General features: G+C 34.8%; 153 protein-coding genes and 1 pseudogene (1 of these 154 only partly in view). 98 read left to right on the top strand and 56 right to left on the bottom strand.

Annotated features, from left to right (window positions below):
* Window positions 1-2,271, top strand: partial view of a TonB-dependent receptor gene (locus ACQY44_RS23295; protein ID WP_428232669.1) — the 3' portion only. 465 nt of this gene lie to the left of the window's left edge; only the last 2,271 of its 2,736 coding nucleotides appear in the window; its start codon lies off the left edge, out of view; its stop codon occupies window positions 2,269-2,271.
* 242 nt (window positions 2,272-2,513) lie between these two features.
* Window positions 2,514-5,165 (top strand): TonB-dependent receptor, encoded by a 2,652-nt coding sequence (locus ACQY44_RS23300; protein WP_428232670.1) that lies wholly within the window; start codon window positions 2,514-2,516, stop codon window positions 5,163-5,165.
* 118 nt (window positions 5,166-5,283) lie between these two features.
* On the opposite strand, the gene ACQY44_RS23305 is transcribed toward ACQY44_RS23300, so the two are convergent.
* From ACQY44_RS23305 to ACQY44_RS23320, 4 genes are all read right to left on the bottom strand, one after another.
* Window positions 5,284-8,394 (bottom strand): ligand-binding sensor domain-containing protein, encoded by a 3,111-nt coding sequence (locus ACQY44_RS23305; protein ID WP_428232671.1) that lies wholly within the window; start codon window positions 8,392-8,394, stop codon window positions 5,284-5,286.
* Window positions 8,395-8,837: 443 nt separating this feature from the next.
* Entirely contained in the window at window positions 8,838-9,611 is a 774-nt protein-coding gene (locus tag ACQY44_RS23310; protein WP_428232672.1) for a carbonic anhydrase family protein, read from the bottom strand.
* A 425-nt stretch (window positions 9,612-10,036) separates the two neighbouring features.
* Window positions 10,037-10,672: a response regulator gene (locus tag ACQY44_RS23315; RefSeq protein ID WP_428232673.1), complete on the bottom strand. Its 636-nt coding sequence runs from the start codon at window positions 10,670-10,672 to the stop codon at window positions 10,037-10,039.
* A gap of 178 nt (window positions 10,673-10,850) precedes the next feature.
* Complete coding sequence (locus ACQY44_RS23320) at window positions 10,851-11,516, bottom strand: YceI family protein (protein ID WP_428232674.1); 666 nt, start codon at window positions 11,514-11,516, stop codon at window positions 10,851-10,853.
* 797 nt (window positions 11,517-12,313) lie between these two features.
* On the opposite strand from ACQY44_RS23320, the gene ACQY44_RS23325 reads away from it, so the two are divergent.
* Window positions 12,314-12,532 carry a hypothetical protein gene (locus ACQY44_RS23325; protein ID WP_428232675.1) on the top strand — a complete coding sequence of 73 codons (219 nt, stop codon included), beginning with the start codon at window positions 12,314-12,316 and terminating at the stop codon, window positions 12,530-12,532.
* Between the two features lie 126 nt (window positions 12,533-12,658).
* Here ACQY44_RS23325 and ACQY44_RS23330 read toward each other — a convergent pair whose 3' ends face one another.
* The gene (locus ACQY44_RS23330) at window positions 12,659-13,393 is read right to left on the bottom strand and encodes a hypothetical protein (protein ID WP_428232676.1); all 735 of its coding nucleotides are present in this window, start codon (window positions 13,391-13,393) and stop codon (window positions 12,659-12,661) included.
* Window positions 13,394-14,316: 923 nt separating this feature from the next.
* Between ACQY44_RS23330 and ACQY44_RS23335 the strand changes: the two genes are divergently transcribed.
* From ACQY44_RS23335 to ACQY44_RS23385, 11 genes are all read left to right on the top strand, one after another.
* Window positions 14,317-14,877, top strand: a complete 561-nt coding sequence (locus ACQY44_RS23335) for a Crp/Fnr family transcriptional regulator (protein ID WP_428232677.1) — start codon at window positions 14,317-14,319, stop codon at window positions 14,875-14,877.
* A 70-nt stretch (window positions 14,878-14,947) separates the two neighbouring features.
* A complete protein-coding gene (locus ACQY44_RS23340; RefSeq protein WP_428232678.1) occupies window positions 14,948-15,562 on the top strand; it encodes a DUF6506 family protein in 615 nt (204 codons plus the stop codon).
* 892 nt (window positions 15,563-16,454) lie between these two features.
* A complete protein-coding gene (locus ACQY44_RS23345; RefSeq protein ID WP_428232679.1) occupies window positions 16,455-19,004 on the top strand; it encodes a hypothetical protein in 2,550 nt (849 codons plus the stop codon).
* Between the two features lie 86 nt (window positions 19,005-19,090).
* A complete protein-coding gene (locus ACQY44_RS23350; protein ID WP_428232680.1) occupies window positions 19,091-20,389 on the top strand; it encodes a gliding motility-associated C-terminal domain-containing protein in 1,299 nt (432 codons plus the stop codon).
* An 84-nt stretch (window positions 20,390-20,473) separates the two neighbouring features.
* Entirely contained in the window at window positions 20,474-21,427 is a 954-nt protein-coding gene (locus ACQY44_RS23355) for a PorP/SprF family type IX secretion system membrane protein (RefSeq protein WP_428232681.1), read from the top strand.
* A 34-nt stretch (window positions 21,428-21,461) separates the two neighbouring features.
* Window positions 21,462-23,429 carry an OmpA family protein gene (locus tag ACQY44_RS23360; RefSeq protein ID WP_428232682.1) on the top strand — a complete coding sequence of 656 codons (1,968 nt, stop codon included), beginning with the start codon at window positions 21,462-21,464 and terminating at the stop codon, window positions 23,427-23,429.
* Window positions 23,430-23,600: 171 nt separating this feature from the next.
* Complete coding sequence (locus ACQY44_RS23365; RefSeq protein WP_428232683.1) at window positions 23,601-24,566, top strand: glycoside hydrolase family 5 protein; 966 nt, start codon at window positions 23,601-23,603, stop codon at window positions 24,564-24,566.
* 386 nt (window positions 24,567-24,952) lie between these two features.
* Complete coding sequence (locus ACQY44_RS23370; protein ID WP_428232684.1) at window positions 24,953-25,816, top strand: SMP-30/gluconolactonase/LRE family protein; 864 nt, start codon at window positions 24,953-24,955, stop codon at window positions 25,814-25,816.
* Window positions 25,813-26,580, top strand: coding sequence for a glucose 1-dehydrogenase (locus ACQY44_RS23375; protein ID WP_428232685.1), 768 nt, complete (start codon window positions 25,813-25,815; stop codon window positions 26,578-26,580). The genes ACQY44_RS23370 and ACQY44_RS23375 overlap by 4 nt, the downstream gene beginning before the upstream one ends.
* A gap of 136 nt (window positions 26,581-26,716) precedes the next feature.
* Window positions 26,717-27,865, top strand: coding sequence for an alpha-hydroxy acid oxidase (locus tag ACQY44_RS23380; RefSeq protein WP_428232686.1), 1,149 nt, complete (start codon window positions 26,717-26,719; stop codon window positions 27,863-27,865).
* Between the two features lie 336 nt (window positions 27,866-28,201).
* Window positions 28,202-29,140, top strand: a complete 939-nt coding sequence (locus ACQY44_RS23385) for a mevalonate kinase (protein WP_428232687.1) — start codon at window positions 28,202-28,204, stop codon at window positions 29,138-29,140.
* A 611-nt stretch (window positions 29,141-29,751) separates the two neighbouring features.
* On the opposite strand, the gene ACQY44_RS23390 is transcribed toward ACQY44_RS23385, so the two are convergent.
* Window positions 29,752-30,111 carry a hypothetical protein gene (locus ACQY44_RS23390; protein ID WP_428232688.1) on the bottom strand — a complete coding sequence of 120 codons (360 nt, stop codon included), beginning with the start codon at window positions 30,109-30,111 and terminating at the stop codon, window positions 29,752-29,754.
* A gap of 957 nt (window positions 30,112-31,068) precedes the next feature.
* Here ACQY44_RS23390 and ACQY44_RS23395 point away from each other — a divergent pair.
* Window positions 31,069-38,607, top strand: a complete 7,539-nt coding sequence (locus tag ACQY44_RS23395) for a T9SS sorting signal type C domain-containing protein (RefSeq protein WP_428232689.1) — start codon at window positions 31,069-31,071, stop codon at window positions 38,605-38,607.
* Window positions 38,608-38,682: 75 nt separating this feature from the next.
* Window positions 38,683-38,946: a hypothetical protein gene (locus ACQY44_RS23400; RefSeq protein ID WP_428232690.1), complete on the top strand. Its 264-nt coding sequence runs from the start codon at window positions 38,683-38,685 to the stop codon at window positions 38,944-38,946.
* 118 nt (window positions 38,947-39,064) lie between these two features.
* Here ACQY44_RS23400 and ACQY44_RS23405 read toward each other — a convergent pair whose 3' ends face one another.
* On the bottom strand, window positions 39,065-39,865 hold the full coding sequence (locus ACQY44_RS23405) for a sensor histidine kinase (protein ID WP_428232691.1): 801 nt from the start codon (window positions 39,863-39,865) through the stop codon (window positions 39,065-39,067).
* Between the two features lie 619 nt (window positions 39,866-40,484).
* On the opposite strand from ACQY44_RS23405, the gene ACQY44_RS23410 reads away from it, so the two are divergent.
* Window positions 40,485-40,676: a hypothetical protein gene (locus tag ACQY44_RS23410; RefSeq protein WP_428232692.1), complete on the top strand. Its 192-nt coding sequence runs from the start codon at window positions 40,485-40,487 to the stop codon at window positions 40,674-40,676.
* Between the two features lie 905 nt (window positions 40,677-41,581).
* On the opposite strand, the gene ACQY44_RS23415 is transcribed toward ACQY44_RS23410, so the two are convergent.
* On the bottom strand, window positions 41,582-41,791 hold the full coding sequence (locus tag ACQY44_RS23415; RefSeq protein WP_428232693.1) for a hypothetical protein: 210 nt from the start codon (window positions 41,789-41,791) through the stop codon (window positions 41,582-41,584).
* Between the two features lie 218 nt (window positions 41,792-42,009).
* Here ACQY44_RS23415 and ACQY44_RS23420 point away from each other — a divergent pair, with 218 nt between their 5' ends.
* From ACQY44_RS23420 to ACQY44_RS23435, 4 genes are read left to right on the top strand one after another with little or no spacing between them, the layout of a single operon-like run.
* Window positions 42,010-43,674: a T9SS type A sorting domain-containing protein gene (locus ACQY44_RS23420; RefSeq protein ID WP_428232694.1), complete on the top strand. Its 1,665-nt coding sequence runs from the start codon at window positions 42,010-42,012 to the stop codon at window positions 43,672-43,674.
* An 8-nt stretch (window positions 43,675-43,682) separates the two neighbouring features.
* On the top strand, window positions 43,683-49,436 hold the full coding sequence (locus ACQY44_RS23425) for a DUF5977 domain-containing protein (protein ID WP_428232695.1): 5,754 nt from the start codon (window positions 43,683-43,685) through the stop codon (window positions 49,434-49,436).
* 30 nt (window positions 49,437-49,466) lie between these two features.
* Window positions 49,467-53,066 (top strand): DUF6443 domain-containing protein, encoded by a 3,600-nt coding sequence (locus tag ACQY44_RS23430; RefSeq protein ID WP_428232696.1) that lies wholly within the window; start codon window positions 49,467-49,469, stop codon window positions 53,064-53,066.
* A gap of 5 nt (window positions 53,067-53,071) precedes the next feature.
* Window positions 53,072-53,494, top strand: coding sequence for a hypothetical protein (locus ACQY44_RS23435; protein WP_428232697.1), 423 nt, complete (start codon window positions 53,072-53,074; stop codon window positions 53,492-53,494).
* A 307-nt stretch (window positions 53,495-53,801) separates the two neighbouring features.
* On the opposite strand, the gene ACQY44_RS23440 is transcribed toward ACQY44_RS23435, so the two are convergent.
* Window positions 53,802-55,436, bottom strand: coding sequence for a hypothetical protein (locus tag ACQY44_RS23440; protein ID WP_428232698.1), 1,635 nt, complete (start codon window positions 55,434-55,436; stop codon window positions 53,802-53,804).
* A 1,155-nt stretch (window positions 55,437-56,591) separates the two neighbouring features.
* Here ACQY44_RS23440 and ACQY44_RS23445 point away from each other — a divergent pair.
* The 6 genes from ACQY44_RS23445 (at window position 56,592) to ACQY44_RS23470 (ending at window position 62,256) form a co-directional block, all read left to right on the top strand.
* Entirely contained in the window at window positions 56,592-57,167 is a 576-nt protein-coding gene (locus ACQY44_RS23445) for a tyrosine-type recombinase/integrase (RefSeq protein ID WP_419137779.1), read from the top strand.
* 96 nt (window positions 57,168-57,263) lie between these two features.
* Window positions 57,264-58,007: a hypothetical protein gene (locus ACQY44_RS23450; protein ID WP_428232699.1), complete on the top strand. Its 744-nt coding sequence runs from the start codon at window positions 57,264-57,266 to the stop codon at window positions 58,005-58,007.
* Window positions 58,008-58,102: 95 nt separating this feature from the next.
* On the top strand, window positions 58,103-58,666 hold the full coding sequence (locus ACQY44_RS23455; RefSeq protein WP_428232700.1) for a hypothetical protein: 564 nt from the start codon (window positions 58,103-58,105) through the stop codon (window positions 58,664-58,666).
* Window positions 58,667-58,670: 4 nt separating this feature from the next.
* Window positions 58,671-60,350 (top strand): hypothetical protein, encoded by a 1,680-nt coding sequence (locus ACQY44_RS23460; RefSeq protein ID WP_428232701.1) that lies wholly within the window; start codon window positions 58,671-58,673, stop codon window positions 60,348-60,350.
* 110 nt (window positions 60,351-60,460) lie between these two features.
* Window positions 60,461-61,378: a tyrosine-type recombinase/integrase gene (locus ACQY44_RS23465; RefSeq protein ID WP_428232702.1), complete on the top strand. Its 918-nt coding sequence runs from the start codon at window positions 60,461-60,463 to the stop codon at window positions 61,376-61,378.
* Between the two features lie 11 nt (window positions 61,379-61,389).
* Window positions 61,390-62,256, top strand: a complete 867-nt coding sequence (locus tag ACQY44_RS23470) for a tyrosine-type recombinase/integrase (protein ID WP_428232703.1) — start codon at window positions 61,390-61,392, stop codon at window positions 62,254-62,256.
* 42 nt (window positions 62,257-62,298) lie between these two features.
* On the opposite strand, the gene ACQY44_RS23475 is transcribed toward ACQY44_RS23470, so the two are convergent.
* Window positions 62,299-62,670 carry a hypothetical protein gene (locus tag ACQY44_RS23475; protein WP_428232704.1) on the bottom strand — a complete coding sequence of 124 codons (372 nt, stop codon included), beginning with the start codon at window positions 62,668-62,670 and terminating at the stop codon, window positions 62,299-62,301.
* A gap of 112 nt (window positions 62,671-62,782) precedes the next feature.
* On the opposite strand from ACQY44_RS23475, the gene ACQY44_RS23480 reads away from it, so the two are divergent.
* From ACQY44_RS23480 to ACQY44_RS23495, 4 genes are all read left to right on the top strand, one after another.
* Complete coding sequence (locus ACQY44_RS23480; protein WP_428232705.1) at window positions 62,783-63,046, top strand: helix-turn-helix domain-containing protein; 264 nt, start codon at window positions 62,783-62,785, stop codon at window positions 63,044-63,046.
* Between the two features lie 459 nt (window positions 63,047-63,505).
* A complete protein-coding gene (locus tag ACQY44_RS23485; protein WP_428232814.1) occupies window positions 63,506-64,468 on the top strand; it encodes an AHH domain-containing protein in 963 nt (320 codons plus the stop codon).
* Window positions 64,468-65,067, top strand: coding sequence for an imm11 family protein (locus tag ACQY44_RS23490; protein ID WP_428232706.1), 600 nt, complete (start codon window positions 64,468-64,470; stop codon window positions 65,065-65,067). The genes ACQY44_RS23485 and ACQY44_RS23490 overlap by 1 nt, the downstream gene beginning before the upstream one ends.
* 17 nt (window positions 65,068-65,084) lie before the next feature.
* Window positions 65,085-65,570, top strand: a complete 486-nt coding sequence (locus ACQY44_RS23495) for a hypothetical protein (protein WP_428232707.1) — start codon at window positions 65,085-65,087, stop codon at window positions 65,568-65,570.
* A 636-nt stretch (window positions 65,571-66,206) separates the two neighbouring features.
* On the opposite strand, the gene istB is transcribed toward ACQY44_RS23495, so the two are convergent.
* The 7 genes from istB to ACQY44_RS23530 all read right to left on the bottom strand — a co-directional run bounded on the left by istB (window position 66,207) and on the right by ACQY44_RS23530 (window position 72,232).
* Window positions 66,207-66,947: an IS21-like element helper ATPase IstB gene (gene istB, locus ACQY44_RS23500; RefSeq protein ID WP_428232708.1), complete on the bottom strand. Its 741-nt coding sequence runs from the start codon at window positions 66,945-66,947 to the stop codon at window positions 66,207-66,209.
* Window positions 66,948-66,969: 22 nt separating this feature from the next.
* Window positions 66,970-68,517: an IS21 family transposase gene (gene istA, locus ACQY44_RS23505; protein ID WP_428232709.1), complete on the bottom strand. Its 1,548-nt coding sequence runs from the start codon at window positions 68,515-68,517 to the stop codon at window positions 66,970-66,972.
* Between the two features lie 299 nt (window positions 68,518-68,816).
* Window positions 68,817-69,368 (bottom strand): hypothetical protein, encoded by a 552-nt coding sequence (locus ACQY44_RS23510; protein WP_428232710.1) that lies wholly within the window; start codon window positions 69,366-69,368, stop codon window positions 68,817-68,819.
* 19 nt (window positions 69,369-69,387) lie between these two features.
* Window positions 69,388-69,888 (bottom strand): hypothetical protein, encoded by a 501-nt coding sequence (locus ACQY44_RS23515; RefSeq protein ID WP_428232711.1) that lies wholly within the window; start codon window positions 69,886-69,888, stop codon window positions 69,388-69,390.
* A gap of 147 nt (window positions 69,889-70,035) precedes the next feature.
* Window positions 70,036-70,545: a hypothetical protein gene (locus tag ACQY44_RS23520; RefSeq protein WP_428232712.1), complete on the bottom strand. Its 510-nt coding sequence runs from the start codon at window positions 70,543-70,545 to the stop codon at window positions 70,036-70,038.
* 134 nt (window positions 70,546-70,679) lie between these two features.
* The gene (locus ACQY44_RS23525; RefSeq protein WP_428232713.1) at window positions 70,680-71,189 is read right to left on the bottom strand and encodes a hypothetical protein; all 510 of its coding nucleotides are present in this window, start codon (window positions 71,187-71,189) and stop codon (window positions 70,680-70,682) included.
* 140 nt (window positions 71,190-71,329) lie between these two features.
* On the bottom strand, window positions 71,330-72,232 hold the full coding sequence (locus ACQY44_RS23530; RefSeq protein ID WP_428232714.1) for a YwqG family protein: 903 nt from the start codon (window positions 72,230-72,232) through the stop codon (window positions 71,330-71,332).
* Between the two features lie 365 nt (window positions 72,233-72,597).
* Here ACQY44_RS23530 and ACQY44_RS23535 point away from each other — a divergent pair, with 365 nt between their 5' ends.
* The 19 genes and pseudogenes from ACQY44_RS23535 (at window position 72,598) to ACQY44_RS23625 (ending at window position 84,747) form a co-directional block, all read left to right on the top strand.
* Window positions 72,598-72,969, top strand: a complete 372-nt coding sequence (locus ACQY44_RS23535) for a hypothetical protein (protein ID WP_428232715.1) — start codon at window positions 72,598-72,600, stop codon at window positions 72,967-72,969.
* A gap of 203 nt (window positions 72,970-73,172) precedes the next feature.
* The gene (locus tag ACQY44_RS23540; RefSeq protein WP_428232815.1) at window positions 73,173-73,697 is read left to right on the top strand and encodes a hypothetical protein; all 525 of its coding nucleotides are present in this window, start codon (window positions 73,173-73,175) and stop codon (window positions 73,695-73,697) included.
* Between the two features lie 22 nt (window positions 73,698-73,719).
* Window positions 73,720-74,049 (top strand): hypothetical protein, encoded by a 330-nt coding sequence (locus ACQY44_RS23545; RefSeq protein ID WP_428232716.1) that lies wholly within the window; start codon window positions 73,720-73,722, stop codon window positions 74,047-74,049.
* Between the two features lie 11 nt (window positions 74,050-74,060).
* Window positions 74,061-74,477, top strand: coding sequence for a hypothetical protein (locus tag ACQY44_RS23550; protein WP_428232717.1), 417 nt, complete (start codon window positions 74,061-74,063; stop codon window positions 74,475-74,477).
* A gap of 375 nt (window positions 74,478-74,852) precedes the next feature.
* Window positions 74,853-75,512: pseudogene (locus ACQY44_RS23555) on the top strand (IS1 family transposase).
* 316 nt (window positions 75,513-75,828) lie between these two features.
* Window positions 75,829-76,962, top strand: coding sequence for an RHS repeat domain-containing protein (locus ACQY44_RS23560; protein ID WP_428232718.1), 1,134 nt, complete (start codon window positions 75,829-75,831; stop codon window positions 76,960-76,962).
* Between the two features lie 18 nt (window positions 76,963-76,980).
* Entirely contained in the window at window positions 76,981-77,385 is a 405-nt protein-coding gene (locus tag ACQY44_RS23565) for a hypothetical protein (protein WP_428232719.1), read from the top strand.
* A gap of 165 nt (window positions 77,386-77,550) precedes the next feature.
* Window positions 77,551-78,528 carry an RHS repeat domain-containing protein gene (locus ACQY44_RS23570; RefSeq protein WP_428232816.1) on the top strand — a complete coding sequence of 326 codons (978 nt, stop codon included), beginning with the start codon at window positions 77,551-77,553 and terminating at the stop codon, window positions 78,526-78,528.
* Between the two features lie 5 nt (window positions 78,529-78,533).
* The gene (locus ACQY44_RS23575; RefSeq protein WP_428232720.1) at window positions 78,534-79,226 is read left to right on the top strand and encodes a hypothetical protein; all 693 of its coding nucleotides are present in this window, start codon (window positions 78,534-78,536) and stop codon (window positions 79,224-79,226) included.
* 150 nt (window positions 79,227-79,376) lie between these two features.
* Window positions 79,377-79,697, top strand: coding sequence for a DUF6572 domain-containing protein (locus ACQY44_RS23580; protein WP_428232721.1), 321 nt, complete (start codon window positions 79,377-79,379; stop codon window positions 79,695-79,697).
* A 120-nt stretch (window positions 79,698-79,817) separates the two neighbouring features.
* Window positions 79,818-80,351, top strand: coding sequence for a hypothetical protein (locus ACQY44_RS23585; protein WP_428232722.1), 534 nt, complete (start codon window positions 79,818-79,820; stop codon window positions 80,349-80,351).
* Window positions 80,352-80,405: 54 nt separating this feature from the next.
* Window positions 80,406-81,338, top strand: coding sequence for a hypothetical protein (locus ACQY44_RS23590; protein WP_428232723.1), 933 nt, complete (start codon window positions 80,406-80,408; stop codon window positions 81,336-81,338).
* A gap of 80 nt (window positions 81,339-81,418) precedes the next feature.
* The gene (locus ACQY44_RS23595; RefSeq protein ID WP_428232724.1) at window positions 81,419-81,856 is read left to right on the top strand and encodes a DUF6882 domain-containing protein; all 438 of its coding nucleotides are present in this window, start codon (window positions 81,419-81,421) and stop codon (window positions 81,854-81,856) included.
* Between the two features lie 139 nt (window positions 81,857-81,995).
* Window positions 81,996-82,175, top strand: coding sequence for a hypothetical protein (locus tag ACQY44_RS23600; RefSeq protein ID WP_428232725.1), 180 nt, complete (start codon window positions 81,996-81,998; stop codon window positions 82,173-82,175).
* Window position 82,176: 1 nt separating this feature from the next.
* Window positions 82,177-82,923, top strand: a complete 747-nt coding sequence (locus tag ACQY44_RS23605; protein ID WP_428232726.1) for a tetratricopeptide repeat protein — start codon at window positions 82,177-82,179, stop codon at window positions 82,921-82,923.
* A gap of 6 nt (window positions 82,924-82,929) precedes the next feature.
* Window positions 82,930-83,142 (top strand): hypothetical protein, encoded by a 213-nt coding sequence (locus ACQY44_RS23610; RefSeq protein WP_428232727.1) that lies wholly within the window; start codon window positions 82,930-82,932, stop codon window positions 83,140-83,142.
* Window positions 83,129-83,605 carry a contact-dependent growth inhibition system immunity protein gene (locus tag ACQY44_RS23615; protein WP_428232728.1) on the top strand — a complete coding sequence of 159 codons (477 nt, stop codon included), beginning with the start codon at window positions 83,129-83,131 and terminating at the stop codon, window positions 83,603-83,605. Before ACQY44_RS23610 ends, ACQY44_RS23615 begins: the two co-directional genes overlap by 14 nt.
* Window positions 83,606-83,729: 124 nt before the next feature.
* Window positions 83,730-84,386, top strand: coding sequence for a DUF4240 domain-containing protein (locus ACQY44_RS23620; RefSeq protein ID WP_428232729.1), 657 nt, complete (start codon window positions 83,730-83,732; stop codon window positions 84,384-84,386).
* 49 nt (window positions 84,387-84,435) lie between these two features.
* Window positions 84,436-84,747, top strand: a complete 312-nt coding sequence (locus ACQY44_RS23625) for a hypothetical protein (protein WP_428232730.1) — start codon at window positions 84,436-84,438, stop codon at window positions 84,745-84,747.
* Between the two features lie 92 nt (window positions 84,748-84,839).
* Here ACQY44_RS23625 and ACQY44_RS23630 read toward each other — a convergent pair whose 3' ends face one another.
* The 3 genes from ACQY44_RS23630 to ACQY44_RS23640 form a co-directional block, all read right to left on the bottom strand.
* A complete protein-coding gene (locus ACQY44_RS23630) occupies window positions 84,840-86,111 on the bottom strand; it encodes a relaxase/mobilization nuclease domain-containing protein (RefSeq protein ID WP_428232731.1) in 1,272 nt (423 codons plus the stop codon).
* Window positions 86,096-86,488 carry a plasmid mobilization protein gene (locus tag ACQY44_RS23635; RefSeq protein WP_428232732.1) on the bottom strand — a complete coding sequence of 131 codons (393 nt, stop codon included), beginning with the start codon at window positions 86,486-86,488 and terminating at the stop codon, window positions 86,096-86,098. Before ACQY44_RS23635 ends, ACQY44_RS23630 begins: the two co-directional genes overlap by 16 nt.
* Window positions 86,489-86,790: 302 nt before the next feature.
* Window positions 86,791-86,934, bottom strand: coding sequence for a hypothetical protein (locus ACQY44_RS23640; protein ID WP_428232733.1), 144 nt, complete (start codon window positions 86,932-86,934; stop codon window positions 86,791-86,793).
* A gap of 595 nt (window positions 86,935-87,529) precedes the next feature.
* On the opposite strand from ACQY44_RS23640, the gene ACQY44_RS23645 reads away from it, so the two are divergent.
* A complete protein-coding gene (locus tag ACQY44_RS23645) occupies window positions 87,530-88,939 on the top strand; it encodes a HEPN domain-containing protein (RefSeq protein WP_428232734.1) in 1,410 nt (469 codons plus the stop codon).
* Between the two features lie 89 nt (window positions 88,940-89,028).
* On the opposite strand, the gene ACQY44_RS23650 is transcribed toward ACQY44_RS23645, so the two are convergent.
* Window positions 89,029-89,421, bottom strand: coding sequence for a helix-turn-helix domain-containing protein (locus ACQY44_RS23650; RefSeq protein WP_428232735.1), 393 nt, complete (start codon window positions 89,419-89,421; stop codon window positions 89,029-89,031).
* Between the two features lie 173 nt (window positions 89,422-89,594).
* Here ACQY44_RS23650 and ACQY44_RS23655 point away from each other — a divergent pair, with 173 nt between their 5' ends.
* The 5 genes from ACQY44_RS23655 (at window position 89,595) to ACQY44_RS23675 (ending at window position 93,142) form a co-directional block, all read left to right on the top strand.
* A complete protein-coding gene (locus tag ACQY44_RS23655; protein WP_428232736.1) occupies window positions 89,595-90,452 on the top strand; it encodes a hypothetical protein in 858 nt (285 codons plus the stop codon).
* 11 nt (window positions 90,453-90,463) lie between these two features.
* Window positions 90,464-90,802: a hypothetical protein gene (locus ACQY44_RS23660; RefSeq protein WP_428232737.1), complete on the top strand. Its 339-nt coding sequence runs from the start codon at window positions 90,464-90,466 to the stop codon at window positions 90,800-90,802.
* Window positions 90,803-90,831: 29 nt separating this feature from the next.
* Window positions 90,832-91,149: a hypothetical protein gene (locus ACQY44_RS23665; protein ID WP_056245631.1), complete on the top strand. Its 318-nt coding sequence runs from the start codon at window positions 90,832-90,834 to the stop codon at window positions 91,147-91,149.
* A 219-nt stretch (window positions 91,150-91,368) separates the two neighbouring features.
* On the top strand, window positions 91,369-91,641 hold the full coding sequence (locus tag ACQY44_RS23670; protein WP_428232738.1) for a hypothetical protein: 273 nt from the start codon (window positions 91,369-91,371) through the stop codon (window positions 91,639-91,641).
* A complete protein-coding gene (locus ACQY44_RS23675) occupies window positions 91,598-93,142 on the top strand; it encodes a recombinase family protein (RefSeq protein ID WP_428232739.1) in 1,545 nt (514 codons plus the stop codon). The genes ACQY44_RS23670 and ACQY44_RS23675 overlap by 44 nt, the downstream gene beginning before the upstream one ends.
* A 677-nt stretch (window positions 93,143-93,819) precedes the next feature.
* On the opposite strand, the gene ACQY44_RS23680 is transcribed toward ACQY44_RS23675, so the two are convergent.
* From ACQY44_RS23680 to ACQY44_RS23715, 8 genes are all read right to left on the bottom strand, one after another.
* A complete protein-coding gene (locus tag ACQY44_RS23680; protein WP_428232740.1) occupies window positions 93,820-93,993 on the bottom strand; it encodes a hypothetical protein in 174 nt (57 codons plus the stop codon).
* A gap of 98 nt (window positions 93,994-94,091) precedes the next feature.
* On the bottom strand, window positions 94,092-94,679 hold the full coding sequence (locus ACQY44_RS23685; protein WP_428232741.1) for a hypothetical protein: 588 nt from the start codon (window positions 94,677-94,679) through the stop codon (window positions 94,092-94,094).
* A gap of 5 nt (window positions 94,680-94,684) precedes the next feature.
* Window positions 94,685-95,605 carry a hypothetical protein gene (locus tag ACQY44_RS23690; protein WP_428232742.1) on the bottom strand — a complete coding sequence of 307 codons (921 nt, stop codon included), beginning with the start codon at window positions 95,603-95,605 and terminating at the stop codon, window positions 94,685-94,687.
* Window positions 95,606-95,635: 30 nt separating this feature from the next.
* The gene (locus ACQY44_RS23695; RefSeq protein ID WP_428232743.1) at window positions 95,636-97,180 is read right to left on the bottom strand and encodes a T9SS type A sorting domain-containing protein; all 1,545 of its coding nucleotides are present in this window, start codon (window positions 97,178-97,180) and stop codon (window positions 95,636-95,638) included.
* 103 nt (window positions 97,181-97,283) lie between these two features.
* Window positions 97,284-98,672, bottom strand: coding sequence for a hypothetical protein (locus ACQY44_RS23700; RefSeq protein ID WP_428232744.1), 1,389 nt, complete (start codon window positions 98,670-98,672; stop codon window positions 97,284-97,286).
* Window positions 98,623-100,161: a hypothetical protein gene (locus ACQY44_RS23705; protein WP_428232745.1), complete on the bottom strand. Its 1,539-nt coding sequence runs from the start codon at window positions 100,159-100,161 to the stop codon at window positions 98,623-98,625. Before ACQY44_RS23705 ends, ACQY44_RS23700 begins: the two co-directional genes overlap by 50 nt.
* 1 nt (window position 100,162) lies before the next feature.
* A complete protein-coding gene (locus ACQY44_RS23710) occupies window positions 100,163-101,572 on the bottom strand; it encodes an O-antigen ligase family protein (RefSeq protein ID WP_428232746.1) in 1,410 nt (469 codons plus the stop codon).
* A 1,334-nt stretch (window positions 101,573-102,906) separates the two neighbouring features.
* On the bottom strand, window positions 102,907-103,512 hold the full coding sequence (locus tag ACQY44_RS23715; RefSeq protein ID WP_428232747.1) for an FMN-dependent NADH-azoreductase: 606 nt from the start codon (window positions 103,510-103,512) through the stop codon (window positions 102,907-102,909).
* A 175-nt stretch (window positions 103,513-103,687) separates the two neighbouring features.
* Here ACQY44_RS23715 and ACQY44_RS23720 point away from each other — a divergent pair, with 175 nt between their 5' ends.
* Entirely contained in the window at window positions 103,688-104,059 is a 372-nt protein-coding gene (locus tag ACQY44_RS23720; protein ID WP_428232748.1) for a winged helix-turn-helix transcriptional regulator, read from the top strand.
* Between the two features lie 419 nt (window positions 104,060-104,478).
* Here the strand turns inward: ACQY44_RS23720 and ACQY44_RS23725 are convergent, their stop codons facing one another.
* The 4 genes from ACQY44_RS23725 to ACQY44_RS23740 are packed head-to-tail and all read right to left on the bottom strand — an operon-like array spanning window position 104,479 to window position 107,649.
* On the bottom strand, window positions 104,479-104,778 hold the full coding sequence (locus ACQY44_RS23725) for a putative quinol monooxygenase (RefSeq protein WP_428232749.1): 300 nt from the start codon (window positions 104,776-104,778) through the stop codon (window positions 104,479-104,481).
* 5 nt (window positions 104,779-104,783) lie between these two features.
* Complete coding sequence (locus tag ACQY44_RS23730) at window positions 104,784-106,211, bottom strand: L-dopachrome tautomerase-related protein (RefSeq protein WP_428232750.1); 1,428 nt, start codon at window positions 106,209-106,211, stop codon at window positions 104,784-104,786.
* A gap of 26 nt (window positions 106,212-106,237) precedes the next feature.
* Window positions 106,238-106,996, bottom strand: coding sequence for an acetolactate decarboxylase (locus ACQY44_RS23735; RefSeq protein ID WP_428232751.1), 759 nt, complete (start codon window positions 106,994-106,996; stop codon window positions 106,238-106,240).
* Window positions 106,997-107,049: 53 nt separating this feature from the next.
* On the bottom strand, window positions 107,050-107,649 hold the full coding sequence (locus tag ACQY44_RS23740; protein WP_230717996.1) for a nitroreductase family protein: 600 nt from the start codon (window positions 107,647-107,649) through the stop codon (window positions 107,050-107,052).
* A gap of 98 nt (window positions 107,650-107,747) precedes the next feature.
* Here ACQY44_RS23740 and ACQY44_RS23745 point away from each other — a divergent pair, with 98 nt between their 5' ends.
* The 5 genes from ACQY44_RS23745 to ACQY44_RS23765 all read left to right on the top strand — a co-directional run bounded on the left by ACQY44_RS23745 (window position 107,748) and on the right by ACQY44_RS23765 (window position 114,139).
* The gene (locus ACQY44_RS23745; RefSeq protein ID WP_230717995.1) at window positions 107,748-108,095 is read left to right on the top strand and encodes a winged helix-turn-helix transcriptional regulator; all 348 of its coding nucleotides are present in this window, start codon (window positions 107,748-107,750) and stop codon (window positions 108,093-108,095) included.
* A 776-nt stretch (window positions 108,096-108,871) separates the two neighbouring features.
* Entirely contained in the window at window positions 108,872-109,315 is a 444-nt protein-coding gene (locus ACQY44_RS23750) for a nuclear transport factor 2 family protein (RefSeq protein ID WP_428232752.1), read from the top strand.
* A gap of 89 nt (window positions 109,316-109,404) precedes the next feature.
* Window positions 109,405-110,298 (top strand): alpha/beta hydrolase, encoded by an 894-nt coding sequence (locus ACQY44_RS23755; protein ID WP_428232817.1) that lies wholly within the window; start codon window positions 109,405-109,407, stop codon window positions 110,296-110,298.
* 14 nt (window positions 110,299-110,312) lie between these two features.
* Entirely contained in the window at window positions 110,313-111,131 is an 819-nt protein-coding gene (locus ACQY44_RS23760; RefSeq protein WP_428232753.1) for a helix-turn-helix domain-containing protein, read from the top strand.
* 86 nt (window positions 111,132-111,217) lie between these two features.
* A complete protein-coding gene (locus tag ACQY44_RS23765; RefSeq protein WP_428232754.1) occupies window positions 111,218-114,139 on the top strand; it encodes a PQQ-dependent sugar dehydrogenase in 2,922 nt (973 codons plus the stop codon).
* 159 nt (window positions 114,140-114,298) lie between these two features.
* Here ACQY44_RS23765 and ACQY44_RS23770 read toward each other — a convergent pair whose 3' ends face one another.
* Complete coding sequence (locus ACQY44_RS23770; protein ID WP_428232755.1) at window positions 114,299-114,505, bottom strand: hypothetical protein; 207 nt, start codon at window positions 114,503-114,505, stop codon at window positions 114,299-114,301.
* Window positions 114,506-114,917: 412 nt separating this feature from the next.
* Here ACQY44_RS23770 and ACQY44_RS23775 point away from each other — a divergent pair, with 412 nt between their 5' ends.
* The 7 genes from ACQY44_RS23775 to ACQY44_RS23805 all read left to right on the top strand — a co-directional run bounded on the left by ACQY44_RS23775 (window position 114,918) and on the right by ACQY44_RS23805 (window position 120,421).
* On the top strand, window positions 114,918-115,283 hold the full coding sequence (locus tag ACQY44_RS23775) for a hypothetical protein (protein WP_428232756.1): 366 nt from the start codon (window positions 114,918-114,920) through the stop codon (window positions 115,281-115,283).
* A gap of 25 nt (window positions 115,284-115,308) precedes the next feature.
* Window positions 115,309-115,638 carry a hypothetical protein gene (locus ACQY44_RS23780; protein WP_428232757.1) on the top strand — a complete coding sequence of 110 codons (330 nt, stop codon included), beginning with the start codon at window positions 115,309-115,311 and terminating at the stop codon, window positions 115,636-115,638.
* 142 nt (window positions 115,639-115,780) lie between these two features.
* A complete protein-coding gene (locus tag ACQY44_RS23785; protein ID WP_428232758.1) occupies window positions 115,781-116,779 on the top strand; it encodes an SDR family NAD(P)-dependent oxidoreductase in 999 nt (332 codons plus the stop codon).
* Window positions 116,780-116,782: 3 nt separating this feature from the next.
* Complete coding sequence (locus tag ACQY44_RS23790; protein ID WP_428232759.1) at window positions 116,783-117,511, top strand: SDR family oxidoreductase; 729 nt, start codon at window positions 116,783-116,785, stop codon at window positions 117,509-117,511.
* 83 nt (window positions 117,512-117,594) lie between these two features.
* Window positions 117,595-118,866, top strand: a complete 1,272-nt coding sequence (locus tag ACQY44_RS23795) for a metallophosphoesterase (RefSeq protein ID WP_428232760.1) — start codon at window positions 117,595-117,597, stop codon at window positions 118,864-118,866.
* A 78-nt stretch (window positions 118,867-118,944) separates the two neighbouring features.
* Window positions 118,945-119,601 carry an HAD family hydrolase gene (locus ACQY44_RS23800; protein WP_428232761.1) on the top strand — a complete coding sequence of 219 codons (657 nt, stop codon included), beginning with the start codon at window positions 118,945-118,947 and terminating at the stop codon, window positions 119,599-119,601.
* Window positions 119,602-119,617: 16 nt separating this feature from the next.
* The gene (locus tag ACQY44_RS23805; RefSeq protein ID WP_428232762.1) at window positions 119,618-120,421 is read left to right on the top strand and encodes a helix-turn-helix domain-containing protein; all 804 of its coding nucleotides are present in this window, start codon (window positions 119,618-119,620) and stop codon (window positions 120,419-120,421) included.
* A gap of 133 nt (window positions 120,422-120,554) precedes the next feature.
* On the opposite strand, the gene ACQY44_RS23810 is transcribed toward ACQY44_RS23805, so the two are convergent.
* Window positions 120,555-120,737, bottom strand: a complete 183-nt coding sequence (locus ACQY44_RS23810) for a hypothetical protein (protein WP_428232763.1) — start codon at window positions 120,735-120,737, stop codon at window positions 120,555-120,557.
* 25 nt (window positions 120,738-120,762) lie between these two features.
* On the opposite strand from ACQY44_RS23810, the gene ACQY44_RS23815 reads away from it, so the two are divergent.
* The 5 genes from ACQY44_RS23815 (at window position 120,763) to ACQY44_RS23835 (ending at window position 125,560) form a co-directional block, all read left to right on the top strand.
* Window positions 120,763-120,873 (top strand): FG-GAP repeat protein, encoded by a 111-nt coding sequence (locus ACQY44_RS23815; protein WP_428232764.1) that lies wholly within the window; start codon window positions 120,763-120,765, stop codon window positions 120,871-120,873.
* 418 nt (window positions 120,874-121,291) lie between these two features.
* Complete coding sequence (locus ACQY44_RS23820; protein ID WP_428232765.1) at window positions 121,292-122,317, top strand: alpha/beta hydrolase family protein; 1,026 nt, start codon at window positions 121,292-121,294, stop codon at window positions 122,315-122,317.
* A 152-nt stretch (window positions 122,318-122,469) separates the two neighbouring features.
* Complete coding sequence (locus ACQY44_RS23825; protein ID WP_428232766.1) at window positions 122,470-122,679, top strand: PDDEXK nuclease domain-containing protein; 210 nt, start codon at window positions 122,470-122,472, stop codon at window positions 122,677-122,679.
* A 714-nt stretch (window positions 122,680-123,393) separates the two neighbouring features.
* Entirely contained in the window at window positions 123,394-123,969 is a 576-nt protein-coding gene (locus tag ACQY44_RS23830; RefSeq protein ID WP_428232767.1) for a helix-turn-helix domain-containing protein, read from the top strand.
* An 88-nt stretch (window positions 123,970-124,057) separates the two neighbouring features.
* Window positions 124,058-125,560 carry a serine hydrolase gene (locus ACQY44_RS23835; RefSeq protein ID WP_428232768.1) on the top strand — a complete coding sequence of 501 codons (1,503 nt, stop codon included), beginning with the start codon at window positions 124,058-124,060 and terminating at the stop codon, window positions 125,558-125,560.
* Window positions 125,561-126,118: 558 nt separating this feature from the next.
* Here ACQY44_RS23835 and ACQY44_RS23840 read toward each other — a convergent pair.
* The 4 genes from ACQY44_RS23840 to ACQY44_RS23855 form a co-directional block, all read right to left on the bottom strand.
* Window positions 126,119-126,526, bottom strand: coding sequence for a 3-hydroxyacyl-ACP dehydratase FabZ family protein (locus tag ACQY44_RS23840; protein ID WP_428232769.1), 408 nt, complete (start codon window positions 126,524-126,526; stop codon window positions 126,119-126,121).
* 129 nt (window positions 126,527-126,655) lie between these two features.
* Window positions 126,656-127,492 (bottom strand): hypothetical protein, encoded by an 837-nt coding sequence (locus ACQY44_RS23845; RefSeq protein WP_428232770.1) that lies wholly within the window; start codon window positions 127,490-127,492, stop codon window positions 126,656-126,658.
* Between the two features lie 495 nt (window positions 127,493-127,987).
* On the bottom strand, window positions 127,988-128,356 hold the full coding sequence (locus ACQY44_RS23850; RefSeq protein ID WP_428232771.1) for a VOC family protein: 369 nt from the start codon (window positions 128,354-128,356) through the stop codon (window positions 127,988-127,990).
* Window positions 128,357-128,826: 470 nt separating this feature from the next.
* Window positions 128,827-129,333: a GNAT family N-acetyltransferase gene (locus ACQY44_RS23855; RefSeq protein WP_428232772.1), complete on the bottom strand. Its 507-nt coding sequence runs from the start codon at window positions 129,331-129,333 to the stop codon at window positions 128,827-128,829.
* Window positions 129,334-129,693: 360 nt separating this feature from the next.
* Between ACQY44_RS23855 and ACQY44_RS23860 the strand changes: the two genes are divergently transcribed.
* The 4 genes from ACQY44_RS23860 (at window position 129,694) to ACQY44_RS23875 (ending at window position 135,320) form a co-directional block, all read left to right on the top strand.
* Window positions 129,694-130,908 carry an acyltransferase family protein gene (locus ACQY44_RS23860; RefSeq protein WP_428232773.1) on the top strand — a complete coding sequence of 405 codons (1,215 nt, stop codon included), beginning with the start codon at window positions 129,694-129,696 and terminating at the stop codon, window positions 130,906-130,908.
* A 225-nt stretch (window positions 130,909-131,133) separates the two neighbouring features.
* Window positions 131,134-133,554 carry a TonB-dependent receptor domain-containing protein gene (locus ACQY44_RS23865; protein WP_428232774.1) on the top strand — a complete coding sequence of 807 codons (2,421 nt, stop codon included), beginning with the start codon at window positions 131,134-131,136 and terminating at the stop codon, window positions 133,552-133,554.
* A 16-nt stretch (window positions 133,555-133,570) separates the two neighbouring features.
* Window positions 133,571-134,599 carry a sensor histidine kinase gene (locus tag ACQY44_RS23870; RefSeq protein ID WP_428232775.1) on the top strand — a complete coding sequence of 343 codons (1,029 nt, stop codon included), beginning with the start codon at window positions 133,571-133,573 and terminating at the stop codon, window positions 134,597-134,599.
* A 1-nt stretch (window position 134,600) separates the two neighbouring features.
* Complete coding sequence (locus tag ACQY44_RS23875) at window positions 134,601-135,320, top strand: LytR/AlgR family response regulator transcription factor (RefSeq protein ID WP_428232776.1); 720 nt, start codon at window positions 134,601-134,603, stop codon at window positions 135,318-135,320.
* Window positions 135,321-135,476: 156 nt separating this feature from the next.
* Here the strand turns inward: ACQY44_RS23875 and ACQY44_RS23880 are convergent, their stop codons facing one another.
* Window positions 135,477-136,643, bottom strand: a complete 1,167-nt coding sequence (locus ACQY44_RS23880) for a serine hydrolase domain-containing protein (protein ID WP_428232777.1) — start codon at window positions 136,641-136,643, stop codon at window positions 135,477-135,479.
* Window positions 136,644-136,786: 143 nt separating this feature from the next.
* Window positions 136,787-137,599 (bottom strand): helix-turn-helix domain-containing protein, encoded by an 813-nt coding sequence (locus ACQY44_RS23885; RefSeq protein ID WP_428232778.1) that lies wholly within the window; start codon window positions 137,597-137,599, stop codon window positions 136,787-136,789.
* A gap of 344 nt (window positions 137,600-137,943) precedes the next feature.
* Here ACQY44_RS23885 and ACQY44_RS23890 point away from each other — a divergent pair, with 344 nt between their 5' ends.
* Window positions 137,944-138,204: a DDE-type integrase/transposase/recombinase gene (locus tag ACQY44_RS23890; protein WP_428232818.1), complete on the top strand. Its 261-nt coding sequence runs from the start codon at window positions 137,944-137,946 to the stop codon at window positions 138,202-138,204.
* A 116-nt stretch (window positions 138,205-138,320) separates the two neighbouring features.
* On the opposite strand, the gene ACQY44_RS23895 is transcribed toward ACQY44_RS23890, so the two are convergent.
* The 9 genes from ACQY44_RS23895 to ACQY44_RS23935 form a co-directional block, all read right to left on the bottom strand.
* Window positions 138,321-139,337, bottom strand: coding sequence for a chemotaxis protein CheB (locus ACQY44_RS23895; RefSeq protein WP_428232779.1), 1,017 nt, complete (start codon window positions 139,335-139,337; stop codon window positions 138,321-138,323).
* A 1,404-nt stretch (window positions 139,338-140,741) separates the two neighbouring features.
* A complete protein-coding gene (locus tag ACQY44_RS23900; RefSeq protein ID WP_428232780.1) occupies window positions 140,742-141,926 on the bottom strand; it encodes a DUF3570 domain-containing protein in 1,185 nt (394 codons plus the stop codon).
* An 18-nt stretch (window positions 141,927-141,944) separates the two neighbouring features.
* The gene (locus tag ACQY44_RS23905) at window positions 141,945-142,178 is read right to left on the bottom strand and encodes a DUF4266 domain-containing protein (RefSeq protein WP_428232781.1); all 234 of its coding nucleotides are present in this window, start codon (window positions 142,176-142,178) and stop codon (window positions 141,945-141,947) included.
* Entirely contained in the window at window positions 142,175-143,068 is an 894-nt protein-coding gene (locus ACQY44_RS23910) for an FAD:protein FMN transferase (protein ID WP_428232782.1), read from the bottom strand. Before ACQY44_RS23910 ends, ACQY44_RS23905 begins: the two co-directional genes overlap by 4 nt.
* A gap of 40 nt (window positions 143,069-143,108) precedes the next feature.
* Entirely contained in the window at window positions 143,109-143,543 is a 435-nt protein-coding gene (locus tag ACQY44_RS23915; RefSeq protein WP_428232783.1) for a thioredoxin family protein, read from the bottom strand.
* Between the two features lie 106 nt (window positions 143,544-143,649).
* A complete protein-coding gene (locus tag ACQY44_RS23920; protein ID WP_428232819.1) occupies window positions 143,650-144,339 on the bottom strand; it encodes a VIT1/CCC1 transporter family protein in 690 nt (229 codons plus the stop codon).
* Between the two features lie 4 nt (window positions 144,340-144,343).
* Entirely contained in the window at window positions 144,344-144,742 is a 399-nt protein-coding gene (locus ACQY44_RS23925) for a hypothetical protein (RefSeq protein ID WP_428232784.1), read from the bottom strand.
* Window positions 144,743-144,876: 134 nt separating this feature from the next.
* The gene (locus ACQY44_RS23930) at window positions 144,877-145,314 is read right to left on the bottom strand and encodes a hypothetical protein (protein WP_428232785.1); all 438 of its coding nucleotides are present in this window, start codon (window positions 145,312-145,314) and stop codon (window positions 144,877-144,879) included.
* Window positions 145,315-145,590: 276 nt separating this feature from the next.
* Window positions 145,591-145,887: a hypothetical protein gene (locus ACQY44_RS23935; RefSeq protein WP_428232786.1), complete on the bottom strand. Its 297-nt coding sequence runs from the start codon at window positions 145,885-145,887 to the stop codon at window positions 145,591-145,593.
* A 999-nt stretch (window positions 145,888-146,886) separates the two neighbouring features.
* Here ACQY44_RS23935 and ACQY44_RS23940 point away from each other — a divergent pair.
* From ACQY44_RS23940 to ACQY44_RS23950, 3 genes are all read left to right on the top strand, one after another.
* A complete protein-coding gene (locus tag ACQY44_RS23940) occupies window positions 146,887-147,291 on the top strand; it encodes a response regulator (protein ID WP_428232787.1) in 405 nt (134 codons plus the stop codon).
* A 414-nt stretch (window positions 147,292-147,705) separates the two neighbouring features.
* Window positions 147,706-147,825, top strand: coding sequence for a hypothetical protein (locus ACQY44_RS23945; protein ID WP_428232788.1), 120 nt, complete (start codon window positions 147,706-147,708; stop codon window positions 147,823-147,825).
* Between the two features lie 102 nt (window positions 147,826-147,927).
* Window positions 147,928-148,344, top strand: a complete 417-nt coding sequence (locus ACQY44_RS23950; RefSeq protein WP_428232789.1) for a zinc-binding dehydrogenase — start codon at window positions 147,928-147,930, stop codon at window positions 148,342-148,344.
* A 326-nt stretch (window positions 148,345-148,670) separates the two neighbouring features.
* On the opposite strand, the gene ACQY44_RS23955 is transcribed toward ACQY44_RS23950, so the two are convergent.
* Window positions 148,671-150,179, bottom strand: coding sequence for an ATP-binding protein (locus ACQY44_RS23955; RefSeq protein WP_428232790.1), 1,509 nt, complete (start codon window positions 150,177-150,179; stop codon window positions 148,671-148,673).
* Between the two features lie 287 nt (window positions 150,180-150,466).
* On the opposite strand from ACQY44_RS23955, the gene ACQY44_RS23960 reads away from it, so the two are divergent.
* Entirely contained in the window at window positions 150,467-150,658 is a 192-nt protein-coding gene (locus ACQY44_RS23960) for a cold-shock protein (RefSeq protein WP_140511093.1), read from the top strand.
* Between the two features lie 88 nt (window positions 150,659-150,746).
* On the opposite strand, the gene ACQY44_RS23965 is transcribed toward ACQY44_RS23960, so the two are convergent.
* Entirely contained in the window at window positions 150,747-151,805 is a 1,059-nt protein-coding gene (locus tag ACQY44_RS23965) for a 3-oxoacyl-ACP synthase III family protein (RefSeq protein ID WP_428232791.1), read from the bottom strand.
* 428 nt (window positions 151,806-152,233) lie between these two features.
* On the opposite strand from ACQY44_RS23965, the gene ACQY44_RS23970 reads away from it, so the two are divergent.
* Entirely contained in the window at window positions 152,234-152,746 is a 513-nt protein-coding gene (locus tag ACQY44_RS23970) for a response regulator (RefSeq protein ID WP_428232792.1), read from the top strand.
* Between the two features lie 315 nt (window positions 152,747-153,061).
* Complete coding sequence (locus tag ACQY44_RS23975; RefSeq protein ID WP_428232793.1) at window positions 153,062-153,457, top strand: response regulator; 396 nt, start codon at window positions 153,062-153,064, stop codon at window positions 153,455-153,457.
* Window positions 153,458-154,096: 639 nt separating this feature from the next.
* Here ACQY44_RS23975 and ACQY44_RS23980 read toward each other — a convergent pair.
* The 4 genes from ACQY44_RS23980 to ACQY44_RS23995 all read right to left on the bottom strand — a co-directional run bounded on the left by ACQY44_RS23980 (window position 154,097) and on the right by ACQY44_RS23995 (window position 156,511).
* Window positions 154,097-154,378 carry a hypothetical protein gene (locus tag ACQY44_RS23980; RefSeq protein WP_428232794.1) on the bottom strand — a complete coding sequence of 94 codons (282 nt, stop codon included), beginning with the start codon at window positions 154,376-154,378 and terminating at the stop codon, window positions 154,097-154,099.
* Window positions 154,379-154,660: 282 nt separating this feature from the next.
* Window positions 154,661-155,269 (bottom strand): NAD(P)-binding domain-containing protein, encoded by a 609-nt coding sequence (locus tag ACQY44_RS23985; protein ID WP_428232795.1) that lies wholly within the window; start codon window positions 155,267-155,269, stop codon window positions 154,661-154,663.
* Window positions 155,270-155,585: 316 nt separating this feature from the next.
* Window positions 155,586-155,873: a hypothetical protein gene (locus ACQY44_RS23990; RefSeq protein ID WP_428232796.1), complete on the bottom strand. Its 288-nt coding sequence runs from the start codon at window positions 155,871-155,873 to the stop codon at window positions 155,586-155,588.
* Between the two features lie 401 nt (window positions 155,874-156,274).
* Entirely contained in the window at window positions 156,275-156,511 is a 237-nt protein-coding gene (locus ACQY44_RS23995) for a DUF6965 family protein (protein ID WP_428232797.1), read from the bottom strand.
* 1,816 nt (window positions 156,512-158,327) lie between these two features.
* Here ACQY44_RS23995 and ACQY44_RS24000 point away from each other — a divergent pair.
* The 13 genes from ACQY44_RS24000 to ACQY44_RS24060 all read left to right on the top strand — a co-directional run.
* On the top strand, window positions 158,328-160,124 hold the full coding sequence (locus ACQY44_RS24000) for a GH39 family glycosyl hydrolase (protein WP_428232798.1): 1,797 nt from the start codon (window positions 158,328-158,330) through the stop codon (window positions 160,122-160,124).
* A 553-nt stretch (window positions 160,125-160,677) separates the two neighbouring features.
* A complete protein-coding gene (locus tag ACQY44_RS24005) occupies window positions 160,678-162,999 on the top strand; it encodes an alpha-L-rhamnosidase C-terminal domain-containing protein (protein WP_428232799.1) in 2,322 nt (773 codons plus the stop codon).
* A 139-nt stretch (window positions 163,000-163,138) separates the two neighbouring features.
* The gene (locus tag ACQY44_RS24010) at window positions 163,139-167,170 is read left to right on the top strand and encodes a two-component regulator propeller domain-containing protein (protein ID WP_428232800.1); all 4,032 of its coding nucleotides are present in this window, start codon (window positions 163,139-163,141) and stop codon (window positions 167,168-167,170) included.
* 1,150 nt (window positions 167,171-168,320) lie between these two features.
* A complete protein-coding gene (locus tag ACQY44_RS24015; RefSeq protein WP_428232801.1) occupies window positions 168,321-171,494 on the top strand; it encodes a SusC/RagA family TonB-linked outer membrane protein in 3,174 nt (1,057 codons plus the stop codon).
* Between the two features lie 180 nt (window positions 171,495-171,674).
* Window positions 171,675-173,255, top strand: coding sequence for a RagB/SusD family nutrient uptake outer membrane protein (locus ACQY44_RS24020; RefSeq protein WP_428232802.1), 1,581 nt, complete (start codon window positions 171,675-171,677; stop codon window positions 173,253-173,255).
* 114 nt (window positions 173,256-173,369) lie between these two features.
* Complete coding sequence (locus tag ACQY44_RS24025) at window positions 173,370-174,761, top strand: glycan-binding surface protein (protein WP_428232803.1); 1,392 nt, start codon at window positions 173,370-173,372, stop codon at window positions 174,759-174,761.
* A gap of 106 nt (window positions 174,762-174,867) precedes the next feature.
* Window positions 174,868-176,370 carry a cellulase family glycosylhydrolase gene (locus tag ACQY44_RS24030; protein WP_428232804.1) on the top strand — a complete coding sequence of 501 codons (1,503 nt, stop codon included), beginning with the start codon at window positions 174,868-174,870 and terminating at the stop codon, window positions 176,368-176,370.
* A gap of 401 nt (window positions 176,371-176,771) precedes the next feature.
* Window positions 176,772-176,939, top strand: coding sequence for an IS3 family transposase (locus tag ACQY44_RS24035; RefSeq protein ID WP_428232805.1), 168 nt, complete (start codon window positions 176,772-176,774; stop codon window positions 176,937-176,939).
* 618 nt (window positions 176,940-177,557) lie between these two features.
* Window positions 177,558-179,891 carry a glycoside hydrolase family 2 TIM barrel-domain containing protein gene (locus tag ACQY44_RS24040; RefSeq protein ID WP_428232806.1) on the top strand — a complete coding sequence of 778 codons (2,334 nt, stop codon included), beginning with the start codon at window positions 177,558-177,560 and terminating at the stop codon, window positions 179,889-179,891.
* Between the two features lie 23 nt (window positions 179,892-179,914).
* Window positions 179,915-181,900 (top strand): glycoside hydrolase family 97 protein, encoded by a 1,986-nt coding sequence (locus ACQY44_RS24045; protein ID WP_428232807.1) that lies wholly within the window; start codon window positions 179,915-179,917, stop codon window positions 181,898-181,900.
* A 471-nt stretch (window positions 181,901-182,371) separates the two neighbouring features.
* Window positions 182,372-182,575, top strand: coding sequence for a hypothetical protein (locus ACQY44_RS24050; RefSeq protein WP_428232808.1), 204 nt, complete (start codon window positions 182,372-182,374; stop codon window positions 182,573-182,575).
* Window positions 182,576-182,613: 38 nt separating this feature from the next.
* Window positions 182,614-184,815, top strand: a complete 2,202-nt coding sequence (locus tag ACQY44_RS24055) for a glycoside hydrolase family 3 C-terminal domain-containing protein (protein ID WP_428232809.1) — start codon at window positions 182,614-182,616, stop codon at window positions 184,813-184,815.
* Window positions 184,816-184,886: 71 nt separating this feature from the next.
* Window positions 184,887-186,181: glycoside hydrolase family 43 protein (locus ACQY44_RS24060; RefSeq protein WP_428232810.1), on the top strand; the 1,295-nt coding region annotated here is incomplete at its 3' end.

A 186,181-nucleotide genomic window follows, 5' to 3' on the forward strand; every position in this document is an offset into this window, starting at 1 on the left:
GGAGCAGATGGATCAGATCAAATGGACCTGGCTACGTTAAGAGGCTTAGGACCGGATCAGACATTAGTTTTGGTAAATGGTAAGCGACGTCACCAGACAGCATTTATTACTATATTCGGTACCAGAGGAAGAGGTAATTCAGGAACAGATTTAAATGCGATTCCAGAATCTTCTATAGACCGCGTAGAGATTTTACGTGATGGTGCATCGGCACAATATGGATCTGATGCGATTGCGGGAGTAATCAACTTAATATTGAAAAAAGACACTGGTATTTTGAGTGTAAACACAGGTTATGCAGGATACTATGATCCAAGAAACAATACGCATTATGCGAAAGAACCTGGACAGTATCGCAGTGGTGGAGCAATTGATGGGAACTCATTTTCTTTAGGTGCGAATTATGGTGTGGCACTTGGCAAGAATAATGGTTTTATCAATTTTTCCGGAAACTTTTTGACTAATGGTAAAACATTCAGACAGAATCTAAATACAGATATAAATTCTAAAGATGGTCTTCCAGTTAATACCGTTAGAAGATCTATGGGAGACGGGTCATCAACTGCTGGGGGCTTGATGTATAATATGGAAGTACCGATTGCAGATACGAAGACAGTTATTTATTCATTTGGGGGAGGAAATATAAAAGCTTCTGAGGCGTATGCCTATACAAGAAATTTATCAGATGGCTCAGATCGCTTCCCTGAGGGATTTGCCGGAAATCCGATTTTAAGAACCACACCAGATGGTGAGACTTATTACGATCCTCTTATACAAACCAAAATTCAGGATTTGTCTTTTGCCGCAGGGGTAAAGGGAATATGGGGCAATGATTGGAACTGGGACCTGAGCAATACATTGGGGCGTAACAATTTTCATTTTTATGGAGATAAAACTTTTAATGCTTCCCTTGGTGCTGATAAAACCCATTTTGATGACGGTGGTTTTTCATTTTTGCAAAACACAGTTAACTTTAATTTAAGTAAAGCGATCCCTACTGTTGCATCAGGATTAAATTTAGCTTTTGGCTTGGAACACAGGTATGAAAACTACAAAATTTACGCTGGAGAGGAAGATTCATATTCAAATTATAACATCAATAAAGCTACAGGTTCGCAGGGATTTCCGGGTTATCAGCCAAGGGATGTGGTTAATGCAAGAAGATCTAATGTAGCGGCTTATGTTGATGCAGAATTAGATGCTACAGATAAATGGCTTGTAGGTGTTGCTGTAAGGGCAGAAAACTTTAGTGATTTTGGTTTTACAAGCAATTACAAGCTGGCAACGCGCTACAGAATTACGGATAATTTTAACATTCGAGGATCAATAAGTACAGGCTTTCGTGCACCGTCATTGCAGCAAATTAACTATAGCAATACATTAACAAATATTCAGGGTGGCAGTCTTTTTGAAGTTAGACTTGCCCCCAATTACAGTCCGATTACCAGAGCTGCCGGAATCCCTGATTTGAAACAGGAGAAATCTGTTAATGCGAGTTTAGGATTTACCTGGAAACCTATTTCAGAAATTACCGTAACGCTGGATGGTTATCGTATTAATATTAAGGACAGGGTAGTATTATCAGGTCAGTTTGATGAAAGTATTCCGGCCTTAAAACCAATACTAAACGAACTAAATGTTACTCAGGCACAATTTTTTGCCAATGCAATTAATACTACAAACTATGGTCTGGATCTGGTAGTGGATTACGTCAAACGATTTGACAACAAAAGTATTAAGGTCTTATTTACCGGAAATTTAAATAGCTTAAATATTGACAAAATAAATGTTCCAAGTGCCTTAAATAGTTCTTATCAAAGTCAGCAGGCATTTTTTAGTGACAGAGAACAAGCATTTGTCAAGGCATCTGCGCCTCCTGTAAAACTAGGGTTAAACTTAGATTATGGCTTTGGTAATTGGATGGCGGGAACGCATTTATTGTATTATGGCAAAATTTCGCTGTTAGGTCGTGGCTACGAAAGTATGTATCCACCGCTAGTCGCGTTGGATAATGACCCGGACAAAACTGTTTTAGAAGAGTTTAATTATTCAGGCAAAATGGTTACAGACATGTTTGTATCCTACAAAATCTCTAAGAATATGACAATATTTCTAGGGGCAGATAATGTGTTTAATATTCATCCTGACTACAGTTATGTTCCTGGTGCAAAGCTTTCTGCATATGACAATGAGACAGGCGGTGCATGGGATTCAGTCCAAATGGGCTTTAACGGACGTAAACTATTTACTAAACTGGCCTTTAATTTCTAATACTATAAATGATTCGATAAGGAGCTGTTGAACAGTTTATTGCTCCTTATCAAATTATGTTAGGATTTAAAATGCAATTTAATGCTAATTGTATTTTTTAGGTTTTTCTTCCAAACAAACAAACAAACAAACAAACAAACAAACAAACAAACAAATCGGTAATAATGGTTTAGATAGCATTAGTTCTACTATACCATATTTAAATATTACTATCAAAATATTCATTCAAAACAACCTTTATTATGAAAAAGATTGTGTTACTATTAGTTCTACTTAACTCTGTATTTGTCTTTGCACAAGAAATCACAGGAGTAGTAAAAGACAACTCAGGAGCTCCATTGCCCGGAGTTAATATTGTAGAAGAAGGAACCAGCAACGGTGTATCTACCGATATTGATGGATCTTATAAAATAACCGTAAAAGAAGGTGCTTCCTTGATTTTTAGTTATATGGGCTATAGCAGCATTACAAAAGCAGCTACAACTTCTGTAATTAATGTTTCTTTATCTGAAGAAGTTAGTCAAAACCTTGCTGAAGTAATCGTTACCGGAACAAGAACTGCTCCCAGAAGTAATACGACCAGCGCATTGCCTATTGATGCCTTATCGTCTAAAGATTTAACATCTACGGGTCAGGCTACATTTGATAAAGCTTTACAGTATAGGATACCTTCCTTTAATACGATACAGTCTCCGGCAAATGACGCAACATCATTGCTCGATCCTTACGAAATCAGAAATATGGGGCCAAGCAGGACTTTGGTGCTTATTAACGGTAAACGTAAAAATTTAAGTTCTTTACTTTATGTACAATATTCTCCAGGATATGGAGAAACAGGTGTAGATATTTCTGCAATACCAACTGACGCGATTGAGAGAGTTGAAATTTTACGTGATGGGGCATCAGCTCAATATGGATCTGATGCAATTGCAGGAGTAATGAATGTTATTTTAAAGAAAAACAGCAAACGAGGATCATTAATAGTCAGAAGCGGTATCACTTCTAAAGGAGATGGTGAAATGTTAGGAGTAAGTTTAAATAACGGGACAACTGTTGGCGAAAAAGGTTTCCTGAATTACACCATAGATTTTTCAAAAGTAAATCTGGCTAACAGACCAGGAAATGTTGATGCTCTGGGCGAGTCGGTAGATTTTGGAGCCAATATTGCAGATGTCCAGACTTTTCTTGATAAACATCCGGATGGCTTAAATATTAACGGATCTCCGCAGACAGCAGCAGCTAAATTCTTGATTAATGGAGGAAATGACATAAGCGAAAACACAAAAATATATTATGATGCTGCTTATATTTATAAAAAAGCAAACTCATTTGCCAATTACAGAACACCATATTGGAGAACTTTAGCCGATAATCCCTATCTTAATAATCTATTTGGCAATGGTGATGCTGCTAATCCGTCTTATCAAGGGTATCGTCCTACTTTTGAAGGAGATTTAACAGATTATAATGGTACACTAGGCTTTAAAAATATAAAAAATGGCTGGAATACTGATGCAAGTGTTACTATAGGGGGAAACAAACAATTATATACTGTGAACAATTCTGTAAATATGTCTAATATCGTTGATTCAGACGGAAATGATGTTTACAGAGAAAACAGTCCTATTTCTTTTAAACCTGGTGGAACGTCTTTTAACCATGTTGTTGGAAATATTGATATTTCTAAAATTATATCTGACAAAATTAGTATTGGTATTGGAACGGAATTCAGATCTGAGAATTTTACGGTTATAGAAGGTGATAAAGCTTCATGGGAAGGTACTGGTGCAGACTCTTTTGCAGGAAATGCTACTGAGAATTCAGGAAAATGGAATCGCTACAATATTGGAGCATACTTTGACATTGCTTATGATGTTACAAAAGATTTTTTGGTAAACGGTACAGTTCGTCATGAGGAGTACAGTGACTTTGGTGGAGCAACGGTTTGGAAAGTAAGCTCAAGATATGAATTTCTTGACGATAAAATTACCTTAAGAGGATCTGTATCAACTGGTTTTAGAGCTCCAACATTACATCAGATTTATACTCAAAAATCACAATATTCACTTGTGGCAGGACAAGGACTTCAAATTAATGGTATTATTAATAATGTCTCGCCTGAGGCCCGCGAATTAGGGATACCGCCATTAGATCCTGAAAAATCAACCAATATAACTGTAGGTATTGGCGCAAAACCTTTTAGTGGCTTTAATATTACTTTAGATTATTATAATATCAAAGTAAATGACAGAATTGTATTAGGAGACAGACAAAATACTGAATTTGGTAATGTCGCCTGGTTTTCTAATTCTTTTGACTCCAGAACCTCGGGCTTAGATGTAGTTACAGGATATAGTAATATTGGAATTGGAGAAGGTAAATTAGGTATTAACTTATCCGGAAATATTACTTTCGAAAATAAAAGAATTTCTCCTGTTACAAACAACTCATTTGGAGATATTTTAAACACGCTGACTTTTACATCGCGACCTAAAACTAAATGGATACTGGGAGGTAATTACGAAATTGGTAAGTTGGCATTTTCTCTAAATAACACTTATTTTGGAAAAGCAACTTTTCATCAGCAAGGGCTGGACGCTAACCTGAACACAGAATTTATTCCTAAAATTGTTACCGACTTAGGTTTTCATTTTAATGCTACTGAAAAGTTAAGTCTTGATTTAAACGTAAACAATTTGTTTAATATTTTACCAGAGTGGGAGTTTAAGGCCAAAAACGCAGACGGTGCGGCCTTACTGGCAGATCCTGCCCAGGCAAAGACACAATTTAACCTGATTACTTTCAATGGGCGTTATTCACAAACAACATACTATGGATCACATTTTAGTCAGTTAGGAACTATGTTTAATTTGTCCTTAAACTATAAATTCTAGGCTTTAAACATAAACTATATTATTAAAATTACTTTTTTTTTAATATTTTTTTAGATTGGTTTTGTTAGTAGAGAATGCTTTTGGTTTGTCCAAAGGCATTCTTTCAAATCAATACTATTTAAAATTTTAATTCTACACTTGTTCCCTTGTTTGGGGAAGAAACAATTTTTAATTCTCCTTTTAATGCTTTCGCACGATGTGCCATATTAGAAAGCCCATTGCCTTCACTTTTAATTTGTGAGTCAAATCCTTTTCCATCATCGATAACCGTTAATGTAATGGCATTATTGTGAGAAGTAAAACTAATCCAAATGTTCTTTCCATCTGCATATTTAGCAACATTATTCAGTGCTTCTTTATAAATCAGATAAAAATCACGTCTTTTTTCCATAGACATTTTTCTTTTTAATAATCCTTCATCAAAATCAAAATGAAGTGTGTATGCTTTCGCCTCGAACAACTGGTGAGCATGTTCACGCATCCTGCTTAAAATACTTTCAAATGCATCATTTTTATGATAGATATTCCATACAATGTCACTCATAGACTCCATCGTCTCAGTAGCGCTATTGGTAATTTTAAGCAATAGAGGTTGATGATCAAATGAGGGACTGGCATTTTTTTGATGCACAATTTTTGAATATATAGCAATAGTACTCAAAGAAGAACCTAGCTCATCATGCAGATCTCTTGCAATTCGATTCCTTAATCTGTTTTCCCTGTTTAATTGTGCAAGTCTATATCTATGAAACCCGTAAAACAATGCAATGGTAGTGATTACACTCAAAACACAAAACCACCACGTTTTATACCATGGCGGAATAATTATTAATTTTACAGAAGCATCCTTATCTCCCCATCGGGCTGTGCCATAATTTGCTTGTACTTTAAAATGATATTCACCCGGATTTAGATTGGAGTATGTAGCCTCTCTGGCAGTACCTGCATAGATGTAATCTTTATCAAACCCCTCCATTATATATCTGTATCTTAGATTTCCGGGTTTTCGATAATCCATGGCTGCAAACTGGAAAGTAAGTACATTTTGATTATAGTTTAATCTTATTTCTTTAATTGAATTTAAACTTACTTTAAGAATAGAACTGGTATCCCCTGGGATCACTGGTTTATTGAATAATCGAAATTCTGTAAAAGCTACTGGCGGTGGACTCAGGGGTTTAATTTTTTGCGGATCGAAATAAGTAATTCCATTCATTCCTCCAAAAAACAACATGCCATCACTGGTCTGACCAAAAGCATAACGGTTAAATTCATTGCTTTGAAGTCCGTCATCAACATTAAAATTCTGGAATGAAGTCTTAATAGGATCGAATTTGGATATTCCTTTATTTGTACTTAACCAAAGTTTCCCTTCTTTGTCCGTGAGGATTCCGTAAATGACATTATTGGGCAGGCCATCTTTAGTATCAAACTTAGAAAACTTACCTGTTTGTTTATTAAGGCGATTCAATCCTCCCCCTTTTGTGCCTATCCATAAATATTTTTGCGGGTTGGCAGCATCATTATTTAACGAGAGAATGTAATTATTACTAAGTGATGTATTGCTGTTGGGTTTAGTTGAATAATTATCGTGTATCTTTTCTTTGGCTATATCAAAGCTAAAAAGGCCATCTGTGGTGCCTAACCAAAGTACATTACCATCCTGATAAATTTGTTGTATAAAATCGTAATTATAAAGTGATTCACGAGTAGGAAATTCGACTTTGCTAAACTTTATTGTGGATGGCTCAAATTTTACTAAAGATCCTTTATAACCCATCCAGATATTGTTTTTATTATCACAGTATATAGGAAAAGGGATTTCATTTATATTTTTATAGGGCAAGGGAATTTTAGTAAAAATACGTTTTTTGAGGTTGTATCTAAGAAGATTACTTTTTACTCCTAAATAAATGTAATCGCCAGTATCTTTCGCAAAAGATGTCACATGAATATTTGGATACTTCTTTTTAAGTGCTTTAAAATCTAAATAATCGGAAATTTGAGAGATCTGATTTTTTCTTAATTTAATTTGATGAAAGTTATTGGTATATACATCATTTTTTTTATCAATAATCAACTGATAAACTGTTTCGCCAGGAAAAATGTGATTAAAGAGTTCTGCTTGCGGGTCATATTTTAAAAGACCATATCCTCCTGTTGCTATCCAGACAACACCAGTATTATCACAATAAAAGTCTGTGACAGTCGAGATAGCAAGATCTTGACTGGGAATATTAGAAATCAAATTTCGTACATAACCTGTTTTTAAATTAAGCAGGACAATTTTGTTATCCTGAGAAAGCCACAGGTTTTGTTCCTTATCAATTACTGTACTAATCTGATAGGCGTGATAATTATAAATTTTTACCGGATTATTAAATTCATAGTCTGAAAACTTAATAATATCTTTATTATTAAGCAATAACCTTTTCCCAGCTTTATCTTCGATAATTTCAGGAACAAATGACTGATCAGCCGAGGTAAAGCGATAACGTTCAAGCAATTTATATTTGTTAGTTTCAGAATTAAAAAATAGCTGCCAGACTTTATCAGTTGTTGTAATGAAAATCCTGTTTTTACTGTCAATGAAAAGTCCTTGGGGAGCAGACTTTTTTTTATGAAGTTCAGTCTGCTGATCTATTTTTATAGGGATAAATTTTGCATGGTATCGAACCTTAGTGTTGCCATTAGCGCGATCAGGAAAATGCTTGGCTAATATTTCCATTCTTTCTATGCCATCTCGTGTTTTAATCCAAATTGTACCACTTTTATCTCCTGATATTTGTAGGATACTATTTGAGTGTAGGCCTGCATTAGAGGTATGCTGGAAATGCGTAAAAGTATTATTCTCCGGATCAAATAGATCGACACCGCTGTTGCGGGTACCAATCAAAATTCGTCCTTTGACATCCTGAAATACACAAGTTATATCATCATTTGCTAATGTATTATGATTGTCGTGATCATGATGATAAACGACAAATTTGTAACCGTCATATTTATTTAGTCCATCTGCCGTGGCAAACCACATAAACCCCTTTTTGTCTTGCAGAATATTGCTGACAAAACCCTGCGAGAGTCCATTATCAATTCCAAACGAATAAAAGCTTACAGATTTGAAATTCTGTTGTGCCCAAGACCTGGTTAGATTGCAAAAAATAAATAGAATACAAAAAACAAATCGTAAGTTTTTATTTATCGTGGGTTGAAATTGGAAGACTATCATGCAAAAAATGGGGATTATTTGCTTAAATATACTTTTAACAATTAACGGAACAATGCCACTACTGTTAATGATGAAATATACGTAAAATTTTTTGTACAAAAATTAAAATAGATTGATAACTAAAAGAAATATCAATTACGTATTTATTCATTTATATTGACAGTATAAATGATCAAAAAAACATTATTTGCCCTTCGATTTTGATAGTATGATTACTTTTTTACAGCAAATGAGTTTTAATATCTAAAATTATATATCTTGAAAATAAGGAACATATATAATTTTTATAAACTGGGTACAAATTTAAACAATTTGCCAATCAAATTTTGAGTTGAGGATTATTTTTTGCGAGCTAACGACAATTGGAATCCAATGACATAAAAAATGATATTTTTTTTAATCTAAGAATCATTTACCTAAAACAATAAAAAACGTTACAATTCCTAGTTTTCGTAGATTACCCTATTATTCAAGGGTTGGACAATTCTAAAGTTTTCTTCATGATATATTGAAGAATACTCTTTTAGTTGGGAATCAGAAGCCATAATTTTATCCTTGAAAAGTATCCATGTTACTGGTCCTTGATTTGGTATAAAATCTCGATTTGGTGTAGTTAGCGATCCGCTATAGGCGTAATAGTTAATACGATTTAGGGGTAATAATGAACTTAAATCAAACATATCTGTAAAAGAATTAACTCCTTTGGTTGCTGGAGAATAAGCAATAAGGGATTGTAAATAATCATTTATTTTCCCTTTCTCAACAAATACTCCTAAAACAGCATATGCACCTGTATCAGATATATTTACAAAATGTATTTCCATTTCATTGTATTGATCATCTATTTTATGCTCACTATGATGATGAAAATGAAATTGCTGTAATTTGTATTTCTTGCCTTTAATGAGAATATAATTATTCTCTCGATCCGGGCTTAATAAATTAATTTTTAAATCCTCAGATGTGTTTTCAATACTGTTTAATACAATTGAATTATAATGAATTACGGGATCTGTGGCATTTATTTTTGTAGTACTGTAAGTAGTAATATTAATAGGGGATTGTCCTCTCAAATTAATAGTATTTAAAGGGAAATTATAACTTGTTATATTTTCTGGAAAGCCATTGCCAGAAGGAATATTCTCGTCGATATTTTCCTCGTGGTCACAAGAAGCCAGCATAAAAATTATTAAAACTGTTAAACAGTATCTTTTCATTTATTTTTTATTTTGAATTATTGAAAAATAGAACTAGAAAAACATTTAGGATTTCTAAATGCACAGGATTGAAATTTAACTTTCGGTTTACCTGAAGAAATATGATTTAGGTATTTGTGGATAGGTTTAATCTTACCTCAACAATAAGATATATTGTATTGTGTTGTCAATTTTATTACCTAGCAAGTAAATATCAACCCTTTATCACGATAAGGTTGTCTGTCTCATAAAGATGAGGTCATAAAAATGGCATGATTTTTCAATACAATTAGACTTGGCTGATTATGTCTAATTGTATTACTTCAGTAAGAGGACATTTACTTTGTAAATAGTTTTGTAGTCAAAAAATAATCAACGATGCTGTATTTCATTTAAATTGAACATAGTTAAATGCTTATTGTATAAAAAAACTCCTTTAAATTCTATTAGATAATATTTTTCTTAATAGAAATTGCAACGGCTTCAGAAACATTATGTACATGCATCTTACTATAAATATTTTTGATATGGTTATTAACCGTAAAAGGTGATATAAAGAGTTCAGCAGCGATCATTTTATGGCTGAATCCCTTTACAAGATAGCTTAAAATATCTATTTCTCTTTTGGATAAATTAAAGTCGTCTTCTTTTTCCTTATTATTTTTTTTATTGAAATATTCAAGGACTCGTTTTGCAATTCCGGGAGACATTGGGGCACCGCCATTCATAACTTCATGTATGCCTTCAATTATTTTTTCATTTGTTGCTTTTTTTAGCAGATAACCATCTGCACCTGCTAATAAACTATTAAAAAGATTTTTATCATCTTCAAATATAGTCTGCATGATTATATTGGTCTCTGGAAAATTTTTTGTCAGCAATTTAACACCTTCAATGCCACCTACACCAGGCATATGAATGTCCATTAGAACTACGTCAGGTACATTTGGACGCAGATTTTCAACCAGGTTAGTACAGTCTTCAAAATCACAAATACACTCCATATCTTCTTCAAGAGATAGTAATAATTTTAGAGCTTCGCGTCTCTCCTTATGGTCGTCGAATATTGCAATTTTAATCATTGGAATTTTTGCTGAAGAAACTTTTTTAATTCAAAAAAAATCTCTGTGAATAGACGTAAAGTTATAATTCATTTTTGAGTAATGCAATAGCTAAAATAAGCTATAAAATCAAAAAAAACAAAAAGTCCCAATTTAAAAATCAAACGGAACTTTTTGCCTGAATAATAATTAACGGTTGTTATTTTGCCGTTTTGACATCTATACCAATCTCAAGATCTTTACTGATTGCCCATTCAGCCGGATCTGCTTCAGTTGTTGCAAAATTAATATTCCAGTCAGTACGGTTAACAGTAAACTTTGCCTGTAGGGCTACATTTCCGTTTACTATAGTGACTTTTGCCGGGAAAGTAACATTAAGAGTTTTTCCTTTAAGAGTAAGGTTACCACTTACAGTTTTATTCGACCCTTCTATAACAACATTATCTGCTGGATTTAAGGAAGTAACTTTAGTAATTTTAAAATCTGCAGTTGGATATTTTTCTACATCAAAAAAATCTGCGTTTTTTAAGTGAGCTTCTAATTGTAAATATTGCGCTCCTGGCTCTGTTACTGATGCAGGATCGACTTTAATAGATGGCATATCCATTGTAAAATCTCCTGCCTTAAGTTCTCCTTTCTCCACTGATACTTCTCCAGATTTAAGATTTAACGTGCCCCAGCGTGGAAAAACCCCTCCTTTGTGAGTTGCTTTCCAGTCTACTTTAGATGTTTGTAAATTTACAGCTAATAATTCTCCATTTTTTTCAGCTGGCTGTTGTTCTTCTTTTGTTGTTGTTTCATTTTCGCCACATGCTGTAAAGAATAAAGCCACGGCAGCTAACGTTAAGAAATTTAATTTTTTCATTGTCAATGTTTGTAATTTGTAATTTGTTTTAAATAATCATCGGAATTTTGTTAATAAGATTTCCTTAATCAGGGGCAAAACTATAATTCATTTTATATCAACACAATAGCTAAAATAGGCTATAAATAATTAAATGTTACTTTTCTTACGGTATAGTAATTGACAGCTTCAATGGACTTAGTAAGTGTGTATCCTGACCTGTAAGATGTGCTTTTCCGATAATTTCGGGTAAAATCCCTATTGATGTTTCTGAATTTTATGCGTAATTATAATTCATTTTACTGCCGTAGAGTTGTTTAAGGAAGTTGTTGAAAATTTAAAAAAAGCAATTTTGAATTGAAGATTGTTATATGCTTTCACAACCTGTAGAAGTCGTTACTTTAAATGACTATTAATAGTGTATTTGATATGGTATATTGATTACTGTAATAACAGTACTGATGTGTTTCCTATTATTGATTATTTCCACACCTTAAAAAAACACCTTTTGGATAGTGCCTTCAAAGATGAAAATAATTTCGAAAATGCTCTCATTTTTTAATGCCAATTGCTTAGTTATATCAAGAGTGAGAATAGGCTTTGTTGATCACATTTTTCTAAATTACAGATACTAGGCTAGAGGAATTTAATACTTAATACGTTTATTTTTAGTCGATTAAAAATAGCGTAATCTAGCTATTGCCACATTTGATTTGGTAAAATAATTTTGGCGCTTAAAGTTTTGAAAAAAATAGTAAAAAAATTGGAGAGCGAGCAGCTTTTAAAATTATGTTTAATTAGATAAGCCAGAAATAGAGATGACTAAAAAGAAGAATGTTGTAATTGAGCCTATTGTTGACAGGGAAAAATATAAAGTAAACGGGCACTTAGTATATAAAAACAGATTAAAAAATTGGTCTTGCGAGCATGATTTGTCTGCTGGTGAGTTGTTGGCATTTGGAGTATATGAAAAGTTAATAATTCAAAACCCAAAAATAAAAAAACACACCAGGGCTTTGTATGGTAAGCCTGAATGATAACAACTAGATTATTGCTTTTAAGCGTTTTTTGGTGAGGAGGACTTTTCCTGTAAAAAAAGATTTTAGACTGGTGACACTTCTAGTCACTCCTTTTATTCTCATTGACCGTAATCTCGTATATTATTATTCTTCAATAGTGTGATAATTATTATCGAGTTTTAATTTTAAACTGTCCAGTTTTGATTTCGAAGGTATCTCACAAATTATAAGTAATCTGTCGCCGTTCGATTCATCGATGTTAAGTTTCTCAAATGTATTTATATCGCTATTGAATACAAATTCTTTTTGTCTGACCTTTTCGTTTGTAGAATACTTCGTGTTGGCTGTAGCTCCTTTTAATACGTAGGGGTGATTGCTGGAAAATTCATCTAATCCACCTGCTTTTTTTATACTTTCAATTACTTCTTTATCTTTTTTATTGTAATTTCCATCCCAATCAGGTTGTATGTTATCATATATTTTTGGCAGCATTAATAATATAATAGGACTCGCTACCTTGGCATAAAGCAGGAGCTTTTGATTGTTTTTTTGCTGATAATTATATGCGTCAACAGTAAAATTATAGAGGAGTCTTGATGAAAATTTTTTTTCCTGATGATTTTGACTTGTACAAGTCAATCCCATATAAACAATATCCCTTTCTTCAGAATGTATTTTAAACTTCTGCCAGGCCACCATAAAGAAACATAATATATTGTTACAACTATCTTTTAAAAGATAAATCATATTGTTGCGCTTCAACTCACTATCTACAACACTAGTAGGCTCTACATAATAAGCTTGTGCTAATACAAATATATTTGTTATTTCAGAATCTGTAAGCTCTTTAATTTGTTTGATTTCTTCGATTACTTTCATTGTTTGATTAAATTATAGGATAAAATGTTATTTGCCTGTGTGAAATGGTATATTGAGACTTTTGCTGAAGCAATAGCTAGTCCGGATTTAAAACATGTGATTAAATATTAAAAAAAAATCATACTTTTAATACTAGAATTTGTAACGGAAGCATAAACTAAACATGGGGCCTAACTTACAGAATTGAGATGCGTAATAAGTGGTTTGAGCATATAAAAATTCCAGGCAAATGCGGAGTAATTTTTTTTTCATCTTTGTTTTATTAATTCTTGTTATTTGTGATTTTTTAAAGATTCTTAGCTAAACATTTGAGTATTCGGATGACTGGTGTCATCGCTTGAAAGACTGTTGTAGTAGCTAAAGCTGATAATGGATAAAATTCAAATGTGTTTTTATTTATAAGAATTTGTTTTTATGTTTAACTTTTAATCTGTCAGTTGATTAAAAAAATGAATTTTATTCCGCAAAAGTATTTTTCCTCACTATCTGCAACAATAGCTTAAAAAGGCTATTTTAATGTATTGATAATAAGGAAGTTTTAGGGTAATCCCTTTATTCTTAATTAAGGACATAAGATTAGAATATCTAAAGCATTATAATAATGTCGATGCTTAGTTAAATCTGCAAAACAAACAATCAGATTGCCTTATTTGACATAGGAGCTGATTTTTGCAGTACTCTTTTAAAGTATTAATAATGGGTGAATTTGTTTATTTAAGCACATTAAAATGGCATTATTTAGCCATTGTAACTTATAATAAGGCAGAGTATTTTTGCAATGTAGAGTTTGTTAAATAATAGAGGATGGCTAATTGCATATCAACACTGAACATCGTTTCTATAAGTAACATTAATTATCATTTACGATCCATCATAAAATACCAAAGAGTAATAGTAACTAGTAAACAATCATAAAACAAATAATGAATCCACTAATAGAACAGCTCAAAAAATATGGGCCGATGAGTTCAGAAGCTGAAAAGGGCATTCAACAAAAAACAAAACATTTTCAGAAAAAGAAAAACAGCCACCTACTAAAACAAGGTCAAATTTTGGCTAGTTTTTTTGTATTGAAAAAGGGGATCGTTAGATCTTATATTTACAGAAACGAAAAGGAGATTAATGTTTGGTTTGGAGCAGAAAATCAGATCTTTGGGGCAATAATGCCGATGTATGCTAACAAAGTGGCTCCCGAAAATATTCAGTTCCTTGAAGATTCAGAATTATATGCTATTTCATTTGATGATTTGGAGGATTTATACAAGATGTATCCCGAATTGAACTTAATTGGCAGAAAAGTTGCTGAAGAACTATGTGTTATTCTTGAAGAAAGAATTAATTCACTACATTTCGAAACTGCTTCAGAACGTTATAGAAACTTAATTTTGCAAATGCCATACTTGTTACAACGTATCAACCTTGGGCATATTGCATCTTTTTTGGGAATTACACAAGAAACATTAAGCCGCATTCGAAAATCATAGACGATTTTGATCTACATCAAAAAAAGCATTCTGATTACCTCCGAAATTTGCATCAATAAATAATTAAGATATGCAAAATAATAAATTAGAAAGTCAAAGTCGCCTTAACAAGGCTATTATTTACGAGGGTTATGGTGCAGAGCCCAATAAAACCAAGTTTGTTCGTGAAAGTGCTTCGGGTCGGTTGACTATTGTGGCAATAGGCGATTCTTCAGAATCTTTAGCCGCCGCCATTGCTCTTGTAGAAGATGGGGCAGAACTCATAGAATTATGTGGTTACCTTTCTCCCATTTGGAGAGCAAAGATTAGCGAAGCAATTGGCAATCGTGCAAAGGTGAGCTCAATTACTTTTGGATATGAATCGTTAGTTTTGGCTGCCGCTTACAGTGCTTCTTTTTACGAAGGCAATCCTCCTCGTGAAGCATTCATTATTCTTGAAAGTGATAGCGATCCCGCTACCGATCGCTTCGAGAAAGAATTCCATCCCCAACATACAACTTTCATTCCTGTGCCGGATGAAGCGACAGCTGCTATCGTTGCCGTAGAACTTGCAGAATCTAACTACGGACTGATTGAACTATATGGAGGATTCACCACTGCTGGTGCAGCCAAAGTCATTGAAGCTGTTAACGGTCGTGTGCCGATTGGAGTGGGAAGCTTTACCTTGGAAGCTACGAAACTTTAGACTCGTTGAATAGTAAATCAAACAACAGAGAACTTTTGATAAATGAATAATTAAAAATATGCAGAATAAAAAATTAGTTCTAAGCATTATAAAAGTTAGCGATTTAAATATATTCATTTGAACGAAATATAAAATTATATCGGTAATATGCCAGAAATGTTGGCGCATAATTTTTTCAAAAAGCATTTTTAAATAATCATAGTATCGCAGAAATAAAAAACAACCTTCGGGTTGTTTTTTTTGTTTTATAATGTATAAAACCGAAAAAATAGATTTTGAACTAGGAGTTGTTGTTGAAGATGCGAAGTGTTTTGTATTTAGGAATAGACAATCCTCTCAAAATAAGGCTACTGCAGATACAGATAATTGGCAGACAATATATTTGACCCAATTTTTTAGTCCTTGTAAATTATGGATTTCTATTTATCAAAAAAAAGAATGTGCCAGGATACTATTATAAACTCTGGCGATAATTGAGTAAGTACAGATCGTACAACATAAAAATCAAAGTGATTTTTTTACGGTATTCCATCCACTCTTTTATAGCTATCAATCTTGAGCTGTTTTCCTATTTAACAGCTGTGGAAATTGATCCTGCCGAACCTTTATGAAATTACAGCAGATATATTTAAAGAGAATAAGAACTTATTATTTTGGTGTATGTTGTTGATTTTTAGAAAAATAGCTTATTTAAGCTATTTTATCGTGAGAAAATAGCTCATAGATTTGCCCCAAATTATTGATGTATCTCTTTTAAAAATGTTAAACGATAGCTTTTAGTTATAACTCAAGACTAAAGAAGCCTGCATCAATTTTATAAAATTTAAAATGTCCAGGAAGTTCAATAAAAAAATCACAGTATAGATAATCTGTACACTCAATTTATTATGATATGAATAAACGTTTACTCTTTAGTTTAACAATTTTACTAGGTACTACACTAGTAATGGCTCAACAAAAAGTCAAAGATGGAACAGGTAGTAATGGGAATTTACCAAATAAGGATGCAATTTTTGAACTAGAAAGTTCTAATAAGGGTTTTCTGCATGCTCGTATTGCCTTAAAAGCATCAACTAATGCTTTTCCCTTAAGTGCGCACGTCGCAGGAATGATGGTTTATAATACTGCAACTGAAAGCGATGTCATGCCAGGTATTTATTATAACGATGGCACTAAATGGATTTTTATCCAAGGAACAAAAGATAATCCTGATTCAATTGGCATAGAAGCGCAGCCTGGTAAAAATGGTATGCCGGGAATACCAGGATCAGGTCAACCAGGCGCCCCAGGCGCAGGCGTAACTATTGTCACGAATGACAGTGGAACCTGGGTTTATAATCCAACCAATAGTACGTGGACAAATATCAATGGTCAAAAAGGAGAGAAAGGTGATAAGGGAGAGAAAGGTGATGCAGGAGTGCAGGGACCAATGGGTTTAACAGGAGAAACTGGGGCACAAGGTCTTATCGGATTAACTGGAACTACAGGAGTAAAAGGAGATAAAGGCGACAAAGGTGATGCAGGAGTGCAGGGACCAATGGGTTTAACTGGCCAAACTGGTGCACAAGGTCTTATCGGATTAACTGGAACTGCAGGAGATAAAGGAGATAAAGGAGATAAAGGAGATAAAGGAGATAAAGGAGATGCATGTGTGTTTGGTGTTCAGGATATGCCTGGTACTCTTGGTGCGCCGGGCAGACCTGGTTCAGAGAGCTCAGGTGCCCCTGGTGAAGGCGTAATAATAGTAACCAATGACGGCGGAACATGGGTTTATAATCCAACAACCTACATTTGGACAAATATCAATGGTCCAAAAGGAGATAAAGGTGATGCAGGTGTGGTTGGCGTTCAGGATATGCCAGGAACAATTGGTACACCGGGCACACCAGGGACAGGTATTCCAGGCGCCCCGGGAAGAGGCGTTACAATTGTCACGAATGACAGTGGAACTTGGGTTTATAATGCAAGAACGAATACCTGGACAAATATCAACGGTCCAAAAGGAGATAAGGGTGATAAAGGAGATAAGGGCGATAAAGGAGACCCAGGTGTAGTTATTGTTCAGGATATGCCCGGTGCAATTGGTAAGCCAGGCAGACCAGGTTCAGGCAGCTCAGGTGCCCCGGGCGAAGGTGTAACGATTGTCAGGAATGACGGTGGAACCTGGATTTATAATCCAACGACAAATACCTGGACAAACATCAATGGTCCACAAGGAGATAAGGGAGATAAAGGTGATGCATGTGTAATTGGTGTTCAGGATATGCCAGGTACACTTGGTGCTCCGGGCAGACCTGGTTCAGAGAGTTCAGGTGCCCCTGGTGAAGGTGTAATAATAGTGACCAATGATGGCGGAACCTGGGTTTATAATCCAACCACTTACATTTGGACAAATATCAATGGTCCAAAAGGAGATAAGGGAGATGCAGGTGTGGTTGGTGTTCAGGATATGCCAGGAATAACTGGTACACCAGGCACACCAGGCTCAGGCACTCCGGGCGCTCCAGGAAGAGGCGTTACAATTGTCACGAATGACAGCGGAACCTGGGTTTATAATCCAAGAACGAATTCCTGGAAAAGTATCAATGGTCCAATAGGATTAACAGGTGCTGCAGGGCAAGGCGGAGTAACACAAGCAGGTACTGGTATATCTGTAACAGGTATCGGTACATCGGAATCTCCTTATATTGTTGCTTCAACTACAACAGCAAATAATGGTTTAATAGCTACAAGTGGAAATATTGAATTGGGCGGTAATTTAATTGCTGCAACAACTATAACAAATAACGGTCAAAGTTTAACCATTGCAAGCGGGGGAAGTGATGTGGCCATAACAGGCTTACCGGCAACAGGAACATCAAATGATAATGTAGTAGTTTCTTCAACAGGTGGAGTATTAAAAACAATTGCAATATCAACATTAAGTATTGAGCCTTGGCAAATACAAGGTGGTACAATAAAAGCAACAGAGAATACAGATGCCATTTATCAAATGGGAAATATAGCTATAGGAGCGAGTACAATTCCTTCGAATGTAGTTACTGCTGCTAACCCAAGTTTATATGTAGTGGGTAATATTAGTGCAACAGGTAAAGTATTTACTACGAGTAATATTTATCCCGATTATGTTTTCGAAAAATACTTTAACGGCAGATCATCACTTAATGCAAACTACGAGTTTAAATCATTGGATTATATAAGAAATTTTATTAAAGAAAAAAATCATTTGCCAGGAGTTAAATCTATTAGCGATCTAAAGAAAGATGCAAATGGTTATGCTTTTGACATGACTGAACTGACTATTCAGAGCTTAGAAAAAATTGAAGAACTATACTTGCACACCTTAGAGCAGCAAGAGAAAATTGATAAACAACAAAAGGATATGGAAGATCTGAAACTTCGTTTAGAGCAATTGGAAAAGCTATTGTTGAAAGAGAAGTGATAGATAGAGCACAAGGGAACATTGTTCGCTTATATCTTTAATTACTAAAAAATAATCATAAAAAAAATATTAATCTTCCCTATACAATGAAGATGTCTATCCATTCTATTAAAATATTATTCTCAACTGTACTCTTGTTTTATTTCTCTAACTGTATGGCACAGAGTGGCGTTGGAAGCATGACTGTAGATGACGCTATGGTTGTGATTTCTGAAGGTACTGCAGAACAACGATTCAGCGAGAGCACCTATTTTGGACCACAAGCAAACTGGGAGATTAACGGCACTTTGGAAATTTACAGTAAAAATATTTGGATTGCTCCTGATGCAACCTTTACCGGTGCGGGTAAGATCATTATTTACAATCCTGGTATGAACCCTTTTTATCCTGATATGGTTTCAGGTCCTACCCATATTGACGGTAATAACGGTAATTTCCTTGGCGTGACTATCGAGCACCGCAATACCGAAAATATTTTACTAGCTGATGTTTCTGATCCTGGTTTTAACACTGCAAACCCTTCAGATGCCTTATCAGCAGAGCTGAACATTGGCAGTGCTTTAGATTTAGCGATAGACCACGCGGATATTATTCTTAACGGGCATGACCTTGCTTTCAACAGTTCTGGCAAAATTGCGAATTACAGTAAATCCAGGATGGTTGTTACGAATAATAGTAGCAACGGTCATATGATAAAAGAATATGCTGGCAGCGACAGTTTTGTATTTCCTATTGGAATTGAAGAAGGAGATTATACTCCTGCTACTTTAACCCCGGACAGCGCTGGCAGGTTGTTTGTCAATGTTCAGGATTATGCTGGAGCAAACAAAACAATCAAAAACCCTGATTTGGGTATGGACCGTGTATGGCACATTTATGGTTCGCCGTCCAGCACTACACAGATGGTTTTACAACATAATAGCAATACAGATGGTTCTTTGTTTAAAGATGCTAGTGCAAACATTGCTAGTTACTTAATAGGTGATAAATGGGATATATTAAAAGGAATTAATCCCGCGGTAGGAATCCATGTTAGTAACAATGTAGCAATTCCAGTTGATATGAACGCTAATGAGAGCTACTTTACTAAACTGACTGTTTCCGGTTCTACTTTGTTTATTCCGAATTTATATACGCCAAACGGAGATGGGACCAACGATACTTTCAAGATTCCTGGATTGGAAAGTTTTGCGGAGAATGATATTGTTATTGTTAACCGTTGGGGCAACGAGGTTTATAAAACTGTGGATTACCAAAACAATTGGGCCGGTGAGGGCTTAAATGAGGGAACTTATTTCTACATACTTAGAGTCAAAGAATTGGAAGAGTCTGATTGGAAAGTGTTTAAGGGGTATATCACTTTGATCAGGACATTCGAAAAGTAGGATTATGGGGATGGATACTGAAGTGTTAAATCTTTTTGTGATTTAACCAACTCCTATTGGAGTAAATAATAATTAAAATAAGAAATGAAAAAGATATTCATATTAATAACACTAACCTTAAATATAATGTTGGCGGAAGCACAACAGGATGCACAGTTTAGTCAGTACATGTTTAATGGGATTTATATTAATCCTGCCTATGCAGGTTACAGAGAACAGTTAAACCTTCAGGCTTTTTACCGCAATCAATGGACCGGTATTGAAGGTTCCCCAACCACAATGTCTATCGCTGTTGATGCAATTGCAAACAATGGTAACGTTGGTTTGGCCTTACAAGTTTCGAATGACCAGATTGGTGCACAGCGAAATTTTTCCGCCTATGGTAATTATGCATACCGGATTCCGCTAAATCCAGACGGATCATCGAGGTTAGCTTTAGGTCTGGGTGTGGGTGCTCTACAATTAAGTATTGATGGCTCTATGTTAAAACCTAACGATTATGAGATTAACCAGCCTCTTGGTATCCAAAGTTCAATAGTTCCTGATGCCAGGGTAGGAGTTTACTTTTCTAACGACCGCTTCTATGCGGGTTTCTCTGCAGACAATTTGATTTCACAGCATATCAAAGTTGACCGTTATGCTTTTAAGCCTCACTATTATTTAACTGCCGGAATGTTGCTTCCTATTAACGAATACATCCAGTTAAAGCCTTCATTTTTATTAAAGGATGATCGAGGAGGTCCTACGAGTTTAGATGTTAATGCATTCGTAATTATAGCAGATAAAGTATGGCTTGGCGGTTCTTATCGTACAGGTGTAAAGTTATACGACAAGAGTTACCTTCAAAATGGCCTGAGTAACCTGAATTCGGGAGTTGCGGCAGCACAGCTTTTTGTGAACAGTAATTGGCGTATAGGTTATGCCTACGATTTCTCAATTGGATCTTTGCAGGGATACAGCGGGGGGACACATGAGATTTCGATCGGTTATTTCTTTAATAACAGAAACATCCGTTTAATGACACCTAGGTATTTCTAGAAAATAATGATAAAGAAAATAAATCAACAAACTAATGAAAGTAAAAGTATTGATTATTAATATTTTAGTTCTGTTTGCTTTTCAGGCAAATGTCAAAGCGCAGTATGTGTTAAATGAAGCCGATAAAGAATTTGAACAATACAACTATGAAAAAGCAATTGATCTTTACGAGCAGGCCTATAAAAAGAAAGCGACACTTCATGCTGCAGAGCGTTTAGCTGCTTGTTATAAATATCAGAGTAATTACAAACAAACAGAAAGTTGGTATGCTACAGCTGCCGGTATGGAAAAAAGTTCAGCAGAAAATACTTTAGAATATGCAAGAGCACTACAAACAAATTCAAAATACAGTGAGGCTATAATACAGTACAATAAGTACGCAGATTTAAATAAAAATCTAAATCCTTTATTAAAAGATATGTGGTTACGTTCTTGCGATTCTGCTCTTTACTGGATGAAAGAACCAAAACCTTTTATAATCAATAATGAAAAATCATTGAATAGCCCTCAGTCAGATTGGGGCGCAGTGATGCAAAAAGGTGGGATTGTATTTTCATCAGACAGAGGAGTAAAAGATAAAGATGGTCAAAATAAAAATAAACCGTTTTTGAAATTTGACGGTGCGAAAGCGCCCAATAAAATGATATATGGTTGGACCGGTAACCACTACCTAAGGCTTTATTCTAAAAAAGGTTTAGATAGTGTAGCATTGTTCCCGATAAATGCAGGGACAGAATATCATGTTGGTCCGGCGAGTTTTACAGAAAATGGGGATGAGATGTATTTCACCCTTACAAGGATTCCGGAAAAATTAGATTACACAAAAGCTAAGACTCTAAAAGGTAAACAAGCAACAGTGAATATTGAAATTTACAGTAGTAAAAAAGACACTTTAGGAAATTGGGGTGTACCAATACCCTTTAAGTATAACAAAGTAAATGAATACTCGCTAGGTGATCCTTTTATTACTCCAGACGGGCAAAGTTTATACTTTACCTCCAATATGTCAGGCGGTAAAGGTGGAACTGATCTATATGTTAGCCAGAAAACAGATACCGGAGATTGGGAAAAACCAATTAATTTAAAAGAGATTAATACTTACGGGAATGAACGAAGTCCATCTTTTGATAGCAACAATAATTTTTATTTCAGTAGTGATGGAAGAGTAGGGATGGGCGGACTTGACATTTTTAGTGCTAAACTGATAGCCGGAAAGATTTCTGAACCGCAAAACTTAGGTTATCCAATAAATTCACCGCAAGATGATTTTGCATTTAATTTAAGTAGAGCCAATACTGGTTTTTTCTCCTCTAACCGAATTGGTGGTTTAGGCGAAGATGATATTTTTAGTTTTATACAGCAATTAACTTTGGAATTTAAGCTAACAGGTACCGTTTACAATAAAAGAACCAACCAGCCAATCAGCAATGCGATCGTTACACTAAACAAAACTGATAAATCACCATTACAAGTAGAAACTGATGAAAAAGGTAAATTTAAATTTAATCTTGAAAGTGAATCTGATTATAAATTAGTAAGTGAAAAGACGAATTATAGAAGCGATACTGCTTCACTAACAACAATAGGACTTACAGTGTCAACTGAAATAAAGAAAGATTTATACTTGGAATCAATTGAAATAAACAGAGCTATTAAACTGGATAATATATATTATGATTTTGATAAATCTGCCATAAGGCCAGATGCCGCAATTGAGTTAGATAAGCTTGTAAAAATCATGAATGATAACCCAACAATTTGGATCGAATTGAACTCGCATACTGATAGTCGTGGAATTGATGCATATAATATGGTTCTATCACAAAGAAGAGCCAATGCGGCAGTAGAATATATTATTAATAAAGGTATTAGCAAAAACAGAATTACGGCTGTTGGTTACGGAGAAACCAGATTGTTAAATAAATGTACAAATGGTTTACAATGTACAGCTGGCCAGCACCAGTTAAATAGAAGAACAGAGTTTACTATTGTTAAAGAGTAGAATCATGTAATATTAAAATATAATAGCGATTTATAGTGTACTGTCTGTTGTAGGATTTGGGGATCTGAAGTAGTATATCCAAGATCGCTTTTTTCTAATAAGTTTTTAGTTTTTATTCTGCTGAGACAGTAATAAACTAAAAAACATATTGCTAATATAAATAAGTTTATTATGAAAATTAAAAAATATCTTTTGACTCTCACTATAGTATTGATGTTTTCAATATCAAATGCCCAATTTGTGAAACATCATGGCCAGCTGAGTGTTAACGGAACCCAATTAGTAGATAAAAATAATAATGCTATTGTTTTACGCGGTATGAGTTTTGGTTGGCATAATTGGTGGCCGAGATTTTATAATGAAAAAACAGTAAGTTGGTTAAAAAAAGATTTTAATTGCAACGTAGTTCGTGCCGCAATGGGCATTGAACCTGGAGAATGGTCATACATAAAAAATCCTGAATTTTCTAAACAAAAAATTGAAGCAGTTGTAAACGGAGCAATAAAATCAGATATCTATGTAATTATTGATTGGCACAGTCATAATATTAATCTAAAGGAAGCTAAAGGATTTTTTAGTGAGGTTTCTAAAAAATATGCAAAGTATCCTAATATAATATATGAGATCTTCAATGAGCCTGATAACGAAACATGGCCGGAAATAAAAGCTTACTCTGAAGAAATAATTAAGGTAATTCGGGAAAATGATCCCCGTAATATTATTTTAGTAGGTTCTCCTAATTGGGATCAATATGTAGATCTTCCTGCTGCAGACCCAATAAAAGGATTTGATAATATTATGTATACCATGCATTTTTACGCAGCTTCACATGCTAAAGTATTACGGGAAAGAACAGATGAAGCTATAAAAAGCGGATTGCCCATTTTTATCTCAGAATCTGCCGGAGTAGATGTTTCTGGAGGTGTGCCTATAGATATCAAAGCCTGGCAGGAATATATAGATTGGATGGAAGCTCGAAAGTTGAGCTGGATCACCTGGTCTATTTCTGATAAAGATGAAACGTGTTCCATTCTAAAAGAGTCGGCTAAATCAGAAGGAAAATGGAAAGACGATGACTTAAAAGAATCTGGAATTAAAGTTCGTGAACTTTTAAGAAAATACAACACACGAGACTAATTTTAGTTATGTGTTGTAAAGAAAGCCTGTTCAGCGAAATGAAATGGCTATTACTGGCAGTAAACTAAAAGAGATTTTTCCGGAATTATCGAAAGGAATTTCTATTCCCAGCTCCAGAATGTGTTTGTTTTATCTAAGAGTTAATTCGCTCGAGGTTATCGAGCGGCCTTCAAACCAAAATTAGCAAATAGTATAACATCCTGCTTTGTATTTTAATAAGTTACGTAAGTGCCATCTGGTTTTGCCATTTTTAATTTTCCGAACAGTTTTGAAATATTAAAATAGCTAGTACTGTTTATAGGGGAAAAAGCGCCGGAAACCAAAGGAAAAACACTTGAGGAAATCGAAGCAAGTTGGAAAAAACAGTAACTATAAAAACATACACAATGAATAACCTTTTAGAAAAAACTTACTTATTTGCAGAGGGATTGGATCATCCGGAATGTATTGCAGTACACATAGACGGCACCATTTGGGCAGGAGGTGAAGGTGGCCAGATATATTGTATATCGCCTTATGGAACCAATGTACGAGAGGTATGCAATACCGAAGGCTTTATTTTGGGAATAGCTTTTAGTCCCGGCTGTGAATGGCTGGCTATTTGCGATTCTGCCAAAAAATGTGTTTGGAAACTAGACATAGTCAGTAATGAATTAACACTATTTAGCGAAGGTGCAGATGGCCACCAGTTCAATATCCCCAATTATGCCGTATTTGATTCTTCCGGAAACTTATATGTTTCTGAAAGCGGAGCTTTCAAGGCTATAAAGGGGAAAATCCTAAAGTTTTCTCCGGCCGGCGATGGTCATGTTTGGCATGAAGGTCCTTTTAACTTTGCCAATGGTATGGCTATGGGAAAAGGTGAAAACCAAATTTATGTGGTTTCTTCCTGGTTGCCGGGTGTGGAAAGGATCCAAATCAACGCCGATGGATCTGCCGGAGAAAGGTCAATATACTGCACTTTGCCCCAGACGGTGCCGGATGGGATTGCATTTGATGAGTTTGAAAACTTATATATTTCATGCTATATTCCAAATGCAATCTATAAAGTTGCAACAGATAGAACAACAACCTTGCTGATGGAAGATTGGGAAGCACACACTTTATCCAACCCTGCCAATATAGCTTTTGGCGGTGTACATTCAGATCAGCTTTTTACCGCTAACCTGGGCCGTTGGCACCTTAATAAAATCGACTTGGGCGTAAAGGGATTACTTTTAGCTTCACACAGTAAACAAATAAAAATATGAGTTTCGAGAATAAAATTGTGGTAGTAACCGGTGGGGCAAAAGGTATCGGTATTGCCTGTGTTAGAGTATTTCATGAAAATAAGGCCCATGTGGTAATTCTTGATATAGATGAGGACCAGGGCAATAGATATGCTAAAGAATTGGGTGACCGTGCCCTGTTTATAAAAACCGATGTTTCCAAAGAAGAAGACGTAATAAACGCTATAGAAAAGATCATAGCCACATTTGGAGATATTGATGTACTAGTGAATAATGCGGCAGTACAGTATTATTCGACTGTAACAGAAAGCTCGGTAGAGCAATGGGACAGAACGATGGCTGTAAATGTGAGAGGAGGATTTATTTGCGCAAAATATGCCATTCCCTCTATGCAAAGAAAAGGAAAAGGTGTAATCATCAATATGTCAAGTGTTCAGGCATTCGTATCCCAACACCAGGTAGCATCTTACGTTACGTCAAAAACAGCCCAAATTGGCTTAACACGGAGTATAGCAATAGATTATGGACCTGCAATTCGTTGCATCGCTGTTTGCCCGGGCACCGTGGACACACCACTTTTGCGTGACCTATTGAGTCAATCTGCTGACCCAGCCAAGGTTTTAAAGGAGTGCGAAGAAATGCATTTGGTGAAAAGAATAGCTTCTCCTGTTGAAATCGCAGATTTTGTGGCTTATCTGACTAGTGATAATGCCTCCTTCATTACGGGTGAGGCTTTCCGGATAGATGGCGGATTGGGAATAACAATTCCTGGATCAAAACAATAATCTTTATTGGAATATAATTAGTTTCGATTGCTACCTGGCGGAGAGAGAAAACCTGGAGTTTTGAGGCAAGAATAAAAAAATAAGAATACGTTCAAAGTTGCAAGAAATTTTAAAAATCCTAATTAAAAACATTAGAATGAGCTTCCCTTATAATCCAAAATACCCTATTGTAGAAGATCTTAGAAACAAGGCAAAAAAAAGAATACCAAAATTTGTTTTTGAATATCTTGATGGTGGCTGCAATGAGGATACTAATCTTTATAAAAACACAGCGGACATACGTAAAGTAGAGCTCTCGCCTCACTATCTGTCAACTCATAGAAAGTCAGATATGAAAACGACGCTATTTGGCCATACCTATGATGCACCATTTGGAATTGCGCCGGTCGGGTTGCAAGGCCTAATATGGCCTAATTCTGCCGAAATTTTAGCTAAGGCGGCATTTGAGAACAATATACCTTTTATATTGAGCACAACGAGTACCAGTAGTATTGAACGAATAAGTGAGATTACAGAAGGTAGAGCATGGTTTCAACTTTATCATCCAACAGAAAATAGTCTTAGAGATAAAATCATAAAACGTGCTGAAGAAGCACAGTGCCCGGTTCTCGTTATTCTTAGCGATGTCCCTGATTTTGGATATCGTCCGAGAGACATAAGGAACGGTTTTGCAGTACCTCCAAGAATGACACTAAACAACATTCTTCAGATTCTTGAAAAGCCCAATTGGGCAATTAAGACCCTGATCAATGGCCAACCTAACTTTAAGCTATTAAAGCCCTATATGCCTAAAGATATGGATATGCTAAGATTGTCAGCATTTATGAATGAGACATTTACAGGAAAATTGAATGAAGAAAAGATTGCGCCAATACGCGATATGTGGAAAGGTAAACTAGTTTTAAAAGGTGTTTCCAGTGAGTTTGATGCAGAAAAAGCCATTAAATTAGGAATAGATGGAATCATCGTTTCCAACCATGGAGGCCGGCAATTAGATGCTGCTGAATCAGCGATCCATTCACTCAATAGGATTGTAGAGAATTATAGAGGTAAAATAAAGATCATGATGGATAGTGGTTTACGTTCAGGTCCTGATATTGCGAGAACACTTGCTTCAGGTGCGGAATTTACTTTTCTGGGCAGAAGCTTTATGTATGGTACAGCAGCACTCGGTGCAGAAGGTGGTAATCATACCATAGCCATTTTAAAATCCCAGCTTCAACAAATTATGGAGCAAATTTGTTGCGAGAAGGTTCAGGATTTCCCAAATCATTTAATAAAATGACAAGTTAATATATGAACTCCCCCTATCATTCCTTTAAAGGATTATTTATTTATCAGCGTTTGTTTCCAGTAGGTTAAAAACAGCCTTTTTTAGCTATTGTGAAACCTGAATAGGAAAAATACTTTTGCGGTTTAAAATTCGATTTTTTAAACAATTGACACGATAGTAGTTAATTTACGAAACCATAATAAAAAACTACATGAGTGCAAACAGAAAATGTGTTGTAATAAAAAAGTCAAGCTTCTTGTATAGTCTTGGTTCAAATGAAATTAGAATTTATACCATTTTTGATACGGGACAAGACCCAAATAAAATAAAGAAAGACATAAAATAAACATGAAAGAACCATTATTTTACTCAAAAATATTACTCTTTGGAGAATACGGCATTATCCGTGACTCTAAAGGACTTTCTATTCCTTACAATTTTTATAATGGTACATTGAAGAAATCCGAAGTTCCTTCGCCAGAAGCAATTGCATCAAACGCAAGTTTACGACGTTACATAACATATCTTGAAGCTTTACAAAATGAGCAACCTTATTTGGGTAATTTTGATTTGCTAAGTTTAAAAAATGATGTTGAAACCGGAATGTATTTTGACTCAAGTATCCCACAAGGATACGGAGTTGGCAGTAGTGGCGCTCTTGTAGCCGCTATTTACGACAAATATGAGACAAACAGAATCACGGTTTTGGAGAATTTGACCCGTGAGAAACTGTTACAACTAAAAAATATTTTTGCTCAGATGGAGAGTTTTTTCCACGGAAAAAGTTCTGGCTTAGATCCTTTAAACAGTTATTTGAGTATTCCAATCTTGATTAATTCTAAAGACAATATTGAAGCAACTGGTATTCCGAATCAAAGTTTTGACGGAAAATGTGCTGTCTTTTTATTAGATTCTGGAATCGTAAGCGAAACTGCTCCAATGGTAAACATTTTTATTGAAAACCTGAAAGACGAAGGCTTCCGTGTTATGTTTAAAAACCAATTTGTAAAATATACTGATGCTTGCGTAGAAGACTTTTTGCATGGTGACATGAAATCGTTGTTTACCAATACTAAAAAGCTATCAAAAGTTGTTTTAAACAACTTCAAACCAATGATCCCGGAACAATTTTACGGAATCTGGCAAAATGGAATCGACACAAACGATTATTATTTAAAACTTTGTGGTTCTGGCGGAGGTGGTTATATTCTTGGATTTACTGAGGATTTAGAGCACGTTAAAGTATCTTTAAAAGATTATAAATTAGAGGTTGTTTATCAATTCTAAATTTAAATTTCTTTAAAAAATCCTGGACTATTGAAGTGCTGTCATAGAAACCATCACCCTAAAAGTTATTTAATATGAAGAGTGTTTTTACAGATGATCAAAGTAACTTTTTTAGATGGAATTCCATTTTTGGCACCTCTTGTTTTGTTATTGATTATTAGGGAAAAAGAATATCATATCATTCAGAAAATTACGCTTCCTATAATAAGTCATTTCCAGGTTTGATCTTAGTAATTTTTAAGGGTTTTGTCGCATCTAAAGCTAAGTTTTATCTTTACCTTTTTTAAATTCTTAAACTCATGAATACTAAAGGTCATTGCTATCCGAAGTCGCTGAGCAAGAATCAGATGATTGAACCAGGGATAACTATGTTTAAATTATTCTGTAAATTGGCGGGCTAACTTTTAAATCATTTAAAAACTTATATTTGATTCTCACAGGCGCAACACAACCGAAGAAAAATATTACAATAAAGAAATGCACTTCAATATATAGATTTAAGAATAAAGTCTTTAGCTATGTAGTATTTGTGATGTATGATTATAATATTCCGTTGTTTCTTTTACGCTTTAGATCAATTACGTTTATACAACCACCAATATAAATGCTGGTTAGTTTGGCTTCTCGCTACTCTCTATTCTTAGACAATGTTCGGCTCCTAAATAAAGAGGATTTCCGTGCTTTTCAGACCAGAAACCATCTAAAACATCTTTGGTGATGCATCTGTAAACAGCAACTCCTTTATAGGTTTTATTATCTTCGCCTTTATAGCTAAAATTAATGACCAGAATATTATCTTTAAAAAATCCGTAACCCCTTTGTTCCTGCAAGTTATTAATAAGCCATTTGGCTATAATTCGGAAGTTTTTATCTAATGATAAACTCAAAATACCTTTATAGCTTACTCCATTGCTCTCGTCCTGATTGCTTCCGGAAACGGAATAATTACCAATTAAATCTTGTATAGTCATTTATTTTCCGATGCAGAAATTAGCAATCCAGTATTTACTGGGTTTTCAGATTATGAGGTACACAGAAAGTACGAATCTAAACAAAATAAAACAAACAAAAAACAAGTAAACCTTTATCCAATATTTCAATTGAAAAATAACATTTTGTTAATCTGCTAGATCATTTTTTCGAGAACACATTAACCCAGTGATTATAGCAAATTTATAAAAAATACTGGTAATTAATTATATTATTTGAGGATGATTATTTTCAAGTTTTTTTTTTGCAAAATTTTCAATTGTGATTGAACCAAACTTAGTACGGATGTTTTTTTCCTGGTAACTGTTAACTATTTTTCATGTAAAATTGCTTCAGTAGGAATTATAGATGAAAAACCCGCCAGATACATTACATATAAGACGGGCGTCCATAATAAACATAATCTTCCATTTTATGTCTACTTAAAAATTTTCTAAGAATCAGACTGAATTAAAAAATAAATAAACACAGAATAGTAGTTCTTGGAATGAACACTGCAGAAATATTTATATTGGATTAATGATGCTTTGTCAAAATAATTTTCCAGAAAGCAATAGCAGGTGTTTCAATTGGTGATTGATACTTTCAAAAGTGCAATTTTAAAAACGACTACTTTTATACACGTGTAATCTGTTTTTATATAATTCACATTATAATTCTTGTATTACGAAAGTAAGACCATTATAATAGGTAATAAAGTATTTTTCAGTTACTCTACTTTACAATATTTTTTATATAAAAAAAAAAGTTAAACTGTTGATTTTAAAGGCATTAAGTATTGTTGTGTAAAATTAAGAATAAACTTATAAACATTATCATTGGACCTAAAGATAAAATGGTATATTTAACTGATTAAAAGCGTATTGTGTATTTTCCTGTAAGATATAGTATCTAAAAGACAACACTGCACCCAGGCTTAAATTCCCTTCCTGATTATCATGAAAAACCTAATGCTTCTTTTGAATAAAGGAAAAGCAATTAGTACCTTTTTGAAAGATAAGCTACCTATTTCTATCTCTGTTTTTATTTTTCTTTTTAATTTCTTACCTGCAAATGCAATGCGGGAAAGAACAAATCCTGAATGTATTAGTGCTACTTTATCATCGGTTACGGTTGGTATAGGTGGTAATTATACCACACTAAAAGCAGCTTTTGATGCCGTCAATGCGGGTCTTGTCGCGGGAGTTATAACCATTCAAATCATAAGTAGTACAACCGAGACTACTACAGCAGCGTTAAATTCTAGTGGCACAGGTCTGGCAAACTATAATTCTATCTTAATTTATGCCACTGGCAGTGGTTATTCGATTAATGGTAATATTGCCAATCCTTTGGTAAATCTTAATGGTGCTGATAATGTTACTATTGATGGCAGGGTAAATGTCACCGGAGCGACGGCTGACCTTAGTTTTATAAATACCAGCACAGCTGCGACAGCTTCTGCATTGCAAATGATCAATTCTGCAGAGAATAATACTATTCGATATACAACACTACAAGGATCGGGATTAAGCGCTTCGACTGGTATTGTGTATTTTGTCTCTTCAGCATCAGGAAATGGAAATGACAATAACATAATTGAATACTGCAACTTGACAAGTGCAGGGTTGAACCGTCCGCTGAATGCCATTTTGAGTTATGGAACAGCAGGTCGCGAGAACAGCGGGAATATTATCCGTTTTAATGCCTTATATAATTTTTTTAATGCCAGTAATAGTTCTAATGGTGTTAATATTGCCGGTAACAGTACAGATTGGATGATTACCAGCAATAGTTTTTATGATACAGCTTCTCTGATATGCATAGGAAACAATATTTATAGTGCTATCCGTATTTCTACCCCCAGCATGCATACAGTTAGTGGTAATTTTATAGGAGGAAGTGGCCCATTGTGTACCGGAGCTCCATGGACGATGAATTCAAGTTTTGCTACCTTTTTTAGCGCTATCTCCTTTACAGGAAATAATACAACTCCATGTTTGTTGCAGAACAATACGATTCAAAACCTTGTCTACAGTAGCACTAGTGTGAATCCATGGGATGGGATATATTTATCCATGGGAAATGCTACAGTGACAGGTAACACTATTGGCTCAGCAACCGGTACAAATTCTATTGTGGTTACTACTCCAAATGCTTCGGCTACAGCCACTATTTCTGGCGGCGCCTTGACAGCACTTACTCTTGTTAACGGTGGTAGTGGCTTTACGGCACCTCCGTTAATTACTTTTACACTTTCAGGAAGCACGACCACGGCAACAGCAACTGCTACTATTTCCGGAGGTATTGTAACGGGTTTTACTATTACAAATGGAGGTGCGGGCTACAGTAGTATACCAAGTGTGATTATTAACGGCGCGACCTATTCTACGTCGCATGGTATACGTCATCTCAATAGTAATACGGCCAGTATGCAGAACAACACTATTGGTTCTGTAACCACTTATGGAAATGCGGGATATTCACATTGCTTTGAATCCATTGTGATTAGCGGTGCAGCAACTTCTGTTATAACGGTAAGTAATAATCTTATCGGCAGTCTTTCTACTGCCAACAGTATCAATACCAGTTCGCCGGCTACGGCATCCCTCAACAAACAGGATTTAAGGGGTATTTATATTAACTCAGCTGTAAATATTGCTACCATTACCGGAAATACAATTGCTAATCTGACTAATGCCTATAACGGAAATTCCGTTACAAAAATGGACGGTATTTGTAGCAGTGAAGCTTCTAATAGTATCAGTAATAATACTATAAGGGATTTGACAACTTCTTCTAATTCTACGCTAAGAGGTATACAACAAAACGCAATAATGACCGGTAACAACCAATCGGTGACTAATAATACAATTTATAACCTTCATAATATTCACCCTACTGCTGCAGTTATTGTTAATGGCATTGATTATACAGGGCCTAATTCAGGTACAAATTCTGTTTCAGGCAATTTTGTTTATGGCCTTACTGCTGCTTCAACTAATATTCTTTCGGGGATAAATGGAATACTTCTGACTAATGGCGCAACCACTGTAAGTAATAATATTATCAATATAGGTACAGGAATCACCAGCGGATACGGTATTTACGGGATCAATGACAGTAGTATTGCCAGTGCCACATATATTAACAATATTTATTTTAATTCGGTGTATGTTGCCGGCGCTGTAATTTCAGGTGTTACTTCTCCGACTGCCGCGTTATGGAATCTTAATGATGGCTCTATACGTAATTACAGAAATAACATCCTCATGAACGCAAGGACAGGCGGGACAACAGGGAAGCATTATTCTATTCGGATCGCGGGAAGTAATGGGTTAACTATTGATTCTAATGATTATGTTGTTACTGCAAACGCATTTTTAGGTTCTTTTAGTGGTACGGATAAAACGAGTCTGGCTTTGTGGAAAACGGCCACTTTACAGGATCCTTCAAGTTTGAATATCAATCCTGTATTTGCTTTAGCTGGAAGTAATATTGCCCTGAATTATTATACTTCAGCAGTACTTCCTGCAGTAATAGGAACCGGGGTTACTACAGATTATACGGGACTTGCCAGAAGTGCTGCACCCAAGATGGGCGCTCTGGAAATTACAGGATATGTTTGGTCGGGAGCCACCAGTACAGACTTTTTTACCCTTACCAATTGGGAAGGTGGGGTGATTCCTCCAGACGGATCAGATATATCTTTTGCTGCGGTACCTTTTAATAATTGCCTTTTAGATCAAAATAGAACATTTAGAAATATTACCAATACCCAGGCAACCTTTAACCTGCTGTTAAATGGTCATGGACTTACATTATCGGGTAGTCTTATCTTTTCCAATAATGCTCAAATAGATGCAACCGCTTTGGGTTCTGTACTTACATTTGCGGGAACTGCGGCGCAAAATATTCCTGCCGGCGCATTGCTTTCCAATTCTATGGATGGTTTTACTGTGAATAATTTACTGGGAGTTACTCTAAATAGCAATATTACCGTTAATAACCCCTTTACTCTTAGCAATGGTAACTTAATTATAGGAGCAAATACACTGGCCCTTAACGGAACAATTTCTGTAGTGTCAGGTTCTTTGCTTGGAGGTCTTACCAGCAATATTAGTATTGGAGGTAGTGGGGTAGCCAGTCTTCCCGCCGTTATTCTAAATAATCTTACCCTTAACCGCCCAAGTGGTATCAATCTTTCCGGATCAGTTTCTGTGGTGGGTATCTTAAATTTACTATCGGGAACACTATCAGTAGGAGCCAATACGGTGACGCTTTCAGGTAGTTCACCAACACTTACAAGTGGTAGTATTGATGTTTCTGCTGCAGGCGGAACACTTCTTTTTACGAACCCTATAGCAATTATACTACCAGTTGGATTTTTTGCAAACGTAGTAAACAACTTTACTATAAATGGGGCAGGAGGGGTAACTTCGGCGGATAATTTTTCGATTAATGGTGTACTGAATTTACAAAGCAGTAATCCGTCGGCAACTAAAGGGGCGTTAGATCTGTGGAATGGTTCAAATAATTTGATATTGAATATGGGCCCCAATTCTGTTTCTACCGGAATAGGCGATACAACCGGTATTATAAAACGCTCTTCGATTACCTCTGGCGTAAGTTATAGTTTTGGCAACCAGTTTACTAATGTCTATTTTGCCAATGTAGGAACACTGCCCAGCCAGGTAAGCGTACGAGTTAGTATTGGTACCACTCTTTCATGGCATACGGGAGCTATAAACAGGGAAATGGAAGTGATTCAAACCGGAGCAGCGGGAACAAGTGCGACAGTATCTTATCATTATCTTGACAGTGAACTCAATGGTAACAATGAGGAAAATCTTGTTTTTTGGTCTAAAAACGGAAATACAGAATACGGCGCTTCAGCCTTTAATACAAATGATGATTGGGTTTCCTTATCTAATGTAGACATTTCTTTTTTTTCCGGTTCTTTTGATGGAACTAAAGATATTACTTTAGCCGGTGGAAGCACAAATAATACACTGACATGGAATGGATCAGTATCTACTTCCTGGACAACTGTACAGAACTGGACTCCAAATGAAGGACCATCTATCACGAAAAACATCATTATTCCTGATGCGGCAACAACTACTTTTGATCCAATTTTACCATCGGTGACAGAAATTAATTCGTTAGCAATCAAAAGTGGTGGTATAGTCAATGCTGTTACAGCAGCCCAAGCTACAATAGGGGGTATAGCTGCATGGAGTAATTACGGAGGAACGTTTAATGCCAGTACAAGCAATATTATTTTTAGCAATACTTCGGCTACTATTTCCGGTATCACAAATTTTTATAACCTCACAATCAACAATGGTACGCTCTTATCTATGACAGATGGATGCACTATGAGAATCGCCGGGGCAATAACCAATAACGGGAGTTGGAGTGCCATTGTTTTAGGAACAACAACAGTAGAATATAACGGAGCATCACAGACAGTGCTAAATCCTAATGGAAGCACACCGGGTTATTCAAATCTTATTCTTAGCGGAAGCGGTACCAAAACGATGCCAGCAACATTATCTCCTATTTTAGGTAATTTTAGTCTAGTCGGGAACACATCAACCACTGCTACATCCGCTTTAGCAATAGGTGGAAACCTGACCATTGGAGCAGGAACCAGTTTGAATAGTGGCAATTTTAACCATAGTCTCAGTGGTAATTTTGAGAATAATGGAACTTTTGTTGCTGCTTCAGGTTCTGGTATTATTTTTAATGGAATTTCTTCACAATCTATTTTAGGGGCGGTACCAACAACATTCGGTCAGCTTACTATTTTTAACGGTAACGGTGTTTTGCTATACAACGCTGTAAATGTTAATTTGCTTACGCTGACCTCCGGGACTTTAGCGGTAGGAGAAAGTACACTGGGAATTTTAGGAACAATAAGTAAAACTGCTGGAAATATTGATGTTAGTACGCTTTCTTCTTTAAACTTTGGAGGAAGTGGTGCAATTACCCTGCCTCCGGATTTATTTGATGCTAATCCGTCTTTAAATAATTTAACAATTAATCGTCCCGGAGGGGTTACCCTTGGACAGGCAACTACAGTAGGCGGTGTCTTGAACCTTTTATCAGGAACGCTAAATATTGCTACAGTAAACCTTACCATTAACAACCTTACGATAACAGCTCCAAATGCTCTGACCATGATCATAGCTGACGGAGGGGGACAAATCAGGAAAATTCTGACTCAGTATGTTCCCTTTACTTATCCAGTCGGAGACGGAAGCGGTACGGCCGAATATAGTCCCATAACGATAACAGTAAATGATGACAATAGTGTCAATGATTATTTTGGAATTACATTAGCCAATATCAAACATCCTGATAATGCAAGTACTTCGAATTATTTAAACCGATATTGGAGTGTAAACCAATCAGGTGCAGGCCAACATTTAGTATCTTTAAATGGAACTTACACAAACGCGGATGTTACGGGAAGTGAATCCGCAATAGCAGGAGCAACTTTAGCCGGGAATTTCAGTCAGGCCAATAACCCATGGGTAAAACACAATCTCTTATCGGCAAATACCGTGATCGCAAACAATATTGCATTGCTATCAGGTCAGATAACAGTACTGACAGGTATAACAGGTGCCAATCCTACAGTTAGTATCCAGGGGACTGGAGATACTTGTAGCGGTTCCAGTGTTTCTTTAAGTACAGCAGTCCTTGGTGATCCTGGTTTTATCTATAGCTGGACACCGATTGATTTTTTAAGTAGTGTTACTATTGCCAATCCAGTCGCCGTAAACATTACGAATCCGACTACTTATACTGTTACAGTAAAAGATGGGAACGGCATCAGTGCAAATGCTACAGGAACTGTAAATACCGGTAGTGTTACAAACTGGAACGGATCATGGAGCAATGGTATACCAACAAGTACTACTGCTGTTATTATTTCGGCTAATTATACACCGGCAGCTTCATTTACGTGTTGTTCTTTAACGGTGAATAGTAATGCAGTAGTTTTGATCCCCTCAGGAATTAATGTGACTTTAAACGGAATGCTTACAGTGGTTCCAGGCAGTAGCTTTACTTTACAGAGCAACGCCAGTCTGATACAAACCAGTAACGCTGTCAACTCAGGAAATATTACTGTTTTACGTGATTCTGCCCCAATTGTACGTTTGGATCATACACTATGGAGTAGTCCGGTAGCAAGTGTGCAGACCTTGCAGCAATTTTCGCCTAATACACTTTCCAATCGTTTTTATGTCTATAACATTTTAAATAATACTTACACTGCAACTCCGGCTACAGGGTATTTTCCACTAGCAAAAGCAATTGCTGTGCGTGCACCCAATGATTGGTCTGTCATACAAGCACCATGGACTGGAAGTTTTACAGGTATTCCAAATAACGGAAATATCGCAACACCATTGCAAATGACCGGTGCTGCCTACAATGCGATGGGTAATCCTTATCCGTCAACTATCAGCGGAACTGAACTGGTAAATGCTAACAGTTCAGTAATTACGGGTACTCTGTATTTTTATGCCCACACTTTAGCCATAAATGCAACTACAGGTCTTTTTCCTGCAGGCACTAATTATGCGGTATGGAATCCGGGTATGGGAGGAACACCGGCTACAGTTGGCGGAGGCGGAACGGGCAGCAGTCCGGTAACCCCAAACGGGATTATACAAACAGGGCAGGGATTTTTAGTACAGGCTACCTCTGCAGGTAATATGATTTTTAACAACAGTATGAGGACCCCAGACAGTGCTAATCAGTTTTTCAAGAGTATTGTAGTAAAATCAAATATGGTCGAACCTGACATAGAGAGGCACCGTATCTGGCTACAACTTGCGGGTAGTAACAGTGTTTTAAATACAATACTGGTAGGGTATGCAGCAGGAGCTACAAGCGGAATTGATTACGGATATGACGGATTAAAGTTTGGAGGTACAGGCAGTGAGTTGTATTCCGTTATCGCAGGCAATGCTTATACTATTCAGGGCAGGGCTTTGCCTTTTGAAGTTGATGATAACGTTTTATTAGGTTTTAAAGCAACAGAATCCGGCACTTTTACGATAGCCATTTACAAAACAGATGGATTATTTTCCGGAAATCAGGATATATTGATCAAAGACAACCTCACAGGAACTACAACTAGTATTAAAACGACCCCGTATCATTTCAGCAGCGAAATCGGGACTTTTGACAAACGTTTTGAAATGGCTTATTCTAATGGGACATTAGGTATCGATCCACAGACCACATTTCAGAATAATGTCATGGTTTATACCAAAAGCAGCATGCTCTTTGTTCAAAGCAGTCAAATTATAACTACTGTGCGAATTTTTGATATTCTTGGAAAGTTGCTTTCTGAAAATAAAAACATAAATAGCACCCACTTCCAGCATGATAATTCAGGTTTAACCGGTCAGGTTGTTCTTGTTCAGGTCACAGATAACGAAAATAAAAAAGTTGTCAAAAAGATAATCCTTTAAAAATATCTCCGGGTCTTCAAGACAGGGATTAAATGCCTGGTGCCAAAATGTTTTGGCACCAATAATACTTGATATATGAAAAAGATAATCCATGTAGCTTTACTGTTTTTTCTATGCTCTGTCGCATTTGGCCAAAATCCTCCACCACCTGATTTTGAAGATCCTAATGACGATAATCCTACCGATCAGCCCGGCGGAGTACCTATTGATTCCCATTTAATTACGCTATCCGCGGCTGCGTTATTCCTTGGTTTTTATATTATCTGGAGAAAAAATACAGTAAAGTTTAATTATAGGAAAGAGAAAACAAATGCTGAGGTAAAAAACAGTGAAATCTGATTTTTTTTCGCTAACGGCTTTATCAAACTAATTTTAAAGATAAAATAAGAAAACTCTAATTTTTGATGATGAAAATAGGGTCTATTGTCCTTCAAGTTAAACGGTTAGGGAAGCTTATTTATTCTTCTGTGAAAGTTTTCTGACTCATGTAAATAATAAATTTTGTTCCTTTTCCTAGTTCGCTTTCAACAATAATATTCCCACCGGCAGCATTAATAATTTTTTTTGCTAAATACAGGCCAATTCCACTGCCTTCGATATCCTGATGCAGCCTTCCATACATATCAAAGATTTTATTAAGACCCCCATCGGGAATTCCCTTGCCATTGTCTTGTACTGTTAAGACATTATAACTCCCTTCCTGAAAAGTACTGATGTTTATCATAGGCGGCTGTTCACTACGAAATTTCACTGCATTTGCGATCAGGTTATAGAGTATACTTCTCATGTTTTTTTTAGAATACAGTATCTCTGTTATTTGTAATTTGCGTGTAATTTTTGCATCGGCCATGGTAATTTTATCATTAAGACCCCATTCTATATTGTCTATAATTTCATTGAGGTTTACTTTTTCTGTCACTGTCATATCGCTTTCCACTTTTGCAATGACTGCAATATCTTTTATAAGTGAACGGAAGGTTTTAACTGAACTGTTAATAATCAATAAATAATCCGACAGATCGCTATGGTCTATCTTTAAATCATTAAGCATTTCTATACTGCTTTCAATATGTCCCAAAGGTGCCAGAAGATCATGAGATGCCGCATGGATGAAATGATCCAGGTCAGCATTAATACGTGTCAGGCTTTGATTTTTTTTATAAAGTTCAGATTGTGTAATTTTCAGTTCAGTAATTTCATTGAAAGTAATAATTGCACCATTATTGCGATTACTGGATTGTACGTAGGGCATAATCATTAGGATCATCTTATACTTCTTCAAAATAAATTTTCCAACTAAATTGGTTGTCTTTTTAAGTTTTCAGTCTCAATAAAACTCACTAAAAGAAACTTTTAAATTTTTCATATTGTCCAAACAAATTGCTGTAAAAAAACTAGTTGAATAACTCCTTACTTAAGGTAATTTCTAATAACTATTTTTTATAAGGATAGCTCCTTATAAAAATCCCTTGTTTTAGACAAAATCAACAGATTTTTAACCAAAATTAAAAATCAATTTTCACTTACAATTTTACCTTCGTTTTACCAAATCATTAAAACAAAAACAAATACCACCAGACTCCAAAATGAAAAAACTAATATTAAAATCAGATGGATTATTTGAAGTCCTTCTTCTTCTTCTTCTTCTTATTACTGGTAGTCTTCTGAATTTTGATTTTTTTTATAATTCCTCTTCCACTTCTAACTATTTATTTTACTTCTTTACCTTAATTTTTACGATTCTTTTTGCTCTTAATTTTTCGAAGAAACCACTATCTCTTTTTTTAAAGTTACCAATACTATCCTTTGGATTATGGTGCTTATCTATTTTAGTATACAACGTTAGTAAACATGGATCCAACTCATTCCTTATTTACATGAGTATAAATTTTCTTTTACTACTTAGTGCAACTTCAATTTTTAAGTCATCTAACTTCAATTTTAATAAATTCTTCCACCTTACCGCGCAGGTCGCTGGTGAATTAGGAAGTTTAATAGACAGTAGTGCCGGTTATTCTATTGGAGGATCAGTAAAGACTGAGTTTTCAAATGTTTTTAATCAACCTTAATAATAAATATGAATTTTTTAAATTATATTTTCTGGAAAACTACAAGATACAGAATAAAAAAAGATGGTTTTGACTTTACCTATCTCAAAGCAATTTTACTTTTTGAGCTTGTTTTTATAACAATACCCACTATTATAACGCAGCCTACTTTTTTAGGGCTTGCTTATATAGCTAAATTAAACACATCTTTACGTTATTTATTTTTTTTTCCGTTGGTTATTCTTAGTGCTTTGCCTTTTTGGTTTATATTCCCAAAAGAGAAAATTCGAAATTTAAATTTTTCAGATGCGGACATACTACTTTATAATAAAAAAATAAGTTATGTCATTGTTTTTATGTTATTCTTATTTGTATTGCGAATAGTTTATGTAAAATGTTTTTAACTATAGGCAAGGTTTTAGATGATCAAATTCCAATCCTGCTCTCTGATTCATAAAGTCTGGTAAAAGTTAATTATTAAAATACTAATCTTTACTAATAATTATTAAATTTTGTGAGTTACCTTATTATAGGTATGCGTGATCTTAGAAAAGCTTTTAAAAGCCTCGCTTTTCACACAATACTTTTACAAAAAATAATTCCTTATAAGGAACTCTGTTGGATATTAGAGAATTAAAAAAGAACTAGAATTCTTTATAAAAAGTCTTTCATGGGATTAAATCCTATGGAAAGGCTTTTTTATTTTACACATTACAGTCTTTACATTTATTTTGATAGTTTATTGCTTTTAAAAACATCATGTGCCACGATTTTGCCACGAAACTTAGAGTTGTAATTTTTAAACATTTTAGAATAGAATTCTGCTTCTAGTAGCCCTAACGGGACAATTTTCGAACCATTTTGTAAACGATCTTAAAATTTTAAATGCCATATATTAAAGAATTTGAAAAAAAAGTTGCCTAGATCTATTTTTCTTCTTTTTCATTACGTCTTTTTCTTATCGATAATCTTATATAATTCTTCAATTGATTAATTGTTTTCTCTCTTTTTATTAGTTGTATTTCTAAATCCCTGCCTACATTAGGATTGTAGATTAAAAACTTATCAAATTCTTCATCAGGTACGAATTCATTTTTAATTATCAATTTAAAAATATTCTTTTTTGCTCTTAACAAATCATACTCAGATTAGATTCCTCTTCTTAATCTTTTCTTTAAGCTGTCTTGGGGCATAATCATTTATATTTTCTCCAAGCTTTAGTATAGATAAAGTATTACGTACATATACTTGTTTTTCTTATGATAAAATGAAAATGTGGGAAACCGTAAAATTTTAATATAGTAATAGTTTAGTTTCGCGAGTAAATCATATTCCATATTAATCCAATTTGCTTATGAAAAAACTTTACTTACTGTTACTTTTTATTTTTCCTTTATTGGCTTATCCTCAGGATATCCTTTGGGAAAAATCATACGGAGGTACCCATGCCGATTATCTTTTTGATGCGCAGCCCACGGCTGATTATGGCTTTATTCTGGCGGGAAGTTCCCTGTCTAATAAAACTGGCAATAAAACCAGTGATAACCAAGGTGATTTAGATTACTGGATCTGGAAAATGAATGAGAAAGGCGATCTGGACTGGCAAAAAAGTATTGGCGGCAACGGTTTCGACTTACTTCAAAGCATTAAAAATACCCGGGATGGTGGTTTTATTCTGGCAGGAACTTCAGGTTCCGGAAAAGGAGGACAAAAAAACGAAAACTGCAAAGGCATTACAGATTTTTGGGTCATTAAATTAGATGCTTCAGGAGCAGAACAATGGCAAAGAACCATTGGCGGACCGGGACAGGATGAATTACTCTGCGCCTTTCAGACCAAAGACGGCGGCTATATGTTAGGCGGTTCTTCAAGTTCTAGCCCTCCGGTTCTTTCAATTGTAAAACCGGATGCAAAATCAGCAACTACTACTAAAGCTGATTTATTCAATAAATCAGAAAAAAGCCGTGGCAATATGGATTACTGGATTGTTAAACTCGACAAGCAGGGCAACATAGAATGGCAGAAAACCTATGGCGGACAGTATGCCGATATACTGCGAAGTATGGAACAAACTACAGACAATGGTTATATTTTGGCCGGATACTCCAATTCTCCCGTTTCAGGTGATAAAACAGCAAACAATAAAAGTTTTGGTGATTTTTGGATTATAAAAATAAATGACACAGGCGAAATTCAGTGGCAGAATACCTATGGAGCAGAAGGCGATGATCAGCCTTATGTGATTCACCAGACAGCAGATGGAGGTTACATAGTAGGAGGAAATTCCAACAGCAAAAATCCCTTAACCACTTTAGGCGGTATTGTAAGCAATGGTACAGATTACTGGGTATTAAAACTGGATCAGGACGGAGCTGTAATTTGGAGCAAAACTTACGATTTTGGAAAAACAGATATTCTGACTTCTCTGGTCGAAAACACAGATCATACGTATCTCATTGGAGGTTATGCACAAAGTGAGAACAAACGTCCTAGGGAAGGAATTGTGGGTAAAGCAATGGGAGTGGTCAATAAAGAAAAAGACGGCATTAATGATTATATCGCATTAAAGATAGATGATAAAGGCGAAGAATTATGGAGCAAAACCGTAGGAAGCTCCGGTGAGGATATTCTCAGAAAGTTAATCGAAACCCGCGATGGAGGTTATCTAATGGCAGGAACCTCTAATTCCAGTGCCTCAAAAGACAAAAACGGCAATATTGGAGGTAATGATTTTTGGGTAGTGAAACTCAAAGACAAGCAAAAAGTAGAAAAAGTCAAATCCAGTATCGAAGCAATCCCTAATCCGGCATCCAGTTATACCAATGTAATTGTAGGGTATGATTTTAAAGAAGGTACTGCCACTCTGGTCGATATTACAGGACGTATTTTACAGGAATTTGCTATTACCGGCAGGACTGTTCCAGTAAATCTAAGCAGGTATTCAGAAGGGATTTACATCATCAAAATTAAAACCGATGTAAAAACAGAATCTGTAAAAGTTATTAAATCAGTTAATTAACAAAGAAAATGAAAAAAACATTACTTATACTTTTTTTGTTGCAGTTCACCTTATTAATGGCTCAGAATGGAAAGGATAATTTTTTTCCACCAACACCAGAGGCTGGTTCTTTAATAAAATATGTAGATGTTCCGGTTAATTATTCAACCGGAGTTACCAATTATTCCATTCCAGTACATACTATAAAATTAAAAAATCTGACAATCCCTATAACTTTAACGTATCAGTCTTCAGGGTTTAAACCTTCAGAGGTTGCCAGTAATACAGGTTTAGGATGGGAATTAAATGCAGGAGGAAAAATTACACAGAATGTCGTGCAAAAAAATGATCTGGATACCCATAGTCCGGCTAACCCTGTTTGGAATTTACCTAATGACAGAGATTTTAAGCTCCCAATACCTTCTTCAGATTTATCCTGGACTATAAGTCCTTATTCGCGAGCTCAGTTAGACAGTATACATGGGGCCGGAACTGATTATACTACTTTTACCAATATTGCTGAGAATAATATAGATTCTCAACCGGATATTTTTTATTATTCAACACCAAATAAATCAGGTAAATTTTTCTTTGGTAATAATTTTGAAGTTAAGCAAATTCCTTTCGGAAAGGAAAAAATTATTTATAACAGCAGTAATTATACCTTTGAAATTACAGATACAGATGGGGTTAGGTATATTTATAATATAGTAACCGAAAATTTAAATTCTACTGAAAGTGTGTGTTTGAAATTCCCAAAGCTTAATGGAATGTCTAACAGTAATTCATATACTTTTTATTTAGCTCAGATTATAACGCCCAATAATGAAACTGTAGATTTTATTTATGATACAGTAAAATACAACCTGATAAATGATAAAGATTACACCAGATATTATCATTGGTTTTTTGGCGGAGGGGAGAAAATTACTTCTTATTATTCAGAAATTACTACTAAAGTTTTAACTAAAATTAAAGTGAATCAGGATTATGAGATTGAATTTTTATATAACAAATACAGGAAAGATATAAAGGGTAAAGTTCAGGCAACTGCCCCGAAAACACTGGATAATATTAAAATTAAATATAAAAATGAAATAGAAACATACCAATTTGATTATGGTTATTTTGGTATTCCTGAAAGTCAGTATAACCCAAATAGTTTTGAAGGAGCAGAAATATATCAAGATAATGGGTATACACTAAAACTAAAAAGTTTTCAAAAAACAGGCGAAAACCCTTATGTTTTTTCTTATTATAATGAAGAGGTTGTAGGAAGGTATAATCCCTGTCTGGACCACTGGGGATATTATAGTAATAGTTGTGCAAGGTATACTATGAATACACTTTTTAGTGATTTGGGTGGTACAAAAGAACCTAATTTAGAAAAAACCAAGACGAATGTATTGAAGAATATTGTTCTTCCAACCAAAGGAGAGGTAGAATTTAATTATGAGCTTAATACATGTTTTGGCTGTAGTATTCCTTACACTGAATATGAATGGAAATCGTATGAAGCACATGCAAATGAGGACGATAAATTTACAGGAGATGAGATAACAATCATAAAAGATTTTATCGTTCCGGAGAAGAGTATAACTATTCCTTATATATCATTTGATTTATACAGTCCTGGAGAAGCCACAACATCAAATTATGCAATTGCAGAAATTTATGATGAGCAATGGCATCTTATGAATTTTCAATTTATTGGCACAACCGGATATAATTATAAACCCCTTGAAGGAGATGGATTACTTAAAGGTCAGAAATACTATCTTGTTTTGAAATGTTACGATACGTTTGAAAATCAAAATAAATTTGCGAGCATTCATTTTTTATATTCAAAAAAGAATGAGGCTGAGGTTGCAAAAGTTGGAGGATTACGTATTCGAGATATAAAAACAAAAGATACAGGTAATGTTATAACTCATCGTTCTTTTGATTATCGTGATGATGGTAAGTCATCAGGTATTTTGTATGAGAAACCATTTTACTTTGATGAATATGGTTATTTCTCTGAGATAAACGATCCAGATGCTAATACAATGGGGAATGGTTTAATAACTTATGCTGTTCAATATTCCAGAATTCCTTCGGATTTATTTGGGTTTAATGGATATCATATTTTTTACACAAAAGTGACCGAAAATAATACCGATACTCAGGATGTTTCAAATATCATCAAAGTTGAAAAATATTTTACTTTTTCGGATGATATAAGGTTTGGAGAAATTTCACAGTTTTCAAAAATATCATACAATTGGAAAAGAGGGCTTCTTTCTCAAATTAATGAATTCAATAAAACTGATATGGTAAGAAAGACTGTAATGTCTTATAAATTTTTAGATACCCCTCCGGGAGATAAATCCTCAATTAGTGATCCGGGTTTTCCATTGATGAATGCTACATTTCCAAATGAATTTCATAAAAGGGGGCTGGATGTTAGCATTTACCGGAAAAATGCAAGTTTTTATAATTTGTACAACTATACCGGTTCTAAAACAATATCAGCCTGGTATTATATGGATAAAAAAACAACAGAAGAAAATCTTGACGGAAAGATTTTAAAAACTGAAGAAAGTTATAAATATGATAATCCTACACACGCACAGTTAACGTCACAAACAGTCAAAAATTCTAAAGGAGAGGTAATCGAAACCAAATATGCATATCCGGATGATTTATTAGGTGAGCCATTTATGACAGATTTAAGTGCTGCAAACAGAATTAGTATACCCATAATTACAGAGCAATATAAAGGCGGAACACTTCTTTCTAAAAATAAAACTGTTTTTGCCAAGGATGGTTCAACGGGCAATTTGTTATTACCAAAAGAAATTTATTCGGCTAAGTTTCCTAATGATTTTCCTGATATTTCGAATGTGGGCAAACTCGAAAAGAAAATCACTTATGATCTGTATGATGATAAAGGCAATGTGATCCAATATACCCCTGAATCAGGAGTGCCGGTTTCTATAATCTGGGGGTACAATAAAACATTACCTATTGCTAAAATAGAAAATGTAACATATGATCAGGTAGTGAATTATGTTAATGATCTTCAGGTACTGTCTGATGCAGATGATGATAATTGTTTGTCTGCTAATTGTAAGGAACAGCTTTTGCGCAATGCATTAAATTCCTTAAGAAATACATTTTCCAATGCATTTGTTTCTACTTATACTTATAATCCATTGGTTGGCGTAACCAGTATCACAGATCCTAAAGCAATACCTTCCTATTATGAATATGATACTGTTGGAAGATTAAAGTTTATAAAAGATCAGGATTTAAATGTGCTTCAAAAATATTGTTATAATTATAAAGGACAGCAAACAGATTGTGGCAATAATAATTCAACAAGTGTATTTATTTATAAAAGTGCAGCAAAAAGCGGCGTGTTTACCCGTAACAATTGCGCTGCCGGCGGTACTCCACAAAGCGTAACGTATACTGTTCCTGCCGGACGTTATAGTTCTGATGTTTCACAGGCAGCAGCAGATGCCCAGGCGCAAAATGATGTCAATACAAATGGCCAGGCCTATGCAAACAATGATAGCAATGCAAAATGTATTTTTAGCAGTGTGGCAAAAAGCGGTGTGTTTACAAGAAATAATTGTGCGACTGGCGGTACTCCACAAAGCGTAACGTATACAGTTCCTGCCGGACGCTATAGTTCTGATGTTTCACAGGCAGCAGCAGATGCCCAGGCACAAAATGATGTTAATGCAAATGGTCAGGCCTATGCAAACAACGATAGCAATGCAAAATGTATTTTTAGCAGTGTGGCAAAAAGCGGTGTGTTTACAAGAAATAATTGTGCGACTGGCGGTACTCCACAAAGCGTAACGTATAGTGTTCCTGCCGGACGCTATAGTTCTGATGCTTCACAGGCAGCAGCAGATGCCCAGGCGCAAAATGATGTCAATGTAAATGGTCAGGTCTATGCAAACAACGATAGTAATGCAAAATGTATTTTTAGCAGTGTGGCAAAAAGCGGTGTGTTTACCCGAAACAATTGTGCAACTGGTGGTACTCCACAAAGCGTAACGTATAGTGTTCCTGCCGGACGCTATAGTTCTGATGTTTCACAGGCAGCAGCAGATGTCCAGGCGCAAAATGATGTCAATGCAAATGGGCAGGCCTATGCAAACAACGATAGCAATGCAAAATGTATTTTTAGCAGTGTGACAAAAAGTGGTGTGTTTACCCGAAATAATTGCGCTGCCGGAGGTACTCCACAAAGTGTAACATATACTGTTCCTGCGGGTCGTTATAGTTCTGATGTTTCACAGGCAGCAGCAGATGCTCAGGCGCAAAATGATGTTAATGCAAATGGCCAGGCCTATGCAAACAACGATAGCAATGCAAAATGTATTTTTAGCAGTGTAGCAAAAAGTGGTGTGTTTACCCGAAATAATTGCGCTGCCGGAGGTACTCCACAAAGCGCAACATATACTGTTCCTGCGGGTCGTTACAGTTCTGATGTTTCACAGGCAGCAGCAGATGCTCAGGCGCAAAATGATGTTAATGCAAATGGCCAGGCCTATGCAAACAACGATAACAATGCAAAATGTATTTTTAGCAGTGCAGTAAAAAGCGGCGTGTTTACCCGAAACAATTGCGCTGCCGGAGGTACTCCACAAAGCGCAACATATACTGTTCCTGCGGGACGTTATAGTTCTGATGTTTCACAGGCAGCAGCAGATGCCCAGGCGCAAAATGATGTCAATGCAAATGGCCAGGCATTTGCAAATGACAATAATAATGCTAAATGTATTTTTTGGAATACTGTCCAAAGCAGATTGATCTCAAGAAATAATTGTGCTGCTGGCGGAACCCCTTCTAGTGTATGGTATATAGTAGCTGCCGGAACCTACAATTCAAATGTTTCTCAGGCGGCAGCTGATGCCCAGGCTCTGCAACAGATTGATAACAATGGTCAGGCTTATGCCAACGCTAATGCAATATGTACATTTTACAGTATTGCTTTAAGCTCTGAAATTACAAAAGACAATTGTGCATCAGGAGGAGTTGGCTCTGGAGTAATTTACAGTCAGGCAGCCGGAATTGAGATCTCAAATGTTTCTCAGGAGGATGCTAATTCTAAGGGATATATAAGATGGTTTACTGATGGTCAGGCTTATATAAATGCTAATGGTTTCTGTATTTTTAGTAGTGCTGCTCTAGGGGGATATTTTCCTAAAACGAATTGCGGTCAAGGAGGAGAAAGTCCTTCAATATATTATGGGCAGGCTGCCGGTACAATAACATCCAGAATATCGCAAGCAGATGCAGATGGGCTGGCTGCAACAAAATTTTATGCAGATGGTCAGGCAAACGCAAATGCGAGTCAGGGATGTATATATAAAAATACTGTCCAAAGCAGATTAATTACCCGAAACAATTGTGCTCCGGGAGCAACACCAGACAGTGTTTGGTATACCGTTGCAGCAGGAGTACATACTTCTTATATCTCTCAGGCCGATGCAAATGCTTATGCTCAGTTACAGATAGATACTTATGGACAAGCTTATGCAAATTCAAACGGATTGTGCAGGTTTTATAACAAACAAATAAATCCTATATATTATAAAACAGATTGTCCTGCAGGAACAACAAATCCGTATGTGTATTATTATGTTGAGGCTGGAAAATACGAGTCGACGATATCCCAGGCAGATGCAGATAATAAGGCTTTGATAGAAGCTAATACTTACGGACCAGCTTATGCAAATGAAGTAGGGCGTTGTTTAAATTCAGGAGAAACTGAAGAATAATTCACTCATTTTTAAAGACACTCAAAACTGATGAAAAAATATATTACAATTATAATCCTGTTAGTATTTGCAGGTTGGGGCATGAAAGCCCAGACTTTTAGCGATGATAACTTCATATATACAATTACACCCAAAAAAGCAGTGCCGTCAGGTAAACTTAATACACTAACCAAAGACGAAATGAGTCAAAATGTAACCTATTTTGACGGATTAGGCCGTCCCATACAAACCATTGCCATTGGGCAGGGCGGAAACGGAGGTGATCTTATAACCCCTGTAGAATATGATGGATTTGGCAGACAGCTCAAAGAATATTTGCCTTATGCAGCGTCTAATGCAGGCAATGACTATTCTAAAATAGATCCAGCCACAGCCCTAAATACGGCAATAAACTTTTATAATACCGGTAAATATGACAATACCGGTAACCCGTTCTCAGAGAAACAACTCGAAGCTTCGCCCCTAAACAGGGTTTTAAAACAAGCCGCTCCGGGAACTTCCTGGAAAATGGGAAACGGGCATGAAATCAAATTAAAGTATCAGACCAATAGTGATACCGATGCCGTAAAACTATACCAAGTCACTACCACCTGGCAGGCTGCTCAGGGCTTGTACGACATTAGTTTTTCAGATGCAGGAACGACCTATGATGAAAAAGAGCTCTATAAAAACGTAACCTATGATGAAAACTCGGCCGCAAGTCCCAGTGAATCCGCAGGTTCTACCGTAGAATTTAAAAATAAAGAAGGACAGGTTGTTTTAAAAAGAACCTACGAATCAGGAGTCAAGCATGATACTTATTATGTTTATGATAGTTATGGAAACCTGACTTATGTACTACCGCCAAAAGTAACAGGTACCATCGATAATGAAATTCTAAGCGGTTTGTGTTATCAATACAAATACGATAACCGCAACCGTCTGGTCGAGAAAAAGCTGCCGGGAAAACAATGGGAATTTATTGTATATGATAAACTCGACAGACCCGTAGCCACAGGACCTGTCTTTTCGCCATTTAAAAACGATACCAGCGAGGGCTGGCTCATAACCAAATACGATGCTTTTGGCCGTCCGGTTTATACAGGCTGGAGCAACCAGTCATCGTCGAATGCGGTAACCAGAAAATCATTGCAGGATGCCCAGAATACTGCAACGACTTTGTTTGAGACCAAACAAACGTCAGGAACGATAGACGATATTGCCGTTAACTATAGCAATGCTATTGAACCAACCAGCTTTAAACTTTTAACGGTAAACTATTACGATGATTATGCTTATCCCAATGCACCCTCGATACCCACAACTATCGAAGGACAGGATGTTTTGGCCAATACCAAAGGTCTGGCTACCGGCAATTGGACAAGGGCAGTAACCACAGCTGACCAAACAGCAGGAGAAACCACTACAACCTTTTATGATACAAAAGCACGGCCAATAAGCATATACCTGCAAAATCATTTAAGCGGACACACCATTACCGATAGTAAGCTTGATTTTACCGGAAAAGCAGCCTATACCATCACCAGGCACAAACGTACCTCAGGAGATAATGAACTGACCATCACAGAAGAGTTCACCTACTCCCCACAAGACCGTTTGCTGACCCATACCCACCAGATTAACGGAGGTGCTGTACAGCTTTTGGCAGATAATACCTATGACAATTTAGGGCAACTGACTCAAAAAAATGTGGGTAACACAACCGCAACCCCCTTGCAAAAAGTACATTTTACCTATAATGTAAGAGGCTGGCTTACGGGGATCAACGATATCACTGACTTACAACACGATTCAGACCCTGTAGATTTGTTTGCCTTTAAGATCAATTACAACAATCAGCCGGGTAATTCGCAAGTAGAGGCTTTGTACAATGGTAATATTGCTGAAACTTTCTGGAAAACAGGAGCAGATAATACAGAGCGTTCTTACGGTTATCAATATGATGATTTAAACCGATTATCAGCAGCGATATATGCAAAGAATGGAGCGGTTACAGATATGTATAACGAAAATTTAACCTATGATAAAAATGGAAATATTAAGCTCTTAAACCGAAACGGAGATATAGATCCTCAAATTGGTACAAATTCTATAGATGCTCTGGTATACACATATCCAGCAAATTCTAACCAGTTAAGCAAAGTGGCTGATAATAGTAATAATAGCAGTGGTTTTAATGATTTCAACAAAACCGGCGATGATTACAGCTATGATGCAAATGGCAACATGATCACAGATAAAAACAAAAATATCACAGGAATTGTATACAACCAGCTCAATCTGCCTAAGAAAATTACATTTGGTACCAATAATACTATTGAGTATATTTACAACGCAGTGGGGCAGAAACTCGATAAAATTGTTACTGAAAATGGAGTGGTAACCACTACCAATTATCTGGGAGGTTTTCAGTATAGCTATGTCGATAATGGAGGTTATGTGCCGGATGATCCGGGAGATACAGACCCGCCAATTGATGGTTATGATCCTGTTCCTAACCCGGGAGGGGGAGCGAATCGTGCTAGTGGAGTACAGCAGGCTTTGTCTGTAAATACAGTGTCATCCGTACCTACATTACAATTTTTCCCTACCGAAGAAGGGTATTTTGATAATGTAAGCCAAAAATATGTATTTCAGTACAAAGATCACTTAGGCAACATAAGAGTAAGTTATGCTAAAAACCCGCAAACACAAGTTCTTGACATTATCGAAGAAAATAATTATTATCCTTTTGGATTAAAACATAAGGGATATAATGATTATATAGCAACAAACAATAAATATAAATACAACGGACAAGAGTTGCAAGACGAACTAGGGCTTAACATGTACGCTATGGATTTCAGACAATATGACCCAGCAATTGGTCGGTGGGTGGTACAAGACCCTGTAATGCATCATAATGCCTCTCCTTATAATGCCTTTGACAATAATCCAGTTTTTTGGAAGGACCCTAGTGGAGCGGATTCAGTATATAATGATGCTACGGGTAAATATGTAATAAATGGAAAAGAAGTATCATTTGATGAAGCTTTGTCATATGCTAATTCTGGTGGAAATAGTGACGGTAAGAATAATAATGAAACTGGCGAAGACCCACCTGCAAAAAAAGGAAAAGGAGAAGCACCTGTAAATTGGTTTATAAAAGGATATGACGTAGGACAGGCTGGTTCATTATTTGAAGTTGCAAACAAGGATAAAAAAGTTTTAAAAAAAGGTATAGTAGTTCTCTATGCACATGCAACGGACACATGGATTCAAGGTCCGAATGGAGAAAAAATTACTAATGTAGATGAATTAAATGTAATTTTAAGTAAATACAGTTCTCAATGGAGAGATTTTTATAAAAGTAAAAATGGAAAATTGACATTAGTGATAAAGGGTTGTAATGCAGGGAATGAAGAAGGTGGAGATGGAATAACAAACAAATTAAATGTTGGCAAAAATTTTACCTACGATAAAAAAGGTCTTACAATAATTGCTGCTAGTGGATTTTACCTAACTTCTCCTAATTTTTTAAGTAGGGTAGGTATCGATTTTGAAGTTGGGGTTAGTAGGTCAAGTTTATTTACCGATGGCACATGGAATGTATATTATAACGGTACTTTAATAAATAAATTTAATGATTAATTAAAATGAAAATAAAAAAGTTATTTAGTTGTGTTTTACTAATTACATTATTTAGCTCATGTAATGATGGAATCTTGAAGGATTCTGAAGTCAAAGAAGCGAAAGCAATTATTATAAAATCTGGAGATAAAAATTTGTATGCAAGTTTATGTATTTACTATTATGAGAAAGGAGAATATGAATCGACACTTCCTTATTCCATGATTATGGCTTATAAATATAATGATAAGGATGCATACTATAATATTTATAAAGTTATTGTCCAAATTAATAGTAATGGAAATTCAGATTATAAAGCTGTTAAAAAATTAGATAAAAACAGTAAAGAGTTTGCATTGGAGAATTTGACTAAAAGTGCTAATTTAGGTAGTATTAGTGCAAAAAAGGATTTAGAGAAGTACAATTTAAAAGAAAATATTAAACAATAGAAATTAAATAAAAATACCTAAAAGCCACTTCATTATTACGGAGTGGCTTTTGGATTTTATGAAGTTGCTACATGTTTAGCGAAACAATCTTTGAATTATCAATATTCCCAACCTCTGTCGAGTTTGCCAGTATGAAAATCTTCACTAGCATTAATTTCCTTGAAAACTAGAGCATTTCCAAACTTTTCATTATTCTCTGGAAGAGTTCTTCAAAGGAATTGATATTCCTAACTCAAAAAGAAAGTAATAATCAATCATATAAATAAATATGCGTCGATCCTGCGGAGCAGGATTAACGCATATCTAACTATTTAAGGTTTATCAAATTTTTTAATTTGGAAATTATTGATGCTGTTATCGGCACTCCTTCATAATCAATATACTTTTGCTGAGTATTCTGTCTATTGAAATAATCCATAAGTTTAGCCATTTCTACGTTTGAGTTATTAATGCCAGAAATGATTTTCAAAATATCTTCAACGTCAAACGATAATAGTGGTAATATTTCATACAAGCTTACAATTTCATCCAGCGCATATTTTGGCAATTCCACCGCTACAAGTTCTGGTATCATTTCAACCAAATCCGCATCCGTTTCCAATGTCAATGCATCAACCTTAACATTGGTCTTTACACCATGCTCTAATATAATGCGGTTCATGGTCTCAACTACCAAAGCTTCATCCTTGTCTTCACAAAGCAAAGCATCATATACGTAAAGTACAGAAACGCCTTTAGCGTTCAAATCTCTGATTACATTGCTCATGACACTCACTTCAACGCCAAACATCTTTTGAGAGGTAATCTTATGACCGTGTTCGTTTTTATCTCTGTAAATCCTTACCAGCATATCAGTTTCGCATCTTGAATAGTATTCAAAAAGCGGAGATTTTCTCATGTCATCCCATTTCATATTGAAAAAACTTAAGTGCTCAACCTTAACTTTTTTGAGCTCAATGTTTGCTTGTTCCGCTACTAATCCGTGTGTGAGGTAAGTGAGTGAACCATTATACAGCTTGATGGCAATATTGGGATGCAGTGCGCTGTAATCGCATTCTGTAAGCTTTTTACCGTCAATGGTAATCTGCTCTCGTATCCAAGCTGGCATCAAGGTAAAGCTATCCACGACACGACCACCGCTGTGCATGTCGCCAGCACTTGGAATCATAAAGCCACGAGAAGTCAGGAACTCAAAGAGCCTGATATTGTCCTCAACAAAGCTCATGTTATCAGCATCTATCCAGTAATCATTTAGATGCTTGTTTCTCATTGTCAGGATTTTGCCCTTTTTGGTACAGCGACCCTCCTTGACCAATTGTTTGCCAATAGCCAGCAGTTCTGAGCTGGTTGGCAAATCAATCTTTGGATACATTGCAATGAGGTTCGAGCAGATTGGATTCTGAAAAGCCTCATGTAACTGCTTATAATACATCTTATTGCGAGTACGGATAATTCCTGTATCCTTGATGAAGTACTCGACCAGACCCGCTTTGAGATAAGTCTGGGTCAATCTAAACTTTTTGGACTGCACGCCAGCTTGATAGCTGTTATCAACTTCAACAAATGCGCCTTTTATTGTTCCAGCAGTAAGCACATCAATTATTTTAGTATAGATAAAGGTATTGTCAGTATTTCGGCTTTGCTCATGCAGTAAAACTGAATTAAGCGGTTTCCATTTGGAATCTGTATAGTAGGTGCTTGCCAGATTAGAAAGGAACACCAGACACTTTTCCACTGCTGTATCAATATTAGGGTCAACAGCTTTAAGCATGGCTTTAGAAACGTATTTTCGCAGGTTGTACTGGGCTTTCTTTGGTATTAGGATAGAATTTACGTTGGGGAAACGCAGTGCTGATTCTGACAGCTTGTAATCGTTTTGGAGCAATTCTAAGTCTCCAGTATCGCCAGTAAAGGCAATGTAATCTTCATTTTTGAGGTTCATTGTGATATTCTCTTATTCTCTTTCCATCACTTGGATGGATTATTGTCTCTTAGATTGGCTTGGTAAGAGAAGCTGGGGCATGACTCCCAGCAACCAAGGTTTTAATGAGTTGTACTCTCAATTATTGCTTTTCATAAATATACTTCAAATCAAAAATTAGTCAAGAGTTTTGGATACCTAATTTTATAAAATAGTTGATATTAATTTGGTGTTCCACATTTACAATAGCGCAAACTGCGCATACTACTATATAGCACAATATCCTTGTATCCCTTATTATTACTGGTATTATATAGAGATTATTCTATTATATATTTAAGTAACATATATGATAGAGGATGAAGAGATATAGAAAGAAATAGATAAATTAATAAATAAATAGATAGATATATAGATTAAGAAAGTAATTTACTAATACATTACTATAGTACTATACTTGTATACGTAGTCCTTTATGTTCCTAAAACACTGTTATAAACCTCCCAAATTGCAACACACGAGCACGTAAGCGTTAACAACGCTTTGAAAGGGAATAATCTGCCTCAACAGACCACCCCATGGTCGCGGAGCCCTTCCCACCCCTGTAAACACTAAGTTTTAGAGCCTAGTTACCGCCGAGTAAACATTCCAAAAGTGTACTTCTAGCCACCCGTAGCTCTGATATGTCCGTAAACTGCGCTGGCAAAAATTCAGAAAAAAAATTTCTGAGGGAAAAATGGGAAAAAATTTCTGAAAAAAAATCTCGGATTCAATTTTTAGACCATATTTATAGTAAAAAGAGACCATGAGAATAATAATAAGCTTATCCCAATTAAAACAAGTACTTAAGACCCAAAAAGTCAGATACCCGCTATCATTCAAAGCTGGCAATTTCACGGGAAAGGAACTTGAAGAGTTTTCACGATTGATACAATCCAAGGAACGAGGCTAAAACCTCGTTTTTTTGTGCTCCTCAAATTCAAAAGTCTGTGAGCCCAGGAAAACCAGGATTTTTCTTGTTTAATCCAAAATAGACCTGGACATTTGTTTCACTTTCTACTAAACCTGAAAGTAACTCTGTAAACCCAATAAAATCAATGGTTTACATCAACTAGAAAAACAACCCGTTTCAGATACATATATTAAGGTATAAAAGTGAAACTTAAATCAAGCAAAATGGCATTAAAAGGACAAAAGACAACGAGTGATTTTTTAGAGTGGGACAAGATGCAGACTATCGTTTTGAAACTGGAGCGTGATAATGATTTGAAATTTGCGCTACTTATTGCAACGGGTTCTTACATTGGTCTTAGAATTTCAGACCTGCTTCAACTTAGATGGAATCAGGTTTTGAATCAGGATTATTTCACGATTATCGAGAAGAAAACCAAGAAGACCCGCAAAATAACCATCAACCCAGAATTACAGATTATCCTGAACCGTTTGTTTGTTCAGCTCCAAGCCAATGAAAATGACTTGATGTTTGTGAACCGATTTGGCGATAAGCCGTTCAGTATCCAATATGTGAACAGCAAACTCAAAGACATTTTTGCTAAATACAAGGTAAGAGGTCAGTACTCCAGCCACTTTATGCGCAAAACACTTGGACGCAGAGTTTGGGAAGTGAACAAGTACAGTGACCAAGCATTATTGTTATTATCTCAACTATTTAACCATTCTAGTGTTTCTACAACAAAAATTTACTTGGGTATTAGAGAGCAGGAAATCAGTAACTTATATCTTAGCGTGTAAAATATAGTGTTGTATTTGCGTAAATAAAGTGAAAATATCTTGTGTAATTGAAAAATATTTGTTACATTTGCAGTGTAGAATTGAAAATACAACAATATGGATACTCAACTTAAGAATTGGACAAGCAAAGCTTTAGTGTTTTTTGGAATGTGGCTCTGGAGAGAAAAGGAATATGGGCATGCGATGTTGTGTTTGCACGGTCCGCAATTGGGATTAAAAATAGGAACCCAATTAAATATTACTTGGAACGATGTAATTAATACCGAAGATGGCTTACGCCAAAATGAAGTAAACTTAAGGGATAAAGAAGCACATGTTCGAGATATTAGTAATTTCTTTGGGCAATTACTTGAGATGGCATACTATGAGCTATCAATAGAGTCATTAATTAAATCTGCTGATGATTCTATTTATTTGAATTACAAGACTGGAAAGCCATTGACCTCTTCAACCCTTAATCGTGAATTACAGGCTCATGTCAAAAGATTTGAATCTGAAATCAAAAACAGGACAGGTCTTATATTGGATTATAAGCCGTTAAAAACAAATGCTTTCGAGATAGCTTGGGCAATGGACATGGTCAAAAAATATAACTATTCCAAACAGGTTTTCATTGCTGTATCAAATTTTATGGGACATAGGACTTTGAAAGATACCATACAGCTATTGGAACTAGAACCTGTCGAAAAAATTGAATTTGATTTTGATAATGTGTCTGACATACGTGAATTTGTTGATTTCAATACGTTCGACTTCAGAAAAAACTTAAAGAAATTTCTGGATTTCAAAGGCTATATTGACACAGATGGTCAATGGTACATACCACAATACTTAAAATAAATTAGTTTTTTTTAACGGATTATTTATTCGGTGCAATACCCGAAGCAGGATTCTTATGCCCAAAAATTACGTGTTTAACCCAAAAATTAAAGCTTATGCAAAACTTAGAATCGCTGTTCAAGTCTTTTGAAACTGGTATCAGGAGCGTAAAAGCGACCAAGCCGAAAGACTATCTCAATAAGATAGGTCTGGATTATGCGGAACTGAGAATAGGCTTTAATTCAGGACAGTTTCATCACAATAAAAGCCAAGGAGTCAAAGATGATTTTGAAGCTTTGGGAGTGCTTAAAAAGAGCGATGCGGGTGTAAGAAAGGAAGACCTGACAGCTTATACCGTTTTTGGAAGATACGGACTGATTTTTCCATTGTTGAGTAAGAAAAACGAGATTGTAAACTATTTCGCTTTACGGTTTGATTTGGATGCCCCTAAGGAAGAATACCTCAACAGCGAAGGCATTTATCCAGCTTATCCAAATCCTCTGACTAAAAGGCTCTATATCGTGCCGACAGTTATTGACTGTGCAAGCCTGATGCAGTCCAAAGCACTGGAGAATAGGGATGCCGTGATTGCACTGCACGACGGAGCGTTACTGCCTCAGCATCTGGAAGCTATTAAAACCCTGCACGAATTGGAAGAAATAATAATCATTAAACGTTAAGCACATGCAAAATATAAGAACACAAATACAAAATATAAGACCAGAACTGCCCGTAAGCATGATTCAGCTCCCTGAGGGTCACAGCATGAATGATATGTGGATAAACTACGGAACCGATGGAATTCTGGAGCTTTTACAGAATCCAGAAGCAGAAAAAGCAGTCCAGTCACTTGAAATTCATAACGATTACAAAATCAGCTATAAAGGAAAAACAGGAACATTTTATGCCATTGGAAGTCTGCCGATGGATTTGGGGAACCTTAGAATTTCACTACAGATTGTTGAAAAGGAGAGCCAGAAGAAACATCGAGTGAAAATCGACCTGTTTGATTTTACCAGTGTTGAGAACCAATGCAGGGAACTCAGCGAGAAACAAGGTTTTGACGGTAATTTGCTTGAAGCTGATTTGAAGCAATTCACAGACCTGTTGGAAGACTACAGAGAAATAATCTTCAACGCTGAAATGAACCCCGTAACCGACCAATTTTCAGAAAAGGAACTTACGCCCCAAGCATATGAAAAAGCGATAGAATTCCTCTCTAAGCCACGTGTTTTAGAACATGTAGATAAACTGCTGGGACAAAGCGGAATTGTTGGAGAAGAAGACAACAGGCTTTTATTGTTTGTACTGGCGTCCAGCTACAAAATGCCATATCTGATGCATGGACTCGTACAGGGAAGTTCAGGAGAAGGCAAGTCACACCTCATCAACGCTATAGCAGACTGCATGCCACAGGAAGATGTAATGAACATGACCAGAATTACCAGCAAATCGCTTTATCATTACAGAGATAAAGAGCTGATGAACAAACTTATCATTGTTCAGGATTTTGACGGATTGGATGAAGAAGCGCAATTTGCATTCAGAGAAATGCAGACAGCTAAGTTTCTGACCAGTTCCACGGTGGTTAAGGATATGCAAGGCAATACCAGAGGAAAGATGAAAACGGTACAGTCACATTTTGCCAGTCTTATCGCTACTACAAGAGCAGAGGTCTATTATGACAATATGAGCCGTTCGGTAATCTTGGGAGTAGATGAGAGTCTGGAGCAGACACTTCGCATCATCAAGGCGCAGAATCTTAAAAACACTGGTCTCAGTAGTACCGAGAGCGAACAGCAGGCAAAACAGCTACTTAGAAATTGTATGAGAGTTTTAAAGAGTTATGAAGTGGTTAATCCCTTTGCCGATAAGCTTATGTTACCGCTGGAGGCTAAAATGCTCCGAAGATTAAACAGCCAGTTTCAAAATTTTGTATCCCAGATAGCCATTTTAAATCAGTATCAACGAAAAAAAGATGATAAAGGAAGACTCATCGCTACTGAAGAAGATGTAAGAAAAGCCGTTGAGATATTCTTTAGTTCCATCATTATCAAAGTAGATGAACTCGATAAAAGTACAAGACAGTTTTTTGAAAATCTCAAAGGATTTGTCAGAAGCCAGCCAAACGGAACAACATACCGATTCACAACCCGTGAGATACGGCAAGAGCTCAATATCAGCAAAACATCGGCTTTCAAATACATGCAGACCCTGCAGGAATTGGAATATATACAAGCCGTAGAAGGTTCGCCAAACAAAGGTTTTAAGTATGTAATCAGCTACTGGGACAATATGGAAAAGCTGAAAGCCAAAATAAAGACAAACATGGCAATGCAGTTAGACCAGTTGAAAATCAGTTAAAAGAACACGTGAAGCCCTGTAATTACAATTGATATAACGCCAGTGTTCACAGTTTTGTAAAGTGCGCCTAAGGAACATTTACAGATGATGATTCTAAAACCAGAGAAAAGATGAAAAAAACAATACAGACCCCTGCATTTCAAAACCTTTTAAATGAGTTTGACAGCTATGTAAAAGTGAAGAATTATAAACAGGGAAAAGGCACAATGTACCAGAATGCCGTTTCGGAATTCCTTATCTGGCTGGAAGCATCTGGAATTACCGCTATCAAAAGCGTAACAGGTAAAGAATCAGTAAGTTATTTTGAATATCTGATAAAAAGACCCAAACACCGAGGAAACGGAACACTGGCAGGAAAGACCATAAAATTTCATCTGTTTGCTTTAGGGCTCTTTGTTTTGAATCTGCTGGAGAACAGGCATATTGAAAACGCATATTACATTCCAAGCTATTCAGGAGAAAATGGAAAAGCCCGAAATGCCCTGAGCGTTGATGAAATCAGGAATATATATAAGCATTGTGTAAGTGATTTACAGCGGGCTTTGTTATCAGTTGCTTACGGATGCGGGCTTCGAAGGTCGGAAATTACAGCTTTGAATGTAAGGGATATACAGCTGTCAAAAGGTATTTTAATTGTTAGGAACGGAAAAGGAAGCAAAAGACGTGAGGTTCCTATGAGTGATATGGTCGTTGAATATCTCAGAAAATACATAACTGAAGAACGTTACCAGAAAGTAATAAGCAAAGATTTAATACAGGATGCACTTTTTATCCACGATAACGGAAAACAGATGAATGGCGAATACCTCAACAATATGCTAAAGAAAATAATTGAACAAACCAATGATTATCAGCTTATACAGAAAGAGATAACGCTTCACTGCCTCAGACACAGCATTGCCAATCATTTAATGGAAAAGAACGCAGGAATAGATTTTATACGTGGATTTTTAGGTCATTCGGGAATCAATACAACCTATATCTATGCGGTTCGGAACAAAAAACGAAAACCAGTAACAACCTTTTAAGCAATCAGCCTATGACCAAATTAACAATTGAAAATTTCCTGCTCCAACATTACAGCATACAGACCGTAAAGAGTTATTTATTTGCTATAAACCATTTTTTAAAACGGAACCCCAAAGCTAAACGTTACAAATACAGGAACATCGTGCAGTATATGGAAGAAATCAGCCAAGAACAACCCAATGGAAAATATCGAGTTGTCATTTTATCAGCAATCAAAAAATATTATGATTATCTGGTTATGAGCGGATACAGAACAGACCATCCGTGCAGGAAGCTCAATATCAAGGTTAACAGCAATCAGGCTGTTCAGGTTCAGGATTTGTTTAGCTCAGAAGAGCTTGAGCTTCTCTTGACACGTGAGAATCGATACGAGAATTTGGATACCAGAAACAACGTTCTTTTGAATCTGCTGATTTACCAAGGTTTAACCAGTGACGAAATCATAAAATTGAATGTTCAGGACATTGATTTGGACGCAGGAACAATTTATATCAAAGCATCCAGTAATTTGAGCAGACGCAAATTATCATTGTTAGCTAAACAAATATTGCTATTTTCCAAATACATCACCGAAGTCAGACCCAAAATGCTCAGAGGAGCAACCGACAAACTGATTATCGGCAAACTGGGCAAGCCTATTACAGTTAACAGTATCCATGCAATGATTGAGCCGTTAAAGCCTTTGTTTCCAGATAAGAACCTCAACCCCAGAACTATCCGAATGAGTGTTATTTGCAACTGGCTCAATGAGAAAAAGCTGGCTTTGGAACACGTTCAGGAACTCGCAGGACATAAATGGCCTGGAACCACAGAGAAGTATATCAAAGCGGACAGCCTGCAACAGCGTGAACTGATAAATAAATACTTTCCGATTTGAATAAAAAAAGAGGGAAAAATCCCTCTTTAATAGATATTAATGTTATTTGCATTTGTCAATTTCAGCATCAACATATGAACGCAGTTCTTCTGCATAACTGTCGGGCAAATCATTATCTTCTATCACATTTCGAACTACCTGCGGTACATATATCGCTTGGGTGCTCTCAACATAATAGAGTTCTTTTTCTCGTTTTGTTTCATTGCTGAATGATTTTGCAAATGCATATTGTTCGCAATATTTCTGAACTATCGCTGTTTGCGCCCACGTTTTTAGCTCATCCATGCTTTTTGTTTTCGGATGGTCTTTGTCCCACTCTCTGTCATAGTGTTTGCTTAACATGTAGGCTCCTAGGCAAAGAAGCGTTACACCTACCAAAAATATTCTAACAAGAATTGTTAACGGTTTATTCATTTTTGTAGTTTTTAGTTGATTTAAAATTCAGGCAAATATATTAAAAATTCTATTTTATAGTGTACTAAATTATAGAGTACCACAAAAAAGACAAAATATTGAGATTTGGAGTATGAAAGATTCTACCCAAACAAACAATATAGAAGAACTTAATGCAATTGCATTGAGACTTAAAGAACTGAGAAAAGCAAAAGGATATTCCAATTATGAGCATATTGCATTTGCTTTGGAAATGAGCCGTTCAGCTTACTGGAGATTAGAAACTGGAGCTAATTTTGAATTAAAAACACTTATTAAAATTTGTAGAGTGCTGGAAATTAGCCTTGAAGAGTTTTTTAAAGGAATTGACCTGCCAAAATCAAAGATAAAAAGCTAAAAAAAATTATAAAACTGTCCTATTTGTATCCCCCGCCAATACTGGGAACTTTAAAAATTACAATAAAACTCTAAGTCATAACTGTTTGATTTAGAGTTTTTTGTTTTAGTATCTGTCAAAATTTACTGTCCTATTTTATTTTAGACCCTAAAATTACCTTCGCAAAAGAAAGTTGAATGTTTCAACCTTCATTGAAAGAATCATTTTTCAATTTGCAAACGATAATAAAATCAACGATATGAATAATTTTACATTTTTTTTAGGTTTTATTCTGATAATAACCTCAATGTTTATGGCATTTCCAGAAAGAGCAAGAAAAGCTACTAAATGTCTAATCCAATTAGTCGGAGCTTTGTTTATCAGTAAAGCATTTCAAGCAATAACAGCTTATTTCAACCGAAATAAACCGTAATGATTATTTTTTATAAATGAAAAATATTACATTTGAATCGCTAGGATATAGAGAAAAGGACGTTCTTACTACATTATAGAAACTTTGCAGAACCTTATAAGTATAAGTACAACGGGAAAGAGCTCCAAGATGAGAGTATTGGCGGGAATCAGCTGAATTGGTATGACATGGAAGCTCGAAATTATATGCCTGACATTGGTCGTTGGGGTAATATGGATAAACTGGCTGAAAGTTTCTTTGTTTTATCTCCATATAATTTTTCAAATAATAATCCAGTATATTTTTCTGACTCTAGTGGTCTTTCTCCAGATGGACCAAAAGAAGCAATTGCTTCAACTATTGTAAGAAATGGAAGAGTAATAGAACATCGAGACGATGGCGACCCAGGTATTTATTTAGCTGATTTTGGCTGGCAAGTGGGTGGATCGACTCAGGGTTTGTCATTATTAGGTTTTGAAAAACCAGGTGAAACTTATAACGTAGGCGATAGGATTATGTTTGATTTATCTGGTTATGGTACAACAAGTCAGCCTAAAAGAGCATTAGGTGTAACTTATGCTATTGGTGGTGCTTATGATATAACTGGAGCTTGGGAAGCTTTTTTTACAGAGTTGTTTTCGGAACTAGGTGATGATTCTCCAGAAACAGCACTTGCATTTGCAGTTGTGACGAAAGGAAAGGTAAAACCAAAACTTGCCGTTAGATTATTAGAAAATTTACCTACCCAGATTCATCATTTTGCAACAAATAAACATTCAAAATATTCAAAACAAATGGCAAAGATAATAGAGCAATATAATTTAAAATTGAGTGGTTCTTGGAACAAAGGTGCGTTACCACATTTGGGACGGCACCCGAATGCATATCATGATTTTGTTCTTGAAAGCATGCAAAAAGCTAGTATGGAGGCAGGAAATGACAAAGCAAAATTCTTAAAATTGTTTGACCAATATGTCAAACAACCCGTTATTGAGAATCCAAATTTATTAAGAAAATCAGGCTGGGAATAATGAGTAAGTATTTTTTTTTAAGTTGGAAGAATTCAACACAAACAGCAAGTGCAATTTATGAAATCGAACATCAGATTGCACATGAGCTAATCCCTGAATTAGAAGGAAAAGAATCACTGCCGTTTAACTTTAATTTAAAACGAATTAGAGAAACAAAAGATGATATAATCATAGATGATAATTTGGATGAATTACAAGAAATTTGGCTGGATTACCTACCAAATAGCCTTGCTTGGCCTTTAATGTCCCAAAAATTAAAATTGGTAGTGCAAGAAAACCTTACAGAAAATGAAGGTGTTGACTGGCTTGATTGTAAAGTTAATTATGGAAATGAAGAAAGAATATATTATATTTTAAGATTCAACAAAATATTGGATGTTTTGGATATGACAGAAACAAGTTTTGTTAGAGGTACTGACCATATAATAAGACCAGTTTTTTCATATTCAAAAGTTAGAAATCTTAATATTTTTAGCAAACCAGCATATCAATATTTATGGAGAATTACATCGGGACTGTATGTTAGTGAGAAATTAAAAAAAGAAATACAAAAAATGAAATTGACAGGACTTGATTTTTCAAAAGTACGAGTGATTTAAATTATTGTAGTAGAAAAATGAAAAGCCTACCTAATAATAATGAACCTTTAGAATTGAGTATTAATAAGCAATATTATGTTATTGATGCTCTTTATTTAACTGAGATAAAAAGTGAATTCTTAAAAGCTAATATTTTGCCGAAGGATATTAGAAACGAAGTTTTTCCTTATACAGATACTCCTTTTGCACTATATAAACCAAATGAGAGTACTTTTTATATAAATCAAATTATAAAAGTAGACTATGATGAAGTTGTTTTAGAAGATTTCTCTTTTTTTTCGACGGATACAGGATTAATAGTCTTTATTACAGAAGATATATTAGTAGAATTTTTAAAAGATTTCAATTATGAAGATTTAGTAGATTCAGAAAATGAATTAATAGATGAAAAATATTGGAAACAATTAGTTAGAAAATTTGACACCACAGATGTTGGATTAATTTTAGCAGATGTAAATTCAGAAAATGATTTTGATGGAAGTGGAACTTATAGGGTCATTTAATATCCTAAGTATCCTAATCAACAATAAAATAGAATTAAAAAGTAAAACCTCGCCATTTGGCGAGGTTTTTTTATGTTTTAGAATATGTAAAAACTCCAATGAGAGCTACGTTTTTTTTGGAAGTATGTCAAACTTATAGTCCAACTGAAAACAAATGTTCTTGATATTCTTGCAAAAAAGATGCCTTACCTTTTTATGTGAATAAATAGAAAACTCACTGAAAGTTCGAGTTTTTTTTGATTTTTAGACAATCGAAAACGGTTTTTGCTTGTTGTTATTTTTAGGGAAAAATAAGTTCTTAAAAGTAAAATAAAAGTATCCTGCCGTAATACTAATTGAAATAATGAAAGTTGATGAACTCATATAGAATCCATTTATTGAAAGTTTATGTTTTAATAATATCATTGTGAAGATGAAAAGATGAATAAAAAGAAAGAAAATGAACCCAACTATTACAGAAACTTTAAGAATATTTTTTCCAAATTTAGAATCGTAAAATATTGTTGCGTGTTTAGCTAAATCTTTTCTACAGGTGGATATTCTGGATAAAGTGAGCACCTAATTCTGGATAAAAGTGAGCAGTATAAATGAACTCAAAAAGGTGTCTAAAAAGTAGTTTAAAAGTATAAAATTATTTTACTCTATTGGTTGTTTTTCTATTTTCTTTTTTCTCATTGATTCTCCCTTTAATTCTATCCGAAGGGCATTGTGAACGATTCTGTCTAAAATTGCATCTGCAATGGTTTGTTCTGCAATAACTTCATGCCAGGATTCAACTGGGAGCTGCGAAGCAATAATAGTTGATTTTTTTCCATGCCTGTCCTCAATTATCTCCATAAGATCCTGCCTTTTAAAGTTATCTAATGATTGCAGCCCAAAATCATCTAGTATAATGAGGTCCTGCTTTTCTATTTTATTAATTTCTTTTATGTAAGAGCCGTCAGCTTTAGCCATTTTAAGTTTAGAGAAAAGTTTATTGATATTAAAATACATTACTTTGTAGCCCATCATACAGGCTTTATAACCAATTGCTGTAGCTATAAAGCTTTTACCAACACCCGTACTTCCACAGACCAGGATGTTTTGTTTGTTTTTTATAAAATCACAAAACTCAAGTCTGTTTATTAAGTTTTTATCTACTCCTCTGGAACTGTCAAAATCGATTTCTTCGATAAAAGCTTTATACCTGAACTTGGCAGTATTGATCAATCTTTCTACTTTTCGATTTTCTCTGTCATCATATTCAGAGTTAATTAAATAAGCAATAAGTTCATCATTTGTGTAATCGATACTACTTGCCTCTAAAGTAGTATTAAAGGCTCTGGACATTCCGTAGAGCCTTAACTGTTTCATTTTTTCTAATGTTTGATCATTCATATAGTTATTTCATTAATGGTTGTTATTTGTAATATTCCTTGCCTCTAATATTATTATGTTTTGGTATTTCTTTATCTTCAATAGCAGGATCTTCATCAATGAACTCTAATCCTTTCTCCAGGATAGATTTGATGATTGGGTAATTTATTTTTTCATAATCCATCGCTCTCTTACAAGCATTGTTTAATCTGTCATTGCCTACTTTATTGGCTAAACTTAACACGCCGGTACAGGATTTATAAGATTGCTCGGGATGCTGTTTTTTATCTAATATTTGTATAATAAATGATTTGCAAAATTCTCCAACAGAAGCTCCCCATTGGATAAACCTCTCAGGATTCCACTCGGCCACAAACTGATGTGATGTGGGCATGTGTTCGTTATTTGTTGTATAAAGATATTTGGAGTAGTCCCTCTGATGACTGGCTATTATGCGCTGCCCATGATAAATCTCAACGGTAGTCTTACTGTAAATAATCAATACTTTCTTGCCCATATAAATAAAAGGCACGCTATAATAGTGTTTGTCTTTATTGAGATAAACATGGCTGGATTTATGAACGGTTGCTTTAGCAAAACCTTTGAGCTGATAGGGATTAACAGGTAAAAATGATAGTGCTTCTTTTTCTATCTCATTAAACAAATCTAATCTTGAGTATTTTCTGCCTTTAAAAGACATTGTATTATGCTTTTCTAAAAGTGGTAAAATAGCATCATTAAGGGCTTCTATAGTAAAAAATTCTTCTTTGCGTAAAGGGGCAAAAATTCTGGTATAAATTATTCTTACTGCATTTTCAACCAGAGCCTTATCTTTTGGGTGATAAGCTCTTGTGGGAAGTATTGTAGTTGCGTAATGAGATGCAAAGTCTAATAAATATTCCGTTACTAAGGGCTCATATTTATCACTCTTTTTAACGGCTGTTCTTAAATTATCCGTTACAATAGCACTTGGAACACCCTGATAGTAGTCTAGCATTTTTACCAAACTTCCCATAAAGTCTTCTTTGTTTTGAGTCCTGGTAGCTTCTACAAAAGTAAGTCCGCTTGCTCCCAGTACACTTACAAAAACTTCTACTTCACACACTTCTCCTGTAGACTGGTCAATAACGGATAATTTCTTTCCTGTATAGTCTACAAAAACTTTATCCCCTGCCTTATGATGCATATGCATAGAGGGTTTGAGTTTGCCTCGCCAATTTTGATAATGGTAGCAAAACTGGGAATAACTGTAGCCATTAGGATGATTTTCCCTATACTCTTCCCAGAGCAATTGTCGGGTAACACCAACTCGCTTTAATTCTTTTTCTATCGTGGGAAATAAGGATTCTAAAACTATGTTTTTTTCTGGAACAGCTTTTATCTGTCCATCAAAGAGTTCTTCCAGATCTTCATTACTAAGACCTGATAACTCTTGATAGGTAAAAGAATTTTGATGAAATGATTCAATATATTTCTTTACAGTATTGCGTGATAAGCCTAATTGTCTGCTTATTTGGAGCTTACTTACTCCTTGAGTATATAAACGTAATAATTGCAAAATGTTTCTCATATCCAGTCGTTTATTTGCCATATCTTTTGTTTTAAAAACAAGTAAGATATTCTTTACAAACACTACTTTTTGAGGTGGTCACTTTGAACCGGAATCAAATGATCTCTTTCACAAGAATAGGGTGGTCACTTTAAACCGGAATCAACTGATCTCTTTTACCGGAATGGGATGCTCACTTTTGCCAGAATTTGCACTTACACATCATAAACTCACTTTATTTATTTTACTTCGTAAGATTTAAGCATTATTTTTTTTTATGACTGCTAATATAGAACAATTTTTAAATCAGATAATTGCTAAATTAATTGGTATGTTTTTTATTATTCTTTTACTGTTTTTTCTCCTTCGTTATCTAGATCCAGTTTTCCAAAATTATCTTTGATAAATGGTTGAATATCAAATGTGACAGGAATATTGAAAGGTTTTCCTAGTAAGTTTGTTTCTTTGTGAAATTTATTATTGATAATTGTAACTTCGTTCTCATACCAACAGTCGAAGAAATTTACAAAACCTCTGAAATCGTTATTGGATAGAATTACTGGGTTTCCTCTCTTATTGTGGCCGCCTGCTTGAAAGTCCAAATAGTTATCAAAAGTACAATTGTCAATTACCAGACCACCTGAAAAGTATGTAAAAATGAATTGGCAATTTTTGAAATGGCAGTTAATTAGCATGACGGGTTTGTCAAACTGAGTGACACTTCCTGAAAAATATTCTACGATACAATTTTCAAATACTACATCCTTGTTCCAAGTTTCATTAGTTTCAATTTCTAATGCTCCCTTAACATATAAATCCTTAATAGGAAGTCCATCTTTCAATAAGTTCGTTGCTTTTTCTTTTGATATGTTCTTTTTTGATTGTGTTGTCATCGTTATTGCCAAATTTTAGTTAGGCATTGATTTCATTAATTTGTTTAAATATTTCAGCAAAAATTAAATTTTCATTTGGTTCAATACTGTATTCGATTTTAATTTTAGTAATAACTTCTTCCTTTTCCAAATCAAATTCGAGTATACTACTATAATCTGAAATAAAGCAATTATAATAACTTATTCCAATTATTTTATCAAAAAAATCAGATGCAATGGATTCATATTTATCTATTTCAGTTGTATCACTAAATTGAATTTGTGTTTTTTTTCCAGGCCTTGGAATTTTGATATTATTTGCTTTGTTATCTTGTAGTTGTTTTTTTAGATTAACTATTGCAAGTTCTTCAGATTCTCCATGAGATACAAAAAGATACCAATTCGTAAAACTAGCTCCATATTTTAGTTCATGTAGTTCTGAATTTGGATTTTTCCAAGTTTCCAAAGGATAATCTTCAAATTCCCAATCATCTTTTCGGAAAGATAAGATATACTTGTAGAGTGCTTTTATCTGTTTCATATTTTTACTTGCAGATTACTTACTTTTTTCAATAATTTTGTCATTTATTTCTGTAGTCAGTAATAACTTTTCGATATTTTTAAAGTTGTTATTTCAGTTTTTTTTGGATTTAAATTCTGTATAAGATTTATATATAAAGAAAATGTCCTATGAAATCCCTGTTTGTTCAACCTTTTTGACAATCCATTTGTTTTTTATTTTTTTGATATAAACAGTATAGCTGATGCCACATTTCCCACCGCAGGAATAACTTACAGATAAAGTTCCAGTTTCTTTTATATTATCAAATTTAATATTTGAAAGAAACATTGCTCCTGCAAACTTGCTGTATTTTAGTTCCCAATTTTCATAATCTATCACTTTTGGAAGTTCAGACAAATGTTTAAAGATGAATTTTTGACTGTTATATTTTTGTACTTGTGTTTTATCATTTATTAAACCATCGTTACCTACAGCAATTATAAGATTAAGAGTGTCTTTTTTTAAAGCTTCTCTTTTAAAATCGCAATCTAGATCTCTTTGATATTGTCCAGTTGTGTCTTGTCCAATCCATTTTCCTTTTTCGTTATAGAGATCTTTACCTTGTTCTGGAAAACACGTATAAAGTCTTTTGTCCTTATAAGTTGAATCAATAACATTTAAGAATATTTCATCCAAAACGTTTTGTTCAAATTGTTCATCAGTGATTTTCTTCTCGCAACTGAAAAGAATAAAAGTTAATATCAGAATTATAAATTTTGGTTTACTCATGATAATATTGTTGTAAAAATTTTTATTTTAAAAACTCAATGTCAATCATTATTAGCTTTAGCTATGGAATCAGTGATGAAATTATTCCAAACAGATAGAGAAATTGTATATGATGTTTGATAACTTGTATCATAAATAAAGGCTTTATTTTTTATTCTTAAAGTATCAACATTAAACCTTTTTAGTCTTTTTTTCTGCTTAAATAAATCGATTATATAGTGAGTTTTCGGACAGCAACAATATCCTAAATTTCTTGTTGATTCAAACAATAAATCAAATTGTTTTATTTTACTTAAATCAAGTATTCTATCTAACCTAACCAGTTTTGCAGTGTCTTGTAAATCAGTGTTTTTGATTTTGTAAAGAGAAATTTCTATTCTATCCATTTCCTTTCGCAACTTTTTAAAGTAATTTTCATGATAGTCTAAAACTAAATGTTTCTGCTTGGTAATGGTGTGCTCTATGTGGGGATTTACAACTTCATTTTTTTTATTGCAACAGTTGCAAAATATTGCAATTCCAACAATAATCGCTTTTTTAAGTTTAATCATAATTTACTAATTTGAAGAATACCAAATCTTTTATAATATTCGGTACATAATTTATTATAGAATAGGCAAGTAGCCCCACTAATTGTTTTTTTTTATTGAGTAAAGTTTAATTACTTAAGGGGTAGTTTCTTTTTTTTGGTCTAACTGCATTGCAAGCTTATCCAAGATTTGTCAAAATTTAGCTTTAATAAATCGTCTTTCTTAATCCAAAAATAAAGTCGTCCACAGTCACCCCACATCATTTCGCTTTCTTCGTTACTGTCTATTTGTAAAAGAAGTAGCCAATTTTTGGCATTGGCTTCAAGGGCTTTTGCTCTTGGGTCATTATATCCCGATGGATCTCCACAATAAAGACCATTTGTTACAAGTTCACATTCTAATTCCATTTCATCTTGAATGTTGTCTGAATATCCCAAAAGTTTATTTAAGTTTCCATCATTGTAAACCTCTTCCCAAAACATATCGTCCTCTCCATCTTCAAAATCTTCATAAACTTCCTGTCCATATGATGGTATGCTAACTTCTGATTTCATTTCCACTGAACAAGATTTGTAGCAAGAATAATGTGGTAAATTATTTGGAAAATCAATTCGTTTAAGTTCTGAAGAGTCGCCATTCCAATAGATAACTTTAAATTTATTTTTGTCTTTATGGTCAAAACCCCAAACTTCTTGTTCAGCTGAATAGAAAAAATATAAAAGCCCCGTCTTTGGTAGTAAATCTTCTTTATCAAATGTTGAAGTTTCAGAAAGATTTATCTGTGCAATAAAAGAAAGTGGTTTTGTAGTTTTCAATTCCTTTTTACTATTAAAAATGAGAAATTTTTTCTCTATTGTTTCTATTATGTTTGTCTCTGTTGCCCAAGATATTTCTTTCGGCAAGTCTGGTCTACCACCAATTTTTGTTTCTCCTACTTTGATAGCAGTTTCATCAGTTTTCTTTTGATAAAGTCTGATCGTGTTTCTCAAAAGAGGTTTTAACCTGTCAAAGTACTGCCCAAGTCCATTTATCTCAAGTTTGTTTTTAAATTCTTCTATGTTCATTGGGGTTGCTTTAAAATTTAGATTAGAATTACTATTTATATATTATCTAGAAATAAAACTGTGAATACATTTGATCCACAAATTTGACTTTACTTTCTAGCGAATATAATAAATATCTTTAATGTGAATATTTTAAATTGAAGTTTGCAGATGCATATAACTAGAACCTATTTAAAGAAACTACTGGTTCATAATTCTTATTATTAGTCTTTACCAACTATCCTTTTGAACTATTTGTAATTTATTATATTCGCAGAAAGTAAAATTTTATGGCATAAAGCAATGTAATTTGCAAGGATTAACCAATTATGTGTCTGGGAAAAATAGTTGCCATCAAACGACAACAAAAATAAAAAAACATAAATATGGAAAGTAAATATTGCTGGCGCTGTAAGATGAATGTCAATATGCTTACTGACGAAGAATTTAATTTATGCAGAGAAGCAATGTTTAAGGGTAAAATTATTGTTGAGCAAGAATTGAAAAGGAGAAATGTCAAAAAACATATATGGATAAATGAAATAAAAACTTTTGAAAAGTTCAGATACTTTTTAGAAATGTATAAATTGATAACTGGGGAAATTGAAACTAATCCAAATGCAATTTTTCATCATCAAATAAATCAATACGGAAAAGATTGTCCGGTCTGTTCAAAACCATACCGAACACCATTGGCTCGCTATTGTGTAAACTGTGGTTACGGAAAAGAAATATTAACCAATAATGAGATTAAATAAAACACAGATGTCTAAATAATTAAGAGATTCAAATATTTAATCTTAGGATATTCCGTGAACAAAAGCTATTTTCGTTAACAGAATTTTGCTCTTTGAATTATTATTCTTTTGGGATTTTTAAGCGGAATTGGTTACTATAGAAAAGGTTTGCAGAACCTTAGAAGTATAAGTTCCAAGGTCAGGAGCGTCAGGATGATCTATCACTGGCTTGGGATAGTTTTAAGTATAGAAACTACGATTACGCTATTGGTAGATTTATGAATGTTGATCCATTAACAGAAAAGTATATGGATTGGAGTCCATATGTTTTTAGTGGAAATAGAGTAATTGATTCAAGAGAGTTAGAAGGGTTAGAACCAGTAGATGCAGGTAAAATTAAAAATTCAAATATGCTTGTTATAACCGCTAATGGAAGAGCAGGCGGAATGTATGGTGATGAAATTAAAGGTAATAATACATTGGTTAATAACCTGCCAGAAGGTTATAATAAAGGAGATGATGGTTTATCAATGGTAGGACAAAGAGGATTTGGTGTAGGAAATGCTACTATTATTAATTATGCTGGCTCTGACAGTGGTATCACTGCTGGTCATATTGCGGAAACTATTGGTAATTATAGACAAAACAATCCAGATGGTATGGTTGCTTTAATAGGCCACAGTTTAGGTGGTAAAGATGTTTTAGATGCAGCAAATATTGTGAACAAAAGGCGATGTAATAAAAAATAAATCAATTGATTTAATAATAACTATGGAAGCAGCCTCAGCTGATGGTAAAGGATCTGCTTATAGTACCTCTTTAGGTTCTAATGTTGCGAATGTTGTTAATTTTAATTCTTCAGATTCATCAATGACAGGTGGAGGTGGAAGAACAACAACTGGTTCATCGACAAATATAACATTAGGAAACGGTACTAATCATACAAACATGGATAATACTTTAACTCCTTATTTAGCACCAATATTAAATCATATGGGGAAAGGGGTTAACCCAGTTAATTTAATAAACAATATAAACTTTGAAAAAGCTAAAGTTTTAAATAACGGAGATCTAAAACCTGCAAGTGGAGGCTCTTATTAAATAATATAATTATGCAAAAATTGAATATTTTATTGGGTGTTGTAATACTTATTTTTTGTTTTTTATGTATACAGATTAGTTATAACGGTACACCGTCAGTATCAATCTTTGGCAGTCTAGTTGCTATTACATACAATGCTTTAGATAAGGGCTGGGATTTTGGATTAACTAATTGGAAAATGAATTTTACTTTTTTAATTGTTGAATTTATTTTTGTAGCAACTAGTCTATTCGTTTCCGCAATAATTAAAAAGTATAAATTACTAATTTTTTCATTGATTTTGATAATTGCTTTATGGTTATTTTGGGGGATTACCTACAGGCCTTATATTGAAATTAAACTTTACTTGCTGTCTTCAATACCATTTTTAATCGTATTTATTTCAGTTCTATACCTTAGTTTTAAAAAGGTTAAAAGTAAGTTTTAGTTAGTTATTATAAATTTACTCACCCTTCCCGCACGAATCCTTTCGTGTGGAGCAAAGATAACCCCGCTCTCCGAAGAGTTCTTATAAGGTGCTGTGCGAATGTCTCCTGACTTCGCACCCCGCTCGCTGAGAAATCACGTAGATTTAATCCTTATACCCGCTGGCAGAAGTTTCAAGACGATGGTCTCCTTATACATATGCGGTAGTGTTACAGATTAGGTGTTTTTATAATTTAATCACTTAACTGACTGAAAAAGAAGATAAATTTTAATTATTGAATAGAAAAAGAGACTAATGCTGATTGTCTCTTTCTTTTTTTGTCTTTAAATAAGCCTTAAAATGCTTTTGTCTTACCTTAGTGTTTCAAATTAGGTCATGAAAATAAAATGTAATTTTTGTAATGGTAAATGCATAAAAAATGGATTTCAATCTAACGGAAATCAACGTTATAAATGTTGTGTTTGTCAAAAGAGACAGCAGTCTGATTATACGTATAATGCGTGTAAAAGAAGCATTAATCAGGAGATAATTCTATTCACAAAAGAAGGTTTGGGAATAAGAAGTACGGCAAGAATATTGAAAATATCAACGACAACATTATTAAAAAGAATCGTTTTTATCGCCCGAAATATTACCAAACCAATTATCAGCAGAGGTAAAACTTATGAAGTCGATGAGCTTTGTACTTATATCAGATACAAGAAAAATTATATTTGGCTGGTTTATGCATTGGAAAAGAATTCTAAAACTGTCGTAAGCTTTAACGTTGGGAAACGAACTAATAAAACGCTTAACGGTGTTCTGGAAACTTTAAAATTATCTGACGCTAAAAAAATATTTACGGACAGATTAAAAAACTACAGATATTTGATTGACGAGAAACTGCATTCGGTAAAACGTTTCGGAACAAACCACATTGAAAGGAAGAATCTGACACTTAGAACTCATCTGAAATGACTCAACCGCAGGACAATCTGCTTCAGCAAAAGTTTAGTGATTTTTACTGCTGTTTTGAAGATTTATTTTTGGATTTGAGTAATTAAATAGTAAGTTTATCCTTGAAATACGTTTTAAAAGTTTTGTAGTCAACAGGTAAATGCTTGCGAAAAATAATTACAAATTTTTATAATTATATTACAACGCAGCAGGGCAGAAACTAGAGAAAATTGTAACAGAAAATGGAACTGTAATCACTACGGATTATCTGGGAGGGTTTCAGTATAAGTTTGGCGACAATGGAGGTTATGTACCGGATGATCCGGGAAATACAGATCCACCTGTAGATGGTTATGATCCAGTTCCTAATCCGCCGGTTGAAGTCAGTCGCAGTGGTGTAATAACTCCGCAGGTTTTGTCAGCAAATACAACATCTGGCTCCGGGTTACAATTTTTTCCAACGGCAGAAGGGTATTTTGATAATATAAATCAAAAATATGTATTTCAGTACAAAGATCATTTAGGAAATGTACGTGTGAGTTATGCTAAGAACCCAATAACAAACGTTCTTGAAATTGTCGAAGAGAATAATTATTATCCTTTTGGTTTAAAACATGAAAGATATAATACGGATAATAAGCACGTAGGATATAATTATAAGTACAACGGAAAAGAGCTGCAGGATGAGATGGGGCTTGGGATGTACGCAATGGATATGCGCCAATATGATCCTGCAATTGGAAGATGGGTTGTTCAAGATCCAATAGTACACCTAAGTGTATCTCCGTACGTTGCATTTGATAATAATCCTGTGATTTTTTCTGACCCAAGTGGTGCGGATGCCCAATATGTATTTACAGGTGCAAATGCAGGTAAATATATGGACGGTGACGAGGAAGTGTCTTTTGAAACAGCAATGGGACAACAGGGATTAAATGCAGATGGTAGCAAAAAATCAAGTGGATCAGATCCAGGAAGAAGAGGAGCAAGACAAAGAGATAGAAATCGTAGCAGAGCAGGTAGCGGTAGCGTTCTTTTTGATGCTCGTGGACAAGAATTGTTAAGTCATTGGTTGTCAGGATCTGGTAGAGATCTGGTTTTAGATAATGATGCATGGCAAGATTATATGAAGGAAAATGATATACTAAATGATGAAATAATAAGAAATGCTTTTGAAATTGCAAGTGGAATGTCTATTGATAAAAAGAAAAAAACATCTGCCGAGTCAGGAAATTATCATGTTGACATAGAAGATGGTTATTTTACGGGTTATCAAATGCTACATGGTACAAATTTTTTTAGTTACGGAGTTGTTGGGAAATATGATAAAAAGACTGATACCTATACATTTAATTTTAATTTAAAATGGTTTGATACAATTGACCCTAATCATAATTATCCTTTGGATTCAGCACTTAATGATGCTTTAAATAAGATGTACTCTCCAGTCGATTATAACGTAGCTATAAAATGGAAACAAACAATAACGGTATCAGGTGCAGATATAAAAAATGGTAATATTAATGGAACAATAGTTACAGGAAAATAATCTTATAAAATATAGAAAATGAAAAAAGCACTTTTAATGGTATTAGTTTTTATATGCTCATGCTGTAAGAATGATAATAATCAATTTATAAAGGATAATGAATTTATATCTCAGCCTGGAAATTATTATCACAAATCAATAAAAATTATTGTTAAAGAATTTAAAGATGGAAGCTTGATTTACGGCATTGCAGATCTAAGAAATAATATAATCTATCAACAAGATATCAATAAAAGTTTCAGCAATAATAGTAGATGGGTTTTATATATTGATAAAAAAGATAATATTTGGTTTCATACATCAGATCTTCAGTTAACAAGTGTATTGCTTAAAGGAAATCTAAAGTATGATTATACATACAAAAGAATATATGGCAACAATACTATGCCAATTCCAAATGAATTTAAAATGAATTTAAAATGAATTTAAAATAAATCCCCTGTCCCGCACTGAAAAATCCTTGGTAGTGTTACAGATTAGGTGTTTTTATAATTTAATCACTTAACTGACTGAAAAAGAAGATAAATTTTAATTATTGAATAGAAAAAGAGACGACCTGCTAAGAACCCAATAACAAACGTTCTTGAAATTGTCGAAGAGAATAATTATTATCCTTTTGGTTTAAAACATGAAAGATATAATACGGATAATAAGCAGGTAGGATATAATTATAAGTACAACGGAAAAGAACTGCAAGACGAGAGTATCGGGGGCTTTCAGCTGAATTGGTATGACATGGAAGCTCGAAATTATATGCCGGATATTGGGCGTTGGGGAAGTATAGATGAACTTGCAGAAAGTTTTTTTAATTTTTCGCCCTATGATTTCTCAAATAATAATCCTGTATTTTTCTCAGATCCGAGTGGTTTAGCTCCAGAAAATCCTAATACTAACTATTTGGCATCAACTGTTGTAAATAGTAGAGGAAAAGTACTAGATTATAAAAATGATGGAGATACAAATATTTATTTAGCTGATGATAATTGGAAAGTGGGAAGTTCTAGAACAGGATTGCCTATAATAGGACATGAGAAGGCAGGAGCTACATATTATCCTGGACAACAAATTAATATTAATTTTTTAACTGGAGTTGGGGAAGTTTCTAGGATAGCTAATGGCGCAGCAACTCCAATAGGTGGGGCTTTCGATATTTTAGGATTTTGGGATATGCTATCTCAAACAACTGAAGGTGATTCAGATTTACTGGCATTACTTTTCATAATGAGAGGTAAGGGAGTTAATTCAACAAATATAGGAATCAATAACTCACATCATTTAGTGCCTAAAGCTGTTTTTAAAGCACTTAAAAGAGATTTAAAAGCTTTAATGAAATTAGGCAGTAAGAAAAACTTAATTAATTTAACGACACCTTTTCATGGTAATCACCCACAATATAGTGCATATGTTAAAAATGTGCTTACGGAACTTAAAAATGCTGGTTCACTAAGTAAGGCATCAATCGAAGTTTTACAAAATGATTTAAGATCAATAATAAGTAATGCAGCAAAAGAATATGATAAAACAGGAAAAAATTTGAATGAATATTTTAGACAGTTAAATAAATAGAGAATATGAAATATTATCAAATAAGCCACTCTTCTGAACCTAAGGTTATTGGAGTTAAGAATGGGGTTTACCAATTCGAAATTGATTATAATAACCTAACTAAGGATATTGAATCTCAATCTTTTTTAGATTTTTTTGATTACAGTAATAAGGATTTTTGGAGTGATCAAGAACGTATAAAAAACTTTAAAATTCCTGTAATTAAAGGAGAAATGTTAAAAAAAGCAACAGTGACAGACATTATGGGGTATGCGCCTATTATTAGCTATTTAAATGAAGCATTTAGTTATAAATATGTTAGTATTCTTAAAGAATATAATATAGATAATTATGGTACTTTTAAAATAGAAATACAAGATGTTTTAGAAAGATACTATTTGTTATTTAATAAAACAATTTGTCTTGATGAAATTGATTATAAAGAATCAACATTAGTGACAGGTCATGCAATGATGGATAATCTAAAATATTACAAGGTCGAAAATGAATTTGAATATATTGAATTCAAACAAAAAAATCCATTGGGTAAATTTGATAAAATTTCTATTTCAAAAGAATTTTTTGGAAAAGATATCATTTGTATTCAACCTTTAGCCAACCCATTTTATTCGGAAAAATTAATTAATGGATTAATAAATGAAGGTATAACTGGCTTGGAAATCAAATATGAAAATTCTACGAAACTTAGTTTTGTTTAATTAAAATTGTATTCTTTGAAAACACGAGATTTTACATTTATAATGTGTTTCAAACGATAATTACAAGTTAAAATTAAAGGATGAGCAATATTGCTCATCCTTTAATTTTAATGCTATATGTTCGGATTTTAGTTAAAGATAAAGAAAGATATGTCTGTTGAAGATAAAAACAAAATCGATGCAATTAGCACTAATAAAGAAGATGTGGTTGTGTTAACTATTTCGGATCATTTGGAATGGCATAATAATGAACATTTATTGATCCTACAAGAGAAAATAAATAGCTATATGGATTTCCTTGAAAGTGGCCAGATATACGAAAGTTATCCTAGTGCACTAGATAAAAAAATCATTATACAAATTGTTTTTAAATACCTGCCTAACAGAATAGCTGAAGAGTTTTTAGAAGTTGTGAAAGAGATTCTTAATAAAAATGGTTATGATTTTAAATTTTATCAGCTTGTCGTGTAATTAGAAGATAGGAAATTTAAGCTATTTTGAAGTTTTCGATAATAAAATCAAAGTAATATAATTACAGGCTTCTCAATAAGCAATAACGTTTTTGGAACATATTTTTTTAAATTTTAAATAATGAGTAGTTCAAAACAGTTAAACTTTTTTATTACACCGGAAGACTATAATTCAGTAAATAGTTTTCTTAAAGAATGTGGTGCAATGGTATTGGCTGATGGTGATATCGGAAAAGAAGAAAATGTAAGTACTTCAATAATTAATTTAAATGAAGATACTAAGCAGGTCTTTTTGAGTAGGAATGATTTTTTTGAAAAAGTTATGATTAAGACATTTGAAAATAATATTTCTTATTATTATATCACATCTAGTCCATTGATTGAATTCAGTATTGGTGGATTTTATCCATATGATAAAAATTCATTACAAAGCGCTCGTTTTTATTATATAAAAGCATACTACGATGAGAATGGTGATTTTGTTTCTAAGCCTGATGATCTCATAAACTGGTTTGATGAAGTCTTTAAAAAATTTAAAAAGGTTTTTTTAAAGAAGTATTCTAAAGATTGTTACTGTTCAGAATCTGCAATTAAGTGGATAGAATTAAATAATGCAGTATTGAATAATGGAGGGCAACAATGGTCAAAGCAGTAAAAGTATAATTAGAAGAAAATTTAATCATATCCATAACCATTAATAAAAAAATATATGTTTTCATTTTTTAATAGAAGAAATACCAAACCAGATATACCAAACTGGGCTAGTTTTTTTGAAAATTCAGAATATTCAATATTCATATACGAAATTGAAAATTATTTCGGTAAGCTAAACATCCAATTTGAAATTTCTGATGGAATTATAACAACAAATCAAAACGAATTTAGATTAAGTAATTTAGGATTAAGCAATGTTGCTCAAATCTGCAAACAAGATCAACCTAAAAATTATAAAGTGATAATAAAGGATCACTTTAATTCACTGATAGAAGCAAATAAATTTGAAATAGAATTTGAAAAAAAAGTAGACAACTTTGATGAAGTTAAAAAATATATTGGAGTAAGATTATATAACGAAGAATATGTTGATTATACTGGAAAAGAGTTTACAATAGGAAAAGAATTTGAGGGAGATATTTATTCTATGATTGTATTTGATTTCCCTCATAGTATTTCAAGTATAAAGCCGGAGCAAATAAAAAACTGGGGAAAATCTATAGACGAACTTTTCGAAATTGGAATACAAAATATTAGAGAAAAATATCCACTTACAATAACAAAAGAAGATTTTAATACATTCGACATTTGGTTTGTAAATTCTGATCATTTTTTTACACCAAACATACTATTTGATATAGAAAACCTCAAAAAGCTTAGTGGCAGTAATGGTTTATTAATTGGAATTCCTCATAGACATTCGGCTATAATATATCCAATTGAGAATTTAGAAATCGTAAAAGCTATGAATGGAATTTTTCCGGCAATTCATAATATGAACATCGAGGGGCCTGGTTCTCTTAGTAATAAAGTTTTTTGGTATAAGGACGAAATTTTTACTGAAATTCCATATAAAATTCAAGATGAGAAATTGCAATTTTTTCCTCCAGAAAACTTTCTAAAAATGCTAAACGAGCTAAATACTTAAATAAAATTGCGGACTTAGGTGCGTCTCTGGCCTTACGGTACGGCAGACTTAAGTAAAAAGCTACACACTACTATTATAATATGGACTACAAAGATTTTTCAACAAATTGTTTTGGCGAGTTAGAAAAATTGCAAGATAATTTAAATATGTCTTATGATATTAATTCTTATACAAGATGGGATTATGACCAGCCGAGTGGTATTATAACTCTTTCTAAAGCTGATAAAATTATTAATTTTAGATATTATCAAGTTGGAACTTATTCAACAGAATTAAAAACTTGGAAATGGTCTTGGGACAATGAAAATACATCAAAAAATGTAGCCGTTGATATTGAAAAAATTAAAGGTTTTGGAATTGCAAATGAGTATGAGAATTTAATTAATGGAGAATTTACTTCGTACGAAGAAATTGGATGGGAATTATCGTCTATTTGCTGTAACTTAATTGGTGGTATTGGCGTATATAGACCCGTTATTGATCATTTAAAAATTCACCTTGTACTAAGAAGTAATTGATAACGATTTAGCAGAAAGGGAAAAGACTAAATATGTTGATTGTGAAAATCATGATAGAAGAAGAAGAGCATTTATCTGTCAGCATTTAAAAGAAGGATGCAAAAATGGATTTGAAGAATCTTTCGAAACATTTGAAGACATGGAATTTGAGTACGAAGATGATGATTTTGTAGCTTGGTGTAACGAATGTGAAAAAGTGAGAGTTGAGGAAGGTAGTTTAGATGGAAAATGTTGGGAACAAGGCGAATTTAAAATCGTTTGTGAAAAATGTTACTTCAAAATTAAAGAAAGTAACATCGAAAAAATATCTAAAATTTAATATGAAAAATTACATTCTGATTTTATTAATATTGTTTAAAACCTTCACTGCTCACGGACAAAAGAAAATGGAAAATAAATTTATTACTTGGAATAATTTTGTAAATGGATTTGGTAAAGAAATGGTTTCCGCTGAAGATGTTTTTAAAAACATGGTTAAAAGTGGATTGAAAGACCATTGCTTAACCAAAATGGATTTCACTTTTATTTCAGACAATAAGGAAAATCTAAATCGATTAGCTGAGTTTTTAAAATCACATTATCCATACACAGTGCAGGAAGTGAAGAAATATGGATCCCTGTGGGAAATAAATGGAGAGACAAATGAAATGCCGATTACGAAAGATAATTTAATGTATTGGTGTTTGGATATGTATAAAAGAGGCTATGAATTTGATTCAACTCTAGACGCTTATGGAGGACTATTTGACCCTAAAGATCCCAAACTTCCAGACTTAGCCCCTTCAAAAGCAGATTACTATTTTGAGAAAGGCGTTGAATGTTATAATAATGGAGATTTAAGCGGCTCTTTAATCAATTGGTCATTAACCATTGCTATTAATTCAAAAGATCCAAATGCTTATTACTCAAGAGCAATCGTGAAAAATGAATTGTATACTTGGAAATCAGCACTTAAAGATTATGATAAAGCTTTAGAAATAGCACCAAAATTTGCAAGTGCCTTAATAAACAGAGGTGGGCTTAAAGATGAAAATGGAGATTATCAAGGGGCAATTGCTGATTATTAGAAAGTATTGCAACTCGATGATTCAGAGATTGAGAATAAACAACAAGCATATTTTAATCTTGGTAATACAAAATTCAATTTAAAAGATAAAAATGGAGCTTGCGAAAATTGGAAAAAAGCATTGGAACTTGGTGCCGATTATGCTAAAGATAAAATTGATGAATACTGTAAAGAAAAAAGAAATGAATGCTTAACTCTTTCTAAGAATGAATTTTCTTAAAACTATTTTTGGCATTAAAAAGCCAGTCATACAAAGTATTAGTGTAATAAAATACCCTGATAGAATTTTCTTCGAAACCTGCTATAAAATAGTTAACTCATATTCTACAAGATCGAAAGAAATTACAATCTCAGATGTTGAAATAGGTATAACAATTCTTAGACATCTCGATTTATCTAGAACAATAAAGAAATTTACCAAACAGGAAAGAATAGAAAATTATGAAGCGTACAAAAAGATTACGGGATTAAAATCTATAAAAGCTCAGATGAAAGATTCACTTCATGTATCTATTACCCGCCAAAATAATCAGATTACATTCTACCCGACAATAAATGGAGGAACTTCTGGCGACCGAAAAGGATATCATTTCTTAAACGAAGAAAAAATTATCATTGAAGATAGTGAAGATTTCGAATCAATTGGAGAAGCATTGAAAATAGCTTTGGAGAAATGTAGTTGAGTAAACCCAATTAGTTAAAAAAACAAGAGTTAGCAACCTTCATAGTTATGCTGAAAAGACTTCAAAAACATTAGAAAGTATAAGTGGAACTCACCCTACAAAAAAAAATGAATAATAGAAAAGAATGAAAAAGTTTAAATTTATATTATTTTTAATGTTGACAGTAACTTCATGTCAGCTAATGAACAAAAATGAATCAGAAGAAAAAAGTAAAAATATAGTTAGTGAATTTATAAAAGGAAATAAAATGGATAAAACCGAATTCTGGAAAATAATAGCTTACTCAATTACAAATTCGAATGAAGATAAAGTAAAACAGGAAAAAATTATTATTGAAAAATTATCAGCTTATAGTCCTGAGCAAATTATTGAATTTGAAATAATTCTTAGACAGCTAATTATTCAAGCAGATGATTTTAAAATAATGGGAGCTCAAAAAATTATCGAAGGATATGTTTCTGACGACAGTTATCTATATTTTCGCTGTTGGTTAATTGGAAAAGGGGAAGAAATTTATAGGAAAACCATTAGAAATCCTGATTTTTTGTCAGAAAGGATTAGCCGAGATGATGAGTTCTATTTTGAGGGACTATTATATGTTTCAACAAATGCATATAAAATAAAAACAGGTAAAATTGTAGAAGATGCAACCTTTCCAAGAGATGTAGCATATCTAAAAGGTTTAGACTATGATTTTGGGGCACCGCCAACAAAAGGCGTGGATTGGAAAGAGGAAGATCTGCCGACAACTTATCCTAAATTATGGAGGCTTTTTAATTAAAAAACACCCAATTTTTATATAACGAAGCAAACAAAACATTGTAGGAGATATGATATTAAGTCAAGCAATTATAAATTGTATGGATTATAAGGATACTGAGGAATCTATGTATTCAATTTATGCTAAAAGAATAAATGGAAAATTCCAGCCAGATTCAGAAGCTTTAGTTTTAAAATTGACATTTGAAGAAATGGAAATGAAATCGATTAAAGTAGCTGAAGAAAAATGTCCAGGATTTGACTATTTTTTAGAAATGTTTGTTTTAAAAGATTTTTACGAAGATTTACTAAAACATGAAGAATTCAAATCAGATACTAAAAAGATAGAAAGAATTATTTATTATGCAGAATTTGATGCTTAAGTAAAATTGATAATTATTCAAAAAATATTATGATAGAACAACTGGATGTGCTAACAAATAGATACTCATTGTAAGAGTGTACATTTTTTCAATTATTGAGAGAGTCCTCTTCTCTTTTTCTTGCTTTTTTTCTTTTTCAATTGATTTTGTATATAATCTGAAGAATATTCAGCTCGCATAAGCACATCCAATAACTTAACTAAATGAGGAATAGTAAGTGTATCTTTTTGATATTGAAGATCATCAATCAATAATTCTTTAGATGGGAGGTTTTCGTAAATCTGATTGCTTTTTCCTTCAATAGCAACCTTTAATCCGCATCGCTCTTCAATAGCTTTTGCACTGTATTCTTTTCCCAAGCTACTGCCATTAAAAACATTTTTGGTGATAAGGTCTATATAAGTAATACCATAAAGTAAGCCTTCACTACTTCTTCTAAAAACGGTTTGAATGCCTTCTCTTTCCAATAGTTTTGCAAGATGACTTATAGGCATTGCTCGCTCATTTAAGAGTGCCATATTAATAATGTTTTTTATCCGTAATTTGTCAGACATATTTCTTGCTTCATTTTCCTTAAATTTTTCTCCCAAGAATTTCAACGTTGGTTTAAAATAAAAATCACTTGCTTTTATTGGAACACCAATTGGGTTTCCTTTGTCATCCAGTATTCGGTACACCAATCCATTTGCTAAAAAGATTTTTGAATTCTCACTGCCACGATCAGCCAAAACATTATATTGTTTTAGCACTGCATTAAGTTCGGGAAGGCTGGAATATTTATACTCATTAATTATCTTATTTAAAACATTGGTTAGGGCTTTTTTAGATTCAATTTTTCCATAGCTAACCTTGCCCATCGAAATGGGCTGTAAATTAAACTGCTCTTTTATTTTTCGTCCTTCCGCTTTTACCAGTCCAAAAATCTCTTCTATTTCCTTTCTCGCTGGTTCTGATTTTCGTATGCCTAGATGGTGCATGTCAATCCGCTTGCCGTATCTTTCAATGTTTACAGAAACTACATGCACGTGCGGGTGTCCCGCATCGTGATGCTGGTAAACCAAATAAGGCTGTTTTGCAAAACCGATTTTGTCCATGTAGGTATTTACAATAGCCATCAATTTTTCTTTTGAATGATTTTCTGACGGATCAAAATTGAGCGAAATATGTACGCTGTTCCGTTTGGTATTTTCGTTTAATTCAAGGCGTTTTGTAAAGCGGTTGATCTTTGCAAAATCATCTAATTTATCTACATCAGCAGTATAATTTTCCGCACCGATACATTCTGCTACACCCTGTTTAACCTTATTCTCATTATAGTTAAAGATACTCCGGATCGAATGGCTCGTTTTTATGATTGTAACCATTTATCCGAGATTTTATAAATATGATTTTGAATGTCATTTATTTTATTGGAAAGGATTATTCTTTCCAATTCGTAACGTGTAATCCATTCTCTGAATTCCGGAAATTGTTTTAAGGTATGCATCTTTTTCACAACCTGATTTACATTGTTTCCCACAGCACTCAGCTCGTTACGGAGTAGTACGATTTCTTCGATAGAATCGTCTATTGACTGATTTCTGTAATGTGTTGTAATGGGCTTGTTAAATAAATGCTTGCGAATATAATCGCTCAGTTTACGGCACGTACTGTTTTTGTATCGTTGCTCAATTTTCGAATACTCTTCTGGTGTCACGCGCACTGTAATTCTGCGTGATCTGTTTGAATTTTCTCTTTCCATCATCTTTCATTTTCATTGTTATCAAACTCTTTTTTCCTTTCAGTGTCACTGATCCCGAGTTCCGAGGATAGATCAGCCAGATAGGCGGTTGTCCGACAACCGTTCATCTGGCTGATTGCAGGAACGTGGCAATCTTTGGAGATTTTTAAAAGCAGGTTTCTAATTTAGTGAAAAAAATTATATGTATCATGCGTAAAATATGGTCATGATAGCTGCAGACTGTTATCTTTAAAAAAAGTTTTTTTCCATATAACTCTTAAAATAGGATATTTTAGATTAGAGAATTTTAGAATCATAAAATATCAATTAACTGACAATTCTGATTTTAGTTCGTCAGTCTGTTTTTTATGTTTCTTTTCAAGCTCTTCAAACTCTTTTACTTTCTTTTTGTAATAAACCTCTTTTAGATAAATTTCTTTATCAATGCGCGAAAGCTCCTTTTCCAAGGTTTTGGTTTTTTCAGAGCGGTATAAAAAAAATATGGTTGTGAAGAATAAGAGGCATAAAAGAATTACAAGATGAAATTTGAGACGATTCATGAGTAATGAATTATTAAATTAGAAATCGTTTGTTTTTATTAGTGATAAATATATAGTAAAATTTTTAATTCTTTTTTTTTAATTTACTGCAATTCATGTGTTTATGAGGTAGGTATGCCTCGATTAAAAATATTTTTAAAAGAAAAAGGAAAAAAAGAAAGCAGTCTTGAATTGGACAATCAGACAGTTGAAGTGCTATAAGTCCCGAAGGGCATTTTTTGAGGAACGAAGAAAAATGTTATGCGCACTTCTCTGGCTGTGTACAATACCTTGCTTTGCTTTTTTTCTTTTAGCAATAATTTTTAAATTTTAAGATTGTACCTACTATATTAGCAGATATAAATTTTTGAATTATATTGAAAATGGCTTTGAGGTAAAAAAATAAACTTTTGTTTATTAACATGTGTAATCCGTTATTTTATCTACGCAAAATTATTGCGTACAACTTTTATAGTTTTGATTCGAAATAAGGAAGTGTAATATTAAAAACTGAACAATATTTATGACAGAAAGATTTGAGATAAAAGGTTTATGGTTTTTACCGAGTAACAAAGACAAAAAAGTTTCAGGTGTATTGAGATTTGATCCTGTCGAAGGTTCTTATCTAGAATTAATAGGGTCTTTAGACGAGAATATAAGTCTTCAGGATTTTAATTCGTTAGACAATGGTGCTATAATTTTAGGAACTTCTGTTGACAGTGAATCAATCACACTTTATCATTGTTATTTGAGCTCTAGAGAAAAAAAATCAGTACGTAATGAAATAGCTGGGCCAATAAAAGAAACGTTTTTCGTTAACTTCATTTTAAATGGCTATCATTTTGAAAATGAAGAATCTTTTAAATTTAATACCATTGCGAGTTCACTACAAAATTTTGATGAGTGGCTCGATATCTCAGGTTTTCAGATTGATCATGAAACAACGATTGAAAATTCATATAGTATAAATTATATAAAACCAAAAGACATTCAGTTTGATCTTCATGAAAATCATAACGGGAAATTTACTTTTCATGTTTCGAGACCTCATGTTTATTCTCAAAAACATGAATATATCATTCAAGAAGCATGGTTAGAGCTAAATTCTAGAAACGAAATCGGTTTACAAGAAATACGTCAATTGTTAAACCGTTTTCAAAATTTTCTGACTATGGGGATATACCAAAGTGTTTACCCTCAAAAAATTATTCTTTATAATAATAATTTAAAAAACGATTTTGGTATGGCTGGAAAATATAGAAAACCAATTAAATTTTATTATTCTAGTAGCCGTCAAAGAAAAAATAAGAAAGAAAAACATTCATTTGAGATGCTTTTTAACTATACGAAAATTAAAGATGTTTTTCCGTTAATTATAAAAAACTGGTTTGAAAAGTATGATCGATTAAGCCCTGCTTTTAATCTTTTGTTTGATCAATTTTATAACGGAGCAATATTTAATGAAAATACATTCCTCAATCTTGCACAATCAGCGGAAACTTTGCATTCAAGGATCTATGACCATACAAAAATACCGAAGGAAGAATATGAGGCAATGAAAAAAGAAATATTAGAAAAATTACCACAGTATCATAGCTGGATGAAAGAACAATTACACTTTGGTAATCATCTAGATTTATCACAAAGACTAACAGAATTAACTGAGAAATATTCTAATGAAGTAATAGATAAGATTATTCCAGAAAAATCAAATTTTGTTACACAGGTCAAAAATCTAAGAAATTATTATACTCACTATAGTAAATCCTTAGAAAAAAAAGTAATTCCTGAAAGAGATCTGCTCTTTTTATCTGAAAGATTAAAAATGTTACTAGTAAGTGGATTTTTGTTTGAAATTGGCATTCCTAAAGAATTGTCAAATACACTATTTAAAAATGCTAGTCCGAACTTATTTAGACATTTATTACCTTGATTTGAATATAAGTTAGGGTAACAATTATTCAAAAATAAAGAGACTGATGAGTCTCTTTATTTTTTGAATTAATATATCTTTTAAAAAGCTTATTTGTCTTTTAGTAATTTTTCCAAATACTCGACTTTGTCTTTTTCTGCTTGAACCAAACGTTCATAAAGCTCAACAACCTTATCTAGCGGATTAAAGTTAATAGTATCTTGTCGCCCAAAATTATTATTTGCAACAGCTTCATTAAAAGTGTTGAAATAATTAATTACACCTTCATCAGAAAAATTTTTAATTGCTTCCACGCTTACTCCTAAAGCTTTTGCCACTTCTTTTAATTTTTCATCATCTATTTCTTCACTGTTTTCTAATATCGAAACAGTCTGCTGGTTTGTTCCCATAGCCTGCGCGAGCGCTTCCTGCTTCATGTCTTTCAGTTCACGGATACGGCTGATTTTGCGTCCCATGTGATTTGGTTTTGTTAATGTACTCATAGCTCAAAGATAATAATTAAGAATAAAAAAGAGGGATTCATGTATGATACAAAAAATCTCATGTACGGTACGGTAAAATTTGATACGGTACGGTACAAGTAATTGCTTACTTGCCTGTGTGTTAAACAAAAATACAATTTTTCAGACAAGTATTAACTAAAATGATTAAAATTATGAAAGCAATTCAAAACACCGCATCCGATTTAATTTATCGAGTTATTTCGCAGAACATCGATCCGATAGGTATCTACTGTTTTGCACAGAAGAAAAGCAGTTATACTTTTAATGAGCCTTTTCAAAAGCCCGTCCAGAAAGAAAAGCATGTCCATCTTTATCTGCTGGTCATAGCCGAAGAGTTTGAGGATAATATCGGCAATGACCTTACCGATAAGATAAAGAGCATATCAAGAGGCCAGATAACGGTAACCATTCTCATGCACCGCCTGAGAAACATCGTGAAATTATACGGAGACCAGCAGTATTTCTTCTGGAACATTTTTAAGAAAGCCCAAAGAATTCATATAGATGCATACAGATCGCCGATAATCTGGGCGAAAAATCCAGAAAAGAGATATGTGAAAAGCACTTCAGCATACGCAGGAGACAGAAGAAATGTTACTGAATCGATCTGGGATCTTATCTATAATAACGACCAGTATTTTTCCTATGAAGTCAGAATGTGTTCACTCCACCAGATAGTGGAACAGACCTGCCTTTCCCTTATAAGGGTATTTCTGGGATATACCCCGAATCATTTCTCACTGGGCTACTTATTTGAGCTGTGCGAATACTTCACAAGCTTAACTTCTGAATATTTTCCCCGAAACAGCAGCGATGAAAAAAATATGTTCAAGCTTCTGAAAAAAAATCCAAACACGCTTCGATTCAGCAGAAGCAACAGTTTTGATTATCTGTATTATGGAATGATGGAAGGCCGATGTCGTGATTTTATGAAAGAGGCAGAAGTTATGATCCAGAAGGAACTGGAGAGGCTTGAGGGAATTCATCAGCAGGAAGCTTTATCAGTATAAAAACAGAAGTTATGGAAACTGATAAAATCAAAAAACTGGAAGACATCAGGGTGTTAAGCGGAAAACTGCTTAATGCCCTGAAAAAAGCAGAGGATAAAAGGGGGATGTATAATGCAGAGATCAGGGTTTATGGCTATTGCGAACTCGGTTCTGTGATCAGAAACCTGATGAAGCTCTGTATTATTGCTTTAGATCATGACAGCGCAGAAGTTCCGCCCACGATTGAAAATCAATACATTGATGTTGGGCTTATACTGGGGATTGCACTTCAGCTTTTTCCAGTTGACGAATTAGAATTTTTAAATGAGATTACTGATCTGTTTTCAGAAAGTAAAGAAGAAACAGAATAGCACAGATTAAGATTTAATATTTTAAAATTATGGAAACTGACAAAATAAAAACACTGGATGAATTTAAGGATTTTGCATCGTTTCATTTCAAGCTTCTGAAACCTGCTCAGGACAAGAAAGGGGAATCAATACGAGAGATAAGATTTTACGGATACACGGATATGACGTGTCTGGGAGTGAATCTCATCCGAATGTGCCTGCATATCATTTATTCAGACGAGCTGGATAACAGAGAAATATACATAGGTTCTGTTCTGGAACTTGCCCTTCAGCTGATTCCAAGTGCAGAAATTGAGGTTCTGGATGAAATATACAGAATGCTCAATAAGCAGAGGGAGGATAAATGAACACAGGGCTTATCAATGATTCCAATACCGTTTTCATGAACATATTATGTCCATGAGATTGAGAGAAAAGCATTTTATCTTTGTCAGAATCAAAAATTTTATTGAGTGATGATAAGTAAATTTTACTTGTGATCCTTAGTTGGTTAGGTTTTATATTTGTGTTATCCTACCCAAATTTTGCGCAGGATAAAAAGAGAAAAGTGTTTTAACTTTATAGCGATGAATGATTGTGGAACAAAAAAGACCGAGGCTCGGTCTTTTTTTAATGAAGAGGAATTTCAAATGGAGAGGGATGGAAGAGTAGAAAGAGGAAAAATGACGGCAGAAAAGACAAGAAAAATGCTGAAAGATGAAGGAGTGGAAGTAACGCTGGAACAGGCGGGAATGATTTTAGAATTTTTAAGAAAACTGGCAAACATGGCAGTTTCAAACTATTTAAAGAAAAAAGATGAGAAAAATAGCAGACCTATACGTGAGAGTGAGTACCGATGAGCAGGCAGACAGGGGCTACTCACAGAGAAATCAGGAAGAAATGCTTCGAAAATACTGCGATATAAATGCAGTTGAAGTTAGACATGTAATTTATGAAGACCATTCGGCAAAGACATTCAACCGCCCGCAGTGGAAGAAACTGCTTGCGGATCTAAAGAAGCATAAGAATAAAACTGATCTTCTCCTTTTTACCAAATGGGACAGATTCAGCAGAAATGCAGGAGATGCTTACCAGATGATCAGTATGCTAAGAAAATTGGGAGTTGAGCCTCAGGCGATAGAACAGCCTTTAGATCTTTCAATACCGGAGAACAAAATGATGCTGGCTTTTTATCTGGCTGCTCCCGAGGTGGAGAATGATAGAAGAGCCCTGAATACCTTTCACGGTATGAGAAGAGCTAGAAAAGAGGGTAGATATATGGGGATTGCACCAATAGGGTATATTAACAGAGTAAAAGAAGACGGAGCAAAATATATTGCATTCGACCAGCCAGAAGCCTCTATTTTAAAATGGGCTTTTGAAGAACTTTCCAAAGGTATATTCAATACGGAACAGGTGCTTCACATGGCAAAAGAAAAAGGGCTTAAAGCAGGCAAGAACCATTTTTGGAGAGCGATTCGCAATCCTCTTTACTGTGGAAAGATAGAAGTTCCTAAATATAAGGATGAGGAACGCACTTTAGTGAGAGGACAGCATGAAGCATTAATCTCGGAATCACTTTTTTACAAAGTTCAGGATGTGCTTGACGGGAGATCCCGTAAATATCTTCCAAAAGCTCTTTCAGGCAAGCCTTTTCCGCTGAGAGGTTTTTTCATCTGTCCCGACTGCGGGAAAATATTGACTGGAAGCATATCTAAAGGACGACATAAATATTATCCTTATTACCACTGCAGTGCAGGATGCAGATATAGAATAAATTCGGAAACGGCCAATGAGATATTTATACAGAACCTGAAAAAGTATGTGCCGATTCCTGAAATCAAAAGCATTTATGCCAATGTAATAGGCGACTGTTATAGAGAACAGATTAAAGATGTCTTGGAAGAGAAAAATAAAATCATAAGCCAGATCAAGGATTATGAAACCAGAATCTCAAATGCGAGAGATCTTCTTGCAACAAAACAGATAGATGCTTCGGACTACCGAGAGATGAAGTCAGATTATGGAGAGATGGTAAGAAGGCTTGAACTTAAATTATCTGGCATTGATGATGAGAATAAAGATATCGAAGAGCTTTTAAAAACTGGAGTTGAGAATCTGATGAAGCTTAACGAATATTATGAAAACGGCAACTGGATTGAATCGAGAGATTTATTAGGTTCGATTTTTCCTGAGAATTTTACGATCTCAGAAAACGGGTTTCGAACCGCTAGAGTTAATGAAGTAGTGCATCTCATCTACAGTATTAACAGGCTGATAGGGCTAAATAAAAAAGGGACAAAGAAGAAATTTTCTTCTTTGTCCCAATTAGTAGCGGGAACGGGACTCGAACCATATTAATTATTGGGTCTTTCCTATAAAAGTTTAAGTATTGATTCTTTGAGTAAAATAAATCAAAGTCGGTTTAGAATTGTACTTCTTTACGTTGTATCTTACCTGTACCTCGAATTCCTTTTACTTTGGTGATAGCTGGAAATTTAATTTCTGAAGGTTTAATTAGTAAAATATTTTAAAGCATTTTTTTGTTTACGCGTTTTCTTGTTTTAACGCCAAAGATTCTGTTTTCTCTTTCCAATTTAAGGTATTAACTCCATACCAATGTATATTAAAAAAAAAGACATAAAAACATGTATTATTTTTAAAACCATAATTCTACTTTATTTTATTAGTAAGTCTATTACTTCCCTAACAGAACTAATTGTTAATAAAGCCAAGACAAAAAGTATAGACCATAATGATATCTTTGTACCTATTATCTTTGATTTATAAAAAATGGAATCTCTATTTCCTTTTTTAAATTTTTCTAAATTCCAACCGTATAATATATACAGCAAGTATCCCATTATTATATAGGAAAAAGATTTAAGGAATAAAAATAATATGTATTTCATTTTTTTTGATTAAATTGAATCAATCTGCTGTGCTTCCGTAAGCTTGTTTAATAACTTCATTCATTGTATCTATAGCACTACTTAATTCAGGGAGAAAGAGCGGTATGACCAGGTAATACAGAATCCTTAGCAAAATCCTGGAATCTGCTGCTCTATTTTTACCGTGGAGCAGGAAACTGCTAGCATTCCTGCTATTGCTATGTTTAACTGTTTCATGACTGTAAGCTTAGAGGCTCTATATTTTTCAAATAATAGTTTCTGTTCAATCATTTGCATGTCTCTAATGTCTGAACGTGCCATCTTTAAGAAGTTTATCCATTTTTTTTAATATAAATGGAACCCTAAAAAAAAGAAGAAACCTGCAAATCCTTAGACTTGCAGGTTTATTAGGCTCTTTTCTAATGAAAAACATTCGGATCGTAAAACTCTGCTATTATTATCCATTTGTTGCGGTCTTTTTCAGCTAAGCAGACTTTTTTGGCGATGCTGCTCATGGGCAAAAAACTGTAATAGTAAAAAAGGGCATATTTTCCATCTGCAGTCACAATTGGTCTTGATATTATATTTCCGGATGAAGTCAGCGGCAGAACCTGTCTGGCTATTTCAGATTCCAGATCTTTTCGGTTTATTATCGGAATATCAAGGGAATTGAAATTATTGGGATTCCAGCGCTCAGATAAGGTGGTTTTATTACTTTCCTTTAATCGGGAAAGTTCATTTTCATTTATTGGCCAGTTCTTAAAATTGCCGGGTAAAACCTCTATCCGTTTTTTTCCAGCAGGCAGGTTTTTATCGGCATAGGCCATTTCGTAATATTCTAGAGATTTTGCTCTCGGACCTGATTCTTCAATTAGATAGGCTGGAGAGGCATTTGGATTATTTTTAAGATTCTTTTCTTTTATAAAATCCTGAACGATCTGTTCTTGGACTCTTATTGTTGAACAGGAAGTAAAAATAATACCTGCCAATATTATATATTTTTTCATAAATATTATTTATCACATGGCGCCCCTTTCGGTTCGTTAGCGCCTCTTTGTTCATTATATGTTTCAGCGGCTCTTTCAGAGCCTATTCGATCTCGGTCCGTTTGACTGAGATAAGTGTTTGACTCATAAGCGGAAGTTCCCTGCATTGAGCCCCAAGCCATATCTTTATAAAATATTTCAGCCTGACCTTCCGGCACAGCTATTCCAGTCTGGAACTCCTGTATTGCCGCTGCCATTATATCTATAAAGCTGGCAGCTATTTGATTATGATGCGCTTCCTGCTTATCTCCATTTCCATTGACATAGGCTTCATGTAAAAACGGATAATTATCATAGGCATGTGAATTACCGTTATTTGCCCAGTCGTCAAATACTGTATTAAAATAGGCATGAATATACTCATGCACCAGTGAGGTTGCAATGGATAGCGAAGTTGCATTGCTGTAATTTTCATTTAATACAATATTATATGTTCCGTGCGTTCCGCTATTCATTGTTCTGGCCAAATCTGTATCTCCTCCCAGTGAACCTACACTGATGTTTACTTTATATAGGGAGTTTGGATTATTGAATTTGTCCGTTATTGCTGCAAATTTTGCCTGAGTCAGTTTTTCAAGCTTATCATCAACAGCTTCTGAGCAGGGATTATCATCTGAAGGATCTGTAGAAGGATAAGGATCCTCAGGTACGCAAAGGCTCGGATTGCTGTAGCAGGGATCGTTTTGATTGGGGTCGCAGAATGAAGGGTCGCAGGAACAATCATAACAGGAATTATCAGGTCCACAGAAGAAAGGATCACAGCCGCAGTCAAAGCATGGTTCCGGATCGGGAGGACCAATAATTACTTCGCCCAGTTCGCCGCCATTTTCATCAATTTGTCCGTAGCTGGTCTGCTGTCCGCACAAGATGCATAAGAACGTCAGCACTAATATAAAATAATTTTTCTTCATGAAGCTTTATTTTTTTATTAAAATTGTTTTTATCATTTTGGTTCCGTATTTCAGATTAAGGATATAGTTTCCAGGAGGCGCGTTAAATGGTATAGCCAGCTCCTGATGGCCGGAGTCTAAAGTTTTGAGTTTCTGCTGGTTTACTAAAAAACCTGTGAAGGAATAAATATCAATGCTTATGTCCGTATGCTCTGCAAGTTCAAAACTTAAATTAAAGGTATCTGAAGTAACAGGATTTGGATAGACAATAAGCTGCGAAAGGATCTGTTGGGTCTTGTCATCTGCAGTTGGGGCATTTCGTTGCAGGCTTAAATACATGGGTTTTTCATTCTCATGCTCTTTAAGATCATAAAGCTGGATGTTTCCAGCTATATAGACTGCATTATCTTTTTCAAGATATTGTACTCTGGCCTGCTTAAATTCGTATGTTTTTGGCATGTTGTTGGAAAAATGTTCTATGCGGTCAATTTTTGAATTTTCAAAAACAATTGCATCAGAGGTAATTTCAGCTTTAAACTGGGCCTGATCACCTTCTTTTTCTTTCCAGATCCCTGAAAGAATTTTACCTTTCTGGTCTAAAGTCACCTCAAGCGGGGTTCTGCTGATTATGTTTTGCCCGCTCCAGTCGTAACGGATTAAATGTCCTGTATAAACGCCGCTGATATCTCCCTGTATTGTTTTTTGATTTACGTTCTGGAATTTTTCAGGTGCTGTGCCTTCCGTAAGCGTATTTACGGTTTCTGCCGGTGCAGATACCGTTGTGTTCTGATTTGGCGCATCATTCTCAGCAGAGGGAGTCTGCAGTTCAATGGATGCATTTTTATATCCCAGAGACGCAGATTTTCTGAGCCAGTAGTCTGCTTTTGCCGGATCTATGGCAGTTCCGTAGCCATTGCGGTAAGATAATCCAAGCATATACATCCCTGCACTGCCACCTTTGTCCGCGGCAAGCTGAAACAGCTCAATGGCTTTCTTGTAATCCTGCGCTGTTCCAAAACCTTTGTAATGAAGGTAGCCCTGTCCAAAGATACAGTCCTGGATGCCTAGATCACCGCCCTGTTTCCAGATGCTCATCGCAAGGGCATAATTCTGGGGTGTGCCTAAACCTTTTGAGGTCATCTGGCCCCAGTAAAAAAAGGCATAGTTATAACCGGCTTTAGCCGCTTTTTCAAAATAACCTACTGCCTTTGCTTCGTCCTTAAGAACTCCGGTTCTATTTTTATAAAGCAGCGCCATATTGTAATATGCTTTGGCATAGCCGCTCTGCGCCGCTTTCTCCAGCCATTCCAAGGCTATGGATTCATTCGCTTGGGTAACTGTACCCTGGCTGTAAATAATCCCTAAAGCATTCATAGCTTCAGAATTTCCCTGTGATGCCAGCTCTCTGTAAGTATTGAGCGCGGCTGGCGGATTGTAATTTTTAGTGCCCTTTTCAAGCTGTTGCTTTGCTGCTTTCAGCTTATTTTGCGTGTTGGCATTTTCCTGCGAAAAACTGCTGGCGCACGAAAAAAGGAGCAGCAGAAAGATTCCTGTTCTAATTGTTTTTTTCATTGGTTTTTATAATATTCACTGGTTACTGATTATGATTTTAATTCATGATTAAGACAGGGCGGTATTCTTTTAGTTTTCAGGTTTCCATATGCCTGCTTCAGGGTTACCACTTCAAATCGTTTTTTGTACTTTTAGCAGTGTCTCTACTTTTCTGTAAAGCATCAAGTTGTTTTAAAAGTTCTGGCTTTTTGAGTTCTGCATCACGTCTGCTGAAGATGTTTGCGGCATTATTATTCATCTTTACTTTATCGCTCGCAATGAGAAAATTCAGGTGATAGTGGATAAATTCTTTAAGATTTGAAGTTTTATCTAAGCCCTTGGTAAGGCCCAACTGCTCAAGTTCCTCCCAATTGTTTACCGCCAGATGTGAGGCAGCTTTTTCATTTTTCTTAAGCAGTAATTTTTCTACCTGTCTGGCTTCAAGTATGTTAGTTGTAGTTTTATTTTCAAAAAGGGCATATTCATTTTTCTTATAAATCGTCTGGTAATTTTTTTCATCTTTAAGTTTTGTTATTTCCAGGTCCTTATATTTTGAGAGAATAGAATCTGTCTGGGAAGGATTAAGCTCCAAGTCTTTTCCATATTTAATTGCTGTAGAAAAAAGATTGGTTTTATAAGGGCCATCAGCCAGGATATTGTATCGGGTTAAGATGGCAGGCTGTTTATATAGCATGAGGGCATTTCTGACTTCCCTGTTTTTTATTATTCCTAATTTTTCTGACTGAGGATCAACAACCGCATTTACCGTTAAATTATAATTATACAGCTGTGTGTACACAATGCTACTGTCCCTGCTGGAAGCTAGTTTATAATTCAGGATATTCTTCCAGTCTCTTTTGGTTTCTTCTGCAGAGAGAGAGGAATAAATCTTCTTGATGAGTGCTGCAAATTGTACTTTATCAAGGACGGACTCCAGCTTGGCATTATAAAACTGAATCTTTTTATGGAAATCATTAATAATAACAGAATCTGCAGCTTCGTTCTGCTGGCGTATACGGGTGATCTGGTCGGGAGTCAGTTTCAGAAGAGAAGCTGATTTTAAAGCTGCTAAAAATCTGTTGTCTGGGTCTGTTCTGTAAAAGAATTCCTCGATTTCTTCCTGCGAGCATATTCCTTTAAAGAAAGTTTTCTCTGTTACGTAGTATTTCTTAAGTTCTGAAACAGGTCTTCCCTTTGATAATGCGGTATTGGCAAGACTGTCTCTTTTAAATAATTTTTCTCCGATTTTGATCTGTTTTTCTTCATTAAGAGTTATTTTGGATGACATCATATCTATCTGATAGATAATCGAGGCCGGAAAGCGCTTAATTACCTTTGGGCTTATCTGTGCCGGAACCAGAACAGGAACTGTCAGACAGAGACTGATCAGTATTAGTTTGATTGTTTTCATTTTGGTTTTTCTTTTTTCTTTTAATTTTATTTTATGTTGCTTTGCGGACATGCTAGAACCATGTTCGTTCTCCTTTATCATCAATAATAAATGGTCTTTCATATCCTTTGGAACTGCTGGCTAAAAGCAAGAGCAGAGCATTTTTCGGAACTTTAGTAAACAATAATGACTGGGTGGTCTGGGTGGCTGTCTGCGCATCAATGAGTTTCCATCCGTCATTCCAGTAAAACAGCTTATAAACTGCTCCGGGTTTAAAAATCAGATAGTTTGTGAGCTGTGTTATTGAGATGTCCCGGCTCTGGTTAAGATCAGGAGCTAAAACACGGGTTTCACCGTCTGTAACAATTACCGGAGGTCCCGCATTGGTCATTTTATCATTATTGTAGTATTGCGGAAGAACAACAGTCCCCTGGCATATCCGGGTGAACTCTGCTTTATTGTTATTGGTTTTCCCCCACCAGAAGGGCTTCCAGCTTAAACCGTTGAAGGTTGCTAGATACACAATTTTAGAATAGGCTGGCGCAGGATACAAATCGCATTGGATTGTACTGGTTTTCCAGTACTCCTGTGTCACATCAATATAGTTCTGATCCCGCAGATAGCCTTTTGGGATATTTTCAGGGTCTTCAAAACTGGCAAGGGTTTCAGGCTGTTTAGAATAAGTCAGCCGCAGCACTTTGGCAGGCTCACGTCTCAATTTTTCGTTGATTTCTTTTGAGCCATAATCAAAAAGGACACTTTCGTTATTATCTCCAAAAAATACATTGATGGAGTGTCCGCCGGTAGATGTTGCCCAATAGGGAATGATATTTATGGCAGCAGGAATACCCGTGGCCCGCATTGTGAAAATGCCCAGGTCAGCAAGATCATCACAATTGCCTTGTTTTCTCAGCAGCAGTTGCAAACTTCCCAGTCTCGGCAACGGTTCTTTGCGGGCTCCGCTTCCCCAGGTGTTGGCGAACCAGGAATTAGCTTCGTCTCTGACAAATGGCAGAGTGGTTTCAAAACCATCAGACTGAATCCGGTCGCGGAGCCAGGCAAATTTTGTTCTGTAAGCAGTGCGCCAGTCCTGCAGCGGTTCTACGCTGGCACGGTAAGGCAGAATGTATTGGCAGAAATCTTCGAAAGAAATATTGTTTACAGGGGATTCTTTCCATGCGCTGAAGGCCTGTTCAATATTTGCAGTTAAATAATCCGCTTTTATGTTTTCCAGATCTTTTAAGATGATTTTTTTGGGCTGCAAACCCGGATTCTGTTCTTTAATAAGTTCAAAAGCCTTTACCGCCCCTTCAAAATCAGGATATTCAAGTTCATTGTAAGGTATTTTTGCCCCAGCCGTATTTTCCCAGTAATAATCTGAGCTGTTATGGATATCCATGCTGGAGATTAAAAAGTAAATGGCTTTCAGTTTTAGCGGATCACCGCTCTTTTTACAATAGGCGATAGCCTTTTCTAATTCAATGCGGTTATTTCCTGCTTTAACAAGGTTCTGTTCCACTACAGCGGGATATTGGGCCAGTGCGTGGGCGGAACAGAGAAAAATAAAGACCAGCTGTTTAAATGAAGCAGAAAGGGGTAATTTTTTAAGCATATTATTTAGTTATTTTCGAAATTTCAGATGCTGGATGCTGTTGGTCGTCCAGAATTTTTAAGAGTTTATAGGCTGCTCTTTTGTAATGAGTGACCTTATCCGAGAAGATTTTAGGATGCAGGTCCAGAATTCCGCGGGCTTCTTTGACAGTGTTTGCTGTATCTTTATTTTGCAGATATGCATTCATTAACGCAAAGCGGTAAGCAAATTTTGAAGGGTGCAGCATGACTAATTGATAATACTGTTTGACTGCCTGGGGATACTGTTTTAATTTTTCGTAACAAACGCCCGAAGCGAGATACAGTTCCGGATGGACACTGGTCTCTTTAGCTTTTTGTATGCATCTTATTGCAGAGGAGTAGTTCTGCATTTTGAAATGAATGCCGGCATAGTTTTTCCAGTAATCACAGTTGTTTTTCAGGCGCTTTTCTAAAGACGGCATACAGAGAAGAGCTTTCTGTATGTGCCCTTCTTTTTTGAACAGAAAGGCTTTTCTGTTCTGTATGTCAGCTGAGGCAATGGCGAAAATGGAGAACATTAAATATATGCTTACGAAGATTAATGCAGTATATGCAGTAATGGAAAATGAGCGGTGCTTTTCAAGAAAAACCAGTCTGCGGGAAAGTTTAACCGGCTCAATTATGCTGCAGATGATGGCCGCATAAATTGTCATCATTGCCATTGCGGGAACAGATTGAATGGTAAAGTTCACAAGCCCCATGCTTAAAAACGCGACTACTCCTGAATAACTCAGATTATAGAGACTGCCGCTATGATCAGCAGAAGTTTTTTCCTGGGCAAGAACTGCTTTTACTGGATTTTTTTTCTGCCTGACTGAAATGATGAGAGATCCAAAGAAACATGACATAATCAGTAAACCGGCAAAACCGCCTTCGGTTAAGTTTTGAAGAATTTCATTCTGTGCAAAAACTGTCGGGCCTGCATTTTGAAGTTCTTTTGGCGTAGCTTTCCCTTCCTGTATGTACTGAGCTTGAAATAAATTAAAATCTCTTTGGAATAAGCCATATCCGCAACCTAGAACCGGATTGTCCATGATCATCAGTGAAGACAGTTTCCAGATAAAGATCCTTCCGTCAGCTGAAGCTTTTTTGCTTTTATATAACTGGTTTCCTAAAGCGGCTAAAACTAGTAAGCTTATGACAATTAAAGCCTTTAGAGTAGTTCTATTTTTTTCTTTTTTTGCCCAGCTTATAAAGGAATATTCTAAACTAAAGTAAACCGCTGCGGCAACGGCACTTCCAATAATCGCAGCTCTGCATTTAAGAAGCAGCAATGCGGTTATTACGATTGTAAAACCCATCAAGTATTTCTTTTTATGTGGGCTTTTAAAACGATACAGAAAAACAGGGACCGACATTGCCAGAAAAATGGCAGTAACGTTTGGATTCATCCAAGTTCCTGTAACGGGGAAAAAGTCACTTTTACTTTTTAAAAACCCGGTAAACTGCAGAATGCAGTAACAGGATTCTAAAATAGAAACTGCTATTATACCCGTGAAGAACCTGTAAAATTTAAATTCAGTTGAGCTAAATGCAGTAACCAGACTGAATAATAATAGTAGATGCGCGCTTATATATAGCAGAAATGAGCTAGATCCCGATTTGTATATATTGTGAAATAAAATATACAGGAACCATATTGCAAAGTATAATAGGGGTAGTTTAAGATGAGATAAATTATATCCTTTGCAAATATTATTAATTGCGACATAAGCCGTGAAAATTAATGCAGTTGTACAAAATATATAGTAGGAAGCAAAAGTTGGGTTAAAAAAGCAATCAATATTAAGTAAGCTTCCGGTTATAATCAGAAGAAGAGAGATATCATAGAATCCCGCTGTTTTTATTTTTAATTTAGTCATTTCTCAACCGTTCCCATTTAAGTTTATTTAAAGATTTGGGATAGCTAAAGTATTCGGGAATGTCTATATAGACTTTTAAATTTGATTAAAAAACTTTCAAATTTGATTAAATTGATGTTTTTTTAAGCTGACTATGCTTACAAAGCGAGTAAATATTGGGGTTGTTGGTATCTTGAGTTAAGTCCTTTAGCTTAAAAAGTTTTAGTTTATTTAAAGGAATAGAAGTTTAAGGGATAAAAAACAGTAAGAAATGATAAATTACGATAAATTGATTTAACTAAAAATATAACTTTAAAACAGATTATCTCATCAAATTTTGTGATAACTTCTTTTTTATTCACTTAATTTAAATTCTAATTCATACGTTAAGATGAAGTAATATTATATTTCTTTTTAATTGCTTGAATTTCTTTCTCTAATTTGTTGAGAATCTCTAAATCCGATTTTAACATCTTTGGATTAGTTTTATTCAGTTTCTTATTGAGCAATAGCATTTCTCTTCCAATGGTTGCCTGTCTGTTATTGCATAAGCCCCGGTCTGTTTGACAGAAGCATGGCCAAGCAGTTCTTTTACAACATTTATTGGAACATAAGTGCACTTGAAAATCGATGTTATATTATATAATATATTCGAATCTAACTGTTGTCTCTCTTGTCATTACTGCAATTATAATTCTAAAAAAAAAATTTGTGCCACGATTTTGCCAAGAAACCTAAATGCTATTTTTTGTATACTTTTTTTTGATAAAAAATGACTCTAACTTGTTTAAAATTAATGTTATAATTGGTGATAGCTTAGGTGTTGAAAAATACATTTTTTATCCTTTTTTAATGGAATAAAAGCGGACTCATAAGAAAGAATTTTAATCAATTACAATGCTATTAATTGCTTTTTTCATCGCATGTTCTTTTAATTCTGAAACTTTTAATCCTTCCGCTCGGAATGCCGTAAGATCTGTCATACCTAAGAATCCTAGAAAAGCCTTTAAATAAGGAACTACAAAGTCATTAACTTGACCTGGGCCTTCTGAATAAACACCGCCAGAAGACATTGCTATATATACTTTTTTCCCTGTTACCAACCCAATTGGCCTGCCATCTTCACTATATCCAAAAGTTACTCCTGGTCTTGTAATGTGGTCAATCCATGCTTTTAATGCGGAATGGATGGTAAAATTGTAAAGTGGGGCACCGATAACAATGATATCTGCCGCCTGCAATTGCTTAAGTAAATTATTAGAAAACGTGATAGATTTTTTTTCTTCTTCGTTTAGATAATCAGCAGGAGTGAATAATTTACGAAGGGATTCAGTATTAAGATGCGGTATTTCAAGATCAACCAGATTTGTTTCTTCTAGGGTACTATTGGGATACCTTTCTTGAATTTTTTCGATAATAGCCTTACCCAGCTTAATACTGTATGATTCTTTTGGCTGAATACTTGATATTAAATGAAGAATGTGTTTCATAACTTATACGTTTTTAAAGTTTATTTTTTTATGCTCTAATAATTATTTAACAATTAAGTAATGATTAGAGTCATAGCTTTTATTTAATACAAAGTTACTGTTGCAAAGTATGTAAAAGACAGCGGTTTCCTAAAGGAAACTAGTTACTTTTAGGAAAGTTTGTATCTTTACTCCCATGAAAACAATTGAAAAACAGGAGCTTCCAACTAATGATGAATGTGCAGGATCACTTAGAAATATTATAGATGCACTCTATGTTTTAAATGGAAAATGGAAGATTGCTTTAATTCTAAGTTTAATTCAATCTTCAAAACGTTTTAACGAAATAAAAAAAGAGATTGAAGGTATATCTCCAAAGATTTTGGCAAAAGAACTCAAAGATTTGGAATTAAATGATTTTGTTAAGCGTACTGTGCATCAGACCATTCCAGTTAGTGTTGTTTATGAGGTAACTGATTATAGTAAGACCTTGAAAAGTGTAATACACGAGCTAAGTAACTGGGGGAAGATGCATAGAGAAAAAGTCAAAGAAAGCATGAGGAAATAAAATCGTAAGTGACTAGATTCAGACGAAGAAACTAAAAATCTTTGTATAATTCTCAGTATTTTATTGTAGAGGAGGGCCACCTGAACTTTAACTTTAAGTCTTTCGATATTGGGCGATAACAATCTTCTTGAAAAGTGGGGCATCTATAGGATCACTTTTTCCTAGTCTTTTGCCTTTTTCAAAGTTGTGGAGTGTTAACTTGTCGTAAAATTAATAGATAGTAAATACTTCGGATCTAACTTTACTGGTATATTTCAAAAAAACGGTATTAACTTTTTGTGGCAGAAAAGGTATTCACTCCATTGGATTCGGGATTAAAAACAACTACAAAGGGCTGGCATTATGGCTTACCCTTTGTAGTGTAAAGCTTAAAAATTTATAATAGCATAACGGAAGTATGACTAATTCTGTGTTTTTTATTAATTAGAAACCTGTTCTAATTCTATCAATTGTATAGGTTCAAGCATCAGTTCGTTTATTTGCGATGCAAAGTTTTTGAAGTGTGCTGTGTTTCCGTGGGCTTCAAAAGCTTTGTAATCTTTAAACGCCTCGCGCATGTAAAATGTACCGGTCTGATTTTTATCTTCAAAAAGAATATACTCCAAACATCCTTCTTCTTTACGGGTGGGAGTGATGAGTTTTAATAATTCCTCCCGTAGTTTTTCCCGCTTGCCGCTTTTGGCTTTTAGTACGGCCATAGTTATATAATTATTTTTCATGGTTATTATTTTAATTTAAATCTGTAAATATAATAAGGTGGTTTCCCTTGGTCGACACCACCCGTAAATGCAGGAGTAGTGTTCAATTGGTTGGCAGAAATATACATCCAGTTATCAGGACCCAGGTAAGTGTTATCTGGCCAAAGCAAAAGTGTATTGTCTTTTACAGTATTGGTTAAAGTACCGTCGATTGCCAGTTTTGTAATGGCGTGCTCCTGCAAATTAGTAAAATAGTGGTTGCCCATTGCATCTGTTATTGCGCCATCGCTAAAGGGTTTTTTACCAGCAATTGTAATGGCTTCGCCAATGGTTTTGTCATTTTTGTTTTCCCTAAAAAGCTTTGTCGGAACTTTGTACCAGCTGGTACCGTTCATAGCACCAAAGAAAAGAGTTTCCCTGTCTGCCGAAAGAGTGATGGGATCTATAGCCACGCGTGCAGGTTTGCCGCCAAAGTTTATTACTTTGCCCTCTATAACCATATCTTTATCTTCTGCCGCCAATGTGTGATGACCACTAAAGCGACGGGCATTTTTTGTTTTCAGGTTAATAGCAATAATACCCGGATTGGCAATATCGGCAAGATAAGCCCAATTATTTTTCTCGTCAATGACAACATCTTGTAAAAATGAACCTTTAGGTGCGATAGAACCTGGTAATTCTATTTTTTCAATGACTTTATTGGTGTTGATGTCAAATGACCATAATCTGGTTTTTCCTAATTCAAGTCCCATATCAGTTACCCAGAGCCTGCCTTTTTTATCGAATATTAATCCCAACATGGCATCAAACTTGGCATTGGTGGCGGGCTGGTTGTTTTTTTGAAAACTTTCATTAGGGTAGGCAACAGCTTTACCGTTGATAATTTCTACCAATTGCATTTTTTGACTGCCCAGAGGATGAATGGTGGCAAACACACGTCCATTAGCAGATACGGCCACATCGCCCGGACGAATATCCATAGCTGCCACGGATTCTAATTGGGGTTGTGCAGTTGCAGTGTTTCCAAAATAATTAGCTGTTCCATTAATCCAATCGGTACGTGGCGGCGCAAAAAAATCAATGTCGAGGGTACCGTCTTCCAGACACTCAAACTCGTGTGGTATATTTGCCGGAATAATCAGTACTTCACCTGCTTTTACTGTGTAATCTTTACCTTGCATTGTTACTTTGACACTGCCTTTGGTAATGTAGGAAGTTTGCTCGTTAGAGTGATGATGTAAAGGGACTTTTGCTCCTTTGTCCATTTTAAATAGTGCCAGCATCCCTTTTTCGCCGTATACATATTTGCGTTGCAGTTGGGGCGCCATCTGTTCCCAGCCTTCATCTTCAAATTTTATGTGCTGTATTTCATTGGGCTTTTGTGCCCATATCGATTGTACCAACATATTGAAGGTGGCAATGGCAAGAGTTGCAATTTTTGTTTTAAATTTCATTCTGTTTTAATTTAATAATTAATGTTTTAATAAGAAGATTTTTTGTCGTTACTTTTGAACTTCGTGTTACGAAAACGTTGGTTGTTTTTAAGCAGTTCTACCGTATAGCCGTCTTTTTCATCAAGTGATACTATTAGGTTTCCGTTTAGTAAGCCTGCTACCAAATGCCCTCCATATGTTTTATCATCGGCAATAAAATGAAAATGAAACGGAGAAAGATCGATACTGCTGAAGTATGGCGGGTTATAAAAGCCAACCAAAGTGCCCGTAATATTTTTGGCTTTGTACAAGGGCCTGTTTTTCATCAATACCGCAAGGCCTGTAGTGTCAGCTGATGCAATTTTTTCTGCGCCACCTGTGGTAATTTCAGAAAAACTGCAATTGATTTTAATGGCATAAGGCATATTCTGCGATGGCAATAAAGTAAGGAGTTTTTGTTGCAGTTGTTCTGCCGTTCCGTTAAAAGAAAAGGTAATTACAGTATCTTTTTTAAACTGTGCCAAAGAAAAAAATGGAGATTTTCGGTTGGTTTCTTCCACTACTTTTCCATCGGAGGCAATGCGATAAAAAATACCGTCTAAGGCAATTAATTCTCCATCTAAAAGATTATAAGTGCCAAGTCCAAAATCGCCTTTGGCTGTCAGATATTGAATGTTGTGTTCCCCCTCATAAATGCCGTTGCGCATTGCATCCATTACCGAGTAATGGTAGATGACATCATGTTGTTGTGCTTGGGCTTCAAAGCATAAAAAAGTTAAAACGGTGATGATTGGTATTAATCTCATAATATTTTTTTTAAAAGGAATGTTCCTCAAATGAAAATGTCCTTTATAATTGCCTACAAAAATTCGATAACGCTTTCCATCTGCAGACGCTCTTTTGGCTTAACAGCTGGCTGATTGCCATCTTCGGGGTTTCTATAGCCAATTGCAACTGCAAATAATGGCTTATAATTTTCGAGTTTTAAGATGCTTTTGTATTCATCGTTTTTAATCCCTTCCATGGGCGTACTGTCAATTTCCATATTTGCACAGGCACTTAAAAAAAAACCAAGAGATAAATACACCTGATGCTGTAGCCACGATTTAATTGCTGTTTCTGAACCGGTTTTTATAAACTGATTGTAATAACCAACGGCACCTTCTGGCAGGTTTTGATGAATTTGCGTTTCAAATTTTCCAATGTCGTCAATAGCGCTAAAAACCACCAAATGACTTGCTTCATTTATTTTCTGTTCATTGAAATAAGAAACAGCTGCCAGTTTACTTTTTATTTTTTCGTCTGAAACGAAAGTAAATTTCCAGGGTTGGCTGTTGATAGATGATGGGCTTAAGTGTAAAATTTCTTTTAACTGCTGGATTTTATCATCCGTAATTTTTTCGTTTGAATTGTACTTCTTTGTGGTATACCTGCTCTTTGCAAGATTTAAAAAACTCATATTTCTAAAATTTTAATTATACTATACTTTTTATTGTTACAAACATAAGTATAGTTTGTTATCTTTGCAATAACGGTCAAAATAGATAGTATAAAAAAATGTATTGCATAAACGATAAAGAATATCCATGTAGCACCAGTCTGACTATGAAATATATAGGTGGAAAATGGAAATCAGTCATTCTTATTCATTTAATTGAAAAGAAACGCTACAATGAATTGAGAAAAGAATTGCCAATGGTTACGGAGCGAACCATAAGTTTGCAATTAAAAGAATTGGAAGAAGACGGTTTGATTATACGCACCGTACACACCACCAAACCACCTTTGAAAGTAGATTATGAGCTAACAGATTTTGGAAAAACACTCATTCCCTTACTTAAAGCGATTGCTAGTTGGGGAAAAGAAACAGCTAAAAACAATAAAAGGATAGTTGTTGTGGAATGAGCAGGCTGTTGCTAAAGATAACAGCAGTGGTTGCAGAAGTTAGATGAATATGATTTAAACATATTTTAATTGATTTTGGGAGTGTTTCAGATTAGGTGTTTTAGTATAATAGCATTGTGAGATTGGAAAAATGGCCGGCTCAGACCAGAGTCTTTTAGCATAATTTGACCACTACTTTTAGAATGTGTTGACCAATGTTATTCAATTTAAAGTGATCATCATAATTTGGAATTAAATCTAGTATAAATTATTGTGAGTCAGACTCTATTTTGTAATTATATTAATATGAAATTCTACGAAATAGACAATAAAATTTAGAACCGAATTTAGGTGGTCATTCCATTTTAACATATAATGGTCAATTAAACTGATTTTTCCAACAGTTCTGCGAAGTGGAGAAAATGTTTTTCGAGGGTTGCCTGAGATAATTTATATAAATTATCCTTAGTGTCCAAAACATTTGTTTATCAAGATTTTTCTTACGAATATCGAGCCTAATTGTTGAGTAGGTCTTCAACTTGTGTTTGCTCCAATTTACAGAGATCATATTCTATTTTAATGTGACATTCTCAACAAAGGATTTTGACTTTTTAAACAAAATAATCTATTTGTAATTCCCGTAAATTTGATCTATAGCTTTAAAACATTAAATAAGCGAACGGAATTGAAAATATAATTTAAAACATAATTTGTTTTTAATGATTTGATTATCAGTATATTTATATAGGAATAAAATAAGAGTATTAAAGTAATAAGTTTTAAAATAAAAGCAAGCAATGGAAAATTCAAATTCTCAATCAAAACCCGCGTCTATTTTATTCAAAGAATATCTGGATTGCGTAAATGCAGGAAATCCAAAAACAGTAGCTGAATTTTTTGACAAAGACGGTTATATCGAAGCGCCTTATGTGGCAACTTTCGGAATGGACTCAAAAATCTTAGGCAGGCCTGCCATTGAAGCTACTATGACAGGACTATTGCAAAATGCACCCAATTTTAAATTTACAAGTCTTAGAATTATTCTGGAAACGCCTATAGAGGTTGTGGCCGAATATGAAAGTGAGGCTGTCATGGCTACAGGCAAAGATTACAAGCAATTGTATATTGGCCACATCACATTTAAAGACGGAAAAATTGTTACGCACAAAGAATTCCTGAATACCGTGACTTTTGCAAAGGCATTTTTGCCTGATGTATTAAAAGATTTGGCAAACAAATAAATAGAGAAACTATGCGAGTTACAAAACAGATGCATAATAAAGAACTGCAGAAGGGCTATTGGGTCATGAAAATAGCATCAAAGTTGCTTATGAACAAAGTGGGCATTAGTTTATTGAATACCTTCAGTGCAAATAGTAAAGGAAAAAACATAGAAGGGCTTCACTGCGAACAGGTATATATATGTGACGCAAATAACAGTAAGAATATACGGTTAAGGATTTTTAGCCCTTTGAACTACAGTGGCAAATTGCCAGGTATGCTTTATATCCATGGCGGAGGACTGATGATGGGTACTCCGGAAGACTTCCTGGATATTATTAAAAATTATATGGATGCAAGTCCCTGCATCATTGTTGCCCCGGATTATACCAAAGCCTTTGATGCTCCCTATCCCGCAGCTTTTAATGACTGCTACGATACTTTATTGTGGATGAATAAAAACACGGCAATACTTAGCATAATTCCTGACAAATTAATTGTTGCAGGACATAGTGCAGGGGGTGGCCTTGCGGCTGCCGTTACCTTGAAAGCCACTGATACCGGAGACGTAAAAATAGCTTTTCAGATACCAATTTATCCGATGCTAGATGACAGGCAGAATACAGAATCAGCAAAGGATAATAATTCAGCAGGATGGAATTCAAAATCAAATGAAATGGGATGGAAAGCATACCTTAAAGAACTTCTGGAAGAGGGTAGTGAAATTCCAACGTATGCAGCACCGGCCCGTGCAGAGGATTATTCAAAATTACCGCCAACGATTACTTTTGTAGGCAGTCTTGAACCTTTCAGAGATGAGACCCTTGCATATGTTGAACATTTAAAGGTCAATAATATTGATGTCACATTTCGCCTTTTTGAAGGCTGCTATCATGCTTTTGAGGTACTGCACCCGAAGCTTAAAATCAGTGAGGAAGCCTGGGGATTTCTACTAAGTGCCTACAGTAAGTATGTGCATAAATATGTCTACTCAAAAAAATAAAAAAATCAATTTTGATGGATTATATTTCAAAATATCTGACTCCTGAAATCAAGCTTTCCAGCTATGATGATGAACTTTTTAAGTCTGACCTCATGTTTGATGACCATATGCTTATCTGGTTCATCTCAGGAGAAACAAAAATTATACAGGCTGATGCCACTTTCTATTTTAAGACAGGAGATATATTCCTGATCCCAAGGAACCTCCTCGCTGCAATGGTAAATTATCCTAAGAACGGACAGCCTCATAAAACAGTGGTAATGCATCTCTCTACAGAAAGGCTGAAAAAGTTTTACGAAAAAATTAACATTGACAAAAAAACTGAGACCGCGCATAAAATATTTAGTTTCAGCAACCATCCTTTAATTGAAAGCTGCATGGCCTCAGTAGTACCGTATTTTGATATGAAAGGGGAATTACCTGATAGTATCGCGTCACTTAAAATTACCGAAGCCATAAGCATACTGCGTGAGATTGATAAAAGCGTAGACAATGTCCTGGCAAATTTTGATGAGCCGGGGAAGGTGGACCTGATCGATTTTATGGAGCGCAATTTCATGTATAATATGCCGATGGAGAAATTAGGCTATCTCACAGGCCGCAGTTTGTCAACCTTCAATAGGGACTTTAAGAAGTATTTTAACATGCCGCCGCAAAAATGGCTGACCGAGAAAAGGTTGCAGATGGCGCATTTTCTTCTTTCCGATAAAAGGAAAAAGCCGGCAGAAGTTTATCTCGAAGTAGGTTTCGAAGATTTTTCTCATTTTTCATTTGCCTTCAAGAAAAAATATGGATTCTCTCCAAGCCAAACACCATTACTGGATTCTGATTAACCGCAGCTTTGATCATCATATAATATATCAATTCAAAATAACTCCCAAGTTAATCCATAACTCTAAATCTACTAATAAAAAATTTTATGAAGAAAAAATTACTTAAAGGATCCAGTAAAACACAGTTTACGCTTTGCATCCTGTTTGCTTGTTTGCTCCTGAGCTCCTGGCAGGCACATTGCCAGTACATAACCCAAAATCTTGCTCCGACAGCCGTGATTAGAGAAGGGCTTGCACTGGAGCAATCAGCTGACGGTCGCATATTTATTGCTGAAAGGGCGGGTATCGTAAAAGTATTCCAGAACAATACCGTTTCAACAGTGTTTACAGTCACGACCGTTACTGATAATGAACAGGGCCTGTTAGGATTAACCCTTCATCCTGATTTTGCTGCAAATGGATATATTTATGTATTTTACTCTATAAACGAGTCAGGAATAATCAGGCATCGTATAGAAAGGGTACAGATCAACAATGCCAATCAGGTTCTCGCAAGACAGGAGATCCTATTGCTTGAGCCGATTGGTGGTGGATTCCATAACGGAGGGGATTTGAAGTTCTTCAACGGATTTCTATATGTCACCGTGGGAGATAGCCAAAGAGATACCAATGCTCAGGATCTGGATACCTACAAAGGAAAAATACTTCGATTGACAGAAAACGGATTGCCAGCGCCTGGAAATCCTTTCTATGGAAGCGGTTCCCTTCAGAGGCAGAGTATCTGGGTCTACGGATTTAGAAATCCCTGGAGACTTGTTTCCAATCCGGTGGCCAATAAATTATTCGTCCTTGATGTAGGGACATCCTGGGAAGAAATAAATGAAATCAGCAATCCTGTGATACGCAATTATGGCTGGGGTCACCCTCAGGGAGGCGATGGAAAACAGACCGAAGCTAACCTTTTTACCAATCCCATATTTACCTATGCTACGGGAAGTATTGGAAATGCGCTTACTAACGGGCTTTTGTACAACCCTGTAACACCCCGGTATCCAAATCTTGAGGGAAAATTCATTATCAAAGATTTTGTTAGAAATGCGATACGTTCATTTGATCCGAATATTCCAGATCCGGTTTCTACTGAATTCTATACGGCGCCGCAGCAGCAGGCACTCGGAATGATGATGGGCAATGACGGATTCATCTACTATTGCGCATATGGAAATAATGGGGCTTTAATCAAGCTTGATTATATCGCAACTGCTGCCCCGACTATTGTAAACCACCCGTTATCGCAATCCATAATGCAGACCACGCCTGTCACTTTTACTGTTTCTGCCAGTGGAGTGGGACTTTCGTATCAATGGCAGTTCAATAATACAGATATTCCCGGGGCAACTACAGTGAACTATACGATTCCAAACCTATCAGTAGCAAATGCAGGCTCTTATAGGGTTATTGTAAGCAATACTGCGGGAAGCGCCACCAGCAATCCGGCGATGCTTACTGTAACTCCTTTCAACAATACACCGACAGTTACTATCCTCTCCCCATTACCCACTTTAAAGTGGAATGCGGAGGATATTGTTTATTTTGAAGCAACAGCAATTGATATCGAGGATGGAACCCTGCCTGCAAGCGCTTATTCATGGAGTATGGACCTTTTTCATGAAGATGTGCCTGGTGCAGGACACTCTCATCCCGGAGCAAGTCCACAAGGGGTAAAATCAGGAAACTTTACAGCATCAAACCAAGGAGAGAAGACACCAAATGTCTGGTACCGATTCACTGTAAGGGTAACCGACAGCAATGGTCTGGTAGGAACTGCTTTTGTGGATATAAGGCCCAATTTAGTTGATGTCACCGTAACGAGTTCTCCTGCCTTATTGAATCTGGAATTCAATCAGAGGGCTGTTACCACGCCTTCCACAAAGCAGGTCGTTGCCAATGCATCCTTACAGACGCTAAACGCGCCTACTCCCCAATATATCGGAAATGTGCGCTACGATTTTGATCATTGGAGCCAGGGAGGAACCGTTAACCAGACATTTCAGGCACCGGCGACCGGCACCATAACCTATACTGCATTCTATAACTCCTCTACACTTCCAAGTGGTCCTTATCAGGGAATTGTTGCTCAGGTTCCAGGAGTAATAGAGGCAGAAAATTATGATGTCGGTGCGGGTGCTTATTTTGATAGCAATGGCGGCGGAGATACAGTCTACAGGCCGGGAGATGGCGTAGGAACCGAGGCTTGCAGCGAAGGCGGTTTTAATCTTGCGTATGTAGCAAGGAATGAATGGCTGAAATATACCGCAAAAGCAAATACGACTGGAATCTATAATATCAACCTGAGAGTTTCATCGCCTTACAACGCAAGAAAAGTGCATCTTGAAGTGGATGGCGTGAATGTGACCGGAACAGTCAACCTGCCTAATACAGGAGGTTTTCAGGCATGGCAGACCGCTACAGTGCTAAATGTACCTTTAACCCAAGGCGTGCACGTTATAACGTTATTTTTCGAGGAGGGAGACATAAATGTCAATAAGATGGAATTCGTGCTCACTGGAAGCACAGCGGCCCCGACCGCTGATTTTGAGGCCAGCACATCAATGGGATGCCTTAATACTCCTGTTATTTTTACTTCTGTTTCGATAGGAAACGTTGACAATTATCTTTGGAATTTTGGGCAGAGTGCACAACCTGCAACTGCTACAGGTGCAGGTCCGCATTCTGTTATCTATAGCACTGAAGGAGACAAAGAAGTTTCACTTACCGTAAACAATACCGCTGGAGGCAATACCAAAGATGTTTTTTTTATGGTTCATAGTTGCAACCTTGGCATTGATATTCCAGCGATTGAATCTAAGAAAATTATAGTTTATCCAAATCCTTCTACTGGAATATTTCACCTGTCAGAAGAACTGCAATGGACTGTATATTCCCCTTTAGGGATTAAGGTCAAGCATGGAGCGGGAAATCAGGTCAATATCTCTGAGCATGCATCGGGAATTTATTTTATTAAAACAGGAAAAAATAGTAAAGCCATACAGATCGTTAAACAGTAAGCTGGTTTAGTTATATTTAAAGTTATAAATTATATATAAAGACGTAACTGACAGAGATTGTAATAATGCATATACAAAAGCCTGCAAAGAATTGCAGGCTTTTGTATATGCAGCAGTAGACCGAAAATAGTAACCGGATAATTTTATTAGTCGTTGATTTTATCCTTTTGGTAAAGTGTGAGCCAGGTATCCTACGGGCTGTAGCAGCGATACTTCCTTCGCATCTCCTGTCGGGTCGTTGAGCCCTTTTATCTTCTTGCTGAAACTTAACTTCTTATTTTCAAAAATGCAGCTGAACTTTGGAAATTCATTATGGGATACAATCCAATTGTAAGGATCCTTTTTTTTAATTACAAATTTTTTCATTGCCAATTTTTCCTTTGAGGCAGTATCTTACTATTACCAATAAACTCCCGCTATGTTCAAGTAGCAAATTTATCTGTTTCAAAGTTAGCGACAATATTGCATTTTATTGTACTCCTTAGACACTTCCTGTATACAAAATTTTGCATGTCTCTCCCGTGATACACCTGTTGCTGTTTAATGACATTGTAAACAAAGAATATTGACATTGTAAACAAAGCCCAGCATGGTGGTTGTGTATAACTTTGTAATAGGCTTTTAGCAACAAAGAACGGCGCTTGACATTTATCGGGGGACACCACAGAAGCCTATAAATTCAGGATTTAGCTTGAAGGTAGAGAAGCTAATCAAAGTGACCCACCTTAAAGTAGACTGTGTCCATTCCAGCCTCTAATCAATAATTTATTTTTTAGACATGAAAAAAATCATCACTAAAATTACGCAGGCCCATGGTGGTATCCAAAGATGGAACAAACTTGAAAAAGTAACAGCTCAAATGAGGAGCAGCGGAAAGTTTTTTGAGTTAAGGGGACTTGCCCCTGACGACTCTATTCGTGAGATGACGGTTTTTCTACATGAGAAAAAAGCGTCGTTATGGCCATTCGGATCAATTGATAAACGAATCAGTTTTGCTTGTAGCCGTATTGCCGTTGAGACAATATGCGGCGAATTATTGCTCAAGCGTACCGGAACACTAGAAAAGACAAACAACCCTATGACAGGTGACAGCTGGGATGTACTGGACAGGGCTAATTTTAACGGCTATGCATCATGGAATTAGCTTACCACTCCTTCTCTTTATGCTTATGGCTGGAATTGAATTGGAGCAGTTGCCGAGTGAAGAACATCAGGGTGAGCAATGGCATAAAATAAAAGTTCTCTTCTCTGATAGTATTGCCGGCCATAGCGCCATGAAACATTTCTATTTTGGGCCTGATTATCTGCTCAGAAGGCTTGATTACACTGTGAATGTTGCCGGTACATTTCAGGCAGCGCAATTGGTATCTGATTTTATTGAAGTCGATGGCATAAAACTGCCAACAAAACGAAGAGCTTATAAAATGCAGAGTAATGGAGAACCGGATTTAAACGAACTGATGTTAGCTTTTGATTTTGAAACAGTTGCATTCTTTTAAATAACGATCGACTGTTTACATATTGGTTGCACAGGCTTAATCCTCAATGACTTTTTAAACAAAATAAATAGACTTTTTAAACAAAATCACTAATCTCATATCAATCTAATTTTGTCCTATAACATTTTAAATATAAAAAAAAATGAAAACTAATAATTATCAAGGAGCCTTACAACAGCCACTAGGTTCGGGATTTAACGAAAAATCAACAGCAAGCGATGTAATTAAAGGCAAAGACCTAACAGGCAAAATCGCGATTGTCACAGGAGGAAATGCAGGTATCGGTCTGGAAACTACCAAAACACTTGCAGCTGCGGGTGCTACGGTTATAGTACCGGCAAGGGATCTGGAAAAAGCCAGAAAAAATCTTGAAGGAGTTGAAAATGTAGAAATCGAGGTTATGGATATTATGGATCCATTGTCTATAGATGCATTTGCTAAAAAATTCCTCTTGTCAGAGAGACCACTGCATCTTCTTATCAACAATGCCGGAATTATGTGGGTACCGCTTCGTAGGGACAGCAGAGGGATTGAATCTCAATTGGCGACCAACTATGTTGGTCAGTATCATTTGACAGCCAGATTATTTCCTGCACTTAAAAAAGCTGACGGGGCAAGGGTAATCAATGTATCATCTTTAGGACACCAGATGGCACCTTTTAATTTCGAGGACCCTAATTTCCTTCACAGGGAATATGAAACCCTGCAGGGTTACGGTCAGTCAAAAACAGGAAGTAATCTGTTTTCCCTTGAACTTGACAATCGTGCAAAAGCATATAATGTTAGGGCCTACTCGGTACACCCGGGTTCAATTGCAGGTACCGAATTAGGCAGAGAAGCTTCATTGGAGTTGTTCCAAAAAATGGGTTTTCTCGATGCAGATGGAAATATGAATCCTGAGGTAGCGGCTAAACTAAAATCAATTGAGCAGGGAGCTGCTACTACTGTGTGGTGTGCTACAAGTTCTTTACTTGATTCTATTGGAGGGGTTTACTGTGAAGATGCAGATATCGCCAGATTAGCTGATGGTGTGGAGAGTGTCGGATCATATGGCGTGGAAGTTTATTCCTTGGATGAGAAAGATGCTAAAAGATTATGGGAGCTTAGTGAGAAAATAACAGGCGTATCCTTTAATATTTAACAAATGGAAAATGCAAGCAATAAAGTTGCCGTCATTACCGGCGGCAACAGCGGGATCGGCTATGCGACAGCAAAAAAGTTGAAGGAAATGGGCGCCCAAGTTGTGATCACTGGGCGAAGAAAAGATGCTGTTGAAAAAGCAGCCTCAGATTTAGGGGTTGCCGGTATGATCGCGGACCAGTCCAATCTCATGGATATTACGAATCTGGCTGCCTCGGTCCATGAGCAATTTGGCAATGTAGACATGCTGTTGATCAATGCCGGCATAACTAAGATTGCCTCAATAGAATCGACATCAGAGGCTATGTTCGACGAGGTAATGGATATTAATTTTAAAGGGGCTTATTTTACCTTAAGTATGTTTATTCCATTCCTGAGCGAAGGAGCATCCGTTGTATTCCTTTCTTCTACATCCGCTACAATGTCTCCTCCAAATGCATCAGTTTATGCGGCAAGCAAAGCAGCGGTAAATACGGTAATGAAAATAGCGGCGCTCGAACTGGCGCCAAGGAATATCAGGTTGAATACAGTGAGTCCCGGACCAATCTCGACAGAGATCATGGACAAGCTTGGCATGGATAAGAACATGGAGAGCCAGATGGTAAACAGCATACCGCTATTGCGCTTTGGAAAGCCTTATGAGGTTGCTAGCCTGATATCATACCTGTTGGGTGATGAAGCACTTTTTATTACCGGATCAGACTTCCTAATTGATGGGGGACAGGCTATATAATTCTATTGACGGCGCAGGTTTTTATAAGTCGGGAAAACATTGATTTTTCCAATTTATATTTTTTTTAATTTAATTAGTATATAATGACAATAAGTAAATACATAGTTGTTCCGATTCTTACCCTTGTTTTACTGTTAGTTGATTGGTATGTCTGGCAGGCGGTAAGGATAGTTTTCCAGGACAGCAGCACTCAGGCCCAGACAGCAGCAAGATATATTTTTTGGGGAATTACAATGAGCACGTTAATCGGATTGTGGTCGTATAATTTTATTGATCCAGAGGTGCTAGGCGTAAGAATACGTACAGTGATCCTTGCCAGCTTATTTATCACCTACTGTTCCAAATTGTTCTCAATTGTATTTTTAGTAATTGATGATGTTTCAAGACTTTTTGTATGGTCAAGGAATAAGTTAATTACTGAGAAAGATATTACTGAAACTGTTAAAGATGCCGTGAATACCATAACCCGTTCAGAATTCCTGATGAAAACAGCACTGTTTGCAGCGGCGATTCCAGCCGGTGCGCTGGCATGGGGAGTCTTGTCTGGTGCTCATGACTACAGGGTACGTCGTATAAGACTTAAGATAAATAACCTGCCAAAGTCTTTCCAAGGTATGACTATTGCCCAGATTTCAGATATCCACACAGGCTCCTTTTTTAATAAAGCGGCTGTTGTGGGCGGTGTGGAAATGCTGATGAAAGAAAAACCCGAAATGGTGTTTTTTACAGGAGATTTAGTAAATGACAGGGCAAGTGAGGTGAAGGATTATATCAATATTTTCGATAAGATTAAAGCACCCCTTGGAGTCTACAGCACACTTGGCAACCATGATTATGGCGTCTATAAAAGATTTTCAAATCCTCAGCAGAGTATCGACAATATGAACGACATTAAAAAAGCACACAAAGAACTGGGCTATGACCTTCTTTGCGACGAAAACAGGATTATCACCCTGGGAGGAGATAAACTTGCAATTATAGGAGTAGAGAACATTTCTGCCAATGAATCGATGTTTGCCAATACAGGAAGTTTAAAAAAAGCGATTGAGAATACAGATGATGCGGCAGTTAAATTCCTGTTAAGCCATGACCCAAGCCATTGGGACAAGGAGGTGAACAGTGAATTCAAGGATATTGACGTGACCTTCAGCGGGCATACGCACGGTTCACAATTTGGCATAGCTATTGGCGACCAGACCTATTCCCCTTCTCAATTAAGCTATAAGCAATGGGCTGGCTTATATCAAAAAGAAGATCAGCAACTGTATGTAAACCGAGGTTTTGGATATCTTGGTTACCCGGGCAGGGTAGGAATGCCGCCGGAGATAACTATTTTTGAACTTGCGTCAGCTTAGATTTCAGCGATCAAAAAAGAAAACGTTTAGTTTGGATAGCTATCCTGTCAAATTAGTATTAACCCCAACCATAAAGACATGAAATACCAGGCATTTATTTTCGATATGAACGGCACAATGATTGATGATATGCACTATCACATTATAGCATGGTATAGTATTTTTTATAAGTATAAGGCTCAAATTACAATAGAGGAAACTAAATTGAAGGTATATGGCAAGGCGGAAGAAATGTTTGAACGTGTTTTCGGTAAAGGAAAATTTTCCGATGCAGAAATACAGCAGATCATTTTGGAAAAGGAGATGAAGTATCAGGAAGATTTCCGACCTTATTTAATGGTAATAGATGGTCTGGAGCCATTTTTGATCAGTGCGAAGGAGGCAGGTATTAAGCTTGCAATAGGGACAGCGGCATTAAAATCTAATGTGGATTATGTTCTTGATGGACTGGGGCTTCGTAAATATTTTGATGCCATTGTAAGTGCTGAAGATATAAATAATAGTAAACCGGATCCTGAAGTTTTTCTAAAGTGTGCAGCGCTATTGAATGTTTCACCCCACAGGTCTATAGTCTTTGAAGATTCTCCCCATGGTATTGAAGCGGCATTGAATGGAGGCTTTAAAGCTGTTGCTATAACGAGTCTTCATGAAAAGAAGGATTTTGCAAGATTTGAGGACCTGCTTTTTTTAATAAATGATTATTTAAGTTCCAAAGTCTATTCATTATTCACGTAATTAAAACAATATTTTAATGGAACATATTTCAAAATACCTTACCCCCGAAATTAAGCTTTCAAGTTATGATGACAAGCTATTCAAGTCGGACCTTATGTTTGAAGACCATATGTTGATCTGGTTCATATCAGGTGAAACAAAGATCATACAGGCCGATGCTACGTTTTATTTTAAGACTGGCGATATATTTTTAATTCCCCGAAATCTTTTAGCTACGATAATAAACTATCCCAAAAATGGGCAGTCGCACAAGACAGTAGTAATGCATTTATCGAGGGAGCGCTTGAAAAGGTTTTATGAAAAAGTTGATACGGGCAAAAAACGCAGTGGTCAGCAGAAAATATACAGTTTCAGCCACCATCCACTCCTTGAAAGTTGCTTGGCGTCGGTGGTACCGTATTTTGATATTGAAGGTGAGTTTCCTGAAAATATTGCCTCACTAAAAATTACGGAAGCCATCAGTATACTAAGAGAGATTGATAATAGCGTCGATAACTTGTTGGCAGATTTTGAAGAACCCGGTAAAGTTGACCTGATCAGTTTTATGGAACGTAATTTCATGTTTAATATGCCCATGGAAAGATTAGGATACTTGACAGGTCGCAGTTTATCGACTTTTAATAGAGACTTTAAAAAATATTTCAATATTACTCCCCAAAAATGGCTGACTGAAAAAAGGCTCCAATTGGCTTATTACCAATTAACAGAGAAAAAGAAAAAACCAACGGAAGTTTATCTGGAAGTCGGTTTCGAAGATCTATCTCATTTTTCATTTGCATTTAAAAAAAAATATGGATTATCTCCTGGTCAGTTAGCTTAAAAATAGATGTTCTTTTAGAACCAATGAAATATATGTGCATGTTACAAGTGCGGATCAATAGTTAAGTATAAGACATAAAAGTTGCCAGTTGAGTTCACAATTACTTCAAGTGTATTTTTTAATTTAATCTTTTTTAGGTTTCTTGCTCTCTTTCGTATGTTGCTGACCCCATTTTATGATTTCTAAAATGAAAGTTGTCAGAATCACTTGTCAAAGAGCTTAGGGTGTTTGGAGTTGAAGTTAGTCTCGCAGCTCCAGGTTTTTTCAGGACTAGTTTTCTTGATAAGGGAGATGAGCCTGTGTCAAAAAACACCATTGATGAATGTCATGTTTTTGTATAGTTGGCCATCGCTATAGGCGATTTAGACGGGGATGGCAAGCCCGATTTGGCGGTAGTGAATAATAGTATCAGTACATTAATTATTCTCCTATTTTTTCATAAAAGAAAGTAAAGTTTGTGCTGATTTTAAATCAAACAATTTTGACTGTTTTTTGTATTATTGAAATGTTTTTTGGTTTTAATTTTTATAAGTATTATCCTGGAGGTAATAATAGATAAAATAAGAAATTATGAAAACAAGATTAATCTTTCGGGTATTGAAATTTAGTAGATTTTGTCATTTTTTGGTTAAAAACAACCATTGACTTTGTCTAGTTAATTGCGGTAAATTTGCTAATCAAAAAATAAATTATAATGCAAGTCACAACGTATAAACCGGTTTGCAGTGGAAATTTCCTCACAAGAGTCTACAGTATATTGCGGAGAATATTGGGGTAAAGTGAAATAGGCTGCTTTACTGGCTGATATTGCCGTAATTACTACTTCTATATTTTTAACCGTGGAAATGCATATAATTAAATTTATTAAATATGAATTATACTTTGAATTACACTTTGAATTACACTTTTAATTTTTTACTAATAAGCTTAATGTCAGTGGTTTGTAAGGCTCAGGTTTTAAATGTTGGCGAACAAACCATAAGCTATATTGATTATTCTAGAGAACGCTCGCTAAAGACTCAGGTGTGGTATCCAACAACTGATAAGGATATGAAGGATAGCGAACTACCGTTCTTATTATCGCCTACGGTAAAGAATGCAACATTTGTTAATAAAAAATACCCACTGATCGTTATATCGCATGGTACAGGAGGAAACAGAATGAGTTTAGCTTGGTTAGCAATTGAATTGGCTAAGAATGGATACATTGTTATCGCACCTGATCATTGGGGAAATACCCTTGATAATAAAATACCAGAATACTTTGTTCGCTATTGGGAGAGACCACTGGATATGAGTTTCTTGCTCTCTTCATTTTTACAGGACAAACGGTTTAACAATTATTTGGATAGTGAAAGAATTGCCACAATAGGTTTTTCATTGGGCGGATATACAGCGCTGGCACTAGCTGGCATTCAGTTGGACTGTGAAATGTTAAAACTTAATGCTTCCTCTGAGCAAGGTCGTCAAGAATTTACTGTTCCGGAATTTGGTGATTTGCGCAAATTAGTAAATAACATATCTTGCAAAGAAGTACCAGCAGCTTTAAGAGATAGTCGATTTAAAGTTCATATCGCATTAGCTCCAGCCTTAGGCTTAGGAATTTCAGAACAGAAACAAAATATAACGGCTCCAATTTTAATAATCGGCGCAAATGATGATCAAATAGCCCCTATAGAAACTAATGCATTAAGATACAGAAAGGCCATTTCAGGTTCAGAATTTATAAAGCTGGCAGGCAAAACAGGTCATTACATTTTTTTGAACGAGGGAAACCCGCAATTACGTCAAGAAGAATCAACTTACTACCAAGATGATAATACAGTAGATAGACAATTGATCCACCGACAAATATCGGCTGAAATACGGGATTATCTGTCCAATCACCTCAAGTAGAAAGAATCGGATATTTTGTACTTTCTTAGAAGCCAGATGAGACTTTAAGCTCGTAGCCTTCATTTTATTATATTTCTAATTTTTTTTATTGCTGTATCACGAATATGCCATAAATTTCAATTACCACTTTTTTACTCTTATTTAATGTATTATTGGATGAATTAGAAAAATTCATTCTTGAATTAGGAAAGGGATTTATTTTTGTAGAACGTCAAAAAAGAATGATAATAGAGGGCGAAGATTTTAATTTAGATTTACTTTTTTACCATCGAAAACTAAAACGGTTAGTAGCCATAGAATTAAAATTAGGAAAGTTTCAAGCTAAACACAAAGGACAAATGGAGTTTATTTACGATGGTTAGATAAATACGAAAAACAAGATGGAGAAAAGACACCAATTGGGTTAATTCTTTGTGCGGAAAGTAGTCGTGAACAAAGAGAACTGCATAAATATGGTATAATAGTTGCTGAATATTGGACAGATCTACCTCCTAAAAAACAGTTTGAAGAAAAAATACATTCGTTGTTAGCTGAGGCTAAAGAAAGAATAGAAAGAATAGAAAGAATAGAAAGAATAGAAAGAATAGAAAGAATAGAAAGAATAGAAAGAATAGAAAGAATAGAAAGGAAATATCTGTCAGGATGAAAAATCGAATATATTCCAATTGTTTCAGAAGTATGGACACAATTGGGATATACTACATGTTTAAATTTTTAATGATTGATTATCATTAATATAAGCAGGAATTTTGTTGCTGAGAATAGATCTAACAATTGAAGATGAACTAACCTTTACAGAATGTAAAGTGATTTTGAATTTTTTAGCACGTTGTTCTAATTTACGGTGCGAACTTCTTATTGACTAATAAAGTTTAGAACCTAAAGTTCTTAGATCCTTATTTTGCTGGTTTTCCAAATTGACTTGTTTAGGAATGTGAAAGGTGCTAAGTTGAATTTATTTACCACCTTTTTTTACATTCTAAGATTAGAAATGATGACTAAACAACCTTCTTGAAAAAGATGTAAATTAGCGTCGAAAATCAATTTATAACATCTTTTTTAGAATAACCAGTACTATGTCTATACTAAAAGCCATAAGAGAGCAGAAAAATCTGACTCAGGAAGAATTGTCAGAAAAATCAAAAATTTCTATTAGAACTATTCAACGGATAGAGTCCGGGACTGAGCCTAAGGGACATACGCTCCGTGCGTTGGCACAGGCATTGGGCATACAGGAAAATGTATTACAAGATAAAGTTGTAATCGCTGAAACAGATCAGGCGAAAATAGAAAGAAAAGAAGGAGAGCAGGTACGAGAAAACATCAACTATTCTTTCATTAAAATAATCAATCTTTCATCCCTTCTTTTTGTTATAGTACCACCCTTTAATATTCTGGTTCCGCTTCTGCTGACCTTTAAGATGAAGCAGAAAAATAGCCTGACCAGACAAATAATTTCAGTCCAGATCTTATGGACGGTAATGGCACCTATTGTGTTTATGCTGGGAATCTTTTTAAAGCCCGGATCTGAGCTTACACTGGCTCTTATTATCATCATTATATTGTCTAATATATTTGTTATTCTTCGCAATGCTGCAGCAATAGCCCGTGATAAAAAAATGTTTTACAGATTGAATTTCAGTATAATATAATTCCTGTCGGTACTTTGTCGGGTTTTTGTCAGGGTCGTTCTTGACTGAACAACGGGTAATAATCTAATCTTTGTCAAAAATATTAACAATGACAAAAACAGTAACAATGACAAAGTACACTCATTTTATCCTCACTTTTTTTATCGTTTTCTCTAGTAATGTTCATGCACAAATAGAAAAGACTGACGCTTTATACAAAAAAATTATGTCCAGAGACAGCTTGCTTTTTTCAGTAGGCTTCAATACTTGTAATATAACACAAATGGAAAATTTACTGAGTGATCAGCTTGAATTTTATCATGATAAAGATGGCTTCTCGGATAAAAAGAAATTTATGGTTGATTTTAAAAGCGGATTATGCAGACCATCGAAAACTTATAAGGTCAGGAGAGCCTTGGTTGAAAAAAGTACTGAAATCTATCCAATGTATCAACAAGGAGAATTATATGCCGTCATCCAGAACGGTACCCATCAGTTTTATGAAAAAGAAGCCAATCAGCCAGAGAGACTCACCGGGGCTGCTAAGTTTACCCATTTTTGGGTTCAGGAGAATGGGGAGTGGAAACTGAAAAGATCACTGAGTTTTGATCATCAGGCAAAACAAGTTAGCGATGAGAGTGTGTTTGAAGATGATCAAGCTATTGAGAACTGGCTGAAAGAAAATAAAATTCCAACATTAGGATTAGGAATCATTGAAGGAGGAGAACTGAAGCAAGTAAAAGTTTTTGGAGAAATAAAAAACGGTATTTCTGCACCATATAACACCTATTTCAATGTAGCTTCTATTACCAAACCTGTAACTACAATGGTTGCATTACGCCTGGTAAGTTTAGGGAAATGGAAGTTGGATGAGCCTCTTGATCAATATTGGATAGATCCAGATCTTGCCAATGATCCGAGACACAAAAAATTAACCACAAGGACCATTCTAACCCATAGGACAGGTTTTTCAAACTGGAGATGGATGAATGCCGACAAAAAACTGCATTTTCAGTTTGATCCGGGAACAAGTTACCAGTATTCAGGAGAAGGTTTTGAATATCTGAGAAAAGCCCTGGAAAATAAATTTGGAAAATCACTGGATCAGCTAGCCAAAGAATTGATTTTTGAGCCCCTGAAAATGAAAGACACCAATTATATTTGGGATGAAAATACTGATGAGTCAAGATTTGCTATTGGATACGATAAGCAAGGTAAGCCTTATCCAACAGAAAAAAACAAAGTAGCCAATGCTGCTGATAATCTACATACTACGGTAGAAGATTTAGGGAATTTTATGGTCAATATCATGAAAGGTGGAAATCTGAAGCCTGAAATTTTTAAGGAATTGATCAAACAACAGACGAAAATTAAAGACAACAAATATTTCGGATTAGGTTTTGAAGTGTATGATTTTGGGAATGGAGATTATGGTTTAGCTCATGGGGGATCAGACTCTGGCACACGATGTATTGCTTTTGTATTACCAAAATCAGAAAAGGGAATTGTAATTTTCACCAATACCGATGAGGGTACTAAAATCTATGACAAATTGATTCTTCATTACCTGGGTGAAGAAGGAAAGAAAATCGTTGAGATAGAAAAGAAATAAATCAACACCTATACGATGATTTTATTTCATGATTATCTAAAACAATAATAAAATGTAGTGGGGGAAATACCAACGCCTATTTTTGAAAAATTTGGTAGAGATTTGAAACCTTAGATATACCAATAATTTCTATTTAAGTTATGCTCTTAGAAAAATTACCTGAAGAGATGTATTAAAAAATGGCGCCAATTGTCTTCAATTGGCGCCATTTGGCTGTAGTGACAGGAACAGGGCAAATTTCTATAAATTTTATGAAAGATTTGAAGAGATTGTTTTATTACATATAGTGTCTGTCTTTTATTTGATTTATGAATTTGGTTTGGATGTCCTGTTGGCGATTTCTATAAAATTCTGTTTGATTTTCTAAATTATTTTAAAAAAGTGTTCTTGGATAATTTACTTGAATTAAAATAGATAGTCTTAAAATTTTTTGGTAAAAGATATCCTCTTCAAAATACTGTGCCATTATTTGCCACAAATCTTAAACAGGTGAAACATCTATAAAACTCTCCTTAACTTTTGTGGTAGAAAAGGTATCAAGTCCCATATTAAATACTATTATATTTTGAAACACATCCAGCTTGCTTTTATAATCTTTTTATCCCCTACATATGCAATTCCTGACTGTTTGATTATCTTTTCACTTAAACGAATATTTTTTACAACAAATTTTATTTGATCTCTAAATTTTGCAGCTACATAAAATTCTGCATCTTCTATAGTGACAAGACCAAAAATTCCTTTTGTTATTCCTAAAAGTTTAACACCTGCACCTCCGCATTGGGCCATTGATTCGATCAAAATTGTTCCGGGAATATACTCGGATTTAGGAACGCTTCCTTTTAACCAAAGGTCTCTTTCATCAAATGTTTTAATTCCAATAATTGTTTCATTTGAAAATGATATTATTTGATCTACGAATAAAAAAGGAGCCCTATGTGGAATTAATTTTTCAACTTCAGACATACTATTTTTTTTTAGCTATATTTATTTTAAGTTAAGAAATCAGTTTTTTTGAATTATGTGTATATCATTTTTTTTATTAAATATTAGTTTAAATTCATTATCACTAGGATTAAGCAAGATAAATATCTCTTAATTTGACAATCGAAATCCTAATACGGTTTTATATAAAGTAGGTACAATCAATAAATTATCATTTGCAATGTATTCAATATCTGCAGTAATGATTTTTTCTTTTCCAAGATCAATTAGTAATTTTTTATTTCCGTTTGCATCAATATTAAAGAGCTGTCCCTGCCATGCTCCGGAAACTATATATCCATTTTTGCCATTACTAACAATACCATCCAGATTATCAATTCCGCTAAAAATCTGATGGGATTTTTTGGTCAGTTTGTTTATGGCAAAAGCAGTTTTACTTTCCATATTCAGTACTAAGAGGTCCTCTTTGGTACATAACAATCCATTTGGCTTAGAAAGAAAACCAGATTCAGTCCATACGTTTATTTTTTCGTCTGATATTTTATAAATCTTGCTCCCAAAGCAGTCAGAAACGTAAATATCTCCATTTGTATCTATTGTTATATCGTTAAGGAATATAGCATTGTCTACATGATACACTTTCTCAATTTTAGCTGTTTGGGTGTTGATGCGGATTACTCTGTTAATATCGGCAACATATAATTTTTTCTTATATAATCCCATTCCCTGAGGGTTATCCAATCCATCAATCCATTTTAAAACTTCTATTTCTCCATTTGTTTTAAGCTTGGAAATAAATCCATTACCGTCTTTTGCAAGATACTCGCCGTTTATATTTGAGATATAGAGAATCTTTTTTGAAGAGTCATAAAGTGCTGATTCAGGTTTTAAGAAAAGAGAATCTGACTCCCATACTTTTGTAATGTTCTGACTAAAAGAGATAGCAGAAATAAATGTTGTAAATAAAATGAGAATTGTTTTTTTCATTATTTAATCTTCAAATGGTTTTATTAAATTTCGGTTTCAGGTTATTTAAAATAAAATCTTATACATCATACCAAGTTCTGGTATTCCTCTGGAAAATAGCTATTGATTAAGTAAGACAAAAAATGAAGCAGTCTTGTTAGTGCTTTGATTATAATATTTGCAAAAGTAACTTCTTATGAAGCAAGCTGCAATAACTAAATATAACCAATTTTCAAATTTAACTACACAAATAGCAGGATTTTAATGTTTTATTGATGCGGTTTTCTATTTTCTGTCTATTGGTCAATCAATTTTATCCATTCATCAATAAAGTTTCGTAAGGGATTATTGACCTGATAGATTTGCCTTAAATAATGTTAAAAATATGAAAATGAAGGTGAAAAAGATAATTCTTTAGGCAGTATTATTTATGATGCCACTGGAGTTAGTGGCACATGATGACCGGAATATAGATTTGTTATGGAAAGTATTGAAATTTTAAGTTGAAAACGAAGATTACATAGTCGATTTTGGCATTTTAGAATAGTCTGTCAATCCTAATTTATTTCCGAACGGATCTTTGAACTCAACAGAAAGCCCGGTCATAATCTCGAAGGGCTCACTTAAAAAATCAACTCCTTTTTGTTTTAGGTCTTCGTAAGCATCTTGAACATTGTCAACGGTGAACCAAATTGCGGGTTTCGCATCTTTAATAGTGGTCACAATAATTGCAGGTTCGTTACTACTAACTTTAAAAGCAGTCATACCTTTATCAGCAAAGTCAAACTTGATGCCAAGCCCAAGCTTGTTTGTATAGAACTCTTTTGCTTGGTCAAGATTGTCGACAGGCAGAAAGAAATTATCGTAATTGTTAATCATACTCATATTTTTCTGATTTTATTTGTGAATAGTCTATGGCCAGTTATGTAAATTCTTGCCGCCCCTTTTCGCAGATGTAAAAGTGTTTGTTAGTCGGATTATCCTTTGCAATCCAGCCATTATCTGCGAAATGGACTAAAATAAAGATTTCAATTGTCCCGTCAATATGTTTCAAACAGGTTTAGCCGGTTTTATTTCTGTTAATTCACTGATTGTTTTGTTTTTTTTAAATTGACTCTAATTTAAGATTAAAATTAATTTTATTAGCGTAGTAATATATTTCAGTAAAGTACACGTAAGTCCAAATTTAGAGAAAAGTTTTATTGTATTGAATTGATCTGATTTTTTATTTTCAAGATTTTCTTCAAAAAAAATATCTGATTATGCAGATAAGGAATTGGCACTTTACGGCAATTTCTACTTTTAGTTCTTGTTTTAAAATAATTTAAGCTAAAAACTCTGACAGAAGAAGTTATTTATATTTGGTCAATATTAAAATAGATTGTTTCAAGACCGAACTCATCTTCTCTTCTGAATTTTTCTAAAAAACCAATTTTCAAAAGTATTTTTTCTGAAACCTTATTAGCAGGATCTATTGATGCAAAAATCGTTTTAAATTTTAATTTTTCAAAACCATATTTGACTGCAGCATATGCAATTTCTGTTGCTAGACCTTTTCCCCAGTATTGCTTGTCCAAAGCATAAATTAATTCATAATCATTGATATCTGACGATAAAATCAAACCGCAGTATCCAATAAGTGTATCATTATCCTTAGAGAATACTCCATACATGCCAAAACCTTTTAATTTATAATTTAAAATTGAAACGTCGATCCATTTCCGTGTTTGTTCTTTTGACAAAGGTTTGCCATCACCTACGTACTTCATTAATTCAGCATTGCCACAAATAGAGTATAGCGCTTCTAAATCAATTTGCCTGATCTGATTTATGTATGTTCTTTCAGTTTCAATAATCGTCATTTTGTATGTTTATAAAAGCTTTAATATGGGAGTATTTAGTCAGTATATTTTTTGAGTGCTGATCAGGTGAAATTGATAAAAACGAAAGTATAAATTAATATCTAAATTTCAAACAGATAAAGATCTCACTGTTTTTTCACGCATTCTTTGATGAAATATTATTTACAATCTTTTACTGGTAGTAAAGTAAAAATATCATCATTGTTGGTTTGTTCTTAGAGTTTTAAGTGGTAAAAACATATCAATTAATTGACTTTTCAGGAGCTTGAGATCAGTAAAGAGATTAGTGGTCGAGGTTGCCGCAGTCAATTTTTTTTCAGTTAGGATGCAACGTTTTAATTAGAATACGCGTCTATGATTATGAAACATTATTTAGTTACTATTATGACATTAAAACTGCAAAATTCCAGGACACTCTGGCTGGATTATCTAAAATCATTCATTACGATACTGGTGGTTGCTCATCATACCTCGTTAGCCTACACCACTTTTGCATGGTTTGACAGTAGTGCCTATATTAATTCTACCGCCCCGATTATAGATCATAAGAGATGGATTGGGATGGATATATTCGAAAATTATAATGATATTTTCTTTATGTTTCTCATGTTTTTTATCGGTGGGCTTTTCCTTGTGAAAAGTATAGAGAAAAAGGGAGCCATGTATTTTGTACGAGACAGAATTAAAAGGCTCTTTATTCCGTTTCTTTTTTTAGGTACAATCTTAATGCTTTTTTCTTATTTCCCAGCTTATTATCTGGCACATCAAAATACTAATATTTCAGCTTATGTAATAGATTTTTTTACCATTGAAAATTGGCCTCCCGGTCCGCCTTGGTTTATAGGAGTTTTGTTTTTCTTTAATTTAATTCTGGGAATTATATATCCTTTTATAAAAGAAAAATTCAATAGATACTCTGATAAAGTTTCATTTTTCACCAATCGTCCTGTATCTGTTTTTGCGGTTTTATTTTGTATTACTTTTATTTTATATGTACCAATAGCGTATTGCACTGGAGCCGGAAAGTGGGTTTCTTTTGGGCCGCTTGATTTTCAACTGAGTAGATTACTGGCCTATTTTGGGTATTTTTTACTGGGTGCTATTGTAGGTAACAGCGATTTTGATAATCATATTTTTTCATCCAGTTCGCGTTTTGTTATTCAATGGAAATATTGGCTTATTGTATCCTTGGTTTTTTATAGTGCAGTAACTTACCATAACAGGACGGACATTCTGGGCCAGTTTGTAGATAATGGCATTATGCCTGAATTTGTAGCATGGATGATTTACTACACCTTATATGTTGGTACATGTACGGCCTCTTGTATGGCTTTTATCGGTCTGTTTAAAGCTATTGTAAAGCATAGTCACAGATTATGGAATTCACTAGCCGAAAATGCCTACCTGATATATCTTCTTCATTACTTTTTTGTGCTGTGGGGACAGTTTTTTTTAATGAAATATGAAATACATGCATTGTGGAAATTCTGTATAGTATTTTTATTTTCTTTGGCAACCAGTTGGATTACCGCCATTTGTCTTCGAAAAATAAACATTGTAAAAAGATACTTGTAAGATTATAAATCAGCGAGTACATACCAATTTTGTTTTGCCGGAAGTAAATTACATAGTATTTCCGGTTCAGGAATCGACTATTATTAGAATAAAAACAGGAACTTTTAGAAACAATCTTGAAACGATATACAATTGGTCAAGGACTTTTGCCCATAGGTCAAGAAAGTTTTCTTACTATCTAATACACGGATAGTTTTGCCTTTATTAATGTAATGATAAAACAAAATGAAGGTAAAAAAAGCAGGTTTATATCTATTGATATTCATATTATCGGCAGGGCTGCAGGCTCAAATAAAAATTTCGGGAAAAGTAATCGACGGTTTTCAATCCTTACCAGGTGTGAACGTTGCAGTACTGAAACAGAATTCGGGTTATGTAGCAAATACTGTAAGTGATTCCGTTGGGAATTATACAATTAAAAACATACATGCAGGAAGCTATCGGATATCTTTTTCATCAGTTGGTTATAATAAAAAAGAAGTTAGTATAAGAGTTGATTCAGAAAACGTACAGTTGGATGATATTATAATGGAGATGGAAAGTATCGAAATGGAGGCAGTTTCGGTTACAGCCAAACGCGCTGCATTTAAAATAGAGCCTGGAAAAACTACAGTTGATCTTGCTGCTTTTTCACTAGGATCGGATGGATCGGTTTTAAATACGATTGGAAAAATTCCCGGGATATTAATCATGAATGATGGAACTGTTTTACTAAACGGACAGCCTGGCGCAAATGTGATGATAGATGGTAAGTTAACACATCTTACGGGAGAAAACTTAGTGAACCTGCTTCGTTCTATGCCAAGCAGCGCTGTTGATAAAATTGAAATGGTGTCTCATGCTTCTTCTGAGTATGATGCAGCAGGTACAGGAGGATTTATAAATATTAAGAGAAAGCGAAAATCAGCAGAAGGAATGCATCTTAACCTTTTATCAAATGCAGAAGCCGGAAGACGTTTTAGACAGAATCAAAACTTATCTTTTCAGATTCAAAAAGATAAATACACATTATATACCAATTATTCGTTCTACAGCGGACAAGATTTTATTTGGATTAATTCATCTCGTGAGTATTTAAAAAAGAGTTCAGATGACGATGATGTGAGACTTGATATGCGGGCAGACCGCAATTTTAGTTCTAACTCGCATTATTCTAAGACAGGACTGGATTACGAATTGTCAAAAAAACTAAGTATGAGTGCCGATGTATATAGTAACTGGTTTAGAAAAAATAAAAATGAAACCGCGTTATCTGAATTTTTTCAAGGTTCGTCTTCGAAAGATTTTTCACTTCATACGCAAAATGATCAATATTCTCATCATAGAAAATTGGGAGCAGGGATAGGTCTTTTTTATAAATTCAGCACAAAGCTAAAATGGGAAAACGAATTTAATATTCTTTCTTTTGAACAAAAAGAAAAGCTGGATCAAAAAAGTAAGATGGATAAGTTTTCTGATCCTGTCTCAGAAGATGTATTAAAGGGAAAAATGGGTGGAAATATCCAGATTGCTAACCTTCAGTCAAGTATTGGTTACAAAATGTCTGATAAATTCTCCTTTCAGTCTGGTGTTAAATCTTCTTGTGTTACTATTGATAATACTGCTTCGTATAATTCATTGCAGTCTGGCGCTTGGCTTGAAGATAAAAAATTGAGCAGCAGTTTTCTTTATAAAGAACATGTATTAGGAGTTTACTTGCAGTCAGGCCAAAAATGGTCACCGCATTTTTCTACTGAAATGGGAATTCGTTTAGAATTAACAGATACAGAAGCACGTTATGCTTTAGCAAGTCGTGATTCTGTACTGATCCGATCTTATGGCCAACTGTTTCCAACTTTTTCAGCTAGTTATAGTTTTCAGCAAGGACATACGGTTTCTCTTCAGTATGGCAGGCGCATTGTACGTCCTAATTACAGGGACCTTAATCCTTTTACAGAAGTGAATGATCGTTATTTACAAGAAAGAGGAAACACTTCGCTTAATCCTGAATTGGTTCACAATCTGGAAGCCTCATGGCTTGTAAAATCCAAGTATGTGTTTAGTATGTTTTATACTATTCGAAAAAATCCTATTACCAAAAGTTATCTCACTGAGCCAGATAGTGACGCTACTATTGTAATGCCTCTTAATCTTAAACAAAGTTATGCTTTGGGGCTTAGAGTAAGTCTTAATAGTATCAAACCAATAAACTGTTGGGCATTGCACTTTAATGGCTCTATCAGTTATAAGGAGTTTTACTGGCTTGAAGCGGGCAGTTTCTACAGTAACAACCTATTGTCTCCAACAATTCAGATTAATAATCAATTTATTCTGCCACATGATTGGGCTCTTGAAGCTACAGGGTATTATAGTGGTACAATGGCAGAGGGCCAGGCCAGGATTGGTTCACTTGGTTCTGTATCCATAGGGGCAAGAAAAAGTTTTTTTGAAAACAAGCTAGGCCTGTATGTATACATCAATGATGTTTTTTTGACTAACCTTCAGAATATTACTTTACGTAATAGCGTTATCGCCGGAGCTTACCAGGAACGCCGTGACACCCGTATGGCAGGAATAACACTTTCCTGGAAGTTTAATTCACAGAATCCTTCAAAGGCGATAAGAAAAACAGAAAATACAGAAGAAAGTAAACGTATCAATTTGTAAATTAGAACCCGTGAAAATGATTAGCAATAAAAAAATAGCAATTGAATGGATATACCCCGCAGTTTGGGGAATTCTAATGTATAATGTACTTAGAGCAGTTACAGATCTTACACACCATGGTATTTTTTGGGAAGGGGATATTAAGCTGCATTTGGTTGCGTTACTGCTTTCTATACTGCTATGTTATGTAAGCAATGTTGTATGGCATGGCCAGCTTTGCAGGACAGTAGAATTTAGTAAAATGGGAAGGGACTATTTATTGGTTCTTGCACAGCTTCTCATTTCGCTGAACCTCATACTCATTACAGGACAGAGCGCTGGTTTTTTATTTATGGGGGCAGGGTGGATCGATTATATGCTGATTAATGTGGTCTATATACCATTATTGCTCATTTTTTATACATTTATACGTAACAGCTTAAGAGATAAAAATGTACAAAAAAAAATGCTGGCATTAGAAAAATTAAAAGCAGAAAAAAACGAAGCAGAACTTGATTTCCTAAAATCCCAATATCATCCACATTTTCTTTTTAATGCCCTAAACACTATTTATTTTCAGGTAGATGAAAGGAATGAAGAAGCAAAGAAGAGCATTGAGCATTTATCAGGACTGTTGCGTTATCAGCTTTATGATGTAAACCAGGAAGTGCCATTTTACAAAGAAATAGCGTATTTACGTTCGTATATTGCCTTTCAGCAATTGAGAAAAACAGATAAGTTAGCTGTGAATGTTAATATCGATGCTATTTTACAGGAACAACCTATACAGCCATTGTTGTTTCAGCCGTTATTGGAAAATGCATTCAAATACGTATCAGGATCATATGAGATAGATCTTGTATTGAAACTAGTAGAAAACAAAATTCACTTTATATTGAAAAATTCAGTTTCAGATAAGCCAGTATCTTCAGTGATTAAAGACAGCGGTATAGGACTTAGTAATCTAAAACGCAGACTAGAACTGCTTTATCCGGAAAAGCATCAATTATTGACAAAAAAAGAGAATGCCTTTTTTGAGGTCACACTCATTTTACAAATAAAATAGTATGGAGATAAAATGTATTATTACAGATGATGAACCATTAGCACGTAAGGGGATTAAAGGATATATAGAGAAAACAGATTTTCTTTGTCTTACAGGAGAATGTGAAAATGCAATTGAACTCAATAATCTGCTTAAAAAAGATACTGTTGATGTTATCTTTCTGGATGTTGAAATGCCGGGACTTACAGGAATGGAATTTCTGGCCTCTGTGGAAAATCTGCCCAAGATCATTATTGTATCTGCTTATGAGCAATATGCCTTAAAAGGATATGAACTCAATGTATTTGATTATCTGCTAAAACCAGTTTCTTATCAGCGTTTTCTAAAATCGGTCAATAAACTGCACGCTGCAATAGAAAAAGAAGAAAAAAACAATAAGGCTGATTATATCTTTATAAAAGTAAATAAGAAAACAAAAAAAATGATGTTGAAAGACATTCTTTTTATAGAAAGCATGGAGAATTATGTACAGGTTCATACAGCTGTTTCTAAAGAAATGGTTTACTGCACACTTAAAATGATCTGGGAGAGTCTTCCGCCAGAAAAGTTTATTCAGATACATAGATGTTACATTGTGAATGTTGAACATATCCAAGCTATAGAAGGCAGCCGTCTTGAAGTAGGATCACATGTTTTGCCTATATCCCGCAGTATCAAAGATAGTATATACAGCAAGTTTATAACAGGAAATTTTATAACAAGAAGCAAAAATGACCAATAAATACAGATCGTAACTTTATTGATTGTATTTAAAAATTTTGAGTCAGAAGATCGTGTTTAAATGTTCTGATGGCTGAACTTGAATACAGGGAGTTTATTATATTTTCCAATTGCGCCGGTGTGCCGAGGCAATTGGATTTTTTTTATTACAGGCCATCTATTTTATCAGATCGATTACCTGTTTACCAAAGTCTGAAAAATTATCTTTTTCTTCCTTATGACTTTGATGGCTTATCATTCTAAGGGCAACAATATGATTTATTGGATCAACAATGATGTAATTACCTAAATATCCGTCGGCACGATAGGTCACCTTGCCGCTAAATTCTCTCTTGCGAAGACGTAACCCCGATGTTAGATTCTTACTAATATCCTGATAAGGGTTATCGCCGAAAACCGATCGCAGTTTTGTCAAATACTCCTCATTAGAGTTGTAAACGCCTTTCATTTTAGTGGCTTTTTTGATGAAGTCTTTTGATATATTATTTTTTTTTAATTCGGTGATAATTTGCTCATCAACAATTGAGATTGTGTTTTCATAATCCAGCCACCATAACATTCCGTAGCCTAGATACTGGGCAGATGGTTTTACAACTTCATTGATATGCTCTTCAGAAATGATCACATTATTATCGTATTTTCCTTTGTTTGCCAGTAAGAGCCCGAGTTTAATCATATCTTTCGGCTTAATTTGGCATCCGGACATAACGTGAGGATTTCCTTTCTGGTCCAAAGTCCAGCTATAATCTGTAATCTCCAGATTTTTAAAAAGTCTCTCCCCAATATATTCATCCATACGTTTACCGGTTATTTTTTCGATTACACCGGCCATAAGATTTAAAGATTTATTATTGTATTCCCAAACTTCCCCCGGTTTTTTTGAAAGTTCGGCGGCAATGGCCAATTGTACAAAATCTGCACTAGGATAGATTTCTACAGACGCATTGGGATTGTTTTGCATACCTGAGGTCATATTAACCAAATGCCGTATGGTAACAAACTGTTTTTGACCTTGCATCCATTCAGGGTAATATTTGGCTATTGGAGCATCCAGAGTTTCAATCAATTGATCGGTAAGCATACAAGCGACTGCAAGGCCTACTATACTTTTGGTGCAGGACATGCCTTCAATTTTAGTGTCTGGCTGTCCAATTCCGAAATATTTTTCAGCAACCAATTCATTGTCTTTATAGATGATAACAGCTTCTGAGTTTGTCTTATTAGCCTTTGCTAAAAGTGCTTCAAGTTTATTTTTGTTGATATTTTGTCCATAAGTATGAACTACCAGCATTCCCAGGATTACTATTAAAGCTTTTTTGCGCATTTCTTTTTTTTAATTAATTATTCCACTTATTTGATTGAATTATAATTGTATTCAATTCAGAATTGCTTTATAAACATTTCAAATATTTCAATGGCAAAGAAAGTAAATGGTTCGCTTTTGAAATTGTAAAAATGGAAACAGTATTAAATAAAAAGCCACACATTTTCTTTTTCTGTATCTACATTTTTGAAGAAAAATTTCGGGTTGTTATGGGGCAGGTCCTGAAAATCTTTAATAAAATGCGATTGATCATAGAATAGGTTATCGCACGATAATTCGGTTAAGTTTTTTGCTTTGTTTTTTTCAATAATTGATCTTCTGAATCGATGTATTTTTCGATATTCTGAGGGGGATTTTCCAACATGTTTTTGAAATATTTTACTGAGGTACTGTCTTGAAATTTTATACCTCTTTGCCAGTTCAGTTATTTTGGCATCAGCTTCTATGTCCTGGATCAATTCCTGAATCAGTGACACATCTTTTTCTCTGAATTTAGATAACCAGTAAAGTTCAAGAGTTTCAATCTGTTTTTGCCTGTCCGTGATATTGAAAATTTTCTCCATTTCCTCTTTAAAATCAGTATACGGATCGAATTCAATTTTCCTAGTATGATCTTTAGAATAAAAAAAATCTAGGTTTTCGATAAAAGAATTCAAGCCCAGTGGCTTAAAATATATGGTAATCTCATTGATGAGTTTCAGATACGATATTTCGATTGGAGTATTATAACGGTAGATGATGTTAGAAACAATGTTATTTTCCTTTGAAGGAGTAATTATCATCATTGCGTCTCTATGGGTCAAAGCAATATTCTGCGCAATAGCAATAATAACATAATTATTAGGGAATGTGCGATAGATTAAAGGATCAGACGTAGAATCTTCCACAATAAAATAAAATCCTTCGATATACTTTTTGAGCAGCGTATTTTTTGGTCTGTAAAATTCCAAATTCATTTTAATGATTAGATTATTAAACTTATCTATAAGCTAAATGATAATGTAAATTTACAATTTTTTATATTTTTCAAAATTAAAGGTGCTATTTTATTCTATAGTCTTAAGAGGTTTTCTCGCATCTGGAATAACTTTTATCTTTAGAATTTTAAACCCATCGAAAAATGAATGCCAAAGGTCATTGTTATTAAAAGTCTATTATTCTGCAGGCAGTATATTTTAAGCTTAGGTTTAATTTAAGTTATCGGGATGTTTAAGAAATAATGAAGATAAGGGGAGTGCTTGTGGATCATGCTACGATTCAGAGCTGGGTTTATAAATTTACACCCTTCATTGAATCAGAGATGAAGAAGAGAAAGGTCAAAGTCTATAACAAGCGTTCGTTCTCAAAGATTAAAGTCGGGCAGTGTAAATATCTTAACAATGTTGTCGAACAGGATCATCTTTTTATCAAGTGGCGCATCCAAAACGCATTAGGCTTTAAAAGTTTTGAATCGGACAAACGAACCTTGAGTGGAATTGAAGTTGTGCATATGCCCAGAAAGAATCAGATGGTTAGACCAGGGATAACTATGTTTAAATCATTCTGTAAATTGGCAATTTAATTTTAAAATTACTAAAATTCTTATATTTGATTCTGACAGATGCGACAGAACCGCGTTAAGAAATAAGTGCAGAAATTGATTGGACGGATATATTTTTATTTACTTAAGTTTAAAAATCAGATCGGAGAATCACTTATACTTGATTTATCATCAGCCAGTAAAATACTTCGTATCCTGTCAATATGCACCTGTGACATTGCTGCCCTTTCCTTGGCAGAGGCGGCTATGCTTCCTTTTTGATCATTTGCTATGGTGGTAAGCAGATTTTTTCTTTCTTCAAACATTCTTAAGGCAGTCCACATGGTTTCTTCGATTTTCTTGGTCTGTTCTGCCAGCAAAGAAGCGGCTGTATAGGCATGACCTGTATGACAGCGATATCTCAGTCCGGGTCCTTTGTTCATTTTCCACAAGACACCTCCACAGCCTGGGCAGTTAAAAGGAACCTGTTCCCCCAGTGAATTGACAGAAGGCAGGTCGCTCAATACACGTTGTGCGATTTTGACTTCCTTTACAATGCCTTCTGGAATTGCCCGTTGTTTCTTGGGTTTTCTTCTCATCAGGGTCGAAAGCACACTGCCCATCTCTGCGATGGGTATACAATAATCCGGTTTCATTTGGTTCAGTGCATTTTTAGGCATATCGGGATAATCAGCATCCGCAGGATCCTGAACAATGCTGATGCCTCCACATCTTTGGATGGCTATAAGCCCTGCTGTACCGTCATCGAGATATCCTGTTAAAAGTATCCCTATTGTTCTGTTTCCAAAAGATGCTGCTGCCGATCTGAACAAAGGGTCGATTGCAGGGCGTGATCGATTCTCCTGCGCACCTTTGGTGACCAGAAGAGTACCATTTTTTTCAATCATAAGGTGATGATCGGAGGGGGCAAAATAAATATGGCCCGATTCAATCTTATTTCCCTCTTTGGCATGGACGCATTTTAGTTTTCCTTTTTCATTCAATACATTTAACAGCGCATTTCCTGTCGCATCAGCAGAGATATGCTGAACAATCAGCAAAGGAGCCGGGAAATCTTTTGGAAGCTGTTCCACCAACTTTATCAGGGCTTTCATTCCCCCTGCAGAGGTACCTACTACAATTATAAAATTATTTTTCTCGGGAATTGCTTTCATATCATAAAAGTAATCAATTAAAGCGGACCATACTTCAAATTCAAAAAATAGAAATTTGTAGTACTAGGGAAGTACTGCTTAAAAGAATTGCCGGCTGCAGCTCAATATCATAAGATTAGTTTTTGATATTAATGTAAAAATTAGCATTACATAGATAAGCTCCTTTTTTATATTCTGTGTTCTTTGGATACTCAACCCAATATTGTAGAAAATTATGTTGCATTCTAATAAATTAGATGCATGAATAGTGACTCTAGCTTTTTATTTTTTCCTTATGATATCCCTTAAGCCATTTTTCCATTCTCTGCAATAGCTGCACTACTTTAGGATCACCTGCAGGATCAGGAAGCCCTGTAATGGTCCTTTCATAAATAAATCTTTTATCCTCAAACTGGCCGGTAAATTTTGGGACCTCATTGTGTACGGAGAGCCATTTGCCGGGGCCTGAGATGGGGGATGTTTTTTTGATGCCGTTAATTATCGCTGAGATACATCAGCTGGATTTTGAGCCGGGGCGTGGCAAGTCCCTGCTTTTTTTATGGCTGACTGCAGAAAAGCGGGCTGAGCTCTGCAAGACATGGATTAATCGGGTATTGGGAATTGCTGGCGGAATTTAATTTGGAGTGGTCAGCATCGTCAATTGTATATAATGCTTTTTTTTGGAGCTTTTTCCCCCTATACGTTCCAATCTTTTGTGCCGAACACCAACACAAACGGATTTTCACTGCTATCGGGGCTATGGTGCAGCGGGCTCAATTTGTCTTTGGAGAAATGTAAATTTGAAACCAATTGTTGTATTTCAAATACAGCAGTGCAAAAAAGTAAACAGGCTTTACGGCTGTAAAAGCAGTAATCGATGAAGAACTCAAAGAAAGAGCCGTGCCTTTTCAACTTTGCCAAATAATCGTCTTTTTAGGCTCATGAAACAATACATAGCGTATTGCGGCTATATGCCAATAAGAAAATTAAAGGTTATAATAAAAAATGGCGTCAATTGTCTTCAATTGGCGCCATTTGGCTGTGGTGACCTCGACGGGACAAATTACAACATCTTTTTTGGATGATTTGAAGAGATTGGCTTACTACTGGTAGGGTATGACTTTCAGCGGCTTGAGCAATTTGGTTTGGATGTCCTGTTGGGGATTGATGTAAATTTGTATCTGACTTTATTTTTTTTTATATGAGAGTAGCATTAAAATCGTCTTAGCTTTTTATGGTAAGAAAGATAACACTTCCAATTTCCTAATAGATCAAAATTACCACAGTTCTTTTTGAAAGTTTGTTCAATTCCTGAATAAAATGATTCCTAAACAAAAGAGCACTGATTGTCTAAAATTATAAACCACCATCGTCAAACGACTTTGGTGGTTTTTTAATGAATGTAATTTTGAATTAAGTTTTTAACTATTTGTATTTAATGTTGATACTTATAATATCAGATGTCATATTAGTAGTCCTTGTATAATGTCCATAACGTATCTCCAGTGTATTCCAGTGTTTGAGGCCGAAGATTCCGTTTAAAGGCGTGAATTTCATTCCCATACCAAAGAAACTGCTGTCAAACTTAGACAAATCATAGTTACTGGTGTAATATTCATCAGCTGCAGTATGTTCTCCGTAGGGTTTAAAATATTTTGTTCCTGTCTGAGTATAATATCGGTAAAACGGGCTCACTGAAAATGCCTGCGTTAATTTTACCGGAATTTCAAGATCAGCGGTATGTGCTTTTAAGCTCCAGTCATCTGTATAATAGCGGTAGTATGCCCTGATAATCATATTGTCTCCTAAAAAATAACTTGCTCTGATTCCCAGTGGAATTTTAAGTCTGGTATCCGGCATTTTTTCCTGATGAACAGAACCGTCTGCAAAATAAACCCTGTGAAAAGGAAGGCTCAGATAGCCATTTTGGCTGATAACATCGCCTACAAGCATTACCTGAAGATTTTTGTTTACCACCTGAGAATAGCTTAACGTTCCTGCAAAAGTATTTCGGTTCGCGCTTCCGTAACCTTCCTGACCGGCAGGACGAAGCTCAACGGGTTCAATTAATTTCAGCTGATCTATGAAAGTTTGAAATTTAGCTGTAAATTCTCCGTTTCTGTCTTTTGTTTTTTGTGAGAAGCTAATATTTCCTCCAAAAGACTGATAATCAAATTCGGTCGATGATGAAACGCCAATACCCAATGTTCTTCCTTTTTCTTCATTTTCTCTCAAATATGTTAGAGAAGGGTAGAAGCGATTGTCTGAAGAGGATGCCGATGAATTGGCACTTAAATCAATCATATCTGATGATGCTGATGTGTAATGATCAATACCAGCTTCAATATCAAAAGTATGCTTGATTCCGGTTTCCCCGTATTTCACTAACTTAACATCAATGGTATTGGCAATATCGGTAAGATGTTCCGTACCAATTCCTCCTGTAACGGCAGAGTTGTCTCCATTTTGCTTATAATAACTGGACACTAAGTTTACTTCTTCCAGTTTTAATTTTTTGCTTTTATAACTGGTAGAATCCGTAGGAACATTTTGTGCTCTGGTTTGAAATAATGCCAGCAAGGCAAATCCTGTAATGAATATTCTTTTCATTTTTTGATCGTATGAAAATTAGTTACAGCCGCAGCCACCACCGCTTTTTCCTGAATTTGCTCCGGAAGCTCCTTCTCGGTAGGATTGAAAACTCAGTTCTGTTTTTTCGATTTTCCTATTGGAGAGCACCATTTCAGAATCGTTGATTTTTCCTTTCTGGTATTCCTTTACCGAAGTGCAGGAGGTGAGTAGAAGGCCCGTAAAAGCAATGCTGCAGAATAGTACGAGCGCTTTTTGTTTTGGCTTTTTCATTTCAGGTTAATGTTTTTAGAAGTGTAAATTTTATTGTTGTCGTCGATGATAATACAATATAGATCTGCTATCTGATCTATTAAAAACAAGCCTGCTTTAATACCCATAACCGCTATTGGTGTGGCCATTGCATCTGCAAATTCTGCATTTGACGCGATAATGGTCACGCTTTTTATTCCGGTTATCGGAAGTCCTGTTTTTGGGTCAATGGTATGTGAATATTTCTTTCCGTTAATGGTTACGAACTTTTCATAATTTCCCGATGTTGCGACCGCTTTATTGGATATTTCCATATAAGAGAATGCTGCATTTGGAGCATCAGGATCTGCCACGCCAATGGTCCATTTTTTGCCACCCGGCTGTAATCCCCAGGCAGAGAGATCTCCGCTGGCATTGATAATACCGCTCTGCACATTGTTTTTTAGCAATACTTGTTTTGCCATTTCGGCAGCATAGCCTTTTCCGATTCCGCCAAAACCAATTCGCATTCCTTTTTCTTTTAAAAATACGGTGGTGTTTTCTTTATCCAGAATTATGTTTCGATAATCAATAAGATGCACCATTTTTTTTGCTGTGAGTTCATCAGGTAGACTGGTCATTGTTTTATCAAAATTCCAAAGACTTTTATCGATACTTCCGTACGAAATATCAAATGCTCCTTGCGTAATTCTGGAAATTCCAGAGCTTCTTTCGATAAGATTAAAAACTTCAGGATCTACTTTTACAGGTGCAATTCCCGCATTGTCATTAATCAGGTTGGTTTGGCTATCGGCTTTATAAGTAGTCAAAAGTTTTTCGATGCGTCTGATTTCTTCAATGGCAAGATTAATATTCCTATTTCCGATATGCTCATTTTCGGCCACAACAGTAATAGTAAAGTTGTTTCCCATGAGTTTTAGGGACTCGGAATATTTTTGGTCTTTGGATATATTATTTTCGGCTGTCACAGATCGCTTTTATTTCGGCTGTCCACTGCTCAGGAGTAGTTTCAGGTTTTCCGTGCCAGGTTTTAAGTACTTTTCCATCCGCATCAAGAAGCAGGGTTAAAGGGAAACTTCCTTCTTTATTATAAATCTCGGCTAAATCTTCGTTTCGCTTTACCTGCTGGGGCGTTCCAATGTTTTTCTTTTTTCTTGGAAAATCAGCATTAACGAGTACCAGATTTTCATTGGCCATCTCTGTGAAAGCCTGATTTTCCAGATAGTCTCTGCGCGTCACGATACAAGGCCCGCACCAGTCTGAACCGGAGAAGTTCAATAGAATTAATTCGTGCTTTTCCTTTGCTGTTTTTTTTGCATTAGTAAAGTCAGGTTCCCAGTTGATGGGAAGCACTGTCATTAAAAGGAACATTGTAATTAGTTTCATTTTACGGATTTGTTTTTAGGTATATACGAAATAACGAATTGTCGGGTATCTTATTTTTTTTACTTGCTTAAGATTAGATTAAATGTTAAATCAAAAAAACTATTTTCTAAGCAGTCTGCACGCCAAAAAGATAACCAACGAGTGCTGAGGCTGCCATGGCAAAAGTACCCCAGATACAGATACGCAATACAGCTTTTATTGTTTTTGATCCGCCCGCTTTAGCGGCTAATATTCCCGAGAATGCCAAAAAGAGTATTGAAAAGCCATATTGATACAATACCATTTCTTTGATAGGGGCAAAAATAGCCACAAGTAGAGGGAGCAGACCTCCAATAATAAAGGATATGGCCGATGCAAAAGCTGCAGTTAAAGGATTGGCCTGTGTGATTTCATTAATTCCCAGTTCATCCCGCGCATGGGCTTCAAGGGCATCATGAGCCGTTAATTCGACAGCAACCTGCCTGGCCAGTTCTTTATTTAATCCTCTTTGAATATAAATATCGGTGAGTTCTTCCAGTTCTTCTTCTGGCAAGGTATTGAGCGCAATTTTTTCTCTTTTCAAATCGGCAGTTCCTACATCAGACTGGGAACTTACCGATACATATTCGCCTGCCGCCATAGAAAGCGCACCTGCTACTAAACCTGCTACGGCAGCCAGTAAAATAGGCTCTCTGGTAACACTTGCCGCTGCCACGCCAATCGCTAAACTGGTGGTCGATAAAATTCCATCGTTTGCCCCCAGGACAGCTGCTCTGAGCCATCCGCTTCTATTGATATAATGGTTTTCGCTGTGCATAGTTTTATAGTAATTTAACCCAGTCCCGATCATCATTGCTTTTTTCAACTCCTCCAAAATTAGTTTTTAGAAACTGCCTTATTTGAAATTGTGTTTTATTTTTGGTCTTATTTTGCCAGTCAATAAAATCATAAATGTGAATTTTTTTGGCATTAGTGTTCGTAATAAAAGTTATTCCATATATTAGAGTTTTGTAATGTTTGATTTGTTGTAAAGTATTTCGATTGGGAACCACAACAAGTATGGTTTCCCAATCAAGAAAATTTTTGGGTACATCTTCACGGTCTATTAATCCCAGAAATTCAAAAAAAGCTATTATTTTTTTATCATTAAGCTTCTCTATATTTGAATCAACTGATTTTAAAAAAGTTTGAAGTTTTGCCTCATCCTGAATTGTATTCATATTTTTTTTTGTTTTATATCATAAAATTACATCAACCCATTGTAAAATAATGGATTAATACTTGTAGGATGATTCTAAATTTTATACTACTGTTTTGAGTTAGTAAAAATTTTAATGAAATAATCCGTTAGAAGTTACCTAATTTCAGAATGTCTGATTTCTCCGCCTGTAGTTCCTGTCTGCTGGCCAAAGTATAAAACTGCCAAAGAGTATACCATTACAGCCAATGCAATATAATTAGCATATGATTTCTCTTTCCAATTGCTCCATAAAGCAGCTATCGAACCTATGCCCAATAAATAGGATAGTAAAGCAAATACCTCTGCTTTTTCTTCATGTTCATTGATTAAACTTTTAGAGATTCCGTCAATTTGTTTTACCACGTGCTCGGCACCTTCGCCTGTTGCTATTGCTGCAAATCCCGTAATTGCTCCCAGTATAAAAATACAGTAAGCTGTTCTTTTTACAATTTCAGATTTTACTATAAATCCGCCTATGAGTATCAATAAACCTGCAATGGGTATAATAATAGGCAAGTGGTTCAATACTAAGTGATAATGCGCTCCGTTCATAATGTTTTGTTTTAAAGTATTAATTTTCTATTCTTCTTTGTTCTCCATTTTCATCCAGGCAATGCATTGGCTAAGCCCGATGTTGTTCCTCTCGGCATTGCTTTTCATAGGCCAATCGGGGCAATTGTAAAAAGCCCTGTGATGAGTTTATTCCTTAGGAAAAACTCAATTATTTTAGTAAGCATAAGTTTGTTTTGTTAATCGTCGCTGTAAAAAATAAGCAATAGCAAAAACACGCGCCATTAGACGTGAAAGTTTTAAGCCGATAAAAAACGATTAACAGTCTCTGGGCGGCTGCCAGATAGAGGAAAGGGAAATAGATAAATAGGAGAAAGAATACGTATATAAATTTTGTTTTTTATACGTAAAATTTACTTTTTGTATGGTTTTGTATTCTTGTATCAACGGATAAAATACAACAGGACTGATATTGGTGTGTGATTTAAAAGGCAGTTTCATATCCTTAGCATAATCAGCATCATATACATCTGGTCCCTGATAATGAATGCACAAAAATTGAAGAACAGTTAAATTAGGATTTTGCTCTTTGTGTTCCACATAATGTTCTACCATTACAGGCAGCTTTATGAGTTCCACCAACTGCGTTACAGACAAAAGGTAGACTGATAAAAATAATATGGGCAGGTGTTTTTTCACAATTCAAATATAGCTAATAATCCTGTAATATTTTTAGGTAACTACTTGTTTAGAAATGTTGTAAATAGTTAAGTCTTGCCAAAATACTTTTAAGTTTTATCTGCACAAAGATAAAATGCTGTTTAAAAACAAAGGACGATAAAGCTATTACTGGAAGTTTATTGCTACTCACTAGAATGGATTCTAAATGTTAAATTTGATTTTTTTTTTACTCCAATTCACACTAAATTAGCCATTACATAAAAGTAAGTTTTAATTTTTTTTTATTTATCAGCGTTAATAGGATTAAATGTGCAATTGTAGAGATTTTCGAATAAACTGTCTTTTAATAATTTAATTAGAAATATTATCCATATATACTATAAATAAGCAGCTGGCCTATTTTAAATACAATCTAGATTCTAAAAAATTAATTGTAAACATTAAATGGTGTCTTTCCCTGTCTTCAGTATTTTGGTTTGGATGTCCTGTTGGGGATTTGAACAAAATGCATTTAGTTTATATATAATTTTGCCCCGAAATTTAAAAAGAGGCAGTCTTTAAATTTTGTGGCAAAAAGTATCAAATCTGAAACCTGATGCGCCACGGTTCTTTCACAAAACTGAGAAAATCAACTTTAGAAAATTGCCTTCAACTTCTTGGCTTTTTGCGATAGAGAGCTTGCTTCGCAACAATCAAAATTCAACCAATTCTACTAAGTTTGTGGTTTACGAAATAAAAAAAAATAAAACAGTCGCTACTTGTATTTATCAATTTAAAGTATAGACCGTAAGTTATTACAAAGTTTTTCAGAGTTGTTACAAATTAGCTTTATTGCTCTTTGATATAGTTTTATTTTGTAATAAAATTGCACTGAATTTAAAGACAATATCTGGCTTAAATTAGAACTTTTTTGCTGAAAAATTTAGTTTGGGAATGAAATACAAAAATATATTACTAGTCAACGATATTAATGATGATGCAGAGACTTTTGTATTAGTCGTGAATGCAATTAATCATAAAATTAGATCATCAGTAGAAGGTAATGCACTTGAAGCTCTAAAAAAACTTCAGAATTCAAAATTATCACCCGATATAATTTTCTTGGATTATAACATGCTAGATCTTGATGGAACTGGATTTCTTAAATTACTTCGAGACATTAAAGGTTTAAAAAGAATTCCAATTGTACTTTATTCTCGAAATTCAGGGCATAAGCTACAGGAAGCGATGACCAAATTCAAGAAAGTGCAGTTTTTGAAAAAGCGTACGAACTTTAAAAAGCTTTTTAAGTCCCTGCAAGATATAATTATGTTTGAAAAGTCTGAAAAAAAAGTATAATGACTTGAAATCATTACTCCTAATTTACCCCAGGCTGGCGCGGTTATCCCGCTTGTAAATGCAAAAACAAAAAAAAACAAATTTCTCAAAAGCTTTTTATCTTATTAGCGGGAACAGAATTCGAAACATTATTTAAAAGTAAAATGTTATATATCACATATTAAATGGATAAATATCATTTTCTTAAAATTCTTTTTATTCTATTTTTATTCCTGCAGTATTTCCTTGTAATTCTTACGCTGAGGAGTTCTAATTAATTTTTAGCGGGAACTGAAATTCTTTTAGAAAAGCGTCCTGTTGGAAAAGCAGCTTTAAATGATTTTAAATTGATTACAGAACAAATACCAGTAGTCACAGGGGGTGATCTTATTAAAATCATTATATATTTCTGTAGATCCCTACCTGCGTGGAAGGATGAATGATGTCAAATCTTATGTGCCGCCTTTCGAATTAAATAAGCCCATACAATTAGCTGTTATAGCAGAGGTTGTGGAAAGTAAAAATGCTGATTTTAAAACAGGGACCTTTGTTTGAGGTAATCTGGACTGGAAAGAATATCAGATTTCTAAGGGAAAAGGCCTAACTAAAATTACGGATCAGGGGAGTGGGCTGTCTGTATATCTGGGGATTTTAGGGATGACAGGCCTGACAGCTTATTTGGGACTTATACAAGCGGGCAAGCCAAAAGCAGGTGAAACCCTGGTGGTATCTGGAGCCGCGGGGGCAGTTGGTACTGTTGTGGGACAGATAGGCAAACTTCTTGGATGCAGGGTTGTGGGAATTACAGGTTCTGACGAAAAAGTAACACTCCTGGAATCAAAATTTAAATTTGATCACGCCATTAATTACAAAACTGTTACCGATCTTAATGAGGCTGTTAAAAAATACTGCCTCCAGGGTGTAGATGTGTACTTTGACAATGTTGGGGGAGAGATATCCGATGTACATTTCATAATTATTCTTTGTCATTTATTTCAAATTCTTTCTCATGAGGGTCTGAATATCGATCTAAATCCTTTTGGTATGCTTTTCTGGTCTTTGCAATCTCTATGAATATAAAGACTATCATTACCAATAGTACAATCCCTGTAAGGGATAAAGCGATCCAGATTTCCAGCATGATTTTATTTTTTTAAGTATGTTTTTATGTGATATTTATTGTCACAAATTTGCTTGGTATTTATTGGTTATATAGTTATAGATCTCACTTACATAAGTGACTTTTAGCATGTTTTATTGTAATAGGTGTAGAGAATTGGATCAGCTTTAGAATTTAAGAGCGGTTTTACCAAACCCTTTAAGTTCCATAAGTTTTTACAGGACAAATCGTATCAGGATTAATTGTAAGCGGCCCTGACAAGCTTGCTGGGGAATTAGCGCTATATCGTTGCTGTATTTTGTGTTAAAGGCAGGGTAACAATGAATTCTGCCCCATTATCTTTTTCACCGGTAGCCGTAATGTTACCGTTATGTCTTTTGGCTATTTTTCTGCAAAGTGCCAGACCAAGCCCGTTGCCTTCGTACTGGTCTTTGGAATGCAGTCTTTCAAAGGCATTAAAGATCTTCTCGGCATGAATAATATCCAGTCCAATTCCATTGTCCTTAATTGTTATTTTGGCCAGGTCAATACCCTGATTATTTACCACAGCAAATGATATGATAACCCTCGGGGGCTCGTCTGCTTTTGAGAATTTCAGTGCATTATGGATCAGGTTGTAAAAAAGCTGCTGTATCAGTATAGGCGCCCCTTGTATATCAGGAAGCTCACTTGTGATCAGTATAGCCCCCTTTTCCTTTATGATGAGTTCTAGATCTGTTTTGATACTTTCGATTATCTCATTTAGATTTATCTTTTCAATGGGCTGTGTTCTTTTATCCAGGGTAGAGTAAGCGAGAATGCCCTCTATGATGTTCTGCATCCTCTGCGTGGACTGTTCTACCTTTTGCAGGAATCTTTTTGAGTTTTCATTAAAATCAGACTTGCATTCATTTATTAAAAGACTATTGAAAGTCTTGATTTTTCTAATAGGTTCTTTCAGGTCATGACTCACTACATTGGCAAAATGCAGCAGATCATCATTGGATCTGAGAAGCTCCTGTGTTCTCTCGGCGACCTGTTTTTTTAGTTCCTCTTCAAATTGTTTCTGCTCGTGGATATCCTGTATGATCCCGATAATGGTTGTGGGAACACCATTTTCGTCCTTGATGATTTTACCATTGATCTTAACCCACTTAATGGTCTGGTCATCATTTATGATTCTGGCCTGATAGCACATTTTTCCGGTAAGCAGCGATTCCTGATGTGCTTTCTCGCGCAGGACCTGATCCCCGGGGTGCAGTTTGGCTATAAGCTCTTCATTGGAAATTTCCCTGTCTATGGACCAGATGCTGTTGAAATTTCCCGAAGTGCTGATTTTCTTTGTGGCAAGATCTATTTCGTAAGTTCCCATTTCAGAAGAGTCAATAGCCATCCTTAGCCTTTCCTCAGCATTTTGGGTCTGTTGTTTTGCCAGATGCAGGTCAGTGACGTCCGATCCTGTGTTCATTACCGCATAAATTTTTCCCTGTTGATCAAAAAGAGGGATAAAGCTGTAATTAAAATAGTAGGTTCTTAAAGCCCCATTAACCATTAAATCGACCTGTTTGTCTTTTGCGTGGAAAGCAGTTCCGGTTTTAAGTACGCCTAATGCCTGCTGAAAAAACGGCTGGTTTTGAATTTCAGGAAGGACGTCCAGATAGTTTTTTCCAATTACCTGATCTCCTTTGCCCCACGCCTCTATCATAGCGGGGTTGGCTAATTCTATTTTTAATTCTTCTCCTGTGTATACAGCGGTAGGCAAAGGTGTATTATCCACAATGTCCTTCAAAAGCAATAGATTATCATACATTAATGGCGGGATTTATTTTTACGAATGTATTATGGATTCTCACTTTTTTAGTTACACTATTTTAACAAAATTTTTCATTATTCTAATATAGTATTTTTATTAAAATTTATTTTAATGATTATGTCTTGATCTGAGACATGCCCCTTGATGCATCATAGAATAAGCAGGATTCATTATTGAGGTAAACCCTGACGCAGGGCCACATCAATTATAAAAAAAAAATAAAACTCAAATTCAGTCAGTTCTAATTTAAATAAATGTACCTTTGAACAATTAAATACATTAAAATGCAAGAAGGTACAGTAAAATTTTTCAATGAAGAAAAAGGATTCGGATTTATAACTCCTAATAATGGAGGAGCCGAAGTTTTTGTTCATGCTTCAGGTCTGTCAGAAAACATCCGTGAAAACGATGAAGTACGATATGACGTAGAAGAAGGCCGTAAAGGTCCAAACGCAGTAAACGTAGTTGTAGCATAACCATACTATCACAGTGAGTTTTTAAAGGCACCTCTAATCAGGTGCCTTTTTTATTTGTACCGGGGATCAGTTTGGGCTATAAAACTGCTTAAAACTGGTAAACAAAGGCATTAATATTCATCCCTGCACCAACAGACGCAAACAGAATAATATCTCCGGTTTTTATTTCATGCCCGGGCAGTTCCCCTTTTGAAATTAAATCATACAGTGTAGGGATTGTGGCAACACTGCTGTTTCCCAGAAATTTAATAATCATGGGCATAACATCTTTCGGAGGTGTTTTTCCATACAGCTTATAAAATCTGTTAACGATGGCCTCATCCATCTTTTCATTGGCCTGATGTATTAATATCTTTTTGATCTGATCGATCTGAATTCCCGCCTTGTCAATGCAGCTTTTCATTGCCTGGGGCACTTGGTTTAGTGCAAATTCATATATTTTTCTTCCATGCATCTTGATATACCTTACATCCTGATCTTGGGCGGGGTCAAAGGAGCTGCCAAAGTAGAGATAGTCTGCCTGCTCAAGGGTAAAACTCGAACTGCTGTGAGACAGTAAACCTTTGCCTGTGTCTGATAATTCAACAATTGCCGCCCCGGCGCCATCTGCATATATCATGGAATCCCTGTCGTGCTGGTCTACAACACGCGAAAGGCATTCGGCCCCGATAACCAGACATCGACTGGCTATCCCCGCGTGCATGTAAGCATTGGCATGAATCATGCCCTGAATCCAGCCCGGGCATCCAAAAATGATATCCAAAGCAATACAGGCGGCATTTTGAATCTTTAACTTATTTTTGACCCGGGAAGCTAAGCTGGGCAGCATATCGGACTGTATGGTATTATAACGCACATCCCCAAAATTATGTGCCACTATAATGTAGTTGATACTCTCTGGGTCAATTCCGGCGGTTTCAATAGCCTTTTGGGCGGCTATAAAAGCCAGGTCTGATGCAACATAATGCCCGGGCGCGTAACGGCGCTCCTCGATTCCTGTAATGGCAGTAAATTTCTCGATAATGCGTTCTCTGGAATAATTCAAAGACCTGCCATTTTCATCCAGAAAAAGGTGGTTTTCAAAATATTTATTAGAGACTCTGATTTCGGGAATACAACTGCCGGAACCTATAATTCTCATATTCATATTTCCAAAATTTAGTCTGCGAATTTATTAAATCGGACTATTTTTCAAAAATGTTTTTTCTTTTTTTTTAATTTGGAATCCAGAGGGGAGCAGGCGCTAGAATACCTGATCCAGACCACCATCACTCAAGGCAATAAGTAATTATTAATGTGCCAAGCCTTTTATGGAACCCAATAGTGGGTTTGTCATTATCAAAAGGCTGTCATTACTATTCCCAGCCGTTGTGGTATCTATTGTAGAGTCAATGATCTTTCCCACAGAAATAAAAAAAATCCCTAGTCCTTTTATTTGTTGGCAAAATTGCCGCCGATTTATTATTTGCCACTGCACTTTATATCTAAATTTGCTAATGATTTTAAGATTATTGATTTGTAGCAAATTTTATTATATAATATATAGTATTTTTGACAATTCTAACCCCCTTCAAGATGATAAGTTCTGAAAATCCAGCCCTAACCCCTAATGACTCAGAAGAAAAGGAGCCGGTAAAGATTATATTGGCGGAAGATGATAAAGACGACCAGGAATTATTCATCGATGCCCTGGATGCGGCTGATCTTCCCTCTGAGGTAACTACCGTTGAAAACGGGCAGGAGCTCCTCGATGCCTTAAAAGATAAGTCCCAGAGCGATCCGGATATTATTTTTATCGATATCAATATGCCCGTTAAAGGGGGCAAACAGGCGCTCGCTGAAATAAAGGGCGATAAAGAGCTTCGGGACATTCCCACCGTTATGCTCTCCACCTGGGATCATCCTTCGGATATTGAAGATGCCTTTGATAAGGGGGCGGACCTTTATGTCCAGAAACCCAGTTCTTTTGCCGGCTTTGTGCTGGTGCTCAAAAAAGTGTTCCTTCTGCACTGGGCAAAAGCTTTACTAAGACCGGTTATAAGTTTATTTTTTGTTTCTGAGAAGAATATCTCCCGCGGGGACTCATAAGTGTTATCCGTTTATTTTTTCTTTTGTGATGGTTATTTTTAATTGTATGTAACATTATTTTTTAAGTTTGATATTGTTTTTTTTGGAGCTCTTCCCGCTATACGTTCCAATCTTTTGTGCCGAACCCCGACGCAAAAGGATTTCCACTGCTATCGGGGCTAGCCCTTATTATATGCTGCCTTTAAAAATCAAGTGTAAGTCTGTATAGGAGCATTTAAAATAAATAGTAATTATAAGTACTTTTCGATACTTTTGCAAGGTTATAATTCTAAGCATTGGATCCGGCTTAAGCAAAAAAAAAAATTAAATTTAGATATGCAGTACAAGAATATACTTCTCATTGATGATGACAGTGATGATACGCTTTTTTTTATTGAGGCTCTCAGTGCACTAGGGGAGGAAGTCATTTGCCGTACCATGCATAATCCTGCCAGGGCTTGGGAAGAGCTGCAGGTTTTAGAAGAGCTGCCCGATATTATATTCCTGGATTATAATATGCCCATGGTCAACGGACTGGAATTTATAAAGCGCATGCAGCAGACAGAGCGCTTAAAGCATATTGAGGTCATTATACTCTCGACACCTCCCGAGCAGGTTATGCTCCCATGGCTCGAGAGGAACAATACATCGGTAAAATATATATCAAAGCCGGCAGGTATCCAGGAACTTCAGGAGATACTTCAGGGAATATTATCCCCGCTGAGCCGGTAAGATGTAATGAGTGTCATCGGTTTATTTTCTCTTTATGGTACTGCTTTAGCCATTTTTCCATTTTCTGCAATAACTGTAGTTCTTTAGGGTCACCTGATGAATCAGAGAGTCCGGTGATGTTCTTTTTATAATTGAATCTTTTATCTTCGAAAAGGCAGATGAACCTGGGGAACTCGCTTCGGGATACCAGCCAGCTGTGGTTCTCCTGTTTTTTTAATTTTAAATTTCTTCATTTTTTTTAATCTCCTCCCAGCTGTATTTATTATGGTATGACTGCTGTTTTGTGCTGGTTTAAGGCGTAAATTGTAAACTGCAAAAAATAGAACATTATTGCAGGTGTTTGATAGCTTAATTTTTGAAGTTCAATTTTTTTGGAGCTGTTCCCGCTATCCGTTGCAATCTTTTGCACTGAACGCCGGCGCAAAAGGATTTTCACTGCTATCGGGGCTAAGGGCCTCTTTAGGCCCTGTTTTGTATTGGAGAACTGAATATTCGAAGCCAATTGTAATTAAAAAATTAGCACCTTGTTATTGCGGCTTAAAACTCAAATTGTTAATTTCTAAACATTTTAAGTTGGCTGAAGGCCTAAGTTGGTTAAAAGGAATGCTGGATTTACGGGCAAAAAACAAAAGTTCACGATTAATTTGAAAAAGTAGTGCTCGATACATTAATGAGGCCCTTAATACTAATAATGCTCTGATCTGACACTGAATCCAGAATTATAAATCCATGGTTGTCCAATAGTATCAGCGCATCTAAAACTTCTGCCTGATATCCCCTTTGAATCCATAAATTATCTTGATGCGGCTCAGTTGAGCAAGGTATTGCAAAACTCGTTAAATCTTCCAAATCATAACTCTTTTGCGGATTTCTGGACAGAATATTTAGAATTTTCATGAAAATATTAGGCTTTGTATCCATACAATGTTTTTAATATAAAGATATCAAAAATAGTATAAGGCAAAATGTTTAAAATCAGTGCTGCAACGCTGCTAAAGAAGAACTGCAATTTCTATTGATACATCTGCTTTGAGGATCAAAATTAATTGAATGAGAATTTTGTATCATTACATTTTTTCTGCCATTTAAATTACAAGAAAGAATGCTTTTTCATCAGATCGCATTGTGGGACCTGAAATTCATGATTTGATTTATTCCATTATATTCTAAATGATAAGAATTGATTTAAGCTGACAATATTTTTTAATTCAGATTGTTTTTAAAGGGATTGATTTTAATTGGATTGACAATTGATTTTAAATTAAAGGCTGTATTTCGAAGATGAAGTCTGCCGGAAAGATCAATTGGTGAAAAATTGATTTTTTTTAAAAAATCCCTTACCTGTTTTCTGGAATCATTATGATCTGCAATGAAAAATATTTCATCTTCATTGCTGCAGCTCATGCAGCTGTTTTTTGCTTTGAGATTAACAGGATTGAATAACTTTACCACATGGGCTTCGGGTACCAGCCAAGCCGTAATTTTATAGGTCATAGCATTGGTAATGCCTGATAATAGCGATAGTGGGTCAAATATTAAAGTGGAGGTATGTATGATTAATTTTCCAGACATATCCGGGAGCGCCTTAATTATTCTTTCTAAATCATCTTTGGCAATAAACAACAGAACGATCTCCATATCGGCTGCCTGCTCAAGTGAGCAGAGCTGTATATCAGCTCCCATTTTTTGAGTCACCTCCCGGATAAGGCTGTTTCCTTTTGGATTGTATATCTCAACTTTACAGCCTGCCTCTGCTGATCTGAATGCCAGTTCTAAAGTAAGACTGCTGATTCCTATGATTCCAATTTTCATAATTTGCGGTTTAATTATAATTTATAGTTCATAAAACTTAACAGTAGCGGCCGGGGTGATTTGAATATAATTTATAATAAAAATAGTATTAATGTTTTGTTTTTCAGCAGGTATTTTTACCTGTTTTACAGTTGTTTTTCTTTTCTGATTTTTAGTAAGATTTCTTAAAAATTATCTGCTGTATTAAGCGGTTTTTACAGGTAATGATTTGATTGTTAGTTGTTTTTGTGAAATAGGTACAGGGTATATCAGGGGCTTAAAATCCAAAGAAACAGCTGTCAGTTTACTATTTTTTTTGTAATTTTTCAGGCGCAGGCTAATTGAAAAATACCGTATGATTTATTTTCAGAAGGCCTTTTAGGGTTATGCAGCTTTTATCTGAAGCCGGATCAAGGACAATATACCCCTTATCATCCAAAAGGATCAGCGCATCTAAAATTTTTGCATGGTTTTCCCTTTGGGCGGAAATATTCTCGGTAAATGACCTCAGAACATTATAAGGGGGGGCAATTAGTGATGCCAGCTCTTCCAGTGTGCAGCTTCCGGGGTAACTCTGGGCAAGTTTACTTAGTATGCTGTCAGAATAAAGGGATGATTTTTCCAAGATATAATGGTTTAAATTATAACATAATAGCTTTGCATAAAGATACAAAGATTTCATTGTCATTTAAATACTTTCCCTGACAGCTGAGTTCAAATTAGCATCATTGTGCTGTTATTGGTTTATTTTTTCTTTATGATACTGCTTTAGCCATTTTTCCATTTTCTGCAACAACTGGATTTCATTCAGGTCAGCTGACGGGTTGGAAAGTCCTGTAACGGTCCTCTGGTAGTTAAATCTTTTATCCTCAAAGGAGCAGGTAAATTTTAGGAACTCGTTGTGTATGACCAGCCATTTGTTCTGCTTCCTGGCAGGCAGTCATTTAAGAATATAAGTGTGCAAAAAGTGAAAATTATAGGATATAAGTATAACGATGAGCTTAAAGCAGGGCTGAAATTTAAAGTTTATTCCGTTTGATTCTCGCTTTTAGTTTCCTTTGAACCGCGTCTTACAATCATATAAAACTCTTTTAGATGCCACCAGGCAGGGCACATCTCAAGGTCTCCTTTATAATGGTATATAGTGAGAAAACAGCTTTTAAGGAAAAGCTGGGAATCTGTGATTCTCGCCCATGGCTTTAACTCCACTTCCTCAGGCGGGGGAGTGGTGTCAAAATAGCGTTTTATTTCTTCTGGGGTCATGGGGCAAAATTAGGTAAAAATTGCAGAGAGGGCAAGGGCGGAGGGGTTTTGTTGGCTTAAAATTTAAGTTATCTTCTCTGCTTTTGTTCCAACTATACTGGCAGTCATCAAATTACTATGCCGAATTTATTTTACTTTTTAGAATCAGTTTCAAACCCCTGGGATGGGTCATTCTCTATAAGGTCCTTTTCTATATCCTTCTCGGTTATGTCTTTGGGGTCGCTTTCGGGTTTCTTTTAAGGGTTCTCCGGGTCATAGGGGGTGCCCTTTGGACCTGTGCTTTTTGGGTCTTTGTTTTGGTTTTGAGAATTACGGTTGTCCTTGTCGTAATTTTTCGCTGTATCTGAATTTGTCATTTTATTTGCTGATCACTAATTTTTTTAGGTTTAATCTTATTTTTTAGGAGCTTTTCCCCGCTATCCGTTCCAATCTTTTGTGCCGAACTCCGGCACAAAAGGATTTCCACTGCACACGAGCGAAGCGAACTGGCGAAGCAATCGGGGCTAGGGCTGCTGAGGAGCCCGGCTTTTTAGACTAATAAAAATAAGCGAGATTATAAAAAAATGGCTCCAATTGTCTTCAATTGGCGCTATTTGGCTTGTTTGTGACCTCTACGGGACAAATTTCTATAAAATTTATGGAAGATTTAAAGATATTGGCCTACTACATGTAGGCGCTGTCTTTCATTGGCTTAGTAAATTTGGTTTGGATGTCCTGCTGGGGATGATGCCGATTTATAATTTATAATTACTGTAAATCTCGTATTGGCTTAGCTATTGAAAAATGTAATTTTTATTGAAAAATTTAGTCGGAGAAAGAGGGATTCGAACAAAACCGTCACAACCCGCTTTTATACTGCATTTCTAATATTTTCTAACTGCTGCGCCACGATTCTGCCACCGAAATTTTCGCTGTTTTTAAAAATATTGAAACTCTTCGGATGGCATTTCCGTTTAAATTTCCGTTTAAATTCTGTAATTAATTCAGAGACAAAATTACGCTTTTTTATGACAAGCGATGACAAATATTTTAAATCCGTTTATGTTATGTGACATAGAATTGAAGGATAATGAATTTTAATTTTTGTGACAAAAAAGTATCCACTCCATTAAAGCGCTTATATAATTCTTCCATACACAAAATAAATTTCTTAAGAGGGATTCACACATTGATAAATAAGAACATCATGATGTGGATATTATATGTAACCGGAACTTAACTACTTTTTACTTCTCTTATGGGTATTTTAGATCTTGTAGTTATACCTAAAAGAAAATTTTTATTGATTTTTAGTTTACAAATTGATGTGAAGGGTACTTATAAACTACAATTGCAACAAATGAGGTAGTGTTATGACACAAAGGCGCACCTTGAGGCAACGGAGTTTTAAGGATATTTGTAAAAAGTATTTGTGTTTTTTTTATTAACTATTGAAAAATAGTATTTAAAAAAAACAAATACTTTAGTTAATAGGCTGATTATTAGGGAAATTGCTAATTATGATATATTCCATTCATTATCGATGTCAGCAATATAGACCCTGCAAAACCATTCTTTCCAGAGACTATCAATTTATAAACAATTACTGTTTGTGATCAAAGTATTAATTGTGAAATAAGTCAAAATTTAGATAAGTGAAAGACTAGTTTCAAAACGGAATGAATAAAATAATAAACTTGGTTAGTTTGTAGACCGGGGAGGTTTTAATAGTCTCCCTGGTTTATTTTAATAACTAATTAAAAATTAAAAATTTTTTTAAAAAAAAATATAATGCCTGCTTTTTTTTACTGTAATCTCAGTATTTAGAGATTTAAAAGTGTCATTGTCATTTTTGGATAAAAATAAAACTTATGAAGTACATATTTATGCTGATGCGACTGGAACGGACCAAACGCAAAATCCAGGATTAGTTGCTATTATTAAAAAAATAGTAAAAGCTCCAGATAGTATATTATTGCAATTAAGTGCGGCTGGGGTACAGCCATTCGTTTTAAGAAACTATAATTATAAAATTAATAAAATGAAAAAAAACTGTTTATTATTATTTAGCTTACTATATCTCAATAGTGTTGCGACATTTGGGCAAAATATAAAAGTTAAAAAAACGGCTTCTAATGAAAGGATTATAAAAGTTGATTATAATAAAAGTACTGGAGCATTGAATACTATGTTCAAAGAATGCGTGGGAGCAGGAAGAGCCAATGAAGGATTGCGAGCCGATTGGCAACAACAATTGACATTAGCGAAAAAAGACTGTGATTTCAAATATATCAGGATGCATGGTTTATTGACCGATGACATGGCTGTTTATACAGAAGATAATAAAGGAAATCCAGAATACAGTTACCAATATATTGATGTTTTGTATGATTTTTTACTAAGCATCAATGTAAAGCCATTTGTGGAATTAGGTTTTATGCCGTCAAGATTAGCAAGTGGAGACAGAACTATTTTTTGGTGGAGAGGAAATGTGACTCCTCCAAAAGATTATAAAAAATGGGAAGATTTAATTCGCAATCTGACCCAGCATTTTACCGAACGTTATGGTGAAGAAGAAGTGAAAACTTGGTATTTCGAAGTTTGGAATGAACCGAATTTGTCTCCTGGTTTTTGGACAGGTACGCAGGCTGACTATTTAAAATTATATGAGTACACTGCTAAGGCTGTAAAAAGTGTAAATCCTGCCTACAAAGTTGGAGGTCCGGCTACGGCTGGAGCAGCTTGGGTTCCTGAAACCATCGATTTTTGCAGTAAAAATAATGTGCCAATAGATTTTATTTCTACACATTCTTATGGAGTTGGGCAAGGCTTTTTAGATGAATTTGGAGGATCTGGAACAGTTTTGAGTAAAGAAGCGTCAAGTGTGAGTGGTGATGTAATTAATTCTCGTAAACAAATTTCTTCTTCGGATAAACCAAACTTAGAATTGCATTATACTGAATGGAGTTCGTCTTACACTCCAGCAGATCCTTTTCATGACAGTTATCATTCGGCAGCTTATATTCTTCAAAAATTAAAACAAGTGGGCAATGCTGCAAACTCGATGTCGTATTGGGTTTTTACCGACATTTTTGAAGAACCAGGACCAAGATTTGCACCTTTTCATGGTGGATTCGGATTGATGAATACTCAAGGAATTAAAAAAGCAGCTTATTTCTCGTATGATTTTTTGAATAAATTGGGAACAACAGAACTGCAAAATACGGATAGTTCTTCATTGGCCACCAAAAGCAAAAATGGAAATATTCAGGTTTTGTTTTGGGATTTCACTTATACGTTACCAGCTCGTACAAATAATCAGCAATATTATATAAAAGATTTACCGTCAAAACCCAAAGCAAGTGTAAAAGTTGAATTGACAGGACTTGAAAAAGGTATATACAATTTAGAGATATACAAAGTTGGCTACAAAGTTAATGATGCTTACACAGATTATCTGGCAATGGGAAAACCAAGCCAGTTAACAAGGCAACAAGTAAATGCGCTTAAAGAAAAAAATAACGGTGATCCAATTGCTACAGAAATAGTAACAGTTGGATCAGATGGAAATTATAGCAAGAATTTTGACATTAATGAAAATGATGTTTTTTTATTAAATCTTGTTAAATTATAATTATTATTAAACGATAATAATAAACAGTATAGTTTTCAACTTTTTATCCAGCTTCAGCAGCTTTGGCGGCCGTCTAAAGATGAGGGGAAGAAAGCGAAAACGGTACCTGCTCTTTTTTGGGCTGGTGCTTTCTTTTGGCTGACGACCTACTTTGGAATAGAGGGAGACCAACCTATTGAATTGAAAGTAGCAAATTACTTACTGACCAAAAGTGTTCTTATAAAAATATAAGATTGAACGACTGGAACAGCCGAACGAAACAAAGGAAACTACCGTAGTGAGACCGCTTGATTGCCTATTTTTAGGATGCTTCACATAACTAAATCTTCTTTTTTAAAACATTATAGTTATTTTCTTAGATAACTAGTTAATCTAAGCAATATAGCACCAATAGTCTACAAAAAATAAAGGTAGAGTTTTTTGCTCTGTTTTTTTAAATCTTTATCTACAACATGACATTACAGGATATGGAATCGGACCTTAATATATAGTTTTACGCATTTTAAATTTAATATTAATTATCTAAGTAATTTATCACAAAATAACAACCCTAATGAAATCAACCAAATTAGTAATAATTCTATTCCTGGGCTTAATTTTCTCGCTAAAAGCACAAGTAAATGCTTGGGAGGCAAAATGGATAACCGATCCCAACTGTCAAAATGCTTCAAATACTTGGTATAACTTTAGAAAAAACTTTTCTTTAGAGAAAGTACCTGCTTCAGCGATTGCTAAAATTGCGGTGGATAGTAAATATTGGTTATGGATAAACGGGGAAATGGTTGTTTTTGAAGGAGGACTAAAACGTGGACCAAATCCAAATGACACATATTATGATGAAGTTGATATTTCAAAATATTTAAAAGTAGGCGGAAATTCGGTTTCTGTTTTAGCTTGGTATTTTGGTAAAGATGGATTTTCGCACAAGAGTAGTGGTACTTTTGGATTTGTTTTTGAATGTATCACACCAGAAATGAAGATTTTAAGCGATGAAAGCTGGAGCGTACTTCAAAATTTAGCTTATGAAACATGTCCTGCCCCATTTCCTAATTTCAGACTTTCGGAATCCAGTATTCGTTATGATGGAAGACAAGATTTAGGATTATGGTATAAACCTGAATATGATGCAAGTAAATGGCGTAAAGCTAAAATTCTGGGAACAGTACCTATGGCTCCTTGGAACAATCTAGTGTTACGTCCTATTCCTTTATTTAAAGATTTTGGTAAAAAAGCATATACCAATAATTTAAAATTTCCAATTGAATGTAAAACAGATACAATAATTACAGCTGTTTTGCCAGCAAATTTGCAAATAACTCCTTATTTAAAAGTAGAAGCTCCTGATGGAAAGTTAATTGATATAAAGACTGATAATTTTATAGGCGGAAGTCAAATAAATATGTATGCTGAATATATAACACGTCAAGGTGAACAGGAATATGAAAGTCTTGGATGGATAAATGGACAAAAAGTATTTTATTCAATTCCAAAAGGGGTTAAGGTGCTAGATTTAAAATATAGAGAAACAGGTTATAATACCGAATTTGCTGGTAATTTTTCTAGTTCAGATGATTTTTTAAATCGTCTTTGGCAAAAATCATTGCGTACTTTGTATGTGACTATGCGTGATACTTATATGGATTGTCCTGACCGAGAACGTGCACAATGGTGGGGAGATGAAGTAACTGAAGGTGGTGAAGCTTTTTATGCATTAGATACTAAAAGTCATTTGCTTTTTAAGAAAGGCATGTACGAATTAATAGGATGGCAAAGAAACGATAACACCTTGTTCTCGCCGATACCAGCAGGCAATTGGGATCAAGAATTACCAACTCAAATGCTTACAGCTATTGGGTATTATGGCTTTTGGAATTATTACCAGTACACAGGTGATAAACAGGCTATTTTTGATTTATATGAAGGTGTTCAAAAATATTTAGACGTATGGAAAATTAATGATGAAGGCACTTTAATTTTACGAAATGGTGGTTGGACTTGGGGAGACTGGGGCAACGATAAGGATATGGAACTAATTTTTAATACAACTTATTATATGGCATTAAAAGGCTCTTACAATATGGCTATATTGCTCGGAAAAACAGACGATGCTACCAAACATAAGATTGCAATGGATAATTTAAAGTTAGCTTTCAATAAAAATTTCTGGAATGGTAAAGCTTATCGTGATCCTAATTATAACGCAAAAACTGATGACCGTGGCCAAGCTTTGGCAGTTGTAGCTGGACTGGTTGATGCAGATAAATATCCTGCTATTTTTGAAGTCTTAAAAGTAGAAGAACACGCTAGTCCTTATATGGAAAAATATGTACTGGAAGCACTTTTTCAAATGGGTTATGGAGAATATGCTATTGAACGTATGAAAAAACGTTTTGGAGAAATGGTTAATAATAAACAATACTCAACACTTTTTGAAGGCTGGGGTATCGGAAAAGATGGATATGGAGGAGGCACAACAAATCATGCTTGGAGTGGGGGAGGTTTAACTATTTTATCTCAATATTTATGTGGAATTGCGCCAATAGAGCCAGGATACTCAGTTTTTCAAATAGCTCCACAACCATCGGGAATTAAGGAAGCCTTAACTACTGTACAAACAGTTAAAGGAGAAATTAAAAGTAGTTTTATTAATAAAAATGATAGGTTTGAATTGTTGGTTGAAGTTCCTTATGGTACAACAGCAGTAATAGGTATCCCAAACTATAATTTTGATTTTATTACAGCTAATGGAAAAAAAGTATGGGTAAAAGCTAAATATTTATCAAATAAAAAGGTTTTGAAATATGAAGATAATTCTAAACAGCATATAAAATTTACAGTTAGAGAAGGAACTTGGAAATTTATTGCTACTAAATAGTTTAGATATAATTTTCAAAAATTATCTATGAGTGTCGATTTAAATAGTTTAAAAATCCAAAATTTTTTTTGAAAAATAAATTATATTTTTAACCCAATATTCCCCCCTCTATCTTAAATTTTTAATTTGATTATTTTGTATGAAAAAAAGAGTAAGACAAGTGTATGCAAATCTAATTGTATTATTTTGGATAGTTTCTTTCCAAAGCATTACAGCTCAGTCTCCCTATGTTTTTCATCATTTAGAAACTAATCAAGGGCTTTCAAATAATAATGTTGAAGCTATTTTAAGAGATAGTTATGGATTTCTTTGGGTAGGTACAGAGTCAGGGTTAAATAGATATGATGGATATAGTTTTAAGGTTTATACTAAGCAAGCTGGTGTTGCAAATACCCTTTCTTCTAATGATATATTTGGACTACAGGAAGATGATTTGGGAAATATTTGGGTAGATTTAGGATATAGATATATGGTGTATAAAAGAGATAAGGATTCTTTTTTAGATGGAAAGGAGTTCTTACTCAATCTGGGGATTAAGTCGGATGATAAAAGTAAAATTTATATTGATACAAATCATAATCTCTGGGCGCTTAACAATAAGAAAGCTTATTTCTATAATATAAAGAAAAAAAGAATTACTGTTTTCAAGTTAAATACACCATTAAAAGAATTTTCTACATCCGAGATAACAGATAGTAACGAATTCTTGTATATCATTCAAGATTCTAGTGTTTGCTGGAAATTGAATAAAAAATCTGGTGTTTTGACTTTTATAAAGTTACCTGTTTTTATAAAAAAAGATATTGTAAATACAAGTGAGATTTTTAGGATTTTTACAGATAGTAATAATTGGTTATGGCTTTATTCGAGTAAAACAGAAGAGATTTTTTATAAAAAGAATTCCATTGAAGAATGGAAAAGCTTAAAATTGATCTCAGGATTAAAAACAGAAACCAATAATGTGACTAGTTTTATTGAAAAGCAGCCAGGGCAAATCTGGATTGGAACTGACCACAAAGGACTTTTTGTATATGACAAAGGAAAAAATACAATAAAAAACATTGTATATGATCCATGGATAGAAACGGGTTTGTCTACTAATAATGTAAGTTATCTCTATAAAGATAACAATGAAACGATCTGGATTGGACACAGTAAAAAAGGACTTTCATATTATCATGAAAGTTTTCGAAATTTTATCAATTTCAAACCTGCGGAATGTTCTGATATAAGCACAGTAATGCAAGATTACCAGGGAAATATATGGATAGGTACTGATGGAAATGGATTGTATATCAAAGAGAAAAAATCAGAAATCATTAGAAAACTTGACGTGCCAAACATTGCTATAGTTTCTATATTAGAAGACAAAAAGCATCGTGTTTGGATCGGTACTTATCTGAATGGACTTTTTTGTTATGAAAACGAAAAAATGCTTCATTATACAACAAAGAACAGTAAGCTGTCTAATAACAATATTTGGAGTTTAAAGGAGGATAGATATGGAAATGTATGGATAGGGTCTTTAGGAGGAAAAATTCAATTATTAGAATCAGAATCTGCTAATTTTGACTCGGTAATTTCACCATTTGATGATGTAGTTTTTGTGATGGATATGTTTTATGATGGGGGTGATAAAATGTATTTTGGTACTGTATATGGTCTTTTAGTGATTGATATTACAAATGAGAAAAAGATTTCATATTATGGAAACAAGAAAGAGAGTCAATATTTTTTCCAAAAGCAAGTTTTAAATGTATATAAAGATAAGCGAGGAATTATATGGATAGGAAATAAAGAAGGACTAACTATTTGGGACCAAAAAAAAGACACTCTTTATTACTTTAATAAAGAAAAAGGATTATGCGATAATTCAATTAGAGGCATAACAGAAGATAATCTCAATAATATTTGGGTAACAACTAGTAATGGACTTTCGATAGTTACTGTTAAGCCAGCGTTAAATGGAAAACTTACTTTTTCAAGTAAAAATTACTCCATTAAGGATGGTCTTATAGACAATTATTTTAATAGCCATGCAATTTGCAAGTTACAAAATGGTGATATCCTACTGGGGACTGGAGATGGATATACTATTTTGAATCCCAATAAAATGTTTGAGAAAGATCAATCTAAGGCAAAAGTTATATTTACGGATTTGACTGTAGGCAATAATACTATTCAAGTTGACTCAATTTATAATGGACATAAGTTGCTCAAATATCCTATGCAATTAACCTCTGAACTAGAATTTAAACATGATGATAAACTTATTTCTTTAAAGTTTACTACAGGAGATTTATTAAATGCTGATAAGGTAAAATATGTTTATAAAATAGAAGGATTTAATAACCAATGGATGCCTACTCAAGGAAATAAAATAGAGATATCCTCGCTTCCTTCGGGTGATTATAAACTTTTAATAAAAGCTTCTAATAGTGATGGTGTTTGGAATAATGTTCCTTCAGAATTGCTTATAACTGTACTGCCTCCTTTTTATTTTTCAATGTGGGCTTTCATACTTTATACCTTTTTAATTATTACAGCGATATCATTTATTGTTCATAAGGCAAGAGAACGACAACTTGCTAATCTTGAACAGCATAGAGTCCTTATGGATCATGATAAAAAAATGCATATTAATGAGATGAAATTGAGGTTTTTTACCAATATTAGTCATGATTTGCGAACTCCACTTACACTTATTATTACGCCTTTGCAGATTCTATTAAAAGAAACGGGTAACGAAAGTATGCGAAAAAAATTAGCTGTGATGTATAAAAATGCCCAACAATTGATGGCGTTAATAAATTCGTTGCTTGATTTTCATAAATTGGATGTCGGAGTAGAACGATTACATCTAAAGTCTGGTGATTTTGTTGTTTTCATTAATGAAATTTTCAACTCCTTTTGTGTTTATGCAGATGAACGAAATATAAATTTTATTTGGCAAAAGGATGTAGAAAGTTTAGAAATGCAGTTTGATCACGATAAAATACGAAAGATACTCACTAATATCCTTTCAAACGCATTCAAGTACACTTTAGACGGAGGAACTATTAGTGTTTGTGTAAAACAAGTAGATGATAATAAAGTTGCTGTAAGTGTTGCTGACTCAGGATCAGGGATTAGTAATCTTGAAAAAGAGCTTATTTTTGAACGTTTTTATCAATCCCAGCAAGAGCAAGAAAAAACAGGGGCTGGTATTGGTTTACATATTGTATATGAGTATGTTAATCTTCATGGGGGAGCTGTAAATGTTACTGATAATGTACCTCATGGAAGTATTTTTACCTTCCAAATTTCAATAAAATCAGTTGATATTAATATTACTGAAAAATATTTAGCAAAAAATCTTTTAAATGATTTTGATGTACAAGATGAAGGAAAAATAAAATCGGCTGCAGATAAGAAGATATTACTTTTTGTTGATGATAATAAAGATTTTTGTGAGTTTATAAAAGATAATCTAGGAGAATTATATACAGTAATAACAGCTAATAATGGAGAAGAGGCAATAAAAATGTTGCGTAAATTTAATGTAACCATTATTGTAAGTGATGTAATGATGCCTATAATGAACGGAACAGAGCTTTGTAAGCAGGTAAAAACAAATATTCATTGGTCTCATATTCCAGTTATCCTATTAACAGCACGTACTGCAGAAGAATATATTATGGAAGGATTAGAACTAGGTGCGGATGATTATATAACCAAACCATTTAATTTTGATATACTAAAATTACGTATTCAAAAATTTGTAGACTGGACGGAGAAAAACCACGTTTCATTTAGTCAAAAATTAGATGTATCTCCTGTAGAAATTACCATTACCTCGTTAGATGAAGCCCTGATAGCGAAAGCTATTAAAGTTGTAGAGGAACATATAAGCGATATCGAGTTTTCTGTAGAAGCCCTTAGCTTGGCTTTAGGTTTGAGCCGTGGTCATTTATACAAAAAGTTAATTGCCATTACCGGTAAAGGACCAATAGAATTTATCCGAACAATTAGATTGAAACGCGGCCGTCAGCTTCTTGAAAAAAGTCAAATGCAGATTGCTGAAATAGCATACAAAGTAGGATTTAATTCTCCGAAAAGATTTGCAAAGTACTTTCGGGAAGAATTTGGTTCTTTGCCTTCAGAGTATTTACGTAACTATAGGGACCAATAATATATTTACTTGGTTGGTTAGAATTAAAAAATATCTCATCCGAAAAAAGCATAAAGGATTATTGAAAAACACAAATTTTAAACAGCAGTAAGCTTTGATTTACTGCTGTTTTTTGTTTTTATAAGTACCCCATTCTAAATACAATTTTGACTGTATTTTTAAAGAATAAGTATGTAATTGGAATAATAAGAGATTTTTTAGTGTTAAAATAATTATTTTAAACATTAACAAATATGAATATGTAATAAAATAGAATTTTTTTATGGCAATTTCAGCAATTGGTAAAGTATTTTGATACAAAACTACTTTAATTTGATATTTTATTCCCGTTAATTTTTTTATTAAAAAAATTTTTATCAACTATAAATCATTTTTTTTCATTATTAAAAAAAAACATTATCACTTCCTTCCTTTTTTTATAAAGTTTTATGGTTTTTGCACAATAGAATTGTGCCCAAGCGATTAAGTTGGCATAATCTTAAGTGTTTAGTACGGCTATTGGAAAACCCGATTTTGTAAAAGCATAAACTATAATGCAAGACTGTGTCAGCCAGAAAGTTGTTACGTCAAGAAAAAAATAATATATAAAAAATAAAGTTTGAGATCGATTATTATACATCGAAATTTAATACAGCAAAAGAGGGCATATTAAGTTTAGAATTATTCAACTATAGATTAAATTAATTACAAAAATGTTGCTTATCATAATGTAGTATTTATTTGCATATCCAATCTAATTCTGACAAACTGTAAACTCCCCGAAATTCTATTTAATCAAGCAATAAAACTCTCAATAAAACCCGAACCCTTAAGAAGCTGTCTTTTTTTATTGAAAAAGACAGCTTCTTAGTTTCTTTTAAATAATAGAAAATTGATTTTATTATTAAAACTATAATTTTTTAAGGAATTAAATATTGTAATGAAATAAATAAAGTGTTTTTTTTATGTAATTACAATAATTGCAACAATTGATGCAGTCTTATGATACAAAAAGAACCGTTGTTTGGTGTTTTTTTTTTATTTATTTGACCCAATGTTACATGAATAATGCTTTCGATAATGAAATAATAAATATGAGAATATTTCAAGATAAAAAAACATCTTTTGATGTAAAATAAATAACCAACTTAACTAACAAAACCAATCAATTATGAATGAAAAACATGTAATTCGACGCTTTGTGAAAGCGAAAAAACTTTTTAGTAAATATGCCTTTCTGCTGATGCTTTGTTCATTTAGCTTTGCGTCAGCTCAAGGTTCTGAAGAAAAAATTACAGGTACTGTATTAGAAGGCACAAATAGTGAGCCAATTTTTGGAGTTACCGTTGCTCTAAAAGGAAGTAAAAATATTACTTCTACAGATGTTACAGGGTCATTTTCTATAGTAGCTAAAATTGGCGAGACGCTTATCTTTAGTTATATAGGCTTTACCAAGCAAGAAGTAAAGATTACCAGCAATAATTTAACCATTCGTTTAAAAGAAGATGTAAAATCATTAGATGAAGTTGTGGTAATTGGTTATGGTAAGTCAAAAAGAAGAGATATTACTGGTTCAGTTTCTTCAATTTCTGGTAAAGACATTACACAAACAAGCCCTACAACATTTGATCAGGCATTGCAAGGTAAAGTTGCTGGTGTTATTGTGCAGCAAATATCAGGTCAACCAGGCGGAGGAGTATCTATACAAATACATGGTATATCTTCCATTAGTGGGACTAACTCGCCATTATATGTTATAGATGGTGTTGTAATTCCACCTACAAATAATCCTGGAAATGGTTCTAATCCATTAAATACGATCAATCCATCTGAAATAGAATCAATAGATGTATTAAAGGATGCTTCGGCCACTGCTATTTATGGTTCTCAGGCAACCAATGGTGTTGTTGTAATTACTACTAAAAGAGGTAAATCAGGCCCACCAAAAATATCTTTTGAGGGTTATTTTGGTTTTCAACAGGTACCTTCTAGGCTTAATACAGTAAGTTTACAACAGATTGCAACATTTCTAAACGAAAGAGCTGATGTATGGGGTTTTGATAAGAGACCTGAATTTGCTAATCCGGCATATTTAGGTAAAGGTACTGATTGGCAAAGTGAATTGTTTCGTAATGCGCCTCAAAGCAATTATTCACTTTCTGTAAACGGTGGAGATGACAGAACTCAATATTTATTTTCACTCGGTTATTTCGATCAAGAAGGAATTGCTTTAGGATCTAATTTTAAAAGATATTCTGTCCGTTTAAATTTGGATAATAAGACGACAAGCTGGCTTAAAATAGGTACTAGCATTCAATTAGCAAATGTTGTTGAAAATGTAACTACTTCCAATTCAGGTGTAATTCAAGATGCTTTAAGATTAACACCCGATGTTCCAGTAAATAACGCTGATGGTAGTTGGGGTGGTATTTCTAATACTTCTGATTGGGTTATTCCAGTGGTAAATCCAGTCGCTATGGCTACTATTAATACCAATATGAACTATAGATATCAAATATTTGGTAATGCGTATGCCGAAATAAGATTTTTCAAAGATTTATCACTGAGAAGTGAGGTTTCTGGAAATTATGATTTTAATACAAATAAATCGTTCAGACCCCAAACTACTTTTGGAAAATTTACCACTCCTGATCCAACTTCAGGATCATTTAGCTATAATCAAAATATTAATACTGTTATACGAAATTATTTTACATATAGCCATAGTTATGGTAAAAGTAATATTAATGTTGTGGTCGGTCACGAGGCTAATTTAAATTCTAATGCAAATGTGTCTGCTGCACGTTCTATTTTTCCTTCTAATAATGTGCAATCTGTTTCCAGTGGTGATCCCACTACGGCCACAAATGGTAGTACATTTGGTGACGGTTCTTATGAATCTTATCTTGGTCGTATTAATTTTAACCTTTTAGATAAATACCTGTTTACGTTGAATATACGTGAAGATGGTTCTTCAAATTTTCCAACAGGAGCAAGATGGGCAGCTACATCTTCTGGTGCCTTCGCTTGGAAAATAAAGAATGAAAAATTTTTAGAAAATGTAAAAGTTGTTAATGATTTAAAGTTACGTCTTGGCTATGGTATAACCAATAATCAAGGTATACCAGGAAACACTTTTGTTTCTCAACTTACTACAGTTCCAAACGGCTTGTCTGGTATAGCACAGTATCAAAGTAATTTGGCTAATCCCAATGTGCATTGGGAAACAACAAAAAATGGTAATATAGGATTGGATGGTACTTTTTTTAATTCTAAAGTAAATTTTTCGGTTGATGTTTATGACCGTTTTACAGATGGTCTTTTATTGAAAGTACCACTTCCAGAGTATTCCGGTACAAATACAGGTTGGTCGCCAGGTTCGATGAGTGCACCTTATGTAAACGTTGGTTCTGTTAGTAATAAAGGAATTGATGTTAGAGTAGGAACTACTAATATTAGCACTGAAAATTTTAATTGGAAAACAGATATTACCATATCTCACAATGTTAATGAAGTAATGAGCTTAGGTAATGGTGGTGAAGATGCAAGCCTGCAAAAAGATGTTTCAAGAACAGTAGTAGGTAAACCTGTTGGGTCATTTTATGGCTATGTGTATGATGAGATATATGCTACTGCTAGTGATTTTCAAACACATGCCTTGCCGGCTGACCAAAGCTTAATTCCTCGTCCAGTTACAAAATCCTATGGTGGTATTTGGTATGGAGACCGCATGTACAAAGACTTAAATGGGGATGGAATTATTGACACAAGAGATCAAACTTTCTTAGGTTCTCCTTTACCTAAATTACAATTTGGATTCAATAATACGGTTTCCTATAAAAATTTTGATCTTAATATTTTCTTTAGTGGAAGTGTTGGTAACAAAGTGTACAATCAAGTAGCCTTGTCACAAAACAATCCTTTAAATAACACCAGTTATTTTGTAGGTGTGTTAGATTATGCCCGAACTGCTTTGATCGACCCTAATGGTAGTGATAGTGATGTAAACAATGTTTATGTTACCAACCCAAATACCACTATTCCTAGTCTAAGAAATGATGATACCAATGAAAATAGCCGTATGACTAATATTGCTTTGGAAGATGCTTCGTTTATCCGTTGTAAGAACATAACCTTAGGATATAATTTTCCTAAAAAAATATTGGAGAAAGTGCATTTAGACTCTGTAAGATTTTATGCCAATGTTACCAATGTATTTATTATAACAAAATATAGTGGCATGGATCCTGAAATTGGTTCTTGGGATCCGCTTCAAGCAGGTTATGATGCAGGTTATTATCCTCAGGCAAGGTTATATACTTTCGGTTTTAATGTTAGATTATAACAAAATGAAATATGAATCGCTCTAAATATTTTGTTTGCTTGCAATTGAAAAATTATCGGACTCTAATTAAAATAGCATTAATTACATATATGAAATTTCTATTGACTAAAGCATATTGTACAAGTAAAATATTTCGAATGCAATTCATTAAATGTTAACAAAATATAAAATATTTAAAATATGAAATCAACAAATAAATTAATTACTCTTATACTATTGCTTGTGGTTATAGTTGGATGTAGTGAGGACTTTCTTGACCGTCCGTCTCAATCCCAGATAAGCGCCAATAATTTCTATAAAACAACTAGCGATATGAGATTGGCTACAGCTAGCCTATATTCAGCTGCTTGGGGGCAATGGAATAATGGTGCAATGTTAAATCTTGGCGATGTTTTGTCAGGAAATGGAACTACAGGTCAATATCAGGGTGCTGATCAAATTCAACTTTACGCACATAGTCTTTCCGCTTCTAACAGTATTGTGAGAAGCGCATGGGTAGGTATGTATAATGTTATTGGTCAATCCAACAATACAATTCTAGGTATAGAGCAATATGCTCCAGCTACTATTTCCGAAATTGATAAAAAAGCGGCTATTGCCGAAGCAAGGTTTATAAGAGGTGTAGCTTATTTTTATTTGGCTATTCATTGGGGTGCTGTTCCTATTGTTGAGGATAATAGTAAATTAATTGATAATCCATTAATTTATCGTGCAATTATTTCCGATGTATATAAATTCGTAACTAACGATCTTACTTATGCAGCAGAGAACCTTCCAGTTATGGATGAAAAAGGCCGTGTAACCAAATGGTCTGCGCAAGGTATGTTGGCCAAAGTATATTTAACTATGGCATGTTTACAACAAACTGGCGGATCTCGAAAACAAGAGTACTTAGATAAAGCTAAGCTATATGCAGGCAGTGTATGTAAAAACAGCGGGTTAATTCTACATCCAAGTTATTATGATTTATTCAGAGTACAATTTAACGATGTTCCAGAAGATTTATTTGCTTTACAATGGACTGCACCTGCGGAGTATAATTTAGGTAATATTTTGAACAACCTTGCGCCATCTGCTGATCTTATGCCTCAAAAAACTGGAGCATGGTCTTCAATGCATCCTACATACGAGTTTTATTTAGCGTATACTGCTCAGGATTCTATAAGACGTAAAGCCACTATGATGCTTACTGGAGATAAATATCCTGAATTAAATGCTGCTGGTGGTGGTTATAAAGCAACCGGTACATATATGAAAAAACACATTATTGGTAACGATAAAGACAACAGTTCGCCTCTTATGTCTTGGTCGGCATCACCTGAACATAATGCGATTCTTCGGTTAGCAGATGTGTATTTAATTTATGCCGAAGCTATTTTGGGAAATAGTAATAGCACAACAGATGCAGATGCATTACTTTACTTTAATAAAGTGCGTGAAAGAGCAGGTATCAATCCAGTTACGAGCTTAAATTATGTTGCTATTCTTAACGAAAGACATATTGAGCTAGGTTATGAAGGTCAATATTGGATGGACTTGGTAAGACTTTCTTATTGGAATCCTGTTAAGGCAATTAATCTTTTAAACGCACAAGATAGACGTTTGTTTACATATGATCCTATACTTAAGGAGGCTACACCAGATGAGACAACAATAGCAAGCGTTATCCCTGCAACAGTTAGTTCATTTACATTGCAAATACCAGCTACTGAGATGACAGCCAACCCAAAATTGGCGAAACCACCAGTTCCTTATTATTAATAATTAAAAACTATAATTATGAAAAATTTTTTAAATAAAAAAAATATTCATTATTTCCTAATGTTCTGCTCGGTTGCATTTTGTATCATCTTAGCATCTTGTAGTAATGATAATATGGGGACACCTGTCATTACTGGTGTAAGAAATTATGTTGCCTCTCCTAATGATACTATAATAGATAGTGCTGTCGCAAAAGAGCAGTATGTAGTTATTGAAGGACAGAATTTAGGAAGTGCACTTAGAATCTCTTTTAATGGTGTACCAGCTACATTCAATTACAGCTTCTTAACTCCTAATCATGCAGTTGTAAAAATACCAGCTATCGTTTTTTCGCAAATAGATGTGAACAAACTCTATACTATCGAGTATGTAACAAGTGAAGGCTCAACAACTTTTTCGTTTAAACTTGGTCCAGAGGCACCAGTTATAACAGCTATTTCTGATGTATTTACAGAACCTGCCGATTCAATTTTTATTTATGGTACTAATCTTGTTTTAATTAAAAAGTTGTCTTACGGAGGAACGGCAATTACTTCGTTTAAACCAAATGTTAGCGGGACTTCTGTTGGTTTTGTAATGCCAGCACCAGCACCTACCTCTGGAAATGTCGAAATAGATGCGTATGGTGGCATGGCTATTTTTAAAATAGCGGCAGATCCAATCATTTTTTCTATTTCTAACGAGAACGCTGCAGTAAATGATTCTGTTTTTGTTTATGGTCAATACCTTAAAGGAGTCGAATCCTTTTCTTTCGGTGGCACAACAATTTCTTCTTACAAATTAAACAATAATGGAAGTTCTATTGGTTTTGTTTTGCCATCATCACCACAAAAAGGGCCAGTAGCGATTACAACATCCTTTGGGTCGGTTACTACGTTTTATGATGTAAATGATATTTATGGTACATCATCATTATCCATTTGTGATGGGGGTGATAATTGGCAATTCTGGGCAGCAGATTTGTATAGTGGAGATCCAAGCTCTGGATGGCCTTCCTATACTCCTGATTTTCCAGGAACTAAATCCCAATTTTTGGTAATTGATCAAGGGACACTACTCGCTGGTGCTGGTCAGCCTTGGGATCGTGCCATAAGGTTGGATTCTAAAAATTGGGTGGCACAAGCCAATATTAATGATCCTGTTGAGAATTATGCTCTTAAATTTGAAATGAGTATCCCTAATGCTTGGAATGGCAGTTCAATGCTTATACAGACCGACAACGATACCTATACCTATAGGTGGGAACCATGGAAAATATCTGCTAATATTAGCAAAGCTTATAGTACAAAAGGCTGGATAACTGTCACCGTTCCTTTTACTGAGTTCCGTGCTAAAGATGCTGCACTCGGCGTAGGAAGAGGTAATTCAATGACAGAATTAATTAGTTTATTAGGTACTTCAGGAAAGAGTGGATTCTATTTATATGCACATAATTATAGTACTTCTGCAACAGCAACTGGCTTTAAAGCAGCATTTGATAACATCAGAGTTGTAAAAGTCAAATAAGTAAATCAATAATTAAAAATAGAGGGAATAAAATCTGTGGGTAAAACAGATAAATTGAATTTACCCACAGCTTTTAAAACAATAAAATTAACAAAAAGAAATAATAATGAAAAAAATTAAAAATCTTTACAAAATTGCAATGTTACTTTTTGTAGTAACAGCTGTCATTTCTTGTTCAAAGGATGATAGTGGTAAAGAAGCAAAACTAGTTGTTTCGACTGATAAGGCTGTTTTTGAGCCCGAAGGAGGCGTAATAGAATTTACTATTGACTCTAATGCAAAATGGAAAATAGAAAATTCAAATGAATGGGTGAAAATAGATCAAATAGCAGGCGACGATGGTACTACTACAGTCGCTTTGACGGCAGTTAAAAATCTTACAACCATTTCTAATTTGGCTGTTATTAGGATATCTGCCGATAATGGTCAAGCAAGGCGTATTACAATTAATCAACCACCTTATTTATACCCATCTTTTAATACGTCACCAATTGCACCAGATGCTACAGGTATGGGAAGTACGGCAACGGAAATAAATGCAGGTATTAAATTGGGAATCAACATTTGGAATACTATGGAAACTCCTGGTGATGAAACTACTTGGGGTAATCCTAAGATAACACAAAACCTAATTACTGTACTAAAAAGCGCTGGGTTTAATGCGGTACGAATTCCTTGTCAATATTGGGTTTCTCATGCTGATCATGCAACTGGAAAAATTGATGATACTTGGTTAAACAGGTTAAAGGAAGTGGTTCAGTATTGTGTTAATGAGGATATGTATGTGCTTGTTAATGATCACCATGATGGTTTTTCGGATTTTAAAGCGACTGGAGGACAATTAGATAGCATAAAAGCAATTCAGAAAATTATATGGCAACAAGTAGCTACTAAATTGCGTGATTTTGATGAAAAAGTAATGTTTGCAAGTAGCAATGAACCTGATGCTACAACATTAACTGAAGTTACCAATTTGCACGATTTTCACCAAATTTTTATCGATGCTGTCCGTTCTACAGGAGGGAAAAACGCTTATCGTACTTTAGTGCTACAAGTTCCAAATACATCTCTTGATTTAGCTCCTTTCTTTTCAGTTGGTGCAAATCCTGGTTTACCAGTTGATAAGGTGCCTAATAAATTGATACTTGAATTTCATTGGTACTCTCCACCAAATTTTTGTATACTTGGAGGAGATGCTAGCTGGGGAAGAGAATGGCGTTATTGGGGTAAAAACTATAAATCAACTACCGACCCCTTGCATAACTCAGATGCAGGATTAGAAGAAGATTATATGGAAAGTACCTTATTATTGGCTAGACAAAGATTTGTAGATAAAGGTATTCCCTTAATGATGGGTGAATTTGGTGTGCAATACCATGCTGATCATTGTCCAACTCCTGCAGATTCATTATTGTCTTTAAAGTCAACGGCACATTTCTATGCGCATGTCGTAAAAACCGCTCGTGCTAATAAAATATCTCCGTTTTTATGGGCTGGTGTTATAAACAGAGTAACTGAAACATTAGACAACCCAAGGGATTTAGATTCACTGCGCTCGGGTGCTGAATTGCCATTATTGTATGGAAAACAAGTGAACAAAAAGAAATAAGTTTTTATTAATCTGTACATACAAGTACAGATTAATAAAAATTGATTAAAAACCATTGGAGAAGAATTAGTATGGAAAGCTAATGAACTTTAATGGTTATTTTTCAAATTATACGTAATGGAATTAACAAATATTGCACAAAAAAACATCAATTTAACTCAACTGCGGATGTGGTATTTACTTAAATCAAAATTATATTATGGAGGCTATTTTGTCTTGTTTTTTTGCAAAACTTTGAAGTTTGTTTTTTGGATGAAATTATTAATGTTAAAACATGAAAGCAATTGAAACTATTATTACCATTAGGCTATTAGTTTTGTCAAGCAACAGTCACAGGCCCAGTTTTATATTTCATTCCGACAGAGGTGTCCAATAGACCAGCAAAAAGTTTGTAAATATTCGTGATTGCTATAAAAAAAAATAGCAGTAGGAGTCTTACAGAGAATTGCTGGGATAATGTTGTAATTGAAAGCTTCTTCAAATCTTTGAAAACTGAATTGATTTATGGAAATAAACTGATTTCTAAAGAACAAATTAAACTAGAAATCTTTCTATGCATCGAAATTTGATACAGTAGAAAGAGGACATATTCAGCTTAGAATTATCCAACTATAGAACAATTTAACAATTACAATAATGTTGCTTAACTTAATGTAGTGTTTATTTGCATGTCCAGTCTAATCCTGACAAACTGTAAACTCCCCCACATTGTACCTAACTAAGCAGTAAAAATCTAAAAAAAAACGTAACCATAAAAGAGCTGTTTTTATTTATTAAAAAAGATAGCTTTTGAGTTCCTTTCAAACTGTAAAAGGCTGATTTTGTACATTCAAATTTTATTGTATATGAGATTGATCTTCTTATTAAAATAACAATTTTTTTAAGCCATTAAATATGGGAATGAAATAAATTGAATGTTTTTTTATGTAATTATAAAAATTGCAACAATTGATACAGTCTTATGATACAAAAAGAACCGTTGTTTGGTGGTGTTTTTTTATTTATTTGGCCCAATGTTACAGGAATAATTCTTTAGATAATGAAATGATACCATAATAAAGTATTGATAAAATAAACATAACAAGATGTATAAAATTAATTCACACACAAAAAAAAATTTTACAAAACAAATAGTATTGGCATTCATACTTGTTGCAAGCTCTTTTTCTGGATACACGCAAAAAAGTTTGGAAAGAAAACAATTATTTGATTATGACTGGAAATTCTTTTTAGGTGATAATTCTGAAGCCAAGGTAAATGATTTCAATGATGCGAAATGGAGAAGTCTAGATCTGCCACACGATTGGAGCATTGAAGGAAAAGTAAATCCTAAAAATATTACTAAAAGTGCAGGAGGATATTTTCCAGCAGGGATTGGCTGGTATCGAAAAACTTTTCAGGCACCCGATGCTTGGAAAGCTCAAAAAATAGCTATTTATTTTGAAGGTGTTTATATGAATTCTGAGGTCTTTATAAACGGAAAATCGTTGGGTGTTCGTCCTTATGGTTACACTTCATTTAGCTACGACCTTACACCCTACCTGAATTTTGGAAAAGAAAACCTAATCGCTGTGCGGGTGGATAATTCGCAGCATTTAAATAGTCGTTGGTACAGTGGCTCAGGAATCTATCGCCACGTATGGATGATGTTAACTAATCCAGTACACGTAGCGCAATGGGGTACTGCAATCACAACTCCTACAGTGTCTGCAAAAAAAGCAACAGTTCAGATACAAACATTAGTCAAAAACGAAACCGCATCTGCCCAGAGCGTTCTGGTAAAAACGCTTATTTTGAATAATAATTCTAAAAACATAGGGAAATCTCAGATACAAATTGAGATTCCAGCTAATAGCGAAAAGGAAATCAATCAAACCATAAACGTGTCAAATCCTTTACTTTGGACACCTGAAACGCCAAATTTATATCAGACTCAAATTCAAGTTTTAAAAGATAAAAAAGTAATTGATGATACAAAAACCACTTTTGGAATTCGTTCCATAAAATATACTGCTGAAAATGGATTTCAATTGAATGGGAAGACTTTGAAAATAAACGGAGGTTGTGTTCATCACGAAAATGGTTGTTTAGGTTCTGCAGCCTTCGATCGTGCTGAAGAGCGTAAAATTCAATTACTCAAAGCTGGTGGATTCAACGCAGTGAGAACTTCTCACAATCCTCCTTCCGAAGCATTTTTGGAAGCCTGTGATAGATTAGGCTTACTGGTTATGGATGAGTCGTTTGATTGTTGGAAAGTCGGTAAAAACAATAATGATTATTCTAAATATTTCAACCAATGGTGGCAATCTGATTTGGAGGCAATGGTATTACGCGATCGAAATCATCCTTCGATTATCATGTGGAGCATTGGTAATGAAATACCGGAAAGAGGAGAACCAGAAGCTATTGAAACCGCTAAAATGCTTATAAATGCTATAAAGAAAATTGATAAAACTCGTCCTGTAACATCTGCTATTGTAGATAATGGTAAGGATTGGTCGGTCTTTGATCCGCTTATGGCGGTACACGATGTTGCAGGATATAATTATCACTTGCATAGTGCGCCAGACGATCATAAAAGAGTGCCTTCAAGAATGATTGTTCATACGGAATCGTATCCAAAAGATGCTTTTGTTAATTGGAAATTGGGGCAAGAAAACAATTCCATAATTGGTGATTTTGTATGGACAGCAATTGATTATCTTGGTGAAGCCGGTATTGGTAGGACATTTTATTCCGGTGAAACAACAGGTGAAAGTTGGGATAACGAAATGTTTCCCATTCATGCTTCCTATTGCGGAGATATTGATTTGATTGGTTGGAGAAAACCTATTTCGCATTACCGAAGCATGTTGTACAACAATAACGAGAAACTATATATGGCCGTTCGCGAACCTGAACCAGAGCCATTGGAAATCAAAACAACAACCTGGTCGGTATGGCCAACGTGGGAAAGCTGGACGTGGCCAGGATTTGAAGGTAAAACGATTCAGGTTGAGGTATATTCTAAATATTCTAAGGTAAGACTATATCAAAACAACAAGTTAATTGGCGAACAGTCAACAACCCTCGATCAGCAGTTTAAGGCTACTTTCGCGCTTCCATATTCTGCAGGTACACTTAAAGCTGTTGGAGTAGAAAACGGAAAAGAAATAGAATCAACCATTTTACAAACTGCTGGAGATACTACAAAAATAAAACTTACAGCCGACAGAAGAGAGATACTTGCAAATGGACAGGACTTGTCATATATAATGGTTGAAATAACAGATAAGGATGGAATAATCCAACCGAATGCGACAAATCGTTTAAATTTCAAAATTGATGGGTCTGGTGTGATTGCAGGAGTTGATAATGCCAACATTAAAGATGTTGACTCCTATGTGGATAACTCGCGTAAAGCATGGAAAGGCAAGGTATTAGTGGTGATAAAAAGCACACGCGATGCGGGTAATATAAAACTAACAGTTAGCTCTCCGACTTTAGAAGAAACAGTAATAAACATTAAATCAGTTAAATAATAATGGTAAGAAACAGTAATCGAATGAATAGTTTTTTTTTATATGTAGTAACAATATTGTTTTTATCAACAACTGTAGGAGTTGCTCAGGTCATCCATGTAAAGTCTCCCAACGGAAAGATTGATATGGTTGTAGAAAATGGAGCAAGAATGGAATGGTCCGTCAAACATGAAAACACGGAAGTTATTACTCTTTCCGCCATTTCGTTAAAACTCGGTAGTGGATTAGTTTTAGGAAACAATGCAAAAATTGTCAGTGTTAAAGAGTTAAAAGTCAACACCACTTTTGCTACACCACTTTATAAAAAGAAAATGGTGGTTGATGAATATAATCAGCTTACTGTAACCTTTAAGGGCGATTTTGGTCTTATTTTAAGAGCCTACAACGATGGTGTGGCTTACCGTTTTTTTACAGCCCAGAAAGGGAAAATCATTATCGAATCGGAGGAAGCCAATTTTAACTTCAGCAAAGATCATAAAGCCTTTGTTCCCTATGTGCGTGATCTAAGGGAAAAGGATATGTATTCTTCTGCTTTTGAATCCACTTATGATGAAATTTTGCTTTCTAAGTTTGTAAAAGATTCACTGGCTATTTCTCCGCTTCTTGTCGATTTAGGAAATGGCAAAAAAGCGGCTATCATTGAGGCTGAGTTAGACGATTATCCAGGAATGTTTTTAACAATTAATAAGCAGAATAACCAAGGTTTACAAGGGGTATTTGCCCATTATCCGAAAGAAGAGCGGTTGGGAGGTTATAATAATATGAACTATATGGTTTCGAAGAGGGAACTGTATATCGCCAAAACAAACGGTACTAGAAATTACCCATGGAGAGCAATCATAATAAGCGAGAGCGATAAAGATTTGGCGAATAATGATATGGTTCAAAAACTTTCTGCTCCTTCTCAAATTGCAGATGAAAGCTGGATAAAACCAGGAAAAGTAGCGTGGGATTGGTGGAATGATTGGAATATTTCGAAGGTTGATTTTAAGGCTGGTATTAATACGGAAACTTATAAATATTACATTGATTTTGCTTCCAAAAATCATATTGAGTATGTAATAATAGATGAGGGTTGGAGTGAAGAAACCGACATGATGAAAATTTCACCAAATATGAACATTGAAGAGATCATCAATTATGGAAAGCAGAAAAATGTGGGTATTATTCTCTGGGCTTCATGGTATGCCGTAAATCAGGTTTTAGATGATGCTTTTTCTAAGTATTCAAAAATGGGAGTTAAGGGGTTTAAAATTGATTTTATAGATCGTGATGACCAAAAAATGGTAAAATCATTATATAATGTTGCTAAAAAGGCTGCATCATATAAACTTTTTATTGATTTTCACGGAATGTATAAGCCTACTGGTATTCAGCGCACTTACCCTAATATTGTTAATTTTGAAGGAGTTAAAGGTTTAGAGAATGCAAAATGGACACCAAATGATGATATGCCACACTATGAGACAAGTATTCCTTTCATTAGGATGCTGGCTGGACCAATGGATTATACACCAGGGGCAATGCGTAATGCAACAAGATCAGACTTTCGACCAAGTAATTCTTTGCCGATGAGTCAGGGAACAAGAAGCCATCAATTGGGGATGTTTGTTATTTATGAGGCGCCACTGCAAATGATGGCTGATAGTCCTACAGCATATATGAATGAACAGGAAAGTACTACATTTATTTCTCAGATCCCAACCACTTTTGACGAAACAATTGCTCTCGATGGGAAAGTTGGGGAATATATTGCTCTCGCCAGGAAAAAAGGAGATAAATGGTATGTAGGAGGTTTAACTAATTGGTCGCCAAGGGAAATGAAGATAGATTTAACTTTCTTAGATAAAGGGAGTTATTCAGCCGAAATTTTCAAAGATGGAATTAATGCAAACAAAAATGCGACAGACTATAAACGCGAAATAATTAAAGTTAAAAATACAGATAAGCTAACACTAAATATGGCTAATGGTGGTGGTTTTGCTATTATAATTAGCCCCGAAAAATAAATACATTATTCAAGAATTAAAAATGCTCTTAATAAATAAATTAAATCAATGATTTTTGATAAAAAGGAAGCCAAAGTATGAGGTTAGTTTAATAAATGATTATTCCAGAACCTATACACTGTGGTATTTTATCAGATGAAATTATAAGATTTGAAGGGAATTTAGATAGCAAATACCAAGGCTTAGTTGTAATTTCTGCAATAAATGAAGTAATGCCCTAAGTAAAAAATATCAAGGTATAGGTCAAATGTGAGCTTTCATGCGTGCAAAAGACAATCTAATATTAAGGGGGATAATGTATATATAGATATAATAAATGGGATAATTCAGGATATTGTTTTATTATTCAAATTGCCCCAGATGAATATATTAGTAGGTATTACAGCAATAATAATATTTTATAAGAAAGATCAATCAAAGGTAATTTGCCTATGAGATGTGTTTAATATAAAGTTTCAAGAAGATAAATGGATGCCTTTTCGTATGCTAAATGGTGACGAAACCTGGCAACATGATTGTGTGTTTATGACAGGACGTAATGCAATGATTGTCCAGTCTGTAGACAGACAAATTATTCCGCCTCAGAGGGCCAAACCAAGCTGCTTGGAGTCTGCAAAAACAACAGGAGTTCAAACTACTGCTATTTATAAGGTGATTACTTATGAAATTAAATAAGCATAACAGTAGTTTTAGAAATAATAGAATACAATATTATGATAAAAAGAAAAATTAGTGTCTTAGTAATACTATTTACGCTGTTGTCTGTTCAAGGATGGGCACAGGAGGCTGTCTATTTAGATGTAAATAAACCTATAGAAGCTCGTATAAAAGATGCATTGTCACGAATGACATTAGAAGAAAAAGTGGCACTTTGCCATGCTCAGTCAAAATTCAGTTCAAAAGGAGTTCCTCGTTTAGGCATTCCAGACGTATGGTCTGCCGATGGTTCGCATGGTGTGAGCGATGAGAAATTATGGGATGAATGGAATGGGGCGCAATGGACGAATGACTCCTGCACTGCTTTTCCAGCATTAACCTGTCTTGCGGCAACATTCAATCCCCAAATATCGTTGCTTTACGGTAAATCTATTGGAGAAGAAGCCCGATACCGAAACAAAACCATGTTGCTAGGACCAGGAGTTAATATTTATCGTACACCGCTCAATGGTCGGAACTTTGAATATATGGGTGAAGATCCTTTTTTGGCTTCACGCATTGTAGTGCCATATGTTCAGGGTGTACAGTCTAATGGAGTTGCAGCTTGTGTAAAGCACTTTGCATTGAACAATCAGGAAATTTCCCGAGGCGAAATCAATGTAAATGTAAGTGACCGAGCATTGCAAGAGATTTATCTTCCAGCTTTTAAAGCTGCTGTTCAGGAAGGGAAAGCGTGGTCAATCATGGGGGCCTATAATAAAATATGGGGTGTACATTGCTGTCACAACGACATTTTGTTGAATAAGATTCTGAAAGATGATTGGAAGTTTGATGGCGTGGTGGTCAGTGACTGGGGGGGTGTTCACAATACAGATGAAGCTGTCAATGGTGGGCTAGACATTGAGATGGGTACCTATACCAATGGATTGACAACACAAGGTCATTTTCCTTTTTCTAGCTATTTCTTAGCAGATCCATTCTTGAAAGGAATTAAATCAGGAAAATACGAAATGTCAAAGCTTGATGATAAGGCAAGCCGAATCTTGCGAATGATTTTTCGCACTACCATGAGTGCTAATCGCCCTTTCGGTCGTTTTGTATCACCCGAACATAGTTCAGCAGCCAGAAAAATAGCAGATGAAGGCATTGTTCTTCTTAAAAATAACAAACAGTTTTTACCCATTCCTGAAGGCAAATACAAAACGATAGCTGTGATAGGAGAAAATGCTACACGTAGTCTGATTGTTGGAGGAGGTTCTACGTCGCTTAAAGCGGAATATGAAGTTTCACCATTAGAGGGATTAAAGAAAAAATACGGTGAAAATCATATTGTTTACAGCATGGGTTATGCTTCGGGTCCATCGCTTTATGGGGCTGAAGAACCTTCTAAATTAAATTTAGACTCCTTACAAAACGCAGCTGTTGATGTTGTCCGTCATGCCGATGTGGTTCTTTTTGTCGGCGGGTTAAATAAAAATTATTTTCAGGATTGTGAAAGTGGTGACCGCAAATCTCTTAGTTTGCCATTTGAACAGGATAAACTGATTGAAGCAATACTGAAAGTCAATAAAAATGTTGGCATAATTTTACTAAGCGGAAATGCAGTTTTGATGCCTTGGTTAGATAAAATACCAGCTGTTGTACAAGGATGGTATCTTGGCTCTGAGGCGGGAAATGCTTTGGCAGATATAATTTCTGGTGAAGTAAACCCTTCAGGGAAACTTCCTATCTCATTTCCTAAAAAACTGAAAGATGCTGGGGCACATTCCTTCGATAAACTCTGTTATCCAGGTGACGGTGTCAACGTAAGTTACAAAGAGGATATTTTAGTGGGATACCGTTGGTTTGATACTAAAAAAATTCCTGTTCTTTTCCCATTTGGATATGGATTGAGTTATACAACATTTCAATATGGAAAACCTATGATTTCTTCAAAATCAATTACAACAGCCGATCCATTAGTTGTAACAATTACAGTAAAAAATACAGGAAAAGTTGCAGGAAAGGAAGTGGTTCAACTCTATGTTAAGGATGAAAAATCAAGTTTACCTCGTCCGCTTAAAGAATTAAAAGGGTTTGATAAAATCTCTTTAGAGCCCGGAGAGGAAAAAACGGTAAGTTTTACTTTAACAAAAGAGGCTCTTTCGTATTATGATGACAAAAAAAATAGTTGGATTGCAGAACCTGGTATTTTCAAAATTATGATTGGTGCTTCGGCCACCGATATCAAAGGTACAGTTGAATTTATTTTGAAATAGAACATTATACTTGATTTTAAAAAAATAATATGAAAAAAATAATATGAAAAAAATAATATGAAAAAAATAATATGAAAAAAATAATAATTCTTTTAGTTTACATTTTAGTGTTTTCTCACAACTCAAATGCTCAGGGTTATAAAAATCCTGTTATTTCAGGTTTTCATCCAGATCCAAGTGTTTGTAGAGTTGGTGATGATTATTATTTAGTTACCAGCAGTTTCGAATATTTTCCAGGAGTTCCAGTTTTTCACAGTAAAGATTTGATAAACTGGGAAAAGATTGGGCATTGTTTGACTCGTCCTTCCCAACTTAAATTAGACAAATGCGCACCTTCTTCAGGTATCTATGCACCTACACTCCGTTATCATAATGGTGTTTTTTATATGGTTACTACAAATGTATCTGGTGGAGGAAATTTTTATGTATATACGAATAATCCTGCTGGGGAATGGTCTGAGCCTGTTTTTGTGGAACAGGGAGGTATTGACCCTACTTTATATTTTGAAGAAGGCAAATGTTACTTTCTGTCAAATGCTGGTGGTATTATGATTTGTGAAATAGATATAAAAACAGGAAAAAAACTTACCGAAGGCAGAAGTGTATGGAATGGAACAGGCGGACGTTATCCGGAAGCGCCGCACATTTATAAAAAAGACGGATGGTATTTTCTGCTCATTTCAGAAGGTGGTACTGAATATGGACATAAAATGACAATCGCGCGAAGCAAATCTATTTATGGACCTTATGAATCGAACCCGTCTAATCCAATTATGACACACATGAATGAAAATGCACAAAGCAACCCAATACAAGGTACTGGGCATGGCGATTTTATTCAGGCACATGATGGGTCATGGTGGATGGTTTTCTTGGGCTTTCGTCCGCAAAGCTTACTACATCACGTATTGGGACGTGAAACATTTTTAGCTCCAGTTAGATGGGATACAAATGCTTGGCCGGTAATCAATGGCAACGGTACAGTAAACATAGATATGAATGTACCTACTCTACCCTTACAAGCTGTTAAACAACATAACCTTGATACCGATTTTGATGAAGCTAAATTAGGCGTTGACTGGAATTACCTGCGCAACCCATTTATGAGAAATTATTCTCTTGCAGAGAAAAGAGGTTCGTTACGATTGAAAACAAGTCCGGTTTCTTTGGATGATAATGATTCCCCTACTTTTGTCGGACGCAGACAGGAGCATGTTAATTTTTCGGCTAGCACTGCATTATCATTAAATGATAAAAAGGAAGGCGACGAAGCAGGGATGACAATTTTTTACACGAGTCAGGCACATTACGACATCTTTTTAAAAAAATCAGGAAATGGCAAACAAAAACTGGCAATACGTTATCG

This window comes from Flavobacterium sp., from assembly GCF_965277525.1.
GTDB lineage: Bacteria > Bacteroidota > Bacteroidia > Flavobacteriales > Flavobacteriaceae > Flavobacterium.

Bases quoted from the DNA above. Each gene is read 5' to 3' on its own strand.
- ACQY44_RS23300 (WP_428232670.1), top strand. From the start codon at position 2,514: ATGAAAAAGATTGTGTTACTATTAGTTCTACTTAACTCTGTATTTGTC.
- ACQY44_RS23305 (WP_428232671.1), bottom strand. From the start codon at position 8,394: ATGATAGTCTTCCAATTTCAACCCACGATAAATAAAAACTTACGATTT.
- ACQY44_RS23310 (WP_428232672.1), bottom strand. From the start codon at position 9,611: ATGAAAAGATACTGTTTAACAGTTTTAATAATTTTTATGCTGGCTTCT.
- ACQY44_RS23315 (WP_428232673.1), bottom strand. From the start codon at position 10,672: ATGATTAAAATTGCAATATTCGACGACCATAAGGAGAGACGCGAAGCT.
- ACQY44_RS23320 (WP_428232674.1), bottom strand. From the start codon at position 11,516: ATGAAAAAATTAAATTTCTTAACGTTAGCTGCCGTGGCTTTATTCTTT.
- ACQY44_RS23325 (WP_428232675.1), top strand. From the start codon at position 12,314: ATGACTAAAAAGAAGAATGTTGTAATTGAGCCTATTGTTGACAGGGAA.
- ACQY44_RS23330 (WP_428232676.1), bottom strand. From the start codon at position 13,393: ATGAAAGTAATCGAAGAAATCAAACAAATTAAAGAGCTTACAGATTCT.
- ACQY44_RS23335 (WP_428232677.1), top strand. From the start codon at position 14,317: ATGAATCCACTAATAGAACAGCTCAAAAAATATGGGCCGATGAGTTCA.
- ACQY44_RS23340 (WP_428232678.1), top strand. From the start codon at position 14,948: ATGCAAAATAATAAATTAGAAAGTCAAAGTCGCCTTAACAAGGCTATT.
- ACQY44_RS23345 (WP_428232679.1), top strand. From the start codon at position 16,455: ATGAATAAACGTTTACTCTTTAGTTTAACAATTTTACTAGGTACTACA.
- ACQY44_RS23350 (WP_428232680.1), top strand. From the start codon at position 19,091: ATGAAGATGTCTATCCATTCTATTAAAATATTATTCTCAACTGTACTC.
- ACQY44_RS23355 (WP_428232681.1), top strand. From the start codon at position 20,474: ATGAAAAAGATATTCATATTAATAACACTAACCTTAAATATAATGTTG.
- ACQY44_RS23360 (WP_428232682.1), top strand. From the start codon at position 21,462: ATGAAAGTAAAAGTATTGATTATTAATATTTTAGTTCTGTTTGCTTTT.
- ACQY44_RS23365 (WP_428232683.1), top strand. From the start codon at position 23,601: ATGAAAATTAAAAAATATCTTTTGACTCTCACTATAGTATTGATGTTT.
- ACQY44_RS23370 (WP_428232684.1), top strand. From the start codon at position 24,953: ATGAATAACCTTTTAGAAAAAACTTACTTATTTGCAGAGGGATTGGAT.
- ACQY44_RS23375 (WP_428232685.1), top strand. From the start codon at position 25,813: ATGAGTTTCGAGAATAAAATTGTGGTAGTAACCGGTGGGGCAAAAGGT.
- ACQY44_RS23380 (WP_428232686.1), top strand. From the start codon at position 26,717: ATGAGCTTCCCTTATAATCCAAAATACCCTATTGTAGAAGATCTTAGA.
- ACQY44_RS23385 (WP_428232687.1), top strand. From the start codon at position 28,202: ATGAAAGAACCATTATTTTACTCAAAAATATTACTCTTTGGAGAATAC.
- ACQY44_RS23390 (WP_428232688.1), bottom strand. From the start codon at position 30,111: ATGACTATACAAGATTTAATTGGTAATTATTCCGTTTCCGGAAGCAAT.
- ACQY44_RS23395 (WP_428232689.1), top strand. From the start codon at position 31,069: ATGAAAAACCTAATGCTTCTTTTGAATAAAGGAAAAGCAATTAGTACC.
- ACQY44_RS23400 (WP_428232690.1), top strand. From the start codon at position 38,683: ATGAAAAAGATAATCCATGTAGCTTTACTGTTTTTTCTATGCTCTGTC.
- ACQY44_RS23405 (WP_428232691.1), bottom strand. From the start codon at position 39,865: ATGATTATGCCCTACGTACAATCCAGTAATCGCAATAATGGTGCAATT.
- ACQY44_RS23410 (WP_428232692.1), top strand. From the start codon at position 40,485: ATGAGTATAAATTTTCTTTTACTACTTAGTGCAACTTCAATTTTTAAG.
- ACQY44_RS23420 (WP_428232694.1), top strand. From the start codon at position 42,010: ATGAAAAAACTTTACTTACTGTTACTTTTTATTTTTCCTTTATTGGCT.
- ACQY44_RS23425 (WP_428232695.1), top strand. From the start codon at position 43,683: ATGAAAAAAACATTACTTATACTTTTTTTGTTGCAGTTCACCTTATTA.
- ACQY44_RS23430 (WP_428232696.1), top strand. From the start codon at position 49,467: ATGAAAAAATATATTACAATTATAATCCTGTTAGTATTTGCAGGTTGG.
- ACQY44_RS23435 (WP_428232697.1), top strand. From the start codon at position 53,072: ATGAAAATAAAAAAGTTATTTAGTTGTGTTTTACTAATTACATTATTT.
- ACQY44_RS23440 (WP_428232698.1), bottom strand. From the start codon at position 55,436: ATGAACCTCAAAAATGAAGATTACATTGCCTTTACTGGCGATACTGGA.
- ACQY44_RS23445 (WP_419137779.1), top strand. From the start codon at position 56,592: ATGGCATTAAAAGGACAAAAGACAACGAGTGATTTTTTAGAGTGGGAC.
- ACQY44_RS23450 (WP_428232699.1), top strand. From the start codon at position 57,264: ATGGATACTCAACTTAAGAATTGGACAAGCAAAGCTTTAGTGTTTTTT.
- ACQY44_RS23455 (WP_428232700.1), top strand. From the start codon at position 58,103: ATGCAAAACTTAGAATCGCTGTTCAAGTCTTTTGAAACTGGTATCAGG.
- ACQY44_RS23460 (WP_428232701.1), top strand. From the start codon at position 58,671: ATGCAAAATATAAGAACACAAATACAAAATATAAGACCAGAACTGCCC.
- ACQY44_RS23465 (WP_428232702.1), top strand. From the start codon at position 60,461: ATGAAAAAAACAATACAGACCCCTGCATTTCAAAACCTTTTAAATGAG.
- ACQY44_RS23470 (WP_428232703.1), top strand. From the start codon at position 61,390: ATGACCAAATTAACAATTGAAAATTTCCTGCTCCAACATTACAGCATA.
- ACQY44_RS23475 (WP_428232704.1), bottom strand. From the start codon at position 62,670: ATGAATAAACCGTTAACAATTCTTGTTAGAATATTTTTGGTAGGTGTA.
- ACQY44_RS23480 (WP_428232705.1), top strand. From the start codon at position 62,783: ATGAAAGATTCTACCCAAACAAACAATATAGAAGAACTTAATGCAATT.
- ACQY44_RS23490 (WP_428232706.1), top strand. From the start codon at position 64,468: ATGAGTAAGTATTTTTTTTTAAGTTGGAAGAATTCAACACAAACAGCA.
- ACQY44_RS23495 (WP_428232707.1), top strand. From the start codon at position 65,085: ATGAAAAGCCTACCTAATAATAATGAACCTTTAGAATTGAGTATTAAT.
- istB (WP_428232708.1), bottom strand. From the start codon at position 66,947: ATGAATGATCAAACATTAGAAAAAATGAAACAGTTAAGGCTCTACGGA.
- istA (WP_428232709.1), bottom strand. From the start codon at position 68,517: ATGGCAAATAAACGACTGGATATGAGAAACATTTTGCAATTATTACGT.
- ACQY44_RS23510 (WP_428232710.1), bottom strand. From the start codon at position 69,368: ATGACAACACAATCAAAAAAGAACATATCAAAAGAAAAAGCAACGAAC.
- ACQY44_RS23515 (WP_428232711.1), bottom strand. From the start codon at position 69,888: ATGAAACAGATAAAAGCACTCTACAAGTATATCTTATCTTTCCGAAAA.
- ACQY44_RS23525 (WP_428232713.1), bottom strand. From the start codon at position 71,189: ATGATTAAACTTAAAAAAGCGATTATTGTTGGAATTGCAATATTTTGC.
- ACQY44_RS23530 (WP_428232714.1), bottom strand. From the start codon at position 72,232: ATGAACATAGAAGAATTTAAAAACAAACTTGAGATAAATGGACTTGGG.
- ACQY44_RS23535 (WP_428232715.1), top strand. From the start codon at position 72,598: ATGGAAAGTAAATATTGCTGGCGCTGTAAGATGAATGTCAATATGCTT.
- ACQY44_RS23545 (WP_428232716.1), top strand. From the start codon at position 73,720: ATGGAAGCAGCCTCAGCTGATGGTAAAGGATCTGCTTATAGTACCTCT.
- ACQY44_RS23550 (WP_428232717.1), top strand. From the start codon at position 74,061: ATGCAAAAATTGAATATTTTATTGGGTGTTGTAATACTTATTTTTTGT.
- ACQY44_RS23565 (WP_428232719.1), top strand. From the start codon at position 76,981: ATGAAAAAAGCACTTTTAATGGTATTAGTTTTTATATGCTCATGCTGT.
- ACQY44_RS23575 (WP_428232720.1), top strand. From the start codon at position 78,534: ATGAAATATTATCAAATAAGCCACTCTTCTGAACCTAAGGTTATTGGA.
- ACQY44_RS23580 (WP_428232721.1), top strand. From the start codon at position 79,377: ATGTCTGTTGAAGATAAAAACAAAATCGATGCAATTAGCACTAATAAA.
- ACQY44_RS23585 (WP_428232722.1), top strand. From the start codon at position 79,818: ATGAGTAGTTCAAAACAGTTAAACTTTTTTATTACACCGGAAGACTAT.
- ACQY44_RS23590 (WP_428232723.1), top strand. From the start codon at position 80,406: ATGTTTTCATTTTTTAATAGAAGAAATACCAAACCAGATATACCAAAC.
- ACQY44_RS23595 (WP_428232724.1), top strand. From the start codon at position 81,419: ATGGACTACAAAGATTTTTCAACAAATTGTTTTGGCGAGTTAGAAAAA.
- ACQY44_RS23600 (WP_428232725.1), top strand. From the start codon at position 81,996: ATGGAATTTGAGTACGAAGATGATGATTTTGTAGCTTGGTGTAACGAA.
- ACQY44_RS23605 (WP_428232726.1), top strand. From the start codon at position 82,177: ATGAAAAATTACATTCTGATTTTATTAATATTGTTTAAAACCTTCACT.
- ACQY44_RS23615 (WP_428232728.1), top strand. From the start codon at position 83,129: ATGAATTTTCTTAAAACTATTTTTGGCATTAAAAAGCCAGTCATACAA.
- ACQY44_RS23620 (WP_428232729.1), top strand. From the start codon at position 83,730: ATGAAAAAGTTTAAATTTATATTATTTTTAATGTTGACAGTAACTTCA.
- ACQY44_RS23625 (WP_428232730.1), top strand. From the start codon at position 84,436: ATGATATTAAGTCAAGCAATTATAAATTGTATGGATTATAAGGATACT.
- ACQY44_RS23630 (WP_428232731.1), bottom strand. From the start codon at position 86,111: ATGGTTACAATCATAAAAACGAGCCATTCGATCCGGAGTATCTTTAAC.
- ACQY44_RS23635 (WP_428232732.1), bottom strand. From the start codon at position 86,488: ATGGAAAGAGAAAATTCAAACAGATCACGCAGAATTACAGTGCGCGTG.
- ACQY44_RS23645 (WP_428232734.1), top strand. From the start codon at position 87,530: ATGACAGAAAGATTTGAGATAAAAGGTTTATGGTTTTTACCGAGTAAC.
- ACQY44_RS23650 (WP_428232735.1), bottom strand. From the start codon at position 89,421: ATGAGTACATTAACAAAACCAAATCACATGGGACGCAAAATCAGCCGT.
- ACQY44_RS23655 (WP_428232736.1), top strand. From the start codon at position 89,595: ATGAAAGCAATTCAAAACACCGCATCCGATTTAATTTATCGAGTTATT.
- ACQY44_RS23660 (WP_428232737.1), top strand. From the start codon at position 90,464: ATGGAAACTGATAAAATCAAAAAACTGGAAGACATCAGGGTGTTAAGC.
- ACQY44_RS23665 (WP_056245631.1), top strand. From the start codon at position 90,832: ATGGAAACTGACAAAATAAAAACACTGGATGAATTTAAGGATTTTGCA.
- ACQY44_RS23670 (WP_428232738.1), top strand. From the start codon at position 91,369: ATGAATGATTGTGGAACAAAAAAGACCGAGGCTCGGTCTTTTTTTAAT.
- ACQY44_RS23675 (WP_428232739.1), top strand. From the start codon at position 91,598: ATGAGAAAAATAGCAGACCTATACGTGAGAGTGAGTACCGATGAGCAG.
- ACQY44_RS23680 (WP_428232740.1), bottom strand. From the start codon at position 93,993: ATGGCACGTTCAGACATTAGAGACATGCAAATGATTGAACAGAAACTA.
- ACQY44_RS23685 (WP_428232741.1), bottom strand. From the start codon at position 94,679: ATGAAAAAATATATAATATTGGCAGGTATTATTTTTACTTCCTGTTCA.
- ACQY44_RS23695 (WP_428232743.1), bottom strand. From the start codon at position 97,180: ATGAAAAAAACAATTAGAACAGGAATCTTTCTGCTGCTCCTTTTTTCG.
- ACQY44_RS23700 (WP_428232744.1), bottom strand. From the start codon at position 98,672: ATGAAAGACCATTTATTATTGATGATAAAGGAGAACGAACATGGTTCT.
- ACQY44_RS23705 (WP_428232745.1), bottom strand. From the start codon at position 100,161: ATGCTTAAAAAATTACCCCTTTCTGCTTCATTTAAACAGCTGGTCTTT.
- ACQY44_RS23710 (WP_428232746.1), bottom strand. From the start codon at position 101,572: ATGAATCCAAACGTTACTGCCATTTTTCTGGCAATGTCGGTCCCTGTT.
- ACQY44_RS23715 (WP_428232747.1), bottom strand. From the start codon at position 103,512: ATGAAACACATTCTTCATTTAATATCAAGTATTCAGCCAAAAGAATCA.
- ACQY44_RS23720 (WP_428232748.1), top strand. From the start codon at position 103,688: ATGAAAACAATTGAAAAACAGGAGCTTCCAACTAATGATGAATGTGCA.
- ACQY44_RS23725 (WP_428232749.1), bottom strand. From the start codon at position 104,778: ATGAAAAATAATTATATAACTATGGCCGTACTAAAAGCCAAAAGCGGC.
- ACQY44_RS23730 (WP_428232750.1), bottom strand. From the start codon at position 106,211: ATGAAATTTAAAACAAAAATTGCAACTCTTGCCATTGCCACCTTCAAT.
- ACQY44_RS23735 (WP_428232751.1), bottom strand. From the start codon at position 106,996: ATGAGATTAATACCAATCATCACCGTTTTAACTTTTTTATGCTTTGAA.
- ACQY44_RS23740 (WP_230717996.1), bottom strand. From the start codon at position 107,649: ATGAGTTTTTTAAATCTTGCAAAGAGCAGGTATACCACAAAGAAGTAC.
- ACQY44_RS23745 (WP_230717995.1), top strand. From the start codon at position 107,748: ATGTATTGCATAAACGATAAAGAATATCCATGTAGCACCAGTCTGACT.
- ACQY44_RS23750 (WP_428232752.1), top strand. From the start codon at position 108,872: ATGGAAAATTCAAATTCTCAATCAAAACCCGCGTCTATTTTATTCAAA.
- ACQY44_RS23755 (WP_428232817.1), top strand. From the start codon at position 109,405: ATGAACAAAGTGGGCATTAGTTTATTGAATACCTTCAGTGCAAATAGT.
- ACQY44_RS23760 (WP_428232753.1), top strand. From the start codon at position 110,313: ATGGATTATATTTCAAAATATCTGACTCCTGAAATCAAGCTTTCCAGC.
- ACQY44_RS23765 (WP_428232754.1), top strand. From the start codon at position 111,218: ATGAAGAAAAAATTACTTAAAGGATCCAGTAAAACACAGTTTACGCTT.
- ACQY44_RS23770 (WP_428232755.1), bottom strand. From the start codon at position 114,505: ATGAAAAAATTTGTAATTAAAAAAAAGGATCCTTACAATTGGATTGTA.
- ACQY44_RS23775 (WP_428232756.1), top strand. From the start codon at position 114,918: ATGAAAAAAATCATCACTAAAATTACGCAGGCCCATGGTGGTATCCAA.
- ACQY44_RS23780 (WP_428232757.1), top strand. From the start codon at position 115,309: ATGGCTGGAATTGAATTGGAGCAGTTGCCGAGTGAAGAACATCAGGGT.
- ACQY44_RS23785 (WP_428232758.1), top strand. From the start codon at position 115,781: ATGAAAACTAATAATTATCAAGGAGCCTTACAACAGCCACTAGGTTCG.
- ACQY44_RS23790 (WP_428232759.1), top strand. From the start codon at position 116,783: ATGGAAAATGCAAGCAATAAAGTTGCCGTCATTACCGGCGGCAACAGC.
- ACQY44_RS23795 (WP_428232760.1), top strand. From the start codon at position 117,595: ATGACAATAAGTAAATACATAGTTGTTCCGATTCTTACCCTTGTTTTA.
- ACQY44_RS23800 (WP_428232761.1), top strand. From the start codon at position 118,945: ATGAAATACCAGGCATTTATTTTCGATATGAACGGCACAATGATTGAT.
- ACQY44_RS23805 (WP_428232762.1), top strand. From the start codon at position 119,618: ATGGAACATATTTCAAAATACCTTACCCCCGAAATTAAGCTTTCAAGT.
- ACQY44_RS23810 (WP_428232763.1), bottom strand. From the start codon at position 120,737: ATGGTGTTTTTTGACACAGGCTCATCTCCCTTATCAAGAAAACTAGTC.
- ACQY44_RS23820 (WP_428232765.1), top strand. From the start codon at position 121,292: ATGAATTATACTTTGAATTACACTTTGAATTACACTTTTAATTTTTTA.
- ACQY44_RS23830 (WP_428232767.1), top strand. From the start codon at position 123,394: ATGTCTATACTAAAAGCCATAAGAGAGCAGAAAAATCTGACTCAGGAA.
- ACQY44_RS23835 (WP_428232768.1), top strand. From the start codon at position 124,058: ATGACAAAAACAGTAACAATGACAAAGTACACTCATTTTATCCTCACT.
- ACQY44_RS23840 (WP_428232769.1), bottom strand. From the start codon at position 126,526: ATGTCTGAAGTTGAAAAATTAATTCCACATAGGGCTCCTTTTTTATTC.
- ACQY44_RS23845 (WP_428232770.1), bottom strand. From the start codon at position 127,492: ATGAAAAAAACAATTCTCATTTTATTTACAACATTTATTTCTGCTATC.
- ACQY44_RS23850 (WP_428232771.1), bottom strand. From the start codon at position 128,356: ATGAGTATGATTAACAATTACGATAATTTCTTTCTGCCTGTCGACAAT.
- ACQY44_RS23855 (WP_428232772.1), bottom strand. From the start codon at position 129,333: ATGACGATTATTGAAACTGAAAGAACATACATAAATCAGATCAGGCAA.
- ACQY44_RS23860 (WP_428232773.1), top strand. From the start codon at position 129,694: ATGAAACATTATTTAGTTACTATTATGACATTAAAACTGCAAAATTCC.
- ACQY44_RS23865 (WP_428232774.1), top strand. From the start codon at position 131,134: ATGAAGGTAAAAAAAGCAGGTTTATATCTATTGATATTCATATTATCG.
- ACQY44_RS23870 (WP_428232775.1), top strand. From the start codon at position 133,571: ATGATTAGCAATAAAAAAATAGCAATTGAATGGATATACCCCGCAGTT.
- ACQY44_RS23875 (WP_428232776.1), top strand. From the start codon at position 134,601: ATGGAGATAAAATGTATTATTACAGATGATGAACCATTAGCACGTAAG.
- ACQY44_RS23880 (WP_428232777.1), bottom strand. From the start codon at position 136,643: ATGCGCAAAAAAGCTTTAATAGTAATCCTGGGAATGCTGGTAGTTCAT.
- ACQY44_RS23885 (WP_428232778.1), bottom strand. From the start codon at position 137,599: ATGAATTTGGAATTTTACAGACCAAAAAATACGCTGCTCAAAAAGTAT.
- ACQY44_RS23890 (WP_428232818.1), top strand. From the start codon at position 137,944: ATGAAGAAGAGAAAGGTCAAAGTCTATAACAAGCGTTCGTTCTCAAAG.
- ACQY44_RS23895 (WP_428232779.1), bottom strand. From the start codon at position 139,337: ATGAAAGCAATTCCCGAGAAAAATAATTTTATAATTGTAGTAGGTACC.
- ACQY44_RS23900 (WP_428232780.1), bottom strand. From the start codon at position 141,926: ATGAAAAGAATATTCATTACAGGATTTGCCTTGCTGGCATTATTTCAA.
- ACQY44_RS23905 (WP_428232781.1), bottom strand. From the start codon at position 142,178: ATGAAAAAGCCAAAACAAAAAGCGCTCGTACTATTCTGCAGCATTGCT.
- ACQY44_RS23910 (WP_428232782.1), bottom strand. From the start codon at position 143,068: ATGGGAAACAACTTTACTATTACTGTTGTGGCCGAAAATGAGCATATC.
- ACQY44_RS23915 (WP_428232783.1), bottom strand. From the start codon at position 143,543: ATGAAACTAATTACAATGTTCCTTTTAATGACAGTGCTTCCCATCAAC.
- ACQY44_RS23920 (WP_428232819.1), bottom strand. From the start codon at position 144,339: ATGCACAGCGAAAACCATTATATCAATAGAAGCGGATGGCTCAGAGCA.
- ACQY44_RS23925 (WP_428232784.1), bottom strand. From the start codon at position 144,742: ATGAATACAATTCAGGATGAGGCAAAACTTCAAACTTTTTTAAAATCA.
- ACQY44_RS23930 (WP_428232785.1), bottom strand. From the start codon at position 145,314: ATGAACGGAGCGCATTATCACTTAGTATTGAACCACTTGCCTATTATT.
- ACQY44_RS23935 (WP_428232786.1), bottom strand. From the start codon at position 145,887: ATGGTAGAACATTATGTGGAACACAAAGAGCAAAATCCTAATTTAACT.
- ACQY44_RS23940 (WP_428232787.1), top strand. From the start codon at position 146,887: ATGAAATACAAAAATATATTACTAGTCAACGATATTAATGATGATGCA.
- ACQY44_RS23945 (WP_428232788.1), top strand. From the start codon at position 147,706: ATGAATGATGTCAAATCTTATGTGCCGCCTTTCGAATTAAATAAGCCC.
- ACQY44_RS23950 (WP_428232789.1), top strand. From the start codon at position 147,928: ATGACAGGCCTGACAGCTTATTTGGGACTTATACAAGCGGGCAAGCCA.
- ACQY44_RS23955 (WP_428232790.1), bottom strand. From the start codon at position 150,179: ATGTATGATAATCTATTGCTTTTGAAGGACATTGTGGATAATACACCT.
- ACQY44_RS23960 (WP_140511093.1), top strand. From the start codon at position 150,467: ATGCAAGAAGGTACAGTAAAATTTTTCAATGAAGAAAAAGGATTCGGA.
- ACQY44_RS23965 (WP_428232791.1), bottom strand. From the start codon at position 151,805: ATGAATATGAGAATTATAGGTTCCGGCAGTTGTATTCCCGAAATCAGA.
- ACQY44_RS23970 (WP_428232792.1), top strand. From the start codon at position 152,234: ATGATAAGTTCTGAAAATCCAGCCCTAACCCCTAATGACTCAGAAGAA.
- ACQY44_RS23975 (WP_428232793.1), top strand. From the start codon at position 153,062: ATGCAGTACAAGAATATACTTCTCATTGATGATGACAGTGATGATACG.
- ACQY44_RS23980 (WP_428232794.1), bottom strand. From the start codon at position 154,378: ATGGATACAAAGCCTAATATTTTCATGAAAATTCTAAATATTCTGTCC.
- ACQY44_RS23985 (WP_428232795.1), bottom strand. From the start codon at position 155,269: ATGAAAATTGGAATCATAGGAATCAGCAGTCTTACTTTAGAACTGGCA.
- ACQY44_RS23995 (WP_428232797.1), bottom strand. From the start codon at position 156,511: ATGACCCCAGAAGAAATAAAACGCTATTTTGACACCACTCCCCCGCCT.
- ACQY44_RS24005 (WP_428232799.1), top strand. From the start codon at position 160,678: ATGAAATCAACCAAATTAGTAATAATTCTATTCCTGGGCTTAATTTTC.
- ACQY44_RS24010 (WP_428232800.1), top strand. From the start codon at position 163,139: ATGAAAAAAAGAGTAAGACAAGTGTATGCAAATCTAATTGTATTATTT.
- ACQY44_RS24015 (WP_428232801.1), top strand. From the start codon at position 168,321: ATGAATGAAAAACATGTAATTCGACGCTTTGTGAAAGCGAAAAAACTT.
- ACQY44_RS24020 (WP_428232802.1), top strand. From the start codon at position 171,675: ATGAAATCAACAAATAAATTAATTACTCTTATACTATTGCTTGTGGTT.
- ACQY44_RS24025 (WP_428232803.1), top strand. From the start codon at position 173,370: ATGGGGACACCTGTCATTACTGGTGTAAGAAATTATGTTGCCTCTCCT.
- ACQY44_RS24030 (WP_428232804.1), top strand. From the start codon at position 174,868: ATGAAAAAAATTAAAAATCTTTACAAAATTGCAATGTTACTTTTTGTA.
- ACQY44_RS24045 (WP_428232807.1), top strand. From the start codon at position 179,915: ATGAATAGTTTTTTTTTATATGTAGTAACAATATTGTTTTTATCAACA.
- ACQY44_RS24050 (WP_428232808.1), top strand. From the start codon at position 182,372: ATGCCTTTTCGTATGCTAAATGGTGACGAAACCTGGCAACATGATTGT.
- ACQY44_RS24055 (WP_428232809.1), top strand. From the start codon at position 182,614: ATGATAAAAAGAAAAATTAGTGTCTTAGTAATACTATTTACGCTGTTG.